A 230,686-nucleotide genomic window follows, 5' to 3' on the forward strand; every position below is an offset into this window, starting at 1 on the left:
GGAGCGCAATGCTTTCCAGCTGCAGCCACCCCGGGAATTGAACCACGAGGCAACTGTGAATGTCGCCGCCGATCGTGGCTGGCAGTCAACAGGCTACCGGCTGGCCGCAGGGGAGACCGTGACGATCTCAGCCTCGGGGCAAGCCATCCTCGGCTCCCACCCGCGCCTCTGGACGAGCGAGCCGCAGGGAATCTCGATCCATTACGCCTGCGGAGTCCCGATCGGAACGTTGCTTCTCGGCCTGGTTCCCGAGCCGGATTCCACTTCCACCGAGATGGTTTCGGTTCCAATCGGCTCAGGGGGCGAGTTCGCTGCTCCCGTGTCGGGAACGCTCTATTTCCGAATCAACGAACTCGGCAACTCACTGCACGACAACTCCGGGAGCTACGGCGTACTCATCACCCGGAAATCAGCTCCACGCTGAGGTTTCGACGTAAGCGGACTCTCCAGCCATGAATTCTTTTGAAACAGGGCAACTGCCCTAAAATGATGTTCCAAATTGAAACTATTACATTAAGATGTCCCCATCCGTAGAGGATGCATCGAACAGACATCTCCCCAAAGAGGCGGTCTTCCTTGCCCTTTGATGTCTGACTGACTCGGTGAAACACTGAAACCCCCGTTTTCTTTTAATCTGGAGCGTGCCACCTCCCCCCCCGAAAACTTGAAGCTGCAGGAATCAATGCATGCATTTTTGCCGATCTTTAAGTGACTGGCAGTTGCTGCATTGGATCACAACACTCGCGAATGAATCCGGGTTGAATGACGAAATTGGGCAGGAGGCCCATGCGCCAACGAGACTCATGTTGCGTAAAGTGAGGCGCAATCTTCCTAAGCTGCCAACAACTTGGAAAAAAAATGGAGTTTTGTCACAATTCCTCGGCCCATGAATCATTCATGTCAGAGAGTAGAGGGATCACATGAACCCGAAAAAGACCTCTGATCCAGAATTCGACGTTTTACTGCAGCGGATGCGGTCGGGCTCTCAATTGGCGATATCGGAAGTTGTAAAGCAATTTTCGCCAACGGTTTATGGAATGATCCGGCGGAGAATCGCTCAGGCGGTCCGCACGGTCACTGACTCGGAGGATGTCGCCCAGTCTGTCTGGCGATCCTTCTTCGAAGGTCTTGACCAGCAATATCTTATACAATCTCCGGAACAATTGCGCGCCTTGCTCGGAAAAATGGCGTCTAATAAAGCAGTTGATTGCGGCAGACGCCATTTTGCCCGTCAGCAACACGGCGAGACGATCAAGCAGCCAGTTGACACTGTACCGCTGCCGAGCACTGATCCCAGTCCCTCCGAAGTGCTGATGGCCAAGGAGTGCCTGTCCAAGATTGTCAAATCCGTACCGCCCCGGTTCGCCCAGGCGGTTTCCATGCGGGCTCAAGGAATTCCGGTTGAAACGATTGCCAGAACGCTGCAGCTCCCACTTCGCTCTTTGACCCGCATTTTCGAGCGCGCAAGAATTAAGAACACCCAATGAATGCTTCCATTCAGGTTCGACCGTCGCTGAGGGTTACTGATGACATTCTGGGAAGCATTCTGGCTGAGCTTCCGGAAGGAGAGCCGTTTGACGCTGCTGCCGTGATCGCAGCGCATCCGGAAATTCAGGGGAACTCCGACGCCATGGCCGACCTGGCGTACGAGGAATTCATCCGCCGGCAGGACCTCGGCGAGGATGTGAATCCCGAAGCGTTTGTTTCGCGGTTCCCGTCGATCGCTTCGCTGCTCTACCGGATGTTCGATTTCTGTGAGATTGTCAAACAGTCTCCGGAACTGTTTGTCAATCCGACCGCTCTGGCATGGCCGGAGATCGGATCGATCGTCGGCCAGTTCGAACTGGTTCAGCAGATCGGTTCCGGCAGCTTCTCCCGGGTCTACGAAGCGCTGGACTTGGCACTCCCCGGTCGACATGTCGTCCTGAAGCTCACGACACACGCTCATCAGGAGGCTGAAGCACTCGGCCGCCTGACGCATCGTAATATCGTCTCACCGTACGGCTTATTTACCGACCTCCATCCGGATTTCGTCGCGATCGCCATGCCGTCTGTCGGCCGCGCGACGTTAGTCGACCTCGCGAAAGATCGCCCGCAGCCACTGACCGTAGCCGCTCCCTTAGATTACGGCACGTTCCTTTCTGAGAACGGCCAGGGGATGGCTGTCACATTCCGTGAAGAGCGATTTACGGAAGACCTGAGCTTCGTCCAACGGGTTGCCTGGATCGGTGCCACTCTCGCTGATGCTCTCGCATACGCACACAGCAAGAATTTCGTGCACTGCGACATCAAGCCTTCCAACGTCCTGCTCTGTGCGGACGGACAGCCGATGTTGCTGGACTTCAATCTTTCCCAACGTTCCGACGACGCCAGCGTGCTGCGGGGTGGAACGCTCGCTTACATGTCCCCGGAGCAGCTGCGGGGATTGGGAGCAAAGGCTCCCGTGGGGGGAGCTGCCGACGTCTTTTCGCTGGGAGCGACGCTGATCGAGGTCCTGACGGGTGAACCACCCTTCGGACGCGACACGAACAGCATGAACTCCGAGAAAAAACAGCCGCATCCGCTTGAACTCAGTGGCGTTCCGTATCGAATCGCAGAACCGCACCGGCGCGCAATCGGCCCGGACGTCAGCGATCTGCTGGAAAGCTGCCTGGTCCTTGATCCGTCCCGGCGTCCCACCCCGGCCGAACTCAGCCGGCGACTTCGCAATCTGCTGCCGCGTGAAATCCGGCTGCCCCGCTGGATGCAATCCCGGCGCTTCCGATTGGCTGCGACCGTGACGGCCCTGACCATTCCCCTGTTCGGAATGGCGGGTTACCGGGTGACCCATCCCTCACCGGAGCAGAGCTACCGACGCGGTATGGCCGACCTGACGGAGTTGAACCGCCCCGATCGGGCCGTTCACCATTTCAGCCGTCTGATTCAGGCTGAGCCAGGCCGCCGCGATCTGATTGCCCTTCGCGCCTGTGCGGAAGTGAAAGCAGGGCAGTACCGGGAAGCCTTCAGCGACCTCAATGAGCTGCGCGAGGGCCCAGGCGCTCCGATGGTTGCTGCCCTCCTTGGCTACGTCACCTGCCAATGGCACCGCGACACTTCGGCAGCAGAAATGGAATACGAGCGAGCCTACCGGGGAGGTTACCGGACCTCAGCCGTGCTGAACAATCTCGCCTACTGTAAATATGTGAACAAGAAGTACGATGCCGCCCGCGAACTGCTGCGAGAAGCACAAGCGACCGCCAGCAGCGTGGAGGAGGCAGATCTCGCGCTCTTGAATCTGGCATTCATGGAGCGCCGCGCCGCCGCTGCAGGTGAAGGCATTCCATCCAGAGAATTAATTTCCAGCCTTGCAAACAACCCCCGGCTAACAGAGACGCCGAACGGCATCCTCACTCTGGCCAAGCTTTGCTGGCAGGCATCTGCTGATGAGCCCGAAATGATGGAACGTGCTCACTTCCATATCCACAAATATGCTGCGAGCCGAAATCTCGATAAACAGGACGAGGAGGCACTTGTTTCGTTTCTCTTCTCTTTCCGAGAAGCCAAAGCTGGGGCACTTCCTCAAGAAACGCTTAAGCAAGTTGTTCGAGAACTTGGTGACTTTACTCGACTGGTAGAACACGATTTAACTGCAGAAGATTTCACCAAGGAACTGACTAGAGCGGTCGCCTCTGACACCCGCACGTAGTTGTCCACAGCCTCAACTCAGTCGCAATACATAGGTGGCCTCGAAAGTGTGCCACCTTCTTTTTTTGTCGGTCCACTCGCTGCTTCAACTCAGTCAGCACATCGACCACGAGGAAAAACCTCGGCATCCCCGCGTAACCCTCTGACTTCGCTGATTCAGGGCACCGGGTACCCCATCCGGAAAAGCCCAGCCCTCCTCGACGTCCCGCCTCAAATCCAACTCGCCGTGATCGTCCGGCTCTCAGTCGTTTTCATCTATTCTGTGCCCGCTGGCGCGCCTCACCAAATCGATTCGAACTGGAAACATCTACATCCTTTTGTTGCCAGAACTGGGGGATGGCAACTGGCAAGTTCGGCTGTTTGCGTTCACTTTATCAGCCAGGGTGGATCAGTTTGCCTGATTCTTTTTGCCTGTTCGAAAATTGAACATCCTCCGGCGGAGAGTGGTGTAAAATCAACAAAACCTCAAAGTCGTCACCGCGACCGCTCTATTTTGCGTAATTCCACGCAATTTATTTGGCCGACGCGAATCTGTCAGGACGACTCACTGGGCGTGCACTGCGGTTCCCAACCCTCGGGACAGGCACGCTGAACTTTTGACCCTGGAGTCCCCTCGATGCAGTCTCTCTGGCAACTTTCCGTCTCGCGTTCCCGCCTTGCGCTTGTGGCGGTCGCACTGTTCTTCGGCGCTCACTACAGCGCCTCCGAAGCCCAGGCCACCGACCCACCCGTTATTGTCTACTTCGATTCAACGATGCTGCCCGGCGGTTACTATCTGGTGGACGGCTATGTCATTCACGACTATCCGGAGTACTGCTACGTTGAATATTCTGGCGTGCTTTACGGATACGACGCCTGGCCGGACGCGGATGGCTACTTTTATGTTTGTGTCTGGTTCCCGCCGAATGTCGATGGCGACATTTACGCGCAGGCTACGGACTTCTTGGGACAGAGCTCCTCTTGGGTGTTGACATACATCCAGTAGTGAATCGCAGTCCCGCATCTGCATGTGTGAGAGAGTATGTCGTTTGCTGCAAAATGCCGGGGAACGCGGGCAACTGGCGGCCCCGGCAGCTGCAGCGGGAGTCGCATGCAAAGACAATTACTAGTTGTCTGGCGACTCAGAGGCTGATGGAGAGCGAGAGCATTCTCAATTGAGAACTGCCCGGATCTTGCCTCTCGGCCTTCCCTGTTGCCCCGCATGACATGCGCTGCACGTGGAAGCTGAAAGTGCATTCTCCTCGAGCTGTAGCCGCCCCGATTTTGCTTTCCGCCGGTGTCACTTCTCTCGAAAGTGACCGACCAGAGTGTCGTGCAACGGGCGCCCATTCGTCGCGAGAATATCAGGCTGATGAATGGAGAAGGTCGATCCCTGTGTGGTCGTCACTTTTCCCCCTGCTTCCGAAACGATCAAGGCGCCGGCTGCCATATCCCACGGCTTCAGGCTGTTGGACCAGAAGGCCTCGATTCGTCCGCAGGCGACACAGCAGAGATTCAGGGCTGCGGAGCCGGTCCGCTGCACGGTCTGAGCCGCTTCCAGAATATCGAGAAACTTCCGGATCGCGGGGTGCTCTCGGTCGACCTTCACCGGCAGACTCGCCATACACATGGCGTATCGCAGTTCCGAGGTTTCGGAGACCTGAATTTTCTCTCCGTTGAGTGTGGCTCCCTGGCCAAGTTCCGCTGCAAACATCTCGTCCCGATTCGGATCGTAAATCGCTCCGACAATCAGTTCGTCTCCGCGCTCCAGGCCAATGGAGACCGCATAGTACGGAAATCGGTGCACGTAGTTCGACGTCCCGTCGAGAGGGTCAATGACCCAGCGGAAGGGTGAATCCCCCTCTTCGCAGGAGAGGTCTTCTTCCCCCAGAAACCTGTGGTCGGGGAAATGCTCGCGCAGGTAACCCACAATGGCGTTCTGGGACGCAATATCTGCCTCGGTCACCAGATTCGAGGGGCTTTTCTCGCGCGCCGTAAATTTCTCGCCCCACTCTTCCAGAATCCGGCCTCCCAGGCGGGCAGCCTCCATTGCAGCCTTGAGAAACTCCATTTGCGGTCTTTCTGTCACAGCGGGCCCCAAATTCGGGAAACCGCAGCACCTTTCAGGAGATTGCCGGCGAAAGCCCGGCAGGCCCCCGAAACGGGTCAAATTTCGAGCGTGAACAGCCTGAAAACTCACTTCCGGCGGCGATTTCTGAGCGCGGGTGATAATTCCCGAAAACTTTTAGGGCATTCTCCAGCGCTGCAACGTCGAGTAACATAATGAGAAGGGGGAATTCCGTCGACTGGTGTTGCGCGGCCCCGGTTGGAACTGCCTGCAGCAGTGGCGAACGAACATGGCGGTGATCGAAAAACAGCCTGCCCGCTCGAACTCATCCAAGTACGTGGATTTTGATGAATTCCTCGAGTACCAGCTCAAGAAAGCTCATTCGGGAATTCAGCTCACGGATGTCCTGTCGGGGGCCGTTCAGCTCGCGGTTTTCCTCACTGCCTATCTGTTGCTGTTTGCCATTTTCGATCACTGGGTGATTCCGGGCGGAATCAGCAGTGGCTGGCGGTGGTTGCTGATTCTCGCCGTCGGGACAGGAGCCGTCACTTGGGGAATCCTGCGAATTCTTCTGCCGTGGCGCCGACAGGTCAACTCCCTATATGCCGCACGGGAAATTGAACGGGCGCACCCGGAACTCAAGAGTGGCTTGCTAACGTGGGTGGACTTCCGCGAACAAGGGAAAGTCCCGGACGAAGCCATCCTCACCGCGCTTGAGAAACGGACAGCTCATCAGATCGAGCACGCCAACCTTGAGCAGGCCATCGACCGTCGGCTCCTGATGAGGTCCGCCTACACCCTGCTCGGCCTGATTGTCGGGATCTGTCTGTATACGTTGTTTTCTCCCAAGAGCATGTCAACGTCCCTTCTGCGGGCGTTGATTCCCTCTCAGTCTGTTCAGGCCGCCACTCGCACCCAGATCGTGGAAGTGACGCCGGGCAACTTCGAAGTTCTCGCCCGTGACCAGGTCGACGTCACTGCCGAACTCGCAGGAGTGGTTCCTGAGACCGTTACCTTGTTCTATTCCACTGCCGACCGGAAATTCGTCGACGAGCCCCAGGTGCTCCGTCCGACCGGTGATGAAGTGGTTAAGTTCCGGACTCGGCTGACGGGGGAAGGGGGCAAGGGACTGCTCCAGGACGTGACATATCACATTGTGGCGGGTGATACCCGCTCCAGCACGTACACCATCCGGGTAAACCAGCCACCGACCGCTTCGGTGCAGACCGTGACTTACGAATATCCCCGCTACATGGGGCTCAAGCAGACCGTGCAGGAGGGGAGCACGATCGACGCGTGGGAAGGGACCTATGTCACAGTCCATGCCGCCTCGAACATGCCGGTCAAGAAAGCGATCCTCTTCTGTTCCGATCAGGAGTCTGCTGGGGAGACGGCCGAAGCCTACCCGATGGAGGTCAAGGATGGGCAACTCTCCGCCCGCTGGCGGCTGAAGTTTCGTGACGACGGGACGTTTGCCCGCTTCTATCACATTCAGCTGTGGAATGAACAGGAGAAGAGCGACCCGCAGCCCGTGCTGCACCGGATCAAGGTCCGACCCGATCTTCCCCCCGAACTCACATTGATTCATCCGGCACAGGATCTGGAAGCCCCTCCGCGTGGCATCATTCCGATCGGGCTGCAATCAAAAGATCCCGACTTCCTGCTGCATCGGGTCTCATTGAAGCTGGAGCAGAACGGAGAAGTGCTGACCTATCCCGCTCCCCTGTTTGAAGGACCTCCGGACGCGGCTGAATTCAACACTCCCTCCCGACTCGATCTCAGCCGGTTGGTGCTGAAGGGGGGAGATTCGCTCACTTTGTATCTCGAAGCTGAGGACAATTTCGAACCGTTCGACCAGCGCAGCAAGAACATCACGCGCACCGGCAAGGTCACGATTCACATTGTCGATCCCTCTTCGCCCCAGCAGGAAGAGGAATTTAACCGGGCTCAGGAAAGCGAGCTGCAGGACAAGCTCAATGCAGCCGACGGAGCCCGGAATGAGATGCAGGAAGGTTCCCCCGCTGACCCATCCCAGCCCGAGAGAGAGCGGAATACGCCTGCCGAGCCCACCCCCGCAGAAGACTCTCAAAGGCAACAGCAGCCGGGCCAGCCTGACGCCTCGGACAATTCGCAGCAGCAACAGCGAGATGCCGGAAAAAAAGATGAGGGGCAGTCGGGTCAGGGAGAGGGGCAGTCGGGGAAATCATCACAGCAAAGCCCCGGCAACAACAGCGGAAAAGCAGGCGAGACGGGAACCGCAGGCCAAGCTGCCGGAGCCGGCGAGTCCCCGCGCGACGCCGGTCAGCCGGACGGGACAGGCAATCGGACCTCCGGAGGGACCTCTCGCCAGAACCGGAATGAGAAAGCCCCTGATGATGAAGCGCTTCGCAAGCTGCATGAGTGGAATCAGCGCCAGCAGGAGCAGGAACGTCAATCGGGGCGCGATCAACGTCCGGAATCTTCGGATTCTGGCTCTGGACAGCAGCAGGGAGACGCTCGCGGAACAAACTCAACGCCCCGGGAGGGTGAGCAATCGCCCGGGAACGCCCCCCAGGACACTCCAGCGCAGCAGCGGACCACTCCTGCAGGAGAACAGAAACCGGATGCAGGACAGCCGGCCTCAGGTGCTGAACCGCAATCGGATTCATCATCAGGCGGTCGCGGCATGAGCGATCCCTCCGGGAAAGCGCAGTCAGATTCTACTTCCAATGGCCCCCAGGAGGGTCAAGAGCCGTCACCTTCGTCGAACGACACAGCTCGTCCGGGCGAGCCCCAGCCCGGCACCCAGAATGCGAGGGAACCGGCGCCGAAGAATGGTTCAACAGCCGATAACACTGACTCGGGTGAGTCGCCAAAGATGTCGCAAGGTGGTGAGAACCGACCTGGCGAATCCGAACGGGGCGATGACGAGGGGACCTCTCCTTCTGGCTCGGCCGGTGCCTCACCCACGGATACCCAGAAGAACGGCAGTGGCCAGGAGCAGCGGGGAGAACGTCCCCCGGAAGCAGGCGACTCTCAGCAGGGGATGAAGAACGCGCCGGGTGAGCAGTCGAAACCGGAGCAGGGGGAACCTTCGACCGGAAATGCAGGTGATCAACAGCAACAGCCCGGTGGCCAGCAACAGCCCGGTGGCCAGCAACAGCCCGGTGGCCAACAACAGCCCGGTGGCCAACAACAGCCCGGTGGCCAGCAACAGCCCGGTGGACAACAACAGCCCGGTGGCCAGCAACAGCCCGGTGGCCAGCAACAGCCCGGTGGCCAGCAACAGCCCGGTGGCCAGCAACAGCCCGGTGGCCAGCAACAGCCCGGTGGACAACAACAGCCCGGTGGCCAACAACAGCCCGGTGGCCAACAACAGCCCGGTGGCCAACAACAGCCCGGTGGCCAACAACAGCCCGGTGGCCAACAACAGCCCGGTGGCCAACAACAGCCCGGTGGACAACAACAGCCCGGTGGACAACAACAGCCCGGTGGACAACAACAGCCCGGTGGACAACAACAGCCCGGTGGACAACAACAGCCCGGTGGACAACAACAGCCCGGTGGCCAGCAACAGCCCGGTGGCCAACAACAGCCCGGTGGCCAACAACAGCCCGGTGGCCAACAACAGCCCGGTGGACAACAACAGCCCGGTGGCCAACAACAGTCCGGTGGTCAACAGTCCGGTGGTCAGCAGTCCGGTGGTCAGCAGTCCGGTGGTCAGCAGTCCGGTGGTCAGCAGTCCGGTGGTCAGCAGTCCGGTGGTCAGCAGTCCGGTGGTCAGCAGTCCGGTGGTCAGCAGTCCGGTGGTCAGCAGTCCGGTGGTCAGCAGTCCGGTGGTCAGCAGTCCGGTGGTCAGCAGTCCGGTGGTCAGCAGTCCGGTGGTCAGCAGTCCGGTGGTCAACAGTCCGGTGGTCAACAGTCCGGTGGTCAACAGTCCGGTGGTCAACAGTCCGGTGGTCAACAGTCCGGAGGGAATACCCCGGGCAGTGGGCCCGGCATGGGTGGTCAGGGAGGAAATGGAACAGCACCGAGTGCAACCGGAACCAGCAACGACGGTTCAGGCATCACTGCGGAGCAGGCCGACATTGCCAACAAGAAGCGGGCGACCAATCTCGCTCTGAAGCGGCTGCGTGAACAACTCGAACGGGGAGAAACTCCGCAGGAACTGATGGATCAGCTGGGATTCACCCGGCAGGATCTCGATGGGTTCATGCAGCGGTTGGATGAGAATCTGGCTGATCCGGGGCTCGATCAATCCTCTGATTCCGAAGCCGCCCGGCGACAATTCGAATCCTTGTTGCGAGGGATCGATTACAAAGGAAAAGGGGAATTGCGCTCAGGCGGCGATCATGAACGTCGCGATTCACAGAGCTTCGGTGGGGCAAACCGCCCGGCCCCTCCCGATTTCCGCGCACGCGATGAGGCGTTCAAACGGAAACTTCAATCCGGGAAAAACAAGTAGCCTCCGCGTCGTGGTGGTGGCACGGACTCACGGACACTGAAAAGCAATGGTTGGTGACATGCTGGGCTCCCGTTTTACTTCCGTGATCTATATCCGCACTACCCCGGAGCAACTGTGGCGCGGACTGATCGATCCTCAATATACCCGGCAATACTGGGCAGAAACCTGGCAGGATTCCACATGGGTGCCCGGCGCGGACTGGAAGCTGATGATTCCCGATGGACGAGTAGGCGATTCCGGTACGGTTCTCGAGTTTGACGCACCGCGCAGACTGTCGGTCACATGGAAGAACGTGTTTCACGCTGAGTTCGCGAACGAAGCCGCGACCAGGCTGACCTGCGTCCTCGAGCCGGTAGGAACCTCCGTCAAGCTGACGCTCGTTCACGAGTCGGAGGATCCACATTCCAAACTCATTGCCGCCGTCTCCGAAGCATGGCCGCATCTGTTGTCGAGCCTGAAGAGCCTGCTCGAAACTGGAGAGTCATTGCTGGAGACTCGTAAATGGCCTGAAGGGATGTGAGGCCGGGATTCCTCCCGGCGCAGAAGGCGAGTCGTCTGGTGAAATGCAGTCTATCGCGTGGCGGGGACGGGGCATTCAAAAGTCAAATTGCTCCTGGTCGCACTGACATTCGGTCTGATGTCAAACGCTCAATTCATTGAGTCCACACAGCCTCAAGGAAAACGGACTTCACGCCAGACTGAATGTGCGGGCCACCTAGGGCTGAGGTTGACTGACCGGCTCTGGCGTGGGGACGAAAGATTCCAGGCGAGTCGGAGTTTCACGATCCTCTTGACCAGCAGCCCACAGGACCGCGTTGACCACCATGTAATTCGGTCCTCCGCGTGATTCGCAGTGAGGGCTGAAACAGAAGACGCGGCCCTTTCCGAATTCGCCTCGGGCAATGGCGGTGGTTCCGACCATCACGCCTGAAGGAGCTCCCTTCTCGGCCATCTCGCTGGTGAATTCAGCCAGCGACTCATACGGGGGCAGATCAGCCGCCGAACCGGGTGCCAGTAACGGTCCTTGCGCATAGTAGACCTCGAGATCAGCTTTGCTACTCTTCAATGCTGCCTGTCCCGCTGGTGTCAGGTGCAGCTTGACCTGGCCGTTGCCGCGTGCCCAGTGCTCTGCATCCACCATCTCGGCGTTCAGCAAACCGAGTGACCAGTCAAAGTGGGAAGACGCCAGATACGATCCGGCGCAGATCCCGACGTAGCCACCGCCGTTTCGCACAAACTCCTTGATGTTCTCGCGACCGGTCTCTTTCAGTTGTGATGACTGATAGCTGCCTGAACCTTCCGGCATGATCAACACGTGATAGCCCTGGTTGAGAGCACCCTTGCGAATCTGGGCTGGCGACAGGTTGTCGACGTGGAAGACGTCGTTGTCACCGAGGATTCTGGCCAGCACTTTGAGGTACCGTGCCTTGCCTTCGGAATGATCGTAGATCGCCACGCGAATCGGATCCGCGGCAGTCGCCGACAGGGGAACGACCCCCATCCAGCACAGGGCGATCAAGGAGAATCGAAGAGTATTTCGGCTGGGGTTTGGGAACAGGCGCATACAATCTTTTCCGGATGACTGGGACAAGTGGGCTGGAGACAGTGAGGGAGCACAGCAGGAACTCGAACTTGCCCGGAACCAGCACTGACTCCTGGCAGAGACGAGTTGCGACGGTGAAGTCCGCCGTGAAGATCGTGCTCAGACTATCAACTCGCCGCCAACAAACAACCCGGTTTTTATCGAAGTTCAGCGTTGTGTGTGCGTCGCAAAATCGACATGAGATTGTCGTAGAAGGATATTGTGAATGGACTGCCGATCGGGAGAATCAACAGCTGGAAGAGTCACGGAAATCAATTCCAATCATCGCCTGATGATGGGAATCGCTGGAACGGAAACGGTGTATCGACGACTCATGTGTTTCCGGTTTCAGCCTGCCTCCTGACTGCATTGCCTGAATTTCCCGTGCGCTCGCGGAATTTTGCCATAACTTTTGTTTCTGCCGTTCTCCCGGTCCTTACGTCGAAGGCGTCAATTATGCTGCTAAAGGAAACACCTGCCTCCCATCGCCGGAAAAAAGGTGGGTTCACCCTGATCGAACTGCTGGTCGTCATTGCAATTATTGCTGTGTTGATCGCCCTGCTGTTGCCTGCTGTCCAGCAGGCTCGTGAAGCGGCCCGGCGGTCCCAGTGCAAAAACAATCTGAAACAACTTGGTCTGGCATTGCACAACTATGCTGACGTGATGGGGTGTTTACCCTCGCGTCAAGGTGGGACATCGGCCGCAAACCCCAAAGGAAACAATAATGAAGGGAGCGGATTCACCATGCTGCTCCCCTACATCGATCAGGCTCCGCTTTACAACCAGATCAGTGGGACTCAGGTTTATGGGTCCACCACCTTTCAGCCATTTGGCGACAACTGCAATGACACGTCGGCCTACGTCCCGTGGCGGACAACCATTCCCGGATTTCTTTGCCCCTCTGCCGCCTCCATTCGAGGTGTTTTCGGAGGAGTTGACCTGGGGATGACGAACTACGGTTTCAGTGGAGGAGATACCGCTCTGCTCCTTTCGAATATCTCGGCGAATCCTGTCAACTCGCGTCGGGCAGTGCGGGGGCCGTTCGGATATCAGACCAGCCGTCAATTCCGCGATATCACCGACGGGACCAGTAACACCATCGCGATGGGTGAACTGACGGCCTACAACGGCAGCGGCGGCATGAGCACGATCGGCGGGGTGGCCCGCAGCCGTGGTCAAAGCATCTATTCCACACCGATTCTTTGCCTGTCCACGCTGAATCCGAACGATCGCAGTACTTTCGCTCCAGGCGTGACTGTTTCGCTCGGGCGAGGCTCCCGTTGGGGTCGCGGAAACCCATCGTATGTGGCGGTGAATACCATTCTTCCGCCGAACTCCCCCTCCTGTGCCGATGGTGGTTATGACACCGACGGCCTGTACTCCGTCGCCAGTCTGCACGTCGGGGGAGCCCATGTGCTGATGTGCGATGGTGCCGTCCGGTTTGTCAGTGAGAACATTCACACCGGCAACCTGTCGGCTGCAACACCCTTGAACATTTCCGGTCGCAGCCCCTACGGGATCTGGGGTTCTCTGGGTTCCATCTCCGGTGATGAAGTCGTGGGTGAGTTTTAGTTCAGTCTGATTTTCGATCTGCTCGTGTTCGTCATGCGGAGTTGTGCCTGCTACCCGTGCGACACGAGCAGCCTTTCCGGCAACAGTCGGACGCCATGTTGTGAGACCTGGCGAAACACTTTTGGAAAACATGAAACCACTACACAATTTCAACCGAATCTTCGGACTGGCGATGGTGGCCCTGTTCTGCACGGGCTGCTCACGATCCAGCAGCATTGACCGCCCTGACGTCTTCCCCGTGGCGGGAGTGGTCATCCTGAATGGGAAGCCGCTGGCGGACGCGACTGTGGTGTTTCAGCCGCAGGAGCATGAGTTCGCAGCGATGGGGAAGACCGACAGCGAGGGACGCTTCCAGCTGACGACATTCGATTCGAACGACGGGGCGGTCCCCGGCTCGTACCGAGTCAGTGTGGTCAAGCATGAGGAAGTCCCTTTTGTTCAGGGACAGCGCGACGACGCTCCCTCCGTGGGACCGCCGAAGCTGCTCGTTCCCTCGAACTATGCTGACCCGACCAATAGTGGACTGACCGCGACCGTCGTGTCCGGGCAGCCCAATGAAGTCAAGCTTGAGCTGACCGGGCAGGTTCGGGGGGCCCGCTCCCCTTGATCTGTTCGGTCAGCATTCTCAACCCAGCAATGACGAAACGCCCCGTAATCACGGGGCGTTTTTTTGTTCCCGATACTTTCTTCGGGACACGGTCTTCATTGGGTCGCAATGCTCGCCACGCGGCAATGGGCCTTTCATCACAACAAACACTTGCTGTGTGGGCGAAGCACAGGGCAACCTGCTCTAACAGGGTGAACGATGGAAGTGGATGTGCTTCCACTGATTCCCCGTCTTCTGCCAGATGCGGGTCTCATCGGAGGAAACTGTCACCGGCGAGCCGTTGCCGTCGAGTTTCTGCGTCAGTCGGGCGTAGCAGACGATCCCGATCTCTCCCACAACACGGATACTCGGAGAGGTGGCTGTCGACAGACGGGGCTTGCCCGCGGGGAGGTCAAAGTAGAACTTGTGGAAGGGGAGCCCCGAAACCAGGTGGCCGTTCGCTTCCGGTTCGAAGCAGGTGATGTTTTCGTCACACAGGGCGGCGTAGGCTGTCCAGTCTCCCGCATCGATCGCTGCCAGCAGCGTGTGGGTCAGGGTGAGCAGTTCCATTTCAGCAGTCGACATGGCGGTAAATTCCCGGTCAAAGTGGTTCAGGCTCGCATTCACATCGCGAACTTTCGCTTCATCTCAGCAATCCTGCACGGATTGTCAAACCTGCTGCCTCCCGGAACCGGGACAGGTTGTCGCAACCGCCGGGATTGCACGGGATTTTTCGCCCCTTCGCTTGCAGCGGAATCCCCAGTCTTTAAGAATCGGGTCCCACCTCTGCCCCAGCCCGGAAAGAAAACATGCACCGAGTGAGTCGCCCCCTTGGCTTGATCCTAGTTCTTTTGGCCGCCGGACGAGTCAACGCACAGGACAAGGTTCCGCTGGGGCTGCCGCCGTTACAGATTCCGGCGGACAATCCGACCACTCCGGAGAAGGTGCTGCTTGGCAAGCAACTCTATTTTGATAAGCGGCTGTCTCGCGACAATTCGGTTTCGTGTGCTTCCTGCCACGATCCGAAAAAGGGATTCAGCAACGGAGAGCAGTTTGCGACCGGGGTCGATCAGTTGAAAGGGGGACGCAACTCCCCCACCGTGATCAACAGCGCGTACCACACGCTGCAGTTCTGGGATGGACGTGCTGCCACGCTGGAAGAACAGGCGCTCGGTCCGGTGCAGAACCCGATCGAAATGAACATGACGCTGGAGGAAGTGGTTGAGCGGCTGAACAAAATTCCGGGATACCGGCAGCAGTTTCACCAGATTTTCGGTACACCGGTCACCAAAGAGGGGATCGCCAAGGCGATTGCCTGTTACGAGCGGACGATTCTGTCCGGAAACGCTCCTTACGATCGCTACAAGGCGGGAGACGCCACGGCCCTGTCAGCGGGGGCTCTGCGCGGAATGGAGTTATTCTTTGGCAAAGCCCACTGCAGCGCCTGCCATTCCGGTCCCAACCTGACCGACAATGCCTTTCATAACATCGGTGTCGGAATGGACCAAAAGCAGCCTGATGAAGGGCGCTTTGCCATTTCCAAACTGAAGGGGGATACCGGAGCCTTCAAGACTCCGACGGTGCGGGAGATCGCCCGGACGGCTCCTTATATGCACGATGGTTCAATGAAAACTCTGGAAGAAGTTGTCGAGCATTACAACAAGGGGGGCATTGCCAACCCGTATCTCGACGAAGAGATTTTCGAACTCAACCTGACTGCGCAGGAGAAGCAGGACCTGATTCTGTTCCTGACAGAAGGTCTGAGTAGCTCGGACTACCCCGAGCACGAGGCTCCCGAGCTTCCGCGGGACGAGAACTGACGTTCTGCGATTCGTCAGCTGCCCCGTCGGCAGCCGGCACGGGGACAGTCGACACGGGGGCAGTCGACGTGCTGTATTCCGGTTGACACCCCGCGAGAGATTCCGGAGCAAGTGCTCCAACCGATCTGCTGTTCACGAGTTTTACAACAAAGGGAACAACGATGCGTTTCACGTGTTTCAAATTGCGATCGCTCGGTGCCTGTCTGCTGCTGCTGGGCGGAAGTCTTGCCGCACAGGACATCCAGCCGGTGGTCGTCCTCGAGAACCTCGACAATCCCTCCGGACTGGCCCTGCAGCCTGAGTCAAGGCACATCTTCCTGTCGGACCGCAGCGGAGTCTACCGGGTCACCCGCAAGGAGCAGCAGACGAACCTCACCCCGGAGATCACGGGCTATCCGACCGACATCTACGGCAAGGGGCCGATGTACAACATCGGCCCGCTGGGCATTGGGTTTCTGGATGAATCGACTCTGGTTGTCGGCGACGGGAGCCGCCCGGATGGCGATGAAGTGATCCGTATTTACAAGGTGGGCAAAAAGCCTGCGAGTTCGCCCGTGGCGGAAGCGAAGGCGGAATTCACTCTCGGACCGATTACCGCCGGCGAAGCGTCTGTCAAAGGGGAAGGGAACTACTACGCAGTCGCCAGCAACGGTGAAGCGGTTTTTGTGACTTCCAACGGCGACGACACGAAAGGCTGGGTTGTTCGCGCTTCGATTACGGATGGCAAGCCGGGCAAGCTGGAACCGTTTATCGCCACGAAGCAGTCCGTCGACACCGATGCTCCGTGCGGAATTGCGATCAGCCCCGAAGGGGATCTGGTCGTCAGTCAGATGGGCGAAGTCAACGTCGCCGGCGACAGCCTGATCACCATCTACGACGCAAAAACCGGTGCCTTCAAGAAGAGCTACAAAACGGGTCTGAACGACATCGTCAACATCGCGTACAGCCCGGATGGAAAGCTGTACGGCGTGGACTTTTCCTGGGTCGATCCGAGCCAGGGGGGACTCTACGAACTGACCATCGACGGGGATACGTTGACGCCACGTAAGATCGTGTCGCTCGACAAGCCGACGGCATTGGCCTTCACACGCGGCGGAGCATTGTTGGTGACCGTATTCGGCACCGAAGAAGCCGGCTCGGACAAAAAGCCAGGCAAGCTGCTGCGAATCCGCAGCGCGGATCTGAAGTAATCCGCAGCGTCGCGTTGAGTTCAATCTGGAGAGTGAACACAACCCCGTGCCGCGAGAGCGACGCGGGGTTGTTTCGTAGCGGGACGGCAGTCCCTGCAGTCGAAGGGGCGTGGATGGCGACGTTCGTTTCTGCGCTCGTCTCGATCGACTCAATCCGCAGCGTGCAGCCAGTGATTCACTTGGGGCTCCTCTGCCGATGAACAGCGTGGATGCCGGGTCTACTCGGCCGTCCAGTAGTCAAAAACAACGACCTTTTCCCTTCGGGGTCCCGACACCTTCACGTACTCCTGATGAGCCGGATGATTGAGATAGACGTCGCGGTCGGCTTCCGATCGAAACGTGACCAGAAACGCGTGAGTGAGGCCGTCCGACTTCCCTTCCGGGCTGACATTGATTCCGTGCTACAGCGCTGAGATTTCCGGAATCAGTTTCTGCATCGACAGGAACTTGTCAACGACTTCCTGCACCTGCTGCGGCGATTGATCCTCTTTGAACTTGTAGAGCACCAGGTGCCGCAGCTCCCGGGCCGGCTTCTCGGCCGCGCCTGTGGAGAGAGTTTGCATCAGGACAACTCCTGTCATGCTGATCAGTGAAAGGGAAATAAAAAAACGGTTCATGCCGTTACTCCTGTTGAGGGAAAGGTTCCGACACCTGATGGTCCGCTCGAACAGATTCGCTGTTGTGGGATCCGTTCTCGCCACGCGGAAATGAGCATTTCATCACACGAAATACTTGCTGGGCGGGCCAGGACAGAGCAACCTGCTCTTGGTCACGAGTACATCTGACCTTGGCCGACCGGTTCAAAGGCGTTGATCACATGTTCCAGCTGCGGAGGCTCATTCCCCTGCCAGGTGATGGCGACCACATCAAACCGGGCTCGCCGCTCCAGCAGTCGATGCGTCTTCAACCACGCCAGTGCTGCCCGGGTCAGTTGCTGCTGCTTTCGGTAAGTCACCGCCTCTTTGGGATGTCCGGCGACGTGACTGGACCGGGTCTTCACTTCGACGAACACCACCGTCTCTTGATCCATTGCAATCAGATCGATTTCGCCCAGCCGGTTACGGCATTGCCGTGCCAGGATGCGATAGCCCAGCTGTTTCAGATGCCGGGCTGCCAGTCGCTCGCCACGGTCACCGAACAGTTTTCGCAGCCAGCCAGTCAGCGGACGGAGCATGATTCGGTCCTCGTCGGCGCTCTGAGAAGTCCCGACCGAACTGCGCCGGGCGATCTCCGAACACACCATGACAGAGAAGTCCGCGCAGGAAAAGACCTCCGGGAAAAGTTCCGGAGGTCTGATCGCAGTTCAGATTGTTCGTGACGCCGCGGGGGCGGGACTCACGAGGTGGTTTCAGCTTCACCGGACTTGGCGCGGCGTTCCACGAGGCGGGTCGCCTTGCCGATACGGTCACGCAGGTAGAACAGCTTGGCGCGACGAACGCGGGCATGCCGCTTCACGACGACGTTGGCCACCTTGGGGGAGTTGACCGGGAAGGTCCGCTCCACCCCTTCACCTGCCACAATCCGGCGGACGGTGAACATCTCGGCCATGCCGTGGCCGCGGGTTCCGATCACGATGCCGGAGAAGATCTGAATTCGCTCTTTGTCACCTTCCAGAATCCGGGTGTGGACATCCACAGTATCCCCGATTGAGAAGTTGAGTTCGTTTTCGCGCAGGCTGGCCTTCTCTGCGATGTCAATCAGTTTGTGACGCATGGTGGCATTCCGGGTTGTCGCGAGCGGTGCCGCCTGGGACGTCGGCACATCACAATGGGTGGTCATCGCCATCCGCGGGAGGGGCCGGTCTTGTGAAAAACAAAAACCGGCCGAACCTGCAGAGTCCCGACGATGTCAGCTCTCTGCCGAAGCAGCAGAGCCGTCGAGGAGATCGCCGCGGCGCTGCCGCGTGCGTTCCAGACTTTGTTGTCGTCTCCACTCGGCGATGGCACCGTGATTCCCGCTCAGCAGGACATCGGGCACCGTCATTCCGCGAAATTCGCGGGGCCGTGTGTACTGTGGATACTCCAGCAGTGCTGACGACGAAAATGAATCATATCGGGCACTCGTCTCATCTCCAAGAACTCCCGGAATGAGTCGAATGACCGTATCAATGACCAGCATCGCCGGCACTTCTCCGCCATTGCAGATGAAATCTCCCGCGGAGACTTCCAGCGGCTCAAGCCCCTGCACGATCCGGTCGTCAAATCCTTCATATCGACCACAGAGCAGCAGAATGCGCGGCTCTTTGGCCAGTTCCTGAACCAGACTCTGGTCGAGCTTCCGGCCTTGCGGCGTCAGCATGACCAGTTTCCCCGGCTCTGGGGCGGCGGCCTGAACCGCCTCCACGCAGCGGAACACCGGTTCGCAGCGGATCAGCATCCCCGGTCCCCCTCCGTAAGGAGGATGATCGACCGACTGATGCTTGTCCTCTGCCCAGTCGCGAAAATTCCAGAGCTGAATGTCAACCAGCCGGGAATCAATCGCCTTTTTCAGCAGACCCTGTCCGAGATATCCGTCGAAGATTCCCGGAAACAGTGTCAGCACATCGAAACGGACGGAGTTCATTTGCCACTTGCCAGCCAAGGCTGCTGCTGACCCGAGCGGGCCCGGAGTTTCGTTTCGGTCAGCTGCCGGCTGCTCCACGCTGTTCCGCACCCATGAGGAGCGGCCTCGGGACATACCGGAAATAATCGCGTGGCCGTCCCTCTCGTTTCGGTCGACCGCCGGAGACGACTATTCTTCGGCGGGGGCTTCAGCAGCTTCTTCAGCTGCCGGCTTGGCCTTGACCTGCGGAGCCATCATCGGCGGCGGGGCCTTGGCTTCACCGAAGTCGTTGTCTTTCACCTTACGGATGAGGGCCGCCACCTTTTCACTCGGCTGGGCGCCGACGGAAATCCAGTGGTCAACCCGGTCCATCTTCATGGTGACGCGCTTGGATTTATCGCGAACCATGGGATCGTACGTGCCGATTTCTTCAATCGCTTTGCCATCGCGCGGGCTGCGCTGATCCATAATGCAAATGCGAAAGAAGGGACGATGCGTACGCCCCATTTTCTTCATGCGAATCCGAACCGTCACTGCTCTCTCCTGAAACGGAAAATTTTCAACTGACACGGCGGACCGAATAAAATTCCGCCGGGGGATGACCCGGCGGCTCGTCAACCGCATCCTGTTTGCTCATCAAGGCTTTCAGCGCCGCTTGTTCTTCTTGCGCTGATCTTTCGCCTGCTTACGCTGCTGCTTCTTCTTGTCCCGCAGCACATTCTTATCGACTGGACCCCGCTTGCTGCGCTGTTTCTCCCGCAGCATTTCTGCTCCGGGATTCATCATGCCAGCCTGCAGCTCCTGGACTTTTTTCATCCGGTCGCCGGTTCCCATGCCGGCCATCTGTTGCATCATCCCCGACATTCCCTTGAATTGCTTCAGCAAATCATGGACTTCGGTGGGGTTCGTACCGCTCCCCTGGGCAATGCGCTGCCGGCGCGAGCGGTCGATTTTGTCAGGATTTCGTCTTTCGTCAAGAGTCATCGACTGAATCATCGCTTCGACCCGGCCAACATCCTTGTCTGGATCCATGCCATCCAGCGCGTTCAGGGCCTGGGAGAGCTGCCCCATCCCGGGGATCATTTTCAGCAGGCTCTTCATCGAACCCATGCGTTTGATCTGATTCATGGCCTTGAGGAAGTCATCGAGCGAGAACTTCCCCTGCATCATTTTCTGCTGCTGGGCCTCCATTTCCTCTTCGTTGAGGACCCGCTGCGCCGTCTCGAGGAGGGTGGCCACATCCCCCTGTCCCAAAATGCGTTGCGCCATTCGCTCGGGGTGAAAACGCTCCAGCCGGTCGAGCTGCTCACCCACTCCGATGAACTTGATGGGGACTCCCGTCACCGCCTTGACGGACAGGGCTGCCCCACCCCGGGTGTCCCCGTCGAGCTTGGTCAGAATCACCCCATCGAGTTCCAGCGCCTCGTTAAAAACCTTGGCGCTGTTGACGGCATCCTGCCCCGTCATCGAGTCGCAAACGAGTAACGCCTGATGCGGCATCAACTTGTTGTCGATCTCGATCAATTCTTTCATCAGGGCGTCGTCGACGTGCAGACGACCCGCGGTATCGAGGATCAGCACATTGCAGTCGAACTCCCGGGCCTTCTTTCGAGCGTTGACGCAGACCTGAACGGGTGTGCTCTTTGCCGGGTCTTCCGTGTAAACCGGAACTCCGATCTGTTCGCCGATCACGCGCAGCTGTTCGATAGCGGCAGGGCGCTGCAAGTCGGCTGCGACCAGCATCGGCTTGTGTCCCTCTTCTTTCAGCATGCGGGCCAGCTTGCCGCAGGTGGTCGTTTTTCCCGCCCCCTGCAGACCGCACATCATGATGACCGACAGCTCGCCCCGACGGACGGCGAGAGAATGGTCGACTGGCCCCATCAGCTGGACCAGTTCCTGATAGACGATCCCGACAATCTGCTCTGCCGGACGCAGGGATTTGAGAACCTGTTCACCGACCGCCTGTTCGGTAACCCGCTGGATAAACGATTTAGTGACGTCGTAATTGACGTCCGCCTCCAGCAAAGCCTGCCGGACTTTCGACATCGAGTCGCGAATATTTCCTTCCGACAGCTTGCCGCGGGCGAGATTGCCTAATGCTTCAGTCAGATTCTTGGTGATCGCGTCGAACATCGCCACATCTCTTGAAATGCCGAAAATGCCCCAAGCGTTCAGTATAGCGGATTGGGGGCGGATTCCGACCCACCGGCGTCCGAACGGATTGGAAAACCTCCGGCAGCCTGCGGAACCCGTCGGACCTGCTGCGGACCAAGCCTCCTTCCGTCACACAGTTACGAGAATTCCGCCAGTGAATGGGACGTTAAGACTTGCGTTTTGATCGGCAGTTCTCAGAGAATCCCGAAAAAGGTTCCTCAAAGCCCGGTTTGGTAAACTGACCGGGGAGATTTGACCGGGGAACCGAAGAAAAACGTAATCGACGCCGTAGGGGCGTTTGACATTCGCAGACGGTCTGGCAGGTCACAGCGGAATGAGTACTGATAACGTCGCGCCTCATGAAGAGGTTCCTTCGTCTCTCCCGACCCCTTCTGAAGCGACTCCCGAGACGCCCGTTGCCGAAGCAACGCCGGCTGTTCCGGAAACCTCGACAGAAGAATCGCAACGGAAGCTGCAGCTCCGGCCCACAGTTGCACCGGGTGAAGGAAAGGCGATTGCCTCTCTGGGGACCCCGGCTGGGGCCCCGCCCGTCGCCGCGATTCCCGCCCAGGACGATGCGGACGTCGACGCCGAAGTGCAGCGCGCCGTCAAGGCGGCCGCCGCCGCAGCCAGTGCCCCTCCCCCACCGCCGACAACTCCGGTCGCCATTCCCGAGCAGGAAGCGATTGACGCCGGACTCGAAGCCGACATTGAAGCGGCAATGGCGCAGGCCAGTGCCGCTGCGACTCCGGCCGCTCCTGTCGAAGGGGATGCACCCGTCGCCGTGATTGATATTGAAACATTGCAGCCCGGCCAGAAGCTGCGCGGCACCGTGCTGGTGGTGCAGGAAGACAGCGTCTTCCTCGACTTCAACCTGCCGATGACAGGGGTTGTTCCGTTCCGCCAGTTCGACGCCAAAAACCAGCCGCAGGTTGGGGGCGTGGTGGAAGTTGTCTTCGACCGGATCGATGAAACCGAGGGGCTGATCCTCACGAATCTGGCTCGTGGCACCGCCAAGATCAAGGGGGGTGACTGGAGCGCTGTCAGCCCGGATCAGATCGTGGAATGTGTCGTTACCAAAACGAACAAAGGGGGCCTCGAAGTCAATGTCGGCACCCTGCGGGGCTTCATTCCCGCCAGTCAGGTTGAGCTGGGGTTCGTCGCGGATCTGGCGACTTATGTCGGTCAGAAGCTGCGGGCGAAGATCACCGAAGTCAATCCCGCCAAGCGGAAGCTCGTGCTGACCCGCCGGGCATTGCTCGCGGAAGAACGCGAACTGGCCAAGGCGGATCTGCTCAACGAAATCAAGCCGGATCAGGTGCGTACCGGTCGGGTCAAGACCATCAAGGAATTTGGGGCCTTCATCGATCTGGGAGGCATGGACGGCTTCCTGCCGGTCGCCCAGATGAGCTGGGTCCGGATCGAACATCCCAACGAGGTCCTGACTGAAGGCCAGCAGGTCGAAGTCAAGGTGCTGTCCATCGACCGCGAAAAGAACCGCATCAGCCTCGGCATGCGTCAGCTTTCTCCGAATCCGTGGCGGACCGCAGAAACGAAATATGAAAAGGGTGCTTCGGTCACCGGTCGCGTGACGCGCGTGGAGGCCTTCGGCGCCTTCGTGGAACTGGAGCCCGGGATCGAGGGGCTGGTCCATATCAGCGAACTCGAACACCGCCGCGTGAAGCGGGTCACCGAAGTCCTGAATGTTGGCGATATGCCCGAAGTTCAGATTCTGGAAGTCGACCCGGGCAAGAAACGGATCAGCCTGTCTGTCAAAGCCCTCAAGGCCAAGCCGGAGCCGGTTGAGAAGCCGAAGGACGAAGATCTCGCCCCCGGTAAGGGAGAGAAGTACGAACGCCGGGTCAGCAACCTGAACCTCAAGGGGGGAACGGGCGGCAACAAAGGGGGCGGATTGTTCGGGAATCCCAAGGATTACGGCAACTAGTGCCGCTGACAACAACTGGCGATCCGCGGGAAGAGCGATTCCACGGAAGTCCAGGTCCTCAGGCAGTGTGTCTGAGGACCTGGCTGTTTGTGGACCGAGCTGACTCCACCCACACGGTCTTCAGGCGGCTGACGGGCCTGCGATCACCGGGCTCCTGCAACGCGACGACAACGGACTTCCGGATGCGTGATCGGTCATAACGGGCATGCAGATGACAGATGACGTCACTCCTGCTGGGGAACAGGCGAGACGCCCCGCATCACTGGGGCTGTGGGACACCATCAGCCTGATTGTCGGCATTGTCGTTGGTGTTTCCATCTTCAAGGTTCCGCCGGCGGTCTTCGCGCGCGCCGGCAGCCCGGAAATCGCCCTGGGGTTCTGGCTGTTTGGAGCGTTCTTGGCGCTGTGCGGTGCGCTCTGCTACTGCGAGCTGGTGACCACCTATCCCGAGTTCGGCGCGGAGTATGTGTTTCTCACACGTGCCTATGGGCGCCGCACGGGCTTCCTGTTTGTGTGGATGCAGACTTGCGCTGTGATGACCGGGAGCATCGGCATCATGTCGTTCTTCGTGGCCGATTACGCCGAGCAGATCCTTCCTCCCGGCCTGATTCACCCCGCCGTCATCGCAGCGACGGCGGTGGCAGCGCTCGTTGGTGTGCATGCTTTCGGGCTGCAGACCGGTCGGTGGGTGCAGAATCTGCTCACTGTTTTGAAGATTGTTTCGCTGGCCGCATTACTGATCTGCGGCTTGCTTCTTCCGACGACTCAGGCGCACGCTGCTCTGGTGGGCGGGTCGAATTCCGTCAGCTGGGCCGACTGGGGTCTGGCGCTGGTCTTCGTCTTGTATGCCTACGGCGGCTGGAACGACGCTGCCACGATCATGCCGGAAGTTCGCGACGGCCAACGTAATATGCCTCGGGCGCTGATCCTCGGACTGGGATCGATCGCTGTGCTTTATCTGGCGATGAACTGCGCTTATCTGCGAGGGCTGGGATTTGACGCCGTGAAGGAATCGACCGTCCCCGCGGCAGACCTCATCGAACAGACGCTCTCCGCCCGATTCGCGTGGCTGATCAGTCTGATTGTCATCATCTCCGCCCTTGGCGGGATTCACGGGATGCTGTTTGCTGGCTGTCGATTGCTGGCGGCCGTGGGCAAGCGGGAATCGTACTTCCGGGCGTGGAATCGCTGGAACAAGAACAACGTGCCACTCCCCGCGCTGTTCACGCTGGGAGCGGTTTCGCTGTTGTTGATCGGGCTGGTCGGCACGCAAGCCGGCCGCGATCGCCTGACCGCCCTGGCAGGGTTGCTGCACTTTCCCGCACCCGACTGGAAAGAATACGGCGGCGGGTTCAACCTGCTGTTGTCCGCAACCGCGCCGATTTTCTGGGGGTTCTTCGCCCTCTCGGGGTCGTCGCTGATTGTTCTTCGCTGGCGAGATCCTCAGCGGCCACGCCCGTTTCGGGTTCCCCTGTATCCGCTGACGCCGCTGGTGTTTGTCTCCACTTCGCTCTACATGTGCTGGAGCAGCCTGCAGTATGCGGGCCAATTGACGATCCTTGCCCTGCCGGTGTTTCTGGTAGGAGTGGCGATCTCGCTCTTGCCAGCCCGTGCGGCGTTGGGATCGCCATCAGAGAACTGATCGCCTGCTGAGAGGCTTGTCGCATCGACCTTGGGTCGCTCAGGGGGCGATCGAATCGGCGAAAGGCTTTTCCTCTTCAACGTCGGGGGTGGGAGGCTCGATCTGGCCTCGACGCTGGAGCAGTCTCGCCACGAGCCAGCAGAGGAGCGCCCAGACCGTCCCCGCCATCCAGCCGGCAAGAACGTCGGTCGGGTAATGAACACCAAGGTAAACCCGGCTGACGCCGACGGCGATCATCAGCACCAGTGCCACGCAGATCACATACATCTTCAGCTTGCGGGTCGCCACGCTGGTGGCCACGATCGTTCCCAGTGTGAGATACACGATGGCCGAATTCATGCTATGGCCGCTGGGAAAGCTGGTGGAGTTCTGGGCATAGGAAAGATGCGGCACAATATCCGGCCGCGGGCGTTGAAAGAACATTTTCAGGAGCGTACTGACCAGGTAGCCACTGGTTACCGAGACCAGCAGGAACATTGCCAGATGGCGTTTGCGGTCGAGCCAGAAGAAACCCGCAACAGCAAAGGTGAAAAAGCAGAGCCAGCTGAATCCTCCGAGAGCGGTAAGATCCCGGACCATCTCCTGCAGCCAGGCCGGCCCGATCGGTACGGCGGGGTCTTCTGCCGTGCGAAAGACGCGCAGCAGCCAGTATTCGAACTGGTGGGTCTCCCCGTCGGCGACTTCGTCGGCCACGTGAATGAAGATCCAGCTGGCAGTGAAGATCACCAGCAGCGAGAGGAGCACCGCCGGCTCACGTCCACCGAGCCACTTGACCCCTTTGCGCCATACCGCAGATGCCACCGGAATCTCGATCATACCTGCCACTGATGCTCAGGAACCGTCCGCCGCGAAGACCACTACCGGCGATTGTGCACGGCAAGGCTGCGGATTCAAGATGAGCAAAAAGTGCACCCGAGGCAGATTGTTTTTTATGAAGAATTCTTCATGCCAGAGCCCGTCCGGGTGATCAGATTACAGAGATCACCAGACAAATCGAGGCGGAGAATGGCGGTGATGATTGCAGTCAGGAGGAGAGGTGCCGTCATTTCACGGAACCGTCGCTGGCTCAGAGGGCGGCGTTCAGGAACTGGACTCCCGCATACATCGTGGCGGCGCACTGGATCGACTCCAGAATCTGCTCGTTGCTCAGGCCCAGATTCTTGCACTTGGAAACATGTCCGGAGGTGCAGGGCTTGCAGGCGTTCATGTCGCTGATGGCGGTGTTGATCAGCTCGATCGTCTTGTCATCCAGCGAGGTATTGCTGAATGTGTGTGCCCGCAGGCCGACTCCCATTCCGTCAAAGAGGCCCGTGCCGCTCAGGTCACGGAATTTGAAGAAGGTGTTGTACATGGCGTTGGTCGCAGTCACGGCCATGATTTCGGCGATCTGCGGCTCGGTAAATCCAAGCTGCTGACAGCGGGCCGCAAAGTAATCTCGCCACGGGGCGCACTTGCCAAACACCGCCACTGCCAGACCGATCGCTGACTTGGTTCTGGCGTCGAGAGCCCCGTCGGTATACACGAACTTCTTGAAGTTCATGTAGAAGTCGCGCAGGAAGGGCTCCACATTGCCGTAGATCAGGAACGGCTGAGGGATCGGCTCCTCACCAAACATTTCCCGAACGCGGGCATAGTGCTGAGCGACTTTCTCCGGTGCCTCGGCGATTTCAACAGGCTTCAGGAACGACATGGCCGGCGATTCAATTCTATGGGAAGTGACAATGAGTGATTGCCCCGCTGCCGCATCTGCAATCAAAAGCGGAACGCTCCGCAGCGGTGACAGGCACAATCGACCCTTGATGTGCAAAAAAATCCCGTCCGGCTGAACCGGATTGCCAGCCAGACGGGAAAGCGATTCATGAGCAAGCAATTCTAGTTCAGCGTTTTTTCCCCGGACTTCCAGTTGCAGGGACAGAGCTTGTCGGTTTGCAGGGCGTCGAGCACCCGCAGCACTTCGTCAACGTTCCGTCCGACACTGAGGTCATGCACGGCTGACCAGCGCACGACGCCGTTCGGATCGATCAGGAAGATCCCGCGATAGGCGATGCCCGCATCTTCCTTCAGCACGCCATAGTCGCGCGACAGCTTGTGCGTGGTGTCGGCCAGCATCGGGTACTTGAGCTTGCGCAGGTCTTCGTGAGAATCGCACCAGCCTTTGTGGGAAAACACGCTGTCGGTGCTGGCTGTCAACACGACGCAGTCGCGGTCTTCGAACTCACCGAGCTTGTCGTTGAACGAAACGATTTCGGTCGGGCAGACAAACGTAAAATCGAGTGGGTAAAAGAACAGGCAAACCCACTTGCCGGCATAGTCCTGCAGAGAGAGCTGCTTGAACTGGTCGTCGGAGCCGTCCTTGGTCCGGTCATAGGCTTGAACGGAGAAACTCGGAGCGGGTTGCCCCACTTGTGCACTCATCAGTCGCATCCTCTCGTTGTGGAGTTGATCGCAATTTGCCAGGTCGTACGGGGACGTCGGGCAGGCGGCAAATGGAAAAGCGGAAATGAGACCCGAACCAGACTCAGATTCAGCGGAAAGACGATACCGGTTCTGCCACTGGAAAATGATGACGCTCTGGCCCGAGCAGTTTGCCGCCACGGAGTTCAACCGCGAGCCAACGGCAATTCCTGGCTCAGGTGAGTATAGTCCGCTGAATGGGTTGTTCAAGGAGCGGAAAATTTCCAGGCAAGTCGGGAACCCCGACCTTGCCCGACCGTCTTGAGACTCCAGTGCGGGGTGGCTGCTGCCTATAATCAACAGGGGATGTGTCCGGTTGGGATGTATCAGTTTCCCGCTGACGCATCGCTGCGAAAACATCCCTCCCCGGCAAGACCTGTATGACCCTCATTCCCGAGCCAAACCGCCGTGATTTCCTGACAGGACGTGCTGTTCAGAAGGAACTTCGTCGGACGGGCGAAGGGATCGCCGACGAACTGGTCACTCGAAAATCTTCCGTCGCTCCGCAGGCGGGGGATACCGTCCGGCTGGAGACCCGGGCCATGGCCTGCCCCTGGTCGGTGATCATGAACCCCGGGCCGCCCGAGCAGGTCATGACAGCCTCGGATGCGCTCGACTTCATCCACGATGTCGACGAGTTGCTCTCCGTCTTTCGGGAGTCGAGTGAAGTCTCCCGGCTCAACAGAAATGCTGCGCAGCAGGCGCAGTCGGTCAGCCCGGAGCTCTTCCTGTTTCTCCAGCACTGTCACCAACTCTGGCGGGAAACCGCAGGGACTTTCGATCCCGCAGCCGGGGCGCTGATCCAGTTGTGGCGTTCCGCGCGGCAGAACAGCTGTATTCCCACCGACGCGGACATCCAGGCCGCGTTGAACTGCTCCGGGATGCAGCATGTCCGACTCGATCCGGAAACGGAAACTGTCCAGTTCGACCGAGAAGGGCTGCTGCTCGATTTCGGAGCCATTGGCAAGGGGTACGCCCTCGACCGGGGTGTGCGGCATCTGGACCGGGAGGGACTGCAGAGTTTTCTCTTTCACGGTGGCGCGAGTAGCGTCTTTGCCCGGGGGACGCATGGCGGGCATGAAGGCTGGCCGGTCGGCATCAAGAATCCCCTGTTTACACAGCGGCGGTATGCCACGCTGCTGCTGCGAGACGAGGGAATGTCCACCAGCGGTTCAAATATTCAGTATTTCCGGTACCGGGGGAAGCGGTACGGACATTTGCTCGATCCCCGCACCGGGTGGCCGGCCGACAAGCTGTTGTCGGTCACGGTGCTGACTCCGACCGCCACCGAGGCGGAGGCCCTGTCGACCGCTTTCTACGTCATGGGACTCGACAAGGCGCTGGCGTATTGCGATGATCATCCGCACATTGGCGCGATCTTTGTGAACACTTCCGGACAGGGCCGTACGCTGGAACTGGTCACCCGCAACCTCGCGGAAGACCGGCTGTTCCTCGAAGAGCCAGCGCCCTCCGAATGAATTGCCGCCGGAACGAGTTGCCGGAGCAGCGAACGCTGCCGACGACAACTGACCCACCACTCCAGCCTGTCTGAGATTGTCAAAAAGTATTGAGGACCTGTCGTGAAAGACCTGAAACACGTTCCCCTGCTGGCCGTTGTCCTCATTATTGTGCTGCGCATCTCGATCGGCTGGCAGTTTCTGTATGAGGGGATGTGGAAGGTTCAGACCCTGTCCACGTCCGACCCCTGGACCTCCGAAGGCTACCTCAAGAATGCGCAGGGCCCCTTCCGCGAACATTTCCGCAGTATGACAGGAGATCCCGACGACCTGCGCTGGCTCGATTATGCCGGAATGAGCCAGCGTTGGTACGACTGGCGGGACCGGTTCATCAGCCATTACGGGCTGACCGAACAACAGACTGCCGAGTTGAACAAACTGATTGATGGCTCCGCTGCTCAGGATTCTGCGGCCGAGGAACTTCCTCCCCCGATGTTGGTCGCTGTGGCATTGGAGTCATTGCCGGCAGGGGTCGATCCGAAATCCTTCCCCCCCTCGGTCCGCTACAATGCCGAGCATAAGCAGCTGCAGGGAGTGCTGCCGGTCCTGCCAAGCGAAGAGCAGGCATTGCTGGAAATGGTCGACGTGGCTCTCAAGCCCGATGGACGCAGCTACGGCCGCAAGTCGAATCTCGAAGCCCAGCCGGACGACAAAGAACTCAGCTTTTACCGGGGCGTTGTGACCGTTGCGAGAAACTCACGCAACCTCTCGTTTCGCCACAAGCTGGCAGCCGCTCTCCGGGGCGATCCGGAACTGGTCGGGGTGTCGGGTGAACGAAATCCGCGCGGCGTGTTCGACATCGTGATGGGAACGACCACTGCTCACGATGAATCCAAAGACCGCGACAACATCAAGTACGGCAAGATCCAGGAATACAAGGATCTGGTGAAGGACTATAACGCCGCGCTCGATCAGGCAGCTCTCGATTATCAGTACGATCACGCCACGATGCTGGGCCGAAAACTCGCCATCGAGCGGGCGGCGGTGGTCGGACCCATTCGGAGTCTCGATCAGTCGCTGAAGACCGCAGCGCTGGAACTGCTGGATTCGCAGCAGATCAAACGGGGCGTTCTCCCTCCGGAAGCGACTCCACTCCAGAAGTCCGACAAGCAGGTGATCCTCGGTTTGATTACTCTCGGTCTGCTGCTGATCGTCGGATTCTTCACGCGGGGAGCAGCCGTTCTCGGGGCCGTGATGCTGGTCATGTTCTATCTCGTCATGCCGCCGTTTCCGGGAGTTCCCCCTGCACCGGGGCCCGAGCATAGCCTGATCGTCAACAAAAATCTGATCGAGGCGTTCGCTCTGCTGGCGATTGCCGCTCTGCCAACCGGCAGCTGGTTCGGAATCGACGGTTTGATCCGCAATCTCTGGAACCGTCGCCGGAAAGTCGCGTAGGGATATCGCATTTTGATTTTTTAATGCCCCCTCCTCGCCAGGTGGACGTCAGCATTTCACGAGACGAAACGCGTGCTGCGGGGGGACTGGAAAGAGCAATCTGCCCTCGCCCCCTGCGAATTTGAAACGACGCCGACCGCCGGAGCGCAGTGCAGCAGCTCCGGCGGTCTTTGCGTTTCCGAGAGCGCCCCAGGGACGTCCTGGAGTTCCTGTGCGCGGTTGTCCGGCTGGGAAACCGGGTAAGCTGCGCGGCCTTCTGGCGGTTATTCCGGATACTCCTGACTTGACGGATGAATCGCTTGTGAGAGTTGTTCGGCCAGCTGTAAGTAGGTTATGAGCCTTACATTTAGAAAACACGGACGTTTCGCGCCAGCGGGCGTGGAATGACTCATCGGCACGATTGGTCCCTGCCGAATTTCTGTACCAGCCGCAACCTCTCTGCTGAGGGTTGGGCGGACTGTTGATGGCAACGTTCCGGCGCTCGCGCCGCGACTGCCCCAGCCCTCGCGTGTGCAACCACGAAGAGGCTGTGCAGCAGCTTCCGACAACATGCGGCTGTGCCTGGGCGTGGCCACGGGGGGTGGCCTGCATCTTGTCTTCGCAGGGGGTTGATTATGTTATCGATGACAGCACGAGGCTCAGCATTGCTGCTGGCGGCTTCCTTTCTGAATGTCGCATCCGCGGCAAACTATCCTGCTCCGGGGCAGGTTCAACAGGCACAGGCCGTTGAAGGCTATGTGCAGCCGGGGGCCTCCGCAGCCGGAGCCGCCAACCTGGGGCAATACCCGCAGCTGAATGCACCGCTCTACCCGAGCCCGGTGCAGTACACGCCGGAATACAACGGCGGCACCATCATTACAAACCAGGCATTCGCTCCGCACGAAATGCTGTATCCGCACACCTATCATGCGATGTATCCCCCCTTCTACTACAAGGTAAAGGGAGGCTGGATCTGGACCCCGTTCGGAATGCGGCAGCACGAGCAGTGGAAACTGCAGGGAACGGAAGTCACCGTGAAATACCGTTCACATTATCCGCTGTTCGGGGGCTATCACCCGCCGCGCATTCACTGATCTGACCCTCGCTCATTTCACCCCGGGGGCAGTGCACTGCGGCAGAGAGGACCTCTCCGCAGAGAACATCCCGACTGCTTCCCGGCGATCCGCGCAAACCTTTAATTCCGAATCAGGAAGATTCCACATGGTGACATCTCTTCGCAGCTGGAGCCTGCGGCTCCTGGTCGCCAGCTCAATGCTGTCGACCCTCGCCGCAGCTGCGGACGACACGGAAGGGGTCGTTCGCATGGCATCACCCTCCCGTGAGGGTGTGATTCGTGTCAGTGATGATCAACGGCCGCAGCAGCAGCTGCGCGGGCAGTCTCCCGATGGAGTCACTCAGACTTCCTACTCGGAAGCTCCGCAGGTGGTCTATGGACCCTGCCCGGAATATGAATACGAAGAAGGTTGTTACGTCGGCAACGGTGCCTTCGGGCAGTGGCTGCATATGCAGTGCGAGATGCGCCGGGCCCGCAACCAGGTGACCAGCCATCGTCTGCACGACTGCATGGAGCGGGACTGCCAGGAAAAATGGCGCTGGTTCCGCTGCAAGTTCGGGTACTTCTTCCCGACGGGCTGCTGTGGAAAAGGCTGCCCGCCGGTTGGACACTACGGCATTGTTTATCCTGTCGACCCGGGTTATTTCGACTCACGTGACGGCCAGGTCTATGCCGCTCCGGGTTACAACGGTCCGGTTTCCGTGCCGCTCGCTCCGGTTGTGAACCATACCTACAACTACGGCTGGGGAATTCCCAGCAGTCGACTCACCCCGGTCCTGCATCCGCCTCAACCGGCGCAGGCTTCGGTGATTCCTTACCCCGGTCAGTCCGCACCTGTCGCCCGCTAGAGCATTTGCGACTTGCGATTGTCCCGTCCTCGCCCCGCGGAAGTCAGCTTTTCACGAGACGAAACGCTGGCTGCGCGGGGACTGGAAAGAGCAATCTGCTCCAGAGTCGGTGTGTTGTGAGTCGTCGCCCCGCCCGCAACTGCGTGTGGGAGATGCGGCACACAGGGCAACAGTGACGAATGCACTCGACGGCGAATGAATTTTTCGGCCCTTGTCAGTGTCCCCCTTGTCAGCAAGGAACAGCCACTTGACAGGGGACTCGGAAACCTGAACCCAGATCTTCCTCTCCGGCTCGGTCGTTCCGCGCAGCGGAGAATTCAACAGGATGAATACCATGCCACGAATTCAGAGACTCCTGCCGACGATTGTGTTCGGGGGACTCATGCTCGCTTTCGCCGTCACTGCGTCTGCCCAGGATTGGGACAACGCAGGGGTCGTCCGGGTGAGTGATATTTCCCCGAAGGGGCTGGAACCGATTCCGGCCGGCTCCACCGCTGCTCAGTCCACCTGCCCCACCTGTCAGAATCAGGGGGTGGTGAACGGGGCTCCCTGTCCAAATGGATGCCAGGAACAGTGCCGAAAGGACTGCCATTGCAGCCGTTGCTTCCGCCAGATGATCGACTGGTTCAATCCCCACGGAATGTGCACCTTCTCACCGGACCATGGCTTTGCACCGCCGGTGAAGCGTCCGATTTACCGCTCTCCGGTGGTTTACCGGAAGCAGTTCCCGGACAGCTGGACCGGCAATGCCACTCCCGGCGTTCCCGGACAGGCTCTCCCCTCCGTCTACATGCCGACCGACACAACCCAGCTCGGCTACTACTACCAGCATGTGCCGTACTGGATGCCGAAGCCGGGTGCGATTCCTCCGGCGCCTCGTCCGGCCGACTGGCATACCCCGATGTGCCAGGCTGACCTGCCGGGACGTCACCCCGCCGGGGTGGTCTTCGGAACGGCCCCGACTGTGGTGCCCGCTCCGAATCTGCTGCCGACTCCCGTGGCGGCACCGGTCGGTGACGTCCAGGGAATTCCTCCCGCACCTGAGCCGACACCTTATGTCACTCCGAGCGGGCTGGAACGGACCAGCGGAGCTCCCAATCTGCTGCCCGTCCGGTAATTCACTAGAACAGTCTTCGATCGTTCGGCTCACCTTCACCTCGCAGGGATGTCCACGATCGAGGCACACTGAAGACTGCTGACCCGCTGTTGCCCATGGGCTCAGCGGTGGCACCAATCACCCTCCGTTGCAGAAGGGGCTATCAACATGGTGTTGGTGGCCCCTTTTTTCATTTCGGGGAATGCCCTTGCCGTAACGAAGTCACTTGCCCGAGCGGGCGCGGGTACGAGCCGCTTTGCGAGCCGATGCTGAGCGTTCGGCGGCCGGTCGACGCGCTGAGGCCTCGCCCCCTTTTTTTCCCCCCTTGCGAGCGGGGGCCTGGGATTCGGGCTTGCCGCGACCGGAGCCGCTCTTTTTTCCTCCACCTGAAGAAGCGTTGACTGTCGCCCAAGCCCGGCGCGCCGCCTCTTTCTCGGAGACCCCTTTCTCCTCGTACGACTCTTCGATGTGTTCTGCACGACGTTTCTGCTTATCGGTGTATGCCGATTTGTCACCGCGTGGCATGACGCTCCCTCCGTTTGAAAGTGGGGCCGAGCGCTTTCAACTCGGCCGGGTGATCAGTCCTGCGGCAGCCAGCAGCGATCGGGAGAAGCCGCAGATCTTGCGCCAATTCAGCGGTTAGAACGGGATGTCGTTGGCTTTTGCCGCCACGCAGAGAGAATTGCCATTCGGGGAGCTGGTGGAACTGTCGGAGGCGCAAAGAAAAACGCCGACGATTCGTCGGCGTTGATCCCGTTTCCCGGGCGACCTGCGTCAGCAGCCTCGCGGCCGGAATTGACTCGCACTTTCCCGCTCAGCTGCAAGAGCTTACGACAACCGTCAGGTTCAGTGTGCGGGAGAGGGTTACCCGAACTACGCGGAGAAGCTGCTACCGCAGCCGCAGGACTTGATCACGTTCGGATTGTTGAACTGGAAACCACGGCGTTCCAGACCGTCGTAGTAGTCGATTGTGGTGCCGTCGAGGTGGAGGTCATGATTCTTCTGCACGGCGATCTTCACCCCGTACTGCTCGCTGATGTGATCCTTCTCGGTATCGGCCGCTTCATCAAAGGCGAACTGGTACTGGAAACCGCTGCAACCCCCGCCGACGACCCCGACCCGCAGGTAGGTGGTTTCCGGATGGTTCTGCTCTGCCAGAACCCGCTTCACTTCGTTGGCTGCCTTTTCGGTCAACTGAATCATTGTCTCTCTCCGTCTCAACTGTGACTGTTGCAGTGACTTATGGTGTCGTCTCCTCTCCCGGGGATCGCAACGACAGCGCGGGTGAGGGCGTCCTGAATTCGCCAAGTTCACATGTCGTGACATGTGGCATTTGATTTTATAGCGGCTATTGTCACTGGACAATAGACTTCCAGACAGGACGCCAAACCCTCGCCGGGATTGGCGGCGATACTTCTGCCCCGAAATTTCAGACCTCAGGCAAATCTGTGTCTCAACGGACTCGCCGCGGCCTCGCACTCTGGCTGACAACCAGCACGGCTCCCCTGTTCGTGTTGGATGATCGGCGGGTGATTCTCGTTTTTAATAAAGGGATGGTCGACCTGACCCAATGGGACGCCGCCGAGGTGATTGGCCAGACCTGCACCTACCGTGCGGAGGGGGACTCCCGCCAGATCGCCGCGCTGACGGGGGCGCTTTGCCCTCCGGAAGAAGTCCTCTCCGGGAGGCCCGTCACTGTGCCGGTGACGATTCCTTGCCGGAATGGAGAATCGACCGATCGAAACGTGCACTTTTTCCTCCTCCCCCCCGGGGACGGCGAGGGTAAGAACTACGTCCTGGCACTCGTTGCCGAGCGTGTGCCAGCGCTCTCCCCTGTCCCGACGCGGCATTACGAACTCGGCCAGCACCTTGCCGACCTCTTCCGTCGGTACCACCTGTCGCGGTTCGTCGCCCGCTCGCCGGCTCTCACCCGGGTGGCGACACAGATTCAGCTCTGTCGCCAGACGGAAGTGCCGGTCCATATCATCGGAGAACCGGGGACCGGGAAAGAACATCTTGCCCGGCTGATTCACTACCACAGCGCCGCCTCTGCCAAGCGGTTTGTCCCGCTCCGTTGTCAGGAGTCATCGCACTTCGAGCTGCGGCGGACACTCCTCCGCCTGCAGGAAGAGAACGCCGACAACTCCTATGTCGGGACTGTGTATCTGGACGGCGTGGAGCTGCTGCCCCGCGATCTGCAGTCATTGGTAGGCCAGTTGATTCAGCAGGGAAACCGGCGCTGGATGTCCGCATCGGCACGAGGGCTGGAGGGTCTGGGCGACGACCGGTTCGATCCGCTGCTCCGCGCGCAGTTGACACCCATGACAATTTCCCTCCCACCGCTGGCGGAACGAGGCGAAGACCTGCTCCTGCTGGCGCAGCAGATTCTGGAGGAGGCGAATCACGGGCGGGAACGCCAGCTGGAAGGGTTTTCTCCGGAAGTCGAACGGCTGTTTCAACTCTACCGCTGGCCGGGTCAAATCGACGAACTGACGTCGATCATCGATGCCGCGGCCCGTCGCTGTCAGACCTCCCAGATCCAGGTATCGGATCTTCCTTATGAGTTCTTTCTTGGCACGGAGGGGCAGACCGTTCGGCCCGCCGTGCCCGCAGTGCCGCTGGAACAACGTCTTGAAAGCTATGAACGTCGCGAGATTGAGCGGACTCTCGAGGAATGCCGGGGAAACAAAACGCTCGCCGCCGAGCGACTCGGGATGCCACGGCCCCGTCTTTACCGACGGATGGCCGCACTCGGATTGATTGAGGCGGCGGACAGCGATCTGGATGACGGCATTGAAATCGAGTCGGAGCCGAAAGTGGGCTGATCCCACCAGTGCGGTGGCGCCTCCTGGTCGGAACACAGCCACTGACCTGTTAGATGGAGATCAGTTCGACGTCTTCTGCCTGCTGTCGGAGTTCCTCGTTGCTGATTTCAGGGGTGAGGTAGAAGACGTGGCGGTCCAGGCGGCGTTCCATGCGGGATCGGACAGTATTGATCTTGTCCAGAAGTCGACGTCGGCCAGCGAGAACAAAGACGACATAGGCCAGACAACCGGCAAACCCGCACATCAGCAATTCACACGACATCTCCTCACCCGCCACCTGCCCGAACGACAATCCGATCAGGAATGCGCTCAATATGAGGATTGTGTCGCGACTGAGCAGCGAATGAGAAGAATGGGGATGCTCGGAGGGGCTCATTCCATGACCTTCATCGTGGGATCGTCCAAAATGGAGCGACTCCCTCTAGGGCTAACCCTAGTTCAGAATTGATCACGTGCAAAAAAATTTTGGGTGGTTTGTGGAGAGCGTCCTGATCACATAAACTGAAATACGCATTCACAATTTTTGATGTTGTGAGCTTTGCGCCGCCTAGATCCGCCCGTTCTCCTGCCCCGCTTAGACAAGCAGAAAGAGGAACAGACATGTCATTGACCCGTCGCTATTTCCTGCAGGCAGCCGCTGCCGTCAGCACCGCTGCAGTCACCGCCCGCCAACTGCACGCAGCACCGGAAAAAACCAGCAGCAGCCCCAATGAGAAACTCGGGGTCGCCGTCATCGGAACAGGAGCGCGCTCGGGGTCACACCTCGAAGAGATCCTGAAGCGGGACGACCTCGAACTGCTGTATCTCTGCGACGCTGACGAAGCGGCCATGGGCCGGAAGCTGAAGGGGATTCAGGAAGCGAAGAAAGGTGGAGCCTCTGCCAAGCTCGAGCAGAGCTACCAGAAGGTGCTGGATGACAAGAATGTCGATCTGATCTTCACTGCGACACCCAACCACTGGCACGCGCTGATCTCTATCCTGTCGATGCAGGCCGGCAAGCATGTCTATGTGGAAAAGCCCGTTTCCCATAACGTCTGGGAAGGACGTCAGGCTTACAACTGGGCCCGGAAGCTGAACAAGATCTGCCAATCAGGGACTCAGTCCCGGGCCAGCGAAGGGCTCCGTGACGCAGTCGCCTGGGTGCAGGCCGGCAACCTCGGGAAGATTCAGTACGCGATCGGCACCTGCTACAAGCCCCGTCCGAGCATCGGCAAGCTCGACAAGCCTCTGCAGATTCCGAATACGGTCGACTACGACCTGTGGTGCGGCCCCGCCGAGATGGTCGATCTGTATCGCCCCAAGCTGCATTACGATTGGCACTGGGACTTCAATACCGGCAACGGCGACATGGGGAATCAGGGGATTCACCAGATGGATATCGCCCGCTGGTTCCTGGGTGAAAACGAGCTTTCACCGCGCGTGATGAGCATCGGTGGCCGCGTCGGCTACGACGACGCCGGCGATACGCCGAATACCCAGATCGTTTATCACGCCTATGAAAAGGCTCCGCTGATCTTCGAAACCCGGGGTCTGCCCCATAAGAACCTGGACTACAAGTCCGGAATGGATGACTACCGTGGTTCCCGGGTCGGCGTGGTGGTGCAGTGTGAAAAGGGATTCGTCGTGATCCCCAGCTACACCGCTGCCAAGGCGTTCAATCCGGACGGGACCGAGCTGAAAGCCTGGAACTCCAAAGGAAACAGCATGACCAAGCACATCGGCAACTTCATCGATGCTGTCCGTTCGGGCAAACATGAGGAGTTGAACGCCGACATCCTGGAAGGTCACCTGTCCAGTGCGTTGTGCCACACGGGAGCAATCAGCCATCTCCTCGGAGAGAAGCGGCCAGCCGCCGAAATCGAACGCGAAGTCGCGAGCGATGCCGTAGCAGCCGATTCGTTCCGCCGAATGGCCGAACACCTGGCCAATAACGGTGTCAACATCTCCGATGCGACGCTGACCGTGGGCCCCTGGCTCGAAATGGATCCGAAGGCCGAAACCTTCAAGAACAATGCCAAGGCCAATGCCCTGCTGACCCGTGCTTACCGCAAAGGTTATGTGGTGCCGGACGCCGGACAGGCATAATCCTGCTCTCCGCTTGACGCGGTGATTTTAATGTCGATATTCAGCGGTCGGATCAGCAATGTTCCGGCCGCTGTTGTTTTGGGCCTGAACAGAATCGTCTCCACCGTTCGTGGCCGAGGCGAAGGACTGCTACAATTTCCAGTTCTCCCACTCCCATCGAAGCCGGCTGGCGCGTGGGCCTGGAGTCCCCAGCCGACCTGAATCAGAACGAAAAGAATTTGAATGTCTCAGCAGTACATCATGGCCATTGAGGCCCTGACCCGCATCTACGACGAAAAGGCTGTTCTCGAGAATATCTGGCTGGCGTTCTATCCCGGTGCCAAGATCGGCGTCATCGGCGACAACGGCTCCGGCAAGTCGACCCTGATGCGCATCATGGCCGGCGTCGACAAGGATTACATGGGGACGGTCCGTCCCGCCAAAGGGATCCGCATTGGCTACTTCCCGCAGGAGCCGCAGCTGAACCCGGAACAGACCGTTCAGGAATGTGTGAACGAAGCGGTGGCCGAGTCACAGGCCATTCTCGACCGATACAACCAGATCAATGAACGCCTCTGCGAAGACATCTCCCAGGAAGAGATGGACAAGCTGCTCGAAGAGCAGTCCGCCGTTCAGGACAAGATCGACCACGCCAACCTGTGGGAACTGGACCGGACGGTCGAGCTCGCTTCTGACGCCATGCGGCTCCCACCCGGGGATGCCAAAATCAGCGTGCTGTCCGGGGGGGAAAAGCGTCGTGTCGCCCTCTGTCGTCTGCTGCTGCAGAATCCGGACATGCTGCTGCTCGATGAACCGACCAACCATCTCGATGCCGATTCCGTCGGCTGGCTCGAACGCTTTCTGCACGAGTTTCCCGGAACCGTCGTCGCCATCACCCACGATCGGTACTTCCTCGAGAACGTGGCGGGCTGGATTCTGGAAATGGATCGGGGCCGCGGGTTGCCCTTCGAAGGCAATTACACGTCGTGGCTGGAGCAGAAGCAGTCCCGGCTGGAGGTGGAGCAGAAGAAGGAAGACAAGCGGCAGCGGGCTCTCAAGAAGGAATTGGAATGGGTGCGGATGTCACCCAAGGCCCGGGCTTCGAAGAACAAGGCCCGACTCCAGCGTTACAACGAGCTGGCTGCACAGGAATTCGATGATCGCGATGACGCCGCGCAGATTCAGATTCCGGTGACCCGTCCTCTCGGCGATCTGGTGGTGCGTGCGGAGAACCTCACCAAATCGTTTGGTGACCGTCTCTTGTTCGAGAACGTCAACTTCAATCTCCCGCCGGGGGGAATTGTCGGCGTGATCGGCCCCAACGGTGCGGGAAAAACGACGCTGTTCAGGATCATCATGGGGCTGGAGCAGCCGGTCGGTGGCACACTCAAAATTGGTGAATCCGTCGACCTGGCGTACGTGGATCAGTCGCGCGATGCCCTCGACCCCAAGAAAACCGTCTACGAAGAAATTTCGGGGGGCGAGGATCTGCTCGAAATCGGCAAAGCCAAGCTGCACGCCCGCGCGTACTGCGGCCGATTCAACTTCAAGGGGTCCGACCAGCAGAAGTTTGTCGGCGACCTTTCGGGGGGAGAACGCAACCGGGTCCATCTGGCCAAACTGCTTCGCTCCGGCGGCAACCTGCTGCTATTGGACGAACCGACCAACGACCTCGACGTGGAAACGCTCCGTGCCCTCGAAGAAGGCTTAAGCAACTTCGGGGGTTGTGCGGTGGTCACGTCCCACGATCGCTGGTTCCTCGACCGCATTGCGACCCACATTCTCGCCTTTGAAGGTGACAGCCAGATTGTCTGGTTCGAAGGGAACTACAAGATGTACGAAATCCAGCGACGTGAGCGACTCGGCGACGAAGCCGATCGCCCGCACCGAGTCAAATTCAAACCGGTGAAGCGCTAGCAATCGAGCGCTGAGGCCGAAGTCCGCACGGTCCTGGTGACGGTACTGCGCCTCATCGACATTCGAGAGAGCGGCTTGCTCGCAAGCGAATTTAAAGACGTTTGGCGTTCTGGCGGCGGAAAACCACGCGTTCAACCAACGTTTATCCCTGAAACACCGCCACACTTCCCCGGGTTCGGGACTAGAAAGATCGTTCTTCCATGCCGACACTGCACCCCATTGGCCGTGCTCTGATTCCCGTGAATTCTTCCGCCGCGTTTCAGGTCAGCGCCCCGAACTACGATGAGTTCCAGACCGACAAGGAAGTCTGGGATCTGCTGCAGGAACGGCCGGAGAACGTGCTGCGGATCACGATGCCGCATTGCCATCAGGCCCGCAGTGAAGACATGCTGGAAGATGGTTGCGAAGCCGCTCTGCAGCATGCGACGGACGAGATGCAGATTCTCAAGTCCAACCCGTTGTTCCGGACGGTCGAGAACGTGCTGTGGGTCTACGAAATCACTTCCCCGAAGCGTCCGCAGGCTCCGCAGCTGGGAGTCGGTGGCTATGGACTGACTGCCGAGATCCGGACGGAAGCGGTTCCCGGTGGCTCCATCATCCGGAACGAAGGAATCCGTCCCGAGAAAGCCGAAGGCCGTGCCAAGCTGATTCAGGCGACTAATGCCGATTTTGGAACTGTCAACCTGGCGGTGAACGACCGCGAGGGGGCGTTGCTCGCCGCACTGCAGGAAGTCACGCAGTCGCGTCCCTGCGACTTCGAGACACTCGATGAAGACCAGAACCTGCACCGCTCCTGGATTATCGAAGATGCTGCGACAAAGCAGAAATTGATTGATCTGCTGGCGCGGGAGCCGGCTGCTTATGTGGCCGACGGAAATCACCGGAGTGCTGCCGCCGCTGCTCTCGGCAAGGAACACTTCCTGACTGTCTTCTTCCCGACGGCCCGGCTCGGGCTCGAACCGTATAACCGCCTGCTGCCATTGAATGGCGTCACTCCCGCCGATTTTCTGAAGCAGCTCGAAACCCAGTTCACCGTCGAAAAGCTCGGCAAGATTCCGCCGTACCGGCCGGCGACCGTTCATCAGTTCGGACTGTACCTGCAGGGGGAATGGTATAAGGTCACTCCCAAGGCGACCGCGTATAACCCGAAGGACGCTGCCGAGTCCATCGACGCGGACATCATTCAGCGCCACCTGATCGATGCCATCCTCGGGATGAAAGATGCCCGGGACAAGAAAATCAACTACGTCGGTGGCAACAAGGACGCTGCCTACCTCGTCTCCCGCGTGGACTCCGGCGAATACGATCTGGCGTTGTCGCTGGCCCCCGTGACGATGGACCAGTTCGTCGCCGTCTGCGAACAGAACCTGTTCATGCCGCCGAAGTCGACCTGGTTCGATCCGAAAATCCGCAGCGGACTCGTCATCGCGCTGCTGTAAGCTGCATGCCTTCCAAGAATACCGATGCCGGAATCTCAGCAACACCGGTTCGCAACAGCGTTGATCGCCTGCAGTGCGGTCGGCGCTGTGGCGCAATTGGGGCTGTTGTGGGGAACAACGTGGCCGCTCGGCGTGCGGGGTGAATGGACATGGGAGCGGATCGGTGACGGGTTTGATCCGCTGGCAGTGCTGGTTGCTCTGGTCGTTGGCGGGCTGCTCCTGGGCTACGTCTGGTTCGGCGCCCGTTTGATGCCGACCGCCTCGGCTGGCCGACGCTGGGGGTTGCTGGCGGGTCTCTGCCTGCTGGGGGGAGGCTGGCTCACAACGTTGATTTCGGCGGTCCCCGGAATCGCGGGAACCGCGCGGGTCCCCTTTGTGCTTTACTACGAGCGCTGCTCCGGGTACTTCTGGCAGGCTCGCTATCAGGTCGATTCACTCAAGCAATTCCTCCAGACGTACCCCGAGCGGATTCAGGACTCCAGCAAGTCCGAGAACTATCTGCATCTGGGAACGCATCCGCCGGGGCTGACGACCTGCTTCGTCGCTCTGATCGGTGCGTGCGAACGCTCTCCTCGACTGACCGCTTTTGCGACCGCCGCGCAGCCGGGAACGATCCGGGAAGCGTTTGAAGTGGTGCGGGAGAATGAAGCTCGCAGCCACCGGGACCTCCGTCCGTCGGATTGTGCTGCGCTCTGGCTGGGAGCGATTCTTGTCGGGATTGCTGCCGTCAGTACCTGTCTTCCCCTGTTCGCCTTGCTGACACGCGATGTGGGCGCCGAAGCCGCCTGGTGGACCGCATCGATGTGGCTGATGGTGCCGGCGATGGCGATCTTCTATCCGAAGTCGGATGTCATGTTTCCGTTCTTCGCGATGCTGGCACAGTGGCAATGGCTGACGGCATTTGACCGTCGCAGTCCGATTCTCGGAGTCGCCGCCGGACTGACGATGTTTCTCGCCACCTTTTTCAGTCTGGCATTTGTCCCACTGGGTTTGATCCTCGTGTTGCAGTTTTTCTGGCGACAATACGCAGCGAAGGCCTCCCCTGCAGAGGCATCTTCGGCTCGTTTCTTAAAGTCGCCGTGGGGAATCGTGGCGGCATCGGCAGTGGCATTCTCTGCGCCGGTGCTATTCATCTGGGCGAAGTTTGGTCTGGTCCTGCCGCAAGTCTGGATCCGGAACCTCTCGAATCATGCGGCGTTTTACGAACACCACACCCGCAGCTATTTCGGCTGGTTGTGGACGACTCCGCTGGAACTGGCGGGGTCACTGGGAGCCCCCATTGCCTGCTGCGCGGTGGCAGGACTCTGGATGCTGTGGAAGAAGCCCGCCGGGCAGCGTGGGGAGCTGCTGATCCCGGCGCTCGTCTGGGGACTGCTCTGGCTGAGCGGGAAGAATCGCGGCGAAGCAGCGCGACTGTGGGTCTTTCTGATGCCGTTTGCTCTCCTCTGGGGTGGCATCGCACTGAATCGACTGTGCGGTGCGACTTCCTCACGCAGAACAGTGACGCTGCTCTGGCTGCTGCAGCTGGTCGTCGCGATCGGCACGGTGATCCGGATTGACGGATTTCACTTTGCGGAACTGCTGCCGTAGGAGGCCGGACTCAGCGACTTTTGACTTCCCCGTTCTCGCCACGCGGAAGCCAGCAATTCTCTCGACGAAACGCCTGCTGTGCGGGGACGGTGAACAGCAACCTGCTTTAGAGCGAATCTCAAATACGCGTGGCGTTCTGGCGGCGGTAAACCAAGCGTTCAATCAAGGTTTGTCGCTGAAACGCCGCCACACTTCCCCGGGATCGGGGCTCTAGCGGCGAGCCCAGTCCGGTTCAATCGCTGACATCTGCGTGCTGGCCGTCGCCTGCTCCTGTGGGCGTGTAGGATACGTCCCGGATGTCTGCATGATGCCGGAGTTCCCGCCAGCCATGTTGTTCGCGGGAAATGATTCAATGGAGGTCATGATCCGCTTCCGTTGCCGGAAGGAAATGGCTGACGAAAGCACAACTGTCATATCGATCGTTCTGTCGACGCGGCTCTCTTTCGGCAGACCGGTGTCGCGGTAAATGGAACAGCTTCCCAGTGTTTCGCCCCCGTTCACCAGCACCCGAACACCGTTGCCGTCGTCGAGCATGTTGACGGTGGTGGAAGGGGTAATCGCTCCGCGAATATCGATGACCGCCAGATTGTTTGAAAGTTCCTTCAGGGTATAGCGATTGTTGATATGCATCGGAATGGGTCGCGACACGTGCTGCTGGCGATCCCAGCTATCTCCGGGCCGGGACTGTGTGCCGCAGGGGAGCAACCCGATACTGTTGTCGACGAAGTTTGCGATCCCGGTTTCACCGGAGCCTGCTTCCATCCCGAGCACGACGTTCTGCCGCTGGTCTTCAGGGACACGGGCCAGACAACGGTTCAGGAACTCCGTCAGCCCGTCGACTTCCAGAATCTGGTTATCCGGTCCCAGCCAGAATGCAAACCCATCGTTGACCATGTCGTGATAAGCGAGCACCGACAACGGCAGTTCGGCGGTCGGTCGGGTGGAGTCGTATTCCACGTGCTCACCCGCGACGTCGTGACTGTAGCGGACTCGCGAATAGCGGACGCCCAGCTTAGTGCGTCCTTCGCGTTGTTCGAGGACGGTGATGGCAAACATCAGTTCCAGCCGGGAGCGGTTGGTCTGCGGCGTCCCCTGAACGGTGTCCTGCTGCAGTTCCTGTTCAACGACTTTGCGGAGTGGAAACTGATCCCCCGGCTTGAGGGCGAGTCCCAGGCTGACGGGGGCATCATTGGCGAACAGAATCTCGGAATTGGTGCCGCCGGGCGTCGGCGTATCGTCGCTCAGCCAAGCCGGAAGATCCGGTTCCTTGTTTCCAGGCCGGCCCCGGTCGGAACAGCCGCAGAGCAGCAACAGAGCTGCCAGACCCAGCAGACTTGGAGCCCGAAAATGACACATGTCCCATGTCCTCGATCGTCGTCGCGCACTTGAAGCCTTTGAAAGCGCCGGGACGTTAACACGATCGCGGCAAATTCTGCCAGACCGTTTTTCAATGGACATGAACGAATGAACCCCGCGCTGGGCGGAGTTCAAGTGGCCCGAAACTGCCTACTCTCTGCAAATTGTTACGGCATGACAAACTCATGCCCCTCGGGCCGGACAGTCAGCACCGGGCAGGGAGCCTTCCGGACGATTTTCTCGGCTGTACTTCCCATCAGCACGTGAGCCAGCCCGGAACGGCCATGCGTCCCAATGACAAGCAGATCGCACTCCGACTCGCGGGCATACCGGATGATCTCCAGAAACGGCGTCCCCACGCGCACGGTGCGGGTGATGTTCAGGCCAGCGGACCATTCGGCCGGGGGGAAACTGACGAAGACCTTTCCCGCCTTCTCCTTCAGGTCATCGATGAAATCGGGTGGGGTCGGCAGCATCAGTCCCGGTTCCGGGATCAGCGGGTAAATGTCCTCCACGACGTTCAGCAGCAGCAGTTCCGCTTCAAATTTCCGAGCCAGTTCACACCCGTAACGGAGCGCGTGCTGGCTGAACTCGCTGAAATCGGTCGGAACAAGAATCTTCTGAATGCGGACCATGTGTCTGCTCCTGCTGATGTGTCGATGATTTCCTTCAGCATACCTCGCAACAGGGAGGTCGGCCACAAGATCCGTTGACGAAGAAGGGATTGTGCGAAACCTTGAGATCCCTTCGCGTCGCAATCTCCCGATCAGGTCTCTGCGTTTCGCGGAGTGTGCTGCATGGCGATCGCGGTGGCCGTGGCATAGGCCCGGCAATGAGAAATGGTGATCAGCACTTCATCGATCCCCAGCATTTCCGCCACCCGTCCCGCTCCGCCGGAGAGTTCAACAACCGGTCGCCCCGACTTTCGTTTGCAGATCTGAATATCCTTCCAGCCGACGCCGCGCGTAAAGCCGGTTCCCAGTGACTTCATGACCGACTCTTTCGCCGCCCAGCGGCCGGCATAGTGCTGCAACGGCTCTTTGTGGCGCTGGCAGTATTTGATTTCTTCTTCGGTATAGACCCGCTGCAGAAACAGCTCGCCGTGACGTTCGATCATTTCACCAATGCGGACGATCTCCGTGATGTCCGTTCCCAGGCCGACAATCATGGCCATGCCTTCACCCTTGCTCTCTTTCTGAATTCGTCATCGTCACTGCGGCAGTGTTTCCCCGCCGCCAATGAAACATCCCGCAGGCGACACCTCCGGCCGTCAGGCATTCTGCCAGCCAGAAAAACTCTGGCCACGGTGTTGACCATGTGCCGAGTGCACTCACGCGGTGGGCCAGATAATCCGTGAACTCCGGAGCGTATTTTCTTCTTTCGGCGGCATAACGGGCTCGGGACTCCGGATCGGTCGGCCCCATTTTCTCCAGCATGTTCAGTGCGGCCACCTGCTCGCTCTGTTCGGCAGCCAGTCCCCGGCGCGAAGTTTCGAACTGGCGAAACGACAACCACGCGAGGTTCACACAGCCGCCGACACTCAGCAGAAACACAGCCGCAAACAGCCATCGTCCCGGTGGTGGCTGAATTTCTTCGGCGAGCCAGCCCAGCACATAACCGCAGGCGGCCCCGTACAGCCCGTGAAACAATACCAGTCGTTTCAGCGACAAGGGAGCGAAAGTGCCCGTCACCGACAGGACCGCTGCCCCGAGCGCACCACACCCAAGCCAGATCAACCGGCGACGGAACAAAGTTGTTTCAGCAGTCGTCCCGGAGATCATTTGGATCGCTCCGGCAGGGGCCGCTTCTTCAGCACAATGTAATAGCCATTCGTTTCATTCGGCAGGACTTCCCAGCGTTCCGGTTCGGTCTGCAACTCACGGACATCTTCCAGTCGCTTCACCTTGCTGTAAGGATGCCGGGTGTCGAGGACAATGTAATCGGTGTCATCCGGAACTCGCGATTCATAGTTGGCAACCCGTCGGGGATAGTCGCTGTAGTCGTATGACCGTTCGCAATGGGTGAACCGGGGATGCACAAAGTCGGTGGAGGCGACCCGCGCGGTGAGCGGAATCAGCGGGAGGACTTTGGCAAACTGCCGGGCCCGTTCATCCTGCACATACAGCTTCTTCCAGAACATGCCGCTTCCGGAATCCCAGAAGCGAAGTCCAAAGGGGGACAGGCTGTAAAATATCGCTGTCGTGATCGCACAGCAGAGAATCCAGCAGCTGCGGTCGAGCGCGGGTGACGGGGGAGATTGAGACTCCTGCTGCTTCCCCTTTGGAATGGTCAGAGGGTCCGGAGCGGGACGCTCTCCCTTCGCCAGCGCGGCACAGGCGGCCCACAGCAGAATGGGAATCAGCGGCGCATGGAAATGGTGGACCGGCCCCGGGGTCGACTGCACCAGTTCGTTCAGGCAAAGCGAGACAAACATCGGCGCCGCCACCAGCAATCGGCTCCAGCCGCGCCAGGGGAACCCAAGCGGAACGAGTAGCTGCAGGAAATAGGCAATCGTCCCGGCGGTCACCAGCTTGACCCAGAGGAGCTGCGGGCGGGTCAACAGGTTCCAGACGATCTCGGTCGGGGAATTGCCGAACGACTGGAAATACCGCACGTAGTGCACCTGCTCGCCATCCCGGAACCACGGGATCGCCACCTTCACGACAAATGCCAGATACAGCGTGCTCCCGATGCAGAGCAGACTTCCGAGGAGCAACTGCCGCCGCGGGGCAGGTTCCCGTGAACGTCGCAGCTGCATCAAGGCATCGACAGCCAGCCACAGTCCGAGTGGTGCCAGTACGATGGCGTAGTCTTCTTTACTGGAGAGGGCCAGCAGACAGCACGCGATCATCGCCTTCCAGCGGCGTTGTTCCAGAAAGGAGAGCCCGAACGCCAGCGCAGGCAGGCCGAGTGTCTCCGGTCGGAACGTCTTCAAATCGATCGCAATATCCATGTAGTGCGACGGGAAGTAGAACAGCGATGCGACTCCCAGCAGCACCCCGGCCCGTTCACTGCCCGTGAAGCGTTTTGCCAGTTGGTAAACAGGCCAGGCCATCAACGCGATGGCGGCCGATTCCACCAGTTCGAGCAGCAGATGCGACGGCCACAGCACATAGAGCGGGATCAGCAACAGGTGGATGACCTGAATGTGCTCCCCCAGAAACAGTCCCTGATCGAGGTAGCTGCGGAAGCCTTTGCCATGCAGCGTGTTCCACAGGTGCTCCTCGTACATCGAGGAATCGCCGTGAGGCAGTCGCAGGTTGAACCACAACCCCCAGTTCATCGCCACAAAGATGAGGACATAGGCCCCCATCGCCGCGCATAACAGACGCCGACTGAGTCCACCGGTGGAACCATCGGGGAGAGATTCTTTCAGACAGGGGCGAAACGCGGTCCAGCCCCAGGCCGCCAGAGTGAGACTCAGCGCCAGACTGGGAGTCAGGATGAGCAGCTGCCCCAGAAATGCACTTTCATGAAGCAGATTGATGATCCAGCCAACGGACCATAAGGCGACCGGCCAACTCCACACGGCGTTCTGCTGACAAACGGCCGCGAGAGCCTCACCGAATGAGACCTTCCTGCTCCGCCGCGCGAACCAGGCGCCCACGAGATTGGCCCCCGCGCAGAGGGCCCCTGCCAGCAGGAGCACCGAGAGCAGCGGAGCTTCCGGGACCACTCCGTCGGCGGTCGGGTGCAGCGTTCCTCCGAGCGCCAGCACGAGTCGAGACCAGCCCGCCTCGCTGACGAAGGCCGCAGCGACGAACTGATTTTCCAGTATGAACAGCAGGAAGAGTCCGACGGCCAGAATCTGTCCGGCGAAGCTGCCGAGCAGGAATCCGGGAGTGGTACGAGAGCTGGGCGTCGGAGGCACGGAATCAACTCAAACTGGTCGAAGTCGGGGGGAAGTAGACATCATACAGAAAGGGGAATCCCCGCACGAAGGGTGCCCGCCGGAGATTTTCAGCGGGCTTGCTGTTTGACCCGTCCTGCAGGTCGCACGATTCCCCCGATCCCGGTGAGGAAGGATCCGGGGCGGTCTGATATGCTGCCGGTTCGGTCCGGCGCCTGGCGTCTGGCTGTTGGTGTCTCCGTCCCCACATGCTGAATGTTCCCATGCTCAGTTCCGAAGTCCGCCAGCTGGAACTCCTCGCCGCCATCGACGATCTGCGTCGGCGGGTGGAGAACTGGACCTTACTTCCGACCGAATGGGAGCCGATTCCACGCTGCCAGCTGCTGCTCAAGCGGGTCCTGGAACGGGTCGACACGCTGCGGATCCGCATGGAAACGCCGCTGGTGGTGGCGACATTTGGTGGAACCGGTACCGGGAAAAGTTCACTGGTGAATGCGCTGGTTGGTGAAGAGGTGACCCGCTCCGGACGGCAGCGACCAACCACGCAGCGTCCGGTCCTGATCGCGCATCTGAATACCGATCTCACACAATTGGGATTGCCGCTCGATGAGGTCGATATCGTCCAGCGCGATGCGGAACTCCTGCGCGACGTCATGATTCTGGATTGCCCCGACCCCGATACCAGCGAGGGAGACTCGCCGGGGAGCAATCTGGATCGGCTGCGGACACTGCTCCCCTACTGTGATGTCCTGCTCTACGCCTCGACCCAGCAGAAGTACCGTTCCGCCCGGGTGGCCGATGAACTCGCGACCGCAGCGGCCGGTTGCCGGATGATCTTCGTGCAGACGCACGCCGACCTCGATGAAGACATCCGCAGCGACTGGCAGAAACTCCTTTCACACGAATTCGAAGTCCCGGAAATTTACTTTGTCGACTCCCGTCGCGGACTGCAGGAGCAGCAGGCGGGACAGCGTCCTTCCGGAGATCTGGGACGGCTCATCGGTGTCCTGCTGAACAAGCTGGGAGCCTCCGAACGGATTCGCATTCGCCGCGCGAACGTTCTCGATCTGCTGCATTCCGCCCTGCTGCGCTGTCAGGAAGTCTTGGCCGAGAAACAGCCCGCACTCGATCAGCTGGAACTGGCCCTCGTGGCGCAGAATCAGGAACTCAGCCGTCGGATGGCTGCGCAGCTGCAGTCCGAATTGCTGACCAGCCGTCGGCTCTGGGAACGTCGGCTGTTGACATCGGTGACCGATCAATGGGGGCTCAGCCCGTTTTCAGCCTTGCTGCGGATGTACAACAGTCTGGGGGGGATCATCACATCGACGGTGCTGTTCCGGGCCCACAGCACCGCGCAGGTCGCGTTGCTGGGAACGGTGCAGAGCATGCGCTGGCTGGAGTCAAAACGTAAAGAGCAGGCGGCCGAGTCTACCTTGCGGCGAATGACTCATTTCGCTCTCGAAGATTCCGTACTTCGCGAAGCGGAGATTGTGATCGAAGGTCACGTCAACACGGCAGGGCTGAACCCGGCGTTGCTGAAGCAGCGTTCCCTCGACGATCTGCGCCGGAATGCCGTGGCGGTTGAAGACCGGTTTGTCGGGGATGCGAGTCGCCGCATCGACGACATTATCGAGGACCTGTCCCGCAGGAATTCCCGCTGGTGGGTGCGCCTCACCTACGAGGTTTTCCTCAGCGTCTATCTGCTCTTTGTGCTGTACCGTGTCGGCAAGAATTTCTTCTACGACTCGTTTCTGCAGGGAGCACCGCTGCTGACGACCGACTTCTATCTGGCGGCCACGCTGTTTTTGCTGTTGTGGTGTGCGATCCTGATTTTCCGCTTCACCAGTCGACTGCAGCACGGACTGAAGCAGCGCATCGCTAATCTCGCCACACAGATGGTCGAGCAACAGTTTACCGGCGGGCTCTTTCCTCATCTGGAGCAGGCAGTCCGGCAGGCGGAGCAGAACCGCGATGAAATACTGCAGCTGCTGACCCAGACCACTCAGCTCCGGCATGATGTGGCGGGGATCGACCATTTGGGAACCCGCCAGTCCCTCGACACCAAAGCAGCTGCCGTGATCGAACAACCGGTGTGACGGACCGCGTGCGACGGTCGGCTTTCGCCAATTCCGGCCGGAGAGAGGCGCTGCCTTCGCTCCCCTGCGCGCACTACTTGATCAGCAGCTGCATGCCGGCCTGCAGCTGACGGGGATTCCCCATCAGCGCCGGGTTGTGCGACCGCAGCCGGTCCACCGCATGCCGGTTTCCGTAATAACGGACCGCGATCGACTCCAGAGTCTCGCCCTGTTTGACAGTGTGCGTCCGCACCACGCCGCCGTTGTTCGCGGGGAGTGATAACATCACGTCGCGCGGAGCAGAAGTCGCCCCGGGGACCGTGTTGGGGAGTGTTGTGACGGAGCGGGGAGTCGACTGAGCGAGCGTCGGCGTTGGGGCTGGTTCCGGTGTGGCGGCTTTCGCGGGAGCGTGGTCCGGCTCCGGAGGCGACAACGCCACGAGTTTCAGCTTGGGGGGAATGCGCAATTCCGTCCCGACCGCGAGATTGTCCGGGCTTCCCAGAGTCTGCGCGTTGGCTTCGTAGATTTCGAGGTAGCGTCGACCGTCCCCCAACAGCCGTGATGCGATTGCGGTGAGCGTGTCGCCCGAGCGAACCCGGTAGCGCTGTTCCGACGTTTCCGCACGTAAGGCTTCATCCTGCGGAGTGACGACCGGCGGAACGGCAGCCGGAGTTGGCTCCTGACTTGCTACGACGGGAGCGGGAGTCAGCGGGGGAGGTGCCTCGCCCGGAATCACGGGGTCCGAGGGGAGGACCTCTGCCAGTGAGCGTTGAGAGTCTGCCACCGCGGGAGCAGGCTGATAGGCGCGGATCGGCAGGAATTCCAGTTCCGAGTCGGCAATCGGAGCGGGAATGACCACTTGCTCCAACACGACAGACGCGCGCTGACGCGGGAAACAGAACGCGCAGGCAAATCCCAGCACGAGCATTCCCAACGCCAAACCAAGTTTTGCGTCACGCCGCATGAAGGCCAATCCTTCCGCACTATCCACCAGGACTTCCCGCGGAGGGCAGCACTCTAAAAGGAACAATCCAACATTAAGATCGGCGAATTCTGCCGGGGTTCATCAGTCTTTCTGCAAAAAATGCCGATTGACCTCGCCGGAGAAGAACGGCTCGCACTGCTCCACCCCTTCCCTTACGGGCTGAACAGCATCCCTTGCCGCAGCGGTTGAGGAATCGGTTATCATGTTTTTTCATGTCCGCAGACATTCCTCTCCACGATCCTTCCGCACTGGCCCGCTTCGGCCAGCTGGAGGTCGTTGCGCGACTGATTGTCGAAGGCTTCATGCTGGGCCAGCACAAAAGCCCGTTCAAGGGGACGAGCGTCGAGTTTGTAGAGCACCGCCAGTATTACCCGGGAGACGAGGTTCGACACATCGACTGGCGGGCCTACGGCAAAACCGGCAAGTACTACATCAAGGAGTTTGAAGAAGAGACCAACCTGCGGGCCACACTGCTGCTGGATGCCTCGGGCAGCATGGGGTACGGAGCGTCGACCGCTTCCAAGTTTGCCTATGGCCGCACTCTGGCTGCCGCGCTGGCTTATCTGCTCCACTCCCAGCGGGACGCGGTCGGTCTGGTCACCTTTGACACACGTGAACGGGTCCGGGTTGAGCCCTCGACACATTCCAAGAACCTCGGTTCACTGATGGCTTCGCTGCAGAACTGCCAGCCGGGGGGCGAATCCAGTCTGGGGACCTTCCTGCAGAAGTTTGTCCCTTCGCTGAAGCGCCGCAGTCTGGTCTGCCTGATCAGCGACTTCTTCGATGACCTGAACCAGCTGCAAGCCGCACTCAGCCTGTTCCGACGAAACCGCCACGAGGTCATTCTGATGCAGGTAATCGCACCGGAAGAGGCGGACTTCCCTTTCACTCGACCGACCCAGTTTCGCAGTCTGGAGCGGGCTGCGGAGCGAATTCTGGTCGATCCGCATCGATTGCGGTCCGTTTATCTCGAGCAGTTTCAGGCATTTCAGGCGGAACTGAAATCACTGGCTGGCCGGAGTGGGTTCGATCTCGTCCCGCTCACGACGACCGATGACTACGCCACCGCACTGGGGGCCTATCTGAACTGGCGAACCAATCGGGCCCGACGCGGTTCGTCGTGAACGATCCTTTTTCAGTTTTCGTGGGGCGAAGACTGCGACCGGACCGCTTCCGCGGCTGTTGCTTCGGCAAACGGGTTCGGGCATACTGACACGGCAGTTTGGTAACGGCCAACATTCACGAGGCGGAGGGCAAGGAAATGAGCTACAAGCTTCAGGCACTGGGCATTGGGGGAATTCTGGATCAGGGTTTAGCCCTCTTCAAGAACAAATTCACGACCATCATGGGGATCATGCTCTGCACAATCTTCCCGGTGCTCGCGGCTCAAAATCTGCTGGCGGTGTCTGCTGCGCAGAGATCCGTGAATATTGACGATCCTGCACTGGGAGGGACTGTTGCCATTCAGACTGTTTCCCCTGAAACCCAAATCCTCAACTTGATCTTTATTGTGGTGAATATTTTCATCGCGAACCCGCTCGCGCAGGCAGCGACCGTGACTGTCGCCTCAAGGGAATACCTCGGGCAGCGGACCAGCCTGGGACAAGCCTTGAAGGCGGGCCTGGGACTCATTCCGGCTGTGCTCGGCACTTCAATTCTTTATGGATTGATCATCATGGGGGGATTCATCCTGCTGATCATTCCGGGCATTCTGTTTGCGCTGTGGTATTGCATGTACGTGTATCCGGTCGTGATCGAGCGGGTGAGCGGAATGGATGCCCTTCGGCGGAGCAAACAGATTCTGGCGGGCCAGTACGGTACACTGATCGGGCTGGGATTTATTCTTGGTTTGGCGGGAGGCATTGCAGGTGGACTGGGCGGGATTATCCCGCAGCCTCATCTGAGGGCGATCGGGGTCTCGGTGATCCAGGCCGTTTTCGTGGGGCTGACCGCAGCATGTCAGGTCGTCTTCTATTTCTCCTGTCGCTGCAAGAATGAAAACTTCGACCTCGTTCGACTCGCCGAAGCGGTGGGGGCGGCCGAGGCCGCGCAGGATGACGAAGACGATGACTTCGCCCGGGCACGAGTCTAGAGTGGATTGCTTCCGCCCTCTTCCTCTTAAGCCGCGGGGCAGTGACGCTTCTCGGCACTGTATGCCAATGGTGTCCTGCATTCGATCATCAATCCCGGGAAAACGGGACAGACTCCATTTTTCATGATCGCCGTGGGCCTTCGTCTCCATGTCTGAAACGACCGCATCACCGCTCCCTCCGCCGGAGGAAATCCGCCGACTGGCGGAGGTGGTGCTGTCGCGCCCGGACTACACATTGGAGGAACCGGTTCGGGAATCGTCACGGAACTGGACCTACGTGATTCTGAAGTGGCTGCTCAAGCCGCTGGTCTGGGTCTTTGATCAGACCGAAGGGCTGCCGGATTTCGCCCGCTGGCTGCTCGTGGTCGGTTTGGCGGTGGTGTTATGTGGCCTGGTGGGGCATCTGCTCTACACACTGATTTCGCCCTTCATTGTTCGCCGCAAATCCCCTCTCACACTCCCGGGGGATCGTGAAGAGACCGTACGTCCAGAGGTTCTGGAGAAGCGGGCAGAGCAGGAGTTCTCCGTGGGACGGACCATCGAAGCGGTCCGTCTGCTCTTTCGGGCAACTCTGCTGCGCCTGCAGGAGGCCGAGAAAAAGAAACTGCGTCCGGGCTACACGAATAGCGAACTCTTGCGAAAATATCGTTCCACGCCGCACCTAGAACCGCTGCGGCAGTTTGTCGACACCATCAACACAAAGTGGTACGGCGAACAACTCTGCCTGCCGGAAGACTTCATCGCCTGCCGCGAAGGACACCGTCGCGTCGTCAGCCAGATCAGGAGGCGCGACGATGCTCATAGCCCGTAATGCGATTCTGACAGCGGTGGGCGTGACCATACTCTGCCTGGTGCTGGGCGTGCTGGCGCTCCTGCGTCCCCAGAGCGCCAATGGAACCGGATTCGACAGCTTCGGAACGAAGGCGTATGGGTTTCGTGGGCTCTATGAACTGCTGGAGGAACTGCACATTCCCGTCCGACGTGAAGTCGCTCCTCCGCATCCGTCAGAACTCGGAGCCTCGACACTGGTGCTGTTGGGGCCGTCCGACGAATTAATCAACGTCGAGCCCGCCTATCTTTCGCAATTAGTGACATGGGTCGAAGCGGGAGGCCGACTGGTGATCGCCGTCGGCGATGCGTCGTTCAAAGATGTCCGGCAGCTTGCATTCATGGCCCCAAAAGAGGAGCACGATCTCTTCAGCGTGCTGGGTCTGGATGAGATCTGGATCGAATCGTTCGACCCTTCGGACAGCCTGGGAAATTCGGTTGTGAAGCCGAACGTTCCCAAACCGACGGAGCCACCTCGCACGATGAGTGACGCCGTGAGACAGGTGCAGGATGCACTGGACCAGCTCAACCAGAAGCAGGTCCTGCCGGCTCAGGGCCTGCAGATTTCTCCGGTCAAAGTCACGGGACTGCCGTCGCTCACCGCAGCGGGAATTCAGGAGCTGGCGATCCCGGCATCCGAAGTGCATTTTTTCGAGTTCGCTGGTGATCCGCCCCGCGGGCAGATCGAATTGGTCGATCCACTGGGAAACAGCTTTCCCCTGGTCGCAGAAATCCCCCGAGGTCAGGGGACCATCGTCCTGATCTCGGACAGCCAGCTGATGACCAACCGCTATCTCCAGCAGGGAGACAACTGTGTGCTGGCAGCGCATCTGCTGGCACCCCACGGAGAGCTCGTGGTCTTCGACGAGTTTTATCATGGACTCGCCGTGCGCGGGAACTCACTGTACCTGCTGACCATTCCCGGATTCGCGGCAGCGACACTGGCCTTGTGTCTGTTGATCGGACTCTGGGCCTGGCGAGAGGCCATTTTTCTCGGTCCTCCCCAGCCCGATACCCTCGTCAACCGCCGCGATATTCGCGAATATGTCAACGCCATGGCTCGCTTCTTTTTGCGAGGAAAAGGGAGCCGGATGTTTCTGCTGGAACAGGTCCGGAATGGAGTGCTGGCCACCATTGCCAAAGAACTGGGGCTGCCGCCACAGACGAGGGACCCGCAAACGATCATCCATATTCTTGGCCGTCGCGATCCGGAGCGGGCCGAGCAGATCGAAAGCGCCTTCAAGGCTGTTGACGATGAGTTAGGTTCGTCACGTTCGATTTCCAGTCCCACCGCCACGAAACTGATGCAGAGGATGGCCGCTTGTCTGTAGATCAACTTTACCAACGGGTCCGCGAAGAGATTTCCAAAGTCGTCTTCGGACAGGACGAAGTGATCGATTTTGCATTGGCCGCTCTCTTCAGCTCGGGGCACATTCTGCTGGAAGGACCTCCGGGAGTCGCGAAAACGCTGCTGGTCCGCACGATCGCAGCGACGCTGAGTCTTGACTATCGCCGCGTGCAGATGACCCCCGATCTGCTTCCGAATGATGTGACCGGCTCCTCCATCTATCGCGAAGATACGCACAGTTTTGAATTCCGGCATGGCCCGGTCTTCACGAACTTTCTGCTGGCGGACGAAATTAACCGGGCCTCTGCCCGCACTCAGTCGTCCTTGCTGGAAGCGATGCAGGAACAGCAGGTGACTTTCGATGGCACGACGTATCCGCTGCCGGATCCCTTCGTCACCTTCGCCACACAGAACCCGATCGAACAGGAAGGAACTTACCCCCTGCCGCTGGCGCAGCTGGACCGGTTCATGTTCAAAGTGCGGGTCAGCTATCCCGCGCAGGCTGATGAAATTCGCATTCTCAAAGAACACCATGCCACCGCCGGTCTGGCCGCACCCGAGCAGACACTCGTCAAGCGGGTTGTGAACCGCGACGTGATTCTGAAGGCACGGCAGATCATTCGAGAGACCCATGTGCGAGACGAAGTGGTCGCCTACGTGCAGCGGCTGGTGCAGGCCACGCGTGACGATGAGACCCTGTCGGTGGGAGCCAGTCCCCGTTCGGGCCTGATGCTGCTGATCGGAGCCAAAAGCCTTGCCCGTTTTCAGGGGCGGGACTACGTCACCCCCGACGACATCCAGACGGCGTTTCTGCCGTCATTGCGTCACCGGGTCGTCCTCGGACCCTCTGCCGAACTTGAAGGGACTACCACGGACGAGGTGCTGCGGAATCTCCTGTCCCATGTGGAGGTTCCGCGTTGAGGGCCCGTCCGGGAATCCAACTGCTTCGATTCTGTGCCGGAATTCTGGCAGCGAGCCTGCTGACCTTTTTCTGGACCCCCTTCGCGTACATCCTGCTCACAATGACAGCGGTTCTGGCTGCTGTTGCCTGGCAGGACTATCAGTCCGCGCGCAAACTGATTGCCGAATTCAGCGTCGAACGGAAGATTCCAGTCATCGTCGGACGCAATCAACCCTTTCGTGTCCAACTGACGGTGATATATCGCGGAACGTCACCCGTCCGAGGCGAGCTGCGCGATCTGCTCCCCTCGGCTTCGCGTCCCAGACTCTGTTTTTATGAGTTTGATCTGCCTGCAGGCCTAGAGAAGCTGTTCGATCTGGAATGTCGGATTCCGATCCGCGGCCGGCATCTGTTTGGACCACTCTGGCTGCGGGTGTGTGGTCCGCGTCGGCTGATAGACTTCCAGCAGGAAATCGGTGAAACAGCAGCTGTGCGGGTACTTCCCGAGACGTTCGCCTCGCGCGAGCTGCTGGAGAAAGATCTGACTGCGGACGCGCAGCAGCTGGAAAAAATCGTCTTCACGCCGCGCCACGGCAGCGGCACCGAATTCGAATCGTTACACGCCTACCGCTACGGAGACGATCCCCGCCGGATCGACTGGCGGACGACCGCCCGCGTGCGAACTCCGGTAGTGCGCCGCTATCAGGTTGAGCAGCACCGCGACGTGATGATTCTCTTTGACTGCGGACGGCTTATGGGAGCGGAGACCGACCGAGGAACCAAGCTGGATTGTGCAGTCGATGCCGGGTTGAATCTGGCGAGGGTCGTGCTGCAGAGTGGGGATCGCTGCGGAGTGGCGATGTTCGATGACCGAATCCGGGGTTATCTTTCGCCGGTTGGGGGTGCCAGTTCGATTCGTCTTCTCGCGGAATGCGTATATGACCTGCAGACGGAGCTAAGAGAGTCCGATTTCACCCGTCTGTTTGCAGAGCTCCAGTCGCGCCAAGCCAAACGCAGCCTCGTGATCATTATTTCAGACATCAACGACCTTGAGACGTCGCGGCAGTTTCGGGCTTCGCTGACAAGTCTCGCCAAACGCCATGTGGTGCTGTTCGCTGCCCTCCGCACCCCGGCACTTCAGCAGATCATCGCCAGCCCGATGAAATCTCTCGAAGAGGGAGCCCGGAAGGCGGTCGCATTCCGCCTGCTGGCCGAGCGTGACGAGTCTCTGCACATGCTCAGACGAAGTGGAATTCACATCGTCGATGTGGAACCCCATCAGCTCAATTTGCCCTTGATCAACCAGTTCATTCAGCTGCGACGCCGCAATCTCTTGTGAAAGGGGGCGCGTTCGAGCCCCTTTTCGTCGCGCGTCCCACACTCTCGACTGACCGGTTTTTCCGGGCGAGACAGGGGTAAAAAATGAATGCTCGCCATGCAAGGAACCCGCCCAGCTTTTTCGTACAGTGACTTTCGTCAGATGCACATGAGCCGAAGCGGGTTCAGCGAAACTCACTCTCAATGCGGTGTGGTTCAGGCTTTGATGTCGCCAATTGACGGTCAGTTGCAGCGGTCACAGAACTGATTGATTTCCTGCTCCGCACGGTCTTTGGCGTAGCCATAGCGTTCCTGCAGTTTGCCAGCTAACTCTGTTTTGCGACCCTTGATCATATCCAAGTCGTCGTTAGTCAGTTTTCCCCATTGCTGCTGGACCTGACCTTTGAACTGCTTCCAATTCCCTTCCACTTGATCCCAGTTCATCGTGTTACTCCTGCCCGCGATGATGAGAAAAAAATGGTCCGTCAATTCTGCGATGTTGTGACGCCACATCCCCGAAAGAATGCACACTGTCTTGAGGAGTAAGCCAGTATCGGTCTCCTCGCATCAATTCAGAACTGACGGACCATGTCACTGAATGAGAATGGCCCATGCTGCCTACGCCTCCAGAGACATTCTCATCTCCGTGAATGGGCAAAAGGAGTGCCGAAGTCGCCGCCCCAAAAGTGGCGACTGTCATCAAATCCTTACGGCGAATCAGGCAGCGTCGAGAGCGGATTTTTCAAAGGGACCAACGCGATCGCCAGATCGTTTGATCGGCAACCAGGGTGGCGTCTAAGCGATCCCTTCACCGTCGACCGGACTGACGTCGACCGACACCGTCAACTGGTGGTCTCCCCCGCCAAGAAAGACCCCCTTGATGGGGGCGACGTCGCTGTAGTCGCGTCCCCAGGCGATCGGGATATGGTCGGCGCCGCAGGGAGAATTATTGGTCGGATCGACGTCCACCCAGCCCAGCTGTTCTCCGCAGTAAACCGCGAGCCAGGCATGAGATTGGTCGACACCGATCAGTCTCGGCTTGCCGGGCGGGGGCAACGTTCGCAGATAGCCGCTGACGTATCGGGCCGGGAGCCCTATCGACCGGAGACAGGCAATCTGCACATGGGAAAAATCCTGGCAGACTCCGCGCTGCAGAGAAAATGCCGTCTCCACTTCCGTGTCGACCGCGGTCGCTTTGCTGTCGTATTTGAAGTGCTCGTGAACGATGCGTGTCAAATCGAGGACCGCCTCCAGTATGGGGCGGTCAACTGTGAACGACTGCAGCGCAAATTCGCGAAACTCTGCATTGCGGCGAATCCGCGGGGAGTCGTACAGGAAGGGAGAAGCCCGCAGCCATTTGGGATCGGTCCGTTCAGTGACTCCCGTTGCAACTTCATTCCAAGGAGGAGTTTCCATCGCCGCGGGCAACTCTCGTGGCGTCACAGTCACCCGGCTGGTGGCAACGACCTGCAGCTGGCGATGATTCTCTTCGATCGAGAAGCTTTGCACCGTGTTCCCAAAATAGTCCGTGCGCCTTCCGGAAACCTGCGGAGTGGGGCGAATCACCAGCCGGTGTGACTGGCAGGTGACCGTCTGCTGCTCCCTGGGGGTCAGCATGACATAGTTGTGGCAGACCCTCACCGGGCTGGAGTAGCTGTAAGTCGTGGAATGAGTGATGCGGTAGTTCATTCAGCGGGAACAGGAATCAGCACGGGGGGGGAGAGTAGCACTTCTGTCAGCGATCGGCAGACCAGCCTGGGACCTGCAAGAAATTCAGAAAAACAGTCATAATTGCGGAAGTCCCGTGGGCAGCCCGGAGTCAGGGTCGGCCGAGATTCCGAAGTGTCGGGGGAGCCCGGCATGAATCAGAAAACGGCTGGACATGGCATCCGACAGTTTTGGCAGCTGGTCACACAGCCTCTTCAGCAGCCGGTCCAGAGCTTCCCGCTGACCATATTGCGTGGCCAGAGCCAACTCGTGAACCTCGGCCAGCCGGACGGCGTTCAGCAGGGAAAGGGCGAGGCGTTGTTCCGGGCTGCGGACCGCCTGCTGGCCATCGCGGGGAAGTTCATCAACATGGGCGGCGATGGCGGCCAGTTGCGACCCGATTGACCGGGGATTGGTCTCGTCGGTGATGAGCAGATCCAGCACGGCAGCCGGCTGGACCGTCGCGAGATACCGGGAGCGATAAGTCATGATACTGTCCGCGGTCTGCATGACCGATTCAAGGACCGCGACTTCGTCCTCGGCAATGTGAGTCAGAGTCGAACGGAGCAGCATGCTGGTCTGCCAGGCTCTTTCGACACGTCGGCCGAGATCCAGAAACCTCCAGCCCTGCGTGCGGGTCATGCTTTCGCTGGCCAGACCGGAGAAGGCTGCCAGATCGAGAATGACCCGGTCCAGCAGTTCGATCACTTCCTGCACGTCGACCAGCGGGCGGCGGCTTGCCTCATCGAGTCGGTGTATGATCCGCCAGGCATCGATCGCCACGCGGTCCCGCACGATCGAAACCAGCCGCACGCATTGCATGATCGAGAACCGCAGACTTTTGGGGCGCTGCGTATCGAAGATGGCCTGCGGCAGCATCACTTCCACATTCGGGACCGTCCCTGTTCCGGAAGGATCTCCGAAATCGGAATCAATCTGACCCTGATCGGCCAGTGCCTGCAGGAGCAAGTTCAACTCGGGTCCGTACTCCCGTTCTCCGGTGACGGAATTGAAGATCGTTCGCAGCAGCCGCGCCGACCCCTCGGACCGTTCCACGTTTCGGCCCAGCCAGAAGAGATGATCGGCCACGCGACTGGGAAGCTCCGCGCCGCTGCGACGCAGCGCGATCGTCTGCCCAGGAGGCGTCAGGAGTGTGACTTCCTCAATGGCTTCGTCGGAGAGAATCCAGACATCCTGGCTGCGCTCGCCGGTTGTCATGGTCTGTTCGAGAATCAGCGGATCGGACGCGACCCGGGCCAGTCCTCCCGGCAATGCGAGAAAATCGTCATCTTTGCGAACAAGAAAGCTGCGCAGCGCCAAGGACCACGGAACAGCGGCCTGTTGTGACCAGACCGGTGTGGTGGAACGGGTGATGGTCTGCTGACCGACGTAATCCTGCGGACGGGCTTTCAGCGCTTCGACCAGAAGCTGGCGGTCTGCCTGAGTCATCAGGCTCGGGCGCAGGGGAACATCATCCATCATCCGGAATGCTTTCCGGATCATCAGTTCGTCGAGGTGTTCCAGAACGTAGCTCAGGCCCTGCTTGTCGCCACACCACCACGTGGCCACAGAGGGCATGCGGAGCTCTTCCCCTAACAGATGGCGACAGATCGACGGGAGAAACGACATGAACAGTGGCGATTCTACCAGGCGACTGCCGAGCGGATTGGCGAGCGAGACATTGCCGCCGCGCACCACCTCAAGCAGTCCCGCCACGCCATTGACGGAATTGCCGTCGAGCTCCACCGGATCGCAGTCGTCATCATTCAGCCGACGGAAGATCACTTCCACCGGAAGCAGTCCACCCAGCGTTTTCAGCATGACCCGGTTCTCGCGAACCGCCAGATCTCCCCCTTCGACCAGCTGATAACCCAGATAGCGGGCGAGATACGCATCTTCAAAATAGGCCCGGCTGCTGGGACCCGAAGTCCAGATCGCGACGCGGGGATTGTCTTTAAAGCGGGGAGCCTGCTGTCGCAGCGACTCCTTCAGCGTGATGAAAAAAGAGGCCAGCCGTTCCACCTTGCACTGGCGGAATTGTGTCGGCAGCATCCGCGACGTCACAATGCGGTTTTCGAGAACATAGCCGAGCCCGAACGGAGCCCGTGACCGGTCGGAGACGACCCACCATTGGCCATCCGGTGAGCGGGCGATGTCGGCGGCGTAGAGCTGCAGAAAGCCATGATCCCCCATATGCAGGCCATGATAGGAGGGGTAGTAGGCCGGGTGGGCGAACAGCGCTTCGGGGGGGAGCAGTTGATCCTGCAGCAGCTGCTGCGGGCCAAACAGGTCTCGCAGAATCAGGTCGAACAATCTGGCCCGCTGCGCGAGCCCGGCTTCGATTTCGCTCCACTCCTGTTCCCGCAGCAACAGCGGCATGGCATCGAGCACCCACGGCCGCGAACTGCCGACATCCTGTTCGTAAGGATTGAACGTGAAGCCATCGCGGGTGACCTGTCGCTGGGCCAGCTCCCAGCGTCGCTGCAAATCGGCCGGGCCAAGTTCATCGAGCCCCTGAATAAATGCGCGCCACGGTTCGCGGACTTCCCCGGCAGCGTTGACGGTTTCGTCATAGACCCCGGGAGGCGGGGTGTAATGGGCGAGCAACGACGGAACAGGGGAAGCGGAACCGGCTAACGCATTCATGCAAGGCTCGGGGCGCGGCGCAAATCGAGTGTCAACGGAAACTGTGGATTCACTTCCACAGCGGGAATGTTGATCCAGCCGGGAGTATGGCCCATTTCGAAGAATCGCGAAACCCGCCGCGACTCCGCTTCGTAGGCGTTCACAGGAAACACGTTGTAACCTAATCCCCCCGGATGCGAAACATGATACATGCATCCGCCGACAGAACGATGCGCCCAGGTATCCAGAATGTCGAAGACCAGCGGCGTATGGACAGGAATTGTTGGATGCAGGGCGCTCGGCGGATTCCAGGCCCGGTAGCGGACGCCGGCTACGAATTCACCAGCGACGCCGGTGGAGGTCAGCGGCACACGGCGGCCATTGCAGGTGATAATGTGCCGAGTGTCCGTCAGTCCCGTCACCTTGACTTCCAGTCGTTCGACCGAGGAATCGACGTATCTCGCCGTTCCCCCACCCCCCGGCTCTTCGCCCAGTACGTACCACGGTTCGATTGCTGTCCGCAGTTCAAGGTGAATTCCGTGTCGGTCCATCTGACCGATCAGAGGAAACCGGAATTCGAAGTGCGAGGCGAACCACTCGCGTTCAAACCGGAGATCGGCCTGCGCCAACTGATGGAGAACGTCGCCGAAGTCCTGCCAGACGAAGTACGGCAACATGAAGCGATCATGGAGGGTTGTGCCCCACTCCACGGGGGTCTGCTCATAGGGCTGATCCCAGAACAGGGCGACACAAGCCCTGACCAGCAGTTGCTGGGTCAGACTCATCTGCGCGTGAGGAGGCATTTCAAAACCGCGGAACTCCACGAGCCCCAGACGACCGCTGCTGCTGTCCGGAGAGTAGAGCTTGTCGATACAGATTTCCGCGCGGTGCGTGTTGCCCGTCAGGTCGATGAGCAGGTTGCGGAATAACCGGTCGACCAACCAAGGAGGACAAGGTTCGGTCCGGGGAGGGACATTGGCGAACGCGAGACGCAGTTCATACAGCGCATCACGTCGACCTTCGTCCACCCGGGGGGCCTGGCTGGTCGGTCCAATGAATCGTCCGCTGAACAGATACGACAACGAGGGATGATTCAACCAGAAGCCGATCAGGCTTTTCAGTAGATCGGGTCGTCGGAGGAATGGACTGTCCGCCGGAGTTTTCCCCCCCAGCACCACATGGTTTCCTCCGCCGGTTCCCGTGTGCTTCCCGTCGAGGTCGAACTTTTCCGTGCCGAGCCGGGTGCTCCGCGCGATGTCATACAGCGAGGTTGTGGTCTCGACCAGTTCGCTCCAACTGTGAGCGGGATGAATATTCACTTCGATCACGCCGGGGTCGGGAGTGACCTTCAACTGGTTCAGACGGGAATCGCCGGGAGGATGATATCCTTCCACGACCACGGCGACTTTCAGGTCCCGACAGGTCCGTTCAATCGCCGAGACCAGATCCAGATAGTCTTCGACATACTCCGTTGGCGGCATGAAGACGTGCAGACGCCCCTTGCGGGCTTCGACACAGAGCGCGGTTCGGACAATCTCCGCCGGTTTGGAGCGATCGAACGTCTTGTCGACAGTTCTTTTTCCGGTCCTCTGGAGCAGTTGCTCCGTGACACCGCCCAGGCTGCTCGCTTCCGGCTGGCCGTGAATGGCTTCCTGTCGGCGATGCAGCGGTTCGGGAAGCGGTTCCACAGGAGCCAGCGGATCACGCGGGTACATGGTCGGCAGCTGTTCGTCCGGCAGCCACGGGAGTGAGTCGAGTGGCAAGCGCAGCCCGATCGGCGAATCTCCCGGCAGCAGAAACAGCTTGTCTGAACGGACCGGCCAGGGGCCGCTGACCCAGCGGGGGCCAGCCTGCCACCATTGCCGTTTGAGGGGCATCACAAAGCCGACCGGTTCATTCAATCCCCGCTCGAAGACGGACACCATTCGCGCGCGGTCTTCCGGGTTGGCGAGTTTGGGATCGGCGGGATCGACGTTGACCGGCAGTCGCTGCTCTTTCCAGAGATAGTGCACCACGTCTTCGTAAGCGGGCTGGATCCAGTGCGGCTGAACTCCCAGCACTCGCGACAGATGCTGTACGAACTCGCGCGCATCTTCCGAAGTGTGTCCGTAGTCGTGATCGATATCGGCAATCAGCTCCGGGTTTTCCCAGACGGGAACGCCATCGACGCGCCAGTAACAGGCCAGTGCCCAGCGGGGGAGTGACTCTCCCGGATACCATTTCCCCTGACCGTAGTGCAGCAACCCGCCGGGGGCAAACCGCTCGCGCAGCCGCTTGATCAGCTGTTCCGACAATCGGCGCTTGTCGGGGCCGACCGCAGCGTTGTTCCACTCGGCCCCTTCCATGTCATCAATGGAGACAAACGTCGGTTCTCCCCCCATGGTGAGGCGAACATCTCCTGACTGGAGGCGACGATCAATCTCGTCCCCCAGTCGATCGATGGCGGCCCACTGCTCGGGAGTACAGGGCTTGGTCACCCGCGGATCTTCGTGAATGCGGGTGACCGTCATCGACACATCGAAATCGACGTCGATTTCCTTCGGTCCTCCGGGAAGGGGGAGAGCGGAGAGCGAACCGGAAATCGGCGCGGCAGAACTCGGGTCCGGCGTGCAGGCGAGCGGGATATGCCCTTCCCCCGCCAGCAATCCGGACGTGGCATCCAGCCCGATCCAACCCGCGCCCGGCAGATAGACCTCGGTCCAGGCGTGCAGATCGGTGAAATCGACTTCTGTGCCCGAAGGTCCATCGAGCGATTTCTGGTCGGGGGCCAGCTGAATCAGGTATCCCGAAACAAACCGGGCTGCGAGACCGACATGCCGGAGCGCCTGCACAAGCAGCCACGCCGAATCGCGGCAGGAACCCGATCCGAGCGTGAGCGTTTCTTCGGGTGACTGGACGCCCGGTTCCATGCGGATGAGGTACTTCACCCGCTCCTGGACGAGCTGATTCAGGTCGACCAGAAACGACACCGTCTTGCGCGGCGTGCGGTCGATGGTCTGAAGGAATTTTTCAAATTCCGGTTTGCTGTCGAGGGTTTCGAGAAACGGCCGTAACTCGCGTGAGAGCGACTCCTCATACTGGAAAGGAAACTTCTCCGCCTCTTCTTCGATGAAGAAGTCGAACGGGTTGATGACCGTCATCTCCGCCACGAGATCGACTTCCACCGAAAACTCGCGTGTCGACTCCGGAAAGACGAACCGGGCCAGAAAATTGCCGAAGGGGTCTTGCTGCCAGTTGATGAAATGTTTTTCCGGAACCACCTTCAGGGAGTAGCTGCGGATCGGAGTCCGGCTGTGCGCTGCCGGTCGCAACCGGACAATCTGCGGTCCGAGTGTCACCGGGCGGTCGTAGCGGTAGGACGTGCGATGATTCAGGGCGACGCGGATCGACATGTTGGCTCTTCAGCAATAGAGGGAGAGGCGATGCAGCAGTTAATGCCGGGCAGTCTGTTCTTGTCAGTCCTCCGCTGCAGGCGATGTCTGCGGGGAATCGCTCGGTTTCGCGGGGACGGAGAAGGTCGATCATCAAATCAGAAGGACACTGGTCAGGACTCACGCAACGTCGCGAAGCCGGTCGCGCTGCGGCTTCACAATGTCGCGCCGGTCGTCTATCCCTGTCACTGCGACTGCCGCTGGGCAGGGGCCGCTGAATCCACCGGACGCAGCGCAAAAAACGTTTCGTGGATTGCATCGCCGACCGTGTTCAGCTTGGTCTGCAGGCCGTCGATGAATTCGTGCATGCCCTGATTGATGATCGTGTCGATATCGGTGTAGGCCAATTCCGATTTCAGGCGTCCCAGCCGCTGCTCTGCGATGTTGCGGTAGCTTCCCGAGGGAGAGCCGACAATCTGATGCAGCGAATCGTCGGCGTGGTCGACGCAGAACCGGATGGCGCGGGGGAAGGATGGGTCCAGCGTCAGAAACTCGACGACGCGGTGAATCGTGATGCCGTGGTAACGTTTGCGGTACATCTCGAAGCCGCTGACCGATCGCAGCACCGCGGACCATTGCAGGTCGTCGATGGTGGTGCCGACATCGTGAACGTTGGGGAGCAGGGTGAAGTATTTGACGTCCAGAATCCGGCTCGTTTTGTCCGCACGTTCCAGCAGTCGCCCCAGGTTGGCGAAGTGCCATCCCTTATTGTGTGACATCGTGGCATCCAGAATGCCGTGGAACAGGTGGCTTTGCTGTTTGACTTCGTTAAAGAAGTCGCTCAGTTCTTCCGGTGCCCGAATGGTGCTGGTGGCATCTTTCACAAAGTGGTAGCACTCGTTCAACTGTTCCCAGGCTTCCGAGGAAATGGCCTCTCGGACCGTGCGGGCATTTTCGCGAGCAGCCCGCAGTGAAGAGATGATCGAGTTCGGGTACTCGCGGTCGAACACCAGAAAGTGAATCACGTTCTGGGAATTGGCGAGCCCGTGCTTCTCCTTGAACACCTCCTGATCGCCGGTCGCGAAGATCAGCGGCGCCCATTGCTGTTCGGCGGTGTCGGGCTGATCCAGAATCAGGTTCAGCGTGACGTCAATGAAGCGGGAGAGATTCTCGGCCCGTTCCACATAGCGGGCCATCCAGTAGATGGAATCAGCAACTCGGCTCAGCATGGAAAACCTGTGGTGTTGATCAGGCATCAAGCGCCTCGGTGGGAAGGATGCTACGCTCTTCGGCAACTGACGCGGGCGCTGCGTCCGCTGCCTGTCTCTCGATCTTCCGACTGCAACTTCGAAGGATTCGCGTTCCGGAGACCGTCGGTCATCGTCCGGACAAGACCACGCGCCGACCCGCTGCCGGTTTAGATCTCTGATTCATCGTCGAAGACTTCGCTGGCCGACTGAGCGACGACCCACGTATCTTTGCTGCCGCCCCCCTGAGAGGAATTCACCACCAGTGATCCCTTGCGGAGGGCGACACGGGTGAGTCCGCCCGGCAGGACCCAGATCGATTTGCCGTACAGAATGTACGGCCGCAAATCGACGTGGCGACCTTCGATTGTCGAGTCGCAGAGCGTCGGCACGCGGGACAATGACAACGTCGGTTGAGCGATGTAGTTGCGGGGGTTCTCGCGAATCAGGTGGGCAAACCGTTCCTGGTCTTCCTTCGTGGAGTGGGGGCCGACGAGCATTCCATAGCCACCGGCTTCGTTTGCCGCCTTGACCACAAGTTCCGGGAGATGGTCGAGAACATACTTCCGGTCCTCTTCCCGTTCGCAGACGTAAGTCGGCACGTTGGGAAGGATCGGCTCTTCGTTCAGGTAGTAGCGAATCATGTCCGGCACGAAAGCATAGATCACCTTGTCGTCGGCGATTCCGGTTCCCGGAGCATTCGCCATCGCCACGCGGCCTTTGCGATAGACGTCCATCAGGCCGGGAACCCCCAGCATCGAATCAGCGCGGAACGCCAGCGGATCCAGGAAGTCGTCATCGATGCGGCGATAGATGACGTCAACCCGCTGGAAGCCGTCGGTCGTCCGCATGAAGACGAATCCGTCTTTCACAGCGAGATCGCGCCCTTCGACCAGTTCCACACCCATCTGCTGGGCCAGAAACGAGTGTTCGTAGTAGGCGGAGTTGTAGATCCCCGGCGAGAGGACCACGATGGTCGGTTCGCTGACGTGATCGGGAGCGAGATGCGCCAGCGTTTCGTACAGCCGACTCGGATAATCGGTGACGGGGCGGACCTTCGATGCGGCAAACACCTGCGGAAAGCTGCGCTTCATGACCAGGCGATTTTGCAGCACGTACGAAACGCCGGACGGGCAACGCAGGTTGTCTTCCAGCACGTAAATGGCACCATCGCCGTGGCGGACCAGATCGGTGCCGGTGATGTGGCACCAGATCCCGCGGGGCGGTTTCAGGCCCCGACAGACTTCCCGGTAAGACTGGGCCTTCTCCAGCAGCGGGCGGGGGATAATTCCCTCTTCCACAATGGTCTGGTCGTGGTAAATGTCGTCGATAAAAAGATTGAGGGCTTTGATCCGCTGCTTCAGCCCCGCTTCGATGTGTCGCCACTCGAACGGCTCGATAATGCGGGGGACCACGTCAAACGGAAAGATCTTTTCCGTCCCCTGCGTATCGCCATACACGGCAAACGTGATTCCCATTCGCAGCAGGGCACGCTCGATGGCAGCCTGACGTTTCTTCAACTCTCCGGGAGGGAGAGAGTTGATCTTCTCGATCAACAATCGGCCTCCGGGACGGGGAGTGCCGTTTTCATAAAAGAGTTCGTCGTAGAAGCCGTCAGTCTGATAGGACTCGAAGTTGTGCTCGGAAGCCATTGCGAGGAGATCGTCTCTGAAGATTCCGGGGAGAGTCGCGGCGCACCGGGAGTGTACTCGATTCCCGGGCCAGAACAAAGATTTCGTCAAAACGCCCGGTTCGCCTCCAGTTTCGATCCCCTTTCGGCCCGTGCATTTCCGCTTCTGGTTCGGCCGATTTCCTGCATCGGCACCGGTTCGGCTCCTTCAGAAAATCAGGTTGCCTCGAATTGGGAGACCCGCGATCGGTTCAAATCAGCGACTGTTGACGGATTGCCGGAGAGTGCACGGGCATCGGTCTGATTCGTCTGGCGGCTCGCAGAAACCCTGCGGTTGCTGCAAAAACCAACGGTTTCCGCCGACTCTCAGACTCAATCCGCAGCCTTCAGGACCGCCTAAAATGTCCCGCACGGGGCGGCTCCCATTGCTGATGCCACGTGCCCCTGAGAAAGTAAGACCATGAAGCCGAGCGTTCCTCCCATCGTCACCGGCATCGAGCCCGACCGGTTTCCGCCTCCGGTGGCGACGCTGCCGCATATTGAAACAGCCCGCCAGTCCCGGCGCGACGATGCGACCCGGGCCACGGTGATTGGAATCGCGGTCCGGATGATCGTGATCGTGGTCGAACTGCTGGCCGTGGCGTTTTCTCATTCCTCAGCGCTGCTCGTGGATGCGGTTTCCAGTCTGTTCGATGTCGTTTCCAGTCTGATTCTGCTGGCGGCGATCCGTTTTGCAGCCCGGCCGCCGGATCATTCGCATCCGTTCGGACATGGCCGGGCGGAGCCGCTGGCGGGGTTTCAGCTGGCACTGCTGCTGGCGGGAACCGGTTTGTGGATGGGAACCAGAAATCTGTTCGCAATTTCGTCGCATCCGCAGCACGGTCCGCTCCCCGGTTGGACCTGGATCGTCCCGGGACTGGCGACTCTGGCTCTCACGGGGGTGAGCTGGCAACTGCGTCGCGTCAGCCAACGGACCCGTAGTTCCGCACTGCAGTCCGAGGCGATGCACTTTCAGATCGACACTCTCACCAGCGCGATTGCCATGCTGACGCTGCTGGCAGCGGCGTTTTTTCCGAACTGGTCGAGCCAGCTCGATCATGCCGGGGGAACCCTCCTCGCGGGAGTGATGGTTGTTCTGGGTTTGATCGCCTCGCGGGAAAATATGAACCAGCTGCTGGATCGGGTCCCGCAGGCAGAAGATTTCGCCCGGGTGCGTCAAGCGGCGATGGCGGTGGAGGGCGTTCTCGGCGTCGAGAAGATCCGGATTCAGCATGCGGGCCCGGATGCCCACGTGGACATTGACATCGAAGTCGATCCGCAGATTACAGTTGACGCGTCGCACCAGATCGCCCAGCACGTGCGGGCCCGGATTCAATCAGAATGGCCTTCGGTTCGTGAGGTGGTTGTGCATGTTGAACCCTTTTATCCGGGAGATCACTGATGCTCCCCCTGTGGCTTCCTCTGTGGCTGCGGGAACTGGCTTCCGCCACGCTCGACTTCATGTATCCCCCCGCCTGCCGGTGGTGTGGCGAACAGCTTCCCCAGTCGACCAAGCCGCAAAGTTTTTGCGACGGGTGTCTGGTTCGACTCTTTCCTCCCCCACCCCACACGTGCGAGCGTTGTTCTGCGCCGGTCGGTCCGCACCTGCAGACTCTCAGCGGCTGCATTCACTGCCGCCATGAAAAACACGCGTATGAGCAGGTCGTCAGTCTGGGGGCCTACGACGGGGAACTTCGTGGCGCCTGTGTCCGCAGCAAACAGAACTATCAGGCTCCGCTGGCGGGGGCGATGGCAGATCTGCTTGTCTCCCGTGCTCAATCGCGGTTCCAAGCCTGGGCCGCCCATTTCATTGTGCCGATTCCCCATTTCTGGCTCGACCGCATGACGCATTTGCACCATCCGGGCGATACGGTCGCCGACCAGCTGCACACCCGCCTCGGCATCCCTGTGGAACGTCACATTCTGGCGAAGGTCAGGCGGACTCCCAAGCAGCATCTGCTGAAGCAGACCGCCCGTCGGAACAATCTGCAGGGAGCGTTCCGCGTGCGGCGCGGGGTGCGTCTGCGAGGAGAGTCCGTGCTTCTTGTGGATGATGTTCTGACCACCGGGACCACCGCCCATCGGGCTGCCAAGGTGCTAAAGCAAGCGGGCGCCGGCAAGGTTTTTGTCGCGGTGCTGGCGCGCAGCCTCCATCGTTCCTGAACCATTCCCATTCCGCTTCGCGATGCCGAAGCAGGAAGTCATTTGAATGGTCTTCCGCTCGGTGACTACCATGCGGATTTCGCTGTGGGATTGTCTCCGCAGCCATCCGATCGCTCCAGCAGCATTTTGACAGTTGATTGACCCGTTCTCATCCCGCGGAAATGAGCTTCCAGAGCAGGAAGCGCTGACAGCGCGGGGACAGGCAAGAGCAACCTGCTCGAGGGAATGTCGGTAGATTCGGCAGAGGACACGTGCAGCGCACCATACGCATCGCAACCCGGGAAAGCCCCCTCGCACTGTGGCAGGCAAATCATGTTGCCGCTTCGCTTCGCAAGCTCGCCCCCGAGTTTCCGGTGGAGCTTGTCCCCGTTTCAACCATTGGGGATCGCGACCGCGTCGAGCCGCTGCATCAGTTCGGCGGACAGGGGGCATTCACGCGGGAAGTGCAGCACGCGGTGCTCAAGGGCCATGCTGATCTGGCGGTCCATTCCCTCAAAGATCTGCCGACAGTTCCCCATGCCGACCTGATCCTCGCCGGAGTCCCTGCGCGGGCCCCACGGTTTGACGCTTTGATTCTCCCGGAGGGAACGACGGGCGACCTGCTGTCACTCCCACCCGGAGCCAAAGTCGGCACCGGCAGCCTGCGAAGAAAATCACAGCTGCTCCGCCAACGCCCTGATCTGCAACTCGCCGAAATTCGCGGGAATGTCGACACCCGACTGAGCAAGGTCGACACCGGAGAGTATGCGGCGATTATTCTGGCAGAAGCGGGGCTGCATCGTCTGGGGCTGCAGCACCGGATTACGCAAACGCTCTCGCCGCCAGTGATGTACCCAGCCGTCGGTCAGGCGGCACTCGGCATCGAATGTCGGCGCGATGATGCCGAAGTTCAAAGTCTGCTGAACCGTCTGAGTGATGAACTCACGATGGCGGAGGTGCTCGCGGAACGAGCCTGCCTGCGGACGCTGCAGGCGGGGTGCCACGCTCCCGTGGGGATCCTCTCTTCCATCGTGGGCGACTCGCTGACACTGACCTCGGTGATTCTGAGCGTCGACGGTCAGCAGTTGATTCAGGCGACCATCACTGGTCCTCGGTCGGATCCTGAAACCGTTGGCGATCGACTGGCCGAAGATCTCCTTCGAATGGGAGCTGCTCCGCTTCTCATTTGAGGAGCCAGACATTCCTCGGCGTCCGCAAGGGTGCATAAATTCTACTGCCGCTCGATGATCCGACGGCCTTGCTTCCGGAAATCGAGGGAGGTCGCGCGGCAGGGGACTCTCTCCGCCCACGGTGGAGCAGCCCCAATCGTCGTGATGCATTCCGCCCCGAAGCCCGCCGATTGCAGTGCCTGTCTGCAGCCTGCCTTTGCTCAGAGGGTAGGCACGACGTGACGTGAGGAACAGATCATGTTTGGATGGACGGTCGTCTAAATTCTCTTTGCCAAATAGCAAGGATCTTTTTCGGCTCTTAGCAGAAAATTGTCGACTTATTGCATTCTTTTCGACACTGTTGACCTTGAACAGAGAACGTGCGACTCTGACTGAACCGATTGCCTCACACGGTAGTGCGCAGATCAGCAAGGGTGGCAATCGCGATCTCCGGGTTCTCTTTCAATCGGGACTGGCAGTGCGGATGAAAAAGTCTCTGTCTTTCGTAGTTTGTCTGCTGTCATGTTGCTGTCTGGCTGTGACCGCTGTTGCTGAACCTGCTCCCAGTGCCGAAGTTCCGACAGGCATGGTTCTTTCGGCTCCGACGATCCCGCTTCGGATCAGAGGGACACTCCGTTCGATCAACGAAACGCTGATGAAGGATGTCAAGCCGGAAGAGAACGCCGTTGTCTGGATCGTTCCGATTCTCTCAGACCTCGCCTTCGAGAAGGATCTCGGTGATCAGGCGCTGGCGATGCTGGGCATCAAAAAGTTGCCGACAGAATCCCCCGAGCTTCTGACAATTGAAGACTTCGTGAAAGAACAGGGAGCCCGTGGGGTCAAGGAAATCGCCATTGCGGTGGAAGTCATCGAGGTCGACCTCAATACCGCCACGGAACGCCCGTGGTCGACTGAAGAGTTCCCGCAGCTGGCCAAGTTTCTGGAGGCGAATGCGGCCGCCTACGCTGTGGTGGAAAAGGCTGCGACCAAGTCGAAGTACTATGCCCCCGTGCTGTCGATTGAAGCGCCTCCGCGGATTCTGGCCGCTTCGCTGTCGATCGAACGTCGACTTCCGTTTCTGGCCCGTTCACTGGCCGCCCGCGCCATGCTGCGGTTACACGAGAAGAACGTCGAAGGCTGTATGAGCGACCTGCTGACCTGCCATAAGCTGGCCTTGCTGCTGGCGAGCGGTTCCCCGTTCGACGTGTCTGTCGTGAAGGCCCATGTGATCGATGCCTTCGCCTATCATGGGGATGTCTCCCTGATCACGAGCGGACAGCTGACCGTCGCGCAGGCGGAACAGTATCGCCGGGTGTTGGCGGCGCTCCCCACCTTCCCGACTTCCGAGATTGCCGCGAATGTGGGTGAACGGGCGATTCTTCACCAGGAAATCGAGCTGCTGAAGACCGATCGAGACTCGCTGCAGGGATTCTTCGAGGCCCCGGAAGACGAAGCCGGAAAGCAGTCCCGCAAGAAAAATATCAGCCTTCAGGGGATCAACTGGGATCTGGCAATCGCAGGAGGGGACGAGATTCAGGATCGGGTCGTCAAAGCGTTGGCCGAACGGAGCCATGTTCAACAGAATATGCAGTTCGACGAGTTGGACCAGGACTACCAGACCTGGCAGAACTCGGACGATGAGATCATGAAGAACTTCAACACGCTGCTGCAGAAAGAACCTGACACAGTCAGCCGCTGGCTGGGAACCAACATGGCCTGGTCCCTGCGCACGTTGTATCGGCAACGCCGCGCTACCGACGACCGGGCTCGCAATCGCCGGGAACTTGTTCAGCTGGGGCTGGCACTCGTGGCCTACCAGAAGGCGAACAACGCCTACCCTGAGACCCTGGATCAGCTCGTTCCGAAGTTCATCGACGCGATCCCTGCCGACCCGCACTCCGATGGTGCTTATATTTACCGGCGGGATGAAAGCGGTCATGCCCGGCTGATGAGCCTGGGGACGAATCTGCGGGACGATGCAGGGCTCGCATTCAACGACGATCAGATCATCGAATTGCCGTAAAAAAAGTGATGACCGCCGGCGACGTGCGCGCTGAATCTGACGGCAGACGATTGCTTCACTTCACGCTTGACCACACCAGTCGCCCGCTCCCACGCAGCCACCTTGCCGGGCGCGAATGGCCTGATGAAGAGCGTGGCTGTGCCGCCGATCTGGACAATTCCCGGCGGTGCCAATAGTCGCGCGCGAGGCAGCTGCCTATGATCATGGTGTCCCCTGTCTGATCTGCGAATCAACGGGGGTGTTTGTCAGTCGCGTGCCAAGTGAGCGGAGAACGGGAGAGAATGGAAGGACCAGGTTCGGGCGGAAATGTGCTGGCTGGGATCTGCAGCTTTTTTGCACCCGGATTAGGGCAACTGGTACAGGGGCGCCTGATTGCGGCGGCGGTCCATTTCGTGCTGACCGCAATTCTTTGGGTGTTGTGGCTCGGCTGGGTCATGCACGTCTTTTCCGCCTACGACGCAGCCGTCTACCACCCCCGACGGCGCTGAGCCCATCTCGCTATTTACGATACGTGGCGTAAGATCGGGGCGTTTCCCAGAGTCGGACTTCGGCGACCGGAAAGCCTTTGATCTGCGCCTGTTGGTAAATCAGGCGGGCGATGTTTTCGGCGGTTGGGTTGCAGTCGATAATGTGCAGCGGCTCCCCCAGATCGCGGAGAAGCGGAATGGCCGGATCATTCGCGTTCAGGATCATCCGATGGTCCAGTTCGTCATCGATCCAGGTTCGCAGTCCTCGTTTGATGTCAGTGAAGTCAATCAGCATCCCCCGTTCGTCCAGATGTTCCCCTTCCAGGACGATGACGGCGCGACCGTTGTGGCCATGCAGATGTCGGCACTTCCCAGCGTAGTTCAGCAGCCGGTGCCCATAGCAGAAATCGATTTCCTGGATCACTTGAAACATCGTGAGGCCGTCAATTCGCGGTCGAAGGAGGTCCTGCGAGAGTGCAGGTGCAACGGAGCAGACAATTCCAGTCTAGGGCATTTTGGCATTTGGTCCACTCGTCCCGAACGGGGGGAAGCGGTTGTTTTTGTGATGTCTTCAAGGTCGTTCGCCCGCACCGGGACTTCCTCGTGAAATCCCGACATTGAATTCTGATCCGGCAGCTGGAGTTTCGTGCGGAGGCGTCGTTCTCTGCCCGGGAACGACTTATGCCGACAACGCAAATTCCGGTGCACCGTACGAACCTGTCGACGCTCCGAATGTCCTGCTGCTCAGTCCCGGAGTGAACAACGTTGTCGGAAAATCCTGACAGGTCCTCGCGGGATCGGGACAGGTTTTTCTACTCCCGAGCTTGACGGTGGGCCGATATTCTTCGTAATTTTTGTGAGTCTGAACTGTTTGAGAGACCCATGATTCCGTTCCAGTTTTCCAGCATCAGCCTCGTTCTAAGCCTACTTCCCTGCGGGAGGTCTTAGGCCGGTGCGCTGAGTTCTTGTTGAGTTCACCCCACCCTGAGACTTCATGCAAGTCTCAGGGTTTTTTGTTTTTACGAATTTGCTCACTGCTTCTCGAGCAGTCAGGTTTGATCCCCACTGGAAGAAACACGCCATGTCCGACACCATCACGATTTTCGACACCACGCTCCGTGACGGCGAGCAATCGCCCGGCTGCAGCATGGACACCGCCGAGAAGCTCGAAGTGGCCAAGGCTCTGGTGGAGCTGGGGGTCGATGTCATGGAGGCGGGCTTTCCGATCGCATCTCCGGGCGATTTTGATGCGGTTCAGCAGATTGCCCGCACCTTTGGCAGCCAGTCGATGATCTGCGGCCTCGCCCGCTGCCGGAAAGAAGATATTGATCGGGCCTGGGAGGCGTTGCAAGACGCGGAGAAAGTCCGCATCCATCTCTTCCTCGCCACGAGTGCGATTCACCGCGAGTTCAAGCTGAAGATGGCCAAGGAGGAGATTCTGCGCAGGGCCGTCGAGATGGTCTCCTACACTCGCGACCTGATGGGAAGCCGATCGGATCTCGCGGTTCCGAGTGTCGAATTTTCACCCGAAGATGCTGCCCGGACCGAACTCGATTTCCTGTGTGAAGTGGTCGAGAAGACGATCGCTGCCGGTGCCACGACGGTCAATATTCCCGACACGGTCGGCTATGCCACTCCCAACCATTTCTACAAGGTCATTCGCTATCTGAAAGAGAATGTTCCGAACATCGAGCAGGCGGTGATCAGCACCCATTGCCACAACGATCTCGGACTGGCGGTCGCCAACAGTCTCGCGGGAGTGGAGGCAGGGGCCCGACAGGTCGAGTGCACGATCAACGGTCTCGGCGAACGGGCCGGAAACGCTGCTCTCGAAGAGCTGGTCATGGCGTTGCGAACCCGACAGGACTACTTCGGGGTGCAGACCCGCATTAACACCACCCGGTTGTATCCGACAAGCCGGTTGGTCTCGGGGATTACGGGAATGGCTGTGCAGAGGAACAAGGCCATTGTCGGTCAGAACGCCTTCGCACATGAAGCCGGCATTCACCAGCACGGGATGCTGCAGGACCGTTCGACCTACGAAATCATGCGTCCACAGGATGTGGGGATCGTGGGAACCAATCTGGTGCTGGGCAAACACAGCGGTCGTCACGCCTTCCGGGACCGGATTCAGTCGCTCGGTTATGAGCTCGATGAGGAAGCCCTGCAGAAGGTCTTCGATGACTTCATCGCCCTGGCAGACAAGAAGAAGGAGATCTACGACGCCGACATCGTCGCTCTGATTGAAAACCGGACGGACAAAGTCGCGCAGGCCTGGAGAATCAAGAGCTTTCACACCCTCGGGGGGACGGGCACCATTCCGACCGCCACGATCGAGCTGGAGCATGAAGATGGAAGCTGCGTGAAGGATGCCGCAACCGGGGATGGTCCCGTGGATGCCGCGTTCCGGTGTCTGGAGCGGATCATGGGGATCAACGCCCGGCTGAGTGACTACACGGTTCGCAGCGTCTCCGGGGGGAAAGATGCTCAAGGAGAGGCGAAGCTGGAGATCGAGGTCGACGACCTGACGTATCACGGGAAAGGTGTCAGTACCGACGTCATCGAAGCGAGTGTCCACGCGTATCTGCAGGCTTTGAACAAGGCCCTCAGCAGCACGCGGGGCCGGGGACCCAAGCGGGGTGCCGGTACCGGCGTCTGACGATTTCATCGCAGGGGAGAGGTCCCCGTGCCGGCGCAACGATCTGGGAATAGCAGAGCGCTGCATGCCGGTTCGGGGGCAGCTGTTCCGGCAAGTGGCAAGAGGAGCTTCCGGGGGCTCACTGCGGCAAAGCAGTTTCAGCAGTGAGTCCTGTGTTTCCCCTTCGCTTCGAGTGGCTCGCGACTGTGAAGTCGTCTGCGGGCTGACAGGTGGCCCGTCCATCTGGATTGTCACTGTTGCCCAGGCTTTCACTGACAGAGAGCCATTCGGCGATTCCCGCCGGTCCGCCACGTCGCCCCCAGCGCGGTTTTTTTCGTTGGTCAGTTTGTCACAACATCTGATCTGGAAGTATGTTTCGCCACGAACGACAATTGCCGCTCGATCTTGGAGGCAGACGGCCGGAAAACCCACTGCCCCGGAGCGTGACGTCGCTCCCCGCAAATCTGCGGGTGTCGTTCTCTGCTGCGTTCTGCCGCATTGTTTGAGGCTTCTGGCGGTGTTTCTGTCGTCTGCGAACCTGTCTGGGAGGCATGATCCAGACCAGGGAACAACTGTCCTGCCCGTGGCATAACTCGTCTTGTTGATTTTCAGGGGTTTCGTTATTTGTCCCGCTCCTGCGAGCAGGCACCCCCTCCTCGCAACCCTTCAGGTTCGAATTGCGCCTTCGGGCACAGCACAGCACCGAAGGGGTAGATGCAGTCATTTCCAAAAATCCTCAGGCCTTCACCCGGCAAGACGCCGCACCAAACCATCCATCGCCTGGCTGCCATTAGCACCGACGGCGGTGGGTTCCACTGTTCCCATCCCCCCTTGGCAAACGCCCGTTCGCAAGGAAGCGATTGGCGTTCCGATGACTGCGGCGATCCCAGAACCATCACTTCGGGCCTCGATCTCGTGAGCATCGGTCAAAAACCGAAAGCAGATTCGATGAAAAGTGTCGCTCAGGACACTCGTCGACCGTGCCTTCCGCGGCGGATCGTGCAGATCCTCGCGGCCGGTGCCTGCTTGATGGTCATGAATCTCCAACCGGCTCGGGCTCAGGCCCCGTTCCCCCGACTGGATGCCACGGATACAAAACCGGGAGTTGAAGAGCGGAAGGCGTTTGCTCCCCGGCCGGAGACGCTGGGTTCATCCCGAACCATCGGCGATGCGCCGCATTCGCTCTCTGGTATCAATCCGACCGATGGAGTCAAGCCGGCCAGCTTCTCCGCAGAAAAACTGGTCGATGAACCGCTCGCTGATGTTCTCATCGAAGGGCAGAAGACGATCCCGCTCAACGCGATTATGCGCTATGTGGAAACCCGGCCCGGTCGGGCCGCCTCTCCCCGACAGGTGCAGCAGGACGTCAGTCGGCTGCTCAATACCAACTGGTTTCTCTCTGTTCGACCCAGCTATCGGGCCACAGACGAGGGCCCCGTGCTCGTGTTCCAGGTGCTGGAACGCCCGATACTGAAATCGGTGGAGTTCCGGGGGAACAAGAAAATCAAGACGGGTGAGCTGTCGGCCCACACCGGGCTCAAAGCGGGGCACGGCTACGACGTCGCCATCAATCGCGAATCGGTCAACCGCATCAAGAACCTGTACCGCGAAAAAGGCTATCTGTTTGCAGAAGTGACGCTGGAAAAAGGAGGCTCTCCCGACGACCGTGAAGTGATCTTCAATATCGTGGAAGGGCCCAAGCCGAAAATCTGGGACATTTCCTTCGAAGGGAATTCCAGCCAGTCGTTTACGACGAGCGCGGTGCTGAAAACCAAGCTGTCGTCCAACACGGTGATTCTGTGGCTGATCCGGGGGGATTACGACCCGGTCATCATCAAAAATGATGTGCAGGCTCTCAAGGAATACTACATGAACCTGGGCTACTTCAGTGTCCAGGTTCGCGCGGAAGAACGCCTGTCGGAAGATCGCAGCAAGGTCTACGTGACCTTCACCATCGATGAGGGCAAACGCTCCAAGGTCGGCGAAATCGACGTCATTGGAAATGACGTGATTTCCAAATCCGAGTTGCTCAAGGAGTTGAAGCTCAAGCAGGGGGACTACTTCAACGAGCGTTGGCTGCGTGAAGACGTCAACGGCATGAAGGACAAGTACGACGATCTGGGTCGTCTGAAAGCAACCGTCACTCCGACTCCCCGCTTCCGCCCCGACGATGACGGCGTGGTCGACCTCGTCTACGAAATCAACGAGGATATGCCCCGCTATATCGGAACGATCAACATTCACGTTCGGGGCGACTACCCTCACTCACAGGAAGACACCGTCCGCAAGCAGGTGGACCGGTATCTGAAACCGGGGACATTGGCCCGCGGCCGCGACCTGCGGATGGCTCAGTCCCGTGTGAATGGCAGCGGCATCTGGGATCGAGAAGATCCGCCGGTCTTTGATCTCAAGCCGAACGACGGTCTGGATTACATTCCGCGCGTGGCCGCCCGCGGTCAAAGTGTCATTCAGGACGAGTTCATTCAGACCTCGTCTGTCCAGATTCAGGAGACGACGCGTCCTCCTACGGGACACAGCCTCGCTCCGGCCGATGCCGTTTCCGCCCGTCCCGCAGCTGGAGCCGGAATTCACGGCACCTCGGTCCAGCAGCCTCCCGTGGTCGTTCCGAAAACACGGTCCAACTCCACCGAGTCGTTGTTCATCAGCCCGGACGACGTGTTCCGCGGACAGTCTCCTGACTTCCGGGGCCAGACGCTCGACGGCTACGGAAATCCCGCTCCGCAGGACTTCTACTTTGGGGTCTCCCCCCAGGGAGACCCTTATGGAGATGTCCGCAGTGTCCCGCAGCCGCCGGGATTCATGGATCTCGATATTGAAGTCAGTGAAGGTCGCACCGGACGATTGATGTTCGGTGTTGGCGTGAACAGCGATGCTGGTGTCATCGGGCAGATCACCCTGCAGGAAGACAATTTCGACATTCTCAGGCCGCCGACCAGCTTCGCCGACATCATCAACGGCACCGCCTGGCGTGGAGCCGGACAGAGCTTCCGGCTGGAAGCGCAGCCCGGTGATCAGGTCAGCCGCTACCTCGCCAGCTGGCAGGATCCGTACTTCATGCGGACCGACTTCAGCCTGGGGGTCAGCGGCTTCTACTTCAACCGTTATTACGAAAGCTGGACGGAAGACCGCCTCGGCGGACGGATCAGTCTGGGCTATGTCCTGGACCGCTACTGGTCGATCGGCACGGCACTCCGTCTGGAAAGCGTGAATATCCGCAATGTGCCCACCATCGCGCCGCCACAACTGGTCGATGTGAAAGGGGAAAACTTCCTCTCCACCGCTTCCGCGACACTGCAGTACGACACGCGTGACAATGCCTTCTTCCCGACTCGGGGACACATGGCAACCGCTTCGTATGAGCAGGCGTTTGGCGAGTTCACGTATCCCCGGTTCGACGTCGGTCTGAGCCAGTATTTCACGACCTATGAACGGCCTGACGGATTCGGGAAGCATGTCCTCTCGCTCAGCGGAGAGTTGGGCTGGACCGGCAACGACACCCCGATCTTCGAAAACTTCTTCGCCGGGGGTTACTCCTCGTTCCGCGGCTTCGCGTTCCGTGGCGTCGGTCCGGTCGACATGGGAGTGCGGGTCGGGGGAACCTTCCTCGCCTTGGGAACCGTGGAATACATGATTCCCATTACCGCCAACGACAACATTCGGACGGTCGTCTTCTCCGACTTCGGGACCGTCGAACCCGACGTCACGCTGGATCAGTTCCGCGTGACCGCCGGTTTCGGGTTCCGGTTACAGATTCCGGCGATGGGAGCCGCTCCGCTAGCCTTCGACTTCGCTTGGCCGGTGCTGGACCAGCCTGAAGATGATCGCCGGGTCTTCAGCTTCTACGTCGGCTTTACCCGCTGATCGGGTGAATGCACTTCCAGTGCTGCCGGTTGCTTCCCGGCCGGTTTATCTTCCAGGTCGAGACGCGAGAACTCGTGCACCTCGGCGGCAATCCGCTGGCCAGTCTGAAAGACCGGCTTCAGCGCTAGCAGCCGATTCTTGAGCCCGATCAGTGTCCCTTCCACGGCGTCCGCACCCACATCTTCCAGTCGCGCGGGGAGTTCGGAGTCTTCGTCTTCGGGGAACCAGCGGCCGACAAAGATCTTCGTCCCGGGAGAGAGTGACCGAATCCGCTTGCAGAGATACCGTGATCGTGCCAGTCCCCCACCCGACACCGCTCCCACGCAGATCAGATCCGGATCGGTGTCGGCAACCTGATCCGCAATCTCGACAGCCAGACGCTGCGGGCTGGCGAACATCACTTCCCAGTCCGATTCAGGGAGGAGCTGCGCCAACATCTGCAAAGCAAGCAGATCGGCTTCGTCACGAGCCGGCAGCGCCAGCAGACGAATGCGACGCAATCCCGGTTCGGGAGGGGGAGGAGGCACCTCCTGCCCTTCCTCTTCCGCGGGCGCGCTGGCCTCTCCCAGATCATCGAGAATCTCCCGCGTTGTCTCCCAGACGAACTCTTCATCATTCCGCGTGATCTCATTCCGCTCGCGTCCACGCCGGGCGGTGCACAGGGCGGGAATCATGTATTCATCGTAAACTTTATCCGGCTCAGGCTGTTCCAGACGCTTCAGGACCAGCTTGGATGCCTCATCCTGATCACGGGCCAGTAACCGCTGGTAATAGGCCGCGGTAGGGGACAGGGAAGGTTCGTCCCCCAGCAGCACCGCGAGAAACTCGAGGTAGCTGACGTGCTTGCCCAGCACAACGAGAACGACTGTCAGCGGGGGGGACAAAATCAGCCCGATCGGTCCCCAGAGCCAGGTCCAGAACGTCGCACCGATGAGCAGAGCCACTTCCGACACACCGATCGTGCGTCCGAACACATACGGCTCGATCGCATTCCCGTTGATCAGCTCGACGGTGGCGATGAATGCCAGCACGGCGATCGGCTGTCCCCAGCCATTCGACATGGCCAGACTGACGACCACCGGAAAGACAGCCGCCACCCAGGCCCCGATGTAAGGGAGATACTTCAAGCCCGCCCCAAGGAAGCCCCACAGCAGAGCGTATTTCACCCCCATCAGCCACAACCCGACTCCCAGGACAATGCCGAAGCCGATGTTGACGAGCAATTGCGTCAGCAGGAAGCGGCTGACTCGCGTGGCGGCATCTTCCACAGCCTTGGTTGTCGACGTGAGCGTTCTACGTCCCACCAGCCAGATGAACCGGTTCCGGAGATCTTCGCGCTTGATCAGGATGAAGATGACGAGGATCAGCGCGAGGAAAATCTTCCCGGCGTAAGACATCGCTTCCGTGGCCCAGGTGGTCACGGCCGAAACCCAACGGGGCTGCGGCGGTGGAGCCGTCGCTACGGGTGTTGGTGTTGCCGGAGTGTCCCGGGTGGGGGTGGCCTGGGGGGCCGACGGGGACTGTTGGCCGGAAGTTTCCGCTTCCGGTGCTGCCATTTCCTGATTGATATCGCCGATCAGCGTTCCCAGCGCGCCTGGCGTCACTTTCCAGTCACGGATGGTTCGGACTCGCTCAATGATCGTCGTCCGATATTTGGGAAGTTCGTTCAGCAACCCATGCACCTGTCGGGTCGCAATAAAGCCCATCCCGCCCAGAGTCAGCCCCATCAGCAGAACGACGATGATGACTGATGGAATTCGCTGCAGTCCTCTCCGTTCGAAGAGCCGGACCACCGGTCCGAGCACAAATGAGAGATAAACCGCCAGCGCGATCGGAATCAGGACGTCCTTCATCCAGTACATGGCGAAGATGACAGCCGAGGCAACGACGGTACTGGCCATAATAATGACAGCACGTTGCCAAGCGGCGCCAGGTGTGGGGGTGGTCATGGCAGCCTTTCGGAATGAATTTTCACGACGGGATCGCAAACGGCATACCACGTCAAAATTTCAATCCGGGTGCTTGATCGGCGACCAGTCGTATCACCCGGCTGTGTCGGGCATTGGAGTCCCAGCTGTATCGATTTTCTACGCCAGAAACTGCTGCCAGGCGTGCGGAAGAAAGCGGGGGAGGTCCGAAGCAATCAACCCTGGCTTCGAGAGTGCCTCGGCCGCCAGATCGCCTGCCAGACCGTGCAGGTAGACCCCGAGCTGCGCTGCGGCGAACGGCTCGAAATTCTGGGCGAGCAATGCGGTGATCAGCCCGGTGAGAACGTCCCCGGTCCCACCGGTTGCCATGCCGCTGTTCCCCGTCGTGTTCACATACAGGCGTTCGCCATCAGTCACCACGGTCCCGTGCCCTTTGAGGACAAGCACGACGTGACGTTGTGCCGCGAATTCGAGAGCCAGCTCTTCGCGATGCTTCTGCACCGTGGCAATATCGCTGCCGATGAGCCGTGCGAACTCTCCCGGATGCGGAGTCAGCACGCGATGAGCCGCATGTTTTCCCAGACACTCCGGTTTGACAGCGAGTGCATTCAGGCCGTCGGCATCCACCAGCAGGGGAACACTGGTCGATTCGAACAGCTCCTGCACGATCTTGCGGGCGGAGGGGGTGGTGCCCCAGCCGGGACCAATCGCGCCGGCATTCATCTTCTTCAGCTGGTCCTGAATCTGTCCCAAAGCGGCCGCACTGATTTCCCCTCTCAGATTCTCTTTGAGAGGGATGGTCAGATAGGAGGGTTCAATGGTGGCCACCAGTCGGGCCGTTGTGGAGGGCGACGCGACATAGACCAGCCCTGCTCCGCCACGTAACGCGCCGAGCCCACTGAGGGCGGCTGCTCCGCTCATTCCGGGGCTTCCCGCCACGATCAACACCCGACCGAAGGTCCCTTTATGGGCATCGTCAGGACGAGTACGAGGGTGGGGCAAGGTCGTGATTCGCCGGATTATCATTAGGCCTCCGATTCGTTGTCCGCTTCTGAACTCAACCGAAACCGCCTCAGAAACTCCGCTTCGTCAATGACTTCAATCCCCAGGCTCTGCGCCTTTTCGAGTTTGCTTCCCGCCTTTTCCCCTGCTAGGACAAGATCGGTCTTGCTGGAAACACTCCCGGCGGGCTTTCCCCCCCACTGTCGGATCAGGTCTTCCGCCTCTTCCCGTTTCAATGTGGGAAGTGTCCCGGTGACGACGACCGTTTTCCCCGTGAGTGGCTGCCCCGGCCCCGCTTCGGGAACGGCGGCACGGACGACCGGACTTCCAAAATTCACCCCTGCGGCACGCAGTTCCTCGACGATGTGTCGGCCGACGTTGGAATGAAAGAACTCGGCGATCGAATGAGCGATGACCGGGCCAATTTCATGGATCTCGGCCAGTGATTCGGCCGTCTGCGTGGCGATCTCATCGAGGGTGCCGAAGGTGTCCGCCAGGATGCGGGCATTGCTCACGCCGACATGCCGGATGTTGAGCGCGGTCAGCAATCGCCAGAGCGGCTGCGACTTGGATTTTTCGATTCCCTCGAGCAGGTTCTCGAGCTTCTTTTCTCCCAGTCGGGGGAGAGCCAGCAGCGTCTCGCGTTGATCTTTGAGTCGATAGATGTCCGCAAAGCTGGTCAGCAATCCGGCAGCGGTCAGTTGTTCCACCAGCTTGATTCCCAGCCCTTCGATGTCCATCGCCTGCCGCGATGCAAAGAAGCGGAGGCTCTCCCGCAGCTGCGCAGGACAGGCCGGGTTGAGACAGCGGAGATAGACTCCCCCCTCATCCTGAGCCACATCACCGCCACATTCGGGGCAGCGGTCGGGGAACTCGAATTCCCGTTCCGATCCGTCCCGGCGGTGCTCTTCCACCCGCAGCACATGCGGAATCACCTTTCCCGCTTTCTCGACGACGACCCAATCCCCGATTTTTACCCCCAGCCGCCCCACCTCATCGCGGTTATGCAGGCTGGCGCGGGAGATCGTGGAACCGGCGATCAGCACCGGAGTCAGGTGCGCCAACGGTGTCAGCGTTCCCGTTTTCCCAACCTGAACGGAGATGTCTTCGATCTGCGTGACCGCTTCGTACTTTTCCCATTTGTACGCAATCAGCCAGCGAGGACTTTTGGAGGTATTGCCTGCCTCCTCGCGCAGTGCAAAGTCGTTGAGCTTGATGACCAGCCCGTCCACCTCGAGATCGAGCAGATGGAGCTCTTCCATCATCGTCCGGCACTGTTCGAGGGCCTGTTCGATTCCCTGCCGGACCGTGACACGCGGTGTTGTGGGGACCCCCGCGTGTCGCAACCACTTGAGAAACTCCAGATGCCCTGTTGGCTCCAGCCCTTCAGCGGCGCCGATGCCGTGAGCCAGAAAGCGAACCTTGCGGGCCGCGCACAGTTTCGGGTCGAGCAGTTTCAGCGCACCGGCGGTTGTGTTGCGGGGATTGGCGAAAACCTCGGCCTGCCGCCGCTCCTGTTCGGCCCGCAGGTGAGCGAAGTCGGTATTCGCGATGTACGCTTCGCCCCGGACCTCCAGCAGTTTCGGCGGCTGCTCGATTTCCAGCGTGAGGGGAACTCCCCGCACCGTCCGGGCATTGTTGGTGATGTCATCCCCCTGCCGGCCATCCCCCCGGGTGACCGCCTGGACCAGTTTTCCGTCCTCATAAACGAGGGCGAGGGCCACACCGTCGATTTTGTATTCAATGCTGTATTCGAGGGAATCCCTCTGCAGCATCTTGCAGAGCCGACGGTCAAACTCCCGGACTTCATCCTCGGAATAGACATTGTCGATCGAGAGCATGGGCAGCCGGTGTTCCACTGCCCGGAAACTGTCGACCGGCGCTCCCCCGACTTTGTGCGTCGGGCTGTCGGGCGTATCGAGTTCCGGATGGAGACGCTCCAGTTCCTGCAGCCGTTTCATCAGCCGGTCGAATTCCAGATCGGAAATTTCTGGAGCGGCGTCGACAAAGTAGAGTCGGTTGTGGCGGTTGATGTCGCGCCGCAGTTTTTGCGCCTCTTCGGCCGGGGAGTGCGACATGGTGGAACTCGTCTATCAGCAATGAAATCGGCGGGGTATACTCCGGACCGGCAACCATCCTGACTGCCGCCGGGCTCGGAGGAAAGTCTAGCAATCCATCGATTCCGTTGTCAGCGGTGCCACTGCAAAGGGATTTGCAGCAACATTTTACTTCTATCAGCGCGCTGGGGACTGCACGGATGCGAATCATCGCTGTGATGAATCAAAAAGGGGGCGTCGGAAAAACGACGACCAGCGTCAATTTGGCAGCAGGACTTTCCCGTCAGGGGAAGCGGGTCTGCCTGATCGACTTGGATCCTCAGGCGCATTCCTCGCTCCATGTAGGAGTGGAAGTCGCCAGCAGCGCGCAGTCGATTTATCAGGTCTTCGCCCAGGCCAAGCCGTTCGCGGAGATCGTGCAGATGATCCGCCCCAATCTGTGGCTCGCCCCGGCCGACCTTGATCTGGCAGCCACCGAACTGGAACTGGTCGATGCCCCCGGACGGGAATTTGTCCTCCGCGAGGCCCTTCTGGCTGCCGGTGCGGCCGAACGATTCGATTACATTGTGCTCGATTGTCCTCCGTCGCTGGGGGTGTTGACGATCAACGCTCTCTCCTGTGCGACCGAAGTTTTCATTCCGCTGCAGCCCCACTTCTTCGCACTGCAGGGACTGTCGAAGCTGTTTGAGACCACCGCACTGGTCAGTCGTCGGCTCAACCGGGGGCTGAAAGTGTCGGGGATCGTCCTCTGCCTGTACGAAACGGGAACCCGGCTCGCCGGCGATGTCACCGACGATCTGATGCTCTTCCTGAGCGGCAGCGATCCGCACGCCCCCTGGGCGGGTGCCAAGGTCTTCGAATCCCGGATTCGCCGGAATATCAAACTGGCGGAGGCTCCCAGTCACGGCCAGTCGATTTTCGACTATGCTCCGAGTTCCCCCGGCGCACAGGACTATCAGGCACTGGTGCTGGAAGTTGTGGCGGCCGAGCAGAAGCAGCTCGACGTTCGCTCCGCTGCTTAGAGCAGGTTGCTCTGTCCAGTCCCCGCGCTGCCCGCGTTTCATTTGGTGAAAGGCTGGCTTCTGTGTGGGGAGGACGGCGCGATGACAAGGCAAGACGCTGTCACGAAAATATTTCAGCGACGCTGTCTGGTCGATTAAAAATCGAAATGCTCTAAACTGCCGGGATGCAGAAGCGCGGACTCTTCCTGTTATTGGTTGCCGGCATCGTCATTCTCTTGGTGGTCAACTGGAGAGAACACCAGATCGTGCAGTGGCGCGCGCTCGCACCGACCAATTCGCTGCAGCGGCGGATGCTGGCTCCCCGGTTCACCCTCGTCGATCACCATCGGAAGGTGGTCAAGTTCGAACGCTATCTGGGTCGGCAACGGATTGTGGTCCTGTTTTTTGACGCCGAACTGGGAGCGGCCCGCGACGCACGGGTACAACAGCTGATCCAGTGCTTTCCGGCGATCCAGCAGGCGGGAATTCATGTCATCGCGATCAGCGATTCCTCACCCTACGCCAACGAGCAGGCTGAGAAAGGGCTCGGGAAGCCGATCCCGTTTCCGTTGCTGACCGACATCGATGTGGAGAGTCCGGTGGCGAGCTTTGTCCATCGGCGGTGGGGGCGCTTTGACCCAGTTCAGGAACGTTCGCTGAATGGCCTGTTTCTTGTCGCCAGGGATGGGACCGTTCCTGTCGACGCCGAGGGCGTTCCGATTCCGGTCGATGATGAAACGGCCACGCTGGCGGCGTTGTGTCGCGGAGCATGGCCAGAGTAGATCGCCACGCTGCGAGCCGGTAACGATTGAATCGTGCGACTACCCCAGACGACCGAACTGACGGTCCAGTTCATCACGGCTGAGTTTCAGTGCTGTGGGGCGTCCATGCGGACAGTGGTGAGCATCATCGCAGAGATGACGTTGGGCCAGCAGCGCTTCCATCTCTTCGAAGGAGAGACGCTGTCCCGCCTTGATCGCTGCTTTGCACGACATCATGTGCAACAGGGAATCAATCAGGTCGCGACGTTCGAGCTTGCGGCTGGTCGATTCCAGTAACTCCACGACGTCCTTGAGCAGCTGTTCCGGATCGGCGCGCTTCAACAGGACCGGATAGCCACACAGGGCGACCGTGTTGCCGCCAAAGTCCTGCAGGTGCAGCCCCAATTCGGCAAGGACGTCGGTCTGATCGAGCAGAATCGAAGCATCCCGCGCGGGGAGATCGACCGTAATCGGAATCAGCAGCTTCTGAACTTCCACTCCACCCGCCAGCACCCGCTTGCGCAGCTGTTCGTACATGATTCGTTCGTGCAGCGCATGCTGGTCAATCACCGTGATGCCATCCGTCGTTTCGACAACCAGATAGCAGTCATGCACCTGCATGGCCCTGACTTCCGCCGCCGCTGTGGCGGGATGAGATGCGTGTTGCTCGACTGCCACCGGCAACGCGGTTCGGGGAGCGGGCAAATCGTCCCTTCCCTCTCCTTCCGCGAAGATTTCGGCAGCTGGAATCGGCTCCGCCAGCGGCAACCGGTCTGCAGGATTCTCTTGCCGTGGTTCGAGCGGACCGGCGAGGGCCGAAATCGTTTCGGTCCAGGAATCGACAGGACGGGAGATCTCCCGTTGCAGCGACTGTTTGGCCCAGGTGGCCAGTTCTTTCTGCTGCCATTGTTCCTCACGCGGAGGAGCTTCCTCACCGGCACTCACGCCCGCTGAGGAGCGACGATCCACCGAGAGCCGCGAATCGAGGTCCATCGTCAGGAAGCGGTTTCGCAGCGTCGACAGCAACAATCGATAGAGAGTCTGGCTGTCGCGGAAGCGGACTTCGGCCTTGGTCGGATGGACGTTGACGTCGACCAGATTCGGTGCGAGTTCCAGAAAGAGAAACGCGACCGGATACCGCCCCACCATCACCAGTCCGCGATAGGCTTCGCTGAGTGCGTGCTGCAGAGAGCGATCGGTAATCCAGCGCCCATTGAGAAACAGGTACTGCCCCCGTCGAGTTGTTTTGCTCTGTGAAGGATGGGCTGCAAACCCCCAGATGCGGGTGCCGTTGTGTTCGGCTTCTACCGGAATTAGCTGGCTTGCGAGTTCTCCGCCGAAGAAGAGCTCCAGCCGCTCCTGTAACTGCTGGGTGGGGGGAAGATCGTGCACCAGCCGCTGATTATGCCGCAGCGTCATATGCAGATTCGGATTCGCCAGGGCAATGCGGGTGAACTGTTCCGCAATGTGGCCAAACTCCGTGGCGGGGGATTTCATGAATCCGCGTCGAACCGGTGTGCTGTAGAACAGCTGGCGGACTTCGAACTGCGTTCCATCGGGACAGCCACAGGGGCGATGTTCTTTGACAACCCCCGCGTGCACTTCCATCTGCACACCGGTCGGCTGATCCCGTTGTTTGGTGCGGAGCGTCAGCTGCGAGATTTCAGCAATGGAAGCGAGCGCTTCGCCGCGAAAGCCGAGCGTGGCGACGCCAAACAGATCATCGGCGTCGCGCAGCTTGCTGGTGGCATGGCTGGCGATGGCGAGTTCGATATCGTCGGGATGAATCCCCTCGCCGTCGTCCACAATGCGGATCAGTTCGCTTCCCCCCTGCTCGATGTCGACGGTAATCCGGGTGGAGAGGGCATCCACCGAGTTTTCCAGCAGTTCTTTGACGACGCTGGCCGGGCGTTCGATCACCTCGCCCGCAGCGATCTTGTTGATGACGCTGGTGGAGAGACGTTGAATGCGAGCCTGAGTGGGGACCGTGGTAGACACAATAACTGCCGGAATCCGCAAGAAAGCAAAAGAGGAACGACGATCTGTCCAGCAGCTGGACAGAACCTTACTTTAGCCGGTCCGCGAGGGCTAAACCAGCAGCCTGTCCCCTCGGCAACCGGCGTGCAGTGTGCGGTCTTTCACGTCAGGTCGGGCGACGTTTCACCGCATAGCCATAGGAGATCGGCCAGTCGGGATCGCCTCCCAGCGCCTGCTCCGCCTTTAACGCCCAGTATGGTTCTCGCAGCAGTTCCCGTCCCAGCAACACCAGATCGGCATGCCCACCGGTAATGACGTCATTCGCTTCGGCAATTTCGGTGATCAGACCCACGGCTCCGGTGGCGATTCCCGCCTCATGCCGAATCCGGTTGGCCAGAGGAATCTGGTATCCCTTGCCGACCGGAATCTGCGCGCGGGCGACTGTCCCCCCGGAAGAGACATCGATCAGGTCGACTCCCAGCTGCTTCAGTTGCTGCGCGAGGACGACGGACTGCTCGAGATCCCACCCCCCCTCCACCCAGTCGGTCGCTGAAATCCGCACGAGGAGCGGAAGGTTTTGTGGAACGATCTGCCGGAGCGATGCTGCCGTCCGCAACAGGAGCCGCATTCGATTCTCCAGTGAGCCGCCGTATTCATCCGTACGGTGGTTGCTGAGTGGGGAAAGGAATTCATGAAACAGATAGCCATGAGCGGCATGAATCTCGATCACCTGAAATCCAGCAGCGAGGGCGCGCCGGGTCGCCGCTTCGAAGCTGGCCACAATCTGTTCGATTCCCCGCGCATCAAGTGCTTGAGGAACCGGACTTCCTTCCGCGAAAGGGATCGCACTCGGCGCGACAATCGGCCAGCCTCTCGCTTCTGCCGTGAGCAAGGGATGTCCGCCACGCCACGGAACATCGCAGCTCGCCTTACGACCCGCATGGGCCAACTGGATACCGGCAACCGCTCCCTGCGAGTGAATGAATTTTGTAATCCGGGCGAGTGGCTGGATCTGTTCATCGTTCCAGAGTCCGAGATCGCCCGGAGAGATCCGACCCTGCGCGGTCACGGCGGTCGCCTCGGCGATGACCAGACCGCAGCCACCTGAAGCGCGACTCCCCAGATGAACCAGATGCCAGTCACTCGCAACACCTTCTTCACAGATGTACTGGCACATCGGCGACATGGCGATGCGGTTGCGGAACGTGACCCCGCGGAGTGTCAGCGGAGAAAGCAGGTCGCTGTCAGCGACTTCACGGTCATGCTGGGCACTTGTCGAGCAGCCGTGCCCGGTTGACGTGTCAGCTTTTGGGGAATGCATGGGATTGCTCCTGCTGTTCGGTGGGGCTTGCGAGAAACGGCGCCACGGGGAGTGCCGTTGAGAGCGCGGGAGTCACCGCAGGCTCCTTCTCTGATCATCAGCGAGTCGGGGCCGCCGCACAAGAGAGACCTGTTTCCGGGGGCTTTCCGATCCATGTGAATCGTCGTGGCGATGATCAGCTCTGCGCTGCGGTCGCTGCGAGCAGTTGCGCCATCAGTCCCATCCCCATCTGATAGATGACGCGGTATTCCGAACGCTGCAGGTCTTCTCCTCCTTTATTGGACTGTGAAGCTCCCTGCAGAAATCCGTCGGGCGTCAGTTGCACCGTGAACAGACCAGTCGACAGCATAGCAGCCTGTCGGCAGTCCATCAGCCGTCGACGTGGCGAAAGTCCTAATGGGCCCGCTGCTCCTGCTGCAGACGACTGAAGACGCGCAATGTGCGCGTCTTCAGGTCAATCGGCAGTCGAATTGTTTCAGCGGTACAGGTGGGCCCGCGTCGGGGGAGTCTGCGAATGCCCCTTCGCCTTGTGGCGGGTGGTGACAGTCTGGAAGATGCAGGCGGAGCCGTCACGGAGGGCCATGCTCACTCCGGCGAGATAGAACAACCACATCCGGTAGCGTTCTTCTCCCACAAATTTCACGGCCTCATCGCGCCGGGCACTCAGGCGCTCGCACCAGTGCTTGCAGGTCAGGCCATAGTGGTCGCGCCAGCCCTCCACATCGTGCACTTCGAATCCGGTCGATTCCATCGACTCGATCATGTGTCCCAGGTGATCGAGTTCTCCTCCCGGGAAGATGTATTTGGCGAGCAGTCGCTTTTCCGGGTTCACCCGTCGAAACTCTCGCTGGCTTCGCTTGGCCCGGCGGGTGATTCCGTGATTCAGAAACATCCCGCGGTCCGGCAGCAGGCGGGCCACCGTCTGCATATATTTTCGCATGTTGTCGATGCCGACATGCTCGACCATCCCGATGCTCGAAATCTTGTCGAACGTTCCTTCGAGATCGGCGTAATCCTTGAGTTCTGTCGTCACCTGTCCTTCCAGACCGAGCCGCTTGATCTTCTCTCGTGCGAAGGCCAGCTGCCGCTCGGAAAGCGTGATCCCGTGGGCCTTCACGCCGTAGTTCTTTGCGGCATGGCAGATCAGGGCTCCCCAGCCGCAACCGATATCCAGGAAGCGCTCGCCCGGCTGCAGGCGCAGCTTGCGGCAGATCATGTCCAGTTTGTCCTGCTGGGCCTGTTCGAGCGTGTTGTTCCAGTCGGTGAAGTAAGCACAGGAATACAGCATCTCGGGATCGAGAAACAGCTGGTAAAATTCGTTGCTGACGTCGTAATGAAACTGAATGAAGTCCTTGTTGTCGGACTGCCGTCGGCTGCGACCGATTTCATCCCCCTCAAAACGGTGGGTGACCGATGTCGACTCTCCGGGCGCAAACAGGAAGGGGAGAAGGCCCCGAATCAGCACGGTTTTCTTCAGCTGGCGGACGAGCTTCCGGGTCTGTTTGACGCGGGCCAAATCGATGAACGAATAAAGGTCGGTTCCGTGAAAATCGATGTGCTGCAGCGCGTAATGCCGGAGCAGATTGTCGGCGGTCGGTTTGCGAATCAATGAGGCGACGACGCCGGGACCGCTGATCGAGATCTGCAGGTCGTGCCGGGCGTTGGGGCCCATCGGAATGACGGTTCCATCCCACAACCGGATCGAGAAGGGAGCATTCAGCAGGTCTGCCAGATGGGTCAGGACCTCGAAAATCGCGTCACGTTGTTTCTGCGCATTGGGGACCAGGCCAAACATCCGTCGTACTCCCGTCCTTGGAAAACTGATCGCAAACCGGGGAAGTAGTAGAGTTTGAGCCAATTCTGGTCAACATCAATCCCGGACGGCGACCCGTGATCAGGTAGCAGTTGCGACCGGGAATTGAGACTCACTCCTTTTTCGCCGGTTCCACGACGGGAGGCTGGTCTTTGAGCAGACCATCAAGTTCCGTCACTTTGGCGGGGGCCTGCGGATGCTGCGGATTCAGTCTGGCAACCGCCGCGAAGTAATCGCGGGCGGCGGGAAGATTCTTTTCAAACTCGGCAATCTGTCCCAGGGCGAACAGGCTTTCTACGTCTTCCGGATTCAGTTCCACGGCTCGCTGAAAATGGAGTTTCGACTCCGGGATGCGACCCAGCTGGCCGTATGCCACCCCCAGATTCAAATGCGATTCCGAGCTGTTGGGAGAGAGGACGACAGCTTGCTGGAACAAGGGGAGGGCCCGGTCGGGATGACCTTCACTGAGTTCGATCAGTCCGAGTTCGTTCAGAATATTGACATGCGGTGGCAGTACGCGAATCGCATATTCCAGGATTTGCCGCGCTTCGACTTTTTCCCCCTTCTGATTCAGCAACTTGGCCAGAGTCATCAGGGCATACCGGTTCTTATCGTCGATCGCGAGGGCTTCACGCAGTCTTAACTCCGCCTCCTGTCGACGTTCCAGCTGGTAGAGGAGAAGTCCATAATTTCCCAGAACCGACGACATGGTTTTTCCGTCACTGCGGTACGACGCCTCGTAAAGTTCGAGTGCCTTCTGCCGTTCGTCTCGTTCGAGATAAATCGAGCCGAGCATCTGCTGGACATACCAGTTTTCGGGAGCGATCTGCAGAGCCGTGCTCCATAACGTGAATGGATCTTTCCACATCCGGACCTGTGCCCGTGTCATGGGAATGCAGATGGCACTGGCGATCACCACGGCCACCGCCAGAGCACGGCATCCCCAGTCGACCCGAGTCGCCCAGGCAGCCAGTTCCCAGACAATAATTAACAGCAAACCAATCTGGGGGACGTAGCTATAGCGGTCGGCATACGCCTGGACCCCCACCTGCATCACTCCGAGGACCGGGAGGACCGAAATCACATACCACAGCCAACCCCATAGCCGCCACGGGGCCTGTCCCCTTCCCCGCCAGACCCAGAACGTGATCAACAGCGCGAGGCAGAGGCTGCCATAAACCCACATCCAGTTGAGATTGGGCCCGGGATGCGGATACATCGGGATCAGACCCGTCGGGATGAATGTCTTCCAGATGTAAAAGGCCAGACCTTGCGAGGCATTTCCAAGTTTTTCAGCCCATGTCAGGTCGTTCTCGCCGCTGACCGCTCCGGACGCTTTCTGTGCATAGATCGTCAGCAGACCATCAAAGAAGGAAAGCAGTAGCAACGGGATTTTTTCCGCTACTGCCCGCACCGGCGTGATGAGCGTGATTCCGGGCTGCGGGGGAAACGAGAAGCCTCCCGGATTCAACCGTCCCAATGGCCAGACATCGATCAGCAGCAGCAACAGGGGGAGTGTCACCAGCATTGGCTTGGCCAGCAGACCAAGCAGGAACAGGCCCGCCACGCCGACATATCGACCGACAGACGGTCCGCGGCAGTATCGCGTATAGACGATCAGCGACAGCAGGCAGAAAAGGGTACTCAGCACATCTTTGCGTTCGGAGATCCAGGCAACGGATTCGACATGCAGGGGATGGACCGCGAACAGCAGGGCGAGGGCAGCGCTGCGCCAGGTGGCGTCCGTCAACTGTCGCAGCCAATAGTAGAGAAGCAGGACATTCAGCAAGTGCAGCACCAGGTTCGTCAGGTGCAGACCTTGAGCGCCGCGTCCGAAGAGAGAGACATCGAGCAGCAGCGACAGCCACGTCAGGGGAATGTAGTTCCCCATGTCGAACGTGCGGAACGCGTATTGAATTGTCTGGAAATTGAGTCCCTGAACGACGTACGAGTTTTTATAGACATAGTCCGGATCGTCCAGGTCGACGAATTCCAGTTTCATCACGCCGCTGTAAGCCGCGAGGGTGACAAGGGTCAAAGTGAGCGGAATCAGCCAGTTTTTGCGTTGCAGCATGGTGGAAGGTATTGGCGGAGCGGCGAAAGGAATGCCTGGACAACCGGCGATTATAGAGACGCATGCTGACAAACTGCCAACCACTCATTCCACAGTCCGATGTCGGCGAGGAGTGGCACGAAACGGATCACCGGTTATGCTGAGAGCCGACATCCGGACGAGCCCTGCCTCGCCTCGATTTGTCGCGGGCCCTCTCCTTCAGGGCATTTGCGGAGTGAAACTCATCTCCTTCACGCCGTGAATTGCCGTTACCAGCTGCTCGAGGAAAATTCGATGAAGCGAAATGCCGTTGCGGTTGTTTGTCTGACATGGACTCTGGCATGGGTCTGCTCACCCGTCTGGGGAGCTCCTCCCGGATTTCAGGAACTGGCGATTGGTGATGCGGCTCCCGATTTCAAGCTTCCTGGTGTCGATGGGAAGGAGCACTCGCTTTCCGATTTCTCGCAATCAAAGTTGCTGGCGGTCGTCTTCACCTGCAATCACTGTCCGACTGCGCAGGCCTACGAAGAGCGTTTGAACAAACTCCATCAGGACTACAAAGACCGGGGAGTCGCGCTGGTCGTGATCTCCCCCAATGACGCCAAGGCAGTTCGATTGGACGAATTGGGGTACACGGAGTTTGGGGACTCGCTGGAGGAAATGAAACTCCGCGCCGAGGACCAGGGCTTCAATTTCCCGTTCCTGTACGATGGCGAACACCAGAAAGTGTCACTGGCCTATGGCGTTCTCGCGACTCCGCATGCCTATCTGTTTGATGAACAGCGCAAGCTCCAGTACTCGGGACGCATCGACGACAATGACATTCGTGAACCGTCAAGCCACGATCTGCGAAATGCGATTGACGCGCTGTTGGCGGGCAAACCGGTCGCAGTCCCGAAAACTCGCGTCTTCGGTTGCTCCACCAAATGGTCGGACAAGCGGTCGCAGGTGGCCGAGTCACTGGCCAAGTGGAATGCGGAGCCGGTGGAACTCAAGGATCTGGACGAAGCAGCACTCAAGAAGCTGGTCAAGAACGACACCAGCGAACTGCTGGTCGTCAATCTGTGGGCGAGCTGGTGTGGACCCTGCGTGGCCGAACTTCCCGAGTTTGTCACGATCAACCGGATGTATCGAAAGCGGAATTTTGAGCTGGTGACGATCTGTCTCGATGAACCCGAGCAGCGCGACGCCTCACTGAAAATTCTGCAGGAACACCATGTTTCATGCCAGAATTACATTTCGACGATTCCCAGCAAGGATCGCTTCGCAGATCTGCTGGATGCGAAGTGGAGCGGCTCACTCCCTTACACGATCCTGATCGCTCCGGGGGGCGAAGTCATCGAGCGGATCGACGGAGAAGCGGACCCGCTGGCGCTCAAGCGTTCGATTCTCAAGTTCCTCGGACGCACACGGCTGAATGATCCCCCACGTGCAGCCAACACGAATAAGAAGTAGTTTGGCGTCCCGCTCCCGTTGCGGTCACAAAGGGACCTACCGAGAGGAAGCCAGAGTTTTCCCGGCCACGTTCTGCTTCGATGACGCGGCTGGAGAGGCGCAAAAACTGAGGCACGGTGTTGACACGTCCTAGCGGGGTGGATGTGAACAAGCACCGTGCCTGCAGAGTTTGCTACGCTGAGTGTCGCTTCGAAAAGTGAGTTCGTCTCCCCGGTTGGTCCCTCCAGAACAGGAACAACTGCGCTCAGCCTATTTCGCGTCGGACTTCAGCTCGAAGTTGATCTCATTCACTCCCCCCTTCACTTCCGCTGTCAGGACGGAATTGTTGTTATAAGCCGAGGGGACGCGCTCCGGGATCATTTTCATCTTGCCGGTCGTCCGGTCCTCGAGCATGTCGTGCGTGCTGATCCGAACCGTATGCGGACCGATGGCAGCCCCGGGAACGTCGAACAGATATTCCAGTTCGAAATTCCCCTCGGCATCGGTCCTTCCGTTGGAGGGGCGACCGAAATTGGGTTCAAAGGTCACCCTGGCTGCATCAAGTGGTTTTCCATCCAGCAGCACGCGCCCCTTGACCAGTCCAATCTCTGGCAGATCCCCCCCCGCGCCGCATCCGGAAAGACCAGCAAGCAGCAACGGTACGACCGCCACAACCCAGCGGCCCTTCTCCAGGAACGCCGATCGAGTGCGTGCGACAAGGGGGCCTAGATTGGCTCGGGCAGCCACGAGAGGGGGCGAGAGAGTGGGCTGTACCGGGAAATCGATACGATGCCGCATGAGACTTTCCTTTCCTGGTCAGGGGAAGGTTTGTGCGTCCCCTGTCTGCTGACTGTTTGCGATATGCTCCTTGAGCCATCCACCTTGGTGGAGCGCCTGGGATGTGCCGCCAGATCGCCAGGCGCCTCCAAGTTTCGCTCTCGAGCATTCTGTTTTTTGAGCGACCCGTTCTTGTCACGCGGAACGGAACATTTCAGCACACGAAACGCTCGCTGCGCGGACACTGGAAAGAGCAACCTGCTCTAGAATTCTCCGACAACGTTATTGTCAGCGATGCCTGAAAGGGCCTGATAGGTTTTGAAGTCCATGTTCTCGCTGATGAACCGGACCGCACCATCAGCCATGACGAACTGGGCACCCCCTGTATGCAGGCTGCTGAACCAGCTGCGATATCCGAAGTTGACAGCGCTGGCGGTGTTCATGTGGTATCCGGTTGACCCGGCGACCTCCAGCATCCCCTGGAATCCACTGCCGTCCTGGCTGCCGTGGCTGACTCCGGCCCAGTGCGTGTAGGTATCTGCGGTCGCCTCACGGTTCGATGCCCGCTCACCGACGATAAACGTATTGCTGGTTCCGTCGGTGATGTCACGAATCGGCGTGCCGACATTTCGTCCCGCGAAGACACCGGGCATCTTGTTGTTTTGGTTGGTCTTCAGATAGTAAGCCCGCGGACCATTGCCGTTCACGCCGGGATAATTCGTGCGCGAAGTCATCTTCCCTGCGATGGCCTGCGTGGACAGCACAGGCGCAGTGTCAGTCGGGCAGCGGAGCATTGGAAAATTTGTCTGCAGCACCTGCAGTGACGTTGCGTCATTAATCGCATTACGCAACCGCTGCGGTCCCGGTCGCAGCTGGTTATAGGCACCGGTGAGATCCATGTAAGGGAACAGGAAAACGTTCCAGCCCCAGCTCGGTTCCGTACTGGTTGTTCCGAGCTGCTCATCGAAGATGATCATCGGAGGAAACTGACCGACGGTGTCGTGATAGTTATGCAGCGCCAAGCCGAGCTGCTTAAGGTTGTTTTTGCACTGTGTCCGTCTGGCAGATTCCCGTGCCTGCTGGACCGCCGGCAGGAGCAACGCAATCAGCACCGCAATAATGGCGATCACCACCAGAAGCTCAATGAGTGTGAAACCTCGACGCTTAGTCATCAGAAAATCTCCGGAGTCGCAAGTGATACTTAAGAAATGAGAGCAGATCTGAACAGAAATCGAATGGGCCGTGCTCACAACTTGCGTGATGTGATCATTCTAGTCGGCAGCACGAAAACGCACATAAAAATCTGCGCCGTCAGACAGTTGCTGAGAGGTCACTGTCAGTAGCGCTCATGACAGGTCAATTCAACGGCAACCGGCCCGCGCCGGAATTGTCCGGTCAAGCTGCAGCACTCATCGAGTGTGACACCTGAGGCAGAATGCATGGGGCGTAAATCCGGTTTCACTTCAGCCAGCTGTCGGCTGCCTGACTTTGATCTCGCGAGGGCTTCCCTCTGGAGAAAGGGGCGTGTGAGTTGAAAGGGAAGTGTCAACCGCATCGTGCCACGACGTGCCGATGCGAATTTCATCAATGATGAATTCCGCGCCAGTGGTATAAAGCAGAACCGTGTCGAAGACGGTGTCATCGAACGAGGGTTCTGTCATACAGGTCCAGGTGAACGGCTCTGCGTCCGGGATCGGGGAATTTGCGGGGAAAATCCGCATCAACACCTGATCCGGTGTCGTTTTTCCCGTGACGATTTTGGCCACAAAGAAGCAGCTTTCCCGCAAGCTGATCGGGGGGGCTGTCAGAAAGTTCTGAGCGTTGTGAGAGACGATCGGCATTCGTTCCGAATTGACGCCAAACAGGATTCGGCGATTCCGCGTGCTGCCGTTGGCTTCGGCAATTGTCGTTCTCAGCGACAGGCTCCCGTATTGCAGCGTCTCTTCATCCAGGTCGGCTTCCTTCTGGAAGTAAAAGCTGACGTAGTAGACGGAGTCTTCATCCATCCGGATGGGGCGGGCCAGTGTGCGGCGGGCAATGTTCCGGGCAGGAGCCAGCTTGAGTGCACCTCTCGATTCCGGGGTGTCGCGCCCCACAAATTCCAGCGAGGTCTCGGGGAGATGCACAGCCCGCGAGAGGGCTTGCCGTCCCGCTTGATGAATCCAGGAATCTGCCCATCCGAAGCCTCCGGACTGCCACTTCGACGGAGGTTCTGTTCGCTGAAAGCCGTCATAGGCAATCAGTTCGCCTTGCGGCTCGGCAGTTGGTGCCGGGATCTTGATCCCCCGGTGAAACTGTTCCGGAGACATGGTGATGTGGGCCATTCCCTCTGCCGTGATCTTAAGTGCGTGTCCGGCTTCCAGAAATTCGCTCTCCAGCTCAGCGTCGGAGTGTTCCACCTGGATCGCACCGCTGAAGACGTGGACTTCGGTGTCTCCCGAGGCGGCCACTGCCACCCCGTACTCGGTGCCGATGTCGTAGACCGTCGTGGTCGGAGTCATCAGCTCGAACTCGGTTGCAAACTCCTGACAATGCAGGACCGCTTTGCCCGTGACAAGCCGGGCGCTCGTCCGGGAGAGAATCTGGAATTCGGCGGGCCCTTCCAGAATCACGCGGATTCCGGAATCGAACCGCAATTCGAGCAGGCCTGATTGCAGTTCGAGGATTTGAGCTGTCAGCCGGGAGCCATGCAGCAAGGGGGATTTGTCCTGTGCCCAGACGCAGTCCTTCGACTGCACGACGGTTGCCACGAGCGCCGGGGAGGAAGGTGCGATGACCAGTGTCTGCTGATTCGCGTAGGCCATCCACGGGGCGATTCCCCATTGAGCCCAGACCATTCCCAGCGCAATCACCGCGGAGGTGACTGCGGTCAGAACGTAGCCCAGGTAGGGCCATCTGCGGGGCGAATGGGTGGGGGGAGCCATCGTTTCCCCCAGCAGCGACTGGTGCGCTGCTGCGATTTCGTGCATCCCCTGATCCACATCGAGCAGGTCGTAATAGATCTGTCGCGCCTGGGGATCTGTCGAAAGGACCTTTTCCACTTCTGCGATCTGCGCATCACTCGCCTCACCCAGGCTGAATGCCTGGAGATTTCGGTAAAAGTCGAGTGGATAGTCAGATCGGGAGTTCAAGAGAATGCAACTTTCCTGACGCCAAGGCGGCGCGGAGAACTTGTGGGTGAAGTAAAGATCTGATGAAGGACGGGTCAGGTTGCCGGGCTGTGGATCACTGTGTTTCTGCGAACGCAGGCTGCCAGATCCCGTCGCAATTGCGTCAGCCGGTTATAAATCGTTTGCACGGCCTTGCCGGTCTGCTCCGCGATGTCACGCACGCTGCTGTCGATTGAGTACGCCTGCATGATCAACTGCCGGTCCGGTTGAGGCAGCTTGTCGACGCAATCGATCAGTTGATCCAGGCGGCTTTTCTGGGAGGTCAGGTGTTCCAGACGCTCGCGCGCCATGGTTTCGATCAGCTCCTGATTGAACGTCAGACAGTTCCGGTATTTCGTTCGTCGGTAATTGCAGACCGTGAAAAATGCGATCCCCGAGGCCCACGCGAAGAAGTCGCGGTCACGTTCAAATTCATCAAACTTCGACCAGAGTGTCAGACTCACCTTCTGGTACAGGTCTTCAGCGTCCTGCCGGTGCGGTACAAAGGCGCGGATGTAGCCCAGAATGCGTGCATGATTCTGCACCAACAGCGAAACGAATTGCTGATGCGCTTCGAAGTGATCTGGCTGAACGGGGAGATCGGACACTTCCGCACCTCTCGTTGTGGTCAATCGAATGAACAAAACAAGCCATGCACTCAGCCCGCACTCCAACAAGCCCCTCTCAATCAGAGGGGACATGTCTGTTGCCCCCGTTTGGAACCTCAGCTTTCGCTGGCGGGGCAGATGTTTTCCTGTAAAGACATTGTTTCCTGCTGTGGGACTTCTACCGACAAATTTTCCCGGATTTCTTCCCAGACTTGCCGCAATGCGAGTGTCTCTCTCGGAAGCCGATCGCACTCTCCCTGCGCGGAACTGGCGGAGGTGGCTCATCTGGTGCCGTCTGCGACTCACTGGATCCTGCTGCAACGGCAAATCCTGCGGGAGTTTATGGGAATTCATCCCTTCTGGCGGGAGTGAGACCGAAGCTGCACAGATCCCCTTGGTGCGGTCTGGAGGGAGTCGATAGCCTATGCTGCCGGGAAACAGAGCAGCCGCTGGGAATCCCTACGGCCGGGGCGGGCGGGTGACGATTCCGCTTGGGAGAAGCGTCGCCAAGATGCAAAACACAGGAAGTGAACTATGGAAGTACGGGACCGCGTTGTCATTGTGACCGGCGGAGCGAACGGAATCGGCAAGGCCATCTGCCATGCACTGGCCCGGGCCGGGGCGCGGCAGGTGATTGTCGCCGACCTGAATGAATCCGCGGCGACTCAGCTGGCCGGGGAAATCAGCGGGACCGCCTGCCGCTGCGACGTCAGTGTGGAAGCAGACATCCAGAGACTGGTGCAGCTGGCTGAAGACAGATTTGGCGGAGTAGACATCTTCATTTCCAATGCCGGCGTCACAATGAAAGGGGGACCGGAGGTTCCCGACTCGGAGTGGCTCCGGTTATGGAATGTCAATCTGATGTCTCACGTCTACGCAGCCCGTGCTGTTCTTCCCGGAATGCTCGCGCGTGGCGAGGGTTATCTGGTGCAGGTTTCTTCCGCGGCGGGGCTGCTGACCGAAATCGGCTCCGCTCCTTATTCCGTCACGAAGCACGCAGTCGTTTCCTTCGCGGAATGGTTGTCGGTGCACTATCAGAAGCAGGGGCTGAAGGTCTCGTGTGTCTGCCCGGCGGGAGTCGCCACCGACTTTCTGGATCTCGATGATCCGGTGCACCAGTTCCTGCATATGAGCGCGGTTACCGCGGATCAGGTGGCGGAATCAGTGCTTGCCGGAATTCGGGAGGAGCGCTTCCTGATTCTGCCTCATCCGGAAGTGGAAGAGTTCTTCGCCTATAAAACCAAAGACTACGAGAAGTGGCTGAAGAACTTCGCCCGGGTCAACGAGAAACTGAAAAAGAAAATCGCCGCGCAGGAAAAAGCGGCGGGAGAAGTGTCTGCTGATCAGCCCGAGTAATGAAGCATGTTGACGATGGACTGATCCGTTCTTGCCGCGCCGCTGCGAGTATTTCACCTGATGAAACGCTGGAAGCACACGGACTGCAGACTGCCACTTTCCCTTTGACTCGATCGACGCAATTTCAGGGAGCCTGCGGAGTGAGTTCAATCCGCTGCTGCTCAACCTTGAAGTTCAGTCGAAGTGGACTGCAGGCCTGCTGCAGCAGCTCTTCGAGGGAAACATCTTTGACCATGAGCGAGATCCGCGTTTCCAGATCGATCCCGGCTGCACGCAGGGCCTGGCGATCATATTCGACATTCAGCCCCCGTTGTTGAAGAAGATCGAGCAGAGCGGAGAATGGCTGGTCGACCATCGTCAGCTGGTAGGTCATGACCTTTCTCGAAGGAGAAGGGCGTGGCTGCGGTCGCCGCTCACCCAGCAATTCCCCCAGCCGCTCATGTTGCTCCACGCTCCCCCGCGCGAAGATTTTTCGGCCGATCAGCTGGACGTCGAAGCCGGGAATCTCAGACTGAATATCGGCCACTGTCAGAGCAGTTCGACCGGCCGGAACGGAATGCTCCTGCTCAAGGATCGGCCTCACGGCCGCAGGGACGAATTGAACTTCTGACGCACTCTGCCAATTGAGGTCAAGTGAAAACTGGGCAGCGATCAGAGCGAGGGCTTCCCCGGTGCTGGCATCGGACAGCACTCCTTCCGCCCAGAGGTCGTGGGGGATTGCCTCCGGATTCGTGATCGTCACCTTTCCCTGCTGGGCGATTCGCAGGACCAATTCGCGCGGTTCAGTGAAGTCTTCCCAGCGGATCAGACGTCGCGGGTTCGCTGCGGGGCGTGTGGCTGCTCGTTTTCTTTGCGCAGCCAGTTGCTGCTCCGCGAGGATCACCCGGGTTCTCAACGTCGCAATTTGTTCTTTGGGGCCGAAGTGGATCGTGTCGGCGACGGAGCAGACATCGGCGCCCAAGGGGATGGCCAGCTGCCGCAACGCCTCGTCGACACGTGCGGCATCGATCGACACATTCACGCGCTGGGTGGGATCCAGGCGTCGGTCGAGCCAGATGGCCACACCCTCCCCGCGTGACAGCTGCGTGAGAAAGTCTCGTAATTCGACATCGTTCTGATCGACTGAAAGTCGGGACTGGAGCTTGCGCTGAAACTCCGCCTGACGAGCCGGAGCGAAGGGTGTCGGTGCGGGGGGCCAGGCTCCAAGCGTCGAGCAGAGGATCAACCCGCAGGCGACCGGGGTCCAGGCGAGTCGCAAAAAATGGATGAGTCCGCACATCAGCTGAGCGTCCCTTTTCTTCCTGCAGCGATTGTGCTCAATGGAGGCGACACGCGGGGCTGGGCGTGGATCGTGGTCCGACTCTTCAGTCGACAAGCTTGGCATCAGTTCTGCCACCCGATAAAGTTCGCATTTGCTTTCCCACGTAGCCCGAGCGAGCCTGCGTCAACGTCGATGACCACGTGCACCACACCAGCCCGGGTTCTGATTCTATCAGGGCCCAGCGGCGTCGGAAAAACCACAATTGTCAAGCAATTGCTGGAATCGTCGCCGGTTCCGCTGGAACTGTCGGTTTCGGCAACGACCCGGCCCCCCCGCCAGCACGAGGTGGACGGTCAGGATTACTATTTCCTCGACAAAGAGGAGTTCGACCGCTGCCGGCAACGCGACGAATTCGTGGAATGTGCGGAAGTTCACAAGAGCGGCCACTGGTACGGTACCCTCAAAAGCGAGGTGGAGCGAATCAGCAGTCAGCAGAAATGGGTCCTGCTGGAGATTGACGTCGAGGGGGCCCAGAATGTGATGCGGCTGTATCCCGAAGCGGTGTCAGTGTTTCTGCAAACTCCATCGGTCGATGAATATGAGCGGCGGCTCCGTGCGCGAGGGACAGAATCCGAGGAAGTGATTCAGCGCCGGTTGCGGACTGCCCGCGAAGAGCTAGAATACGTGGCTTCGTATCGATACAGAGTCATTAATGACGATCTCGGCCGTGCGGTGCGGGAAATCCGTGACGTGCTGGCAGCGAGGGAGGCGGAACTGAATGCTCGATGAGCTCAAAGAAGACATTATTGCCAAGAAGGTCGGTGGACGCTTCAAGCTGTCCACGCTGATTCAGAAGCGGCTCGTCCAGCTGAATCGGGGAGCTCCACCGCTGGTGGAAACCCAGGGCAAGCCGACGATGGCGACGGTGATTGAAGAAATCCTGACCGACAAGATCTATCTGGACGCCAGCCACAACGTGGTTGTCGCTCAGGACAACGCTCCCGATCTGGACCGCCTGCTCGAAGACGGCCCGGATCTCGACTGAGTGGATTTCCCTCTGCAGTGAGGCGGGACCAAGTGAAATGGGACCGGATCGGTTCCGCTGAGACGGATCAATCGACTGGCCACAGCTTCCCGTGAATTGTTGCCAGCCCGTGAGAAATCAAAAGCCCGGTCAGAGTCTGGCCGGGTTTTTTTCTGGCAGGCGGCCATTTCAGGCGCCCGCACTGCCAGCGTCCTGATGCCCATTTGCCGAGTGCCGCGCTGGCAAAGACCCGTCGATCAGAAATCGAGTGGCTCGATGCAGACAGCTCCCGCAGACTCTTCTGTCCGGCTGACTCCCCGCATGCGTGTGCGGGACTGGCTGGGCACGAAGGTTCCCCGGCATGTCTTCGCACGGATTCCGGGGGTCATGTGTCGTCTCCCCGGAGCGGGACGCGAACTTTCACTCACCTTCGATGATGGTCCGCATCCGGTCGGGACACCGTTGCTGCTCGCCGCGCTGCGAGAGTTTCAGGCTCCCGCCACGTTCTTTCTGCTGGGGGAGCGGGCCCGCCGCTGGCCGGACCTGGTTCGGCAGATCCTCAATGAAGGACATGTTCTGGGAAATCATTCCTGGGCGCATCTGGATTGCTGGAAATCAACCCCGCAGAAGATCTTTCGGGAGTTCTCCGCCTGCCAGCAGTTGCTGGAAGAGATGTCGGGCGAACCGGTTCGCTGGTTGCGTCCCCCTTTCGGCCATATCAAGCGTCCCCTCTTCGGCTGGGGAACGAAAAAGCAGGTGCAGACGGTCCTCTGGGATGTCATCCCCCCCGACTACAGCCCTGTTCACGATGTTGATCGTCTGCAGTGGATTTGTCACCGGCACCTGCGCAACGGCTCGATCATCTGTCTGCACGACAACGACAACTCCGCGCAGGTGACGCCGGAGTTCCTACGGCGGATGATCCCGCAGGCGCTACACGAGGGCTGGACCTTTGTGCCCCTGCGAGGTGTTCCAGCACAGCGGACTGACTGACTTTTACGGAATCTCAACCGCCGTGCTTGGGGACGCCTGCATTGCGTGAGGAGAGGAACGCGTGCGGAGCATTCAGGCCTGCAGGTTATCCCACGGAGTGCGGCGCGGACGGGAGAGCATCGTGTTGGCCGACTCCTGGTTGGTGAATTGCTCTCGGGAGTTGTTCCACTCGTAGACCGTTCCCGGTCCCGTCTCGGGAAAGCGGCGGATCGCGACATTCCCGATATGGCAGAGCGTGGCCGACGCGTGACCCACTTCCACCGGAGCAACCGGGTCCTGACGGGACTTCACGCAGTCGATGAAGTTCTGCATGTGGTAAATGTTGGCCTTGTCGTTTTCGCTGGCTGGGGGAAGTCCTTCCAGAAGTTCCGGTCGCGACGCGGTCGTCCCTTTGTAACCAGTCTGCAGCCAGCCATCTTCACCCTCGAAGCGGACCTGCACCGACACCGTGGGGTCGGTGGCACAGATCAGCTCGACGCCGTTCGCATAGACGATCCGCAGGTCCGAAACGGTGGCGGTGTTGAACAGACTGCCTGCGGGCAGGAACTCGGCCTTGCGGCATTCGATCTGCAGATCGGAACCGTGATCGATCCCCAGTCCCCAGTGCGCCATGTCATTGGAATGGGCACCAAAGTTGGCCATCTGTGCGCCGGAATAGTCGTAGTTGAAACGGAACCGGTACAGGCAACGGTCATGGTGATACGGAACCACTGGTGCCGGGCCGAGCCACATGTCGTAATCAAAGCCTTCGGGAACGGGCTCGGGTTGCCAGCCTGGACCGGGACCGACCTTGTTGTTCTTGCCGATCGTTGTCAGCACCCGATGAATCTTGCCGATCGCTCCGTTACGGGCCGCCTCGCAGATGAACCGACTGCGGGGGCTCGAACGTTCATGCGAACCGGTCTGAAGGACGCGATTGTGCTTGCGGACTTCGTTCACCATTTCGCGACCTCCGGCGACGGTGAGCGACATCGGTTTTTCGCAGTAGATGTCTTTGCCCGCGCGGGCCGCGCGAATGGTCATGATCTCATGCCAGTGATCCGGCGCCACAATAAAGACGGCATCCACGTCATCCCGGGCCAGGACCTCTCGAAAGTCGTGGTGGGCTCGACAGCTGCTGCCCGCAGCGACCCCGGATTTCTTGCTCTCGGCGGCGGCGGCATCGACCGCTGCTTTGGCTGGCTCAACACCGCAGAACTGATCGTCCATGCGGTAGCCAAGACTTCCCCGGTTGACGTCGCATACCCCCACGACCTGCCCCAGGTCCGCCTTGAGAAACCGCCCCAGCAGATTCATTCCCTGATTGCCGGTGCCGAGAAACGCAACCTGAATGCGGTTGCTCGGGGCGGCAGCTCCCGACAGCGGCGTGCGGATGAAGAGGGGCGCCGTTCCGGCTGCCAGCATCGTGCGAATGAAACTGCGCCGGGAAAACGATCTGTGCTGCATGGACGAGAGCCCTTCGTCTGGGGTGCGGGTCGTTTCCATCAACTTCAGTGTATGTCCGCAGGGACCGTGAAAGCAAATTTAATTATATAGAATCAGCGTTCGCGCCGGCTGTATCGCATCATTCGGTTGGCTGTCAGCAGCGCCGCGAGCGCAACAAAAAACCGCCGGCAATTGGCTGCCGACGGTCTTGTGTGACTTCGTTTTGGAAGGCGTGCCGGTTACTTCAGCACAGTGACTGCCGCATCCCACAGCCACTGCGGCGAAACGAACAGCACGATGGTTGCGATCGCACAAACGCCCCCTGCGATCTTGGCCGGGACATTCAGCGGCTGCACTTCGCTCGACTGCGGCGGATCCAGATACATCACCGCGACCAGCCGCAGGTAGTAGAAGGCTGCGATGGCGGCATTGACTGCCAGGCAGATCGCCAGCACACGTCCGAGTTCACTTCCTTCAGACCAGGCCGCGAAGAACAGATTCAGCTTACCGAGCATCCCCACCGTCGGGGGAAGCCCCATCAGACTGAACAGGCAGACCGCCAGCAGCAGTCCGATCAGCGGCTGGGTTCGACCCAGTCCTGCGAGTTCGCTATCGCTCTGCACCGGCTTCGACAGGCTGCCGGCCGCTGCCAGCAACGCGAACACACCGACCGTCATCAGGCCATACGAGACCAGATAGAACAGCATTGCACTGACGCCGCTGAATCCACTGCCACTGCCGATGGACAGGCCGACGAGCATGTAACCGGCGTGGGCCACGCTGGAGTACGCCATCAGCCGATGCAGATTCCGCTGTCGCAGTGCCATCAGGTTGCCGCCGAACATGGTGACGAGTGCCAGCACCGTCAACACGCCGCGCACGGGAGTCGTCGGAATCCATTCGCTGAGGTGGAACGCACCGTCGGCGATCGGGATGATCCGCAGGAGCGCTGCGAAGCCGACGACCTTCGGGACGAATGACAACATCCCCGCAGCCGACGATGTCACACCCTGGAAAACGTCCGGAGCATAGAAGTGAAACGGCACCGCGGTGATGCGGAAGCCAAGTCCTGCGATCAGGCAGGCCAGGGCCACCCGAATTGGGAGTGAGTCGGATGCAAAGGCCTTGTCCGAGGCGGCTGTCGCGATGGCGGTCAGGTTGGTGGTCCCGGCGACGCCGAACAGCCACGCCATTCCGAACAGGACAAAGGCGGAGGAAAAGATGCTGAGCAGGAAGTATTTGACGGTGGCTTCCCGCATCGCACGGTCACGCTGCGGAAGGTAAAGCAGGACATACGTCGGAATACTCACGAGTTCCAATCCGAGGAACAAGGTGACCAGGTCATTGGCGAGCGCGACGAAATTGACGCCCGCCACGATTGCCAACAGGCAGGCGTGAGCTTCGGCGGAGTGCACATCGTCGATCTGGTTCCAGATCATCAGCGCCAGCACGACGCCGCTGACCAGTGAGACGCCGCGAATAAACCAGGTCAGCTGGTCGACGCGGAATGGCCCCACACCCGGCTCGGCCGCGGTGGTCGGATACCAGGTGAACAGTGCAATTCCCAGTGACAACAGCGCCAGTGTCCCCCAGCGATGGCGGAGGCCGACGCTGTTCTCGGCGGTGCCGTCTGTCAGAAACGGGCCGGTCAAAAACATGACGCAGACCGTCAGCAGCAGAACGATTTCAGGAATGATCAGGCCCGGGGCCTGATTGATCAGATCAATCATGTGCAACTGTCCTGGCGAGTTGAGCGTGCAGGGCAACCCGCTCCGAGGGATGGCTTGGCGTGTCGAGGGTGTGCAGGCTTGTCACCTGCCGGTCAGCTGTCGGAACAGACGATTGTTCCGACTCGGTCTGCTCCGCAACTTGGGGTGCGGTTTTGTCGTACAGTTTGGCGACGGCGGCGACGTCGGGCTCAATCAGCTCGATCAGCGGCGCGGGATAGACTCCCAGAGCCAGACAGAGGACCGCCAGCGGAATCAGCGAGGAGAATTCCCGCAGGTTCATGTCTTCGATGTGGTGTTCACCGTGGGCTGGTTCTTTCAGCTTTCCGAAGAAGGCGAACTGCACCATTGTCAGCAGGTACCAGGCACCCAGCACCACGCCCAGGGAGCCGAGCACCGTGTACAGAATATGCTGCTTGAACATGCCGGCCAGCGACAGGAATTCGCCGACAAAGCCGTTGAGCCCCGGCAGGCCGATGCTGGCCATGGAGATGAAGACCATGCTGCAGGCGATGAGCGGCAACCGCGAAGCGAGACCGCCCAGATCGTCCATCTGCCGGGTGTGGTAACGGTCGTAGACCATCCCGACGAGAAGGAACAAGGCCCCGGTCGAGAGACCGTGGTTGATCATCTGCAGGACGCCTCCGGTCAGTCCTTCCACATTCAGTGCGAACAGGCCCAGCATGCAGAAGCCCAGGTGAGCCACACTACTGTAGGCCACGAGTTTCTTGATGTCGCGCTGGGCCAGAGCGCACAGCGAACCGTAAATGATCCCGATCACCGACAGCAGGCCGATCAGCGGCAGACCCATATTGAAACAGGCCTCCGGCAGCATCGGCAGGCAGATTCGCAGGAAACCGAAGCTTCCCAGCTTCAGCAGCACGCCCGCCAGCAGCACCGAACCGGCCGTCGGAGCTTCCACGTGGGCCAGCGGCAACCATGTATGGAAGGGAAAGACCGGAACCTTGATGAGGAACCCGGCGGACAGCATGAAGAACAGCACCAGCTGCTGCGAAGACGAGAGCGGATGTGCCTGCAGCCAGTTCGCCAGATCCGGGATCGAGCAGGGGGTCGCCAGACCCGCCGACGAAGTGATCAGGACCAGCGACACCAGTCCGAGCAGGGTGACCAGGCTCCCGGCGAGGGTGTACAGGAAGAACTTGATCGCTGCATACCGCTTCTGCGGTCCCCCCCACAGAGCGATGAGGAAGAACAGCGGAATCAGCGTCAGCTCGAAAAAGACGTAGAACATGACCACGTCAAAGGCACAGAAGACCCCCACGAGTCCGGTTTCCAGAATCATGAGAGCGGTATAAAAGTCCGCCTCCCGATCAGTGATCGATTCCCACGAGATCAGAATGGAGGAGACCGTCAGCAGAGCGGTCAGCGCGATCATCGCCACGCTGATACCGTCGAGACCAAAATGCATTTCCAGGCGGACCGGAACTCCACCGGTCGACGTCTGCGGAGTAAACCAGGCGACGCGCTGTTCCACCTTGGGCTGCACGGGGGAGCCGTTCGAGGGGGTTTGCGGCGCGGAGCGGTATTCATGCACCAGCGCCACGGCCGCCGTGAGGGTGATCAGGCTCCCCCCCAGGGCAATCCAGCGGGCTGTTCGCGAACCGCTCAGCGAGTTGCGAAACAGCATCAGCAGCACCGCGGCAGCGATCGGACATGCCAGGCAGAAATACAACAGTGTGATCATTCGCGGTCAACTGAAAATTACGAGGATGAATTCTGAGGAGTTCGGCCCACCAGGGCCACCTGTGATCAGGGAACCTGTTACCAGAACTTTCCGAGCATCAGCAGGACACCAAGTACCACGCCGGTCCACATCACCATCGAATACGAGGGAATCAGTCCGTTCTGCAGCCGGCGCGGGATGGCACTCACCAGACGGGGAAGATGCCCCACGCCGTCGACGATGTTGTCGATGACACCTTTGTCGAACAGGGTGGCCAGCCAGGCCACCGCCCGCAGCGGAGCCACGACGATCGCCCAGAGGATTTCGTCGAGGTAAAACTTATTCAGTGACAGCAGGTACAGCGGTTTGATGGCCTTGGCGATCTGCCCGGGCAGGGCCGGAGCTGCGACGTAGAAGTACCACGCTCCGGCAATCCCGGCTCCCGCGATCAGGGCGCTGATCAGCATCAGTGAGAGGTGCAGTCCGTGCGGGTGAACTTCCACCAGTCCCTGAGTATGGCCGAGATAGTTCAGGAAGAGGTGAGTCGGTCCCAGCACGAGACCGGCAAACAGTGCGAACAGGGCCAGAATCCGGAGGGGAATGGCCATCGCCGGGGGCGCATCGTGCGGGTGATGGCCCGCTTCTTCCGGAATCTTCTCTTCGCCCCAGAAGGTCATGAAGTAGGCGCGGAACGTGTAGAAGGCTGTCAGCAGAGCTGAGAAGGCCGCCACACCGAAAATGATCTTGTAATACGTTCCATAGTCTTCGTGGTGAGTCGCTGCGGAGAGGACAGCCAGGATGTCGTCCTTACTCCAGAAACCGGCGAGCAGCGGGACCCCTGCCAGAGCTGCGGCTCCGCACAGGAACGTCCAGTGGGTAATCGGGAGCACCTTCCGGAGACCGCTGAAACGACGCATGTCAATGATGTCACCCATGGAGTGCATCACGCTTCCCGCTGCTAGGAACAGCAACGCCTTGAAGAACGCGTGGGTGTACAGGTGGAACATCCCGGCGGTCACCGCGAAGGTGGCTGCTTCCATTCCGCCGACACCGGCTCCGAGGGCCATGAACATGAAACCGAGCTGGCTGACCGTCGAATAGGCCAGTACGCGCTTGAGGTCGTTCTGCGTCAGAGCTGTCAGCGCGGCAATCAGGGCGGTGATGGCACCGACGCTGGCCACGATCACCTGTGCGGTGGGGGAGTGGACGAACAGCGGCGTACACCGGGTCACCATGTAGACCCCGGCGGTGACCATCGTGGCAGCGTGGATCAACGCGGAAACAGGGGTCGGACCTTCCATCGCGTCAGGCAACCAGACCTGCAGCGGGAACTGAGCCGATTTTCCCATCGCTCCCAGGAAGAGGAGCAGACAGATTGTGGTAATCAGGCAGGGGTTGGCAGCGGCAATTTCGGCAATCCGCTGCGGGTTGCCGAGAACATCGAGAAAGTTCACGGAGCCGAAAGTGGTCCAGATCAGCAAGATCCCCAGCAGAAATCCAAAGTCACCCACGCGGTTGACGACGAAGGCTTTCTTCGCGGCGGCGGCGGCACTCGGTTTCTGGAACCAGAAGCCGATCAGCAGGTAGCTGCACAGACCGACCAGTTCCCAGCCGGCGAACAACATCACGAAGTTGCTCGACAGGACGAGGAAGCACATCGAGAAGACGAACATCGACACGGCTGCGAAGAACCGGGCGTAGCCGCGATCGCCGTGCATGTAACCACTGGCAAAGACCGACACCAGAAAACTGACCCCTGTCACCATGACCAGCATCAGTGCGGTCACGGCGTCGGCAGCCAGATCGATGCGGACGTTCAGTCCTCCGACTTTGAAGAACTCGTAACCGGTCGCGATGAAGGTGTCTTTGGCCGAGAAGAGTGATGGGACCGAGGAAACCAGCGTGATGACCGAACAGACGAACGCCACAGCCAGGGCTGTCCAGCAGAACACATGGCTGCGTTCTTTCAGGAGCTTCGGCCCGAGCAGTCCCGTCAGCACCGCGGAAACGAGCGGAGCGCCCGGGATCAACCAGAGGATCAGTTCTTTTGTGGAATCGGACATAATGTCAGACGTTCGATCTAAATCTGGCGATCGGCTTGGCAAAGGCCTCGCCGGGAAGTTCTAGGGAGCCTGAGGACGTGAACGACGGACGGCGTTGACGGGTCGACAGGCGCTGGACTTTAAACCTTCGGCGACTCGGTCGACGGGGTCTGTTGAGTGGGAGTCGAAACCAGATCCCGCTCCAAGGGTATGCGTGGGGAAGGGGAATGTCCTTCCAACGGCGGAGGGGGGACCGGCATTCCGGTTTTCATATCGAAGACTGGAGCGGCACCCGAGGGGTACAGCTTCGGCCAGTTTTCCACAGGCTGCGGAATCTTGTCGGCATCTCCCGGATCAACCGGAGGTGGCAGATCCGGCTCGCGGAGTGCCGTCCACAGGTTGATGTCCAGAGAGTTGGACTTCTGGTACAGGGCGAGGATCAGTGCCAGGGCCAGACCGGCCTCGCAGGCAGCAATCGTCAGGACAAAGATCGTGAACACCTGACCTTCGAGGGTATGGTGCATCGATCCGAAGGTCACCAGCGTCAACGAGACCCCGTGCAGCATCAATTCGGCTGACAGGATAATCATGATCAGGTTGCGGCGAGTGAGGAATCCGATCGCTCCGATGACGAAGAGCGCGGCTCCGACTGCCAGATAAGGTTCATACTCGCCGGTCATAACGTCCCTTGTCTCTTCCGCGGGGCGATCGCAATTGCACCGATGCACGCAATCAGCAGCACGGTTCCACCCAGTTCGACGGCAAACAGATAATCACCAAACAGCGAACGGCCTAAACCGTGCATCGTTCCGAGCGGTTGATCGGCCGACTGACGGCTGAACACGTTGGCGGCCGGGACCGGGGCGTTTGCCGCCGGCTTGGCCCAGTCGTGCAGCGTGGTCAGCAGAGCCCCCAGCAGAACGAACGCGGTTGCGGTCGCCAGCAGTGGTTGCCGCGTCCGCTGGTCGTAAATCGAAACTCCACTCTGCTGGGCCAGCATCATCACGAACAGGAAGGTGACGATGATCGCTCCGGCATACACAATGATGGTTGTCGCTGCCAGAAATGGAGCTGACTGCAACAGGAACAGACCGCAGGTCGACAGAGTCGCCAGTGCGAACCACAGTGCGCCATAGACCGGCTTGCGGCTGCAGATCATGAGGATGCTGCACAGGACTGCACCGCCGCCAAACAGCCAGAACAGGGAATGCGATACGACAGCCGCCTCCGGCTTATGGAAGGTCATCGATAGGGCGATCAGCCCGGCCAGCGACAGCAGGAGACCGACAAGATTCGGACGCTGAGCCCGGGACGGGAGCATCCACCAGATTCCCGCCGCCAGGGCGACGAGCGAACTGAACAACAACAGGTGATTCTGAATCCAGCTCATGAGCGGTGTTCCTCCTCTGCGGTGGAGGTGGAAGGAGGAGCAATCACTCCGGAGGAAGCTGCCTGGGCAGCACGGTCCTGCGGTTCGACCGACGTGGCCGGTCCCAGCGGAGGGAGGCTGTTGAAGGCAGCCGCCGGTCCCAGCTTGCCACGACGGGTGCGGACCGGATCCATCGGGTCGTCTTTGGTCTGGTCAAAGACCGAAAGCAGTTTTTCGCGGTTGAAGACCATCTCGGCACGGGTCGTCCCGGTCAGGTCGTAGATATGCGTCAACTCGATGGCATCGACGGGGCAGGCTTCTTCGCACATGCCGCAGTAGATGCACCGGAGTTCATCCAGGACGAATGTTTTGGGGAACTTGTCCCGGTCGGGCCATTCCGGCGGAGCGGCCTGAGCTTCAATCGAGATGCAGTCGGCCGGGCAGGCGGTGGCGCAGAGCATGCAGGCGACGCATTTCACGCGGCCCTGCTCATCGCGGTTCAGGCGATGCACACCACGGTAGTGTTGCGGCAGTTCCGGTTTGATTTCCGGGTACGACTGCGTGACCGGTTTGTAATGCGTCACGTGGCGGACAGTCGTCTTCAATCCCTCGATGATCGCGGGGATGAAGGTCGCTTCCCAGAACCCGAGTTCGGGTTCATCAATCCAGGTGACTTGTTCAGGCGAGATGGGCATGAATTTCACTCAGCACTATGGAATCGTGACAGGCGGGGAACTGAGAGTTTCCAGTGCTGCGACTGGCAGAATCTCAGGTTGCTGTCTGTCCGTTGTTCGTGTCCTCTCGTGGGATGTTCTCTCTGCGAGCGTCCGCACTCACTCAGTGAGCGAGTGTCCGGGCGTGGCTTTCGTGTTCGGCTACGTGACCGCGGAGCGGCTGAGCAGTTTCGTGTCGGCCGCGGGCACTGATCTCGGCACGCTTGGCATTCACACTGATCACGCCCGCCAGGGCCAGCAGCAGGCAGGAGAACGGCAGCAGCCACCATTCATTCCAGCCGAACTGCTTGACCACCATGACGGCCAGGATGTTAACCATCGACAGCGGAATAAGCACCTTCCAAGCAAGCCCCATCAGCTGGTCAAAGCGGAATCTTGGAATCGTCCAGCGAAGGAGCATGATCAGGACGATGATCATGCCGACTTTGGTCAGCAGGACACCGATCTTCACCAGCCAGGCAAAGGCGTAAGTACTGTTGGCATCCGCAATCCACGGGAAGTGCCAGCCGCCGAAGAACAGGATGGCAGTCAGGAAGCTGACCGTAATCACGTGTGTGTACTCGCCCAGGAAGAACAGGGCGAACTTCATCGAGCTGTATTCGGTATGGAATCCACCGATCAACTCCTGCTCACACTCCGACAGGTCGAAGGGGAGACGGTTGGACTCGGCGAGGGCACTGGTGAAGAAAATCAGACCGGCGAGCGGCTGCGACCAGATGAACCAGCTGGAGAAGCCTCCGGCCACCTGCTGCGCCTGCAGGGTTTCCAGATTCATGCTGCCTGCCAGAATCGCAACCCCGACAATCGACATCCCCAGGGGAATCTCGTAACTGATGACCTGAGCACTGGCCCGCATCGAACCGAGTGCACTGTATTTGTTGTTGGAAGCCCAGCCTCCGAGGATCACCCCGTACACGGAAAGACTGCCGAGAGCGAAAATATAAACCAGGCCGATATCGATGTTCGGTGCAATGACAAACCGCAGCCACGACGGGGCTTCCTCAACCGGCCCAAACGGTATCACGGCAAACGCCAGAAATGCGGTAAAGGCAGTGATTGTCGGAGCAATGACGAACAGGATTCTGTCGACATGCGCCGGTGTGACGTCTTCTTTCAACAGGAACTTCATCCCGTCCGCCACCGGCTGCAAGAGCCCGGCGGGACCGACCCGGTTGGGACCGATCCGGTCCTGCATCCAGGCGGAGAGCTTTCGCTCCAGCAGGATGAGGTACATACACGCGGTCAGAATGCCACCCATGGCGACCGCGATTGTCAGGAGTGTCGTAATCAGTTCTTGCATGTGACTTGCTGCTTATCGCATGGATCGGTCCGTGCGGACCGCATGATTTCAACCTTTGGTGGAACCGGCACCGACGGCGGTCTGGAGTTCCACGAAGACACCGGTCTCCGCTTTGGTTTCGTTGAGGACGGCCAGCGACGGAATCGCTTCGGCAATTTCCTTCCGCAGCGAGGCGGCTCGATACAGGCCGGTGCGCTCCGTCAATTCCCACAGAATGCGGCCATCCGGTCGGGAATCGCCCGGGCCCCGGACCGCCCGATGAATGTGCTGGGCGAGTCCCTTGTAGTTGACGAAGGTGCCGTCTTTCTCGGCGAACGCTCCGCCGGGAAGGACCCATGTGGCCACTGCAGTCGCTGGGGACGGCAGGAGATCCTGTACGACGAGCTTGGCCTTGCCGAGGCTGGCTGCCTGAGCTTCGGTGATCCAGTTGCCCGGGTCACCGCCGAGGCAATAGATCAGGCTCAGCTGGTCTCCGGCCGCCTGAGTCAAAATGTCGGCAAACGTGGCCGGCTTCTTGGTGAAGTGCTGAATCACCAGTTCGACGCCGCGGCGATTGGGGCACTTCTCTGCCCGAATCGTAAAGCGGGTCGGCTCGATCGGCTCCCCGTGCACATTCTTCGGGTATTTGTCGTCTTCGCCTTCGACTCGCACCGGGCCGACTGCCAGCTGGCAGCCCGGAGCGATGCGGGTGAAGTATTCGCAGAGGAGCCATGCCTCTTCCACGGTGGCCCACGGAGAAATCACCGCTGCCAGACGATGCGGAGCCCGCTTGCTGACTTCCGAGATCAGCTTGCGGATCGAACCGAACGCGGCTTCCCAGTCGCCGGTGATGACACGGTCGGCGTCCCGCCATTCGGGTGAGCGGAGGCGGTTTTCGTCCTGAATGTACTTGAAGCCAAATCGACCTTCATCGCACATGAAGCTTCCCTGTGCCTGGGGATTGACCCGAGGCCGCAGGCGATACACGTGATCTTCATTCTGATCGACATGAATGCTGCAGCCGGTGCTGCAGTTCGGGCAGACGCTGTCGGAGGACTTCAGCCACCACACGCGCTGCTTGTAGAGGAAGTCTTTACTGCACAAGGCACCGACCGGACAGAGGTCGACGACGTTGCCGGCGAGTTTGTTGTTCACCGGATGACCGGGGAAAATGTCGATTTCGGCATGTGTGCCGCGGTTGATGATCTGCAGCTCGGCACTGCCGCTCACTTCGCGGGTGAAGCGGACGCAGCGGCTGCACATGATGCACCGGTCGGTGAACAGCGTAATCTGGTCACCGATGTAGTCTTTGTCCGGCTTCTGGTTTTTGGGTTCCTGCAGACGACTGTAGCCACGTCCGTAGCGGAAGCTGTAGTCCTGCAGGTAGCACTCACCCGCCTGGTCGCAGGTCGGGCAGTCCAGCGGATGGTTCAGCAGCAGATATTCAAGAGTGGCCTTCTGGGCCGCCCGCACTTTCGGGCTGTCGGCGACGACCACGGTCCCTTCCTTGACCGGTGTCTGGCAGCCGGGAACGAGCTTGGGCTGCATCGCCACCGTGCCGTCCGGCTTCATATCGCCGACTTCGACCAGACACATGCGGCAGCTGGCCACCACGGTCAGTTCCGGGTGATAGCAGTAGGCCGGGATTTCGAAGCCGATCTTCTGGGCGGCCTGAATGCAGTTCAGGCGCTCGTTAGGATCGAGTTCGATGGGCTGATTGTTGATATACGCTGTGGGCATGTGCAGTCGTCTTGGACGGTATTGGAAAATTCAGGAGCCGGTCCGCATCACTCCGTGGCAATGTTGTCGGCTGGCTTGGGGTTACAAACCTTTCGGCTCGCTGGGCTTTCCTGTGGTCGAAGTCTTCGGTCAGTGTGCAGCGGCGGCCATCAGTTCCTGTGCCGGGGTGATCGTGCGCCGGCCGCTGCGGATGTACTCTTCAAACTCGCCGCGGAATTTGGCCATGCAGTTCTTGACGGGCCAGGCGGCACCGTCGGAGAGACCGCAAATCGTGGTTCCCGGGATAATTCCCATCGAGCCACCCACTTCGGCCAGCAGGTCGAGGTCTTCGAGCTTCCCGTGACCGGAGCGGATACGCTCCAGAATACGGGTCATCCAGGAAGTCCCTTCGCGGCAGGGGGTGCACTGGCCGCAGGATTCGTGTGAGAAGAACCGGCAGCAGTTGTACAGCACGTCGACCATGCTGGTCTCGTCATCCACCACCACGACGGCGGCGGTTCCGAGTCCCAGACAGCCTGCTTTGCCCGGGCCATTGAAGTCGAGCGGGGTGTCCAGCTCGTCTCCGGAGAGGAAGCCCATGCTGATCCCTCCGGGGACGACGGCTTTGGCTTTGCGTCCCTTCCAGACTCCGCCGGCATGTTCGTCAATCAGTTCGCGGGCGGTCACTCCCATCGGAAGTTCGACGCAGCCCGGTTTGTTCACATGGCCGCTGATGCAGTACAACTTCGGCCCGAGGCTGCCGATGTCGCGCGGGTTGTTGGGATCGGGCTGGACTCCGATCGAACGGAACCAGTCACTTCCTTTGGCCAGAATCTGCGTGACACAGCAGAGTGTTTCAATGTTGTTGACGATCGTCGGCTTGCGAAACAGCCCTTCAATCGCGGGAAACGGGGGCTTGATGCGGGGCCAGGCCCGCTTCCCTTCGAGGCTTTCGATGAGGCCGGTTTCCTCGCCGCAGATGTAAGCCGCGGCACCCCGGTGCAGGTGGACATCGAGATCGAAACCGCTTCCGAGGATGTTCTTCCCCAGCAGCCCGGCGGCGTAGCACTCTTTGATCGCCTGATCGAGCACGCGATAGCTCTTGCCGTATTCATAACGGATGTAGAGATAGGCGGTGTTCGAGCGGATGGCGTGGCAGCAGATCGCGATCCCTTCCAGAATCTGGTGGGGATCAAGTTCCATCAGGATGCGGTTGTTGAACGTGCCCGGTTCGCTTTCGTCGGCGTTCACCGCGAGATAGATCGGCCCCTTGTGGTCTTTGGGAAGGAAGGTCCATTTCAGACCGGTGGGAAAGCCGGCTCCCCCCCGTCCCCGCAGGCCGGAGCTTTTCACCATCTCGGTGACATCGGCCGGAGCCATGCCGAGCGCTTTGCGGAGCGCCTCGTAGCCGCCGTCGGCACGATAAGTTTCGAGCGAGGCGGAGTTCGGCTTGTTGACTCTGGCGAGCAGAACGGGTTCAAACGCGGGCACGGGACAATCCAGAATGAGGGGTCAGGGACGAGGAATCAGAGGGCACTTCAGTCCCATACCGAATTCATTGTAAAAGCACGGGAATCAACTCGCGGTATAATAGGATGGCATTACAAATTTGTTCTTTGCTTCAGTCTGACCTCCATCGATCAAGAAATAAAGATCGATAACAGGTGTACGCTGATTACGAGAAATCGAATATTTTTGCATCGTCTGTACAACTTCTCGTAAATTGTCATCAGAGTGTTTTTTCAGATCCGGCACGATGCCAAGCTTGACGGCTACTCCCATCACAACGCTGTCGGGTTTTGCACAATCAAATCCGAAGTCTGACAGAAGATGGCACAATGTAGTGACATTTTGAAACGATGGCATTTTCACCGCTTTGAATTCGCGTTGAACTTCATCAAAGGCGGCCCAAAAGGCATCAATCTCTTCTAGGTTAGTGATTTGGTTTGGAAGCTTTTTCGCCATCAGGTAGCCCATCAAAGATCCGTGCTTGGATGCAATTTGTTCCAGCTTTCCTCCGCACTCAACCATCCGCGTAATCTTCTTCTTGAAACGAATGGAACTCAGTCGGGGCCAATGATCTCTAATAACGATTTCTGGGTTCAGCTTCGCAATCTTGTTCGGCGAATAGCTCATTAATGCACGGTCCAGGTCACCTCTTTCAAGCATTTCGGCAACAAGTTTAGATTGAGCCCCCTCACTGAATGCAATCAGCTCGATCATTCGTTTCAGGACGCGATCGTCTGGCAGATCGTAATCCGGCTTTTTTTCTCTCCTTGCCACCTCACGTGAAAATTCAGGTTCGATTGCATGTCGTTTCACGCGCTCAACAATTAAGTCGATTTTCCGAAACAACATTGAGTTGTTGTCGTCGGTCGGCGAGTGCTGGGGGAGAATTGTCATTAACAACATCCATCAGTGACGAACTGAGGAACTTCACTTACGGCTTCTTGACGATGTCAAGCACCGCTTTCTCGGTCATATCCATATGACATTCATCGTTCACCAGAATGCAGGGAGCCCCTTCGCAGGCACCCAGGCATTCGGCAAACTCCAGTGTCACCTTCCCGTCGGCGGTCGTGCCGCCGGGAGTCACATTCAGCTTTTCGCACACGCCCCGCAGTAGTTCTTCGCCACCCCGCAGGGCACACGAAATACTGCGACAGACCCAAACCCGCTTTTCCCCGTAGGGGTGTTTCTCATCCCGGAAGAAACCGTAGAACGACATGGTGTCGTAGACTTCGGCCGGCGAGAGTTCAAGAAGTTCCGCAATCTCTTCCATGGCAGCCATGGAGACGCTGTGGTGCGCGTGATGCACGATATGCAACGCGGGGAGCGTCACAGCGCGTTTGTTCGGATACTTCGGGAATTCGGCCCGAATCTCGTTTCGGATTTCTTCGCTTAAGACTGGCATGTCGTCCTGATCCAAGACCCCGAGCTGTCCGGGGGTAAACTGCCTGCTGAACAGGAGCCGGGCTCCCGTTCCGATATCTGTTCTGATCTGCTGCCGGGTCGGGCATTCGGCTGGCTGCCGACTCTTCCCGACCCGCTGACGCTCGCGGAACCTGCCGTTCGTTCAGGACCTCAGCGGTCCAGTTCCGCGGCAATCACGTTCAAACTTCCCAGCACAGCCACCACATCGCTGAGCTGATGTCCCCGGATCATGTGCGGGAACGTGGCAAAGTGGATGAATGACGGCGGACGGCAACGGGCCCGGTAGGCTCGCGTCGTGCCGTCACCCACGATGTAAAATCCGAGTTCCCCGGCTGGGGATTCTGTCACCGCGTAAATTTCTTCGTGTGGAACCTCGAAGCCTCGGTTGGGCATCAGCACTTCGAAGTGCTGAATCAACCCTTCGATGCTGCGGTACACAGCCGGTTTGGCCGGCAGCACCACGTCGGTGTCGGACTGCACGTTCACCGGTCCGGAGGGAATGTTGTCAATCGCCTGATTGATCAGCTTCACGCTCTCAAGCATCTCTTCCATGCGGACGAGATACCGGGCGTAGCAGTCACCGGCTGTCGAGCAGACCACTTTGAAATCGAGATCGGGATAGGCCAGGTACGGCTGGTCTTTGCGGAGGTCGCGGACGACTCCACTGGCACGGGCGAGCGGTCCGGTGACGCTCATGTTGTTTGCATCTTCTTTCGTCAGCACGCCGATCCCCTTCAGGCGGTCGATGAAGATGCGGTTGCGGGTCAGCAGCTTGTGGATTTCGGCATGCACGCCCAGGAATTCGCGGGTGAACTTCTTCACTTTCTCGACCCAGTCGAGAGTGACGTCGAAGAGCACGCCACCGACGCGGGTGTAGCTGCTGTGGAAGCGCTGACCCGAGGCGTATTCGACGATGTCGTAGATGTTTTCCCGCTGCTGGAAGGCATACAGGAAGGCGGTGAAGGCCCCCAGGTCGAGACCGGTGGCCCCGACGTTCAGCAGGTGGTCGTGCATCCGCATCAGCTCCGCGAGAATTGTGCGGAGGTACTTGCAGCGCGGTGTCAGTTCGATTCCCAGCAGCTTCTCGACCGCATGATGCCAGGCGATTTCGTTGGCCAGCGGTGAGATGTAGTTCATGCGGTCGACGATGGTCACATACTGGTTGAAGTCCAGATGTTCGCCGAGCTTTTCGAAGCCGCTGTGCAGATAGCCGATGTGCGGCACTGCATCGATCACAGTTTCGCCATCGAGTGTCAGCACCAGCCGCAGAGTGGTGTGAGTCGCCGGATGCTGGGGCCCGAAGTTCAGGGTCCAGGAATATTCCTTTTCAGGAACTTCGGGCGGCGTGGTATCGAGCTGTGTCAGGGGCATGGCTGGAAATCAGGTCCGGATACGCGGTGTCTTGTTGCACAGTTCAGGCTGGCCGCGGAGTCCAAACTCGTCCGGGCGGCCGCTTCGGTCTCACGTGCCCCTAACTTTCGGCACGTGTAATCACCGGGAAGTTGTGCCGCTCACCGCGGCCCTTCAGGGGGTAATCCTTCCGCAACGGGAAGGCGGTAAATTCATCGGGCATCAGAATCCGACGCAGGTCCGGATGTCCTTCAAAGCGGATGCCGAACATGTCGAAGACTTCTCGCTCCAGCCAGTCGGCCCCTTTCCACAGCGGATAGACGCTGGGAAGCTGCGGCTCGGGGAGATTCAAGAAGGTCTTGATGATCAGCCGTTCGTTGACCGCCGTATTGACCAGCACGTAGATCACGCCGAAGCGGTCGGCGGCGTCGCCGTATTCGAGGTAATCGACCGCTGTGATTTCGGCCAGCAGGTCAAACCCGTAGTCGACCTTCAGGCATTCCAGAATGGGATACAGCTGTGCTGCCGGCACAACGATGCGGCGATTGTCGCGAAACGTACTTTCGCTGAGACCATCGCCAAATTTCGCCTGAAGTGCACTCAGCTCAACCATTCCAACATTCCGAGTCTGAAGAAAGGAACTGCCCCACGAACCTGCGGGGTTGGCTGCGATCCCTCTTGAGGAACCGCCGCCAGCCGGGTCAAGACTTGTGACCACCCCCGCCGAACTGCGGAGGAGTGTAGATTTCGAGGCCTGTCACCCGCGGGGCTTCGCGAGCCCGGCGGATTTCCTCGATATCGTAGGTCGGTGGACCCGTCGGGACGGTGCGGCTGGCAAACTCATTCGCCAGGAACGTTCCAGTTTTCTTGATCCGCTGCTGTGTTTCGATCACCGCGGCGAGCAACTGTTCCGGCCGCGGAGGACAGCCGGGAACGTACATGTCGACCGGAATGAACCGGTCCACCCCCTGCACCACGGCATAGGTGTCGAACACCCCGCCGGTACAGGCACAGGCTCCCATGGAGATGCACCACTTCGGCTCCGGCATCTGCAGCCAGATCCGCTGCAGCACGGGGAGCATTTTCATGACCACGCGACCGGCCACGATCAGCAGATCGCATTGCCGGGGGCTGAACCGCATCACTTCCGCTCCGAAACGGGCGATGTCGTGACGCGAAGCGGCGGTGGCCATCAATTCAATCCCGCAGCAGGCAGTGGCGAAGGGCATCGGCCACAGGCTGTTGGAACGGGCCCAGTTGGCAGCGGCGTCCAGCTGGGTCAAAAACACATTTTCCGGCAGTCCTAACGCCAACGGAACACCCCTTTACGCCAGGCGTACACAAAAGCAATCGCCAGCGTCGCCATGAAGACCAGCATTACGCCGAACACAGTCGTACGCAGGGCTGGATCGATTCCTGCGGCGTCGTATGCGCTGACCGACCACGGGTAGAGAAACAGAAGTTCCACGTCAAAGACGAGAAACAAAATGGCAACCAGGTAGAACTTGATGTCAAACGGATGGCGGGCATCGCCGATCGGATCGACCCCGGACTCGTAGGGCATGTCCTTGATAGGGGTTCTCTTGCGCGGCCCGATGAGGTGTGTCAGAATGAGATTTGTTGCGACAAATCCCACCAGGACAACCGCATACACCAGCAGAGGCGGGAGAGAGGGCATACAGTCCGTTTGACCTGCGATGTAGTAAATCTTGGAATCGGGAACGCTGCCAGGATGGTCGGCGATTCCGTCTGAAAGACAGATATTCGGCGAGTCATCCGTGCTTCCGATACGGGGATGTCGTGAAAATTCTGCCAGGCGTCCCCGGGCGGATCACCGTCGCGGATTCTAGGGAAGGGGGGCGCCCCTCACAAGCAATCCTCACAGGTGGGAAAAAATCCCACTCACTGTCTTAAATAAGATATCAGTAAATGCTTAAATGAGTTGCGTCGGAGTCTTGAGTTCCCCGCCCCCCCTGTGTCGTCTCACTGCCATCCGTCCGTCGACCCCTGCTGTGGGACACCGGGGCTCCTCCCGCAGCCGTGACCTGCCGACGCACGTTGTTGCGATTCAGTGTCAGTCGACTGGTGATTCCGGTTAGACTTCTCTTCGTTCCTCTGTCGCTGGTCACCGAGCCGTTGCGAGCCAATGCCCGAGTTGCCCGAAATCACCGCTTACATGGAGGCACTCGCTCCCCGAGTCGTCGCAACACAATTACTAAAAGTGAGAATTGCGAGCCCGTTTGTTCTGCGGACGTTCGATCCCCCGCTTGAAGGCACCTTCGGGCAAAATGTCGTCGAGTTGCGGCGGCTCGGTAAACGGATCGCGATCGGGCTCGAGAACGGTCTCTGGTTGGTCATTCATTTGATGATCGCCGGTCGACTGCAGTGGCAGCCCGCTGGGGTAGGGGCCTCCCGTCAGGGGATTGCCAGGTTTGAATTCGGTACGGGGACTCTCACGCTGACGGAGGCGGGATCTCGGAAACGGGCTTCGCTGCATGTCGTCACCAACTCGGGGCTGCTGTCGCACGATCCCGGTGGGATTGACGTTCTCACCTGCGGGCTTGAGGAATTTACGCAAGCTTTGACCACGACAAATCGGACCGTCAAACGGCAATTGACGAATCCCCTGCTTTTCAGCGGCATCGGGAACGCCTATTCAGATGAAATCCTGCATCGGGCACGGATTTCCCCCGTTCGGCAGACGCAGGAGCTGTCGACCGAGGAAATTGCCCGTCTGCACGAGGCGGTCCGCACGGTCCTGGTCGAGGGAATCGACCGGCTCAAGAAGGAAACGGGGACCGGCTTTCCGCTAAAAGTGACGGCCTTTCATCCTCAAATGGCGGTGCATGGGAAGTTTGGCGAGCCCTGTCCGGTATGTGGCTCGCTGATTCAGCGCATCGTCTACGCAGAGAACGAGACAAACTATTGTGCCAGTTGGCAGAACGATGGAAAAGTGCTGGCGGACCGCTCTCTGTCACGGCTACTGAAGGAGGACTGGCCGCGACGCATTGAAGATTGGGAGTAGCATCACCAAACTCAGACGCCGATTGCCGGTCAGTTTCCTTCCCGTCTGCGGGAAACCAAGCCTCAGCAGGCTGCGGAGTTGCGAGGACGGATCAACGTTTTACAATGTGGCGGCGTCCGGACGTGACCGTCGGGTCCCCGGAGGCAGACGACTGCGAAACCTTTCACAGCACCTTACTCGGGCACGTGTGACGTTATGAGCACATGGTTTCGGAATGTCTTCGGTGCCGTTTCCACGGTGCTCCACGGAATGTGGATCACGTTATTGACGATGGGGAAGACGTACCATCGCAAGGCGTTTACCGAAATCTACGAGTATCCGGAGCGGCCGGTTCCGGTCAAAGCCCGGTACCGTGGCTTTCACCGCTTCGATCTCACGACCTGCATCGGCTGCGAGAAATGTGCGGTCGCCTGTCCGGTCGACTGTATCTATATCGACAAGGTGAAGAGCCCCGTCGGCAAGGGGTTCCGGATCGATGGCTTTACGATCGACTACACCAAGTGCATGTTCTGCGCACTGTGTGTCGACCCGTGTCCGGTCGACTGCATTTTCATGGGGTCCAATCACGACCTCAGCTGTTACAGTCGCGATGGCTGCATCGTCGACTACGCCAAGCTGCCGCTGCAAATCGCCTGGGGGCAGTCGACGCTGAATCCGACTGCCGTGGCGGAATCAAAGGTTCTCTACCAGCCGGTCTGGGTGAAGGGAGAACCGAGTCCCTTCGAGTACCCGCAGCCCCAGTAACCAGTCCGCACTGATGATTTCCCCCAGCGGTGAATTGATTCTTCCAAGGATGACGGCGGTTCCATGACAGACCTCGCATTGCACCTGCTGCTGTTCACGATTGCCGGAGCGGTGCTGGTGATCGCCCCGCTGGTCCTGGGCTGGCTGGTCCGTCCCAAGTTGCCGACTGCGGAAAAACTGGCTCCGTATGAATGCGGCGAGCCAGCGATCGGCTCGAGTTACATTCAGTTCGACATCCGGTTTTACGTGGTGGCGCTGCTGTTCATCATTTTCGATGTGGAAGTGGCGTTCTTCTTCCCGTGGAGCACTGTTTTCGGCGGAGCAACTCAACTCGCCGATGAACGGCTCTCCGAAGTGGCCCGCAACAACCTGACCGACAAACTGCTCAACCTCACTCCTGGGACGACGACGACCGAAACCGCAATCTCGGCAGCCAATGGACTGTCGATGGCCTGGCTGGGACTGGCCGACATCCTGGTCTTTTTTGGTGTCTTGCTGGTCGGCTTCGCTTATGTCTGGAAACGCGGAGATCTGGACTGGGTGCGGGCTCTGGTCGAAAAATCGCGAGAAGCCCGTCTGCGGACGCGGGTGCCGGTCCTGGCGGAGCAGACTCCGCCGCGCGAACTGGTCTCGTGAACCGACAACTGACTTGCGGCGGCAGTCCTCGCAAGAACCTGACAGCTTCTACAAAGCTTCTACACTGAGACGATCAATGACGATTCAGGAAATCTGCTCCGTGCTGCTGGAGAAGTTCGGCGAACAGGTCATTACCGGAATCAAAACAGAAGCCAAAGATCCCTGGATTGAAGTCGCCCCGGCCTCCGTCGCCGAGGTGGCGACCTTTCTGAAGCACGACCCGCGACTGCGGTTCGATTCGCTCTGCGATCTGACGGGGGTCGATTATCTCGAAACCGATCCCAAACTGGCTCCCAAATTTCCATACCAGCCGCATCTGGAAGTGGTTTATCACCTCTACAGTCTGTCGCTGAAACACCGACTGACGATGAAGGCGCTTCTCCCCCGCTGGCTCAATGACCAACCGGGTCAACTTCCCGAAATCCCCTCGGTTTCGGGAGTGTGGGCCATCGCCGACTGGCATGAGCGGGAAGCCTTCGACCTGGTGGGCATCCGCTTTCTGAATCACCCGAATCTGGTCCGTATTCTGTGCGTGGATGACTGGGTGGGCCACCCGCTCCGCAAGGACTACGAATTCCCGCTTGAGTATCATGGCATGCGCGGCAAGTAGCATATTCCCGGCGGTCAACATTCTTCCGCTTCATCACCTCGACTCCATCTCTTCCTATGACGACTCAGCTTGAAGACCAACGCGTGATCGAGTTCGACGTCCGCACGGACGAGATGCTCGTGAACATGGGGCCACAGCATCCCAGCACGCACGGAGTGCTGCGGCTGCTGCTGCGGACCGATGGCGAAATCGTGCATGAAGTCGTCCCGCACATCGGTTACCTGCATCGCTGTGCGGAGAAAATCGGCGAGAACCTGACCGGGCCCCAGTGGATTCCCTACTCGGACCGGATGGATTACCTCGCAGCCATGAACATGAATCTCGGTATGGCGCTCGCCTTCGAGAAGCTGCTCGCCATCGAAGTTCCCGAGAAAGCGATGGTGGTGCGGCTGATCATCTCGGAACTCAACCGCATCGCCAGCCACCTCGTCGGCATGGGAGCCTATGGGTTGGACCTTGGCAGCTTCAGTCCGTTTTTGTATGCCTTTCGTGAACGGGAAATTATTCTCGATCTGTTTGAAGAAGTCTGCGGCGCACGGCTGACCTATAGCTACATCACACTCGGCGGGGCCACACACGATCTCCCGAAGCAGATTGAAATCCCGGAAGGACTCGCCGCACTCACCGGGCATCCGCCGGGAACGGTGATGTCCTGGTCGGATGCGGTTCTGCACTTCCTGAACTGGCTCGAAAAGCGGATTGCCGAATACCACGCGCTGCTGACCCGAAACTCGATTTTCATTAAGCGGACCGCGGGCATCGGCGTGCTCCCGGCGGAGATGGCAATCGACTACGGCTGCACCGGACCGGTGCTTCGCGGCAGCGGGGTTGATTTCGACCTGCGGCGGGATGGCGAAGCCATCTACACGCGGATGTATGCCGGTTACGACTTCAAGATTCCGGTCGCTCCGTTTGGTGGCCTGGGGCCGATTCCACCGGAAGTGGTCCTGGGTGACAACTGGTGCCGGTTCTTTGTCAGGATGATCGAAGTGGTGGAATCGATCAAACTGGTGCGGCAAGGGCTGGCCAAATACCCCACCGCGGCCGGTGCACATCGAGTCGCTTACAAGATGGCGACCAAGTTGCCGGTTGATGAGGCCTATCTGGAAACCGAGTGTCCGCGCGGGCAGATGGGGTTTTACATCGTGGGCGACGGTCAGGCAGAACCGCTGCGGGCACGGGCGAAAAGCTCCTGCTTCTGTAACCTGTCGATCACGGGGCCGCTCTGCGAAGGGGTGTTGATTGCCGACATTCCCGCCATTGTCGGTTCGCTGGATATCGTGATGGGTGAGATCGACCGCTAAGAGTAAGATCGACACTGACCTGCAGCATCAGCGGGCCTCCGTCTCTCGATCTGGCTGCGGGGAAAATCGCCCGTTCATTCACCTCGGTGCACGTCTGAGGTCGTTCGCGTTTGGCTCTGCAGCGATTCTCCATCTCCCCGTCTGATGTCGGGGTCAGATGTCGTCGATGGCGACGAGCCTCCGGCACTCAAGCATTTTGACTTCGGATTGCCCCGTCCTCGCCACGCGGAAATCAGCATTTCATCACACGAACCGCTCGCTGCGACGAGACAGGAAAGAGCGACCTGCGCTCAGCTGGGAATTTCGTTTCGATTGGCTGGATTGCGCTCCGGCTGCGATGCCGCAAATGGTGCCGGGAAGGTTCGACTCCCTGTCTTCCAGGGTGAGTGCCGTGCGGTTTGCTGACAAAACGACCCAATGCATTTACGCATATTCGGAATGAATAGGCGGCGATTTGCAGTACAACACATCCAGGGTTAAGCATGCCTTGACGTGATGAATGCCGGGAAGTTCGTCGATTTCAGGTCCGAAGTGTCGTTGAGGGACGACACAACAAAACCGGGTCGACGAACGCATCTCTTGGGGGCCAAAAGGTCTACGGGCAACTCTCGCGCTGAAGGCCACTTTCTGTTCTCGCGATTTTGTCGGATTCCTTTTCGTATCGTAGTAGTTCAGGAGACGCACATGCATCGTCGGCATCGTTCCGGATTCACGCTGATCGAATTGTTAGTCGTGATCGCGATTATTGCGGTGCTGATTGCACTGCTGCTCCCCGCAGTTCAGCAGGCGCGCGAAGCCGCCCGCAGAACCCAGTGTCGCAATAACTTCAAACAGATTGGCATCGCTCTCCATAACTATCACGATCAATTTCAGGTCTTTCCCCCTGGCAGCATCAATCATGTCACAGGAGGAATCGGGTGTGCCAATGGCAGTTGTCCTTCTCCTGTCTGGGCCTGGGGGGCGTTCATTCTGCCCATGATGGACCAGGCCGGTATGTACAACGGCATGCAGGTCGGCGCCCGACAGCCCTCTGTCGCTCTGGCGGCGTCCCCCGAACTGTTCAAGTCACCTGTTCAGGGGTATCGATGTCCGTCAGACGTCGGTCCCCTGATTATGGAACACACTTTCAACACCGTGACCGACACCGCGGGAGTGAGCCACGGGACTCTCGTGTCGAACTATGTCGGAAACGTGGGTGCGTTTATTCGGACCGACGCAGCACAGCCCACAACGGGAGACGACACAGATCGCTTCACCGGAATCTTCGCACATCGCAGCAGTGTCGGGGTGCGGGACATCACCGATGGGACGTCCAACACCATCATGCTGAGCGAACGGGCGTACTGGATGGGGCGGGTTGAATGCGCAGCCGCAAATGCCTTCGTCACTCGTAGTACCACCAACATGGATACGTATCACTCCTCCCAGCCTCTGGCCGTCACCGGACGCGGAGCCACGGTGATCAATGCTCCGGAGGGACGACGCCAGACAACTTCGAACTTCCTCATCAGCTGCGGGGTCGGATTCTCCAGCAATCACGAAGGAGGAATTTTTATCAGTCTGGCAGATGGCAGCGTTCGGTTTATGTCCGAAAACATCAACCACTCACCGTTCAACACCCTGAACAGTGCCTTCGAGCGCTTGCTGGCTCGGGATGACGGTCAGATGATCGGTGAATTTTGAGAACGCAGACATGAAAAAGAGGTTTGAGACGCTCAGAAACTGCTGATGCAAGGACCGGGACAATGCACTGCCGCATCGCCTCGGTCCAGCATTTTCCTGGTCATTGGATTCCCGCCGAGTTGATCCCCCGTTCTGCCTTCCAGACTTGGTTCCCCTCAAAACTCCTTTTCAGCGCCGCTCAGACCGGCGTCGATGTCTGCTCGATCTGCAAACTCGCCTGCCACTTCAGTTTCTCCTCTGTGGTAGACTGGGGTGAGGTGCGAACGTGATTCCAACCGAAAAATCGGATGAGCGATGAACTGTTTCCCATTCTTCCGCCCCGGGAATAACAAGCCTTCGCTCCGCAGCTGCCGCCTGCTCGCAGGGAGCCTGTTGTGCGGGATGTTCGTTGTCAGCATGGCTTGGGGCGACGACCGGATTCGCTTTAATCAAGATGTCCGGCCGATTCTTTCCGACAAGTGTTTTCATTGTCATGGACCGGATGCGGGCAATCGGAAGGCCGACTTGAGGCTGGACGAGCGGGAGGCGGCCTTGGCTGCTCATGCCTTGACTCCAGGGATGCCGAGCGACAGTGAGCTGCTCAGACGGGTGCAGAGCGAAGATGACTCCGAACGGATGCCCCCCGCAGAGTCACCACTGGGACGACTCACCCCTCAGGAGATTGAAACACTCCGCCGCTGGATTGAAGCAGGGGCGGAATACGAGCCGCACTGGTCATTCAACGCTCCTGCACCAACCGGGCACTTCTCACGAGTTCAGACGACTTCAGACCTCTCTGCCGCGATCGACGCCACGGTCGAAGAGACCCTCAACAAGCGGAGACTGACGCTGCAGCCCCAGGCGTCCCGGAAAACTCTGATCCGGCGGTTAACTTTCGATCTCACCGGTCTTCCCCCCACTCCGGAGGAGATTGCTGCATATCTGGCAGATGATTCGCTTCAGGCAACCGAGAAACTCGTTGATCGTCTGCTGGCCTCTCCCCGCTTCGGCGAACGGATGGCGGTCGATTGGCTCGATCTCTCCCGTTACGCCGACAGCTACGGGTTTCAGGTCGATCGCGAACGGAACGTCTGGCCCTGGCGGGATTGGGTGGTCTCTGCCCTGAACCGGAATCTGCCGTTTGACCAGTTCATCACCTGGCAGCTGGCCGGAGATCTGCTGGAGCAGCCGACTGATGAACAGATCCTCGCGACCGCGTTTCAGCGGATGCACCAGCAGGAGTCCGAAGGGGGAAGCATCGAAGAAGAATATCGCGTGGAATATGTTTGCGATCGGGTGCAGACCTTTGCGACGGCGTTCCTCGGACTGACGTTTGAATGTGCCCGCTGTCACGATCACAAATTCGATCCCATCACGCAGCGGGATTATTTCCAGCTGTTCGCGATGTTCCAGAACATTGACGAGGCGGGACTCTACACGTTTCGTCCCATTGCGACCCCGACTCCCAATCTGCCACTCACGACCAATTCGCAGAAGGCCCGTCTGGCGGAACTGCGGGCGGAGGTCCGGCAACAGGAACGGCAGTTGGGGGCGTTAGCCGACTCCCGTCTGGGGGAGTTCGACAGCTGGCTGGCATCACGCACAGCGGAAGTGCCCTCTCCATTCACGATTTCTGCGGAGCTGGGGCGATACCCGTTCGACAAACTCGAGGGGGGAAAGTCTGAAAACGTTCTCGCAGCCGACCGTCCCGCCAGTATGGACGACTCCACTCGGCTTGTGGCGGGGCGTTCAGGGCAGGTTCTGGAAATTTCGTCCGATGAACCGGTCAATCTGATGGACGGTGTGTTCTCACGAGATGAACCGTTCTCCATTTCCGTCTGGCTGCGGATACCGGAGATTAAGGAACGTTCAGTCATTCTGCATCGCTCCAAAGCGGTGACCGATGTGGCGAGCCGCGGCTACGAACTGACGATTGAACAGGGGCGACTCCGCTGGTCGTTGATTCATTTCTGGCCTGGAAACGCGATTTCGATTGAGACCAGTGACTCGATTCCTGTCGGGGAATGGACGCATGTCGTCCTCAGCAACGACGGTAGCAGTCGGGCGGAAGGGCTGCGACTGTTCCTGAATGGCAAGCCGGCCAAAGTCGAAGTCGTTCGCGATGGACTGACAAAATCCATTACCAGTGGCGAAGAACCGAAGGGCATGCAACTGGGAGCGCGTCATCGCGATCGCAGCTTTACCGGCGGACAGATGGACGACCTGCGGATTTTCGGTCGGGCGCTGACTCCGCTGGAAGTGCTTGCCACATACGATGAGCCGGTTGTCAGGGAGCTGCTCGCGAAAGACGCGGCTCAATGGACTCCCCAAGAGCGGCAGCTTGTTTACCGCTATTACCTGGAGACGTTCGATTCCGCATGGTCACAGCGCTCGCAGGGACTGCTGGCGGCCCGGAAAGCCCTGACGACGTTCGAGGATGGTCTCACCGAGATCATGGTGATGGAGGAACTTCCCGAACCGAAGCCGGCTTTTATTCTGAACCGGGGGGAGTATTCGCAGCGGGGTGAACCGGTGACGTCGAATGTCCCGGAATGGATTCTCCCCTTCTCCGGGGAACTCCCCCGTAATCGTCTCGGGTTGGCGAAGTGGATCACTGATCCCCGTCATCCGTTGACGGCGCGGGTGATCGTCAACCGCTTCTGGCAATCGTTGTTTGGACGCGGGCTGGTCAAAACCGCTGAAGACTTCGGGAGTCAGGGGGAGCGACCGGTCTATCCCCAGATTCTGGACGGACTCGCCTTCCATTTCAGCCACCACGGCTGGGACATGAAGGCATTGCTCAAAGCGATCGTCCTGAGCCGCACGTACCAGCAAAGCAGTGACGCCACTGCCGCAGCTTGGGAAGCGGACCCGGAAAACGCGTGGCTCGCCCGCGGGCCCCATTTCCGTCTGTCGGCAGAGATGATTCGTGATAACGCACTGGCTGTGTCTGGATTGCTCTCCGACACTGCCGGTGGCCCTCCGGTTTCTCCTTATGAAATGACCGAGGCCTACAAGCCGGTCAAAGTCAGCAAAGGGGACGGTGTCTATCGCAGAACTCTCTATACGCAGTGGCGTCGGACCTCTCCTCCTCCCGCATTGGTCGCGTTTGGAGCACCGACCCGTGCGGTCTGCGTCGCCCGGCGAGAACCGACCGATTCACCATTGCAGGCCTTTGTGCTCTTCAACGGAATCCAATACGTCGAAGCGGCCCGGGTGCTGGGAGAAAAGCTGCATCGGGATGCAAAGGGTGAACTCCCGGAGATGCTCACGCAAGGGATGCTGCGCTGTCTGGGACGCGAGCCCGATGAGATCGAAATCTCCATTCTGACCCGGCTCTATCAGGAGCAACTCGACCATTTCCAGAGTCATCCAAATGAAGCCAAAGAGCTGCTGGCGATCGGCAGCACACCTCGCGATTCCACAATTCCCGAAGAGGCGGCCGCCGCAGCCACGATTCTCGCCCAGGCTCTGCTCACTCATGACGGGACGATCATGCTCCGCTAGCCTCAACGGATGAGTGCAGGCACGGATTAATTTGAACGGGCAACTCCGACTCAGAACGGACGAATCGGCGGGCCATCAGGAAGCAAAAATGACCACCCCCTTCAACTCAACAGAATTCGCATCACTGCCGCAGTGCGAGGCAGGTTCGACTCCTTCTCGCCGCCGGTTCCTCACGCAGGCAGGGATGGGTCTCGGTGGCGTGGCGCTGGCCGAGATGCTCGCCCGCGACGCCCAGGCGGCGCCGGAGCGGGGAGTGCTCCAAAACCTCCACCTGCCGGCGAAGGCCAAGCGGGTCATCTATCTGTTCATGTCGGGGGCTCCGTCACAGATGGATCTGTTCGACTACAAGCCGGTGCTGAATGAGCGGCACGGTGAGCAGTTGCCTGATTCCGTCCGGGCCGGGCAGCGACTGACCGGCATGTCCGGACATCAGAGTTCGATCCCGATGGTCGGCTCCCCCTTTCGATTCCGGCAGCACGGCCAGTCGGGAGCCTGGCTGAGCGACCTGCTGCCCCACACGTCGCAGATTGTCGATGACATCTGCATTATCCGGACGATGTATACCGAGGCCATTAATCACGGCCCCGGGGTGACTTTCATGCAGACCGGAACCCAGATTCCCGGTCGTCCCAGTATCGGAGCCTGGCTGAGTTACGGACTGGGACGAGCCAGTGAGAATCTTCCGGCATTTGTGGTGATGACATCCGGCGGCGCCGGCGGCCAGCCGCTGGGGGCTCATCTCTGGGGGAGCGGGTTCATGCCCGCGCGGCATCAGGGGATCGAGTTCCGGGCTGCAGCCGATCCTGTGCTCTATCTCCGGAATCCTGCGGGGGTCAGTGCGCAGAGCCGCAGGATGCTGCTCGACCGGATGAACGACCTGCATCACCATCAGAATGAACTCACTCCCGATGCGGAAATCGAGGCCCGGATTCAGCACTACGAAATGGCCTACCAGATGCAGTCGAGCGTGCCCGAAGCGGTTGACCTCAGTCAGGAGCCCCGCACGGTCCTTGATCTGTATGGCCCGGATGTCGAAAAACCGGGGAGTTTTGCCGCCAACTGTCTGCTGGCCCGGCGGTTGGCTGAGAGAGGGGTCCGATTTATTCAGCTGTATCACAAAGACTGGGATCACCACTCCAATCTCCCGGAGATGCTTCCCGCAAGGTGCCGGGAATGTGATCAGCCCGCGGCAGCCCTCATTCTCGATCTGAAGCAGCGTGGCCTGCTCGACGATACGCTCGTCATCTGGGGGGGAGAATTTGGCCGGACGAGTTATTGTCAGGGAAAACTTCGAACTCAGTTCGGTCGCGATCATCATCCCCGCTGCTTTTCCATCTGGATGGCAGGGGGAGGGATTCGGCCCGGCACGGTCTACGGCGAGACGGACGAACTCAGTTACAACGTCGCGACGGATGGAGTCCACATCCATGATCTGCATGCGACGATTCTGAGGCAGCTGGGAATTGATCACGAGCAGCTGACCTACAAATTCCAGGGTCGCCGCTATCGGCTGACCGATGTTCACGGCAAGGTGGTTGTGGGAATTCTCACGTAGGGCCTTCTGACGGGCCCCTGTTCGACATGCGGAGAGAGACTGCGGAGCCCACGAAAATCGCGCTGCGCGGAGACTGGAAAGAGCAACCTGCGCTATTCCCGGCGGAAAAACGACTTTCTACAATGGCATGCTTTCACCGCCTGTCGATGAAGTGAGCCCATGCAGATTGTCCCTTATCCGCATCCCGCACTGCTGTACAAATCTGTTGATGTTCAGCAGATCGACGGCGTGCTGCGCCGTACCGTCAGCAAAATGTTTGAGCTGATGTATGAAGCGAAGGGAATCGGTCTGGCGGCCAATCAGGTAGGGCTTCCGTTCCGGTTTTTCATCGTGAACCTTGGAGAACGACAAGGGGAAGATGACGAAGAAATGGTCTTCCTGAATCCCCGGATTCTCCGCAAAAAAGGGAGCCAGGTTGGCGAAGAGGGCTGTCTGAGCCTGCCCGGTTTGTACGGCGACGTGCGCCGCGCCGAGAGTCTGGTGATCGAGGCCTTTGACCTCGATGGGCAAGGTTTCGAGATGGATCTCAACGACCTGGAAGCCCGTGTGGTCCAGCACGAAGGGGACCACCTCGACGGCATCCTCTTTACGGATCGGATGCGTGAAGAGGGAGCGAGCACACACGTCGACGTCCACATCCCCAAGTATGTCGCCGCTTATCAACAGGCCCAGCGCGAAGGGCTTGTCCCGCCTGATGAAGAGATCCGACGGGAGCTGGATCAGATGGCCCGCAGCGGAAAAATCCCTGAAGATTTTCCCGACCGCAGCTTCCCCAAGATTCCTGCTCCGAAACTGGAGTAGGAGAGCCGGGGGCTTTCTGGCCCCCGAGATTTCTCTATCTGAGGTCCGTGAGGCACTGTCCGTATTCCGCTGAGTGCAAACCAGACGCGACCAGCGGAATCGCGAATCGATGGCCGGTGCCGCCTCTCTGCGGTCGTGCCCGATTCAGGACAGGGATTCAGCGGGCCCGCCAGAAGTCATGCTCGGCCACATTCAGTGCGATGCGTGTCGGTTCCACGAGTTCCCGGAATCGTCGCGCGTCGTTGGGATAGCCGCGGGTTGGTTTCACATCCGGACATTTCCCCAGCCAGAAATCGTTGAACAGGTCCATCGCGAGTTCACGGACGTACTTCGAGACAATCGAAGCGCACGCCACCGGCAGATGTTGTTCTCCCTGCATCTGAAATCGCAATTCGGTCGACCCCACCCGATAACGACTGATTTCCCGTTTCTCTTCCACTCGAAAAATCATCTGGCCGTCCAGCACTTCTGACAGCAGTTCATCGTAGCGGTTGCGGCCCCCGTGCTTATCGCCCACGAACACGGTCGGAGTGGAGTCATCGGGTGACCAGGTTCGCCGCAACAGCTGGAACGCCAGACGGGACAACATCAGCCCTTTGCTGCCATGTTCTTCCGTCAGCCGATTGAATCGCGGTTCCACGACCACATCGCTGTGCACCTCCAGCAGTTCCACCCCGCACTTCTCCATGCAGCGGAGTAACTGCTCGCTCGCAGCTTCGACCTCCTCCGGAGTGGCTGCGACGGGCAGCTGCTGATCTTTCTCGTACCACGGCGGAAGAATGGCCGCGCCCGACGGCGACGATTCGCTTCCCACCAGTTGAGTCCACAGCTCGTGCAGACTGGCGGGCTGCCAGCCGAGGCATCGCAAAAGTGCCAGGGCGGACCGTTCCAGCGAGCGGAAGCCGTCTTTCCCGGTAAAGACGATCTTGGAATCGGCCAGGTGCAGCTTTCCCTTTTTCGTCGCCACCGCCTCGACCGCTCCTTTCAGCAGTCGATAGAACGGGCAGGCCCCCGGTTCGGCGGGAGTCTTCCATTTGGTGACGGTCAGCAGCAGCGGACCGAGGTTCGGACCGTACCCCGCCTCATCCATCCCGATAAAGTATCCGCCCCGCTGCAGGTTATTTCCCGATGCAGAAGCGGCTGAAGATGCGATCGAGGATGTCATCCGTGTAGACCTGTCCCACAATGCGGCCGAGGTGCTCCAGCACCTCACGTAATTCCAGTGCGATCAGTTCATCGCCGGCCCGTTCCCCGGTCAATTCGCACGCTCGCTGCACGCTCAGCAGGGCATGATGAAGGCTTTCTGCACAGCGGGCTGCGGTGGACGAGATCATCTCGGAACCGGAGGCCTCTGTCGAGAGTCGCCGCACAATCTCCTGTTGCAACGGCACCAGTCCCGACAGCTGTTCCGCCGAGACTGCCAGACGCTGCTCAATCTCGCCGATCGAACCGAGATCGGACTTCGTTTGAATTTCGAGCACCGGTGTTCCGGAGTCTCTGCATTCCGCCAGAAAACGTGCATTCGCTTCTGCTTCACGGGCATCCATCACCCCGGGTGTGCACCAGATGATGAGATGCGCCCGCTGCAGCTGATCGATTCGCAGTCCGGCAGCTGCCGCTTCAATGCCGTCGCGAGGAACTTCACATCCGGCGGTATCCAGCAGCTCCCACACGACACCGTCCTGCTGGAGCGTCGCGGAGAGGTAATCACGCGTCGTGCCTGCGATCGGCGAGACGAGTGCGGCATTCGTTCCCGCCAGCCGGTTGAACAGAGTGCTTTTCCCGGCGTTGGGCAGGCCAGCGAGCACCACCTTGAACCGCCCGGTCGATTGCATTCGCTGCTGCGATTGTTGCAGCAACCGCTGCAGAACGGTTTCACCTTCCCGCAGTCGGCGGGTCAGCTCCGGACGCTGAACGAATTCAATATCTTCCTCGACGAAATCAAGACCTGCTTCCAGGTCGGCCAGATGCAGCAGCAATTGCTCGCGGAGATCAGCAATTCGCCCTGAGATCCCCCCCGCGAGTTGACCCAGTGCGGTGCTCAAAGCCGCGGACGAGCCCGCATCAATGACCCCCAGCACCGCTTCCGCCTGTACGAGATCAATGCGTCCTGCCAGGAACGCCCGCAATGTGAATTCGCCCGGCTGCGCAGGACGGGCGCCGTGGTGATATAACGCGGTCAGAACTTCGTTCAGCAGGGGGGGCGATCCCGGGAGATGCAGTTCCGCGAGCGGTTCGCCCGTGAAGCTCCGCGCCGTCGGCCAGAGCAGCAGGTTTCCGGCGAACAGCAATTCTCCCCCCGCCACAGGAATCTCGATCGGGTAACTTCGGGAGCGGGTGCGGCTCCAGCTGTCGGACTTCAGGCCGAGTCGTTCCAGGACGGCGATTACGCCGGGTCCGCTGATTCGCAAAATCCCACGCTCTGCCGGACCGGGAGCAGAAGCAATGGCAGCGATGGTTTCGGACGGGGACCAGGTCATGAACGCAATCGGGACTCTGCAACAGCCAGAAAGACGTGTGGTCCGCACCACACTCAGGGGGAGAGCGATCGGACGAGAACATTTTGAGTTTTGGTTGCCCCGTTCTCACCACGCGGATATGAGCATTTCACCAGGCGAAACGCTTGCTGCGCGGGGACTGGAAAGAGCAACCTGCTCGGGAAAGTTTAACCGGCAACGATCGAAGATGTCACTCCGCAGCCCGCTTCTCTCCCTGACAGGGATGCGAACCGTTGAATCGGTCCAACATTCCGTCTGGATGTTGCGTAAGATAGATGTGGACGGCCTGTGTGTCGGGCCCGCGGTTCAGGAAGTTCTCCCACATGCATCCCACGTCTCCCGCAACGACTTCCGGATTTCTGACCCGACCTGCTTCGACAGGCTGGGAAGCGCTCACGTTGCCGGAGTTGCCGCAGGCGGTCGTCTGGGTCTGGTTCAAGCCTCCCCAGGCACCGCAGGATCTTGTCCTGCAGATTCCTGATGAGACGTACGCCGCGTGGGGAAACTGGTTGACCTTGCGTCGACTGCTTGCCGCCGCGGGAATCGATCCGCGTGAGGTTCATTTCTGGGTTGCAGCCGGGCTGACGATCGATGCCCTGCAGGGGCAGCAACCGTGGTTCGATCAGCCGCTCCCGCCGCGCCAACCTTGGGGAGATCCCACGATTTCCATTCGCATGGTCAGCTCTTCACCGAGTTTGCCCGCGTTTGAATCGTCGCCGGCGGCGGAAATCTCACGGACGGCAGTGCCGGCGGATGCGCATTCGGCTCGGATGCTGGCGGCCATTGACGCCGACTGGAAAGCCACGCTGCTGCTGGAATCTCAACTGACCGCAGCCCGCAAGCAGCTCAGCAATGCACAGGGGCGGCTGCAGTCGATGAGCCGCGAACTGACGACGGAGGAAGCGATGGCCGCCGATTCGCTCGACAAGAAGGACTGGCAGGATGCCCGGCGATTCTTGCGGGATGCGGCGGCGCATGTCTCACGCTATATCCGGGAGTTTGACATCGGTTTCACGAGTGCGGCCGGTCAGCGAAACCGCTTCGAGGAGATCTACCGCGAACAGATTGTTCCGCAAAAACCGTTTGCGGGACTGGCCGCCGCTGCGCAGGAGTTCGAGACGTATCGCAAAATCAATCAGTCCTTGCTGGGGAAGATTCAGACCGTCCTCTCGAACGCAGGACGCGATGGGGAAATGCGGGCTCAGCAGGTGCTGTCGCGAATCGCCGCCAAGATCCGCAAATCGAAGAAGAGGTGAACGCCGCGGTCACGGTTTGTCGGTGAGTGCGTACCGTTCCATGAAGTAGCAGAGACAGTCCTGCCGGATGACCCGTTCATCGAGCGTGAGCATCGAGGGGAGCAGGCGCTTCTTCAGTCGAATGGAACTTCCCTGCTCCGTCAGGTAATCAGCGGTGCAGTTCCGACCCGTTCCATCGTGCACGACCAGCCGACCGGTGGAACCTGGCTTCCGGATTGCAATTTCCGAACCGGGACCAATCTCGCAGAAATTCGAGCGGTCGAGATCGGTGGGAAACACCAGTTCCGCATCGGCATCTCCAAACCCGATCGATACGTCGTCCGGAACTTTCACCGTCGCCACGGTATGAAACAGATGCAGGTCTCCCTCGGGGACTGGATGATCGGGGAGGTCGGCCAGATGCAGGCAGGCGTTCAGAAGTTCAACCGCCCGCTCGACTCCACTCGCATCGCCGACCTTGCCGCATTCGCAGGTGATCGCCGGACAGATGGGAGCAAAGGCCATTGTCTGCACGCCGCGTGGCTGCGTGAAGTAAACGACGGTCCGGCTGAAGAGGGTGGCCAGCTGCAGATGGGACGACGATGTGTCGCAGACGCAGGCGTAATGCGGATTCACGCCGGTGTTGTTGTGCAGGTCGATGCTGACGAAGAGATCCCTTCGTCGCATCTGCGCTACCACCCGAGCCATCATTTCCTGTTCCGGCCCGGGTGGCTCTTCGCTTCCCGGCCAGACGCGGTTGTAGTCGGGCTGGTGTGGGAGTCTCCGTAAGCCCTGTGCAGCGGCTGCAACATTTCCGACAAAGATCGAGAGCCCTCTGGGCAGGACGGTGCCGAGGAATCGGGAGAGAAGTTGCTGGACCGCCCGCAGGCCCACATCTTCGTTGCCGTGGAGCAGGATGGAGACAAACACGGGACGGGGACGAAGCCCCGAAAGGTGAATCAGTGCGGGGCGCGGAAAGATCTGCCGAATCGTGGCCGCAGTCGTCTTCAGGAAGCCGGCAGGAAGTTCGTGGAAGACATCATATTCCATCATGCGTTACGCCGGTCCTTCAGAGGGGAAATTGCTGCGGGTGAGAGAGGACAAACCAGCTGAGTCTTCACTTGCATTAGACTGTCCATTCATGCACAGGAGCACCCGCTTTCTGGTTCGCCAGATACTGGCGAGTGAGCGCCGACGTGTCCCGACCGTGGCGACGAACAAACTTTTGTTGCCAATCGGCACCATTCTGTCCGGTTTCCGCGCGCCGGGCGATGATCTGGAGATAATGATTTCGATCGGCGGCGTCGATCTCGAGTGCGGCCAGTCCCTGATCGGCCAGACCAAGAATATCGTCGAGGATCAATTCACGGACTGGAACCCGTTGGCCGTCGGTCCAGACCAGTTGGGCCTGCAGACCATCGCGGCAGGCCATCTGGAAATTCGCGGCGGCCACTTCAAATGGAATCTGCGTTTCCGGGGGAGGGTCCTGTTGTGACAGCGCGTGGACCAGTCCGGCAGCCAGGGCGACGTTGGCGAACATGTCGACCAGCGTGGGACCTGCGGGCATCACCCGGTGTTCGACTCGCAAGTGCGGTTGTCCGCTCTCTTCGAATCCGATCAAGGGACGGTTCCAACGCCAGATGGTGCCATTATGCAGTCGGACATGGGGGAGATACTCGATCGGCTCCTGCTGCTCCATGGGCAGCAGCACCGGATGACAGCTGCGATTTTCGAGGAAAAACTCTTCCAGAGACTCCAGCGCATAGCCGGTGCCGAAGTGAACTCGGGGGAACAGCCCGCCGATTTCGACCGACTGCTCAAACAACGGAACTCGGGTTTCCGCCCAGAGAAGTTTGCCAAAGAGGAGCGGCGAGTTGGCGGCAATGGCGTTCATGACGGCCGACGCAATGACCGCTGCGTTGTAGTAACGGACCGATTGACTGAGTGGAACCTGAAAATGAATCTGCAGGGAAGTCGCTGCTGATTCGAGCATCACATCATGGTGCTCCAGACGAAACTTCTCCTGGCCGTCGATCCGGATCTGCAACGGTCGACCCCGTCGGAGTCTGAGCACCTGCTCATTCAGGGCACGATAGCGCTGGCTGTCGGACATTGATTCCAGAGTCAGGTGTTCCAGTTGCAGGGTGGGAAGGATGCCGATCGCAGCCACCTGCAGTTCGTGTTCTCCGGCAACACGCTGGGCAGCCTGCCACGTTTCCGAGAGATCTTTCTGCATCAGCCGCAGGGCGATTCCCGTTAACGGCTGCGGTTCCACATTGAATTCAATGGTGTGCCGCGCCAGCTCCGCAACGACCAGCGGTGAATCCATGCTCCGCAGGAACTCGGCATTTCTGGGCTGGGGAGCCCCAGTCGCGTCGACGAGCCAGGCCTCCAGCTCCAGTCCGATGACCGGCGGTCGCTCCGCAAACCGGTTGGTCCTGAACGACTCGTGGAGGAGCGCCATCTCCGAGACGAGTCGCCTTTCAAAGCGGACGAAGTCGCTGCGGGAAAAATGAGACTGAGCGATTTCTTGTCCCATGAGACCTCCCAATCGAACGGGTCGAAGCAAGTGGGCGTATCCTCGGCCGCGTGCTGAGAATTCTGACTGCGGCCGAATTTGGCCGGAGATGACTGCTGCAAAACGCGGTCCCTGACTTGGGAGAGGAGATTTGGTCACATGCTTTTGGAGGCTCGTAACGGGTTGACGGTACGTCCCTTACGCCCCGCAGCCCCGTCAGAAACCGCGTGATTCCTACAAGATATCAGTCGATTTGGATTCTACCTGATCGGTAGAAACTTCCCAGCTTATTAGTTGCCACCCCAAGAGGGCGCTGGTACATCTGATTTCACACTTTTCACAGCAAAAGTGCTCCACTCGTAACGGTGGCCAAGATGCCGGGCCCTGTTCCAATCGAGAGTGGTCGTCACGGAAGACGGCATCAACGTATTCAGGATTTAGCTGAGAGGAACGAAATGAAGAAGTTATTCGCGCTGGCATTGGTGTTGGGAGCCGCGACTGCGGGTTGGGCACGGGAGCCGATGTTTTCATCGTCCGAGTCCTTGGCCATGCAGCCGACACCGGTCCAGCCACAGGGGGCTGCGCAGAACCTGATCCCGGTTCCGGAAGATCATATCCCCGCCACCGGCGGCACGATTGTTCCCGGTTACCTGGCCCCGTCCGCTGGACTGCAGCCCGGAACGATCATCTGCAACGCCGATTGTGCCGGCAGCCTGCAGCTGTACCGCGCCATCAAGGTTCGTGCTCCCCGGAACATTGCTCCGTGTGCTGTCGAGAAGATCGTCAGCGTTCCGGATCCGTGCAACCCCTGCCGTTGCGTGCTGATCCCGATTTGTGTTCCCCCTTGCAAAGCGGAATGCATCACCTGCAGCAAGCAGGGGGACCGGGTCACCTTCGACTACGGGAAGTACAGTGTTGACGTCACCGCTCGCCGCGGCGGGCTGGTTGTGACCTACCACGACTGATTTTGAGAAGACCGCCGTTTCGACGGCTTGTCCCCCACGAGTTTGATTTCCATGAAGCCGTCGTCCCCAGTGGGGCGACGGTTTTTTTCTTTGTGGGTGTCCCGATCTGGTCAATTGCCGCCACGATGGCGTGCTGGCGTTCCCCAGTTTTCCTGTGCTTCCTGATTTGTAGTGTCATCGGGAGCACCTGATCGGTTTTCGCGCGATTCGACGCGGCGTTACATCCGTTGCGGGCGAAAAAGTCAGAATAACTGATCCAGACGGAACAGCTTTACCGATGACAGAGACAACATCATTCGATCGAGTCCGCGCCGGGGCACCGGTGAATGTCAGAGCCGCTCGCGGAACTGACTGCGGAACACTCACAAAGACTGAAGGAGTGAGTCCATGCTTCTGCCACGGAAATGGGCACTGGGCCTCGGGTTGCTGGCTGCAGCACCGAGCCTGACAGTGGCTGGCCCCCTTGACTCGGCTAAGCCGGGCACGGGTAAGCCGGAGGCCGCTGCACAGTCGCCGGAAATGAACAACCAGCAGGTCGCCGAGAAAATCGCACAGGCGCTCGGCAAGGCCAAACTGGTCCACAAAAACGTCCAGATTGAGTACAAATCTGGAACCGCCACGATCAGTGGGGAAATCAAAGACGCCAGCCAGCGGGCTCTGGTGACCAAAATCGCCAGCACTGTTCCCGAAGTGCAGACGGTCGAAAACCTTCTGCAGCTGATGGAAGTGTCCACTCCGGCTGCAGGCCGTCCGGTCCAGCAGGCTGCTGCGGTCCACTCCGAAGCACAGTCTGTGCAGCGGGCAGACTTCCAGGGGAACGCCGCACGCGGTGTTCGCCAGGTCAGCTATGATCCGCAGACAACCATGTCGAACCAGTCGGTGGCTCAGAGCATTGCCGACTCACTGACCAGTGCCGGGCTGAGTGGCTACGACATTGAAGTCCGCTTCAAGAGCGGGATTGCCAGCCTCATCGGTTCTGTCGACGACAAGAATCAGGTGATGCGGGCCGAGCAGGCTGCCGGAAGTGTTCCGGGAGTCAATCAGGTTCTGAACCGGCTGACTGTCCGCGGTCGTCCGGTCGACATTCAGGCGAACGGCGGCTTCAATCCGCAGTACGCTCAGGGCCCGCAGATGGGCGGATATCCTGGCCAGCAGCAGGGTTACCCGATCCAGCAGGTGCAGGGACAGGGAATGGCTCCTCCAGCCATGGCTCAGGGGATGCCTCCGGGAATGCACCCGGGCATGGCTCCCGGTGTTCCTCCCCAGCCGATGGGTGCCGGCATGCCGCAGTACGGCAATGTCCAGCAGACCGGTCACCACATGTACAACCAGCCAAATCTGCCGGAGAACGCTTGGCCGACCTACGCGGCCTACGACAACTCCGCAGCCATCACCTACCCGAGTCAGTACGACGCCAGCGCCTGGCCGTACATCGGCCCCTACTACCCTTACCCGCAGGTCCCGATGGGCTGGCGGAAGTCGACCCTCGAATGGGACGACGGGAACTGGAGCCTGAAATTTGACTCGAAAACCGACAAATGGTGGTGGTTCCTGAATCCTCACAACTGGCACTGATTGCCGGTTGGCGGAAGCACAGTCCGTTCGAATGATGATGACCCTCCGAGCTTCGGAGGGTCTCTTTTTTCCCGGACCGCGCTTCAAAACAGGTAAGCTGGCGGATTCTCACCGAGCTCGGCGAGGAGAAACCGGTCTTTCAGCAATCGTCGCCGGAAAACTAGACTGGCCTCTCTCCACGGATGGTGCCTCGCGCAGCGGTTCAACTGCATTCCCCATGCAGTCACCTGCTGCAGAACGCGAGGATTCCGAACGGCTCCCGCCGGTCGGAAATGATCAGGAAGGATCCAGAACCGATGTTGCGACCTTTTACCCGGGCAGTCTGTTGCGTCCCCGCATTGGCGTTCTGCCTGCTGGCTCAAGACGGATTGCTTCGTGCGCAGGAAATGCCGGCACAGCGCCCCCAGGGAATGCCGCAGGCCGTCCCGCAGGGCCAGGCTCAAACCGGTGCTGTGGAAGCGCCTGTCATCCCGAATCTGACGCCCGTGCCCGATGCCCTGCTCCAGATGTGGGAACAGAAGTCCTCGCAGCTTCCCAAGATGCAAGGTGAGTTTGTTCGACGCGAGTATGAATCAACCTTCCAGGTCGTGAAGTTTGCGGAGGGAGAGTATTTCTACGAGATTCCGGACAAGGGCCGACTGGAACTCAGGACGCCCCCCGCGTCAAAAATTCCGACAGGTCCCGTCGTCAATCAAGCCAAGAATTACGCACCTCAGGCAGATGTTCCCAAAGTCTGGGTTTGTAACGGTGCCGAAATCCTTGATATCGATCCGGTCGCCAAGTCTTACAATCGTGTTCAGATTCCCGAACAGTTAAGAGGAACCCGGATCGGCGAAGGACCATTGCCATTCCTCTTTGGCATGAAGGCGGACCGGCTGAAGAACCGGTATACCCTCGGGCTGGGGGCGTTTCACAATCCGGAAAAGATGATTCACATCGTCGCCTATCCCAAAATGTGGGCTGAACAGCGGGAGTTTCAGCGGGCCGAAGTGTTGCTCAATCCCCAGACGTTCCTGCCGACCCATGTGAAGATGTGGGATCCTTCAGGCAACAAAGAGACGCTTTACCAATTCACAAAACATGAGAAGGCCTCCTTCTCACTGATGAATCCCCTCTCTTATAATCTGCTGGGATACACACTGCTGCAGGACGCGAAAGCTCCCCCCGAAGGAGCCTTCGGCGACCAGCGAGACGCCACAGGTCCCAGCCCGGGAGGTCGGATTATCCGATGAACAAGGCGATCCGCATTCATGACCCGATCAGTGGAGCCACCGCCCAGGTCGCTCCGGCGCTCGGCTTCAACTGCTTCGACTTCACCGCAATCGTGGATGGTCAGCCGGTCAGTGTGATCGACGCTCCGGCAGACTTTCTGAGCGGCGGGTATCGCCCCAGCGGCTTCGGCATTCCCATTCTGTTTCCGTTTCCCAACCGGGTGAAGGAAGGGAAGTTCACCTTTGAAGGGGTGGACTATCAGATGCCTCTCTCGCCGGGGCATCCCAACACGATTCACGGCTTCTGTTATGACCGCCCCTGGCGGGTGATTCAGCAGACAAAGGATTCCGTGACCGGGCAGTTTCAGCTGTCGGTCGACGATCCGGGCCGCCGCGCCGGTTGGCCCGCCGACTTTCACTTCGAGGTCCGCTATCGCGTGGCGGAGAATCGACTCGAAACCCAGTTCCGCATTGAGAACGTGGATGCCGGTCCTCTCCCGTGGGGACTCGGGACACATGCTTACTTCAAGCTTCCCTTCGGTGCGGCAAGTGCGCCGGAGAATTGCGTTTTCTCCGTGCCGGTGTCAGAGAAATGGGAACTGACCGATTGCCTGCCGACCGGTCGTCGGGTCGCCGTGGAAAACCGGGATCCGCTGCGGACCGGAGCCCGCTTTGGGACGCAGCCTTTCGACGATGCGTTCACCGGCTGGCAGTCAGACGGCGGAACCGTGCGAGCCGCCATTCTTGATGAAAAAGCGGGTATCGAACTGACTCAGGTCTGTGATGGCCAGCTGTTCCGGGATGCTGTCGTGTTCACTCCTCCCGGCCGCAACGCCGTGTGTCTGGAGCCGTACACCTGCATCACTGATGCGATCAATCTGCAGGCTCGGGATGTCAACGCGGGACTGAATGTCCTCGCTCCCGGTCAGACCGTGCAGACGTGGATTGCCATTCAGGTGAACCGCGTTCTCGCGTGATGCGGGCTGCGTGATGGGCCCCGCTCTGTATTGTCTTCGTGCCGAAAGAACTTTCAGAGCAGCGGAAGCAGCATCTCTTCATTGGCTCCAGGGCATTTTGTTCTTTGATCGACCCGTTCTTCCCACGCGGAATTGGGCATTTCATCACACAAAACGCTGGCTGCGCGGGCCCTGCAAAGAGCAACCTGCTCTAAAGCAAGCGGCTGAGCCGCTGCCAGAGCGTCTTCTGCTGCGGTGGATTGATGAACGTCAGCAGATCAGCATGCAGCTGGTCCGATGTCTGATAGCGGTCTTCTCGTTTGCGGGCCATCAGCTTGAGGATGATTCGCTCCAGCTCCGGTGGAATCCCGGGATTCAAGGCTCTCGGAGGACGGGGAGACTGGCTGAGAATGGTGTCGATCAGACGTTCCCGGTCCGGGGCCTGAAAAGCCGGTATCAGCGTGCAGAGTTCGTAGAGTGTCGCGCCGATCGCGTACAGGTCGCTCCGTTCATCGACCTCTCCATAAAACTGTTCGGGGGCCATGTAGCGGACCGTCCCGGCCAGCGGTTCCGACTCGGTGTTCAGGGCATGGTCCTGTCCGATGGCGAGCCCGAAATCGGTGATCCAGATTTTGCCGTCGACGTCGATCAGCAGATTTCCCGGTTTGATATCCCGGTGCAGCGTTCCCTGCTTATGCGCGTAGCGAACTGCGGAGACCACCTGTGCCGCAATCTTCGCCAGTTGCATCCACGAGTCGTGCCGTAGCAGTCTTTTGCTCTGCTTTTGATCGCGGAGGGTGCGGGTCAGAGCGGGATGGGTTTCCTGAATCAGGTCCTCGAGCGAGATTACCCCCTGATCACGTTTCCACCGCTCCACCAGGCGATCCAGGCTCACACCTTCCACGAGTTGCATGACGTAGTAATAGCGGTCATCCTGTTCGCCGAAGCTGAAGATCGGCACGATGTGGGCGTGCTGCAGATTCGCGACAATGCGGGCTTCACGCTGAAACTGTTCCGCCCAGCGAGACTTCTTCGCAAATTTCCACGGGAGGAGTTTAATGGCGACCCTGCGGCCGATCGATCCCTGCTCCGCTTCGAAGACGACTCCCATTCCACCGCGGGCGATCTCCCGCAGGATCCGGCACTCCCCCAGATGCGTAAACGAAAATTCCCGCGGGATCACTTTCTGAATGGAGCGGATTTCCTGATGTGATTTCCAGCCTTCCATCGCTTCGACCAGCTGCAGGAAGTCTCGCAATTCGTCCGCGAGGTGCGGCTCGCGGGCGATGTACTCGTCGATGGTGACGATTTCACCCGAACGGAGCCGTTGGAGATACTCGGAGGCGATCACTTCCAGCTGGTCTCTCCCCTGTGAGGAGTCGCGGCGGGGAAGTCCGACCAGTTCCGCTTCGTGGTGTTCAGATTCCGGAGAGTCTTCTGCCATCATGCTTATCGAGAGATTCAAAGGGGAGGCGTCTGCCGGGGGGGAACCTTTGGGAGATGGACCACGACTCCCCGCTCGAGTTCAGGACATTCTGGGCATTGATCCACCGATGTCCGCCGCTTGAAGGAGTCTGGTTTCTCAAGGGAGCTCCGAACCACGCGGCAAGGACATCGTCTGTCCAGAATACCAAACGCTCCCCCGGAAGCTGTGTCAACATTGGGGACGTTCAGCATCAATCTTCTGGCGGGTGAGGTGTTTTCCCGTCGGCCGTTTCCCATTCCCGGGCCAGCTGTTCGACCATTTCAATGGCCTCATCACGCGTGTGAATCTGGCTGTTCAGCTGCGCATCGCGAACGGTGTCGAGCCATGTCCGGAACTGCGGACCGGGGCGATGTCCGAGGGCGATCAGGTCGCGCCCGCCGATCAACTCCGGAGGACTGAGTTCTTCGGCTGGAGTCAGTCGCAAAAATTCTTCGATCTGCTCGAACGGGAGGAGGCTCTTTCCCTCGATTTCGGCCAGCCTTCGTTCCAGATGAAGGAGTGAAGAAAACTGCGGGTGGCTGGCGAGTCGCTTCCGAACCGACAACGGTTGTTGCAGTGAGGCGGGGATTGCGTCACGGTGTCGACTGAGCCACCCGATCCGGTCGGTTTCGTCATTCGAGAGTTTCAATCGACGACAGACGAAAAAAACGCTGCCGCTCTCAGGCCGATCGACGTTTCGTCGTTCTTCGCCCGGGGGAGTATCGCGGAGCAGGGCTGCCAGCGCGACCTCGAATGAGACGTCCCCCAGCCGTTGTTGTAAGTGCAGCAGCTGGTTCCAACGGTCTGACGATTTCGTCCAGGAGAAGTTGACCACTTCCGGCAGCACTTCAGCCAGCAGGTGCAGCTCTGCGCACATTTTCATTGCCATGTCGCGTGTCGGGTGCCCCAGCATCTTGCGGAGTTCCTGAGCGATCCGTTCCGCGCTGACAATGCGAATGGCACTCGACATTTGTGAGATCACTCGAGCAGTGTCCGCATCAAGTGCGTATCCCAGTCGCGCAGCAAAGCGCACGGCACGGAGCATTCGAAGTTTGTCTTCCTCCATTCGCTCCGCGGGATCTCCGATCGCCCGGACGATTTTCTGCTCCAGATCCTGCTTCCCCCCGACGAAATCATGAATCTTGTCGGTCAGCGGATCGTAGAACATTCCGTTGATTGTGAAGTCGCGTCGGAGCGCATCTTCACGCGGGGAGGAGAACTCGACCGATTGAGGTCGGCGACCGTCATGGTAGGGGCCATCCTTGCGGAATGTGGCGACTTCCACCTGACACGCGTTTGCCGGCCCCAGCACAATGATCACTCCAAAGCTCTCTCCCACGGCGAGAGTCCGCTTCATTCCGAACAACCGCCGCACCTGTTGAGGCGTGGCGCTGGTGGCGACATCATAATCCTGTGGATGCGCGTTCCGCAGCAGATCGCGCACGCAGCCACCCGCCCAATACGCAACATGCCCGTTGGCCGTCAGCTTCCGGACCACTTCAATCGAGAACTCCCGGGAAAAGTCAGACATACGTGCTGGCGTTGGCAACGGGAAAATGCCGTTGTTGGGCATCGGGACTGGTGATTCAGGCTGCGATTGATTGAAATGGACGCGCAAGCGGCCAATCAGCATACTACGCCCCAAGGGCGCAATGACACCAGCAGGCTGTCGTGGCGAATGAACTTTCTCTACAGGCACTCCACAAAATCGGGGATGTAACGGATGTCACTGGCAGGCAAGTCGGTCTTGGTTACGGGCGGAGGATCGGGAATCGGTGCGGCTTGCGCGCTGGCGCTGGCCGGTGCAGGCTGCCGGGTGGCGATCGCGGGCCGCAGGGAAGAAGTCCTGAAGGCGACAGCCGCTCAGTTTGCAGGCCAGCCTGGCATCCTCACGAAGGGGGTTGACGTCGCGAATCGCGCGCAGGTCAAAGAACTCGTTGCCTGGGCAGAGGAGCAGTTCGGCCAGATCGATATTCTCATCAACAGCGCCGGAACGAACGTTCCCAAACGGCGGTTGGACAATCTCGATCCCGATGACTGGGACCGCCTGATGGATATCAACGCCACCGGCACGTTCAACTGCATCATCGCAGCCTTGCCGAAAATGCGGGAACGTCAGGACGGCCAGATCTTCAACATTTCTTCGGTGTCGGGCTTGCGTGCGAACCCACTGGGCGGAGTCATGTATAACGCCTCCAAATTTGCGGCAACCGGGCTGGGGATGAGTATCGCCAGTGAAGAGCGAGTGAACGGCATTCGGGTCACGAATGTGTACCCGGGTGAAGTGGATACTCCGATTCTGGTCAATCGCCCTTCTCCGGTGACCGATGAACACCGCGCCCGCATTCTGAAGCCTGATGATGTGGCGGAGATGGTGCTCGCCATTGCGCAGCTCCCTCCCCGGGCTCATGTCTCGGAGATCGTCATTAAGCCGACCTGGCAGGATTATTTCTAGGCCGCGCGACTTGTCTCCGCGCACGTGTTGGGACAGGAGAGGGGAGGGGCGGAAGCCGGCTCGGCCGGGGTCTGATTCGCGCATCCGCAATCAGTCCTCTGGGATTTCTGGCAGAATGAGTCAGCGCTCTTCCGGTTCTGGGACGTCAATCTGTCCGAGAGCCGTTTCCGCAGGTGACGGCACAGGGCAATCACGGTGGCGCATTGAGTTCGGGTCTTCCGCCCCATCCGTGGTGCACAGGATCGGTCGTGCTGGACGGTGAGTGATTGACTTTTCGGGCCCTGCAGACGACAAAACATGTGGTGGCGAACGCTCGCAAGAGAATTGCGCCCAACCCTGAAAATGGATTGACAAGGAATGAATATGCCGTTGCAAACCGGATGGCGAGGCCTGTTTTGTTTTCTTCTGTTCTGGTCGAGCGTGGCCTGCGCGGAAGAATCTCCACTGACCTTCTACACCAACAGCGTGGATGTCCTCATTCGGGTTCGGGAGCCCGATCAAACTCTTTCGCAGCTCGCCGAGCTCATCGACAAAATCCAGCCCGGAGCCGGTGGCCTGGTGACATCCAACACCGAGCCGTTGGGGCGGCTGATTTCCAATCCCAATCTGACCGGTGTCGACCAGAGTCGCGACTGGTACGTCGGGATCTACGCTCAAGAAGGTGAGCCCCCCACGATCGTTTTTGCAATCCCGGCTGTGGAAACCAAAGACCTCGTCGCGGCGCTTCCCGAAGGGACCGCCAGCGTCGTCAAAGGCAACTGGGTGGTCTACACCGACGCGGAGACGGTGATCCAGCCGGAAGGGGACGCCCATGCCGTCGGTCTCGTCACCGGAAAATCCCTGGAATATTTCAAGCAGGGGAACGTTTCCCTGTTCGTGAACGTGGAGCATCTGGCAACAGTTTATGCTTCGCAACTGGAGTTGATGGAAGATCGCGCGCTCGAGCAGCTGAACGCGTTGAGGTTTCAGGAAGCCCCGTCCGGAATCAATCTGCAGGCCATCATGGAAATGTATTCCAAGATGGCGGAAGTTTTCTTTCAGGGGATTCGCGATGCCCAGTTCTACAGCCTGAATCTCACAGCGGATGCCCAGGGCCTGTCCGTTGATGATGTGCTGACAGTGAAACGTGATTCCGGAGCGAGCCAGATTCTGGCATCCAATCAGCCTGCGGCACTCTCGCTGATCAACAAGCTGCCAAACGATGGCGTCGCCTATTACGGGGTTGCCGGCGCGATGAAGCCGGTTGTGAAGTGGGCATTGACATTTTCAGCGGATACCCTGCCCGAAGGGGCCTCTCGGGATTCCATGAAGTCATGGATCTCGAAGATGGATGGCCTCGAGTTCGGACCGATGGTGGCTGCCTGCCAGCTTGAAGAGTCCGATTCCGGTCTGCTGAAGTTTTTCACTGTCGGGGAGTCATCGACCGTCGACGGCGTGAAGAAGTTTTCCCGCGAAATCGCCGAGTCGATGGGGACCTTGAGTTATCCCGGCTTCACCCAGGAGTCTCGTCTGCAGATCGACGCCGAAAAATTCGGGACGCATCAGGCCGACATTCTCACGGTGACGCAGAAATTCGAGGAGAATGCGGATCCGTTCGGGATGCAGGAAAAAATGAGAACCTTGATGTTTGGCTCTGAGGGGATGCAGACACGCACGGTGTATCTGTCAGACAAGTATTGCCAGACGATGGGGGGCGGCAGCGCTGCGATGACCGACCTGCTGGCCTCGCTCGATTCCACCCGGTCCAATGGGCTCGGCAATCTGCGTGAGGAGATGTTCCCGGAAGCCAACCTGCTGCTGTTTCTGGACATCCCGGTGGCGATTAGCGTGAGCCTGAAGGAAATCTCCAAAACGGGAGATGCCCGCATTCCATTCAACGAACAGATGGTTGATAACCTCAACCTGCGTCGGTCGTATTTGGGATACGCGGTGACCACAGACGCCACCACGGTGAAAACCCGGCTGCGTGTTCCCGTGGAACAGATCCAGGGGTTCGCGAAACTCGGGCTGATGTTCGCGAGTCTGCAGCGTCAGTTCTAGAGCAGGTTGCCCTCTTTGGTTCTCCCCCGCAGAGGTGTGAACTCCGAGGAAACCTGTTCCTGGAAGACTCCTGCGATCTGAGCCGTTAGCGGTGAACATCGGACAGTCCACGCTGTCCCGGATGCCAGTTTCATGCCAGAGGGGCCGCGTCAGCGCGGTTGACTCTGGCTTTTTTGTTGGAACTGCGCTGCGTGCTCGTAACGATTGAACTGGTCAGACGGGCAACATCGGCTGGGAGGACTTTTCGGGAAGAAGCCTCTCGAGGTTTCGGTGGAAGAGGAATTGACTAACGACAATCGTCACGTCCGGAAAATTGGGCATCGCTGCCGTTCCGGGAGCAGGGCGCGGGGCTGCTACAGCAGTCATGACCAGACAGGTTTCTGCAAACTTTGTCGGTTTCGTATTTGCAAAATCTTGTTCAGCTTCCCTAAATGCCGATCGAAGAGAGTGGTGAATGGGCTCGATCCATCACCACTACTTTTAAGTCTGGTCTCAATTACTGAGGCCCCGCACAGGGGAAATACATATGGTCGCCACCGAGAGTCCAATCAGCCTTCTGCTTCTGGAACGGCTCTGCATCGATATGCGAGCTCACCTGCAGTCCACATTGCCACCTGAACCGGCCGTTCGACCCACCACGAAGGCGGTCACCCAGCGAATCGCCGACAAGGGGCGACTGCTGATCTCGATCGCCGCCGCGGGCCTGACCGCGCTGCTGGAGATGACGACGTACCGATAGGCAGGCAGAACGGCCTCAAGTGACGTTCCCCGTCAGAGAGTGGCGCGCCGGGAGCGGAAACGCAAAACGCAATTCAACTCTGACTCGCGGACACAGGGGGCCGCCCAAATTGCGACAGTCAGTGAAGGGACGCGGGCGACAATTTTTGTCGCCCGCTTTCGTTTTTGAGGAACTGGGGGGCACACCCTTTCGGAGCCGAGCCGCTGCAACTTCATGGCTGGGGCGAAGGGGCCTGTTCTCGATCCGGTTGCTCTTTCCAGTGCCCACGCCGCAAGCGTTTCATCTGGCGAAAGGCTGACTGCCGTGTGGCCGGGACGGGGCCATCAAACGTCAGAACAGACTAACTCTTCTTGAGTGTGTACTCCGCCCACAGCGCTGCACCCAGCGCGCCGGCGTCGTCTTCGAGAGTCGCTCGCACCACCTTGAATGAATCTTTGTAAGCGGGCATCGCACGCTTCACCGCCGATTTGGTGACCTGTGTCAGAAAGAGATCGGGCATCGCTTCCACCAGCCCGCCGCCCAGGACGACAATCTCCGGTGAGATCAGATTCACCACGCCGCCGATCGCGATTCCGATATAGCGGGCGGCTTCGCGAATAATGTCCTCGACGCTCTTGTCGCCAGCGGTGATGGCACTCGACAGGACTCCACTGCGGATTTCAGCGATATCCGTTCCCGCGTTCTCCATAACGTGAGGGGCATCACCCCGATAGGCCGCCCGGGCCACCTGCGAAGCAATCGCCAGCCGGCTGGCAACCGATTCCAGGCAACCACGCTGTCCGCAACCGCAGCGAGGTCCGTTCGACATCACCTGCAGATGGCCAATCTCGAAACAGGAGGCAGTCGCGCCGCGGAGAATCTCCCCTTTGTAAACGCAGCCGCCGCCAATGCCGGTTCCCGCGAACACTCCGATGGCACAGCGGGCTCCCTTGGCGGCTCCCTGGCGGAACTCGGCATAGGTTCCCGCATCGACATCATTCAGCACAGCCACGGGGCAGCCCAGGGCCTCCTGCAGATGTTTCTTGAGCGGAACACCCTGCCAGCCGAGATTGGGGAGATCGAGGATGGTCCCCTTTTCCATATCAATCGGTCCCGGACAGCCAATTCCCAATCCGTACAAGGAACTGGTGGTCGCGTTCCCTTTTGTGAGCGTTTCCTGGATCAGTTCGATGATCCGTTCCACTCCTCCCTTGGCGCCGCTCCCCGCCTTCGTCCGCTTTCGCTCGCGGGCGACGACTTTCCAGTCCGCATCGTAGAGCTGGCAGAGCATTTTCGTGCCACCCAGATCGAATCCGAGCCAGTAGCGCGGCGTGTCAGTCGTTGACATCACAGTCCTTTCGGATGCTGAAGGGACGCATTTGCGAGGTTGGTCTCCAGACCGGAACCGGTCGGACAGTGACCGTTCAGAAACCAGCGGATGATCGTTTCAAGTGCCGCCAGATTCTGTTCCGGAGTGATGCCTCGACTGCTCTGGGCGAGATGCGTAAACAGGAAGTGGAACCGGGCCTGGCCGGAACTGGCCAGACGCAGTCCAGTATACAGCAGATGATTACAAAGGTACTCACCCGCGTTGAGGCTGACCTCCGCAAAATACCCGCTTGCCGAGAGAAACTTCTGCAATCGATACAAATCGATCGAGGCGAAAATTTCCTCTGGCCCTTCCGGTTCAATCGGATAATTAATGCGGATTTCACCAGCGTTGTCTGGAAGTTCGCGATGATTCCGGTTGATTCCCCGGCGTTCCAGCTGATAGTCCGCTTCCTGCCGACCGACTCCAAACGACAGCACCACATCTGGCTTCGTCTCTTCCAGTGCGAGGGAGAATTCCGGCTCGATCCGTGCGTACTCCACAGACAACAGCCGGCATTCGAGGTGCGCCTCCGGCAGATTCAGCCTCCCGTGCTCGACGAGTTCGAGCAGTTGCTGCGACGGATTGGATTCGCAGCCCGGAAACGGAGGAAAGCCTGTGATCAGAAACCGCATAGAACATCTCTCAGCAGATTTTCAGACTCATGTTGAGTTCCCCAGTGTCCGGCGATCGGAATCACATCGCGCGGCAGGCGACCACAATCGGGCGAGGCGGTGTCGCGCGCTGTCGATCAGCGAGTATGTCACCGGAGTGACCAGCAGTGCCAGCAGCAGACTGAAGAGCTGACCGCCGATGATCACCTTGGCCATGCTGGCACGGGCACCGGCACCGGGACCCTGACCGATCGCAATGGGAACCATGGCTGCAATCAGCATCACTGTTGTCATCAGGATCGGACGAAGACGGGTGTGGTTTGCTTCGAGAATGGCGGCATCTTTTTCCATTCCGGCCCGGCGGAGTTCATTCGTCTTGTCGACCTGCAGGATGCCATTTTTCTTCACGATTCCAATCAGCATGAACAACCCGAACATGGCATACAGGTCCATCGGCGTACGGAAGAGCAGCAGCGACAGCAGCCCGAACGGAATCGTCACCGGCAGGGCTGCGAGAATACTGACGGGGTCCATCCAGCTTTCAAACTGGGCAGCCAGAATCAGGTACATGAACATGATGCTCAATCCGAGCGCCACGGCGAAGTAGTAGGCGGTCTCTCCCAGCATTTCCGCCTGTCCTCCGTACGAGACTTCGTACTCGGGAGGGAGATTCATTTCCCGCACTAGACGATTGGCCTGATCAATGGCATCCTTCAGGCTGACATCTTCCGGATGGGCACGCAGCGTAACCGTTCGCTGGCGGTTGAAGCGTTCAATCTGGCTGGGGCCGCGTGCTTCGGTCAGATCCGCCAGGCTGGTCAGCTGCACCAGGCCGGCGGTGGGTGACGGAATCGTGAGGTACTCCAGATTCTGGGGGTTGTCGCGGAAGGCTTTATCGGCCCGCAGCCAGACGTCGTACTGTTCGGCCCCTTCCTTGTAGCGGGAGACGATCTGTCCCCCCACCAGCGTGTTCAGGCTGCTGGAAACCGTCTGGACCGGGATGCCGAGATCGCTGGCCCGGTCCCGGTCGATCACCACCTGCAGCTCAGGTTTTCGCAGCGACAGCGTCGTATCCACGTCGACGAGTCCGGGAATATTGCGCAGCCCTTCGGCCAGTCGCTCCGAATACTCCGCGAGCCGATCCAGATCCGGCCCCTGCAGGCTCATCTGGAAAATGCGGCTGTCCCCTTGCGCTCCCCCACCGATCACGGCCACATCCATCACAGCGGTGCGCAGTTCGGGGTAGTCTTCCAGAATCCGCCGCGCCCGTTTCATCACATCGAACTGTGAGTATTGCCGCGAGCGCAGATCGCGGAGGGCAATGTGAATGGAGCTGCGGGTCACATCTCCCGTCCCTTTGCCGCCGCCGCCTCCCTGCCCGACCACGGTGAAACGGTGCGTGACTCCCGGCAAGGTCGACAGCCGCTGTTCGATTTCTCTCACGACGGCTGCGGCGCGTTGGAGCGTATATCCTTCGGGAGTGGTGATGCTCACCTGAAATTCACTCTGGTCGTCGCGAGGGACCATGTTGACCCCCATCACCGAGGCGATCGGGACCGTGGACAGGACCACGAGCAGGCAGACGAACATCGTCAGAATGCGATGTCGCAGCGCGAAGCGGAGTGAGTAACCGTACGCTTTGTCGATCACCTGGTAGATCCAGCCCGACTTGGACGCGGCCTCACCTCCGTGTGATGCTTCCAGCTTCAGAAAGCGAGAACAGAGCATCGGCGTCAGCGTGAACGAGACGAACAGGCTCATCAGGATGGCAAAGGCGACTGTCAGACCAAAGCTGCTGAAGAAGCGGCCCACCATCCCCCCCATGAAGGCCACCGGCAGAAAGATCACCACCAGCGACAGGCTGGTCGCCAGCACCGCGAGGGCAATCTCGCTGGTCCCCTTGCGGGCAGCGGCCATCGCATCCATGCCGTATTCTTCCATATAGCGGAAGATATTTTCGTGCACGACGACGGCATCGTCGATCACAATTCCGATGGCCAGAATCAACCCCAGCATCGTGATGTTGTTCAGCGTGAAACCCATGTACTGCATGAACAGAAACGTCGGTATAATCGACGTCGGGATGGCCAGCGTGGCGATAATGGTGGTCCGCCAGTCACGGATGAAAATCAGGATCGTGCCCGAAACGAGGACCGCTGCCAGCAGCAGGTGGAACTGCACTTCATCCATCGATTCGCGGATGAACTGTGACTGGTCCTGAATGATCTCGATCTGAATGTCTTCCGGCAGCGATTTGCTGATTTTCGCGAGCTGCTTCCGGACGGCATCCGAAATCGCAACGGTGTTCGTTCCCGACTGCTTCAGGACGAACAGGCTGACCGCGTTCTGATCATCCAGAGTGCTCAGACCTCGCGGGACCTCGATCGAATCTTCCGCACGCCCCACATCCCGGATGCGGATGGGGAAGCCGTCGCGCGAGACGATAATCAGGTCATTGAACTCCTCGGTGTTCTGGATGCGGCCCAACGTGCGCAGCACCAGCTCGCGCGGTCCCTGATCAATCAGTCCGCCGGGGAGTTCCAGATTCTGGCGAACCAGTGCCAGCCGGACGTCTTCCACCGAGAGTCTGAGTGCTGCCAGCCGATCGAGATCGAGAATGACATTCACCGCGCGGCTGCGTCCGCCGGAGAGGTTGATTGCACCGACACCGGGAACTGTCTGCAGTTGCTCCTGAATGCGGCGCTTCGCGATTTCCGTCACTTCCCGTTCATCGCGTCGACCGGAGACACCGATCGTCATGATCGGCGAGGCATCCATGTCAAACTTGTTGACGATGGGAGTTTCGAGATCTTCCGGGAGCTGTTTGAGCACCGTGGACACCTTGTCCCGCACTTCCTGAGCGGCAATATCCACATCCTTGTCGAGGATGAAGCGGATCAGAATGGTGGAGACACCTTCGCTGCTGGTGGAGCGCAGCTCATCGATTCCGGCAATCGTATTGACCGCTTCTTCGAGCGGCTTGGAGACGGTGGTCTCCATCTCTTCCGCGCTGGCCCCTGCCAGAGTTGAAGTGATGGAGACAATCGGAAAATCGACCTTGGGAAACAGGTCGACTCCGAGTTCGGTGTAGGCCACGAGCCCGAGCACTACAGGCATTGCCATGAGTACCCAGGTGAAGACCGGTCGACGGATACAGACTTCCGAAATATTCATATCAGCTCGATGTTTTCGCAGCAGTGCGCGAGCGGTTCAGTGCTCAATTCCGACCGGCGGGAGGCTTACTCGTGCTGGCGTTCGTCTGTCGCTGCAGGTTCGGCGGCCACGGTCTCACTGGTCGGGACTGGTCCCGAGGGGCGAACGGAAATGGGAGTTTCATTCGCGAGTGCGAACTGTCCACTGGTGACGACAACCGCGCCCGAGGGGAGCCGGGGTTGCGCAATTTCGGCCCAGTCTGTGGTCTGGACTCCGGGGGTCACCAGAACTTCGCGGGCCCGCCCCTTCTCGACCAGAAAAATCTTGATCACACCGGCGTAGCGGACGAGCGCCGCCAAGGGGACCGTCGGAGCGTTGTCATCGCGTCGAATCTCGATGATGGCTTTGGCGAAGCTCCCCGCCTTCAAACGGGAGTCGGGGTTTTCCACTTGAATTTCCACCTGAAACGTGCGGGTGGCGGGATCGACTGAGGGGTGAATCAATGTGACGGTGCCGGGGAACGGGGCAGGAAACGCAGCCACGTGGACATCCACAGATTGTCCGACCCGCACATCGTTCGTATACCGTTCAGGGATCGGAACTCGGAGTTTCAGCGTACTGTCGATGGCCACTTTGCAGATTCGGTCGCCCACTCGCAGGAACGAACCCTCCGCCACGGAACGCTCGGTCAGCAGATAGGTCACCGGTTTGTCTCCGGGCAGGACTGCGACATGCGGAGTCGGCGTGCGGATAACCGTGTCCGAAAGTTTCTGCTCGGCGATCGCCAGCGCTGATTGCCGTGATTCCACCATCGCCAGTCCCGATTCGGCGATCAGCAGCTGGTTGGCCCGGTTGGCTTCGGCGGTCCGGAATTCATTGACCGCGTTCTCGACATCATCGTCGGAGACCGCTTTCTGCGAGCCCAGTCGCAGCATCCGGTCCATCTTGATCTTGGCCTGCTCCACGCGCAGCTGTGCCAGCACCACCGCAGGAACAGAGGCGAGTTCGAAGGAGGGGCCCGGGGGACCATTCAGTCCCAGTTTGGCCCGTTCGACCTGCAGGTCCCCCCGAGACTGTTTGACGACCAGTTCGAGGTCGGTCGGATCGAGTTCGACGAGAACTTCATTCGGTTTGACCCGATCCGCGACTTCGTGATGGACTCGCAGCACGCGGCCATCCACTTTGGCACTGATGACGACTTCTTCAAACCCGTGCAGTGTGCCGACCGCTTCAATCACCCGTTTGAGAGATCGTTCTGTGACCGGTTCCGCAGTGACGACAATGCCGGCCGGTTTGTTGAGCAGCGATGGGTTCTCTTCGGGAAGTGCTTCGCGTGTGTCTGCCTCCCAGGGACTGGCTTTTGCCAGCCAGAACCCACTTCCCGCTCCCACCATCAGCAGAAAAATCCAGCTGGCTACCGTCCAGAACGAACCCCCTTTCGCAGCCGGAGCAGATTCCACCGGTCCGGGATCGGCAGCGGGAGCGATTTCGATTCTTGGAAGCGACTCGGACATGTGTTCTTTCCAGTCTCTGCCCCGAATGCTGGCAGAGAGATGTGTATTGCGAAGGTGTGGAAGGAGGCGAACAGCTCGCCCTCTCCTTCTCAGGTGGCGGTCGACTTCCCGTCACGTGCAATCTTGCGGAACAGCACCAGGAAGATCTCCTGTTCATCACTGGTTAATGGACTCAGCAGGGTACGGTGCAGCTGCAACCGCATTTTCTCGAACGAATTCCAGACCTTCTTTCCGGAAGGGGTCAGCTCCGCATACACGATCCGTCGGTCAGTGCTCGAGCGTTCCCGCTTTGCCAGCCGCTTGTCCACAAGTCCATCGACGATGGTGGTGACCGAATTCACGGCCAGCGACAGGTACCCGGCCAGATCCCGCATGCTGCGGGCCCCTGCCTTGCCGAGGTACTCCACAACCCGAAGCTCCTGATGATTGAGATGGGCATGGGGTCCGCTGAGAAACTTGGTGTTCACGGCCTGAAACCGGCAAAGAATCTCCTGCACGAGCTTTTCCATCTCGCGGGCATGCTGGTCGAGCCGTTTCACGTCGCCTCCGAACATTTCGAACTTCGAACTATTCGATCGTACGCTCGTGTGGGGAACCAAGTCAATTGCGACTCTGGAAATCTCTCCTGATGGAAAGGCGGGAGCAGGCCCCGTCTGCCTTGCTGAAAACTCCCGCGTGTCGTCAGGAGATGTCGAGCACGAGTCAGCAGGCTCTATTCATATTTCCAGTCGGGATCGTCGGGATGCTTCAGGTCCCAGAGTGGCCGCCGGCTGCGAACTGCGGGCAGCACTTCAAAATTGTAAGTCGGCGGGGGCGAGGTGGTGGACCACTCCAGCGTCCACGCATTCCAAGGGTCGTCACCCGCTGGGAGGCCATGTCGCCAGGACCAGACGATGTTCCCGAGGAAGAGCACGAAGCTAGGGGCCTGAATGAGTGCCCCCAGTGTTGAGAGCTGATTCCACAATGCCCAGCCGCGATCCGGTTCATATAAATAGATTCGACGCGGCATCCCCAGCAGGCCGGAGATGTGCATCGGTCCGAACGTCAGCAGAAATCCAATCAGCAGCAGCCAGAACTGCCAGCGGGCAATCCGTTCGTTCAGCCTTCGACCGGTCACTTTCGGATACCAGTAATGAATTCCCGCCAGCAGTCCGAAGAGCGTTCCCCCGATCAGGACCCAGTGGAAATGCCCGACGACGAAGTAGCTGTCGGAGAGCTGAAAGTCGAACGGGGCAATTGCCAGCATGATGCCGGTCAGCCCGCCAATCAGGAACATCGACAGGAAGCCGCAGGCAAAGAGCATCGGCGACGCCATCCAGATCCGTCCCCCATACATCGTGGCCAGCCAGTTAAAGAACTTGATGCCCGTGGGGACGGAGACGAGCAGGCTGGCTGCGGCGAAATAGAGATCGAGAGTCCGGCTCATTCCGACCGTGAACATGTGGTGAGACCAGACCCCGAAGCTGATGAACGCGATGGCCGCGGTAGCCGCAGCCATGAATTCGTAACCGAACAGGACCTTCCGGGAGAACACCGGGATCACCTCCGAGATCATGCCAAACGCCGGCAGGATCAGGATGTAGACTTCCGGGTGACCGAAGAACCAGAACAGGTGTTGCCAGAGATAAGCAGACCCGCCGTTCTGCACATCAAAGAAATGGGCTCCCAGATTCCGGTCGAACAGCACCATGATCAGGGCTGCGGTCAAGGGGGGCATGACGATCACGATCTGCACCGCGGTCCAGAGCATCGTCCAGACGAAGAAGGGAATCTTGCGGAACGTCATGCCCGGAGCCCGCAGGCAGCAGATCGTCGCCACAAAGTTGATGCCCCCCGTCAGCGTGCCGATGCCACTGACCAGCAGTCCCAGTGCCCACAGGTCCGTCGCCGATGTGCGGGCAAATGTTTTTTCCGTCAGCGGTGCATAGGCGAACCAGCCGATGGCGGGAGCGCCGCCGGTCAGGTAGCTCGAGTAGACGAGCAGTCCTCCCAGAAACGTGGCCCAGAATCCAAACGCGTTCAGGCGGGGAAACGCCATGTCGCGGGCCCCGATCATGAGAGGGGTCAGGTAGTTGCCGATCCCGATCAGAATGGGCATCCCCACGAAGAAGACCATGGTCGTCCCATGCATCGTGAAGAGCTGATTGAAAACATCGGGTGAAAGGAAATCGTGTCGGGGCTGCACGAGTTGCCAGCGCATCAGCAATGCCTCGCAGCCAGCAATCACCAGAAAGACGAGACTCATGCCGATGTACATGAGGCCGATCTGTTTGTGGTCGACAGTGGAGAGCCGCGACGACTCGTGCGCCACGGTTTCAATCCGGGGTGTGCTCTGTGTGAGGCCCATCGGCAGGGGATGTGTGGTCGACATTTCGTTCTGAAACAGCTTGATCCGGGATCAGGTGACACGTTCTGGTCTCGATGCAGCCTGGCTGCGACTGATCAAGATCACGGGGCGAATGAAAATCTCTATCGCAGGGTCTCCAGATAGTTCACAAGAGTGTCCAGCTGTGCTTCGGAGAGTCCGAACGCCGGCATCAGGCAGCCCGGCTTGATCTCCTGCGGGTTGTGCACCCAGCGTCTGAGGTTCTCCTTCGAGTTGGGGAGAACTCCCGACGCCAGGGTCTCGCGGCTCATCAGATGTGTCAGGTTGGGAGCATACATTCCCCGGGCAACCGTACCCTGAACCGCGTGGCAGTTGACGCACGACAGGGACAGGAACAATTCCCGGCCGGCTGCCGTGTCGGCATCCGTAGCCGCTGGCTGCTGCTCGCGTGCCAGCCAGCGTTCAAACTGCTCAACTGGCTCCGCAATGACACGCAGCAACATGCCGGCATGCTGCGTGCCGCAGTACTCCGCGCACTGCCCGAGATACGTTCCCGGTTCAGTCGCCTCGAACCACATGGTGTTCACGCGGCCTGGGATCAGATCGGTTTTGCCCGCCAGCCGGGGGACCCAGAAACTGTGGCAGACGTCGGCCGACTTCAGCGAGAGATAGACGTGATGTGGGCGGCCGTTTTCGCTCACCGGAATATGAAGTTCGTTAGCGGTGGTGAACTTGACCGTCTGACCGTTGTAATGTTGATACTGGAACTCCCACCACCACTGTCGACCGACCACGGTGACGAACAGAGCCCCGTCGTCAGGGTGCGGAGCAGGCGGCTCGACTTCCACTTCCCACAGCGTGCGGGTGGTGACCAGGATCAGGATGAAAACAATCATGATCGGCCCGGCGATCCAGGCCACCTCGATCGGAAGACTGCCGTAGACCTGCGCCGGTTCAGCGGGATCGGGGGTGGCGACCCGAAAGCGGGCAATGCAGTACACCAGAACTCCGCCGACAACGCACAGAATGCCTCCCGTGATCGCCAGCACCAACACCGACACGTCGACCAGAGAGGAAGCGGAGGGGGAAGCGGGATGAAAAATCGACAGGTCGGCCTGCGATTGCACTGCTGCTGAAGCCCACCCCTCGGCCACGTCCATGCAATGTCCCCGCTCCTGATTGGCTCGACACGTCTGCCGGTTCAGTCAGACGCGATATTGGACTCTCCTTGCCCCGTACCGGACAAGGGATTTCCCGGAGCGTACGATACACGAAATCAGTTGCGAATGAACTTTTCGTGCTTCCGCAAATCATCCAGTTTTTCGAACAAAGTGGCCGAGCAGCCCTGTGTTCGTCCAACTGCCCGATGTAGCACATCGGCGTCACCCATCCACTCACGAACATTGTGTCGCTCGGAAACAATCCGGCTCATTTTGAGCAGTGCCGGCGACAGCTCTTCGCGGAGCTGCTGCAACATCAGCCCTGCCAGGTGTTCCGCCTCTTTACTGAGTCGATGAACCAGTTCGCGGTCTTCGAAGCGCTCTTGAGGATTCAGCTCGCGGAACTTCTGTTCGGCCGCCGCGTTTTTTCGTTCGACTTCGGCCACGTCCACAAGTCGTCCGAACGGCTTTGTCGCGCGTTTCGCGGATTCCACGAGTTCCCGGGCCTTGAGTAGTCCGGAGCGGGCTTTCTCAAAATCGGGTTTGATTTGCAGGGCCCGCTCGAAGTTCTGGATCGCCTGTGAATAGCTTTTGAGTTCAATCAGCACTTTTCCGAGATTCGAGTACGCTTCGTGCATTTCGGGGTCGTATCTGATGGCTTCCTTGTAAGCGGAGACAGCCATTTGTAATTGCTGGGAGCCTCGTTGGGCGATCCCGAGATTGTAATACGCCTCGGCCGACCGACGGTCGCGTGCCAGTGCCTGCCGTAAGATCTTGATCGCCTGCTGGTAATCTCCCATGCGGTTGCAGACCGCTCCCTGGTTGATCAGCGGTTCAATGCTTTTCGGGTTGAGTGCCGCCACTTTCTTGAAGTGTGTCAGGGCGAGATCGTAGTTCTGCTGCAGAAAGGCGATCCGGGCGATCCCCTCGTGGGCCGCGATGGTATCGGGGAATTTCGACACCGCCTCCTGGTAGGCCGCGATTGCCCCCTGTGCATCGCGCTGCTTCAGGCAGGCTTTGGCTCGCAGACAATGTTCCTCAGCCGACACGGTCGAAGACGACATCAGCACCCCCTGCAAGAGAGTCGGCGGCCTTGCGGACCGCCCAGTCCGGCAACCGTCCAGCTTGTCCCTCCCGATCGGCCCGGACGTACTACTCATTGTGGAACGGGTCAATGAATGTTGAACCGCTCGCCGGGTGGCTCGGAGAAGATACACTGGCGCAAAAGTACTATAACGGACGCAAATTCTGGTTGGCAAACACTTTTCCCGGGGAATCCACTGCTGTGCGACGCTGGGCGAGCGGAATTGCCCCGCGAGATTGAACTCCACACGCAGCACCTCCATAATCCGCCCCCAGAGTGATTTTTCGAACATGCAGAATCACTGCTGACACTCGACAGCCCCGGCTGTCGCTTCCTGTTTCTCCGTTTCTGTCTGAGATTCATGTCCAATCCCGAACTCGATCGTCTCCGCTGGGAGAAATTTCCTGTCCTGAACGACGGCTTTGTCTGTCTGGTCGACTGCATGGGAGACGACAGCGCCGTTGTCCAGGCAGCACGGGTGAGTTACGGAGCGGGGACAAAGAAGGTTTCCGACGACCGCACGCTGATTCGCTATCTGCTGCGGCACCGCCACACCACACCGTTCGAAATGGCAGAAATTAAGCTGCTGGTGCGGGTGCCGATGGACTGCTGGCGGCAGTGGATTCGTCATCGCACCGCCAACGTCAACGAGTACAGCACTCGCTATTCGGTTGCGATCGATTCGGCGCAGCAGACTCCGGAGGATGAATGGCGCTCGCAGGCGACGACCAATCGCCAGGGGAGTGAAGGATTTCTCGACTCCGGGATCGGTGCACAGCTTTCAGCCAGTGAGCAGGAGTTTCAAGACGCCGCCCGCAAGCTGTATCAGGATCGGCTTGATGCCGGAGTCGCTCGCGAACAGGCCCGCAAGGACCTCCCCCTCTGTACTTACACGGAAGCCTACTGGAAAGTCGACCTGCACAATCTCCTGCATTTCCTCGCGTTGCGAATGGATTCCCATGCGCAGCTGGAAATTCGGGAATACGCGACCACGATCGGCGAGAAGATCATCGCTCCCCTGTTTCCTGTGGTCTGGGAAGCGTTCCAGGATTACCGGATGCGGGCTATGTTCCTGAGCCGGCTCGATCTGGAAGTGATTCAGCGGCTGCAGGCCCATGCTGCGGAGCAGCGTCTGGTTCCTCCTTTTTCCGAGGAAGCGTTTCTGCATTGTGAAGATCCGTCGTGGGCCGGACTCAGTCGTTCGCGAGAACGGGATGAGTGCCGGGCCAAGCTGACCCGGCTCGGCATTCTGAGCGGCAACTGACCGCGGCGGGAGCATTCTGCTCTGCCGGTTTGTGGATGGCGACGCGCCGCACCGGTGGGGGGCTGGTGCGCGTCTTCAACCTGCATTCCGGAAGTGTCAAATTACTCGACCGCGCGGAGTCGGAAAGAGCGCCGGGGAATTCGAAACGTGGGGACCATCTGCGGGACGTGAACAAATTTCCGGCAATTGATTGACATTCCGGGGGTGGTCGTACAGGATATTTCCCAGAGTCCTGTCTACCTGCCGGGAGGGAGTTCCCGGTCACTTTGATCGAAGGATTGATTTCGCCATCACCAGCTCCAGATTTAACCGAGGCTGTTAAATCCTGTCTTCCCTGGTTCCGTTCAGCTCACATTCCCCTGAGAGGCTATTATGTCCGCCGTGCGGATTCCGGTCATCGGAATCGTGGGTGGAATTGGATCCGGCAAATCGACCGTCACCGCAGCGCTGGCGCAGCATTTTCGTTGCGTTCGTCTCGATGCGGATGCGGCCGGTCACAAGGCATTGAAACTGCCCGAGGTGAAGAATCAATTGCGACAGGTGTTCGGCGAGGACGTGTTTGATTCGCACGGGGAGATCAGTCGTCCGCAGATTGCCAGCCGAGTGTTTGGCGATGCCCCCGCACAACAGCAGGCGCGCCAGCGTCTGGAACAGATTGTCCATCCCGTCATCCGGGCGGAAATTTACGCCGAGTTGAAACAACATCAGACAGGGCGCGACTGCGACCTCATCCTGCTGGATGCAGCCCTCCTGCTGGAATCCGGCTGGGCCGAGGTCTGTGACGCAGTGGTGTTCATCGAGACTCCGCTGGAGCAGCGGCAGCAGCGGGTCGCCTCGCGAGGCTGGGACGCTGCCGAGTTGAAACGGCGCGAGGCGAGCCAGATGGACCTGCAGGAAAAGCGTCGCCGGGCTGATCTTGAGATTGATAATTCCCGCTCAGTAGAAAACGCGGCCACCCAGCTGGCCAATTGGCTGAAGACCCGTTTTTTTCCAACACAATCGCCGACATCACAGTATCCTCTGAATTCGAAATCTGAATTGAACTAATCCTGAATGTTGCCGCAGCCGTTCATCTGTAATGGCTCGTTAAACCGCACCTCTCTCATCTCCGCGAAAATATCTCCGTCGAGGATCTCATGCCCCGTCCAACGACACCCCCGATCACCCGTTCCAAACCGGTCGACTCCGATGCTGTTGAATCCCGACAGCAGGACGTTGAAACGGACAACGAAGATCTGGATGCCATCTACGATCCGTCGGATTCCCGCTACGAAGAAGCCAAGCGGGGCGATATTCACATCGCCGCGCTCCAGCGGATGACGATGAAAGAGCTCATCGAACTCGCCCGCGCCGAGAACGTCAGCGAATTCAACGGACTCAAAAAACAGGACCTCATCTTCCGCATTCTCAAAGAGCGGACCAAGATGAATGGCCTGATGTTCGGGGAAGGGACGCTGGAGATCCTGCCGGACGGATTCGGATTTCTGCGCAGCCCTGACTACCACTATCTGCCCTGTCCCGATGATATTTACGTGTCTCCCAGCCAGATCCGTAGGTTCGGTCTGCGGACGGGAGCAACGGTGGCGGGGCAGATTCGTCCCCCCAAGGAAAACGAACGCTATTTCGCGCTGCTGCGCGTGGAAGCGATTAATGGCGAAGATCCGAATCTGGTGCCGATCAAGGTCCCGTTCGACGATCTCACTCCGCTGCATCCGAAAGACCGGCTGAAGCTCACTACCGATCCGGCGGAACTGAGTACCCGCATTGTCGACATCGTCGCTCCGATCGGCTTTGGACAGCGCGGACTGATCGTCTCCCCTCCGCGTGCTGGTAAAACCGTTCTGCTGCAACGGCTTGCCAAAGCGGTCCTGGAAGGGCACCCCGAAGCCTATGTGATTGTGCTGCTGATTGATGAGCGGCCTGAAGAAGTGACCGATATGGAACGTCAGGTGAAGGGGGACCACTGCGAAGTGATCTCCAGCACCTTCGATGAACCTCCCAGCCGGCACATTCAGGTCTCCGAAATGGTGATCGAGAAGGCAAAGCGGATGGTCGAATACGGCCATGATGTGGTGATCTTCCTTGATTCCATCACGCGGCTGGCCCGCGCCTACAACACCGAGTGCCCCAATTCCGGCAAGATTCTGACCGGGGGGGTCGATGCCAACGCCCTGCAGCATCCCAAGCGGTTCTTCGGTGCAGCCCGGGCTGTCGAAGAAGGGGGCAGCCTCACCATCATCGCCACGGCGCTCGTCGACACCGGTTCGAAAATGGACGAAGTGATCTTCGAAGAGTTCAAGGGAACGGGCAACACCGAACTGCACCTCGATCGCCGCATGGTCGAGAAGCGGGTCTGGCCCGCGATCGACGTCAACAAGTCGGGCACCCGTCGTGAAGAGCTGTTGATGGGTGAAGATGAACTGCGCCGGGTCTGGATTCTCCGTCGCGTCCTCAACGACATGAGCCCGGTCGAGGCGATGGAGCTGCTGACCAACCGGATGCGCCGCACCAAGTCCAATGACGAGTTTCTGCTGTCCATGAATCTCAGTTGAGCAGCGGGCACAGATCGCACGTCGCCGCGTTGGCACTCCTGATCGGAGTCACGGGGCGAGGGGGTGCGGTGTCGAAGTACCGACCGACGGTGGATAGTCATTGGCCATGGGACGCAAACGGACTTAAAAAGCCGATCGGGGGGCGAAACCCCGGCGGCTTCGCTCCCCGGTACGTGTGCGCACAGCTGTGGTGATCTGGCTACCTGACGACGAAGTTGATCATCTTCTTCGGCACGCAGACCACCTTCACGATCGTCTTGCCAGCCAACTGACCCTGTACCGCTTCATCCGCTTCGGCAAGGGCCTGCATGGCAGCGGCATCGGCAGTGGCGGGGACTTTGATTTTCGTCCGCAGCTTCCCGTTCACCTGCACCGGAATTTCAATCTCGGCTTCGGCCAGCCGGGCCTCATCGTGAACCGGCCACGGATGGTAGGCCAGACTTTCCGAATGACCAAGTACACTCCACAGCTCTTCCGCCAGATGCGGAGCAAACGGGGAGAGTAACAACACGAACTGCTCAAGTGCCGCTTTCGGCCGGACATCGAGACTGGTGAAGGCGTTCGTGAATTCCATCATTCTGCTGATGGCGGTGTTGAACGACAACTTGGCGATGTCTTCCGTCACCAGTTTGATCGTGCGATGCAGAATGCGGTCCTGCTCGGGGGTGAGCGGCACATCCTGCACGGCCGGGCTGAGCGCCACACTCTCGGCAGCATCGTCGACAGCCATGCGCCAGACACGACCGAGGAAGCGGTACACCCCTTCCACGCCGCTCATGCTCCAGGGCTTGGTCTGTTCCAGCGGGCCCATGAACATTTCGTACAGCCGCAAGGCGTCAGCGCCATAGGTGCGGACCACGTCATCCGGGTTGATCACATTGCCGCGCGACTTCGACATCTTGAATGCGCGGCTCTCGACAACAATGTCGGGCTGGGCTTTCAGAACGAGATCGTTTCCGCGCTTTTCAACCTGCTCGGCAGTGAGTACGACCGACAGCACCGGTTTGCCGGTGCGGGTGTCGAGTTCGTCGCGCACGTCTTTGGCGGAAACGAAGGTCTCGGTCGCTGTTCCCTGCGGCGAGGCCTCGACATAGCCGGTGATTTCGGCCTCGCCCAGAATCATCCCCTGGTTGACCAGTTTCTGGAACGGCTCTGCCGTTGAAACATGTCCACGATCGAACAGCACCTTGTGCCAGAACCGGGAATAGAGCAGATGCAGCACCGCATGTTCCGCGCCTCCGATATAGAGGTCGACCGGCAGCCAGTATTTTTCGAGCTCCGGATCAATGAACCGTGTGGAGTTTCTGTTGTCGGCAAACCGCAGATAGTACCAGCAGCTCCCCGCCCACTGCGGCATGCTGTTGGTTTCCCGCTTCAGACGAGTGCCATCTTCCGCAGTCTTATACAGCCAACTGTCGGGGGCCCACGAAAGTGGTGGGTCCGGCGTTCCCTTGGGCTTGAAGTCTTCCATTTCCGGCAACGTCACCGGCAGATTCTCGGGAGCCTCGGGCCGGACTCGACCTGTCAGATTTCCGTCGGCGTCCAGCTCATGCCAAATGGGGAACGGTTCGCCCCAGTACCGCTGCCGGGAGAACAACCAGTCGCGGAGGCGATAGTTCACCGCTTCCCGACCGAGCCCGTGGGCTGCGAGGTGTTCGGTGATTCGACGTTTGAACTCAGCGGTGGGGAGGCCGTTGAACTCTCCTGAATTGATGGCAAGGCCTAAATCGGTAAAGGCGCTTTCCGTGGGGACTTCGCTCCCATCCGCAGGTCCAACAACCTGAATGATCGGCAGGTTGAACTGCTGTGCGAATTCCCAGTCCCGTTCATCGTGCGCCGGGACCGCCATGATGGCGCCGGTGCCGTAGCTGCTCAGGACGTAGTCCGCGATCCAGATCGGAATCGCTTCCCCGTTGACCGGGTTGATGGCATAGGCCCCAGTAAATTCGCCCGTCTTTTCTTTTGCCAGATCCGTCCGGTCGAGATCGGATTTCAGAGCCGCCTTTCGACGATATTCCTCAACACGCGACCGCTGTTCGCTGGTGGTGATCTGGTCGACGAGCGGGTGCTCCGGAGCGAGAACCATATACGTCGCCCCGTACAACGTGTCGGGCCGCGTTGTGTAAACACGAATCACTCCCGCTTCGGGAGTTCTCGGGAATCCGGACTGGGCGCGAACCGATTTCCAGCTCTCGAAATTCTGTGACGGGGTTCCGTCCGGTGACGCAAAACCGTCCACCAGAAAATCGACTTCCGCACCGGCACTGCGGCCGATCCAGTTCCGCTGCAGCAGCTTGACAGACTCGGGCCAGTCGACCGACTCCAGCTCGGAGATGAGTCGTTCGGCATACGCGGTGATGCGCAGCATCCACTGCCGCAACTGCCGTCGTTCCACCGGATGGTTTCCGCGATCACTCTTGCCGTCGGCGGTCACTTCCTCGTTGGCCAGCACCGTCCCCAGTGCGGGGCACCAGTTGACCGGAGCTTCGGACTGATAGGCCAGCCGGAACTCATCCTGATAGGCGCGCACAGCCGGGCTGGTCAGAGGAGCACCGGGGCATTCCTGTTCTCCCTGTGCCCGCACAACGGCCGGAATCGGCAACTCGGAAATCGGCCGCCCTTTGCCGATACGCATCTGCCCATCAGGTCCGATCCAGGTGAATTCCGGGTCGTACCAGGTGTCGAACAGCTGCAGGAAAATCCACTGGGTCCACTGGTAGTAGTCTTCATCCGTGGTGGAGATTTCCCGGCTCCAGTCATAGCTGAAGCCGAGCATTTTCAGCTGGCGGCGGAAGTTATCGATGTTTTCGGTCGTCGTCACCCGGGGGTGAGTTCCGGTGTTGATCGCGTGTTGCTCTGCAGGCAGGCCGAATGCATCCCACCCCATCGGGTGCAGCACATGTTTTCCCTGCATGCGGGCTGCCCGACAGACAATGTCGGTGGCGGTGTAGCCTTCCGGATGACCGACGTGCAGACCCGCCCCCGACGGATAAGGGAACATGTCGAGCGCATACAGCTTGCCGGTCGAATTTTCGCGGGGCTGGTTCGACGTCACAAAAGTGCCGTGCTCTTCCCAATAAGCTTGCCACCTGGCTTCAATCCGTTTGGCGTCGTAACGGGGCATGATGTACTGACTGCTTTTGTCTGAATGAAAGGCGAAACTGGAAAACGGCAGTGTAAACGCCGCCGACCTCCCTCGCGAGGGGAGACGCCGGGATCTGTGTCCGGTTCTGCGTCTGTCGGAAAACGGAGAAGGGGTTCCCGGTTCGAGAGCCCCACCGAGCGGCTTTTGATCTCTGTAGTGCCCCACATTGCGGAGTGTGGAAGCTACCGGACGGTCACCTGGCTGAGGGCAGGTTGCTCTTCCGGCGCCGGCGCAGCAGGCGTTTCGTGAGATAAAAAGGCCAATTCCGCGTGGCGAGTGCGGGAGATCAAAAATCAAAAGCCTCTAGAAATTCCAGAGATCGATGTACCACATGAGCCAGCGGTAGAAGGGGGGACAGATTGCGGCCAGCAGCCAGAGGGGGGTGTAGAAAATCAGCAGGAACCGGGAGCTGTAGCCGTTTACCGAAGAATGCCAGCGCCAGAAGAGGGGACCGAATGCCGCGACATACAGGCAGAAAAAGATAAACGCCCATTCGAGCCGTGCCACGACCTGCCGCCAGTATTCCCCTCGGTCGGGAGCAGTCTGGTGGTGAGTCAGGATCGAATTTGAACTGTCTGCCCCCGACATGGCGGCGTTATCCATTGATGAGCGCAAATCAGTGGCCGACATGGCCCTGTGGAAGGAACCCACTGATTATTGTAGGGGGAAATGTCCCATAAACTCCAGTTGGAAAAGTGTTTGCACTCAAAACGCTGCGCCATAGCGGATCAGCGCCGTCGGCGACTGCGAATCGTCACCAATCCCCGAGCGGTACTCGAGTTCGCGTCCAAAGACATAGCCCGCTTCGAGCAGCCAGCGCGATTCGTCGGCGTTCACACTCTCAAAGCCCAGAATCAGCCGGTAGTCCCGATAGGTGACCATGTCCCCGACGCCGTTTTGCCGTTCAATCGCCCAGGTGCCCCCGCCCAGTTCCCCAGCCAGATACAGCCAGGCTTCACGTTCCGACGAGAGCCACACCCGCTTCGCAACCTTGGGACGAGGAAACATCGCTTCAATCCGAATATTTTCCGACGGTTGCCAGATTGCTCCGGCGACCGGCAACGCCACGATATCTTCCCGATCCAGATAGAGAAAGCCCCCGGAGAACTTCAGCTGCGAAGACCACTCATAAAACAGGATCGCTCGTCCTGTCATACGAAATGCGTCGGACGAATCGTTCTCAAAGTCTGTGTAATACCCGGGCCCCACCCCTACGACGCCGGTCCACTGGTCTCCGAATTTGAAGAAGACCGACCAGTCCAGCGACAGATCGTACAATTGCGGAGGAAGATCGGGCGTCGTCGGGCCGGTCAGGAAATTCCAGCCGAAGCGGGGTGTCACCTGCACCACCGGCTGGCCGTCGATTTCGAACGCGACCAGCGTCGATTTCCAGTCGAGGGTGGTCATTCCCAGATCTTCGCCCGGAGCGGGCAATACACTGAGAGTGAACGAATTCTCTTTGAAGGGAGTGCTTCCCCATGCCTCTTCCGTCCCGGGAGCGGGGAGGGGGTTCCAGCGGGGAAACGCGTAGTGCCCCTTGGGGTCGACATCGCGGGCTGCGTTGTCTTCGAGAGGTTGCTGTGATACCTGCAGAATCCCGCGCTGCTCATCATCCTCCGCAAAGGGGAGCTTCAGGGGCTCTGACTCATACGCCTCGGGGGGCAGCAAATCGGGTTCCGGCGGGAAAGCCCGTCCTTCGATCACCGCTTCCACATCGGGGGCGATGTATGGAAATGGCTGCCCCGGAAGAAACAGATAGGGGTAATGCTGAATGGGTGCTCGCGGGAGGTCATCCGCCACGATTTCAGAGGCAAACGTGGCGCGACAACACAGTGCCAGCAGACCGGCCAGAAGCTGTGCGAGACTTGGCCACTTGGTCCGCGCCATCATTCGAGTATCCGCCATCAGCCTCAGTAACATGTGGCGGCAATCTCTGCCGCTTTTCGGCATTGCACCTGCCGCCACTGGGACTTCTCAAGACTCTTCTGGCGACGCGATCAGCGCCGGGAATTTCCGTATGACATCGGCTGCCCGCAGCGGGAAGATATCGTTTTTCCCAAAGAACGAGTCAATCAGAATTCATTTGTGTTTTCGACATGAGACATTTCAACGGCGGGAACTGCGGGTCCGCTCCAAATTCAATATCATGAGTCCATGTCCGCGTCTTTCGCCAATCCGCAACATGCTTCAATTCGCCGCATTGCCGTGCTGGGAGCGGGAATTACCGGTCTGGCAGCAGCGCAGCGACTCATTGACCTGTCGCAAAAAAGCAACAGCCCAATTCGAGTGACAGTTTTTGAAGCCTGTTCCCGCGCGGGAGGAGTCTTTGGATCGGAGCGAATTGGGGATTACCTGATCGAGCGGGGTGCCGATTCGTTCATTACCAACAAGCCGGGGGGAGTCGCTCTCTGTCGTCGACTCGGCCTGCTCGACGAGCTGATTCCGACCGATGCGACTTACCGTCAATCGTTGATCCTGCATCGGGGAAAGCCGGTTCCGATTCCCGCCGGTTTCAACCTGCTCGCACCGACACAGATCTGGCCGATGCTCACGACCCCCTTGCTGAGCTGGCGGGGAAAACTGCGGCTGGCTGCGGAGCGTTGGGTTCCCGCGAGACAGTCCGCTGATGATGAAAGCCTGGCGGCATTCGTTCGACGACGATTGGGAGCGGAAGTGCTCGAACGGATCGTGCAGCCGCTTGTCGGGGGCATTTACACGTCCGATCCCGAGCAGCTGAGCCTGCGGTCGACGCTTCCCCGCTTCGTTGAGATGGAGCAGAAGTACGGAAGTCTGATTCGGGGATTGCGGGCCCAGGCAGCCGTGAGTCGGTCAACGGCCGACGCCAATGGAGCCCGATACGATCTGTTTATGACACCGCGAACCGGAATGCAGCGTCTGCTCGATGCACTGACGGAGTCGATTCGCCCGCATGTCGAACTGCGACTGAATTCACCGGTCGACAGGCTGACCCGTCAACAACAAGGGTGGCAGGTGACCACGGCGGGGCGCCCCGCTGAGGACTTTGAAGGGGTGATTCTGGCGCTCCCCGCCCAGACATCGGCCACGGTGCTGAATGACTCGGTGCCCGCCGCTGCAGAGGCCCTCCGAAAGATCGATCAGGCCTCCAGTGCGATCGTGGTCTCCGGGCACTCGCTGTCCGATTTTGATCATCCACTCAACGCGTTCGGATTGGTCATTCCCCATCAGGAGCGGCGGCGGATTCTCGCCATCTCCTTCCTGAGCCGAAAATTCCCGGACCGGGCTCCCCCCGGCAAAGTCATTCTCCGGACCTTCGTCGGGGGAGCGATGCAGCCGGAAGAATTTCACCGGACCGATGCCGAAATCATTGCGACTGTGCAGGCGGAACTCCAGTCGCTGTTCAACGTCCGTCGCGAGCCGGAATTTGCGGTGGTCGCCCGCTATCCGAAGGCGATGCCGCAGTACACGCTGGGCCACCAGTCCCGGGTTTCCGCCATCCGCGAGGCGGTCGCCACTCAGCTGGGGCTGCAACTCGCCGGGAACTACTTTGAAGGAGTGGGAGTTCCCGACTGCATCAGCAGTGGAGAACAGGCCGCGGAGAAGCTGCTGGCCGATCTCGCGGCGATGCCCGTGGTTCACCTGCACTCCTGAGTCGGTGGAGTCGCGGCCGGCGCTGGGGAACGCCGAGGAATTCCGAGGGGAGAGGGAGACCGCCCCTGAGGTGGGTCCGGCCCCAAAATTCGGGCGGCTGCTGGACACCCGATTCTCCAGAGTCCAAACTACCCGCTTTCCGCTGAACTTGATCCCCGTTCCGTGTGTCCGGGAGATCTGTTTCCCAGATCGTTCGAGACTCTGTAACGTTCTTTCCAACTGGCGAATACGATGAATTTTGAAACGCGCTGCGTCCATACCGGTGTTGACAAGGATCAGGCTTACCACAGCTGCATCACCCCGATTTATCCGAGCTCCACGTTTGCCTGGGAAGACCTGAAAACCCATCACGGCTACGAATACACCCGCAGCGGCAACCCGACCCGTACTGCTCTCGAAGAAAACCTGATGGCACTGGAAGGGGGGATCTCCTGCCGGGCGACCTGCACCGGGATGTCTGCCATTCTGACGGCGATGCAGCTTTTCAAGCCGGGCGACCACATCATCGCCGGTCACGACATTTACGGCGGAACCTATCGGCTGTTCGCCAGTATTCTCACCGAACAGGGCTATCGCTTCTCGTTCGTCAACATGCAGGATCCGGAAAACGTCCGCAAGGCGATTCTGCCGCAGACCAAGGGGATCTGGATTGAAACCCCGAGCAACCCGCTGCTGAATATTGTCGATATCGCCGCGATCGCTGCGGTCGCACAGAAGGCCGGTTGCATCACGATCGCCGACAACACCTTCCTGTCCCCCTACCTGCAGCGGCCGATGGAACTCGGTGTCGATGTCGTGGTGCACTCGACAACGAAGTATCTGAACGGGCACTCCGATGTTGTGGGGGGCTGCGTGATCACCAAAGATCAGGGGCATGCTGAACGGATCGCCTACATTGTGAACGCGATGGGGCTCGGCTGCAGCCCGTTCGATGCCTGGCTGGTGCTGCGGGGAGTGAAGACTCTCGGACCGCGTATGGAAGCCCATCAGCGCGGAGCGAAGGCCGTTGTGGAGATGCTCGACAAGCACCCCAAGGTCGAGAAGGTCTATTACCCCGGTTTGACTTCGCATCCGCAGCACGAGCTCGCCAAGCGGCAGCAGAAGGGCTTTGGAGCGATGCTCAGCTTCGACGTAAAGGGGGGCCGCCCGGAAGCGGAACGGTTCTTCAAGGGACTCAAAATGTTCCAGCTGGCAGAGTCGCTCGGCGGAGTCGAATCGCTCGTGGAATATCCCGAAACGATGAGCCACGCCTCCATGACTCTCGAAGCCCGTCGGGAAGCGGGCATTTCGGAACGGACGATCCGGGTCTCCATCGGGATCGAGCATCCGGACGATCTGGTGGCCGACCTGCAAGGGGCTCTGTCCGGGGTTTGAGTTTCGCCCGGAACTTGATTCTTTCCAGTTGATCAGGAAGTGAACCGGCCGTGAGAGCGGTCGGTTCTATTTTTTTTGCACCGCTCCGGTGCTGCGATGCCGCATCGCGACGGACGGAATCGGCGGCACTCCGCCGTCTCCTCTACATTGCCGCAGTAATCTGGGCGAGCCCTTCGAGTACGGCGTCCAGATCATCGGCCGTGGTGAACGGACCAGAGCTCAGACGCACCGTTCCTCCGGCAGCAAGTGTTCCGAGCTGTTCATGAGCCAACGGGGCACAGTGCAGACCGGCGCGCGTTTCGACTCCGAAATGTTCTTCCAGCAGAGTGGCGAGGATCTGCGGAGAGATGCGGTCTGAAGAAAGACTGATGACCGCAGTCCGCTGCTCCCGCGGGAGATGCACACGGAGCCCGGGGAGACCGACCAGTGCCTCAAGAAACTCCTCCGGAAATGGGGACTCCCGCCGGGGAGCGCCCACTGTTCGCATCACTCTCTCTTCGAGATAATCCAACGCTGCGCTCAGTCCGAAAAGGGCCGGCGCATTATGATTCCCTGCTTCGTAGCGATCCGGACCTGACTCCGGTTGCCGGGGAGATTCGCTGTGGGTGCCGGTCCCACCTTGACGGAATGGCTGCAGCTGGGAAATCAGTTCGCCGCGGCAGAGGAGCAAGCCGGTTCCCAATGGCGCCAGGAGCCCCTTGTGTGCGGGACAGGCGAGAAGATCGACATTCAGGTCCTGGAACGAAACGGGATGATGGCCGGCCGTCTGAGCCGCATCCAGCAGGACGAGGGCCCCGTGAGCATGGGCGAGACGGACAATCTCCTCCACGGGCTGAAGGACTCCGGTGGCATTCGAGGCATGCGTGACGACCACGAGTCGCGTCGGTGTCCGCAGCAATTCTTCGAGATGAGCCAGGTCGATCCCCCCTTGCTCAGTCCCTCGGACACAGTTGGCGGTGATCTGCTGCCGCTGCTGCAGGAACTCCAGCGGTCGAAGAACGGAGTTATGTTCCCAGGGGGAATGGATGACCCGGTCCCCCGGACGGAGCAGGCCGTGAATCGCGAGATTCAGGGAGTCGGTTCCGCTGTAGGTGAAGGCGAGCTGGTCCTGAGGACGTCCCCCCAGAAAGCGGCTCGCCTGGAGCCGGCACTTCTCGACGACCCGCTGGACTTCGACCGCAGCCCGCGATGAGCCCCGACCGACGGCTGTTCCCAGTTCCCGCTGGTAGCGATCCACCGCCTGATAGACCGCTTCCGGCTTGGGCCAGCTGGTGGCTGCGTTGTCGAGGTAAATCCTGCGTTGCGGCATCCCACTCACTCAAGGATCGGACTGTGAGCATGTTGAATTGCGATGGCCCCGTCCTCGCCACACCGAGGTCCGTGTTTTACCAGACGAACCGCCTGCTGCGCTGGCGCAGGAAAGAGCCACCTGCTTTCGCGAACAACCGGCTCCAGGGCATTTTGTTTTTTGATCGACCCGTACTTGCCACGCGGAACTGAGCATTTCATCCCACGGAACGGTTGCTGCGCGGGCACCGGAAAGAGCAACCCGCGCTAACGATCGCGGACGGGGTTAGTGAGCTGGCTCAGATACCGGGAAATCTGTGGAGCAAGTTCCCCCAGCCGAGTCCACGCCTCACGCCGAACCCGCAGATAGTCTCCCTCATGGGTGTGCATTTCGTCGGTTGGCAGGCTCAAGGCGGCGACGAGTTCGGTCCGCAGGTAGTCGAGCATGTCCGAGACCTCTGCGGTTTGCAGGGCACTCAGCTTTGACGGGGGAGTTGGCGGGCCCGATGGGAACGCCGTGCCACGGTCAAAGGGATCATTCGGGTCGGCGACATTGGCCTGCAGGATGGCAGCGATCGGCGTGAGATCGGCGGTCGTCGCGGAAGATTCTCCGAGCCCGACAAGCAGCACGCAGCGTCCGACCATGATCAGATCGCCCGGTCGCAGCACCCGCATCCGTACGGGGTGGCCGTTCACGCGGGTCCCATTGGTGCTGTCGAGGTCCGTCAGAATGATTCGTCCGGAATCTTCCTGGACTTTGACGTGAAAGCGACTGATCCGCTCATCATTGAGCTGAATATCGTTGTCTTCTTCGCGGCCGATCGTCAGGGGAGTCGCCAGGTCGCGGAACACGGCCCCTGCTTCCAATCCTTCGATCACCTGAAACGTGAGTAAAGCCATAGCTGAGAGAATACAGGAATTCAGGTGAATAAAGGATGGGAACAATTTGCCGGAGGCCGCCTCCCTCACCGCCGTCTGCCGTGAGGGGGAGGCACCGTTTCCAACCGGCGACTATAACTCCAGTGCCCCCTGGATGGTATCGAGGAGCTGATCGCGACGTGGAGGTTTCCTGAGGACGGAAAACGTTCGCAAGGCCTGTGCCTGCGTTCGCATTTCGTCCGTGACATCAGAGCTCATCAGGATGCAGGGAAGGTCGAGCCGGTGCCGACGCATCCAGCGGATCGCATCCAGTCCGGACAGGATCTGCATATGCATGTCGAACAGTGCCAGATCGATGATTTCCGATTCCACGATCTCGAGTGCCTGCTCCGCAGATTCGACAGCGACCGTCTCGAAATACGGAGAAACAATCTCCACGACCGTCTCCCGGAAACCGGGATCGTCATCGGCAATCAGCAGCCTGACATTTCGACGTGAATCCATCACGGATCTGATTCCTTCATGGGGACCCAGCTGCGTTTCCGAACGCACGGCGCTCGTCACGCCGGTGGCCGCGCTGCTGAAGTGTCTCTTTATCTTATGCAGAACGCTTTGCCAAATGACATGGCAATTCGGTTCGGAATTTGCTTTCCCGATGCCCGGGGGCAACCCCCAGGGGACTGCCGCTGATTTTCCTCAGCTACCCAAATTCCAAAATCCCAGCAATTTCCAGCGACCGTTCGCAGACTTCGTCACGATCTTCCCCTTGGCCTCTCTCCGCACGAACCCTGAGGACCCGGCAATGTCGCTTCCGACGGTGATTGACCAGCACGCACGCCGACACTTTTCGAACCAGTTCCTGAGCGATGTTCTCACCGGGCTGGCCCGTCCGCTGAAGCGGATTCCGGCACGCTATCTCTACGACGCGCGGGGTTCTGAGCTGTTCCAGCAGATCTGCGAGCTGGAAGAGTATTATCCCGCCCGGACCGAGTTGGCGATCATGGAGAAAAATCAGGAGAGCATGGCCAACCTGATCGGCAGTCACAAGGTTCTGGTCGAACTGGGGAGCGGTGAGAGCCTCAAAGTCGGGATCCTGCTGCGGGCACTCAAGCACACACAGGCTTACGTGCCGATCGACATTTCTGCTACAGCGCTGGACCACGCGGTGGCGGACATCAACTCCGACTTTCCGTATCTGGAAATTGCTCCGGCCTGCAGAGATTACCTGCTGGAGTTGCCTCTTCCTGAGAATCTCCGTGCGGCCTCATCGGGGACGGTGGTCTACTATCCCGGTTCGGGTTTGGGAAGCCTCGCTCCCGCCAGCGCGCTGCGACTGTTGAAGCAGGTGCGGCAACTCTGCTGCGAGCAGGGAGGTTTCCTGGTGGGACTCGATCTGCAGCAAGATGCGGAAATCATCGAGCGGGCGTACAACGATGCATCAGGACTGACGGCTGAATTCAATCTGAATCTGCTCCGACGGCTGAATCGCGAACTGGGAGCGACATTCGATCTCACGCAGTTCGAGCATCGCGCGGTCTACGACCCGCAGCGTCGCCGGGTCGAATTGCGGCTTGTCAGCCTTTGCCACCAGTCGGTGCAGATTGGAGGAGAGTCGACCCGGTTTTTCCCCGGCGAAGCGATTTGCACCAAGGTCTCTTACAAGTTCACCCTTCCGGGTTTTGCGCGGCTAGCGCGACGCGCCGGTTGGGCCATCGAGCGGAGCTGGCGTGACGACGCTGGCTGGTTCGCCGTTGTGTACCTCACTCCTCTCTGACGGAATGAACTCCGCTACTGTCCCCGTCGGGATGAATCTTCCGCCGCTCACGAATTTGCCCCGCCGCATGGCATTTATTGATCACCATGAGTTTACCCACCGCAGCCTTCGGCAATTCAATCTTCTTGTCCTTCCGACAGCCTCCCGGGCGCCAATACGGCCAATCGGTCACCGTCGAGCAATCGACCACTGTCGAGGTGTTTCCCCTCGCGGCATGGGGAGTCTGTCCGTGCAGCACTGACCGCGCAAATCTTCGGCATCGTCCGGGAACGAGCCCGCACCCGGGAAGCCTCTCTCCGGGATTTGTGTCACCGATGGAACATTTCGGCGAATACAATTCGAGGTTGCCATGCAGTCAACGGGTGCTGCGGGGCGGACCGTGCATTTCGCCACATTCGCATCCGTGCACGACATTTCGTAAGTTCAATGTTGCGGAGAGGCGGGTGCCGTTTTCCGGCGTTCGTCTCGCCCGCTGAGAGTTTTGGATCTCAACAGCACTTCAGCTTCCCACACCTCGAAATTTTCAACAGATCTCAGCGGAGCAACGTCATGGTTCAATGGACATCCGGCAGGCGCAGTGAAAATGTCGAGGATCGTCGCAGCATGGGGGGACGGGGCATGGCGATCGGAGGGGGTGGCGGCCTCCTGATGGTGGTGCTGATCCTGTTTCTGACCGGGGGCGATCTCGGGAAAGCACTGCAGTTCTTCCTCCAGAATCAGGTTGCTGTTCAACAGGCTCCCGATCAGGGGACCCAGCCACAGGATCCTCAGGAGGAGAGTCTATTCGAATTCGCGCGGGTCATTCTGGCGGATACCGAAGATGTCTGGGGGCAGGTTTTTGCCCAGCAGTTGAAATCGCGATATCAGCCTCCGGTGATGGTCTTTTTCCGGGACAGAGTTGTTTCCGGCTGCGGGCCCGCCACCGCAGCGGCAGGCCCGTTCTATTGCCCTGCCGACGGGAAGCTCTATCTGGACCTCTCGTTCTACCGCGATCTGGATGAAAAGCTGGGCGCTCCCGGAGACTTTGCCCAAGCCTACGTCATCGCGCATGAGGTCGGTCACCATGTGCAGAACCTGCTCGGGACCAGCCAGAAAGTGCAGCAGATGCGCAATCAGCTGAGCGAAGCGGAATACAACCGGTTATCAGTGATGCTTGAGCTGCAAGCGGATTTTTATGCTGGGGTCTGGGCGCATTACGCGGATAAGCAGCGGAAGATCATCGAGGCGGGAGACATCGAAGAAGGAATCAACGCCGCCGCAGCCATCGGCGATGACACGCTGCAGAAGCGTCAACGTGGCTACGCGGATCAGGAATCGTTCACCCACGGAAGTTCAGCGCAGCGGGTCAAGTGGTTTCGAAAAGGCTACGAGACGGGGGACATGCGTCAGGGAGATACCTTCAACGCGCCAGACCTGTAGGTGAGCAGCCCCGGAGAAAATGAAATCGATTCGCTGGGAAGTCTGTTGAGTCCGGTTCCATGCCGATCAAGTTTCGTTGCACACATTGCCGTCAGTTGCTGGGAATCTCGCGAGCCAAGGCCGGGAGTGCCACCGATTGTCCGACCTGTGGACGCGCGATTCGCGTTCCCGACCTGAACGGCCGCGTGGCGCCGCTTCCTCCTCCCCGGCTGAATCTTGAAGACGACGATCTGGTGCACGCCCTGGATGCGCTGGCGGGAATTGAAAAAGGGACTCAACAGGTTGTCGGACGATTCCCACCTCCGGCGGCGGTCGCAGTGCTCCCGGAACCGCAACAACGCATTGCCGTCACACCCGAACTCGTTCCGCACGATGTCAGACCATCGAACCAGGGCGATGTCGAGGAAGACTTGCTGGCAAGGCTCTCCGAGATTCCTGTCACAGCCCCCCATCGCCCCCCGGCAGCGGAGGGAGTGGAGCGGTTCGCGTCGCTGATCCTGATAGGGCTCTGTCTGGCGTCACTCGCCTGCGGCATCTGGCTGGGCCGGGTCCTGTTTCGAGGGACGTCAGAGGCCGCGCCGGCAGCCGCTGCCGCCGCTAGGGAACCGGCTCCGCAACCTGCGGCTGCACCCCGTTCGCACGTCCGGGGGACAGTGCGTTATCAGGCTCCTACAGGAGATCGGCTGGTGGATCGGGGAGCACGCATTCTCGCCTTGCCGCTGCTGCGTGTCGGGACGGTGCGGCTCGCTGGTGCCGGATTTCGTGTGGGAGCGAGTGATGCAGATCAGGCGGTGCTCGCTGCCTCAGCGACCGCACTGCAAGGGGGCTTCACGACCGTTGACGCTCAGGGGCAGTTTCAGCTTGATGTCGCGGAACGTGGCCGCTACGGCGTGTTGATTGCCTCGCGCTATCAGCCGGGGGACGACACAGCCACGCTTCCCGTCGACCTACAGGCGTTTCTGGATCGCTACTTCGAGCAGCCGGGACAGGTGCTTGGAAAGGTCCGTTACGATTATCGCGAAGTCGATCTGGAGCCCGGCAAACCGGTCGTTGTCGAAGTCGATTTCGACCGGGTCGCTCCGTAGCCCCCCGCGCGAGGCGGGTCTGCGACCTGGCTCTACAGGGAGCGATTCTGCAGTGCGGAGAAATTCTGGCTGGCCAGCATTCCGAAGAGGATGGCCAGGTAGAAATCCTTCCAGGCGACAATGGCCAAGATCGCCACGACTCCCGCGACCAGTGCTCCCAGTGTGCATGTGTAGCGGTCTCCCCGACGCGGATTCAGCCACCCGAAAAACTGCTGCGACAGCCGTCCCCCATCCAGCGGCAGGACGGGAAGCAGGTTCATCACACTCCAGAAGAAGTTGATGTAGAGCAGGTCAAAAATCAAAGCCTTATAGACACGCAGGCTGTTTTCAGGAATCCACCGGCTGAGGGGATCGCCAAGGAAGAAATAATAGACCGTCAGCACCCCGAACAGCAGGAATCCGGCCAGTGGTCCTGCGGCGGTGATCAGGACCGATTGCCAACGGCTTTCCGGTCGCCAGTTCTCATACATCGCCAGCCCGCCGAACTGGTACAGCAGAATTCGAGGACGAAAGCCGAAGTACTGAGCGGTCCAGGCGTGCCCCAGTTCGTGAAACAAGATCGATACGAGCACCGCAGCGATCCAGACGACGAGAAATTCGATTCCTTCCTCGAGCGCGCTCATCCCGAGGAGCGATGAGCCGACCCAGAACCAGATCGAAACCGTGACGGGAATTCTCCCGATCCTGAAGTTCCAATCGTAGTCGGAGGGAGCAACCGGACCGAGCATGTTTTCCTCAGCACTTTTCGAGTTCTTCTCTACGAGGAACCGGCACGCCGACCGACTCATCCCGCCTGTCTCAAACGAGCTGCATTAGAGCAGATTCGGCTGCGTTGTACCCGCGAGCTGTCTTCTGACCTTCCGATTCGTCGGTCACGTCCATGCGGAGACAGGCCAGAGCAAGCAACATTACTGAAACACCATCCAGCGCCAGCTGGCGTCGTCGTGAAGTTCCAGACTGGCATCATGGACCCGGGGGTCGACTTCCCGGTCACTGATCGAGATGCAGGTGATGCCCCGTTTGGCCAGCAATTGCAACACCCGGCTCTCGGTTTCAACCGTCAGACCGGAATCGAGGTGTTCCAGGAACACGAATTCCGGCCGCGCCAAAAGCACACGGGCCACCGCCAGCAGTTGCTCCTCGGCAAAATTCATCTGCTCGTGCCAGTTGTCGTGCGTTTCTGTACAAACCTTGTCAATCAGCCGGGGGCTGAGCCCCACGTCCCTCAGGACCTGTTGCAGTTCTTCATCCGTGACAGCCTGGTCGCAATCGGGGGAAACGAGATATTCCCTCATCGTCCCCCGGGGAAGGAATGGCTGCTCCGGCAGATAGGCAGTTTTCTGGGGAGGAGGGCGGTCAATACAGCCCGATCCTGAGTCGTTCAACCCGGCGACCGCCCGGAACAGGGCCTGTTTGGCGGCTCCGTTCGGCCCGTGGACCAGCACGCGTTTTCCTTTGGGAAACACCACATTCAATTTTTTGATCAGCAGATGTTCGGTCTGCTTCCCCGCCCACAGCGTGACGTCGTTGAAGACGAACCGATCTTCCACCAGATTGCAGGTCAGGTATCCCCCCACGGGGTGCTGCGCGTTGGATTCGATGGCCTTTACGAATTCTTCCAGCCGCGCGACGACGGTGGCATAAGCGGAAATGGACTGGAACTGTGTCACGATCAGTGAGAAGGCAGCAGTGAGTGTCGAGAACGCGATGGCCGACTGCGCAATCACTCCGAACTCCACACCTTCGCGGATGAACAGCGGAGCGACAATCAGCGCAGGCAACAACTGAATCATGTAGTTGTAGCCCGTCGTGAAAAAACCCAGGTTCCGGTTCACGGCAATGATCCGCATGAGGTTGCGAATCAGGCGGTCAATCCGGGTCAATAATCGGGAGCGCATACGTCCCTGCTGTCCGGTCAGGGCGATCGAGTCGGCGTTGTCGCGCAGGCGGATCAATTCCGAGCGGAAATCGGCTTCGAAGTCGGCCTGCATGTAATTCAGCCGCACCAGCGGTCGTCCCAGCAGAATGGTCATTCCGGAACCGAACAGCGCGTAGACGACAGCGACTAGAAACAGAGTCGGGCTGATCTCCCAGAGAACTCCCGAGAAGGCCACTGCGGTCATGACGCTGTTGAGTGTCATCAGCACGAACGACAGCGTCGTGACGGTCAGTGATTTCACATCTTCCGCGATCCGCTGATCAGGATTGGTGAGCGAAGAGTCGGACTTCAGCCGGACGTACACCTGCTGGTCCACGTACAACTTGGTCACCACACGCGTGAGCCAGTCGCGCCACAGCAACCCGAGCCGTTCTTCTGTATAGCGGAAGAGCACGGCCAGAACGGTTGCCATGGAAAAGCCGGCGGCCGACAGCCAGGCAAATTTGACGAACCCCGGCGAATCGCGGAGTTGAATCGCCGACATGAAATAACGGCTGAAGTAGCTGTTCAGCACGTTCATGCCATTGATGGCAAGCATCAGGATGATCAGCAGGGCAATCAGCAGCCGCGCTTTGCCCCCCTCACGCGAGCGGAGGAACATCGCGATTGACGAGCCGAGCTGACGCAATGTCTGACGACTGAGGGGGGCGCCCTTGTCTATCATGAATGAACCGAACTCAAGGCGGAATTCCGAGCACCCCATCCCAAGAGTGCTGCCCGACAGGTCTAGTGGATTTCGGTTCAAAATCCAATGCGACCGCCGGTGGACCTCGTTGCGGAAGCCCTGCAGCGCCGGTTTGACCGTCAGGCGAGTCCAGTCAGGCGATCAATGTGGGACATCGGTTGGACGTGGGGGGGGAACGCAGCAGCCGATCCTCTCGGATTCCGGTTGGCGAGACATCCTCGGTTTTGATCGTTCGCTTCTCGTGCCCGGAAAGGCGCAGTTCATCTCACCAAACGCTTGCTGCGCGGGCACGGAAATTGCCACCTGCTTTAAAGACCGCGTTGATTGCGGATCACGGGCGGTCGGCCGGCAGGGCCCCTTTCCAGCCTGCATTCAACAAGGCTGCCATCTCTTCACGGGCCCGTGCGTAGGAGGGCTGGTCGACCACATTCCGGGTTTCCCACGGATCTTTTTCCAGATCGAACAGCGCGAACTCGCCGCTGGGATACTCGAAGTAACTGAATCGCCGGTTCCGCACCATCTCGCCGGGATCACGTGATCCCCCCGACATGAAGACCGCGGACTTCCACGGACGCTCGGGCTCTTCAAGAAGCGGGACAAAGCTGAGCCCTTCCAGCCCCGAGGGAACTTTCGCGTGCGTCAATTCCCCGATCGTCGGAATCAGATCGACCAGTTCCACAAACTGGTGTGATGCTGAACCGTTGGCCGGTGCTCCCGGAACCCGCACGATGAGCGGAACCCGACGGGTCGCTTCCAGCATCGAATACTTGGACCAGAAATGGTGGTCTCCGAGATGGAATCCATGATCTCCGAGGAAGATGACGATGGTCCGGTCACTGAGTCCGGTCTCATCCAGTGTTCGCAGGATGTCGCCGATGTTGTCATCCACGAAGCTGACACAGGCGTAATAGGCGGCAATGGTTTCCCGCATCTGCTGTGGAGTCGGTTGCTGCTCATAGAAGATGTCCGGGTTCCCTCCCTCCGACCGCTTCACGTAATGACTGGGCATGTTCTGAAACGTTTCCGGCGCCGCAGGGGGGAGCGGGATCTGCTCGGGATCGTACATGTCCACGTACTGTTTCGGGGAGATCAACGGCGTATGAGGCTTGGATTGTGACACCGCCAGAAAGAACCGTTGATCCGGGGCCTTGGCGAATTCACGGAGCAAGGCCGATGCCGATTGTGACATGCGGTAGTCGTGCTCCTCTTTACGGGCGAAGCCGGAATCTCCATAGCGATCCGAGTGCTTCCGCTTCCAGACACGGTATTCCGGGCTCTTTTCATCGGCCGGAGCTTTCTCCCAGCCACGACGGACCGGGGGATAGTTCAGAATCGGGCCCGGCCCCGTCCAGCCGTCCGGCTTTTTGTGAAACTCAATGCGGTCAAACGTGGACATGTACCGCATCCCGTAGTCTCCGTGGAACAGCTTTCCCACATCCGCCGTAACGAATCCCGCGTTCTTGAGAATTTCGGGCAACGTCAACGTCCCGGGGGGCACAACGTCCTGCATCACCTGATTGTTGTTGAAGATCCCCGTGGTCGACGGACGCAGCCCTGTCAAAAACGAACTTCTTGAGGGGTTACAGCTGATCGCCTGACAGTACGCCGAATCGAACCGGACTCCGCTGCGGGCCAATTGGTCGATATTCGGTGTCTTGCAGATCGTGTTGCCATAGCAGCCGAAGACTCCGGCATTGCAGTCTTCAATGTTGATGAACAGCACGTTCATCCGGCCTGTTTCGGGGAGGGCTCCCCAGCTCGAAGTGCCGCTGAGGAAGAGAAGGACCATTGTCGCAATCAAAGGACGCATCATGAGAGATCTCACTGCACAGCGGGACGGACGAGAAGTCGAAGGCGGCCCGGCACCGAACATCTGAACTCCGGTGACCCTTCAGGGTTGTGGGAGCCGACGTGCGTCGCCTGTGACGATGTTAGAGCAATTTCATTCCCGATTCATCCGTCCCTGCTGCGCGGAGTTGAGCTTTCCCTCAATTGGCACGCCGACGGTGTGGGACGTGAAGGGCACGAGCTGTGCAGATGGGCACGTTTTTCTGTAAGGAACAAAGCGTATTCGCCGCATCTTGACCCGTCGAAATGACGTTCGAATCTTCACGGTTTCGCCTTCGGCGCTGCCGACGTCAATTCAAAGTCGAAGCGGTTCGATCCCGGCTTTACTTCGCGGAACAGTTCCGTCCGGGTGTTGTATCGGGCCGGGACTTTGATCCGGGCAGCAGTGGGCTGGTCATCCGATGGCCAGACGATGATTGAGACCGAGTGATTCCCGACGATGGCCCCCTTCTCATGACGGTTGAACGAGAGGTGGTATTGCCCTTCACTGTTGGTCACGTCCGTGGAGATGGTTCCGATTTCTCCTTCAGGCTGGAAAACAACACTCGCACCGACAAGAGGTTGACCGTCGTAGGTGACGGTCCCCCCGACATCTCCCAGTTGAAATTCCTGCTGCGAACAGCCGGCCATCAGCAGCAGGAGCGCCGCAGACCCACAGATTCCCCACATCGTTCGTGTCTTCCTGGTGAGCTGTCTTGTCAAATTTCGCATCGCAACTGACATCACTCCTCCTTCATAAGGAAGACTTCGAGCGTTAGGGAGGTCACCTGAGAGGACAAATCCGCCGGGACTGGCCAGAGTTCCTCGTTCTAGAATTCGCCAACAGTCAGCCCATCATTTCGGCGCAACAGCCGCTGATAGGTTCCCATTTTGGCCATGTCTTCCGGAACGTCGCTGGACCCGCCGGTGCTGCGGAAGTGCATGTTCTCACTCAAAAAGGCGACATGGCCGTCGGCGAAGACGAACTGAGCCCCTCCAGCATGACTGCTGGTAAACCCTTTGTGGCAGAAGTCGCTCCCCTCGGGAGTCGGGAAATTGATCTTTGCATCGTTCTGGGCTCCTCCCATCACGTTGGCCACTCCGCTTCTTCCGTCGTTGTTGTAGCGGTTCACCCCGGCCCAGACGCCGGCGGTGCAGACCCAGTCCCGTTCTCCGACCAGCAGCGTGTTGCTGGAACCATCTGTAATGTCGCGGAGAGAGATTCTGCTGCTCCCCATCAGGATGCCATAGCCATCGGAGTTACCCACGAGATGGGAGTCTGAATTGCGCACCCGCGTTCCCGCGACGCCGATATAATTGGATGTCCCCAGTGTCGCCGAATTGTCCGGAAAACTGCTCTTGTAGCTGCTGTCAAAGTTCCGGTTGTCCCCTGTATTGATGTCTGGAGCGACGTCGGTGGGGCAGCGAAATACCGGGAGGACGGTTCGAGTCAGAACAGCTGAGGAACTGTCGAGCAGCACCTGATTCAGGGTTCGGTTGCCGACTCCCAGCGAGTTGTACAGGGGAGCCTGATCGAGGTTCGGGAGGATCAATGATCCCCACCCCCAGGACGCCTGTTTCTGGCTGCCCGTCAGAGGCAGCCCGGGATCGGCATTGTGGACATTTCCAGGAGGAAAGACGTTATGCACCTCATGATAGTTGTGAAGCGCCAGGCCAATCTGCTTCAGGTTGTTCTTGCACTGGGAGCGCCGGGCCGCTTCCCGTGCCTGCTGAACAGCGGGGAGCAGCAGGGCAATGAGAACTGCAATAATGGCAATGACGACTAGTAATTCAATGAGCGTGAACGCGCGGCTGGTCTTCATCAATCGAGGACTGGGCTGCTGCAGCATGGACTGCCTCCCAAAGAGAAACAATGAATGGAAACGCTGGTGAGCCTGACAAAAGCAGGGGGGACCCCTGGCGAAATCTGAAAACTGGTACCACGTCGCGGGTGACTCCGTGACGGACGGACTGTTCCGGGAGTCCGCTCTGGGGACTTGGAAAATGGTTCAGGTTTTCCGATGCAGGACCCTCGCCAACTCCGGAGATGTTCCGACGCTCTGGTCGTGTCGTCCGCAGTCAGGAGGCTGTGACAATCCGATGTGGATGGATAGGAATTCGCGTGTCGGAAGAGAACGGGGCGACCCGTCCCAATGAGAATTGCGTTGCGATAAGCCCATGATGCTTTGTACTGAATCACGTCCAGTCATCACGTAACCATGTCCCGTTGACCTCCTCACCGGCGAACGCCATCCTGCGAGCGGACGTTGAAAGTCCGAAAAGACGCCCGCTGGACTGTGAATTGGTCTTGGGGTGAAAGTGAAAACAAGCTGGTCCAACGACACAGGCTGCTCTCTCCGCGTCGATGCAGCGCGTGTCGCGCTACCCGGAGGGAGAAGAGCAAAATCAGATGATGAATACGATCAGAATGAAATGTTTCCGTCGGCGATGCCCTACCGCTGACATTTGATAACATGTTTTTGAGATATCATATGTGGTCTCGCTGATGCAATGGGAATCGGTTGATCTCGCGCAGTTTTTTACAAGTTGTGGTCATTTCATGGCACGATCCAGCCAAGCATGGTGTTTTCGTCTCATTCTTCTCTGCATTGGTGCCGCCGCGTTCTATGTGATGCGAACAAGCGAGCCACCTCCGCCGATCCCGCCGCAGACCACCACGGCCATTGAACCTCAAACAGGAGCACCCCCCGTGAGCTCAAATCCGGTCGAACCGAAATTCAACGAGTTGACCCCTGCCGAAGAGTACGTGATCCGGCACAAAGGAACCGAACCCCCCTTCAGTGGGGAGTACACCACGCTGCGAGGGCCGGGGACGTATTTGTGTCGTCAGTGCAATGCCCCACTGTACCGGGCACACGATCAGTTCGAGAGCCACTGCGGCTGGCCCAGCTTTGATGATGAGATCCCGGGGGCTGTGCGACGCCATCTGGATGCCGACGGTCGACGGACTGAAATCGTGTGCGAGAACTGCGGCGGTCATCTCGGGCACGTGTTTCTGGGGGAGATGATGACCAAGAAAAACACCCGCCACTGCGTGAATTCGCTCTCGATCAAGTACGTTCCAGAAGGTGCCCCTCTGCCGGATGTGATTCCGGCGAAGTGAGCCTGTTCCGCCGGCAACAAACTTTTCAAGTTGGCGCGCTCAGGCGGGCGGGCAGTTGCTCCGCCGTCCTGCTGAGGGAAAGAAAAGCCGCCAAACGCAGTCCCCGGGCGTTTGGCGGTGCGGACGCGCTTTCTATAGATTGAACAGCTGCTGAGCGTTCGTGCCGAGGATTTTGGATTCCGTCTCAGCGGGGAGATTCAGGCTGCGCAGGTCTTCCAGAATCAGGCTGGGCTCTACCCAGGGATGATCACTGGAGAAGAGCAGCCGGTCCGGCCCCGAGAATTTGATGGCGAACTCCATCGCTTCCGGCAATGGCGAAACGATGTCCATGTAGATGCTGCGCAGATATTCGCTCGGCTTTCGCTGCAGATTCTGATTGCTTCGCTTGAGAACCTTGATCTGGTGATCCATCCGGCCACAGATGTAGGGCAAGGTCCCTCCCAGATGCGGACAGACCAGCTTGAGCCTGGGATGGACATCCAGCAGGCCCGAAGCAACGATCCGCGCAAGCGAGATGGTGTTCTCAAACATGTTGCCCAGTGTGCTGGTCAATTCGTAGCCTTTGACCTGCTCGGTGGTCATCGGCAGGGCGGGATGCAGGAGAACCGGCAGGCCCAATTCTTCCGCGCGGGCAAACATCCACCGGAACTGGGGTTCATCCGGCCACGCGCCGGCCAGATTTGTGTAGAGCAGAATTCCCTTCATTCCCAACTGTTTGACGCAGCGGTCCAGCTCGCGGTCGGCAGCCGCTTCGTCCTGCAGAGGAAGCACGCATAGGCCGCGGAATCGGGTGGGATGCTGAGCGACAATGCTCGCCACCGAGTCATTGAACAGTCTGGCAGCTGCCGGACCTTCTGTGCCGAACCATTCCGGGCCCGGATCATTGGTGCTGAGCATCGTGATGTCGATGCCACAGGCATCCATGGCTGCGAGTTTCGCATTCACGTCCAGATAGAAGGCCGGCACCTTGCGCAGCCAGTCTCCCATCTTCAGAATCGTGACACCGTCTTTCTCGTAGACCACCGGATCCGAGTTGCGCTTGCGCATCATGTCGAGCACTTCCGGCAGGAACAGATGGCTCTGGCAATCGACGACCAGCGACTTCTTGCCCATTGCCGGGGGCGTGCTCCCCTCCTTCGGCTGTGCTTCGGCGGACTTTGCTGCCATCTGCAACAGGGCGGCTGCTCCGCTGGCCTTCAGAAAATTTCTTCGTCCCAGACTGGCATCGGAAGAAGCAGAGGGAGTGTCGGACGTGAGGTGATTCATAGTCATTCCAGTGAGCAAAAACCGGCACAGAGAGGAGCGAGGATTTAGCATCTCAATGAGGCGTGCCGAGAGAACTAAATCATACACTAGAAGATGCTAATGGGTGATTCAATCCTGAAAGCAGAACCTGTGACGAATCGAGGTGGAGCACCAGGAGGGGGCGCAGGGACCAAAAAAGCATGTGCCGAAACGCAACGTCTGCTGGCGTCTGACGCAATTGTCTGCTACCACTCCCATAGCGTAATCCGGCCCAGCACCCTCCGTCGCCTCACGGTTGCCATGCCCAGCTGTTTCGATGACCTCTGCCCGGTCGATCCCTCTCCGGCAGCCAGAAAGCTGTTGTGGCACGCACTGTCGGTTGGTCGGGTCTGGCGGGATGAGCCCGAAACGCACGCGGCACGGGACAAAGCGGGGATGTTCCTCTTCTGGGTCGAGGAAGGGAAAGGCGAACTCCGGGTGGCCGAGACGACCTGGAAGCTCACCAACGCCACGAATCTCTGGCTGCTCGATCTCGGAACTCCCCGTGCCTATCTCCCCGGACCGGGGGAACGTCTTGTCACATTTGGAGTTCGGTTCGGTGGGCCGGCACTTCACGAGTGGAAAGATGCCCTCATCGGCAAGGGTCAGATCTCCTTCAAGAACGGGGCCGGGATCAAAGCGGTTCGCAAAGATCTGCGACAGATTCGCGAGTTGGCCGTCCGTCGGCCGGCGGGGTATGAGTGGCTGGTCCACGAGTGCCTGACGCGTGCCCTGGGGCTGCTTCTTGCAGAACGTCAGATTCTGACCGCGCCAGTTGACGTCGAGATTCCCCTGCCTGTCTCTCGGGTACTCGATGCAGTGCTGCAGGACCCCTCGCGAGCATGGCGGGCTGCCGAGCTTGCGAAGATCGCCGGAGTCAGTTACTCGGGTTTGCGGGCGATGTTCCGCTCAGCGCAACAGGAAAGCCTGTCGGGGTTTCTGCAACGAACTCGTCTGCATCAGGCACGCTTTCTGATGGCCAGTGAAGGGCTGTCGATGAAAGAGATCGCGGCCCGTCTCGACTTCTCCAGCGAGTACTACTTCAGCCAGTGGTTCCGCCGTCAAACCGGCTCCAGTCCCACCAAATTCCGCCAAAGTCTTCGCGACTGAGCTCGGGTGGCAATTTTCATAAGACATTTGTCAGCTTTGCCATGCCTCTCGCGGGGACCATCTGCCACCATTGATTCTGCGGTTCCATCTGGTGGGGGATGCCTGGTCGTAAGACTCATTCGTCTTTTTGCGAGACTGTTGTCTCCGCAGCATTGCCTCTTCCTGGTCACCAGGCGAGGGCCGCGGTTGCTAATATCGGACGATAATTATCCGGCGGGATCGTGGTCTGCGCTGCGCTAATGCGCGTGTTCACGTTAAGTCTTCGCCATTGCGTGTTTTTACTATTTCGCTGTCCGATGATTTAGCATGAAATCGCTGGGTGATTCTGGCGTCCACTTCGCTCCTCGTGCATGGGGAACCGGGCAGGATTGGCCACCCTTCGATTGCCCCGCCCCGGGCTCTCGTTTGGGATCAATGTGTGGAGCTGTTAGACTCAGCGACTGCAGACGAGAGCGGACGTCGAGTCGGTTGAGCCGCTTGGCTTATTCGCTCCGTCCTTTTTGTTCCTCAGGGGCCCTCCTTCATGCAGCGATCTTCAGTTTCAACGGCTTTGTCTCTCGCGCTCTCTGATTGCGTACTGGCGACCCAGGCAATCCGATTCTCCTTTGCCTGTCTGTTCAAATGCCTGGTCGTCTGGCTCGGGCTCGAACTTCTCGCGCCGGTGGCGTGTGAGGCGCAGTGGGCCCGGCACACGATCGACAACTCGTCACGCGGGGCGGACGGAACGCGGCTTCTGGACATCAACGGCGACGGATTGATTGACATCGCCACTGGCTGGGAGCAGGGAGGGCAGACTCGCATCATGCTTCATCCGGGCAAGGACCGGGTTCGCGAAGAATGGCCCTCGTGTCCCGTCGGCAGAACGAAAGCTGTCGAAGACGCGGTCTTCGCCGATCTGGATGGGGACGGTGCGGTGGATGTGATCTCCTGCTGTGAAGGGGAGGAGCGGCAGATCTTCATCTGCTGGAGCCCCGAGGAAAAATCGCGGATGCTGAACCCGACAGCCTGGACAAGAACCTCGCTGCCGGCTGCGGCGGAGCGGATGCGGTGGATGTACGCACTCCCCGCGCAGATTGATGGAAACCACGGCCTTGACCTGTTCGCCGGAGGAAAGGGGCCGGGGGCGGCAATCGGTTGGTTCGAGGCTCCGTCTCAGCCTCGCAAGCTGGAGGACTGGACATGGCATGCTCTCCGGAACTGTGGATGGCTGATGTCGCTGGAAGCGGCGGACATGGACGGCGATGGAGATCTCGATCTCGTCTTTTCGGACCGCCGTGGAGACCGGAAAGGAGTTTATTGGCTGGAGCGGCCCCAGAATCAGCAGGAGCTGCGTCAGCCGTGGAAAGAGCACGTGATCGGCGGAGTCGGTGAGGAGCAAATGTTCCTCACACTGGCTGATCTGGATCAGGATGGATTGCAGGATGTTCTCGTTGCCACGAAACCCTCTGCAGTCACATGGTTCCGCCGACTCGACGGCTCTGGAGAACGTTGGGAGTCTTACACGATTCCGTTTGATGCGGTGAATGGAACTGCAAAAGCGGTGAGCGTGGGGGACATTGATCTGGACGGTCAACTCGATCTGGTTATCAGCTGTGAAACGGCACAGGCACCGCTGCACGGCCTCTCGTGGATGTCGTACGAAGGTTCACCCATGAGCGGGACGTGGAAGACGCATCCGGTAGGGGGAGTCGACGGGGTGAAGCACGACCTGTGCCCGCTGGTCGATTTGGATGGAGATGGGGATCTCGACGTAATTACCTCGGAAGAAGTGACCGGGCTGGGAGTTGTCTGGTACGAGAATCCAACCCGTTAGGGCAGGTTGTTCGTTCCAGTCGCAGGACAACAGGCGATTCGCCTCGTGAAATGCTGGCCTCTTCCTGGCGTGGGAAGTCACAGGCAGGATCTTGGACCGACAGTCGCTTCTGTTTCGGTCTCATTCTGGCGCGGCTGGGGGGTGAAACCCGCGGGGGCTGGTTCCACCCGGTGCTGCCAGCCAAGTCACCCAAGTGTCGAGGTTGAGGGCTTGGGGATCGAAGCGCCCACGCGGGCACTCTCGCTGCATTTTGCAGGCAAGAACCGCAATCGTCCCAGTACTGAATGGGACGATCTTGTGGAAAACCGAGTGTTTCAGGCGGAAAACCGAGTGTTTCAGGCGGAAAACCGAGTGTTTCAGGCGGAAAACGGGCAAGCTCTGAAATGGGGCGGCGAACCTCCGCCCCATGTTGATTCACAGCTGGAATTTCGGAACGCATCAAAATTCACAAGACATTTGGCAGTTTTCGCATGTCATCTTCGTCGATGTGTGACATACCATTTCAATGAATCCTGATGTTTCGATTTGTTAATTCTCGGTTGGTGATCCATCGGGCCTCGCATTCATCAAAATAAGGGGGAAGAGACGCTCATGAGAAACAAGCTCCGTCTGTCGAAGTCTGGCTTTACGCTAATTGAGCTGCTGGTCGTGATTGCCATCATTGCTGTGTTGATCGCCTTGCTGCTGCCTGCCGTACAGCAGGCTCGGGAAGCCGCCCGACGCTCGCAGTGCAAGAACAATCTGAAGCAGATGGGTCTGGCGCTGCATAACTATCTCGATGTGCATGGAACATTTCCGCCGGCCTGTGTGTTCAACTCGAACCCCGGCTGGCCTGCGAGTGGTTCCGCCCGGCCTGCAGCGTTCGGCTGGGGAGCCCTGATTCTTCCCTATCTGGATCAGGCCCCGTTGTTCGACCAGTTGGGAGTCAACACGCGGACTTTGGATCAGGTGCTCGCCAGTTCGACTCTCGCCCCCCTGACCCGCACTCCGTTGCCGGTCTACAGGTGCCCGTCTGATATTGCTCCCCCCATTAATACCGGAGAGGGACGGGAGTTCCCTTCCGCTTACAAGAACAACTTCCCTGATGGAGTCTCCGCTGTCGGGACATCCAACTATGTGGCTAACTCCGGTGTTCAGCTGTCAAACATTGACGGTTACCTGCGGGAAGACAATCCGAAGCGAGGCTGGGGAATGATGATGGGGGCCAGCAGCATCCGCATCCGTGACGTCACCGACGGGACCAGCAACACCATCATGGTCGGGGAACGGGATTGGGTAGCCTTTGCAGCAGCCTGGGTGGGTGTTGGTAAGCCGGATAACGATGGTCGTTCCAATGCGGGAATTGTGATGGGGAACAGCCAGAACTCGAAACTGAATATGTACAACGACCCCGGTGACGAAAATGCAGAACGGGGTTTCGGCAGCTCCCACGAAGGGGGCGCTCAATTTCTCTTCGCTGACGGGCATGTAGCGTTCATCAGCGAGAACATCCACTACAACAAGCCGAGCAATACGGAGAAAGAACTCTGTCCTCCTGATATTGGCGTGTATCAGCGGCTGCTTCGCCGCGAAGACGGTTTGACCGTCGGCGAGTACTAAGATCCGCATGTGATCCGATCGAGGTCAGCCACGTGTGCGGTATGACTCTGAAGTCATACCGCACATCTTTCCTCCTCTTTCTGGTCTGCATCGATTTCTCTTCGGCCGCGCCCACCGCCAAGGTGCCGCTGGTTCATACGACACATTTTTCAGACTGGGATCCATGAATACCGAGAATCGCCGCCACAAATCTCTTTCTGTGAGTCCACGTCTTGTTCGGGCATTTGTGATCTTCAGCGTCACGGTTGTGCTTGTCGGCTGCGGAGGGGGCCACCCGTTCGAGCTGGGCGAGGTCCGGGGGCGAGTCACGCTCGACGGTGTGCCGGTACCTGGAGCAACACTGGAGTTTTCTCCGAAGACTGACAACGGAACGATTTCTACGGCTGTGACGAACGCGAATGGAGAGTACGAGTTGCACTTCAATCGTCGTGAACTCGGCGCGATCATTGGGAGTCACTCCGTCACGGTCAACACCTGGCCGAGCGAGGTGAATCCGCGACCGGTGCGAATTCCAAGCAAGTATACGTCCGGAGACGAACTCCCCGCTGAAGTGAAACCGGGTAAGAACGAGCTGAACTTCGACCTGGTCTCCGATGGCAAAGGGAAATAGTGATCTGATCCGAACGCTGGCAGCAGATAACCGGATGATCGGAAGGGGCGGGCCATTCACCTGAACTTGACGCGCCGAGGAAGGCATGAGTGATCGTTGTGTGGGTGTGATTGGCCTGGGTTTGATGGGGACGGCAATCTCGGAGCGATTTCTCGAACGGGGTTATACCGTCAAAGTCTGGAACCGCACCCGGGAGAAGGCAGATTCTCTAATTCAGCGGGGGGCCGTCTGGTCCGAAAACCCGGCAGACAGCTGCCGGCGAGTTGTCATCAGTCTGTATTCCAGTGATGTTGTTTCGAAAGTCGTACAGCGACTGGAAGGAACTCTTCGGCGAGGTCAGTTTCTCGTCGATACCACCACAGGACGGCCTGATGCAAGTGCCGAGCTGGGATCACGTCTGGCCAGCCGGGGAGTGAATTACCTCGATGCGCCGATCTCCGGCTCAAGCGAGCAGACCCGCCGTGGCGAAGCGACCGTGCTGGTGGGAGGCGAGCGAGCGGCGTTCGAAGCCTGTTCCGACCTGTGGCCTGTCCTGGGAAACCGGGTGATTCATGTCGGTCAGTGTGGCAATGCCGCCAGAATGAAATTGATCAGCAATCTTGTCCTGGGGCTCAGCCGGGTCGCACTGGCGGAAGGCTTGGTGCTGGCGGAAGCCTTCGGTCTTGATCTGCAGCAGTCGCTGGAAGTGATGAAAGCCAGTGCCGCATATTCCAGAACGATGGAGTCCAAAGGCCAGAAGATGCTGCGGCACGACTACAGCGTGCAGGCCCGGGTGGCTCAACATTTAAAGGACGTCCACTTGATGCTCCAGGAGTCGGAGCGGACCGGGCATTCCCTCCCGATGTCCAAGACACACATGCAGATCCTCGAACGGGCAGTGGAAGCTGGCTGGGGTGAGCTTGATAATAGTGCTGTCTACAGCTCACTCAAAGGTCTTCGTCCCGCATGAATTCGACACCACTTTCTTCCGGCGCCCGGGTCGCGGTGCTGGTTGCCGCATTTTTGGGGCTGGTCTTCGATGGCGTTGAACTGGGTCTGATGCCGGTTGCGTCGCTCTCCGTTTCCAAAGCGTTACTTGGTGATGACTACACTCCGGTGCTGGGGGGGGACTGGTTTGCCCGCTTCACCGCAGCGTTGATGCTGGGGGCGGCCATCGGGGGCATTGTCTTTGGGAATCTCGGTGACCGCATTGGGCGGACCCGGGCCATGGGGCTGAGCATCCTGTTTTACTCCTGTTTTGCCGCGATGGGATCGCTGGTCAAGACGCAGGAGCAGATGATGGTCCTGCGTTTTCTGGTGGGATTGGGTGTCGGCGGGATGTGGCCCAACGGAATGGCCCTCGTCTCGGAATGCTGGCCAAACGCCTCCCGGCCCCTGGTTTCGGGAGTGATGAGCGCGGGGCTGAACTTCGGCATTCTGTTGTTGTCACAGATCGCCCGGATCTGGCCCATTACACCCGAGTCATGGAAGTGGCTGTTTTACATTGCGGGAATGCCCGCATTTCTGGGAATTCTGGTGCTGACCGTCCTCCCGGAATCCCCCCGCTGGCTGGCTTCGCGCGGCGCGACGAAAGCGGCCGCTCCGCCGGTGCGGGAGTTGTTCAGTTCAAGTCTCTGGAAGATTACCCTGGCCGGAATCGTCGTCAGTTCGGTTCCGATGATCGGCGCCTGGGCATCGAGCAAATGGATGATTCCCTGGGCCGACAAGATCGCCGGCAGTGAATTCCCCAATTACAAAGCCTCGACGCAGGGATGGTGGGCCCTGGGGGCCACGCTCGGGAGTTTCTTCGGTTCGCAGTTGGCGGGCCGGATGGGGCGACGAATCAGTTACGCGTTGATCAGCGTGGGGGCGTGCATTTTGACCGTGGCGATGTTCCAGTGGACCGCTCCGCTCGAACCCTCGTTCTTCCCGATCGTCTTTGCTCAGGGGTTCGTCTCCACGCTGCTGTTTGGCTGGCTGGCGTTGTACCTCCCCGAGCTGTATCCGACACGGGTTCGCGCGAGCGGCAGTGGACTGGCTTATAACTCCGGTCGGTTTGCGACAGCCTGCGGCGTGCTGGCGGTCGGGCTGTTGTTTACCGCTCTGGGGGGGAACTACCCCCGGGTGGGAAGTATTTCGGCAATGATCTATGGCGTCGGTCTGCTGACAATCTGGTTTATGCCGGAGACCTCACGGACCGGGTTGAAGGACTGAAAACATGGGGACTTCCTGGTTCACACGGGAAACAGTGGCTGCTGCCCGGCGTCGGCTGTGGAACTGCGGGAAAGGTCTGCTGCTGGCCGTTCCACTTCTGTCGGCAGCACCGGCAATTGCTGACGACTTCTTCGATCCGACAGCGGACCGCGACGCACTGCCGCATGTCCCCGAAGGATTCGAAGTCACAATGTTCGCCCGCGAGCCCCTCGTGCGTCAGCCCTGTTCCATGGCGTTCGACGCCAAAGGACGGCTGTATGTGGGAATGGGCCCGCAATACCGCAATCCCAAACCGAACACCCCGGGGGATAGCGTTGTCATTGTCAGCGATAAAAACGGAGACGGGATCGCTGATGAGACCAAAGTCTTCGCCACCGGCTTCAACGCCATTCAGGGAATGGCCTGGCATGGTCGCGATCTTTGGGTCGCCAACGCGCCCGATCTGACAGTCGTCCGTGACCTCGATGGTGACGATGAGGCGGACGAGTACGTCATGCTCTACACCGACCTGGGGAATCTGGAGCACGGACTCCACGGGTTGAACTGGGCTCCGGATGGCCGGCTTTACATGAGCAAGGGGAATGCCAAGGGGCTGACTCTGCCGGGCCGGGTCGCACCGAAACCGTTTCTCGAACTGTGGGGAGTCACTGCTCCGGAAGGAACTCCGGACTTTCCCCCACCGAAGACGTTTACCAAAGAAACCTATCGGCACACTTATCACGATCCTGCGGATGACTGGGGATTGGAAGGGGGCGTTCTCCGCTGCGACGACGGGGGAACCAACCTGGAAATCATTTCTCGCGGCTTCCGCAATCCGTGGGATATCACCATGGATGATACGTTCAATTGGCTGGGCACCGACAATGATCAAACACTGGGCGACCGGGTGTTCATGCCGTTCCCGACCGCGCACTTCGGATGGAATCACCCCTGGAGTACCCATTTGACCGATGCGCCGCATCTTCCGACGGCGCCGAGCAGCGGGCCGCTGTTCGAAGGCTCGGGTACCGGCATGATCTACGGGAATGCACTGCAGTTTCCGCCTGAATACAGGAATGTCTTCTTCATCAATGACTGGCTGCGTAAAACGACCTTTATCTGGAAGCCGGAATGGGACGGCGCTCTGATGCGTCCCGCGGGTGGGGACTGGGAACCGTTTGTCGAAGGCCGGAATTCGTTGTTCCGCCCGACGGATATGGAGATCGGACCGGATGGGGCGTTGTGGATTCTTGGCTGGAGTGCCAGCTACGGTGTCGTCTACAAGAACGGCGAGATGAGCAACGAAGGACGGGTCTTTCGTGTCGCCTGGAAAGGGGCCACGCCGCCGAAGGAGACCGCTCCCCGGGATCAGCCCCTGCAGGCCTGGACTGTCAGCCAACTGGTGAATGAATTCGACAGTCCTCTTCCGGTTCGCCGGATCGATGCACAGGACGAACTGGTTCGTCGGGGACTGACGATTCAGGGGGAACTGAAGGAACTGCTGAATCGGAAAGAACAATCACGGGCCTTGCAGACCTGGACGATCTGGACCTTGGGGCGCATCGCCCCTACGGACGCCAGCCTGACCAAGTACTTCGAAACGTTCCTGCAGCCCGGCACCAAATCGGACTTCAATCTGCAGCTGCAGGCCATCCGGATTCTCGCCGATCGCGTCGTCAGAACGGGCGAAGAGCAGCCGCTGCCTGATGTGGTGCTTGCTCAGCTGAAGAGTCCGGAACCCCGTCTCCGAGCCGCTGCAGTGTTTGCCGTCTGGGAGACACGGCAGGTCGCTGCCGAATCCCAACTGCTGGATCTGCTCTCGAGCGAGCAGGACACGATTACGTTTTACTCAGCCTGGCAGACACTGCGGCTGCTGGTCTCCACGGATCGACTCAAGTCGCTGCTGGAAGATTCCCGCGGAGGAGTTCGACTCGGGGCGTTTCTGGCGCTGTTGGAAACCCACGCGCTGGATGTGCCGCTGGTCACCGCATTCTCGTCCGATCAGGATGAGCGCGTGCGGGAAGTCGCGGCGCTCTGGCTGTCGAAATCGGCGGATGGTTCCAATGTGCTGCAGGTCCGCGGCAAGCCGGTTGATAATGTGCCGAGCGCCCCCAGCAGCTCCAAGGCCAAGCTGCTCCGCAAGCTGAAGACTGGAAGCGGTCAGAAGTACCGGTTTGTCAGCGATGGCCTGAAAGCAGGGACCGAGCCCTTTATCGATCGCAAGTACACGCTCAAGTCGATTCCCAAGGAACTGGAAGGGGCGGAGTTCATTCGAACCGCCAATGACGATGATGGCTCGCGTGGCCCGGACTTCCTGACGTTCGAATCACTGTTGCCCGTGCGGGTGTGGGTTGGCTTCGACACCCGGATGAAGTCGCTCCCTGCCTGGGCAGCGGAGTTCACGCCGGTCGAAGGGACAGCCCGGGGACATGACTGGGAATACCGTTTTGTCACTCGCGACTTTCCCGCCGGCCGGATCTCGCTGGGAGGCAACACCGACGACGGGAAAGAAGGGGGCAAATGCCAGTACCTGGTGGCGGTTAAACCGACACCTCTGCCGACCTATCCCGCTGCTCCGACGGTCGACGAAACATTGGCCCTGCTCGAGAAAGCAGACCCGCAACGGGGCGAGATCCTGTTCGCGCACACGGGGGGAGCCGGATGTTTTCGTTGTCACAGTCTGGATGAAAAGCAGAACGGCTTTGGTCCGAATCTGGCCGGAATCGGTCAACGGTCCTCTCCGCTGCACATTGCCCAGTCCATCATCGATCCCAACGCGGTGATTACGGAAGGCTTCAATCTCCAGCAGATTCTCACGGATGATGGACTCATGCATGCCGGTGTCCTGCTGGAAGAGAGTGGTCTCACTGTGACACTCGGTCTCCCGACCGGGGAAGCTGTTCGTATCAACAAGAAGTCGATCGAATCCCGGCAGTCCGCGAAAATCTCGGCGATGCCCCCGCTGGGAACGACGTTGACGGCGGCACAGGTCGCTGACCTGACCGCATTTCTGATGACACAGAAAGCCGCTCCCAAGTCGAAAAAGGCCACTGCGACCACGGCTCCCGTCGCTCCCGCGAAAGCAAAAGAGCCGGCAACCGCTATGGTTCGTCGAACCGATTCCAGCAACGATGAAGCCCCTCCTGCCCCTGTCGAGGAGCGGGGACTGGGGGCCCAGTTGCAGGACGACCGCATCCGTCTGACGTTGGACGGCGCCCCCATTGGAGAATTTGTCTATCAGGACAAACTGATTCGCCGTCCTTACTTCATCAACATTCGACTTCCGGGCGGACCGCAGCTGACGCGAAATTTCCCGCCGGTCAAAGGACAGGATCCGACCGACCATGCCGACATGCATCCCGGGGTCTGGCTGGGCTTCGGGGACATCAACAGCCAGGACTTCTGGCGGAATCGGGGACGTATCGAACACGACAAAATCTCGCAGCCGCCGACCGTGTCCGGAAATGAATTGTCGTTCGTGACGGTGGGAAAGCTGGTTTCCGATTCTGGCGAGCCGATTTGCCGGATGGAAAACAGAATCCGGATTCAGGCGGCTGATGGCGGCTGGCGGTTGAACTGGAATGCTGTGTTCTTCGCTGACCAGCACGAATTGAAGTTTGGGGATCAGGAAGAGATGGGCTTTGGTGTGCGGGTGGCGACTCCGATCAGTGAGAAGAAAGGGGGCCATCTGCTCAGCAGCGAAGGGGGCCAGTCGGCGAAAGCGATCTGGGGCAAGCCCGCGAAATGGTGCGATTACTCCGGAACAATCGACGGGAAGCCGTGCGGTGTGACGCTCCTGACCGGTCCCGGAAACTTCCGCAAGAGCTGGTGGCATGTTCGTGACTACGGACTGGCCGTTGCCAATCCCTTTGGGCAAGCCGCCATGAAGCAAGGGGAAAAGAGCGAGATTGTGGTTCCGCGGGGAGACTCTCTGGAACTCGAGTTTGCAGCCGTATTTCACTCCGGCAGCCAATATGATCCAGCTCAGGCGTACGCTGACTTCGTCGCTTCCGAAAAAAAGAAGCCCTGACAACGTGTGTGAAGCCCCCTCGGTTGAAGTGTGCCGGCGATGTTGTTGACAGCATCGTCGGCACACTTTGTGACATCCCGTGGATCTGTCAGGGCTGGCAGAAGTGAATGAATGAGGACACTGGAAGCTGCCTGGATACAGCAGCGCGACATCGTCACTTGGGAAGGGCCAGCCAGGGAAGAACAACGGCTGACCAACTGTTTGCATCGGTCATTGAGGGTGGACCCGGCTTTTTCAGACCACGGGGAATGAACTCGGTCTGTTCAGCTAATAATTCCGTGAGTGGATCCAGCGATTGCGAAAGATTGGACCGGGCGACCGGCAGACTCGCGGAGGCCAGCCGGGAGAAGTCACTCGGTTCGCGTGTGGCCAGCAGGATGACGTGTCGCATCCCGTGAATTCTGGGTTCATCATCGCTCCCGTTGCACTGGAACGGGTCACTCAATCGCGATTCTCCCGGCCGCAGTAACTGCTCTTCCGTCGCTCCCGGCTGATAGGGCAGAACCAGATCGATTCCAAGATTGCTGTCGACATGCAGGACCGTGATGTACGCAGGCGAACCGGTGGTGGGGTCTTCCAGATTGGTGACTCGAAACGCGTAAAAGTCGCCGTCGCGTACGACCTGACTTCCCGACCGATGGCGATCACCGGTCATTGGCCAGACATGACTGCTGAGAATGTTGAACTGATCATCGAGTTCCACCCGCACCAGTTCCAACCGCAGCTGCGGTTGTCCCTGCTGAGAATGACTTCCGCTGGCAGCGACTCGCAGCAGATTCCGGGCCCGATGAATCTGCTTGAGCATGTCCAGCAGCTTTCGCTCCTGATCAGCATTTCGTAAATCAATCGGCCCCCAGCCCCCCGTGAGCGGGCCCGCGGACTTCTCGCGGAGAAGGGCCTCACCGATCAGGGGGAACAGCGCTGCCTGCTCTCCGGAGATGCGGAGCAACACGTCTGCCGACTCCGCTTCGTTCACCCAGTGTAACCAGGGCTTTGCCGGTGCTTTGACTCCATCGGGCTGCGCAGCATCTTCCAGAACGCGTTGAATCATATCCGGAATCACCGGATCGCCGGAGCTGAGTGCTGGGCCATCCTGACCCCGGCCAAGTGCCCGGACCACCCGCACCCGCAGCGGGAAAGTACCCGGGTCGTGTCGGCGTTCCAGGGCATAGCCGACGGCCAGTCCGGCTGGCCAGGTGACGTTGATCTTTTCGCTCTCTTGCCAGTTGAACAACCGTCCGGTCGCGGTCACTCCGGAAACTCCGGTAACTTCGAGCCAGGTGAGTGAGGGCTGAGCTCCGTTGTCGGCAATCGATGTTGTCGGCACGGGCTGCTCATACAGTTCAAACAGCGAGCCGGTGGTGATTCCGTGCAAGGCTCCTGCCTGCAGTGTCACCGTTGCCGGATCGTTGGAGTTCGGTCGGACCATCCAGACGGGGGGATGGTCCAGGGCAGGATCCGCTGCCAGCACCACTCCCTGACCGTTCCCTTCGAGTTGAGGAGTCGGCGCAGGGACGACGCCTGCCTGACGATACTGAAGGATCAATGACTCGCGCAGGGCATCGTACGTCAGACCGGATGCGGTTGGCTGCTGGTTGAGGATCTGGGTCACAAACCGGGAGAGCAGACCGTAGTGTTCACCCTCCTCCTGGAACTCCGGTTCTTTTTCGAATGATTGACAGGCGGACAGGACGACCACTCCTTCCGGCAATCGTTGTGGAGTGACGGAGGGGAGCTGCGCTGCATCGGCAGTGCGGGTCGGATTGGTCTCCCGTTCGAGTGAACGAAAGCGGGTCGGTCCCCGTGCTCCCGTGCCTGAGTGGCAGCAATCCAGAATCAGCCAGAGCTGTGCTCGACCGTTCGCGCACAAGTCGGCGGCAAAGCGGTTGATTTCATCATCCCGCAGATCTTGCGGGCCTCCCTGTTCCGTGGCATCAGCCGGGACGAGCGTCTCATCCAGTCCATCAAGTTCATCGGCATCGGGGTGTCCAGCAGGCTGATCGGGAATCTGGGAGCCATGCCCGCTGAAGTGAAAGACGCACTGGGCAGGAGCAGATTCTCTCGGCAGGCTGGCAACTTTCTGTTGGAGCAGTGCCAGTTCGTGACGAATCCTTTCACCGGTGGCAGTTTCGTTCGACAACGTCACGATGTGTTCCGGGAGGAACCGATATCGTTCAATCAGCACATCGCGCATGATGCGGGTATCGTTGACGCAGCCTTGCAGCTGGCTGTGGTGGGGGAGCTGCGGGTAGGAATCGATCCCGACTAGCAGCGCGAATCGCGGAACCGGGTTTGACTGGGCTGAGAGAGGAGTGTCCGCTGCCGCAGTTGAAACTGCGGAGAAAAGTCCGCAGAACAGCACAAACGCTCGCGATTGCCGTCGTGTCGAGGGTCGTTGCCGCATCACCGATTTCTGTCGAATTCGTGAAACTCGCCTGCATTCTCACCTGGCAACAGGATTTCCCGTTGGCAGGACGTGCGTGCTGCGTGAGTCGAGAACAATTCTTATGGATCTTAAGGATTCAGTCGAGACGCTCCAGAGGGGAGCGCAGGATTAAGTCCCGGAGGGGCAATGAGAGGCACCGGCCGTGAAACAGGACACCCTGCCTGTCCTGACGGACCAAACGGCAACGGACCAAACGGCAACGGACCAAACGGCAACGGACCAAACGGCAACGGACCGAGCCACCGGACCGAGCCACCGGACCGACAAACCAGAAATTCATTCCGGTTTTTCGCAATAAGCGAACATGACAGTCATGGGCTCCTGCTGATCCCGTTGAATCTTCATGACGAGTGTCTGAGGCCAGTCTCCGACAAACATCTTTCGTATGGTGGGGACCTTTTCATGAGTGTCGATTTTCTCGCCATTCATTTCCAGCAGCGAGTCCCCTACACGGATCTCATACCAGTCGGCCAGTGAGTCCTTTTTTACTGCTGTGACTTGCACTCCTGCGGGAGTCGTTTTCAGTGTCAGCCCCAGTCGATCTGCTGGAACGACAAATGCCGATCCGACGGACCGGGACGCGGTAGCGAAGGCATGCGGCTGCTGTGCGAGTGGCTCCATCTTCGCAGTCGGTCGCAGCCGCTTGTCACGCGCGAGCAGGTCTTTGGAGTCAGTCTCCACGCTCGCTTTCACCCGTTCCCAGGCTTCTGCCCAGGTGGGGACGGCGTCCTGATCGGCGTCGATGGACTCCGGAGGGAGGGTAAAGAGTTGAAACACTGCGTTTGTGAAAATACCACCGTATTGATTGCCGTATGCGGGTTTCCCCAGATCGGCAGCAGTCAGGTCCATGGTCCCCTCATGCCGCAGCAGCAGGTAGCGTACGGTGTCGCTGTTGACGGGACCTGGCGCGAACGCAACGGGGATCTCTTCGAAGATGCTGCAGCAATCGGTCAGAATGACATTGAGCCGCGCCTGCTTTTCCTGAATCAGCTTCACGACGGTATTCCGCGAGAGATTTGCGGTCTGCATCGTCAGCACATGCCCCAGCTTGTCGTCGATGGCACCGTGGCCCGCGTAATAGAACAAGATGGTGTCGGCAGGATCGACCTGCAGATTCTTGAGCGCTGCGATGACATTTTCAGGCGTCGCCTCATCACCCTCAAGAACTTTGATGGAGCGGCGACCCGCGGGGAGACCCGCTTCCAATGTGCCGACGACGTTGATTTTGTCGGTCGATACATGCTTCCCGATGCGGGGATCGTTGGTGTCCGCTACCACGAGCAGATGTACGAGCCGGCCATCACCTTCGGCGCCGTAGACAACTCCCCTTTCCGCTGTGATGGTTGCCACCATCATCACCACACCTGATACGAAGAGCCCCTGCCGCATCCGCCTGCTCCTGCCTGTTTCTGCCAACCGATTTGCCGTGGTTGATGACCTGCCGGCTGTTTAGTGCATACCTCTTCTGCCAACAAGCCTAATCGTCATGCTGTAAGGACATCGCAAGCAGTCGTACTGCTCTTTCAAGTGAGCGGCCAGACTTACGGGGTAATAGCCGGCAGCGGCGGGTCGGCAGGGACTCGTTTCCGGAACGAGATGATGTGCTGACGGGGGAGTGTTTCCAGCGTCTCGACCCACTCCAGTCCCAGTTCCGGAAGCGATGCCTCCAGCTTGACCTGTGCTTCCGACATCTTGTGGATTTCCTTGATCGGAATCGCCGGGTTCTCCTTACGGTATTCCACAAAAATTACCCGGCCCGATGGCTTCAGCGAGGCTGCAATCGCCGACAGCATTTCAAACGGAAAATTAAATTCGTGGTACACGTCCACCATGATTGCCAGATCGATCGAGCCCTCATCAAGATTCGGAGTTTTGACCGTCCCTTTCACGGGTTGAACATTTTCAATCGACAGCTGTTTGCATTTGATCTCGATGGCCCTCAACATCTCTGGCTGAATATCGACCGCGTAAACTTGACCGCCCGGGCCAACAACCTTCGCCATCATCAGGCTGATCACACCCGAGCCGGCACCGATATCGGCGACCGCCATGCCAGGCTGCAGCTTTAACGACTCAACCAGCAACGTCAGACCCTCTTCCGCTTCCCGTTCCGGTCGCTCCAGCCAGTCAATGGCCTGATGTCCCATTACCCGGGCGATTTCGCGACCCATGTAGAACTTGCCGATGCCGTTCGGATCATGGTTGCGATGAAACTCGTAACGTGAGGGGACTTTGACCTTATCCGCCGGGTCTTCCGCACTTGCCAAACGGGTCCATGCACAGAGAAAGAACAGGATTCGCAGGCATTGTCTCATTTCTGTTTCCTAGAACAGGTTGCTCGTTCCCGTGCCTGCGCAGCAAGCGTTTCGTATCAAGAAATGCCGACTTCCGCTTGGCGAGGACGGAGCGAACAGATGTCAAAAGGCTCTCTTCACTCGGACTGTACAGTCGGGGGAACACGTTGGCGGGGAAAAATCGATTCCCGGCTGAATGCGCGGAATGGGATGAACAGAGCAGCTTCACACTTATTGTTCGCCAGCTTGCCGGTTCTGCTGCAGGGGATGGGCCTGCTCGAACGTCAGCCCGTCGCGACAGAATGTACCATGTTCAATAAAATGCAGAATCTGCGCGACGACATCCCGCTTAAAGACGAGTTCCGTATGTCGGCCCGGCAGCACAATATGGTCCGCTTCGCATTCCAGATGTGTGCTCGGTTCGCTGACGAGGTGGTCCCGGTCTGCGGCAATAATTCCGACCTCAATCTTCAGGCTGCGGGTCAGGGTGTTGACGAGGCTGTCTTCGCGGTCCGACAGCTCCTCCACCAGATTGGTTAACCACCTGAGCCGACTTCCCAACGAGGTGGCCACGTGTGAGCCCGAATTTGGCGGAGTCAGCATGATCAGCTTCCGGAGCGAGGGAAGTTCGACATTAGCGGCAACCGCCCGGGCGATAATCGACCCCATGCTGTGACCGACGATGTATAGCGGCACGGTCGGGGGCGTCTGCTGCTGAAGCTCCTGAAATCGCTGTTCGAAATGCGGAATCAGCCGTTGCAGCGACTGACGGATGCTTCCGTATCCCCAGTTCTCAACGAGATATCCGGCGTTCGCCAGCCGGCGGGCGAGAAGCCACATCACCCAGCTGTGCACTCCCAGTCCATGCAGAACAACAATTCGTCCCTTGATTTCGGACGGGTTGCATTTCATTCGCGAGGCATCCGGCATGGTCGTCTCACACGTTGTGGACTGGAAAGATTCGTGTCGGGTTCAGTTTACCTGAAGATCTCCCGACGGGAACAGCCTCGGGCGAACGCTGCCCCCGGGGGGGGCCGGGAAAAGGGAACGAGAGGTCACTTGCGCCCCTTCCCGGCGCCTCAGAGGGGGACCCGCATCGGTCACTCGCTGTTGGCTCCCCTGTTTCCCTCTGACCTCCGGGCGAACCACCTTCAATGGAGAATGCTGACTGCTGGGGCGGTGTCGAGGTGCGTCGGGGAAATACGGGGTTCCGCAGGTGCCCCCGAGAGGAACAGTCGCCATCATCGGCAATGGATATTAACACTAAGAATACCCATTACTTATGTCGAAGGTGATGTGAGCGCACCGAGAACTTAGGCGCTAATTCCCGGAGTTTTACTGGAATGACTTGCATTTGGTTCGAATGGTGAACAAAATGCCACAGTGCGGCGTCCGAGGGCTCGGGGCTTCGCTGCATTCTATCGCTTTGGGCATCTCTTGAGGGCAATGTTAAGATGCAGAGGGTTCGGTCCTGCTTCGCGCGATTGCAGCTCGTCCTGTTTCTGGCAGCGGCTCTCCTCGTCGGGTGTGAGCGTCCACCCGGAAGCCCACCCTCTTCGCCGGAAGCTGCAGCCTCCGACTCCGCAGCTGAAAAGAAATCAGCAGAACAGAAAGCTGCAGAACCGGTGCCACCTGCTTCATCGGCCACGGATCCCGCAGTCCCTTCATCCACGGATTCTTCGAAGCCCCCCGCACAGCTGCAACCGGAGGCGACACCTTCCGGTGAGGGGACCCCTCCCGGCTTGAACTCCGGAAGCTCCAGGGAGGCCGGCCAGGGTCACAGGCTCCCTAAACCGAATCGCGATGCGGATCTGCTGCAGGCGCGTCAGCTGTTTCAGCAATCCAAATCCAAGCGTTCCCGCAGCGATGCCTCCGGGGCCTTTGTCGATGCACGCAACGCGTGGAATCTCTGTCAGGGAATGAAAGACCCAACGTGTCAGGAATTAGCGGCCCAGATTCGGGCCGAGATGGACCAGTTGGCCGAACAGCTCTCAGCCGAAACACGCAGCCTCCCGGTCAATGAAAATCGCCCTCTGATCCTGAAATAGCCACCTGCATCCGCCCGTCGAGTCTGAAAATGGCAATGTCCCCTCCTGAATCGCGTCAGTACGGTTGTCTTGAACGAGTGACTTGTCCTCATTGCTGGGAGACATTTCCCCCGGAACGAATCCTCTGGATCGCCGAACATGGAGATCTGCTGGGTGATCCGATGCTTGGCCAACAGGACCAGCAGCGGTTTCTGCCCACCCGCTTCAATGTCGCGGGCGAGGCTCTTGATGCCCGGGGATTTCCGTGTCATGCCCTGGCCTGTCCCAAATGCCATTTGCCTGTCCCTCGGCCGATGGTGGAGCTGGAACCTTTGTTCCTTTCCATTCTCGGCGCACCCGCGAGCGGGAAATCTTATTTTCTCGCTTCGATGACCTGGCAGCTGAGGCAGACGCTCTCCGCAGCTTTCGCCGTGTCGTTTTCCGATGCGGACCCGGCGCTCAACCAGAATCTGAATGACTATGAAGAATCGCTGTTCCTGAATCCGCGGGCCAATGAACTCTGTTCTCTGGCCAGCCTGATCCGAAAGACAGAAGAACAGGGGGAATTGTACGACACCGTGTCGTACGGAGCTCAAACGGTCAGTTATCCCCGACCGTTTCTGTTCTCCATGCAGCCGCAAAGCGACCATCCCAACGGAGCCAAAGCGGAGCAGCTGGGCCGCGTGGTCTGCCTGTATGACAACGCCGGAGAGTCCTTTCAGCCCGGCAAGGACGCCATCAGCAGCCCCGTCACCCGGCACATGGCCCATTCGCGGGCGTTGCTGTTCGTGTTCGATCCGACACAGGATGCACGCTTCCGGAATGATATGGAGCTGGGAGAAAAGAAATTCCGCCAGCATGATGTCCAGCATCGGCTGACTCGTCAGGAGCCGATTCTCCAGGAAGCGGCGGCCCGCATTCGCCGCTATGCCAAGCTCCGGCAAACCGAAAAACATCATCGCCCCCTGATCGTCGTTCTCACGAAATATGACATGTGGTCCCATCTGCTGACCCCGCTCATTGGAGAGGAAGATTCCAGCGAACCCTGGAAACCGGTGGGAGTCGGAGCGAACGGCAGCGGTCTGAACGCCCTCGATGTCACACGCATCGAACGCTACTCGGGGTTCTGTCGACGGCTGATGCAGAAAGCCTGCCCTGACATCGTGGCCGCCGCCGAAAGCTTCGCCAAGGAGGTGATCTATCTGCCGGCCAGCGCTGTCGGCTGGTGTACCCGCGCCGCCCGTACGGACGGACAGCTTTACATGCGTCCGGCCGAGGCCAAGCCGTTCTGGGTGACGGTCCCGTTTCTGTATGCGCTTTATCGCTGTCATCCCGGGCTGATTCCGACTCTCAAGCGGAAAGGCGAGACGCCATGATTCAGGAACTCCTTTACACGTCCGCCCCCAAAGGGTTGAAACCGGGGAGCCGTGGCTTCTGCACCGTCGTCAGTTCTGCGGGAATGGCCGCTCCGGTGGCGATGACGCTGGAAGGGCTCAGCGGTTACCGCCCCGTCTATCCTCCCGATGATCCCCGCGTGCGACAGAATCCGGTCGTCTGGTCCCACCTGCTGATGTCACTGGGGGGAAAACGGTCCAGCATTCTCTCCCGGGTCTCCGACTACGGACTCGATTATTCCCAGCGGACTAATAAGCTCGCGCATCATGTTGTCCTCGACGCGTCCGATCGTCCCCCCGCCGGGCCTGCGTGGCTGGTCTCTCAACCCGACTGGATGCGGGCTCACTGGGACGGAGAACTGGCGATCGTGCCGGCTGGTCGTCAGGTTCCACGAGGAGAGCAACCCCCAGCCGTCTGCACCGCGTGGAAGCAGGCGACTGGAGACGCGGGGTGGGCAGGTGTGCTGGCGGAGTCCTTCCTGAAAGCTCCCGACCGCCCGGCCTATCTGATCTTCGCTCCGGGAATGGACATGCTGGCCCTGATCGGAGAAGCGCTGGCATTGCTCCCACCGGAACGCCGCTGGGAGGTGACGTTCAGCACGTACTTTACGAAGATTCCGAACGGGGCGACCTGCAACTGGCGCTGCGTCCTGGCCGATTCACCGGAAGCCAACGAATCGCGAAGGTTCGTACAGTCGCTCCGTTTGAATCTCTGCGAGCCACTGGGACCGGCGACCGGCGGAGAACTGGTCGAGGCGTCCAGAACGGGACGACTGCGTGCGCGGCCAGCGGAAGCCCCTGCCGCACTGCCGGTAAGCCCGATCCCCCCGCCACCAGGGGTTGGGGAGCTGAGGATCGACAGGCAGCGTGAGCAGCCCCGTCGCGATGTTCCGGACCGTGTCCAGCCTCCAAGTGTGATGCCACGCCCCCCGGCAAAGGCGAGTTCGGCCAAGAAGTTTATCGTTGTCTGGACGGCTTGCCTACTCCTCCTCTCTGCGGGAGGGGCGGGATGGTACTTGACTCATCGTCCCGGTCGCACGGGGGGCCAGCCTGTTCCCATTGCACTGGAAAAACAGGTGGCTTCGACACCAGAAAAAGGCACGGATATCCGTAAGCCTTCTGTTGAAAGTGGAAGTCAGGCCGCTGTCAAAGTCACGGAATCGCCGGTGAAAGTTCCGGAGAAGGAGCCGTCCCCACCCGCCATCGAGCAAAAAGATGCCAGCGAAATGGTGGCCACCGCAGAGAGTTCAGAGCCCTCCGCACCGGAGAAGCCAGCGGCGGTCGCAGCGGAGAATTCGGCGTCCGCGGCACCGGAGAAGCCAGAGCCCCCTGCACCGGAGATGCCGGCGGCTCCTGCTGATGAGAATCCGAAGAGTGAAACCGTTGCGACAAAGGAGGCTGTTGCAGCGAACAACGCGCGAGACAAATGGCTTGCGGATGTCGAGTATTGGGACATCGCTAAGACCACAATATACACACTCGCGAACGGTTTCGGGAAATTTACGGGTGGTCCGGAGGTAATTGCCACACTATGGCTACCTGCTGATATGTGCGGAAGTGATAAATTTCGGTCCTCTGGCAGCCGTTTTGATCGCAATGATCTTGGAGATTGGAAGGAGGTGATGCGTGTGAACTTGGAATCCTTCGCTGAGGAATCTCTCCAGTCACTGAAGTTAACTGCAGTCAAGAAGTCTGAGGGGATTTCCTTGAGGTCAATGAGTAGGGGTGTTCTTCAGTTGTCCACCGTAGGAGGTGGTAATAAGTACGTATTGCTTCACAGTCGCCCGGTTGTCTCTAGGAGTGACTCTGCAAGAAGGATTCTGTCACTGGTGATGGATGCGACTTATCCTGACCAGGAAAAGATGTGTAGGTTGCGTGTAGATCAAATGCGTCTGAACATTCTTGGTAAAGATTGTAATGTCGCGATTCCTCATGGTCATGTAGCAACCGGTGAGGCTGGTGCCGTTTCCATTAAATTGCGAATCCCTGCCATTGAGGTCGCGGGTGAACTTGTGAATAAGTATCAGGGGATCTTCGGGGAAAGCGCAGCAGATGCGGCAAATGGTGCCTTTGTAGTGCTGGAAGTGGTTGTGGGCCGTATAGATGTGGATGGAGTTGCCGCGATTTCGGTTGCAGTCAACGTGCTAGAGGAGTCGCTACAGAATTGGCTCGTAAAGGTTGGGAACGGGTTTTCAAAGGCGGTAGATTCAGATAGTACTGCTTCGTCACGTCAATTGAAGAAAATGGGTGATGTTGATATGTGTTCGGGCGGGTACAAGGTGATTTGTGATGGCAATATTAGTGCGATTAATAGTGCAATTGAAGGTTATAAGAACGTGGTGATGAGTCAGAAGCTGTCGGCTGAAGAAAAGAAAGTGAATGCGGAAAAGCAGGGAAAACTCACTACGCTTAAGGAACAGATTGAGAGTCTAAAGGGTTTTGATCGAGAGGCCTCCGAACTCTTGGAGAAATGTCGGTCCGCCACTGTTGAGTCGCTGGTGATTTCTCAGGAGGCAACGAATGACAATGAAACGAAGTTCGTTCCGTTAGTGGTTTATCGACGAGCTGAAGAACAAGCGACGGGAGCAGGCCAATGACCGATTATCAGCAGATCGTCGACGAAATTCGTTTCGCTTTGCAGTCCGAAGACTGTGAACTGACGGAAGACCTCCGTCAGGCCAGCAGTGTCTACGCCGCAGCCTGTCAGGAAGTCAATCAGCAGCTTCGCAAAATTGCTTCCTACCTCGATGGCGGCCTCCGCTCGGAAGCGATTCAGCTGGCAGAGGGGCCACCGAACCTCCTCGACATCATCCGCATTCTCAATTTTCCTGAGGTCAAGGAATGGGCCGACGTCGTGGCCCTCTACGACCTCCCCCGCAGCGAGCCGATCCTTCGTGATGTCGTCGACAAACTCAATGAAGCACTCGTCGTCGATCAGCCGCTGCAGAAGTTGATGTCCCGTCATCGACTGCTGGCGCTCGTGCGAGCGCCTCTGCGCATCAGACTCGGCGTGCTCCGGGAATTGATGGAAGCGGACCCGGAAACCCCCTGGTGGGAAGAAGATGTCCGGGAGTTCGAACGGGCCCGCTTTCAGGAGGTCGCCTTGGCGGCCCGAGACGCCATTCGGGCGGGAAGCCTCGATCAGCTGCGACAGCTGCAGTCCGATTTCCACGGTGTCAAATGGCTCGAGAAGCCGCCGCAGAAGCTCGTGACGAGTGTCCGCGCGGGAGTCGCCGAACTGACCAGTAAACTCGCCCGTCGTGAAGTGGATGAACTGGCGACGTCGCTGGAGTCCGCATTCTCTGAACTCGATCTGCCATTGGCCCGGCAGCTGCGACCCCGCTGGCAGGAGGCCTTCCAGCAATCGGGACTCACTCCGAATGATCCGGTCGTGCAGCAGGTCGCGCCGATTCTGGGCTGGCTGCAGGATGAAGATGCACGGGAAGCGATGGAGCGACGTTATCAGCAGTCGATTCGGGAGTTCGAGTCGGCACTCAACTCCGAGGCCCCTCTGGAAGATCTCGAACGCCGGCTGCATGAGATTCGCAGGCTGGACCGCGATCTTCCGGAACTGCTCTCCACGCGGTACATCAGTCGACGCGACAGTCTGCTGCTGGCCAAGACGCGGGTTCACCGACTGAAAATTGGTTCGGCTGTGATTGGGGCGCTGTTGCTGATCGGCCTGGTGTCGGTGCTCGTTCATCATCAGCGCCGGAGCAGCAGCATGGCGCGTACAGCAGGGCATGTGGAAAGCCTGCTCAGTAACAAGCAGTTTGAAGAAGCCCGCAACGTGCTTCAGCAGCGGGGAGATGTGGCGGACTGGGATCGTCTGATCGCTTTGCAGGCCCGGCTCGATCGGGAGCAGGGTGAGGATCAGGAACGCAGCCAGCGATTGCAGACAGAACTGCAAAAGGCCCGTGACGCGTCGTCCCATGCCGAGGCACAAGTTGCTCTGGCTCGCGCCAAAACGTATCTGACACGGGCGGATGAGGAACTGGAATTTAATCGCGTGCAGCAGGACTGGGAAAAGCGGCATCAACAGGATCTGGCGGAGCGCGAGAAGAAGATTCAACAGGGAATCCAGAGGGTGACGGCGGACCTCGTCAAGGTGGAACAGGAGATGGGGACCGGGACCGGCCGCGAAGAACTGGGCGCAATTTTGTCGGCTGCGGCGGAGAGCCTGGCCCAGCTGCAGGCCGGCACCTTTGGTCTGCGGCCAGAACTCGCCAGCCAATTGAAATTACTCGCCTCCCGTCAGTCCGAACTGGAAGGATTACGGAACCAGCGGTTGCTCCGCGACCGACGGCAGCAGGAATTGACTCGGGCTGCGCTGATTCCGTCCGGTCAATCGAATCCGGATGGGGCGGTGCTGCAGCTGCGCAAGGCATTACTGGCTTACGCTGACACACTGCAGCAGGAGAGCGTTGTCAGTGCGCTCCGGGCGAGTGCGGACGAAGATGCCTACTGGCGATCAGCATTCGCCTGGAGCCAGATGGCGAATCCGTGGACGGACGTCTGGCCGGAAGATCCTTCCGTTGTGGCCAATCGTGCTGCAGCAATTCAGGAGTTCCTCAAGCGGGATTCCGGAGCTCCGGACGCCCGCATGGCGTCCAGGTACCTCGACCAGTTTCGGGCCCTGCAGGCCCGTGACGGACATGGAAATGAGACGGAGAATAATCTGAAGGAGCGTTTCCTCCGGATCTACAGCAATCCGTTGATCGCCAGCTCGTGGTGCTTCCGGACGAAAGATGGTCGGGTCTACTATAGCCCGGAAAAGCGGCGGCTCCCCTCCGGAAAGCTGCTGACATTTCGATACTTCACCGGGTACGGGAAAGAGGAGGTTGCGGTTCAGAATCGGGTGCACGAGGAGGATCTGACTTCACTCGAGTCGGTGACGTCTCCTTCGAGTGCGATTGCGGCTCAGGTTGTGGGAAAGCTTTCGAACCTTCGTCCCGAGGAATGGAATGACTTCTGCCGGGATGTGGCGCTGTTGCTGCTCGCGACGGAAGACCTCAACCCTTTCCTGAAGATGGACTTGCTGCGTCGGGATCTGGAAGCGGCTGCTGAGGGGGACGTGTTTCTTCGAGATGAATTGGCCGCCCACCTGAAGTTACTGCAGGATGCGTCCATCAACCCATTAGCACAATGGATGAATCCCGATGACAAGGAGGGGAAGCGGGCGAGCGAAGCGGCCGCGGAGATCCTGGCGAAATTTCTCCGTCTCTCTCCGCTCGACGCCGTGTGGAAAAATGCTGATGTGGCACGAACAGAATTTGCCGCGGGGTTGCGGCGTCCTGTGATGATCGTGGGCTGGTTGAATCAGCAGGAGGGACACTGGCGCTGCCAGACGGAGTGGAAGCCGGACCGCGACTATGAGCTGAGAGTGGTTGTTCTCAACGAGGACAAATCCGCGAGCCAATGGCGAAACGTCGGCGAAGTCTCCGGAGGCAAGCTATTGATGAGGTCGGAGGTCAACTCGTTCCTCTCCCCGGGGCGTGCCGTGTTTGCGGTCCCACGAGAGGCTCGGGCTGTCGTGCGCCGTTAACCATTCCTTTCGTAAATCTGAACTCCAGAAATCGAGACCGGCCATGTCTGACCTGATGAGCGGAAGGCATTTCGTTCGTATTAATGGAAAAGTGCTGGGTCCTTTTGAGATGGACCAGCTCCGTTCGCTGCGCGATCGGGGTCGTCTGCATGCCGATCATGAAATCTCCACGGATCGACGCAAATGGGAGCCGGTCTCCCGTCTGGAGGGGTTGTTCGAAGCTCCCCGTTCGGCGCCAGCGAAGACAAAGCTGTCTGATGAAATGGAAGCGATCACCGCAGCGGAGAATGAAAGCTCTGAGAAAGGGTGGTTTTACTCGCGCGATGGCGTTCAGGATGGACCGGTCACACTGAAGCGGCTGCGGAAGCTGGCTCGCGAAGGAACCCTGAAACCTGATGACCTGATCTGGCGCGATGGGATGTCGGAGTGGGTCGCCGCAGCGGACGAGGAAAGTCTGACCTTCGGAACCTCGAAAAGCGGGGTCGTACGTGATGCGGGGCAGTCGACAGGGCAAACGCCAATCTGGGACGCCCTGTTGGGAGCGGTGCGCGAGATGTTTCAGGCCGATTCGCTGGAACGCTTCTATGTCACCTTTCTGAAGATCGGTGGGATTTCGATGACGGTTGTCGCACTGATCTGGGCCGTCTTCAGTGTGATCGTTGCCATTAAACTGGACAGCCTGGAATCGCTTCTTTGGGGAGCCATCGGCGTGGCCGGCATTGCCACGGCGAAGTATGTCGCCGTTCAGTTGGCGATGGCCTCCGATGAGCTGATCAAGTCCACTCCGAACACACTCTCTTCGGTAAGGTTTCTGTCCACCGTTGCTGCCCGCTGTCTGCTGGTGGCCTTTTCCTTGTCGGCGATTGGCTTCTTCTATGTGTCGAAGTTCTCGGCCGGGATTCTCAACTGGAATACGATTGACGAGCGCTGGTTCATTATTGCGTTTGCGATTCAGTTCCCGCTGTCGGCTCTCTTCACGGCCGTTTCGGCACTTCAGCCGGGTTCCCTGAATATCTCGATTCAGCCGGGAGCCCGGGCCGGATATGAAGGGATTGCCGTTCGGTTCTTCAATCTGAAATTGTTCGCCCGGTTTGCCGCATTCTGGTTTGGCACGGGTGCGGTCCTTGGTGTCGTGGCGATCTTGTGGGGGTTAGTGCAAATCAATCGGGGTGAGACCTACATCGCCAGGGGGATCGGGGCTGCAACATTTGGAGCCGCTCTGGCCTGCGGGGCCGTGGCGGTTCCTTGTCTGGCGTATTACCTGCTGACGCGTCTGTCCATCAATCTGGAAGTGAAGCAGGCCATTCTGGCAGTGGCGGCGCGTGAGAAGTGATCGCGGTTTTTGGAGGATCTCTCCGGCGGCGAAGAATCGTACGTGCATTATCAGAATCAGAACGCTCTTCAACACACGACGGTGAACGGGATGGCTGCAAGGGCTTATTTCGTAAAAAGTGGTTCAAAAGTTCTCGGACCGTTCAGTCGGGAGCAGCTGGGCTCATTGCAGGCACGGGGGCGCCTGAGCGCGGAGCATCTGGTCTCGACGGACCGAAGGAATTGGCGGCCCTACGAAGAGTTGGCGGAGGAGTCGCCCCCCGCCGAGGTGCTCGACCGGGAACTGCCGAGCGGGGAGGAGTGGTTTTATGCGCAGGATCATCAGCAGTCCGGCCCAGTCTCGCGAGCGCAGATTCAGCTCTTGATTGATGAAGGAACCCTGTCGGGTGACACGCTGGTCTGGAAGGAGGGATATCCAGAGTGGATTCGCGCCGGGAGCATTTTTGAAGTCGATCGGTCCCCGTTGCCGCCGCAGGTCCCGTCAAAGAACCGTTCAGTCGCGGCACGCGATCAAAGCTCGCTGCAGGCGCAGTCAGTCAAATTCTGTACGAGTTGCGGGCTGCAGATCCATCTGATGTCAACGGTCTGCCCGCGCTGTCGCAGTGCCCAACCGGTGGCGATGGTGCCAACAATGCAGTCATCGACTTTCATAGTAAAGCCACATCGGGAACGCAAAGACAAAGTCGTGGCCGGATTGCTCGCGCTCCTCCTCGGAGGGATGGGGGCGCATCACTTCTACCTCGGGAACGTGGGACTGGGATTGGTGTATTTGTTGTTTGTCTGGACATTTATCCCTGCGCTCGTCTCGTTGGTGGAGGGAATCAGGTACCTCACCATGAGCAGCGCAGAATTTGACGCATCCTATAATTCTTAGTGAATTCATTCTGCAAGCATGTCGAATCCTCCGTCACTTGCCCGTTCCATCTCCTGGTATCGTTCGGATCCAGAACAGAAACTGCTGTTCCGGGGAAGCCGGTTCACGCAGGTCAATAACTACTGCTCGCTCCTGATGGGAATCATCGCGACCGGTTTTTTCTACCTCGCTCTAATTCCACTGAAGTCGACTTACTTCGCTGAGATGTTTACCGAGCGGGGCTTTGTCCCCTACACAATTGTGCTGCTCTTCTTCTGGGCGGCTGCCATCCTCATCTTGAAGACATTCAAGCTGCGTCTGCAGGAAAGGGCGCTCGACTTTTCGGTCGCCCCGGAAAATCCCGAGTTTGTGCTCTCACCGACCACCGTGGGTGATGTCGTGCAGCGTGTGTATGGCATTGTTGATGAGCCGCGGCAGTTTATTCTCTTCAACCGGATTGAAATCGCCTTGGCGAATCTTAAGAACCTGGGGCGTGTCTCGGATCTTGATGAGATCCTGCGGTCACAGGGGGAGCAGGATGAGTCGACTGTCGAAACGAGCTACTCTGTCGCCAACGGACTTGTCTGGGCAATACCTGTCCTCGGCTTCATCGGGACGGTTCAGGGGTTGTCACAGTCGATCGGAGGGTTCGGCACCGTCCTCGCCACCACGCAGGAATTGAGCGAGATCAAGTCGTCACTGCAGCTGGTGACTGCGGGTCTGGCTGTGGCCTTTGAGACGACTCTGCAGGGACTGGTCGCCGCGCTGGTCATTCAACTGTGGTTGACCGTCACAAAGAAGCAAGAGGAGGAATTTCTCGACCGCTGCAGTGAATACTGCGTCCGGAACATTGTCGGCCGACTGAGATTGACTCCTTATCAGACGGAGTCTGTGCCATGAGTCGACGGCGGCGCAAGACCGGCGCAGCCATTACGCTGTTTTCGTTTCAGGACATCATCATGTCCACCAGCGGCATTGTGATCATGATCGCACTGCTGCTGAGCCTGGAACTGATTCAACGACGAGGTGCCGCTGCAGATGCGGTCATTCCGGACAGTTCGTCCAGACTGCGGCAGGACATCGCGCAGGCTCAGCAGGAGATCGCTGCGATTGAAGAACGCCTCAAGGCTTCCGATGAGCTGGTGCGCGGAGCCTCCGGGTTCTCGCGCGTGGAACTGCAATCGCAGGTTCAGAACCGAAAGGACGAGAACGCCGCACTCAAGCAGCAGCTGGATGCAGCGCACAGCGAATTACGTCGGTGGGCACAGGCGGAGCCGGAGTTGGCACGTCTCCGGCAGGAGTTCATCGAAGTGGAGCAATCGCTGCAGCAGGCCCGCAGCGAGGGGGCAGCAGTGCAGCGTGAGCTGGACGAGGTCATTCAGAATGATCGGCCTGTTTTTTCAATGCCGCGTGGTTCCCGACAGGCCGGCTGGCTGGTCGACATTTCGGAGACCCGGATTCAGGTGGCGCCGCTGGAACGGGCAGCGGTTCCCTTGGTTTTTGAGCGAAAAGGGAAATTTCTGCTCGGTCAGGAGGGGGCGGATGAGCAGTTTCTGCAGTGGGCGGGAAGAGAAGCGGCAGGGAGCTATTTTTTCCTGATGGTTCGTCCTCAAGGGCTGGCACACTTTCGCAAAATTGCCAAACAATTCGATCAGAATCAGACCGGTTACGGATTCGATCTCCTGGATTCGGAGCAGATTCTGCTCCACCCCGAACGGGGAGCTGTGCAGTGAAACGTCAACGTTCCCAGCCAGCGGACAGTCTGGAACTGCTTCTCGATACCATCTGCAATACGTTCGGAGGTGTGCTGTTTATCGCGATTCTGGTGGTGATTCTGCTGCGGCTGAGCGGGAATTCCGAGGAGGTCCCGGCTGCAGATCCTTCTGTAACCCAGCAGCTCCAGGACGAACTGCATCTGCTGAACGAACGGCGAATGCAGTTACACGAGATCGCACAGAATCAGTCGCGGACATTGTCTGAACTGGTCCCGGCCGACCGGAAACAGTTGCTGGAGACATTGAATGTGGAAGAAGCGCGGCATTCCAGTCTGAGCAATGAAGTGCAGTCAGCCCGGGAACGGCTCAGTGCGCTCCAGCAGGATCAGGAAACGCTCGAGTGGACAGTCAGACAGAAACAGACTGAACTGCAGCAGGCACAGGCTCGCAACGAGCAGCTGCAAACGGAACTGGACAACGAGCGGCAATCGCGCCACCAGGAGTTGCGGACTTCCATTCTGCGGTCGCCGGGTGGCAAGCGGCAGGTCGGGGTCGTGCTCCAGTACGGTCGCCTGTACATCTGGCATCAATATGATGCGTCAGGGTTTTCCAGCGGCCTGAATACAGCCGACTTTCTTGTTTTGGATCGTGGACTCCTGCAAACGGTGACCACGCCGAATCCCACTGCGGGGGTCGTGGTCGATGGCAGCTCCGCATCACGTCAGCAGATTCTGAAGTCCCTGTTGAAGTTTCGGCCCGCTGTCCAATATCTCGCGGTCATTGTTCGTCCCGATTCCTATGGATCGTTCAGGTATTTGCGCGACGCATTGACTGAAGGGGGCTTTGAGTATCAACTCATTCCCTCTCTGGCAGACGAGGAGTTTGTCGATCGCGGCGGCAGAGGTGGACAGGTCCAGTAATCCAGAACCGGCTGCCCACTCAAATTCCCCCGGAACATTACGCTTGCCGAAGAGCCCGGTCCGCATGACATGGCCGAATCATCCAACTGGCGCTTGACTTGAGATTGCAGGCTTCAAAGGCATTTGGAGCGAGGCGGCAGAAATTCGGCCACCAATCGGGATTGGTCTCTGACTCGCCGCCACACTTGTTCCCAGGCTTTTACAGCTATCTCTAAAGGCCGTCGACCACCGTATACTCTGCCGCATCGGTCGGGGCGGGGAGCAGTTCCGCCCGCAGCACTCCCGACGGACGTTTGCTCCGGTCGATCTTGAAGACCACAGTGTGTATCCCCGGCGTCAGCGTCAGGAGGGATTCCCGTTCACCAATCAGGCGTTTGCCGTCGACGAAGAGAGCCAGGCCGTCCATGGAGTCCACAGTCAGTACTGCGTTTCCCGCTTTCGTGCAGTTGACTTCACCATAGACGTAAGCAAGCGTCTGTTTGTTTTGCGGAATCAATTCATTCAGGGGGAGATTGCCGTTGGCCAGTGCGTAAATGGGCACCCACGAGGCTTCTTTGATCGCTTTGTTCAGTCGTCCTCCCGAAGGATCGGATTTGGCCAGATCTTTCGGAATCTCGGTCAACATCCGGAAACGCTGAAACCGGGGGGTCTTGCGAATCTCGTTCTCTCCCGGCTTACCCAGAGAGGAGAGAAAGGCAACCAGATCGACAAATTCATCGCGGGTCATCAGGTTGGTCAAGCCCTGCGGCATGAGGGATTTTCCAGGCTGTTCCACGTCGATTTCCGCAATGGGAATCGCATTCAGCTTTCCGTTCGCATCCCGAAGCAGGAGGGTGGAAGCGTCGCGGCTGGCGACGATCCCCTGGTGAATGCGGCCGTCATCGGTGGCGACGATCATGGTGACATAAGCTTCTTTAATCGCCTGATCGGGATCGTTCACCGAGTGAACGAGAAACTCCAGCGGTGAAATCGCTCCAACGGAACTCAGTTCCGGGCCGATATCTCCGCCCGCCTTGTGAATGGAATGGCAGCGGTAGCAGCCGAGGTCGTTTCGTCGGAAGACTGCTTCTCCCTTCTTCGCGTCACCCTTGGCGGCAATTTCCTTGACGAGACCTTCGATCTGGTCGGGAGTAAACAGCGGCTTTTTGCTGCCGACCCCCACGATGTCCGAAAGGACGCGACTCAAGGGCTCTTCGGATCGGCCGATGGAGGTCAGGTGTCGCAGCACAAGCACCGCGACCTCTACGCTCGGCGGATTGGCTTGCAATTCGGCGGACAGGATGCGATTTCCGTCTCGGAATTCCAGCAGTGGATCGATGCAGGGGGCCGGTTCCGTTCCTTCTGGCAGCGTTTTCAGGATCGAGGCGGAGAGGCGGGCTGCTTCTTTCAGTTCCACAGTTGCCAGCAGTGGCAGGGCGGCCATTCGCTGGGGGAGCGAGTGTTTTTCATCGGCCAACTGGTTGACCAGCGTCACCGAAAGTTTTCGGTCTAGCAGCAGCATTGCGGCGAGGGCCTTGCTGCGGGTTGCCGGGTTGGTGTTGTCATCACGCACCAAGTCGGCGAGCAGCGGAACGAATTTGGTTTGCCGCCAGAGGCCCGCGAGTTCGATGGCGGGGGCGTTCAGCGGTGATGCGGGGTCTTTGATCCACGGTTCCAGTGCGGCCAGGTCGCCGGACGGCTTCACCTTGCGGAACTGGGCGGCCTGGGCAAGTTCTTCCAGTGCGGCCTGTTTTCGCTCCAGTGACCACTTGTCATCAGTGGCGATGAAGTGAAAAACAGCCTGCAGGTCATCCCCCTTGCCTCGCTCGCAGATCATGCGGACGACGGCTGCCTGTCGATCCGGAGGAACCCGGCCACTTTCCAGGAGTCTCAGCCCAGCCTGCGCGGCCGGTGAATTCTGTGCCTGCAGGGGGGGAGTCCTGGTCGTCAGCAGGAAGGCGGTCAGGCAGAACGTGATAAGCGGCAGTCTGGCGAATGTCATAAGACAAGCAGCTTTCTGGGCGGGAGTCAGGCAGAACGTTCAGGGATCAGCAACGACTGTTGGATCATCCTAGTTTTATTACTTCCGGAGGGGCGATGCCAGCGGTGGACGGAATGTCTGCTGGTTTTCGCAGAATGTGAGTTCGGGAAGGCTGGTGAAAAAAAACGGATCGGTCAGGCATTTAGGACAATCCGCGTTCCATCTAATGGACCGACTGCAGCACGAATGGGGAAATCTTTGCCGGTGCAGGAAAGCGGAAACCGATCACATACAAGCGGGCAAGAATGTTTTCGGTTTCATTTCGCCACGATCAAACAGAGGGTCCGACGCATGGCGCGTTCGAGACGGGCCGGAACATCATTCCGGCGCAATTTCCTGGCATCTCTCATCGCCGCCAGTGCAGTGGGATTCGCCCAGTTGAACTTTGATCCCGTCCCGAGCGGCAGCAGTCCCCATGCTCGTGCGGCCATGATCGGCCCCCCGACAACGTCGGTGCTGGCGGCCCCCAAGCTGGTCGCGACCGCTTCTCTCAATCAATCGGCGACTCCGCTGATGGAAGAAGGGAGCCGACTGGTCGAAATTCCTCATGATCCCGCATTGCTCCGCGGAGTCTGGGGTCTCAAGCTGACCTCCGCTCTGCTGGCGAAGGGGTGCAGCGAGTTCGCACGGATCTCCGACTACACCGCCGTGATGTACAAGCAGGAGCGGATCAGAGGCACGCTTGGCGAGGGGCAGAACATCGACCTGAAAATTCGTCATGAACCGTTCAGTGTCTACATGAAATGGTTGTCCGGTGACCGGGGTCGACAGTGCATCTATGTCGACGGACAGAACGAAGGGAAATTGCTCGTGCAGCCCGGAGGCATCCGGGGACGGGCGACCGGTGTGCTGAGCATCGATCCCAACGGCAGTCTGGCGTTGGCTGAGTCGCGGCATCCGATCACCATGGCCGGGCTGCTGGGACTGGCAGAGACCATTCTCGAATACCAGCGCCGTGATCTGGAACGGGCGGGGGGATTCACCTGCGAACTGCGGGATAACCAGACCTTCGAAAACCGGCCCTGCTACCTGTGCATCACGGAATACGACAACGAGAAGACAAATCCTGAATACCGGAAGTCGATGATTTTTATCGACAAGGAGCTGTCGATGCCCATCTGTGTGAAGAACTACGGCTGGGGCCGCGATGTGAATCCCGAGACGATCGACGAAGAAACGCTCATCGAGTTCTATGCCTATTCGGAACTCAAGACGATGCAACAGCTAGGTTCGGCCGACTTTGACCAGCATAACAAAGAGTACAAGCTGCGGGTGAAGAAGTAAGCTGGGCCGAGCCAGTGTCAACAAATGAAGAAACCCCGTGCACGTCGTGAGACCTGCACGGGGTCATTTTCGTTCAAGCGATCTCAACCGAGATTACTTGGGGGCTTCCGGCAGAGCACCGACGTCGCAGGAGAGCTGGCACTCGTTGCCATCGCACTCGTCGGTACGATCGGTGAAGGCACTTCCGTAAACGATCGACTTGAAAGCAGCGGCGTTGCCCAGAGTCTTGTGAGCGCCCATACCTTCGTAGTAGAAGCTCTGGTTGATGCTGCCGATGGCTTCAGCAACGTCGTTCAGTTCGTTCACGACAGCGTGCTGAACTTCGCTCAGACCGACGATCATGCCGATCACGACGATGGTGGCCACGAGGACGAGTTCGGCGGAGACGATGAAACCAGCTTCATCATTGAGCAGTTGACGCAACATGATTGGAGTTCCCGTAAATTTCTTTGTGATGGTGTACCGCAGGGACGTTTCTCACCAGAGAAGCCATCCCGCCTCCGCAATCAGGTCTGATCCACCTTCTTGCAGTGGTTCTCCGTGCCATGCTTGGCCCATGGCGACGGAGGAAGCGACAGGGGCCAGCCTGTCACTCCAAAGACAAGTGCTGCTGCAAACGCCTCAGCCAGCCTGTCCACACCGCTCGGGCCGTCCTGCAAGACACCCGGCAGCGTGCCGGGCGTTGTTGTTCAACATCCCGGTACGGCTGACAAAAAGCACCCTCCATGCCGATCTGTCTGGCGTGGTGCCATTTGGCATCATGCGGAGTGCGTCCCGTGGACTCGGAATGAGCAGAATCACTAGGAAAAGCAGTCGTTTTAAAGAAAACAGCGCATGTTTCAGGAAGACGACAACAGCATGCGGCTCCGGGTGTTGTGTTTCGAAAATGAAACATTGCGAGCGCTTCGGCATCGCAGACTTTGAACAGCACTGATTGCCAGCCCGGCAGGGAGTCATGGAGCGGCGTCGTTCAATCACGCGTTCCGGAGTCTGTGTTTGCAGCTCTTCAGGAGATATTGAAAGCGGGAGAGACCGGGCGCCGTCGTCCCGAAGAGGCGTCGGGAAATCAATCTTTGGATCTTGCCCGAACCAATCGAGGATTGCGCTGCTCTGAATCGTGAAGTGGCGGCCGCAGTGCCGGTGAACTGATCATATTGGAGCGTCAGAGGGTCCGGGAGACCGTTACAGAAAATTGCGAAAATCAGCGGATTGGTCTTGATGGACAAACTGGTTTTGCAAGAATGATTTTGTTGTTCCGTGCCCCACGCAGCACGGAGGGACTGGAGCCGCGATGAAGCCGGACCGGCGAGCCGGAAGAAGCGGATAACTCAAAGTAGAAAGGAGGTGGTCCTGTGCAAGATCAGAGTAGTAGCCAACAACGAGGTGGCGCTGTCTAAGACAGTCGGCGGGCTGTCGCCTGACAGCCACCGGGAAAGCGGTGTCGGGACTGGCTCCGACAGGTTCTCGCTTTCCAGCTGCGACCGCTTGTCGCAGCAACCTCGGGATCACAGATCCTCGAGAATATGAGGCTCGGTTTCGCAAGAGGCCGAGCCTTCTTTTTTGGCGATGCGTGAGGAAACGGTTCACCCCCAGCGCCCCCTCCGCGCGAGCGCTTCGCCCTGACCCACTCGATTGGTGAGTGTCTCCTGTTGTTCGCTCTGCCGCAATCGACAGGCCCCGTGACACAGGTCTTCCATCGGGCCTCGCACTTCGCGGAACCGAAAAAAACGACATTCGCAGGGCCGGATTCACCGTCGGGTGAGCCTGTCCAAGGTTTGCGGAGTGGAGGTCGTCGTCCGGCTTGAGGCCAGTGTCCGGGGTAAAATCCACCCGATCTCAGTTCCTTGTCGCGACAGAAGGTGCGATCGAGCACTTCTTTCGATGCACTGGCGGGAATCTCGCAGCAGATCATCGAGTTTGGCATCGCTGCGGGTTGGCGGCCCTCACGGCTCGCCTAAAATGCAGCAGGTGCAGTTGCCTGGCAATCTGCGTCGTTGCTCCCCCCGTCTGCCTGCGACCTTTCCTCACCTGGAGTTTTCATGTCGAATCGTCCCCAATCGCTGGGCGAGCTGAAGGCCAGCGGATATCGATCCATCCCCGTCAAGCAGGAGATGCGCCAGAATCTGATCGCCCGGCTGCGACGCAAAGAGCCACTGTTCCCGGGAATTCTCGGCTACGACCAGACCGTCTTTCCGCAGATCATCAACGGCATTCTGGCGCAGCACGACATGCTCTTTCTGGGACTGCGCGGGCAGGGGAAGACCCGCATGCTCCGGATGCTGACACAGTTTCTGGATGAGGCGCTCCCCGTGATTGCCGGTTCGGAGATTCACGATGATCCGCTGGCTCCGCTGTCGAAATATGCCCGCGACGTGGTGGCCAGCCAGGGGGACCGGACGCCGATTGCCTGGGTGGGACGCGATGAACGCTATCACGAGAAGCTGGCGACGCCTGACGTGACCATTGCTGACCTCATTGGCGAGGTCGATCTGATCAAGCACGCCGAAGGACGTCACCTCGCAGATGAAGATGTCATGCATTTCGGCCTGATCCCCCGCAGCCATCGGGGGATCTTCTGTATCAATGAACTTCCGGATCTGGCTCCGAAGATCCAGGTGGGCCTGTTCAATGTTCTGGAAGAACGCGATATCCAGATTCGCGGCTTTACCGTGCGGTTGCCGCTCGATCTGTGCATGGTCTTCTCCGCCAATCCCGAGGACTACACCAACCGCGGGCGGATCGTCACGCCGCTCAAGGATCGCATCGGTGCAGTGGTTCGCACGCATTATCCACTGGAACGGGAACTCGGAATGCAGATTGTCGCCGAGCAGGCCTGGACACGCCGTGACACGGTCGCGGTGATTGTGCCGCGACTGCTGCAGGAGATTGTTGAAGAGATCAGCCGCCTGGCCCGTACCAGTCCGCATGTCAATCAGGCTTCCGGCGTCAGCGTGCGCATGTCGATTGCCAACATGGAGACCCTGATCTCCAATGCAGAGCGACGAGCGCTGGCCCAGTCGCAGTCCCGGACTCTGGCCCGGATCAGTGACCTGTTCTGGCTGGCGGCCAGCTCCCGCGGGAAACTGGAATTGTCCATGTCGGAGGAGAGTGGTGATGAAGACCTGCTCATCCAGCGAATCATCGAAGAAGCGATCAAGAACGTCTTCGACCAGTACACGACGGTGAAACGGTTCAGCAATGTGGTGGACCACGTCGGTTCCGGCCAATCACTGAAGCTCGACGCCGAAGCTGGCGCTGAACAGCTGCTGCAGACTGTCGGCAAGATTCGGGGTTTTCACGATCAGTTGCAGACGCTGGCTGCCGAGATCGATCCGGAACTGGCCCGCAGCGAGGATGCCCAGGAGTTTCAGGCTGTCGTTGTGGAACTGGTCCTGAACAGCCTTTACGCCCACAATCGCCTCAATCGCAAAGTGACCGGAGGGGAGTCGACGTTTGGACGATGAATCGAAAGTCGATGCGGGAAGCCCCGCCGGACCTCACGACGATCGAATGCTCTCGCGGCGGATTGAAGCTTCTCTTGCGGCGGATTGAAGCTTCTCTTGCGGTGTGACTGATGTTTCAGTGTGGCTCGCGGAGGAGCCGATTACGCGCTGATTGGCCAGTCGAACCGCTCCAGGTCGGAATGCTTCCGGCTCCAAGTGCCTTTCGTCCACACGTGAGACGCAGGGACTGGAAAGTGTCTCGTGTTCCAGTGATGCGTTCATCGTCAACTGGACGCGGTCACAAAGAGCAATGTTGCAATTGCTTCATGCGGGAAGAATTCCGTGTTCCCAGGGGGTGCAGTGGCGTGTCAGTGGTGGAGTAGTGCGCGCGCAGTGAGCAGGTGCAGTCAGGTCATTTTTTGGAGAGAGGCGGCGGGAACAGGAATTAAGAAACAGGGAGTTGCCGCGGTCCCCTGTGATGGGTGTTGGTATGTGGATGTGTTGTTCTGTTGCGCAAAAAAGAGCAAGACGTAAAGTTTTGAGGAACAATGCATTAAAAGGGCTTGTTGAATTCGCGAACAAAATAGTTCGTGAAAAAAACGTTCGTTCGGCTAATGCCCGAATGGAGTGCAAACCCTTCCATGATCAATCGTACTTCGCGAATCCCACCGAGCATCGACGAGTCGAATCTGAATTCGACCGCCAGAGCGGATGAGCGGTTCTGTCAGGAATTGACAGGAGCGCAGCACGTTCTGATGAGCTTCGTGTTTTCGCTGATCCGCGATCCTCATCTGTCGCGAGACATTGTGCAGGAAACCAATCTCGCCCTGTGGAAGAAGCGCCGGGACTATCAGCCCGAGCTCAACTTCCGCTCCTGGGCGCTCCGATTTGCCTACCTGCATACGCTCGCGGCGCTCAAGACGCGTCGACGCAGTCGGCTGACTTTCGATCAGGAACTGGTGGATCAGCTGGTGGAAGAAGTCGGTGAGATTTACGAAGGGCTGGATGAGAACCTGCTGCATCTTCGGAGCTGCCTTAAAAAGCTGCCACACCAGCAGCGTCAGGTGATCCGTCTGCATTATCGCGAAATGCGCTCCATCAGTGATCTGGCGAAGAAGCTTGGGCGATCTGTGTCTGCCGTGGGGATGACTTTGCACAGGGCGCGACTCGCCCTGATGCATTGCTTCCAGGCCTCGGCTGAGGGGCGATAATGTTTGGAACACCCACAGGACGAAGAGAACATCCGGAGGGGCCACAGCCCAACTTCGAAGACCTCGTACGCAAGGCGTTCGAGGGGACCATCGTCGAATCCGAGTTTGATCGACTTCAGCAGGAGCTGCGGGAGAGTCCTGAGAATCGCCGCTTCTATCTCGATTATGCTTCGGTCCATGCCCTGCTGACTCTGGACTACGATGAAACCAATCCTCTGTCACTGAAAGAGCCCCAGCCACGCCGACTGCTGCAGGGATCATTGGTGGCTGCGGCCAGCCTGCTCGTCTGCCTGGGTTTGTGGTTGGGACTTCGTTCCCGCCAAGTGGATTCCTCTTCGGTTGCCACCGCGGAGGGTCCTGCCGCCCCCGTGGTTCAGTCCTCCACCACTCCTGCGGTCTTCCCGGTCGCAGAAGTCTTGCGGATCGTGACTCCGCAGTCCGATTTTTCCACCCGCATCAGGGAGCTGGGACGCAGTCTGCTCCCCAATGAAACGGTGGAGATCGGCAATGAACTGGCGCACGTCAGATTCAAGTCGGGCGCGAACTTGGTCCTGCAAGGCCCGGCGTCGTTGAAGGTCAGCACTCCGCTCCGCTGCCAATTACGCTCGGGCATCGCAACCTGCGAGGTCCCGCCGGAAGCAATGGGCTTCACCGTCCAGCTCGCAGGGGCGGACATTGTGGACCTGGGAACCTCATTCGGGGTCAGTCAGCTGCCCGGACAATCCGGCGAAGTCTCGGTGTTCTCGGGCAAGATTCAGGCCTATTCACTCAGCCTGGATGGAGGATCGCAGCCGGGGCCGGTGGTAGAGCAGAACGCCGCGCTCCAACTGCATGACGGGGAGACGCCCTGGCGCGAAATTCCTTTCGATAGTCGAAAATACTCTGCCGCACTGGGCCTTCAACGCGGCATTCTGAGCACGTCTTCCGGGGTCCAGTATCTCGACACGCCCCCTGCAGACCTGCTTCCGGGTTCTCTGGAGAGCAGCGACCGTGTTTTTCTGTTCTTCGAGCAGAACAACATCCA

At 59.2% G+C, this 230,686-nt stretch carries 179 protein-coding genes (2 of these 179 only partly in view); 89 read left to right on the forward strand and 90 right to left on the reverse strand.

Features of this window, described 5'->3' with window-relative positions; translation table 11 throughout:
- The 4 genes from SH664x_RS06500 to SH664x_RS06515 form a co-directional block, all read left to right on the forward strand.
- Positions 1-424: the end of a hypothetical protein gene (locus SH664x_RS06500; RefSeq protein ID WP_437206043.1), read on the forward strand. Its footprint begins 977 nt before the window's first position; only the last 424 of its 1,401 coding nucleotides appear in the window; its start codon lies beyond the left edge, outside the window; the stop codon is at positions 422-424.
- A gap of 496 nt (positions 425-920) precedes the next feature.
- The gene (locus tag SH664x_RS06505) at positions 921-1,487 is read left to right on the forward strand and encodes an RNA polymerase sigma factor (protein ID WP_437206045.1); all 567 of its coding nucleotides are present in this window, start codon (positions 921-923) and stop codon (positions 1,485-1,487) included.
- Positions 1,484-3,685 carry a protein kinase domain-containing protein gene (locus SH664x_RS06510; protein ID WP_437206047.1) on the forward strand — a complete coding sequence of 734 codons (2,202 nt, stop codon included), beginning with the start codon at positions 1,484-1,486 and terminating at the stop codon, positions 3,683-3,685. The genes SH664x_RS06505 and SH664x_RS06510 overlap by 4 nt, the downstream gene beginning before the upstream one ends.
- Before the next feature lie 615 nt (positions 3,686-4,300).
- Positions 4,301-4,669, forward strand: a complete 369-nt coding sequence (locus tag SH664x_RS06515; protein WP_437206049.1) for a hypothetical protein — start codon at positions 4,301-4,303, stop codon at positions 4,667-4,669.
- 294 nt (positions 4,670-4,963) lie between these two features.
- On the opposite strand, the gene SH664x_RS06520 is transcribed toward SH664x_RS06515, so the two are convergent.
- Entirely contained in the window at positions 4,964-5,734 is a 771-nt protein-coding gene (locus tag SH664x_RS06520) for an inositol monophosphatase family protein (RefSeq protein WP_437206050.1), read from the reverse strand.
- A gap of 286 nt (positions 5,735-6,020) precedes the next feature.
- On the opposite strand from SH664x_RS06520, the gene SH664x_RS06525 reads away from it, so the two are divergent.
- Complete coding sequence (locus tag SH664x_RS06525) at positions 6,021-10,175, forward strand: hypothetical protein (RefSeq protein WP_437206052.1); 4,155 nt, start codon at positions 6,021-6,023, stop codon at positions 10,173-10,175.
- Between the two features lie 58 nt (positions 10,176-10,233).
- Positions 10,234-10,695, forward strand: a complete 462-nt coding sequence (locus SH664x_RS06530) for an SRPBCC domain-containing protein (protein ID WP_437206054.1) — start codon at positions 10,234-10,236, stop codon at positions 10,693-10,695.
- A gap of 195 nt (positions 10,696-10,890) precedes the next feature.
- Here the strand turns inward: SH664x_RS06530 and SH664x_RS06535 are convergent, their stop codons facing one another.
- Positions 10,891-11,739 (reverse strand): BPL-N domain-containing protein, encoded by an 849-nt coding sequence (locus tag SH664x_RS06535; RefSeq protein ID WP_437206056.1) that lies wholly within the window; start codon positions 11,737-11,739, stop codon positions 10,891-10,893.
- Positions 11,740-12,213: 474 nt separating this feature from the next.
- On the opposite strand from SH664x_RS06535, the gene SH664x_RS06540 reads away from it, so the two are divergent.
- Both SH664x_RS06540 and SH664x_RS06545 read left to right on the forward strand, forming a co-directional pair.
- The gene (locus SH664x_RS06540; protein WP_437206057.1) at positions 12,214-13,329 is read left to right on the forward strand and encodes a DUF1559 family PulG-like putative transporter; all 1,116 of its coding nucleotides are present in this window, start codon (positions 12,214-12,216) and stop codon (positions 13,327-13,329) included.
- Positions 13,330-13,459: 130 nt separating this feature from the next.
- Positions 13,460-13,936, forward strand: coding sequence for a carboxypeptidase-like regulatory domain-containing protein (locus SH664x_RS06545; RefSeq protein ID WP_437206059.1), 477 nt, complete (start codon positions 13,460-13,462; stop codon positions 13,934-13,936).
- A 183-nt stretch (positions 13,937-14,119) separates the two neighbouring features.
- Here SH664x_RS06545 and SH664x_RS06550 read toward each other — a convergent pair whose 3' ends face one another.
- Entirely contained in the window at positions 14,120-14,500 is a 381-nt protein-coding gene (locus tag SH664x_RS06550; RefSeq protein WP_437206060.1) for a DUF4440 domain-containing protein, read from the reverse strand.
- Positions 14,501-14,724: 224 nt separating this feature from the next.
- On the opposite strand from SH664x_RS06550, the gene SH664x_RS06555 reads away from it, so the two are divergent.
- Both SH664x_RS06555 and SH664x_RS06560 read left to right on the forward strand, forming a co-directional pair.
- A complete protein-coding gene (locus SH664x_RS06555) occupies positions 14,725-15,735 on the forward strand; it encodes a cytochrome-c peroxidase (RefSeq protein WP_437206062.1) in 1,011 nt (336 codons plus the stop codon).
- A 161-nt stretch (positions 15,736-15,896) separates the two neighbouring features.
- On the forward strand, positions 15,897-16,925 hold the full coding sequence (locus tag SH664x_RS06560; protein WP_437206063.1) for a hypothetical protein: 1,029 nt from the start codon (positions 15,897-15,899) through the stop codon (positions 16,923-16,925).
- A gap of 218 nt (positions 16,926-17,143) precedes the next feature.
- Here SH664x_RS06560 and SH664x_RS06565 read toward each other — a convergent pair whose 3' ends face one another.
- The 7 genes from SH664x_RS06565 to ffh form a co-directional block, all read right to left on the reverse strand.
- A complete protein-coding gene (locus tag SH664x_RS06565; protein WP_437207189.1) occupies positions 17,144-17,320 on the reverse strand; it encodes a Dabb family protein in 177 nt (58 codons plus the stop codon).
- A 6-nt stretch (positions 17,321-17,326) separates the two neighbouring features.
- Entirely contained in the window at positions 17,327-17,542 is a 216-nt protein-coding gene (locus tag SH664x_RS06570) for a Dabb family protein (protein ID WP_437206065.1), read from the reverse strand.
- Between the two features lie 152 nt (positions 17,543-17,694).
- Complete coding sequence (locus tag SH664x_RS06575) at positions 17,695-18,099, reverse strand: YraN family protein (RefSeq protein ID WP_437206066.1); 405 nt, start codon at positions 18,097-18,099, stop codon at positions 17,695-17,697.
- 161 nt (positions 18,100-18,260) lie between these two features.
- The gene (gene rplS, locus SH664x_RS06580) at positions 18,261-18,638 is read right to left on the reverse strand and encodes a 50S ribosomal protein L19 (RefSeq protein WP_437206068.1); all 378 of its coding nucleotides are present in this window, start codon (positions 18,636-18,638) and stop codon (positions 18,261-18,263) included.
- A gap of 135 nt (positions 18,639-18,773) precedes the next feature.
- Positions 18,774-19,487, reverse strand: coding sequence for a tRNA (guanosine(37)-N1)-methyltransferase TrmD (gene trmD, locus SH664x_RS06585; protein ID WP_437206070.1), 714 nt, complete (start codon positions 19,485-19,487; stop codon positions 18,774-18,776).
- 168 nt (positions 19,488-19,655) lie between these two features.
- Positions 19,656-20,000 (reverse strand): 30S ribosomal protein S16, encoded by a 345-nt coding sequence (rpsP, locus tag SH664x_RS06590; RefSeq protein WP_437206072.1) that lies wholly within the window; start codon positions 19,998-20,000, stop codon positions 19,656-19,658.
- Between the two features lie 111 nt (positions 20,001-20,111).
- Positions 20,112-21,599 carry a signal recognition particle protein gene (gene ffh, locus SH664x_RS06595; RefSeq protein ID WP_437206074.1) on the reverse strand — a complete coding sequence of 496 codons (1,488 nt, stop codon included), beginning with the start codon at positions 21,597-21,599 and terminating at the stop codon, positions 20,112-20,114.
- 355 nt (positions 21,600-21,954) lie between these two features.
- On the opposite strand from ffh, the gene SH664x_RS06600 reads away from it, so the two are divergent.
- Together SH664x_RS06600 and SH664x_RS06605 are read left to right on the forward strand one after the other, a co-directional pair.
- Positions 21,955-23,565, forward strand: a complete 1,611-nt coding sequence (locus SH664x_RS06600; protein ID WP_437206075.1) for a 30S ribosomal protein S1 — start codon at positions 21,955-21,957, stop codon at positions 23,563-23,565.
- 205 nt (positions 23,566-23,770) lie between these two features.
- A complete protein-coding gene (locus tag SH664x_RS06605) occupies positions 23,771-25,207 on the forward strand; it encodes an APC family permease (protein ID WP_437206077.1) in 1,437 nt (478 codons plus the stop codon).
- Positions 25,208-25,246: 39 nt separating this feature from the next.
- Here the strand turns inward: SH664x_RS06605 and SH664x_RS06610 are convergent, their stop codons facing one another.
- The 3 genes from SH664x_RS06610 to SH664x_RS06620 form a co-directional block, all read right to left on the reverse strand.
- Entirely contained in the window at positions 25,247-26,008 is a 762-nt protein-coding gene (locus tag SH664x_RS06610) for a phosphatase PAP2 family protein (protein ID WP_437206079.1), read from the reverse strand.
- Positions 26,009-26,273: 265 nt separating this feature from the next.
- On the reverse strand, positions 26,274-26,897 hold the full coding sequence (locus SH664x_RS06615; RefSeq protein WP_437206081.1) for a carboxymuconolactone decarboxylase family protein: 624 nt from the start codon (positions 26,895-26,897) through the stop codon (positions 26,274-26,276).
- A gap of 182 nt (positions 26,898-27,079) precedes the next feature.
- Complete coding sequence (locus tag SH664x_RS06620; RefSeq protein WP_437206083.1) at positions 27,080-27,622, reverse strand: peroxiredoxin; 543 nt, start codon at positions 27,620-27,622, stop codon at positions 27,080-27,082.
- Positions 27,623-28,041: 419 nt separating this feature from the next.
- On the opposite strand from SH664x_RS06620, the gene SH664x_RS06625 reads away from it, so the two are divergent.
- From SH664x_RS06625 to SH664x_RS06645, 5 genes are all read left to right on the forward strand, one after another.
- A complete protein-coding gene (locus SH664x_RS06625) occupies positions 28,042-29,139 on the forward strand; it encodes an FAD:protein FMN transferase (RefSeq protein ID WP_437206084.1) in 1,098 nt (365 codons plus the stop codon).
- A 102-nt stretch (positions 29,140-29,241) separates the two neighbouring features.
- A complete protein-coding gene (locus tag SH664x_RS06630; protein ID WP_437206086.1) occupies positions 29,242-30,573 on the forward strand; it encodes a DoxX family protein in 1,332 nt (443 codons plus the stop codon).
- Positions 30,574-31,187: 614 nt separating this feature from the next.
- Entirely contained in the window at positions 31,188-31,646 is a 459-nt protein-coding gene (locus SH664x_RS06635) for a hypothetical protein (protein WP_437206087.1), read from the forward strand.
- Positions 31,647-31,773: 127 nt separating this feature from the next.
- Positions 31,774-32,475 carry a hypothetical protein gene (locus tag SH664x_RS06640; RefSeq protein ID WP_437206089.1) on the forward strand — a complete coding sequence of 234 codons (702 nt, stop codon included), beginning with the start codon at positions 31,774-31,776 and terminating at the stop codon, positions 32,473-32,475.
- 334 nt (positions 32,476-32,809) lie between these two features.
- Positions 32,810-33,592 (forward strand): hypothetical protein, encoded by a 783-nt coding sequence (locus SH664x_RS06645; protein WP_437206091.1) that lies wholly within the window; start codon positions 32,810-32,812, stop codon positions 33,590-33,592.
- A gap of 201 nt (positions 33,593-33,793) precedes the next feature.
- Here SH664x_RS06645 and SH664x_RS06650 read toward each other — a convergent pair whose 3' ends face one another.
- On the reverse strand, positions 33,794-34,096 hold the full coding sequence (locus tag SH664x_RS06650) for a plasmid stabilization protein (RefSeq protein ID WP_437206093.1): 303 nt from the start codon (positions 34,094-34,096) through the stop codon (positions 33,794-33,796).
- A 348-nt stretch (positions 34,097-34,444) separates the two neighbouring features.
- A complete protein-coding gene (locus SH664x_RS06655) occupies positions 34,445-34,774 on the reverse strand; it encodes a HesB/IscA family protein (RefSeq protein WP_437206095.1) in 330 nt (109 codons plus the stop codon).
- A 245-nt stretch (positions 34,775-35,019) separates the two neighbouring features.
- Here SH664x_RS06655 and SH664x_RS06660 point away from each other — a divergent pair, with 245 nt between their 5' ends.
- Positions 35,020-36,396, forward strand: coding sequence for a sigma 54-interacting transcriptional regulator (locus SH664x_RS06660; RefSeq protein ID WP_437206097.1), 1,377 nt, complete (start codon positions 35,020-35,022; stop codon positions 36,394-36,396).
- A 49-nt stretch (positions 36,397-36,445) separates the two neighbouring features.
- On the opposite strand, the gene SH664x_RS06665 is transcribed toward SH664x_RS06660, so the two are convergent.
- Complete coding sequence (locus SH664x_RS06665; RefSeq protein ID WP_437206099.1) at positions 36,446-36,772, reverse strand: hypothetical protein; 327 nt, start codon at positions 36,770-36,772, stop codon at positions 36,446-36,448.
- A 224-nt stretch (positions 36,773-36,996) separates the two neighbouring features.
- Between SH664x_RS06665 and SH664x_RS06670 the strand changes: the two genes are divergently transcribed.
- From SH664x_RS06670 to SH664x_RS06685, 4 genes are all read left to right on the forward strand, one after another.
- Positions 36,997-38,481, forward strand: coding sequence for a Gfo/Idh/MocA family protein (locus SH664x_RS06670; RefSeq protein WP_437206100.1), 1,485 nt, complete (start codon positions 36,997-36,999; stop codon positions 38,479-38,481).
- A 222-nt stretch (positions 38,482-38,703) separates the two neighbouring features.
- Positions 38,704-40,377, forward strand: a complete 1,674-nt coding sequence (ettA, locus tag SH664x_RS06675; protein WP_437206102.1) for an energy-dependent translational throttle protein EttA — start codon at positions 38,704-38,706, stop codon at positions 40,375-40,377.
- 200 nt (positions 40,378-40,577) lie between these two features.
- Positions 40,578-41,816 (forward strand): DUF1015 domain-containing protein, encoded by a 1,239-nt coding sequence (locus tag SH664x_RS06680; RefSeq protein WP_437206104.1) that lies wholly within the window; start codon positions 40,578-40,580, stop codon positions 41,814-41,816.
- A gap of 24 nt (positions 41,817-41,840) precedes the next feature.
- Positions 41,841-43,406 (forward strand): hypothetical protein, encoded by a 1,566-nt coding sequence (locus SH664x_RS06685; protein ID WP_437206105.1) that lies wholly within the window; start codon positions 41,841-41,843, stop codon positions 43,404-43,406.
- A 210-nt stretch (positions 43,407-43,616) separates the two neighbouring features.
- Here SH664x_RS06685 and SH664x_RS06690 read toward each other — a convergent pair whose 3' ends face one another.
- The 5 genes from SH664x_RS06690 to SH664x_RS06710 form a co-directional block, all read right to left on the reverse strand.
- Positions 43,617-44,762: a DUF6263 family protein gene (locus SH664x_RS06690; RefSeq protein WP_437206107.1), complete on the reverse strand. Its 1,146-nt coding sequence runs from the start codon at positions 44,760-44,762 to the stop codon at positions 43,617-43,619.
- Between the two features lie 167 nt (positions 44,763-44,929).
- Positions 44,930-45,397, reverse strand: coding sequence for a universal stress protein (locus SH664x_RS06695; protein ID WP_437206109.1), 468 nt, complete (start codon positions 45,395-45,397; stop codon positions 44,930-44,932).
- A 131-nt stretch (positions 45,398-45,528) separates the two neighbouring features.
- The gene (acpS, locus tag SH664x_RS06700) at positions 45,529-45,936 is read right to left on the reverse strand and encodes a holo-ACP synthase (protein ID WP_437206111.1); all 408 of its coding nucleotides are present in this window, start codon (positions 45,934-45,936) and stop codon (positions 45,529-45,531) included.
- Positions 45,937-45,940: 4 nt separating this feature from the next.
- Positions 45,941-46,543: a hypothetical protein gene (locus SH664x_RS06705; RefSeq protein ID WP_437206113.1), complete on the reverse strand. Its 603-nt coding sequence runs from the start codon at positions 46,541-46,543 to the stop codon at positions 45,941-45,943.
- Positions 46,540-48,633: a DUF2079 domain-containing protein gene (locus SH664x_RS06710; protein ID WP_437206115.1), complete on the reverse strand. Its 2,094-nt coding sequence runs from the start codon at positions 48,631-48,633 to the stop codon at positions 46,540-46,542. The genes SH664x_RS06705 and SH664x_RS06710 overlap by 4 nt, the downstream gene beginning before the upstream one ends.
- A gap of 242 nt (positions 48,634-48,875) precedes the next feature.
- On the opposite strand from SH664x_RS06710, the gene SH664x_RS06715 reads away from it, so the two are divergent.
- Entirely contained in the window at positions 48,876-50,708 is a 1,833-nt protein-coding gene (locus SH664x_RS06715) for a dynamin family protein (RefSeq protein WP_437206117.1), read from the forward strand.
- A gap of 73 nt (positions 50,709-50,781) precedes the next feature.
- Here SH664x_RS06715 and SH664x_RS06720 read toward each other — a convergent pair whose 3' ends face one another.
- The gene (locus SH664x_RS06720) at positions 50,782-51,651 is read right to left on the reverse strand and encodes a LysM peptidoglycan-binding domain-containing protein (protein WP_437206118.1); all 870 of its coding nucleotides are present in this window, start codon (positions 51,649-51,651) and stop codon (positions 50,782-50,784) included.
- Between the two features lie 233 nt (positions 51,652-51,884).
- Here SH664x_RS06720 and SH664x_RS06725 point away from each other — a divergent pair, with 233 nt between their 5' ends.
- The 6 genes from SH664x_RS06725 (at position 51,885) to SH664x_RS06750 (ending at position 58,180) form a co-directional block, all read left to right on the forward strand.
- Positions 51,885-52,796 (forward strand): DUF58 domain-containing protein, encoded by a 912-nt coding sequence (locus SH664x_RS06725; RefSeq protein ID WP_437206120.1) that lies wholly within the window; start codon positions 51,885-51,887, stop codon positions 52,794-52,796.
- Between the two features lie 137 nt (positions 52,797-52,933).
- Positions 52,934-53,764 carry a hypothetical protein gene (locus SH664x_RS06730; protein ID WP_437206122.1) on the forward strand — a complete coding sequence of 277 codons (831 nt, stop codon included), beginning with the start codon at positions 52,934-52,936 and terminating at the stop codon, positions 53,762-53,764.
- A gap of 148 nt (positions 53,765-53,912) precedes the next feature.
- Entirely contained in the window at positions 53,913-54,575 is a 663-nt protein-coding gene (locus SH664x_RS06735; protein ID WP_437206124.1) for a hypothetical protein, read from the forward strand.
- Entirely contained in the window at positions 54,559-55,923 is a 1,365-nt protein-coding gene (locus tag SH664x_RS06740; RefSeq protein WP_437206126.1) for a DUF4350 domain-containing protein, read from the forward strand. Before SH664x_RS06735 ends, SH664x_RS06740 begins: the two co-directional genes overlap by 17 nt.
- Positions 55,914-56,861, forward strand: coding sequence for an AAA family ATPase (locus SH664x_RS06745; RefSeq protein ID WP_437206128.1), 948 nt, complete (start codon positions 55,914-55,916; stop codon positions 56,859-56,861). The genes SH664x_RS06740 and SH664x_RS06745 overlap by 10 nt, the downstream gene beginning before the upstream one ends.
- Positions 56,858-58,180, forward strand: coding sequence for a DUF58 domain-containing protein (locus tag SH664x_RS06750; RefSeq protein ID WP_437206130.1), 1,323 nt, complete (start codon positions 56,858-56,860; stop codon positions 58,178-58,180). Before SH664x_RS06745 ends, SH664x_RS06750 begins: the two co-directional genes overlap by 4 nt.
- A 221-nt stretch (positions 58,181-58,401) precedes the next feature.
- Here SH664x_RS06750 and SH664x_RS06755 read toward each other — a convergent pair whose 3' ends face one another.
- The 6 genes from SH664x_RS06755 to SH664x_RS06780 all read right to left on the reverse strand — a co-directional run bounded on the left by SH664x_RS06755 (position 58,402) and on the right by SH664x_RS06780 (position 68,760).
- Complete coding sequence (locus tag SH664x_RS06755; RefSeq protein WP_437206131.1) at positions 58,402-58,602, reverse strand: CsbD family protein; 201 nt, start codon at positions 58,600-58,602, stop codon at positions 58,402-58,404.
- Between the two features lie 351 nt (positions 58,603-58,953).
- A complete protein-coding gene (locus tag SH664x_RS06760) occupies positions 58,954-59,847 on the reverse strand; it encodes a transglutaminase family protein (protein WP_437206133.1) in 894 nt (297 codons plus the stop codon).
- Between the two features lie 96 nt (positions 59,848-59,943).
- Positions 59,944-62,511, reverse strand: coding sequence for a circularly permuted type 2 ATP-grasp protein (locus SH664x_RS06765; protein WP_437206134.1), 2,568 nt, complete (start codon positions 62,509-62,511; stop codon positions 59,944-59,946).
- The gene (locus tag SH664x_RS06770) at positions 62,508-65,882 is read right to left on the reverse strand and encodes a DUF2126 domain-containing protein (protein WP_437206136.1); all 3,375 of its coding nucleotides are present in this window, start codon (positions 65,880-65,882) and stop codon (positions 62,508-62,510) included. Before SH664x_RS06770 ends, SH664x_RS06765 begins: the two co-directional genes overlap by 4 nt.
- A gap of 224 nt (positions 65,883-66,106) precedes the next feature.
- Positions 66,107-67,090: an alpha-E domain-containing protein gene (locus tag SH664x_RS06775; protein WP_437206138.1), complete on the reverse strand. Its 984-nt coding sequence runs from the start codon at positions 67,088-67,090 to the stop codon at positions 66,107-66,109.
- A 188-nt stretch (positions 67,091-67,278) separates the two neighbouring features.
- Positions 67,279-68,760: a circularly permuted type 2 ATP-grasp protein gene (locus tag SH664x_RS06780; RefSeq protein WP_437206140.1), complete on the reverse strand. Its 1,482-nt coding sequence runs from the start codon at positions 68,758-68,760 to the stop codon at positions 67,279-67,281.
- A 438-nt stretch (positions 68,761-69,198) separates the two neighbouring features.
- On the opposite strand from SH664x_RS06780, the gene SH664x_RS06785 reads away from it, so the two are divergent.
- The 5 genes from SH664x_RS06785 to SH664x_RS06805 all read left to right on the forward strand — a co-directional run bounded on the left by SH664x_RS06785 (position 69,199) and on the right by SH664x_RS06805 (position 74,599).
- The gene (locus SH664x_RS06785) at positions 69,199-70,179 is read left to right on the forward strand and encodes a cation diffusion facilitator family transporter (protein WP_437206142.1); all 981 of its coding nucleotides are present in this window, start codon (positions 69,199-69,201) and stop codon (positions 70,177-70,179) included.
- Positions 70,179-70,940 (forward strand): ComF family protein, encoded by a 762-nt coding sequence (locus tag SH664x_RS06790; RefSeq protein WP_437206143.1) that lies wholly within the window; start codon positions 70,179-70,181, stop codon positions 70,938-70,940. The genes SH664x_RS06785 and SH664x_RS06790 overlap by 1 nt, the downstream gene beginning before the upstream one ends.
- Before the next feature lie 251 nt (positions 70,941-71,191).
- A complete protein-coding gene (gene hemC, locus SH664x_RS06795) occupies positions 71,192-72,109 on the forward strand; it encodes a hydroxymethylbilane synthase (RefSeq protein ID WP_437206145.1) in 918 nt (305 codons plus the stop codon).
- Positions 72,110-72,743: 634 nt separating this feature from the next.
- Positions 72,744-74,111 carry a hypothetical protein gene (locus SH664x_RS06800; protein WP_437206146.1) on the forward strand — a complete coding sequence of 456 codons (1,368 nt, stop codon included), beginning with the start codon at positions 72,744-72,746 and terminating at the stop codon, positions 74,109-74,111.
- 281 nt (positions 74,112-74,392) lie between these two features.
- A complete protein-coding gene (locus SH664x_RS06805) occupies positions 74,393-74,599 on the forward strand; it encodes a hypothetical protein (protein ID WP_437206147.1) in 207 nt (68 codons plus the stop codon).
- A 10-nt stretch (positions 74,600-74,609) separates the two neighbouring features.
- Here the strand turns inward: SH664x_RS06805 and SH664x_RS06810 are convergent, their stop codons facing one another.
- Positions 74,610-75,011 (reverse strand): 6-pyruvoyl trahydropterin synthase family protein, encoded by a 402-nt coding sequence (locus tag SH664x_RS06810; RefSeq protein ID WP_437206148.1) that lies wholly within the window; start codon positions 75,009-75,011, stop codon positions 74,610-74,612.
- A 648-nt stretch (positions 75,012-75,659) separates the two neighbouring features.
- On the opposite strand from SH664x_RS06810, the gene SH664x_RS06815 reads away from it, so the two are divergent.
- Both SH664x_RS06815 and SH664x_RS06820 read left to right on the forward strand, forming a co-directional pair.
- Positions 75,660-77,237 (forward strand): 2-isopropylmalate synthase, encoded by a 1,578-nt coding sequence (locus SH664x_RS06815; protein WP_437206149.1) that lies wholly within the window; start codon positions 75,660-75,662, stop codon positions 77,235-77,237.
- A 927-nt stretch (positions 77,238-78,164) separates the two neighbouring features.
- A complete protein-coding gene (locus SH664x_RS06820; protein WP_437206151.1) occupies positions 78,165-81,098 on the forward strand; it encodes a BamA/OMP85 family outer membrane protein in 2,934 nt (977 codons plus the stop codon).
- Here the strand turns inward: SH664x_RS06820 and SH664x_RS06825 are convergent.
- The 3 genes from SH664x_RS06825 to ligA all read right to left on the reverse strand — a co-directional run bounded on the left by SH664x_RS06825 (position 81,077) and on the right by ligA (position 86,106).
- The gene (locus tag SH664x_RS06825; RefSeq protein ID WP_437206152.1) at positions 81,077-83,047 is read right to left on the reverse strand and encodes an AI-2E family transporter; all 1,971 of its coding nucleotides are present in this window, start codon (positions 83,045-83,047) and stop codon (positions 81,077-81,079) included. The two genes, SH664x_RS06820 and SH664x_RS06825, sit on opposite strands and share 22 nt — an antisense overlap.
- A gap of 138 nt (positions 83,048-83,185) precedes the next feature.
- On the reverse strand, positions 83,186-84,052 hold the full coding sequence (locus tag SH664x_RS06830; protein WP_437206153.1) for an NAD(P)H-hydrate dehydratase: 867 nt from the start codon (positions 84,050-84,052) through the stop codon (positions 83,186-83,188).
- The gene (gene ligA, locus SH664x_RS06835) at positions 84,052-86,106 is read right to left on the reverse strand and encodes an NAD-dependent DNA ligase LigA (protein ID WP_437206155.1); all 2,055 of its coding nucleotides are present in this window, start codon (positions 86,104-86,106) and stop codon (positions 84,052-84,054) included. Before ligA ends, SH664x_RS06830 begins: the two co-directional genes overlap by 1 nt.
- Before the next feature lie 179 nt (positions 86,107-86,285).
- On the opposite strand from ligA, the gene SH664x_RS06840 reads away from it, so the two are divergent.
- Together SH664x_RS06840 and SH664x_RS06845 are read left to right on the forward strand one after the other, a co-directional pair.
- Positions 86,286-87,107, forward strand: a complete 822-nt coding sequence (locus tag SH664x_RS06840; protein ID WP_437206157.1) for a ParA family protein — start codon at positions 86,286-86,288, stop codon at positions 87,105-87,107.
- Between the two features lie 164 nt (positions 87,108-87,271).
- Entirely contained in the window at positions 87,272-87,868 is a 597-nt protein-coding gene (locus SH664x_RS06845; RefSeq protein WP_437206159.1) for a redoxin domain-containing protein, read from the forward strand.
- A gap of 39 nt (positions 87,869-87,907) precedes the next feature.
- Here SH664x_RS06845 and mutL read toward each other — a convergent pair whose 3' ends face one another.
- The 5 genes from mutL to SH664x_RS06870 all read right to left on the reverse strand — a co-directional run bounded on the left by mutL (position 87,908) and on the right by SH664x_RS06870 (position 95,032).
- Positions 87,908-89,845: a DNA mismatch repair endonuclease MutL gene (mutL, locus tag SH664x_RS06850; RefSeq protein WP_437206161.1), complete on the reverse strand. Its 1,938-nt coding sequence runs from the start codon at positions 89,843-89,845 to the stop codon at positions 87,908-87,910.
- A 145-nt stretch (positions 89,846-89,990) separates the two neighbouring features.
- Positions 89,991-91,145 (reverse strand): NADH:flavin oxidoreductase/NADH oxidase, encoded by a 1,155-nt coding sequence (locus tag SH664x_RS06855; RefSeq protein ID WP_437206163.1) that lies wholly within the window; start codon positions 91,143-91,145, stop codon positions 89,991-89,993.
- A gap of 175 nt (positions 91,146-91,320) precedes the next feature.
- Positions 91,321-91,494, reverse strand: a complete 174-nt coding sequence (locus tag SH664x_RS06860; protein ID WP_437206165.1) for a hypothetical protein — start codon at positions 91,492-91,494, stop codon at positions 91,321-91,323.
- Positions 91,495-91,620: 126 nt separating this feature from the next.
- Positions 91,621-92,940 (reverse strand): class I SAM-dependent methyltransferase, encoded by a 1,320-nt coding sequence (locus tag SH664x_RS06865; protein ID WP_437206166.1) that lies wholly within the window; start codon positions 92,938-92,940, stop codon positions 91,621-91,623.
- Positions 92,941-93,070: 130 nt separating this feature from the next.
- A complete protein-coding gene (locus tag SH664x_RS06870; RefSeq protein WP_437206168.1) occupies positions 93,071-95,032 on the reverse strand; it encodes a tetratricopeptide repeat protein in 1,962 nt (653 codons plus the stop codon).
- Between the two features lie 273 nt (positions 95,033-95,305).
- Between SH664x_RS06870 and SH664x_RS06875 the strand changes: the two genes are divergently transcribed.
- Entirely contained in the window at positions 95,306-96,466 is a 1,161-nt protein-coding gene (locus SH664x_RS06875) for a redoxin domain-containing protein (protein ID WP_437206170.1), read from the forward strand.
- Positions 96,467-96,715: 249 nt separating this feature from the next.
- Here SH664x_RS06875 and SH664x_RS06880 read toward each other — a convergent pair whose 3' ends face one another.
- The 4 genes from SH664x_RS06880 to SH664x_RS06895 form a co-directional block, all read right to left on the reverse strand.
- Positions 96,716-97,243 carry a carboxypeptidase-like regulatory domain-containing protein gene (locus tag SH664x_RS06880; protein ID WP_437206171.1) on the reverse strand — a complete coding sequence of 176 codons (528 nt, stop codon included), beginning with the start codon at positions 97,241-97,243 and terminating at the stop codon, positions 96,716-96,718.
- A 242-nt stretch (positions 97,244-97,485) separates the two neighbouring features.
- Positions 97,486-98,394, reverse strand: coding sequence for a DUF1559 family PulG-like putative transporter (locus SH664x_RS06885; RefSeq protein ID WP_437206173.1), 909 nt, complete (start codon positions 98,392-98,394; stop codon positions 97,486-97,488).
- 291 nt (positions 98,395-98,685) lie between these two features.
- Complete coding sequence (locus SH664x_RS06890) at positions 98,686-100,353, reverse strand: hypothetical protein (protein WP_437206174.1); 1,668 nt, start codon at positions 100,351-100,353, stop codon at positions 98,686-98,688.
- A gap of 74 nt (positions 100,354-100,427) precedes the next feature.
- Complete coding sequence (locus SH664x_RS06895) at positions 100,428-100,979, reverse strand: sigma-70 family RNA polymerase sigma factor (protein WP_437206176.1); 552 nt, start codon at positions 100,977-100,979, stop codon at positions 100,428-100,430.
- A gap of 534 nt (positions 100,980-101,513) precedes the next feature.
- Between SH664x_RS06895 and SH664x_RS06900 the strand changes: the two genes are divergently transcribed.
- On the forward strand, positions 101,514-102,335 hold the full coding sequence (locus SH664x_RS06900) for an SDR family oxidoreductase (RefSeq protein WP_437206178.1): 822 nt from the start codon (positions 101,514-101,516) through the stop codon (positions 102,333-102,335).
- Between the two features lie 124 nt (positions 102,336-102,459).
- On the opposite strand, the gene SH664x_RS06905 is transcribed toward SH664x_RS06900, so the two are convergent.
- Positions 102,460-103,614, reverse strand: a complete 1,155-nt coding sequence (locus SH664x_RS06905; protein ID WP_437206180.1) for a hypothetical protein — start codon at positions 103,612-103,614, stop codon at positions 102,460-102,462.
- A gap of 174 nt (positions 103,615-103,788) precedes the next feature.
- On the opposite strand from SH664x_RS06905, the gene gmk reads away from it, so the two are divergent.
- From gmk to SH664x_RS06920, 3 genes are all read left to right on the forward strand, one after another.
- Entirely contained in the window at positions 103,789-104,385 is a 597-nt protein-coding gene (gene gmk, locus SH664x_RS06910; protein WP_437206181.1) for a guanylate kinase, read from the forward strand.
- Positions 104,375-104,641, forward strand: a complete 267-nt coding sequence (locus SH664x_RS06915) for a DNA-directed RNA polymerase subunit omega (protein WP_437206183.1) — start codon at positions 104,375-104,377, stop codon at positions 104,639-104,641. The genes gmk and SH664x_RS06915 overlap by 11 nt, the downstream gene beginning before the upstream one ends.
- Before the next feature lie 255 nt (positions 104,642-104,896).
- On the forward strand, positions 104,897-105,613 hold the full coding sequence (locus tag SH664x_RS06920; RefSeq protein WP_437206185.1) for a polysaccharide deacetylase family protein: 717 nt from the start codon (positions 104,897-104,899) through the stop codon (positions 105,611-105,613).
- A 72-nt stretch (positions 105,614-105,685) separates the two neighbouring features.
- Here SH664x_RS06920 and SH664x_RS06925 read toward each other — a convergent pair whose 3' ends face one another.
- The 16 genes from SH664x_RS06925 to SH664x_RS07000 all read right to left on the reverse strand — a co-directional run bounded on the left by SH664x_RS06925 (position 105,686) and on the right by SH664x_RS07000 (position 123,554).
- The gene (locus SH664x_RS06925) at positions 105,686-107,059 is read right to left on the reverse strand and encodes a Gfo/Idh/MocA family protein (RefSeq protein WP_437206187.1); all 1,374 of its coding nucleotides are present in this window, start codon (positions 107,057-107,059) and stop codon (positions 105,686-105,688) included.
- Positions 107,060-107,277: 218 nt separating this feature from the next.
- Complete coding sequence (locus tag SH664x_RS06930; protein WP_437206188.1) at positions 107,278-108,768, reverse strand: NADH-quinone oxidoreductase subunit N; 1,491 nt, start codon at positions 108,766-108,768, stop codon at positions 107,278-107,280.
- Positions 108,761-110,470 carry a complex I subunit 4 family protein gene (locus tag SH664x_RS06935; RefSeq protein WP_437206190.1) on the reverse strand — a complete coding sequence of 570 codons (1,710 nt, stop codon included), beginning with the start codon at positions 110,468-110,470 and terminating at the stop codon, positions 108,761-108,763. The genes SH664x_RS06930 and SH664x_RS06935 overlap by 8 nt, the downstream gene beginning before the upstream one ends.
- Before the next feature lie 77 nt (positions 110,471-110,547).
- The gene (gene nuoL / locus SH664x_RS06940; RefSeq protein WP_437206191.1) at positions 110,548-112,512 is read right to left on the reverse strand and encodes an NADH-quinone oxidoreductase subunit L; all 1,965 of its coding nucleotides are present in this window, start codon (positions 112,510-112,512) and stop codon (positions 110,548-110,550) included.
- Positions 112,513-112,631: 119 nt separating this feature from the next.
- Positions 112,632-113,171 carry an NADH-quinone oxidoreductase subunit NuoK gene (nuoK, locus tag SH664x_RS06945; RefSeq protein ID WP_437206193.1) on the reverse strand — a complete coding sequence of 180 codons (540 nt, stop codon included), beginning with the start codon at positions 113,169-113,171 and terminating at the stop codon, positions 112,632-112,634.
- On the reverse strand, positions 113,168-113,881 hold the full coding sequence (locus SH664x_RS06950; protein WP_437206194.1) for an NADH-quinone oxidoreductase subunit J family protein: 714 nt from the start codon (positions 113,879-113,881) through the stop codon (positions 113,168-113,170). The genes nuoK and SH664x_RS06950 overlap by 4 nt, the downstream gene beginning before the upstream one ends.
- Complete coding sequence (locus SH664x_RS06955) at positions 113,878-114,555, reverse strand: NuoI/complex I 23 kDa subunit family protein (protein ID WP_437206196.1); 678 nt, start codon at positions 114,553-114,555, stop codon at positions 113,878-113,880. The genes SH664x_RS06950 and SH664x_RS06955 overlap by 4 nt, the downstream gene beginning before the upstream one ends.
- Before the next feature lie 142 nt (positions 114,556-114,697).
- Positions 114,698-115,894: an NADH-quinone oxidoreductase subunit NuoH gene (gene nuoH, locus SH664x_RS06960; RefSeq protein ID WP_437206197.1), complete on the reverse strand. Its 1,197-nt coding sequence runs from the start codon at positions 115,892-115,894 to the stop codon at positions 114,698-114,700.
- Positions 115,895-115,942: 48 nt separating this feature from the next.
- Positions 115,943-117,613, reverse strand: coding sequence for a molybdopterin-dependent oxidoreductase (locus tag SH664x_RS06965; protein WP_437206199.1), 1,671 nt, complete (start codon positions 117,611-117,613; stop codon positions 115,943-115,945).
- A 129-nt stretch (positions 117,614-117,742) separates the two neighbouring features.
- Entirely contained in the window at positions 117,743-119,083 is a 1,341-nt protein-coding gene (gene nuoF, locus SH664x_RS06970; protein WP_437206200.1) for an NADH-quinone oxidoreductase subunit NuoF, read from the reverse strand.
- An 84-nt stretch (positions 119,084-119,167) separates the two neighbouring features.
- On the reverse strand, positions 119,168-119,995 hold the full coding sequence (locus SH664x_RS06975) for a hypothetical protein (protein WP_437206202.1): 828 nt from the start codon (positions 119,993-119,995) through the stop codon (positions 119,168-119,170).
- 37 nt (positions 119,996-120,032) lie between these two features.
- Positions 120,033-120,506 carry an NADH-quinone oxidoreductase subunit NuoE family protein gene (locus SH664x_RS06980; protein WP_437206203.1) on the reverse strand — a complete coding sequence of 158 codons (474 nt, stop codon included), beginning with the start codon at positions 120,504-120,506 and terminating at the stop codon, positions 120,033-120,035.
- Positions 120,507-120,676: 170 nt separating this feature from the next.
- Positions 120,677-121,897, reverse strand: coding sequence for an NADH-quinone oxidoreductase subunit D (locus SH664x_RS06985; protein WP_437206205.1), 1,221 nt, complete (start codon positions 121,895-121,897; stop codon positions 120,677-120,679).
- Positions 121,898-121,997: 100 nt separating this feature from the next.
- On the reverse strand, positions 121,998-122,489 hold the full coding sequence (locus tag SH664x_RS06990) for an NADH-quinone oxidoreductase subunit C (protein WP_437206207.1): 492 nt from the start codon (positions 122,487-122,489) through the stop codon (positions 121,998-122,000).
- A gap of 88 nt (positions 122,490-122,577) precedes the next feature.
- On the reverse strand, positions 122,578-123,189 hold the full coding sequence (locus SH664x_RS06995; RefSeq protein ID WP_437206209.1) for an NADH-quinone oxidoreductase subunit B: 612 nt from the start codon (positions 123,187-123,189) through the stop codon (positions 122,578-122,580).
- Entirely contained in the window at positions 123,180-123,554 is a 375-nt protein-coding gene (locus SH664x_RS07000) for an NADH-quinone oxidoreductase subunit A (RefSeq protein ID WP_437206211.1), read from the reverse strand. The genes SH664x_RS06995 and SH664x_RS07000 overlap by 10 nt, the downstream gene beginning before the upstream one ends.
- Before the next feature lie 468 nt (positions 123,555-124,022).
- On the opposite strand from SH664x_RS07000, the gene SH664x_RS07005 reads away from it, so the two are divergent.
- The 9 genes from SH664x_RS07005 to def all read left to right on the forward strand — a co-directional run bounded on the left by SH664x_RS07005 (position 124,023) and on the right by def (position 135,720).
- Positions 124,023-124,901 (forward strand): Fpg/Nei family DNA glycosylase, encoded by an 879-nt coding sequence (locus SH664x_RS07005; protein WP_437206213.1) that lies wholly within the window; start codon positions 124,023-124,025, stop codon positions 124,899-124,901.
- Positions 124,902-125,096: 195 nt separating this feature from the next.
- A complete protein-coding gene (locus SH664x_RS07010; RefSeq protein WP_437206215.1) occupies positions 125,097-125,645 on the forward strand; it encodes a 4Fe-4S binding protein in 549 nt (182 codons plus the stop codon).
- 63 nt (positions 125,646-125,708) lie between these two features.
- Entirely contained in the window at positions 125,709-126,281 is a 573-nt protein-coding gene (locus tag SH664x_RS07015) for an NADH-quinone oxidoreductase subunit A (protein WP_437206217.1), read from the forward strand.
- 76 nt (positions 126,282-126,357) lie between these two features.
- Positions 126,358-126,891 carry an NADH-quinone oxidoreductase subunit C gene (locus SH664x_RS07020; protein WP_437206219.1) on the forward strand — a complete coding sequence of 178 codons (534 nt, stop codon included), beginning with the start codon at positions 126,358-126,360 and terminating at the stop codon, positions 126,889-126,891.
- A 56-nt stretch (positions 126,892-126,947) separates the two neighbouring features.
- Positions 126,948-128,195, forward strand: coding sequence for an NADH-quinone oxidoreductase subunit D (locus SH664x_RS07025; protein WP_437206220.1), 1,248 nt, complete (start codon positions 126,948-126,950; stop codon positions 128,193-128,195).
- Positions 128,196-128,879: 684 nt separating this feature from the next.
- The gene (locus tag SH664x_RS07030) at positions 128,880-129,878 is read left to right on the forward strand and encodes a DUF1559 family PulG-like putative transporter (RefSeq protein WP_437206222.1); all 999 of its coding nucleotides are present in this window, start codon (positions 128,880-128,882) and stop codon (positions 129,876-129,878) included.
- Positions 129,879-130,172: 294 nt separating this feature from the next.
- On the forward strand, positions 130,173-133,364 hold the full coding sequence (locus tag SH664x_RS07035) for a DUF1553 domain-containing protein (RefSeq protein WP_437206224.1): 3,192 nt from the start codon (positions 130,173-130,175) through the stop codon (positions 133,362-133,364).
- Positions 133,365-133,548: 184 nt separating this feature from the next.
- Positions 133,549-134,919: a DUF1501 domain-containing protein gene (locus SH664x_RS07040; protein WP_437207190.1), complete on the forward strand. Its 1,371-nt coding sequence runs from the start codon at positions 133,549-133,551 to the stop codon at positions 134,917-134,919.
- A 159-nt stretch (positions 134,920-135,078) separates the two neighbouring features.
- A complete protein-coding gene (gene def, locus SH664x_RS07045; RefSeq protein WP_437206226.1) occupies positions 135,079-135,720 on the forward strand; it encodes a peptide deformylase in 642 nt (213 codons plus the stop codon).
- 157 nt (positions 135,721-135,877) lie between these two features.
- On the opposite strand, the gene SH664x_RS07050 is transcribed toward def, so the two are convergent.
- Entirely contained in the window at positions 135,878-136,885 is a 1,008-nt protein-coding gene (locus SH664x_RS07050) for a hypothetical protein (RefSeq protein ID WP_437206228.1), read from the reverse strand.
- Positions 136,839-138,200, reverse strand: a complete 1,362-nt coding sequence (locus SH664x_RS07055; protein ID WP_437206230.1) for a tRNA modification GTPase — start codon at positions 138,198-138,200, stop codon at positions 136,839-136,841. Before SH664x_RS07055 ends, SH664x_RS07050 begins: the two co-directional genes overlap by 47 nt.
- Positions 138,201-138,541: 341 nt before the next feature.
- On the opposite strand from SH664x_RS07055, the gene SH664x_RS07060 reads away from it, so the two are divergent.
- Positions 138,542-139,474: a hypothetical protein gene (locus tag SH664x_RS07060; protein WP_437206231.1), complete on the forward strand. Its 933-nt coding sequence runs from the start codon at positions 138,542-138,544 to the stop codon at positions 139,472-139,474.
- 9 nt (positions 139,475-139,483) lie between these two features.
- On the opposite strand, the gene SH664x_RS07065 is transcribed toward SH664x_RS07060, so the two are convergent.
- Both SH664x_RS07065 and SH664x_RS07070 read right to left on the reverse strand, forming a co-directional pair.
- On the reverse strand, positions 139,484-140,506 hold the full coding sequence (locus tag SH664x_RS07065; protein ID WP_437206233.1) for a M14 family metallopeptidase: 1,023 nt from the start codon (positions 140,504-140,506) through the stop codon (positions 139,484-139,486).
- Positions 140,507-140,579: 73 nt separating this feature from the next.
- Complete coding sequence (locus SH664x_RS07070) at positions 140,580-141,992, reverse strand: glutamate--cysteine ligase (RefSeq protein ID WP_437206235.1); 1,413 nt, start codon at positions 141,990-141,992, stop codon at positions 140,580-140,582.
- 434 nt (positions 141,993-142,426) lie between these two features.
- On the opposite strand from SH664x_RS07070, the gene SH664x_RS07075 reads away from it, so the two are divergent.
- From SH664x_RS07075 to SH664x_RS07090, 4 genes are all read left to right on the forward strand, one after another.
- A complete protein-coding gene (locus SH664x_RS07075) occupies positions 142,427-142,936 on the forward strand; it encodes a hypothetical protein (RefSeq protein WP_437206237.1) in 510 nt (169 codons plus the stop codon).
- Positions 142,937-143,323: 387 nt separating this feature from the next.
- The gene (locus SH664x_RS07080; protein ID WP_437206238.1) at positions 143,324-144,511 is read left to right on the forward strand and encodes a BON domain-containing protein; all 1,188 of its coding nucleotides are present in this window, start codon (positions 143,324-143,326) and stop codon (positions 144,509-144,511) included.
- Positions 144,512-144,807: 296 nt separating this feature from the next.
- Complete coding sequence (locus SH664x_RS07085; RefSeq protein ID WP_437206239.1) at positions 144,808-145,743, forward strand: hypothetical protein; 936 nt, start codon at positions 144,808-144,810, stop codon at positions 145,741-145,743.
- Positions 145,740-146,699, forward strand: a complete 960-nt coding sequence (locus SH664x_RS07090; RefSeq protein WP_437206241.1) for an aldose 1-epimerase — start codon at positions 145,740-145,742, stop codon at positions 146,697-146,699. The genes SH664x_RS07085 and SH664x_RS07090 overlap by 4 nt, the downstream gene beginning before the upstream one ends.
- A gap of 190 nt (positions 146,700-146,889) precedes the next feature.
- On the opposite strand, the gene SH664x_RS07095 is transcribed toward SH664x_RS07090, so the two are convergent.
- Positions 146,890-148,125, reverse strand: a complete 1,236-nt coding sequence (locus SH664x_RS07095) for a serine/threonine protein kinase (RefSeq protein WP_437206242.1) — start codon at positions 148,123-148,125, stop codon at positions 146,890-146,892.
- Between the two features lie 229 nt (positions 148,126-148,354).
- Positions 148,355-149,674, reverse strand: a complete 1,320-nt coding sequence (locus SH664x_RS07100; protein WP_437206243.1) for a CCA tRNA nucleotidyltransferase — start codon at positions 149,672-149,674, stop codon at positions 148,355-148,357.
- A 192-nt stretch (positions 149,675-149,866) separates the two neighbouring features.
- On the opposite strand from SH664x_RS07100, the gene SH664x_RS07105 reads away from it, so the two are divergent.
- The 3 genes from SH664x_RS07105 to SH664x_RS07115 all read left to right on the forward strand — a co-directional run bounded on the left by SH664x_RS07105 (position 149,867) and on the right by SH664x_RS07115 (position 153,377).
- Entirely contained in the window at positions 149,867-150,598 is a 732-nt protein-coding gene (locus SH664x_RS07105; protein WP_437206245.1) for an SDR family oxidoreductase, read from the forward strand.
- Positions 150,599-150,961: 363 nt separating this feature from the next.
- The gene (locus SH664x_RS07110) at positions 150,962-152,638 is read left to right on the forward strand and encodes a hypothetical protein (RefSeq protein WP_437206246.1); all 1,677 of its coding nucleotides are present in this window, start codon (positions 150,962-150,964) and stop codon (positions 152,636-152,638) included.
- Positions 152,639-153,164: 526 nt separating this feature from the next.
- A complete protein-coding gene (locus tag SH664x_RS07115; protein WP_437206247.1) occupies positions 153,165-153,377 on the forward strand; it encodes a hypothetical protein in 213 nt (70 codons plus the stop codon).
- Positions 153,378-153,717: 340 nt separating this feature from the next.
- On the opposite strand, the gene SH664x_RS07120 is transcribed toward SH664x_RS07115, so the two are convergent.
- The 8 genes from SH664x_RS07120 to SH664x_RS07155 all read right to left on the reverse strand — a co-directional run bounded on the left by SH664x_RS07120 (position 153,718) and on the right by SH664x_RS07155 (position 164,556).
- Entirely contained in the window at positions 153,718-154,704 is a 987-nt protein-coding gene (locus SH664x_RS07120; RefSeq protein ID WP_437206248.1) for an ROK family protein, read from the reverse strand.
- Positions 154,704-155,360: a hypothetical protein gene (locus SH664x_RS07125; protein WP_437206250.1), complete on the reverse strand. Its 657-nt coding sequence runs from the start codon at positions 155,358-155,360 to the stop codon at positions 154,704-154,706. Before SH664x_RS07125 ends, SH664x_RS07120 begins: the two co-directional genes overlap by 1 nt.
- A 27-nt stretch (positions 155,361-155,387) precedes the next feature.
- Positions 155,388-158,513 (reverse strand): efflux RND transporter permease subunit, encoded by a 3,126-nt coding sequence (locus tag SH664x_RS07130; RefSeq protein WP_437206252.1) that lies wholly within the window; start codon positions 158,511-158,513, stop codon positions 155,388-155,390.
- A 65-nt stretch (positions 158,514-158,578) separates the two neighbouring features.
- Complete coding sequence (locus SH664x_RS07135) at positions 158,579-160,006, reverse strand: efflux RND transporter periplasmic adaptor subunit (protein WP_437206253.1); 1,428 nt, start codon at positions 160,004-160,006, stop codon at positions 158,579-158,581.
- Between the two features lie 89 nt (positions 160,007-160,095).
- The gene (locus SH664x_RS07140; protein ID WP_437206255.1) at positions 160,096-160,545 is read right to left on the reverse strand and encodes a MarR family winged helix-turn-helix transcriptional regulator; all 450 of its coding nucleotides are present in this window, start codon (positions 160,543-160,545) and stop codon (positions 160,096-160,098) included.
- Between the two features lie 173 nt (positions 160,546-160,718).
- Complete coding sequence (gene ctaD, locus SH664x_RS07145; RefSeq protein ID WP_437206257.1) at positions 160,719-162,377, reverse strand: cytochrome c oxidase subunit I; 1,659 nt, start codon at positions 162,375-162,377, stop codon at positions 160,719-160,721.
- 98 nt (positions 162,378-162,475) lie between these two features.
- Positions 162,476-163,492, reverse strand: coding sequence for a cytochrome c oxidase subunit II (coxB, locus tag SH664x_RS07150; RefSeq protein WP_437206259.1), 1,017 nt, complete (start codon positions 163,490-163,492; stop codon positions 162,476-162,478).
- Between the two features lie 116 nt (positions 163,493-163,608).
- Entirely contained in the window at positions 163,609-164,556 is a 948-nt protein-coding gene (locus SH664x_RS07155; RefSeq protein ID WP_437206260.1) for a tetratricopeptide repeat protein, read from the reverse strand.
- A gap of 381 nt (positions 164,557-164,937) precedes the next feature.
- Between SH664x_RS07155 and thyX the strand changes: the two genes are divergently transcribed.
- The 3 genes from thyX (at position 164,938) to rho (ending at position 168,392) form a co-directional block, all read left to right on the forward strand.
- On the forward strand, positions 164,938-165,840 hold the full coding sequence (gene thyX / locus SH664x_RS07160) for an FAD-dependent thymidylate synthase (protein WP_437206261.1): 903 nt from the start codon (positions 164,938-164,940) through the stop codon (positions 165,838-165,840).
- 372 nt (positions 165,841-166,212) lie between these two features.
- Positions 166,213-166,887, forward strand: coding sequence for a dephospho-CoA kinase (gene coaE / locus SH664x_RS07165; RefSeq protein WP_437206263.1), 675 nt, complete (start codon positions 166,213-166,215; stop codon positions 166,885-166,887).
- 89 nt (positions 166,888-166,976) lie between these two features.
- On the forward strand, positions 166,977-168,392 hold the full coding sequence (gene rho, locus SH664x_RS07170) for a transcription termination factor Rho (RefSeq protein ID WP_437206264.1): 1,416 nt from the start codon (positions 166,977-166,979) through the stop codon (positions 168,390-168,392).
- 199 nt (positions 168,393-168,591) lie between these two features.
- On the opposite strand, the gene leuS is transcribed toward rho, so the two are convergent.
- From leuS to SH664x_RS07185, 3 genes are all read right to left on the reverse strand, one after another.
- Complete coding sequence (gene leuS, locus SH664x_RS07175; protein ID WP_437206266.1) at positions 168,592-171,516, reverse strand: leucine--tRNA ligase; 2,925 nt, start codon at positions 171,514-171,516, stop codon at positions 168,592-168,594.
- Between the two features lie 324 nt (positions 171,517-171,840).
- Positions 171,841-172,125 carry a hypothetical protein gene (locus tag SH664x_RS07180; protein WP_437206268.1) on the reverse strand — a complete coding sequence of 95 codons (285 nt, stop codon included), beginning with the start codon at positions 172,123-172,125 and terminating at the stop codon, positions 171,841-171,843.
- Between the two features lie 117 nt (positions 172,126-172,242).
- Positions 172,243-173,457, reverse strand: a complete 1,215-nt coding sequence (locus SH664x_RS07185; protein WP_437206270.1) for a DUF6268 family outer membrane beta-barrel protein — start codon at positions 173,455-173,457, stop codon at positions 172,243-172,245.
- A gap of 234 nt (positions 173,458-173,691) precedes the next feature.
- On the opposite strand from SH664x_RS07185, the gene hemG reads away from it, so the two are divergent.
- Both hemG and SH664x_RS07195 read left to right on the forward strand, forming a co-directional pair.
- Positions 173,692-175,167 carry a protoporphyrinogen oxidase gene (hemG, locus tag SH664x_RS07190; protein WP_437206271.1) on the forward strand — a complete coding sequence of 492 codons (1,476 nt, stop codon included), beginning with the start codon at positions 173,692-173,694 and terminating at the stop codon, positions 175,165-175,167.
- Positions 175,168-175,398: 231 nt separating this feature from the next.
- A complete protein-coding gene (locus SH664x_RS07195) occupies positions 175,399-176,541 on the forward strand; it encodes a trans-sulfuration enzyme family protein (protein WP_437206273.1) in 1,143 nt (380 codons plus the stop codon).
- Between the two features lie 142 nt (positions 176,542-176,683).
- On the opposite strand, the gene SH664x_RS07200 is transcribed toward SH664x_RS07195, so the two are convergent.
- The 3 genes from SH664x_RS07200 to SH664x_RS07210 all read right to left on the reverse strand — a co-directional run bounded on the left by SH664x_RS07200 (position 176,684) and on the right by SH664x_RS07210 (position 179,211).
- Complete coding sequence (locus SH664x_RS07200) at positions 176,684-177,850, reverse strand: aminotransferase class V-fold PLP-dependent enzyme (RefSeq protein WP_437206275.1); 1,167 nt, start codon at positions 177,848-177,850, stop codon at positions 176,684-176,686.
- Positions 177,851-178,095: 245 nt separating this feature from the next.
- The gene (locus SH664x_RS07205; RefSeq protein WP_437206277.1) at positions 178,096-178,728 is read right to left on the reverse strand and encodes an FHA domain-containing protein; all 633 of its coding nucleotides are present in this window, start codon (positions 178,726-178,728) and stop codon (positions 178,096-178,098) included.
- A 111-nt stretch (positions 178,729-178,839) separates the two neighbouring features.
- Complete coding sequence (locus SH664x_RS07210) at positions 178,840-179,211, reverse strand: response regulator (protein ID WP_437206279.1); 372 nt, start codon at positions 179,209-179,211, stop codon at positions 178,840-178,842.
- Between the two features lie 298 nt (positions 179,212-179,509).
- Here SH664x_RS07210 and egtD point away from each other — a divergent pair, with 298 nt between their 5' ends.
- From egtD to SH664x_RS07225, 3 genes are all read left to right on the forward strand, one after another.
- A complete protein-coding gene (egtD, locus tag SH664x_RS07215) occupies positions 179,510-180,481 on the forward strand; it encodes an L-histidine N(alpha)-methyltransferase (RefSeq protein WP_437206280.1) in 972 nt (323 codons plus the stop codon).
- Between the two features lie 549 nt (positions 180,482-181,030).
- Entirely contained in the window at positions 181,031-181,900 is an 870-nt protein-coding gene (gene ypfJ / locus SH664x_RS07220) for a KPN_02809 family neutral zinc metallopeptidase (RefSeq protein WP_437206282.1), read from the forward strand.
- Positions 181,901-181,959: 59 nt separating this feature from the next.
- Positions 181,960-182,985: a hypothetical protein gene (locus tag SH664x_RS07225; RefSeq protein WP_437206283.1), complete on the forward strand. Its 1,026-nt coding sequence runs from the start codon at positions 181,960-181,962 to the stop codon at positions 182,983-182,985.
- Positions 182,986-183,017: 32 nt separating this feature from the next.
- Here SH664x_RS07225 and SH664x_RS07230 read toward each other — a convergent pair whose 3' ends face one another.
- From SH664x_RS07230 to SH664x_RS07250, 5 genes are all read right to left on the reverse strand, one after another.
- Complete coding sequence (locus tag SH664x_RS07230; protein ID WP_437206285.1) at positions 183,018-183,713, reverse strand: metalloprotease; 696 nt, start codon at positions 183,711-183,713, stop codon at positions 183,018-183,020.
- Between the two features lie 180 nt (positions 183,714-183,893).
- Positions 183,894-185,588, reverse strand: a complete 1,695-nt coding sequence (locus SH664x_RS07235) for an ABC transporter ATP-binding protein/permease (protein ID WP_437206287.1) — start codon at positions 185,586-185,588, stop codon at positions 183,894-183,896.
- Positions 185,589-185,940: 352 nt separating this feature from the next.
- Positions 185,941-187,422 (reverse strand): sulfatase, encoded by a 1,482-nt coding sequence (locus SH664x_RS07240; protein WP_437206288.1) that lies wholly within the window; start codon positions 187,420-187,422, stop codon positions 185,941-185,943.
- A 296-nt stretch (positions 187,423-187,718) separates the two neighbouring features.
- A complete protein-coding gene (locus tag SH664x_RS07245) occupies positions 187,719-188,126 on the reverse strand; it encodes a carboxypeptidase regulatory-like domain-containing protein (RefSeq protein ID WP_437206289.1) in 408 nt (135 codons plus the stop codon).
- A gap of 140 nt (positions 188,127-188,266) precedes the next feature.
- Complete coding sequence (locus SH664x_RS07250; protein ID WP_437206290.1) at positions 188,267-189,286, reverse strand: DUF1559 family PulG-like putative transporter; 1,020 nt, start codon at positions 189,284-189,286, stop codon at positions 188,267-188,269.
- Between the two features lie 860 nt (positions 189,287-190,146).
- Here SH664x_RS07250 and SH664x_RS07255 point away from each other — a divergent pair.
- Entirely contained in the window at positions 190,147-190,560 is a 414-nt protein-coding gene (locus tag SH664x_RS07255) for a methionine-R-sulfoxide reductase (protein ID WP_437206291.1), read from the forward strand.
- Positions 190,561-190,692: 132 nt separating this feature from the next.
- Here the strand turns inward: SH664x_RS07255 and SH664x_RS07260 are convergent, their stop codons facing one another.
- Positions 190,693-191,826, reverse strand: a complete 1,134-nt coding sequence (locus tag SH664x_RS07260) for an amidohydrolase family protein (RefSeq protein WP_437206293.1) — start codon at positions 191,824-191,826, stop codon at positions 190,693-190,695.
- 279 nt (positions 191,827-192,105) lie between these two features.
- On the opposite strand from SH664x_RS07260, the gene SH664x_RS07265 reads away from it, so the two are divergent.
- The 7 genes from SH664x_RS07265 (at position 192,106) to SH664x_RS07295 (ending at position 203,178) form a co-directional block, all read left to right on the forward strand.
- The gene (locus tag SH664x_RS07265; RefSeq protein WP_437206294.1) at positions 192,106-192,954 is read left to right on the forward strand and encodes a helix-turn-helix transcriptional regulator; all 849 of its coding nucleotides are present in this window, start codon (positions 192,106-192,108) and stop codon (positions 192,952-192,954) included.
- Positions 192,955-193,477: 523 nt separating this feature from the next.
- Entirely contained in the window at positions 193,478-194,767 is a 1,290-nt protein-coding gene (locus tag SH664x_RS07270; protein WP_437206296.1) for an FG-GAP repeat domain-containing protein, read from the forward strand.
- Between the two features lie 591 nt (positions 194,768-195,358).
- The gene (locus tag SH664x_RS07275; protein WP_437206298.1) at positions 195,359-196,366 is read left to right on the forward strand and encodes a DUF1559 family PulG-like putative transporter; all 1,008 of its coding nucleotides are present in this window, start codon (positions 195,359-195,361) and stop codon (positions 196,364-196,366) included.
- 199 nt (positions 196,367-196,565) lie between these two features.
- Positions 196,566-196,976 carry a carboxypeptidase regulatory-like domain-containing protein gene (locus tag SH664x_RS07280; RefSeq protein ID WP_437206300.1) on the forward strand — a complete coding sequence of 137 codons (411 nt, stop codon included), beginning with the start codon at positions 196,566-196,568 and terminating at the stop codon, positions 196,974-196,976.
- Positions 196,977-197,061: 85 nt separating this feature from the next.
- Positions 197,062-197,925: an NAD(P)-dependent oxidoreductase gene (locus SH664x_RS07285; protein WP_437206302.1), complete on the forward strand. Its 864-nt coding sequence runs from the start codon at positions 197,062-197,064 to the stop codon at positions 197,923-197,925.
- Positions 197,922-199,169: an MFS transporter gene (locus SH664x_RS07290; protein WP_437206303.1), complete on the forward strand. Its 1,248-nt coding sequence runs from the start codon at positions 197,922-197,924 to the stop codon at positions 199,167-199,169. The genes SH664x_RS07285 and SH664x_RS07290 overlap by 4 nt, the downstream gene beginning before the upstream one ends.
- A gap of 4 nt (positions 199,170-199,173) precedes the next feature.
- Positions 199,174-203,178: a PVC-type heme-binding CxxCH protein gene (locus SH664x_RS07295; RefSeq protein ID WP_437206305.1), complete on the forward strand. Its 4,005-nt coding sequence runs from the start codon at positions 199,174-199,176 to the stop codon at positions 203,176-203,178.
- A 154-nt stretch (positions 203,179-203,332) separates the two neighbouring features.
- Here the strand turns inward: SH664x_RS07295 and SH664x_RS07300 are convergent, their stop codons facing one another.
- From SH664x_RS07300 to SH664x_RS07315, 4 genes are all read right to left on the reverse strand, one after another.
- Positions 203,333-205,582 carry a caspase family protein gene (locus SH664x_RS07300; protein ID WP_437206306.1) on the reverse strand — a complete coding sequence of 750 codons (2,250 nt, stop codon included), beginning with the start codon at positions 205,580-205,582 and terminating at the stop codon, positions 203,333-203,335.
- A gap of 318 nt (positions 205,583-205,900) precedes the next feature.
- Positions 205,901-207,013, reverse strand: coding sequence for a hypothetical protein (locus SH664x_RS07305; protein ID WP_437206308.1), 1,113 nt, complete (start codon positions 207,011-207,013; stop codon positions 205,901-205,903).
- Between the two features lie 152 nt (positions 207,014-207,165).
- Positions 207,166-207,939, reverse strand: a complete 774-nt coding sequence (locus SH664x_RS07310; protein WP_437206310.1) for a class I SAM-dependent methyltransferase — start codon at positions 207,937-207,939, stop codon at positions 207,166-207,168.
- 210 nt (positions 207,940-208,149) lie between these two features.
- Positions 208,150-208,830 carry an esterase/lipase family protein gene (locus tag SH664x_RS07315; RefSeq protein ID WP_437206311.1) on the reverse strand — a complete coding sequence of 227 codons (681 nt, stop codon included), beginning with the start codon at positions 208,828-208,830 and terminating at the stop codon, positions 208,150-208,152.
- A gap of 713 nt (positions 208,831-209,543) precedes the next feature.
- On the opposite strand from SH664x_RS07315, the gene SH664x_RS07320 reads away from it, so the two are divergent.
- From SH664x_RS07320 to SH664x_RS07360, 9 genes are all read left to right on the forward strand, one after another.
- Positions 209,544-209,966 (forward strand): hypothetical protein, encoded by a 423-nt coding sequence (locus SH664x_RS07320; RefSeq protein WP_437206312.1) that lies wholly within the window; start codon positions 209,544-209,546, stop codon positions 209,964-209,966.
- Between the two features lie 35 nt (positions 209,967-210,001).
- On the forward strand, positions 210,002-211,321 hold the full coding sequence (locus tag SH664x_RS07325) for a hypothetical protein (protein WP_437206314.1): 1,320 nt from the start codon (positions 210,002-210,004) through the stop codon (positions 211,319-211,321).
- Positions 211,318-213,936: a hypothetical protein gene (locus tag SH664x_RS07330; protein ID WP_437206316.1), complete on the forward strand. Its 2,619-nt coding sequence runs from the start codon at positions 211,318-211,320 to the stop codon at positions 213,934-213,936. Before SH664x_RS07325 ends, SH664x_RS07330 begins: the two co-directional genes overlap by 4 nt.
- Positions 213,933-216,884, forward strand: a complete 2,952-nt coding sequence (locus tag SH664x_RS07335) for a hypothetical protein (protein WP_437206317.1) — start codon at positions 213,933-213,935, stop codon at positions 216,882-216,884. Before SH664x_RS07330 ends, SH664x_RS07335 begins: the two co-directional genes overlap by 4 nt.
- A 43-nt stretch (positions 216,885-216,927) precedes the next feature.
- Positions 216,928-218,217: a GYF domain-containing protein gene (locus tag SH664x_RS07340; protein WP_437206318.1), complete on the forward strand. Its 1,290-nt coding sequence runs from the start codon at positions 216,928-216,930 to the stop codon at positions 218,215-218,217.
- A 90-nt stretch (positions 218,218-218,307) separates the two neighbouring features.
- Positions 218,308-219,090 carry a GYF domain-containing protein gene (locus SH664x_RS07345; RefSeq protein WP_437206320.1) on the forward strand — a complete coding sequence of 261 codons (783 nt, stop codon included), beginning with the start codon at positions 218,308-218,310 and terminating at the stop codon, positions 219,088-219,090.
- Between the two features lie 18 nt (positions 219,091-219,108).
- Complete coding sequence (locus tag SH664x_RS07350) at positions 219,109-219,969, forward strand: MotA/TolQ/ExbB proton channel family protein (protein WP_437206322.1); 861 nt, start codon at positions 219,109-219,111, stop codon at positions 219,967-219,969.
- Positions 219,966-220,802, forward strand: a complete 837-nt coding sequence (locus SH664x_RS07355) for a hypothetical protein (RefSeq protein WP_437206324.1) — start codon at positions 219,966-219,968, stop codon at positions 220,800-220,802. Before SH664x_RS07350 ends, SH664x_RS07355 begins: the two co-directional genes overlap by 4 nt.
- Positions 220,799-221,704, forward strand: coding sequence for a hypothetical protein (locus tag SH664x_RS07360; protein WP_437206326.1), 906 nt, complete (start codon positions 220,799-220,801; stop codon positions 221,702-221,704). The genes SH664x_RS07355 and SH664x_RS07360 overlap by 4 nt, the downstream gene beginning before the upstream one ends.
- A 211-nt stretch (positions 221,705-221,915) precedes the next feature.
- On the opposite strand, the gene SH664x_RS07365 is transcribed toward SH664x_RS07360, so the two are convergent.
- The gene (locus tag SH664x_RS07365; protein WP_437206327.1) at positions 221,916-223,685 is read right to left on the reverse strand and encodes a hypothetical protein; all 1,770 of its coding nucleotides are present in this window, start codon (positions 223,683-223,685) and stop codon (positions 221,916-221,918) included.
- A 330-nt stretch (positions 223,686-224,015) separates the two neighbouring features.
- Here SH664x_RS07365 and SH664x_RS07370 point away from each other — a divergent pair, with 330 nt between their 5' ends.
- Positions 224,016-225,008, forward strand: a complete 993-nt coding sequence (locus SH664x_RS07370) for a DUF1571 domain-containing protein (protein WP_437206328.1) — start codon at positions 224,016-224,018, stop codon at positions 225,006-225,008.
- 93 nt (positions 225,009-225,101) lie between these two features.
- Here SH664x_RS07370 and SH664x_RS07375 read toward each other — a convergent pair whose 3' ends face one another.
- The gene (locus SH664x_RS07375) at positions 225,102-225,434 is read right to left on the reverse strand and encodes a hypothetical protein (protein WP_437206330.1); all 333 of its coding nucleotides are present in this window, start codon (positions 225,432-225,434) and stop codon (positions 225,102-225,104) included.
- A gap of 1,613 nt (positions 225,435-227,047) precedes the next feature.
- On the opposite strand from SH664x_RS07375, the gene SH664x_RS07380 reads away from it, so the two are divergent.
- From SH664x_RS07380 to SH664x_RS07390, 3 genes are all read left to right on the forward strand, one after another.
- A complete protein-coding gene (locus SH664x_RS07380; protein WP_437206332.1) occupies positions 227,048-228,472 on the forward strand; it encodes an AAA family ATPase in 1,425 nt (474 codons plus the stop codon).
- A 620-nt stretch (positions 228,473-229,092) separates the two neighbouring features.
- The gene (locus SH664x_RS07385; protein ID WP_437206334.1) at positions 229,093-229,662 is read left to right on the forward strand and encodes a sigma-70 family RNA polymerase sigma factor; all 570 of its coding nucleotides are present in this window, start codon (positions 229,093-229,095) and stop codon (positions 229,660-229,662) included.
- Positions 229,662-230,686: the 5' portion of a hypothetical protein gene (locus SH664x_RS07390; RefSeq protein ID WP_437206336.1), read on the forward strand. It continues 550 nt past the right edge of the window; only the first 1,025 of its 1,575 coding nucleotides appear in the window; it begins with the start codon at positions 229,662-229,664; the stop codon falls past the right edge of the window. The genes SH664x_RS07385 and SH664x_RS07390 overlap by 1 nt, the downstream gene beginning before the upstream one ends.

Source organism: Planctomicrobium aquicomposti (assembly GCF_051466325.1).
Taxonomy (GTDB): Bacteria; Planctomycetota; Planctomycetia; order Planctomycetales; family Planctomycetaceae; genus Planctomicrobium.

What these genes read in the sequence shown, in the direction of transcription:
- SH664x_RS06880 (WP_437206171.1), bottom strand. Translation starts at nt 97,243, where the DNA reads ATGCGGCATCGTATCGATTTCCCGGTACAGCCCACTCTCTCGCCCCCT.
- SH664x_RS07060 (WP_437206231.1), top strand. Translation starts at nt 138,542, where the DNA reads ATGCATCCCACGTCTCCCGCAACGACTTCCGGATTTCTGACCCGACCT.
- SH664x_RS07265 (WP_437206294.1), top strand. Translation starts at nt 192,106, where the DNA reads ATGCCCAGCTGTTTCGATGACCTCTGCCCGGTCGATCCCTCTCCGGCA.
- SH664x_RS07325 (WP_437206314.1), top strand. Translation starts at nt 210,002, where the DNA reads ATGTCCCCTCCTGAATCGCGTCAGTACGGTTGTCTTGAACGAGTGACT.
- SH664x_RS06855 (WP_437206163.1), bottom strand. Translation starts at nt 91,145, where the DNA reads ATGCATTCCCCAAAAGCTGACACGTCAACCGGGCACGGCTGCTCGACA.
- SH664x_RS07040 (WP_437207190.1), top strand. Translation starts at nt 133,549, where the DNA reads ATGGGTCTCGGTGGCGTGGCGCTGGCCGAGATGCTCGCCCGCGACGCC.
- SH664x_RS06670 (WP_437206100.1), top strand. Translation starts at nt 36,997, where the DNA reads ATGTCATTGACCCGTCGCTATTTCCTGCAGGCAGCCGCTGCCGTCAGC.
- SH664x_RS07120 (WP_437206248.1), bottom strand. Translation starts at nt 154,704, where the DNA reads ATGTCAACGACTGACACGCCGCGCTACTGGCTCGGATTCGATCTGGGT.
- nuoL (WP_437206191.1), bottom strand. Translation starts at nt 112,512, where the DNA reads ATGTCCGATTCCACAAAAGAACTGATCCTCTGGTTGATCCCGGGCGCT.
- SH664x_RS07055 (WP_437206230.1), bottom strand. Translation starts at nt 138,200, where the DNA reads ATGACCTGGTCCCCGTCCGAAACCATCGCTGCCATTGCTTCTGCTCCC.
- SH664x_RS06535 (WP_437206056.1), bottom strand. Translation starts at nt 11,739, where the DNA reads ATGCGCCTGTTCCCAAACCCCAGCCGAAATACTCTTCGATTCTCCTTG.
- SH664x_RS06540 (WP_437206057.1), top strand. Translation starts at nt 12,214, where the DNA reads ATGCTGCTAAAGGAAACACCTGCCTCCCATCGCCGGAAAAAAGGTGGG.
- SH664x_RS07130 (WP_437206252.1), bottom strand. Translation starts at nt 158,513, where the DNA reads ATGAATATTTCGGAAGTCTGTATCCGTCGACCGGTCTTCACCTGGGTA.
- hemG (WP_437206271.1), top strand. Translation starts at nt 173,692, where the DNA reads ATGTCCGCGTCTTTCGCCAATCCGCAACATGCTTCAATTCGCCGCATT.
- SH664x_RS07105 (WP_437206245.1), top strand. Translation starts at nt 149,867, where the DNA reads ATGTCACTGGCAGGCAAGTCGGTCTTGGTTACGGGCGGAGGATCGGGA.
- SH664x_RS06860 (WP_437206165.1), bottom strand. Translation starts at nt 91,494, where the DNA reads ATGCTGTCGACTGGTCTGTTCACGGTGCAACTGACGCCCGACGGATTT.
- SH664x_RS06655 (WP_437206095.1), bottom strand. Translation starts at nt 34,774, where the DNA reads ATGATTCAGTTGACCGAAAAGGCAGCCAACGAAGTGAAGCGGGTTCTG.
- SH664x_RS07260 (WP_437206293.1), bottom strand. Translation starts at nt 191,826, where the DNA reads ATGAATCACCTCACGTCCGACACTCCCTCTGCTTCTTCCGATGCCAGT.
- SH664x_RS06815 (WP_437206149.1), top strand. Translation starts at nt 75,660, where the DNA reads ATGTCCGACACCATCACGATTTTCGACACCACGCTCCGTGACGGCGAG.
- SH664x_RS06925 (WP_437206187.1), bottom strand. Translation starts at nt 107,059, where the DNA reads ATGCAGCACAGATCGTTTTCCCGGCGCAGTTTCATTCGCACGATGCTG.
- SH664x_RS06645 (WP_437206091.1), top strand. Translation starts at nt 32,810, where the DNA reads ATGCCACGAATTCAGAGACTCCTGCCGACGATTGTGTTCGGGGGACTC.
- SH664x_RS07025 (WP_437206220.1), top strand. Translation starts at nt 126,948, where the DNA reads ATGACGACTCAGCTTGAAGACCAACGCGTGATCGAGTTCGACGTCCGC.
- SH664x_RS06825 (WP_437206152.1), bottom strand. Translation starts at nt 83,047, where the DNA reads ATGACCACCCCCACACCTGGCGCCGCTTGGCAACGTGCTGTCATTATT.
- leuS (WP_437206266.1), bottom strand. Translation starts at nt 171,516, where the DNA reads ATGCCCCGTTACGACGCCAAACGGATTGAAGCCAGGTGGCAAGCTTAT.
- SH664x_RS06695 (WP_437206109.1), bottom strand. Translation starts at nt 45,397, where the DNA reads ATGGTCCGCATTCAGAAGATTCTTGTTCCGACCGATTTCAGCGAGTTC.
- SH664x_RS06550 (WP_437206060.1), bottom strand. Translation starts at nt 14,500, where the DNA reads ATGTCGACTGCTGAAATGGAACTGCTCACCCTGACCCACACGCTGCTG.
- SH664x_RS06905 (WP_437206180.1), bottom strand. Translation starts at nt 103,614, where the DNA reads ATGTGCGGACTCATCCATTTTTTGCGACTCGCCTGGACCCCGGTCGCC.
- SH664x_RS06950 (WP_437206194.1), bottom strand. Translation starts at nt 113,881, where the DNA reads ATGAGCTGGATTCAGAATCACCTGTTGTTGTTCAGTTCGCTCGTCGCC.
- SH664x_RS07370 (WP_437206328.1), top strand. Translation starts at nt 224,016, where the DNA reads ATGGCGCGTTCGAGACGGGCCGGAACATCATTCCGGCGCAATTTCCTG.
- SH664x_RS07365 (WP_437206327.1), bottom strand. Translation starts at nt 223,685, where the DNA reads ATGACATTCGCCAGACTGCCGCTTATCACGTTCTGCCTGACCGCCTTC.
- SH664x_RS07065 (WP_437206233.1), bottom strand. Translation starts at nt 140,506, where the DNA reads ATGATGGAATATGATGTCTTCCACGAACTTCCTGCCGGCTTCCTGAAG.
- SH664x_RS06785 (WP_437206142.1), top strand. Translation starts at nt 69,199, where the DNA reads ATGAAGCCGAGCGTTCCTCCCATCGTCACCGGCATCGAGCCCGACCGG.
- SH664x_RS06625 (WP_437206084.1), top strand. Translation starts at nt 28,042, where the DNA reads ATGACCCTCATTCCCGAGCCAAACCGCCGTGATTTCCTGACAGGACGT.
- acpS (WP_437206111.1), bottom strand. Translation starts at nt 45,936, where the DNA reads ATGGCCATGATTGTCGGCCTGGGAACGGACATCACGGAGATCGTCCGC.
- egtD (WP_437206280.1), top strand. Translation starts at nt 179,510, where the DNA reads ATGTCGCTTCCGACGGTGATTGACCAGCACGCACGCCGACACTTTTCG.
- SH664x_RS07100 (WP_437206243.1), bottom strand. Translation starts at nt 149,674, where the DNA reads ATGTCTGACTTTTCCCGGGAGTTCTCGATTGAAGTGGTCCGGAAGCTG.
- SH664x_RS07090 (WP_437206241.1), top strand. Translation starts at nt 145,740, where the DNA reads ATGAACAAGGCGATCCGCATTCATGACCCGATCAGTGGAGCCACCGCC.
- SH664x_RS07050 (WP_437206228.1), bottom strand. Translation starts at nt 136,885, where the DNA reads ATGACATCCTCGATCGCATCTTCAGCCGCTTCTGCATCGGGAAATAAC.
- SH664x_RS07300 (WP_437206306.1), bottom strand. Translation starts at nt 205,582, where the DNA reads ATGCGGCAACGACCCTCGACACGACGGCAATCGCGAGCGTTTGTGCTG.
- SH664x_RS06800 (WP_437206146.1), top strand. Translation starts at nt 72,744, where the DNA reads ATGAAGGATGTCAAGCCGGAAGAGAACGCCGTTGTCTGGATCGTTCCG.
- SH664x_RS07000 (WP_437206211.1), bottom strand. Translation starts at nt 123,554, where the DNA reads ATGCCCTCTCTCCCGCCTCTGCTGGTGTATGCGGTTGTCCTGGTGGGA.
- SH664x_RS06865 (WP_437206166.1), bottom strand. Translation starts at nt 92,940, where the DNA reads ATGTTTGGCCTGGTCCCCAATGCGCAGAAACAACGTGACGCGATTTTC.
- SH664x_RS06840 (WP_437206157.1), top strand. Translation starts at nt 86,286, where the DNA reads ATGCGAATCATCGCTGTGATGAATCAAAAAGGGGGCGTCGGAAAAACG.
- SH664x_RS07010 (WP_437206215.1), top strand. Translation starts at nt 125,097, where the DNA reads ATGAGCACATGGTTTCGGAATGTCTTCGGTGCCGTTTCCACGGTGCTC.
- SH664x_RS06560 (WP_437206063.1), top strand. Translation starts at nt 15,897, where the DNA reads ATGCGTTTCACGTGTTTCAAATTGCGATCGCTCGGTGCCTGTCTGCTG.
- SH664x_RS06740 (WP_437206126.1), top strand. Translation starts at nt 54,559, where the DNA reads ATGCTCATAGCCCGTAATGCGATTCTGACAGCGGTGGGCGTGACCATA.
- SH664x_RS06810 (WP_437206148.1), bottom strand. Translation starts at nt 75,011, where the DNA reads ATGTTTCAAGTGATCCAGGAAATCGATTTCTGCTATGGGCACCGGCTG.
- SH664x_RS06900 (WP_437206178.1), top strand. Translation starts at nt 101,514, where the DNA reads ATGGAAGTACGGGACCGCGTTGTCATTGTGACCGGCGGAGCGAACGGA.
- SH664x_RS06620 (WP_437206083.1), bottom strand. Translation starts at nt 27,622, where the DNA reads ATGAGTGCACAAGTGGGGCAACCCGCTCCGAGTTTCTCCGTTCAAGCC.
- SH664x_RS06705 (WP_437206113.1), bottom strand. Translation starts at nt 46,543, where the DNA reads ATGATCTCCGGGACGACTGCTGAAACAACTTTGTTCCGTCGCCGGTTG.
- SH664x_RS07210 (WP_437206279.1), bottom strand. Translation starts at nt 179,211, where the DNA reads ATGGATTCACGTCGAAATGTCAGGCTGCTGATTGCCGATGACGATCCC.
- SH664x_RS07250 (WP_437206290.1), bottom strand. Translation starts at nt 189,286, where the DNA reads ATGCTGCAGCAGCCCAGTCCTCGATTGATGAAGACCAGCCGCGCGTTC.
- SH664x_RS06665 (WP_437206099.1), bottom strand. Translation starts at nt 36,772, where the DNA reads ATGAGCCCCTCCGAGCATCCCCATTCTTCTCATTCGCTGCTCAGTCGC.
- SH664x_RS06605 (WP_437206077.1), top strand. Translation starts at nt 23,771, where the DNA reads ATGCAGATGACAGATGACGTCACTCCTGCTGGGGAACAGGCGAGACGC.
- SH664x_RS06720 (WP_437206118.1), bottom strand. Translation starts at nt 51,651, where the DNA reads ATGCGGCGTGACGCAAAACTTGGTTTGGCGTTGGGAATGCTCGTGCTG.
- SH664x_RS07285 (WP_437206302.1), top strand. Translation starts at nt 197,062, where the DNA reads ATGAGTGATCGTTGTGTGGGTGTGATTGGCCTGGGTTTGATGGGGACG.
- SH664x_RS07275 (WP_437206298.1), top strand. Translation starts at nt 195,359, where the DNA reads ATGAGAAACAAGCTCCGTCTGTCGAAGTCTGGCTTTACGCTAATTGAG.
- SH664x_RS07110 (WP_437206246.1), top strand. Translation starts at nt 150,962, where the DNA reads ATGCCGTTGCAAACCGGATGGCGAGGCCTGTTTTGTTTTCTTCTGTTC.
- SH664x_RS06820 (WP_437206151.1), top strand. Translation starts at nt 78,165, where the DNA reads ATGAAAAGTGTCGCTCAGGACACTCGTCGACCGTGCCTTCCGCGGCGG.
- SH664x_RS06715 (WP_437206117.1), top strand. Translation starts at nt 48,876, where the DNA reads ATGCTCAGTTCCGAAGTCCGCCAGCTGGAACTCCTCGCCGCCATCGAC.
- SH664x_RS06600 (WP_437206075.1), top strand. Translation starts at nt 21,955, where the DNA reads ATGAGTACTGATAACGTCGCGCCTCATGAAGAGGTTCCTTCGTCTCTC.
- SH664x_RS07020 (WP_437206219.1), top strand. Translation starts at nt 126,358, where the DNA reads ATGACGATTCAGGAAATCTGCTCCGTGCTGCTGGAGAAGTTCGGCGAA.
- SH664x_RS07355 (WP_437206324.1), top strand. Translation starts at nt 219,966, where the DNA reads ATGAGTCGACGGCGGCGCAAGACCGGCGCAGCCATTACGCTGTTTTCG.
- SH664x_RS07330 (WP_437206316.1), top strand. Translation starts at nt 211,318, where the DNA reads ATGATTCAGGAACTCCTTTACACGTCCGCCCCCAAAGGGTTGAAACCG.
- SH664x_RS06955 (WP_437206196.1), bottom strand. Translation starts at nt 114,555, where the DNA reads ATGCCCATCTCGCCTGAACAAGTCACCTGGATTGATGAACCCGAACTC.
- SH664x_RS07340 (WP_437206318.1), top strand. Translation starts at nt 216,928, where the DNA reads ATGTCTGACCTGATGAGCGGAAGGCATTTCGTTCGTATTAATGGAAAA.
- SH664x_RS06770 (WP_437206136.1), bottom strand. Translation starts at nt 65,882, where the DNA reads ATGTCGATCCGCGTCGCCCTGAATCATCGCACGTCCTACCGCTACGAC.
- SH664x_RS07270 (WP_437206296.1), top strand. Translation starts at nt 193,478, where the DNA reads ATGCAGCGATCTTCAGTTTCAACGGCTTTGTCTCTCGCGCTCTCTGAT.
- ffh (WP_437206074.1), bottom strand. Translation starts at nt 21,599, where the DNA reads ATGTTCGACGCGATCACCAAGAATCTGACTGAAGCATTAGGCAATCTC.
- SH664x_RS07085 (WP_437206239.1), top strand. Translation starts at nt 144,808, where the DNA reads ATGTTGCGACCTTTTACCCGGGCAGTCTGTTGCGTCCCCGCATTGGCG.
- SH664x_RS06790 (WP_437206143.1), top strand. Translation starts at nt 70,179, where the DNA reads ATGCTCCCCCTGTGGCTTCCTCTGTGGCTGCGGGAACTGGCTTCCGCC.
- ctaD (WP_437206257.1), bottom strand. Translation starts at nt 162,377, where the DNA reads ATGTCGACCACACATCCCCTGCCGATGGGCCTCACACAGAGCACACCC.
- SH664x_RS06935 (WP_437206190.1), bottom strand. Translation starts at nt 110,470, where the DNA reads ATGATCACACTGTTGTATTTCTGCCTGGCATGTCCGATCGCTGCCGCG.
- SH664x_RS06570 (WP_437206065.1), bottom strand. Translation starts at nt 17,542, where the DNA reads ATGAACCGTTTTTTTATTTCCCTTTCACTGATCAGCATGACAGGAGTT.
- SH664x_RS07185 (WP_437206270.1), bottom strand. Translation starts at nt 173,457, where the DNA reads ATGTTACTGAGGCTGATGGCGGATACTCGAATGATGGCGCGGACCAAG.
- SH664x_RS07195 (WP_437206273.1), top strand. Translation starts at nt 175,399, where the DNA reads ATGAATTTTGAAACGCGCTGCGTCCATACCGGTGTTGACAAGGATCAG.
- nuoK (WP_437206193.1), bottom strand. Translation starts at nt 113,171, where the DNA reads ATGACCGGCGAGTATGAACCTTATCTGGCAGTCGGAGCCGCGCTCTTC.
- SH664x_RS06965 (WP_437206199.1), bottom strand. Translation starts at nt 117,613, where the DNA reads ATGCCCACAGCGTATATCAACAATCAGCCCATCGAACTCGATCCTAAC.
- SH664x_RS07295 (WP_437206305.1), top strand. Translation starts at nt 199,174, where the DNA reads ATGGGGACTTCCTGGTTCACACGGGAAACAGTGGCTGCTGCCCGGCGT.
- SH664x_RS07125 (WP_437206250.1), bottom strand. Translation starts at nt 155,360, where the DNA reads ATGCGGTTTCTGATCACAGGCTTTCCTCCGTTTCCGGGCTGCGAATCC.
- SH664x_RS07230 (WP_437206285.1), bottom strand. Translation starts at nt 183,713, where the DNA reads ATGCTCGGTCCGGTTGCTCCCTCCGACTACGATTGGAACTTCAGGATC.
- coxB (WP_437206259.1), bottom strand. Translation starts at nt 163,492, where the DNA reads ATGGACGTGGCCGAGGGGTGGGCTTCAGCAGCAGTGCAATCGCAGGCC.
- rplS (WP_437206068.1), bottom strand. Translation starts at nt 18,638, where the DNA reads ATGCGTCACAAACTGATTGACATCGCAGAGAAGGCCAGCCTGCGCGAA.
- SH664x_RS06985 (WP_437206205.1), bottom strand. Translation starts at nt 121,897, where the DNA reads ATGCCCCTGACACAGCTCGATACCACGCCGCCCGAAGTTCCTGAAAAG.
- SH664x_RS06510 (WP_437206047.1), top strand. Translation starts at nt 1,484, where the DNA reads ATGAATGCTTCCATTCAGGTTCGACCGTCGCTGAGGGTTACTGATGAC.
- trmD (WP_437206070.1), bottom strand. Translation starts at nt 19,487, where the DNA reads ATGAACTCCGTCCGTTTCGATGTGCTGACACTGTTTCCGGGAATCTTC.
- SH664x_RS07385 (WP_437206334.1), top strand. Translation starts at nt 229,093, where the DNA reads ATGATCAATCGTACTTCGCGAATCCCACCGAGCATCGACGAGTCGAAT.
- SH664x_RS06650 (WP_437206093.1), bottom strand. Translation starts at nt 34,096, where the DNA reads ATGCCACGCGGTGACAAATCGGCATACACCGATAAGCAGAAACGTCGT.
- SH664x_RS06525 (WP_437206052.1), top strand. Translation starts at nt 6,021, where the DNA reads ATGGCGGTGATCGAAAAACAGCCTGCCCGCTCGAACTCATCCAAGTAC.
- SH664x_RS06830 (WP_437206153.1), bottom strand. Translation starts at nt 84,052, where the DNA reads ATGATAATCCGGCGAATCACGACCTTGCCCCACCCTCGTACTCGTCCT.
- SH664x_RS06765 (WP_437206134.1), bottom strand. Translation starts at nt 62,511, where the DNA reads ATGAATGCGTTAGCCGGTTCCGCTTCCCCTGTTCCGTCGTTGCTCGCC.
- def (WP_437206226.1), top strand. Translation starts at nt 135,079, where the DNA reads ATGCAGATTGTCCCTTATCCGCATCCCGCACTGCTGTACAAATCTGTT.
- ligA (WP_437206155.1), bottom strand. Translation starts at nt 86,106, where the DNA reads ATGTCGCACTCCCCGGCCGAAGAGGCGCAAAAACTGCGGCGCGACATC.
- SH664x_RS07310 (WP_437206310.1), bottom strand. Translation starts at nt 207,939, where the DNA reads ATGAGACAATGCCTGCGAATCCTGTTCTTTCTCTGTGCATGGACCCGT.
- SH664x_RS07290 (WP_437206303.1), top strand. Translation starts at nt 197,922, where the DNA reads ATGAATTCGACACCACTTTCTTCCGGCGCCCGGGTCGCGGTGCTGGTT.
- SH664x_RS06520 (WP_437206050.1), bottom strand. Translation starts at nt 5,734, where the DNA reads ATGGAGTTTCTCAAGGCTGCAATGGAGGCTGCCCGCCTGGGAGGCCGG.
- SH664x_RS07015 (WP_437206217.1), top strand. Translation starts at nt 125,709, where the DNA reads ATGACAGACCTCGCATTGCACCTGCTGCTGTTCACGATTGCCGGAGCG.
- SH664x_RS07180 (WP_437206268.1), bottom strand. Translation starts at nt 172,125, where the DNA reads ATGTCGGGGGCAGACAGTTCAAATTCGATCCTGACTCACCACCAGACT.
- SH664x_RS06775 (WP_437206138.1), bottom strand. Translation starts at nt 67,090, where the DNA reads ATGCTGAGCCGAGTTGCTGATTCCATCTACTGGATGGCCCGCTATGTG.
- SH664x_RS07080 (WP_437206238.1), top strand. Translation starts at nt 143,324, where the DNA reads ATGCTTCTGCCACGGAAATGGGCACTGGGCCTCGGGTTGCTGGCTGCA.
- SH664x_RS06725 (WP_437206120.1), top strand. Translation starts at nt 51,885, where the DNA reads ATGTCCGCAGACATTCCTCTCCACGATCCTTCCGCACTGGCCCGCTTC.
- SH664x_RS06640 (WP_437206089.1), top strand. Translation starts at nt 31,774, where the DNA reads ATGGTGACATCTCTTCGCAGCTGGAGCCTGCGGCTCCTGGTCGCCAGC.
- SH664x_RS06760 (WP_437206133.1), bottom strand. Translation starts at nt 59,847, where the DNA reads ATGAACTACCGCATCACTCATTCCACGACTTACAGCTACTCCAGCCCG.
- SH664x_RS06635 (WP_437206087.1), top strand. Translation starts at nt 31,188, where the DNA reads ATGTTATCGATGACAGCACGAGGCTCAGCATTGCTGCTGGCGGCTTCC.
- SH664x_RS06755 (WP_437206131.1), bottom strand. Translation starts at nt 58,602, where the DNA reads ATGAACTGGGATCAAGTGGAAGGGAATTGGAAGCAGTTCAAAGGTCAG.
- ettA (WP_437206102.1), top strand. Translation starts at nt 38,704, where the DNA reads ATGTCTCAGCAGTACATCATGGCCATTGAGGCCCTGACCCGCATCTAC.
- thyX (WP_437206261.1), top strand. Translation starts at nt 164,938, where the DNA reads ATGTCCAATCCCGAACTCGATCGTCTCCGCTGGGAGAAATTTCCTGTC.
- SH664x_RS07095 (WP_437206242.1), bottom strand. Translation starts at nt 148,125, where the DNA reads ATGATGGCAGAAGACTCTCCGGAATCTGAACACCACGAAGCGGAACTG.
- SH664x_RS07155 (WP_437206260.1), bottom strand. Translation starts at nt 164,556, where the DNA reads ATGTCGTCTTCGACCGTGTCGGCTGAGGAACATTGTCTGCGAGCCAAA.
- SH664x_RS07305 (WP_437206308.1), bottom strand. Translation starts at nt 207,013, where the DNA reads ATGCGGCAGGGGCTCTTCGTATCAGGTGTGGTGATGATGGTGGCAACC.
- ypfJ (WP_437206282.1), top strand. Translation starts at nt 181,031, where the DNA reads ATGGTTCAATGGACATCCGGCAGGCGCAGTGAAAATGTCGAGGATCGT.
- SH664x_RS07345 (WP_437206320.1), top strand. Translation starts at nt 218,308, where the DNA reads ATGGCTGCAAGGGCTTATTTCGTAAAAAGTGGTTCAAAAGTTCTCGGA.
- SH664x_RS06805 (WP_437206147.1), top strand. Translation starts at nt 74,393, where the DNA reads ATGGAAGGACCAGGTTCGGGCGGAAATGTGCTGGCTGGGATCTGCAGC.
- SH664x_RS07315 (WP_437206311.1), bottom strand. Translation starts at nt 208,830, where the DNA reads ATGAAATGCAACCCGTCCGAAATCAAGGGACGAATTGTTGTTCTGCAT.
- SH664x_RS07335 (WP_437206317.1), top strand. Translation starts at nt 213,933, where the DNA reads ATGACCGATTATCAGCAGATCGTCGACGAAATTCGTTTCGCTTTGCAG.
- SH664x_RS06515 (WP_437206049.1), top strand. Translation starts at nt 4,301, where the DNA reads ATGCAGTCTCTCTGGCAACTTTCCGTCTCGCGTTCCCGCCTTGCGCTT.
- SH664x_RS06615 (WP_437206081.1), bottom strand. Translation starts at nt 26,897, where the DNA reads ATGTCGTTCCTGAAGCCTGTTGAAATCGCCGAGGCACCGGAGAAAGTC.
- SH664x_RS06505 (WP_437206045.1), top strand. Translation starts at nt 921, where the DNA reads ATGAACCCGAAAAAGACCTCTGATCCAGAATTCGACGTTTTACTGCAG.
- SH664x_RS06680 (WP_437206104.1), top strand. Translation starts at nt 40,578, where the DNA reads ATGCCGACACTGCACCCCATTGGCCGTGCTCTGATTCCCGTGAATTCT.
- SH664x_RS06990 (WP_437206207.1), bottom strand. Translation starts at nt 122,489, where the DNA reads ATGGTTGAGCTGAGTGCACTTCAGGCGAAATTTGGCGATGGTCTCAGC.
- SH664x_RS06875 (WP_437206170.1), top strand. Translation starts at nt 95,306, where the DNA reads ATGAAGCGAAATGCCGTTGCGGTTGTTTGTCTGACATGGACTCTGGCA.
- coaE (WP_437206263.1), top strand. Translation starts at nt 166,213, where the DNA reads ATGTCCGCCGTGCGGATTCCGGTCATCGGAATCGTGGGTGGAATTGGA.
- SH664x_RS06915 (WP_437206183.1), top strand. Translation starts at nt 104,375, where the DNA reads ATGCTCGATGAGCTCAAAGAAGACATTATTGCCAAGAAGGTCGGTGGA.
- SH664x_RS06690 (WP_437206107.1), bottom strand. Translation starts at nt 44,762, where the DNA reads ATGTGTCATTTTCGGGCTCCAAGTCTGCTGGGTCTGGCAGCTCTGTTG.
- SH664x_RS07240 (WP_437206288.1), bottom strand. Translation starts at nt 187,422, where the DNA reads ATGATGCGTCCTTTGATTGCGACAATGGTCCTTCTCTTCCTCAGCGGC.
- SH664x_RS06975 (WP_437206202.1), bottom strand. Translation starts at nt 119,995, where the DNA reads ATGACAATTCTCCCCCAGCACTCGCCGACCGACGACAACAACTCAATG.
- SH664x_RS06555 (WP_437206062.1), top strand. Translation starts at nt 14,725, where the DNA reads ATGCACCGAGTGAGTCGCCCCCTTGGCTTGATCCTAGTTCTTTTGGCC.
- SH664x_RS06845 (WP_437206159.1), top strand. Translation starts at nt 87,272, where the DNA reads ATGCAGAAGCGCGGACTCTTCCTGTTATTGGTTGCCGGCATCGTCATT.
- SH664x_RS07005 (WP_437206213.1), top strand. Translation starts at nt 124,023, where the DNA reads ATGCCCGAGTTGCCCGAAATCACCGCTTACATGGAGGCACTCGCTCCC.
- nuoH (WP_437206197.1), bottom strand. Translation starts at nt 115,894, where the DNA reads ATGCAAGAACTGATTACGACACTCCTGACAATCGCGGTCGCCATGGGT.
- SH664x_RS07030 (WP_437206222.1), top strand. Translation starts at nt 128,880, where the DNA reads ATGCATCGTCGGCATCGTTCCGGATTCACGCTGATCGAATTGTTAGTC.
- SH664x_RS07200 (WP_437206275.1), bottom strand. Translation starts at nt 177,850, where the DNA reads ATGCCGCAACGCAGGATTTACCTCGACAACGCAGCCACCAGCTGGCCC.
- SH664x_RS06575 (WP_437206066.1), bottom strand. Translation starts at nt 18,099, where the DNA reads ATGCTCCGTCCGCTGACTGGCTGGCTGCGAAAACTGTTCGGTGACCGT.
- SH664x_RS06870 (WP_437206168.1), bottom strand. Translation starts at nt 95,032, where the DNA reads ATGCTGCAACGCAAAAACTGGCTGATTCCGCTCACTTTGACCCTTGTC.
- SH664x_RS07115 (WP_437206247.1), top strand. Translation starts at nt 153,165, where the DNA reads ATGGTCGCCACCGAGAGTCCAATCAGCCTTCTGCTTCTGGAACGGCTC.
- SH664x_RS07070 (WP_437206235.1), bottom strand. Translation starts at nt 141,992, where the DNA reads ATGGGACAAGAAATCGCTCAGTCTCATTTTTCCCGCAGCGACTTCGTC.
- SH664x_RS07350 (WP_437206322.1), top strand. Translation starts at nt 219,109, where the DNA reads ATGTCGAATCCTCCGTCACTTGCCCGTTCCATCTCCTGGTATCGTTCG.
- SH664x_RS06930 (WP_437206188.1), bottom strand. Translation starts at nt 108,768, where the DNA reads ATGATTGATCTGATCAATCAGGCCCCGGGCCTGATCATTCCTGAAATC.
- SH664x_RS06980 (WP_437206203.1), bottom strand. Translation starts at nt 120,506, where the DNA reads ATGCCAGTCTTAAGCGAAGAAATCCGAAACGAGATTCGGGCCGAATTC.
- SH664x_RS06885 (WP_437206173.1), bottom strand. Translation starts at nt 98,394, where the DNA reads ATGACTAAGCGTCGAGGTTTCACACTCATTGAGCTTCTGGTGGTGATC.
- gmk (WP_437206181.1), top strand. Translation starts at nt 103,789, where the DNA reads ATGACCACGTGCACCACACCAGCCCGGGTTCTGATTCTATCAGGGCCC.
- rho (WP_437206264.1), top strand. Translation starts at nt 166,977, where the DNA reads ATGCCCCGTCCAACGACACCCCCGATCACCCGTTCCAAACCGGTCGAC.
- SH664x_RS07035 (WP_437206224.1), top strand. Translation starts at nt 130,173, where the DNA reads ATGAACTGTTTCCCATTCTTCCGCCCCGGGAATAACAAGCCTTCGCTC.
- SH664x_RS07225 (WP_437206283.1), top strand. Translation starts at nt 181,960, where the DNA reads ATGCCGATCAAGTTTCGTTGCACACATTGCCGTCAGTTGCTGGGAATC.
- SH664x_RS07245 (WP_437206289.1), bottom strand. Translation starts at nt 188,126, where the DNA reads ATGTGGGGAATCTGTGGGTCTGCGGCGCTCCTGCTGCTGATGGCCGGC.
- SH664x_RS06530 (WP_437206054.1), top strand. Translation starts at nt 10,234, where the DNA reads ATGCTGGGCTCCCGTTTTACTTCCGTGATCTATATCCGCACTACCCCG.
- SH664x_RS06685 (WP_437206105.1), top strand. Translation starts at nt 41,841, where the DNA reads ATGCCGGAATCTCAGCAACACCGGTTCGCAACAGCGTTGATCGCCTGC.
- SH664x_RS07135 (WP_437206253.1), bottom strand. Translation starts at nt 160,006, where the DNA reads ATGTCCGAGTCGCTTCCAAGAATCGAAATCGCTCCCGCTGCCGATCCC.
- SH664x_RS07235 (WP_437206287.1), bottom strand. Translation starts at nt 185,588, where the DNA reads ATGATAGACAAGGGCGCCCCCCTCAGTCGTCAGACATTGCGTCAGCTC.
- SH664x_RS07380 (WP_437206332.1), top strand. Translation starts at nt 227,048, where the DNA reads ATGTCGAATCGTCCCCAATCGCTGGGCGAGCTGAAGGCCAGCGGATAT.
- SH664x_RS06735 (WP_437206124.1), top strand. Translation starts at nt 53,913, where the DNA reads ATGTCTGAAACGACCGCATCACCGCTCCCTCCGCCGGAGGAAATCCGC.
- SH664x_RS07075 (WP_437206237.1), top strand. Translation starts at nt 142,427, where the DNA reads ATGAAGAAGTTATTCGCGCTGGCATTGGTGTTGGGAGCCGCGACTGCG.
- SH664x_RS06920 (WP_437206185.1), top strand. Translation starts at nt 104,897, where the DNA reads ATGCAGACAGCTCCCGCAGACTCTTCTGTCCGGCTGACTCCCCGCATG.
- SH664x_RS07205 (WP_437206277.1), bottom strand. Translation starts at nt 178,728, where the DNA reads ATGGCTTTACTCACGTTTCAGGTGATCGAAGGATTGGAAGCAGGGGCC.
- SH664x_RS07375 (WP_437206330.1), bottom strand. Translation starts at nt 225,434, where the DNA reads ATGTTGCGTCAACTGCTCAATGATGAAGCTGGTTTCATCGTCTCCGCC.
- SH664x_RS06545 (WP_437206059.1), top strand. Translation starts at nt 13,460, where the DNA reads ATGAAACCACTACACAATTTCAACCGAATCTTCGGACTGGCGATGGTG.
- SH664x_RS06730 (WP_437206122.1), top strand. Translation starts at nt 52,934, where the DNA reads ATGAGCTACAAGCTTCAGGCACTGGGCATTGGGGGAATTCTGGATCAG.
- SH664x_RS06780 (WP_437206140.1), bottom strand. Translation starts at nt 68,760, where the DNA reads ATGGCTTCCGAGCACAACTTCGAGTCCTATCAGACTGACGGCTTCTAC.